Below are 227896 nucleotides of genomic sequence, written 5' to 3' on the forward strand. Positions count from 1 at the left end.
GACGGCTGGCGCGACATCACCGCCGCCGAGTTCCAGCGGCAGGTGATCGCCCTGGCCAAGGGCTTCGTCGCCGGTGGCATCGAGCCCGGCGACAAGGTGGGCTTCATCGCCCGCACCACCTATGACTGGACGCTGGTCGACTTCGCGCTGTTCTATGCCGGCGCGGTCATGGTTCCCATCTACGAGACCAGCTCGGCATCCCAGATCGCCTGGAACCTGACCGACTCGGGCGCCATCGCCTGCATCGCGGAACTCCCCGACCACACGGCGCGCATCGAGGAGGCCCGGGGCGAACTCCCGCTCGTGCGCAACGTCTGGAGCATGCACGCCGGCGACCTCGACAGGCTGGTGTCCGAGGGCGCCGACGTCGCCGACGAGGAGATCGAGCGGCGCCGTTCGATCGCGAACGGCGCCGACATCGCGACTCTGATCTACACGTCCGGCTCGACCGGGCGGCCCAAGGGGTGCGTGCTCACGCACAGCAACTTCGTCGAACTCGTCCGCAACGCGGCGAAGTCGAACCACGAGGTCTTCGAGACGCCCGGGGCTTCCACGCTGCTGTTCATCACGACGGCGCACGTCTTCGCGCGCTTCATCTCCATCCTGGACATCCACGCGGGCGTGAAGACCGGACACCAGCCCGACACGAAGCAGCTCCTGCCGGCACTCGGCTCGTTCAAGCCGACGTTCCTCCTGGCCGTGCCGCGCGTGTTCGAGAAGGTCTACAACTCGGCCGAGCAGAAGGCCGAAGCGGGCGGCAAGGGCAAGATCTTCCGCGCCGCCGCCGCCACCGCGATCGAGCACTCCACCCTCACGCAGGAGGGCAGGAAGGTCCCGTTCGGCACGAAGGTGAAGTTCGCGCTGTTCGACCGGCTCGTCTACTCGAAGCTGCGCACCGCGATGGGCGGTCAGGTCGCGTACGCCGTGTCGGGCTCGGCCCCGCTCGGACCGCGTCTCGGGCACTTCTTCCACAGCCTCGGCGTGACGATCCTCGAGGGCTACGGCCTCACCGAGACCACGGCGCCCGCGACCGTCAACCAGGCGCGCATGTCGAAGATCGGAACGGTCGGCCCCGTGATCCCGGGTGTGGGCGTCCGACTCGCCGATGACGGCGAGATCGAGGTGCGGGGCATCAACGTCTTCAAGGAGTACTGGCGCAACCCCGAGGCCACGGCCGCGGCGTTCGACGGCGAGTGGTTCAAGACCGGCGACATCGGCGCATTCGATGACGAGGGCTTCCTCACGATCACCGGACGAAAGAAGGAGATCCTCGTCACGGCGGGCGGCAAGAACGTCGCACCGGCCGCCCTCGAGGACCCGATCCGCGCCAACCCGATCGTCGGACAGGTCGTCGTGGTCGGCGACCAGAAGCCGTTCATCGCGGCGCTGGTCACCCTCGACCCGGAGATGCTGCCGACGTGGCTCGCCAACAACGGCCTGTCCGCGAACATGTCGCTCGCCGACGCCGCCGCGAATGACGCCGTGCGTGCCGAGGTGCAGAAGGCCATCGACCGGGCCAACGCCGGCGTGTCGCGCGCGGAGTCGGTGCGCAAGTTCACGATCCTCGACTCCGAGTGGACCGAGGCCAGCGGTCACCTGACGCCGAAGATGAGCATCAAGCGCAACGTCATCCTCGCCGACTTCGCCGCCGAGATCGACGCCATCTACACGGTGCCGGCCGACACGACGAACGTCTCGCTGGCGTAACCGAGACCACGAAGAAGCCCCGGGCGATGCCCGGGGCTTCTTCTTCGTCTGGAGGTCGGACCTCGAGACGCGCGATTCGCGGGCTGGTCGATGTCGACCCGTCGCGCGTCAACGCGGCGTCGCCATATTGCTCCGCCGTCGTCAGAACCAGTCGGACTCGCGGATCTCGCGCATCGCGACCCGGCGCTCCTCCGGCGTGAGCCGCTGGAGGTACAGCATGCCGTCGAGGTGATCGGTCTCGTGCTGCAGGGCCTGGGCCATGAGCCCCTCCCCCTCGAGCACGACCTCCGCACCGTCGAGGTCGGTGCCGACGACCTTCGCGTACGGATAGCGCACGGCGTCGTGCCAGAGACCGGGAACGGAGAGGCATCCCTCGCCGATCGCCTCCGGCTCGCCCGACACCTCGACGAGCACGGGATTGAGCACGTACCCGATGACGCCGTCGACGTTGTACGAGAAGGCTCGGAGCCCGACGCCGATCTGCGGCGCGGCGACGCCGGCGCGTCCGGGAACCTCGACGGTGTCGAGCAGGTCGCGCACGAGGGCGCGCACGCCGTCATCGACGACGCCGATCGGAGCGCTCACGGACTTCAGCACCGGGTCGCCGAAGACCCGGATCGGACGGACCGCCACGGTCTACGCGGCGGCCGGAAGGGCGCGCAGGCCCTCGACGACGGCGGCTGCGAGCTCACGCGCCGCGAGCCGGGTCGCCGGCTGCAGGTCACGGAACAGGATCGCGCTGCCCGCCGCGATGTGCGGGTCGTACGGTACGCGCACCACCGCGCGCACACGCGAGCGGAAGTGGGACTCGAGCTCCTCGGGACGAACGAGCGGGGTTCCCGGCCGCGCGTTGTTGAGCACCACGACCGCGCCGCGCACCTTGTCGGCGTGACCGTTGGTCTCCAGCCACGTGAGCGTCTCGGATGCGAGGCGGGCCTCGTCGACGCTGAGCCCCGTCACGATCACGATCTGGTCCGCACGATCGAGGGTCGCCCCCATCACGGAGTGGACGATGCCGGTGCCGGTGTCGGTGAGGACCACGGAGTAATAGTGCGCGGCCAGCGCGGCGACGTTCTGATAGTCGTCGTCGTTGAAGGCCTCCGAGACCCGAGGGTCGGAGTCCGACGCCACCACGTCCAGCCGCGTCTCGTCACGGGCGACGATCGCCGACAGGTCGTTGTAGCCGACGACATCGCCGCTCACGCGGACCAGGTCGCGCACGGTCTTGCCGCTGGAGCGCGCGATGCGCTCGGCCAGCGTGCCGCGATCGGGGTTGGCGTCGACGGCGATGATGCGATCGTCGCGCGCGTCGGCGAGAGCCATGCCGAGCAGCGTGGTGACGGTCGTCTTGCCGACGCCGCCTTTCCGCGAGAGCACGGGCACGAAGCGGGCCACGCCGTTCAGGGGCGCCGCGATGCGACGATCGAGGTCCTTGCGGGCGCGGGCGCGCTTGCTGTCGCCGAGGTTGATGCGGTGGCCGGAGATCGAGTAGACGAACTGCTGCCACGCGCCCTCGGGCTCGGACTTGACGACCTGGTGCGGATCGAGCAGACGGTCGGCGGTGAGGAGGTCGGCCGTCTCGCGGTCCGCCTCGAACTCGCCGATGCGCTTCGACGTGAGGGCGACCTCGACGCGCTGCTGCGCGCGCTCGACGGCGCGCGCCGGCACGCTGCCGGTGTGCTGGGCCTCGCGGCGGCTCGCCGGCGTCGAGGCCGGTCGGCGCGCGGGCGTGGACTCAGGGGACTTCTTCTCGGTCACAGCAGGCTCCTCGACCTCTCCGTCCGTCTCTGCGACTGTAGCGATCTCCGCCGCCGTCGGCACCTGCTCGGCGTCCTCGACGGTCGGCGACGCGACCTCCGGCTCGGTCTCGACCTCCGGCTCGGTCTCGACCTCAGGCTCGGTCTCGACAACCTGGCCGGTCTCGACAACCGGCTCCGCTTCGACGACCGGCTTGACGACCGGCTCGGCGGCAGGTTCGGGGGTCGGCTCGGAAACGTGCTCCGGCGTGGCCGCGGGCTCCGGCTCGGCGTGCTCCGGCTCGGGCACGACGACCACGAACGGCTCGCGCGCGATGGGCGCGGCATCCACCATCGACGCGACCGCGAACGGGCCCGCCTCATCCGCCGCAGGACCAGCGGCGCCGTCTTCGGTCGGAACATCGTCCTCGACGACATCGGCGTCGGTCACGTCCTCGTCGGCGTCGCCGTACGGCGCGAAGACGTCGTGCGACTCCGGCCCGCCTTCGGCCTCGATGATCTCGGCCTCGGCGGTCTCGAGCGCCGGCTCGTAGGCGACCTCATCGCCGATCACGTCGTCGTCGGCGAGTTCGTCGTCATCGCCGAGAGGCAGCGACACGCTGACCTGCTCCGTCGCGCCGCCGAGGATCCCCAACGACGTCGTCTCGAGGCTTCCGGTGTCGCTGAGCACGCCGTTGAGCGGTTCGTCGTCGTTCGGCGTGTGGTCGGGGTGATCGGACGTCACGAGGGCGTACTCCTGAGGGCTGAAGCGGGGTGCGGCCTGCAGGCCGCGCCCTCCAGGCTAATGTGCGGGGCGGACGACGACCAAAAGGTCGCCGGCGTCGACCTGCTGGGTCGCGCCGATCGCGATCCGCTCGACCACGCCGTCGACGGGGGCCGTGATGGCCGCCTCCATCTTCATCGCCTCGATCGACGCGACGGGCTGCCCGGCGCTCACGGTGTCGCCGATCGCGCTCTTGATCGTCACCACGCCCGAGAAGGGCGCCGCCACCTGACCGGGCTTGGTCGTGTCGGCCTTCTCCGCCTGACGGCTCTCCACCTCGATGCTCCGGTCGCGCACGAACACCGGACGCAGCTGCCCGTTGAGCGTGGTCATGACCGTGCGCATGCCCTTGTCGTCGGCCTCGCCGATCGCTTCGAGCCCCACGAACAGCTGCACGCCGCGCTCGATCTCGACCACGTGCTCGGACCCGGGAGCGAGACCGTAGAGGTAGTCGGACGTGTCGAGCACGCTGAGGTCGCCGAAGACGTCGCGCGCCTGCTGGAACGCGCGGGTCGGCGCGGGGAACAGCAGCGTGTTGAGCATCTCGCGGCGTTCGGCCGATTCGCCCTCGAGCGCCGCCGCCTCCGCAGCCGTGAGCGGCGTGACCCCGACTTTCACGTCGCGGCCCTGCAGCACCTTGCTGCGGAAGGGCTCCGGCCAGCCGCCGGGGAGGTCGCCGAGCTCGCCCGCCATGAAGCCCACCACCGAATCGGGCACGTCGTACTTCTCCGGGTTGGCGGCGAAGTCGTCGGGATCGGCCTTGACGGCCGCCAGGTGCAGGGCGAGGTCGCCGACGACCTTCGACGACGGCGTCACCTTCGGGACGCGGCCGAGGATGCGGTCGGCCGCCGCGTACATGTCCTCGATGAGCTCGAAGTCCTCCGACAGCCCCAGCGCGATCGCCTGCTGGCGCAGGTTCGAGAGCTGCCCGCCCGGGATCTCGTGGTGGTAGACACGGCCGGTGGGTCCGGGCAGCCCCGACTCGAACGGCCGGTAGAGGTGGCGCACGGCCTCCCAGTACGGCTCGAGGTCGCTCACGGCCCCGAGGTCGATTCCGGTGTCGCGGTCGGTGTGCGACAGCGCCGCGACGAGAGCCGACAGCGACGGCTGGCTCGTGGTGCCCGACATCGGGGCGGCGGCGGCGTCGACCGCGTCGGCACCCGCCGCCGACGCGGCCAGCAGGGTCGCGAGCTGCCCGCCGGCAGTGTCGTGGGTGTGGACGTGCACGGGAAGGTCGAACCGCTCGCGCAGCGCCGACACGAGCTTCGCGGCCGCTGCGGGGCGCAGGAGGCCCGCCATGTCCTTGATGGCGAGGACGTGGGCTCCGGCATCCACGATCTGGTCGGCCAGACGCAGGTAGTAGTCGAGGGTGTAGAGGTCCTCGGCGGGGTTCAGCAGATCGCCCGTGTAGCAGACGGCCACCTCGGCGACGGCGGTGCCGGTCTGCAGCACCGCGTCGATCGCCGGGCGCATCTGCGACACGTCGTTGAGCGCGTCGAAGATGCGGAAGATGTCGATGCCGGCCGTGGCGGCCTCGCGCACGAAGGCGTCGGTGACCTCGGTGGGATACGGCGTGTAGCCGACGGTGTTGCGCCCGCGCAGCAGCATCTGGATCGCCACGTTGGGAAGCGCCGTGCGGAGGCGGTCGAGGCGCTCCCACGGGTCCTCGCCGAGGAAGCGGAGCGCGACGTCGTAGGTCGCGCCGCCCCAAGCCTCCACGGACAGCAGCTGCGGGGCCATGCGGGCGACGTACGGGGCGACCGTGACGAGGTCCTTCGTGCGCACGCGCGTGGCCAGCAGCGACTGGTGCGCGTCACGGAACGTGGTCTCGGTGACCCCGAGCGCGGTCTGCGCGCGCAGGGCGCGGGCGAAGCCTTCCGGGCCCAGCTCCTGCAGCCGCTGGCGGGAGCCGGCCGGCGCCTCGGCCGCGAGGTCGAGGGTCGGGAGCTTGACCCGGGGGTCGAGGCTCACGGGGTTCTCGCCGTTCGGCTTGTTCACCGTGGTGTCGACCAGCCAGTTGAGGATCTTCGTGCCGCGGTCCTTGGACTCGCGGCCCTTGAGCAGGTCGGGGCGCTCATCGATGAACGACGTGCTGACGTCGCCCGCCACGAATGCGTCGTCGTCGAGCACGGCCTGCAGGAAGGGGATGTTGGTGGAGACGCCGCGGATGCGGAACTCCGCCAGCGCACGCCGGGCGCGCACGACGGCGGCCCCGAAATCGCGCCCGCGGCAGGTGAGCTTCGCCAGCATCGAGTCGAAGTGCGGACTGATCTGCGAACCCGCCGCCGTCGTGCCGCCGTCGAGCCGGATGCCCGCACCGCCAGGGGACCGGTAGGTCGTGATCTTTCCGGTGTCGGGCCGGAACCCCTGGGTGGGGTCCTCGGTCGTGATGCGGCACTGCAGGGCCGCACCACGCAGGTGGATGCGATCCTGCGTGAGACCGAGTTCGTCGAGGGTCTGTCCGGCGGCGATGCGCATCTGCGACTGCACGAGGTCGACGTCGGTGACCTCTTCGGTGACGGTGTGCTCGACCTGGATGCGCGGGTTCATCTCGATGAAGACGACCTCGCCGGTGCGCGGTCCCGCCGTCTCGAGCAGGAACTCCACCGTGCCCGCGTTCTCATAGCCGATCGATTCGGCGAAGGCCACCGCGTAGCCGTGGAGGGCGGTGCGCACGCTGTCGTCGAGGTTCGGCGCCGGCGCGATCTCGATCACCTTCTGGTGGCGGCGCTGCACCGAGCAGTCGCGCTCGAACAGGTGCACCGTGGTGCCCGCCTTGTCGGCGAGCACCTGGACCTCGACATGCCGGGGGCGCTGCACGGCCTGCTCGAGGAAGACGCGGGCGTCGCCGAAGGCGCTGCCCGCCTCGCGCATCGCCTCGGCCAGCGCCGGGGCCAGCTCGGGCTTGCTCTCCACCCGCCGCATGCCGCGTCCGCCGCCGCCGGCGACGGCCTTGACGAAGATCGGGAAGCCGATGTCGTCGGCCTGCGCGACGAGGGCGTCGACGTCGTCGGAGGCCTCGGTCGAGCGCAGCACGGGCACCCCGGCGGCGACCGCGTGCTGCTTGGCGGTGACCTTGTTGCCCGCCATCTCCAAGACGGCGGCCGGCGGTCCGATGAAGGCGATGCCGTTGGCCGCGGCCTTCTCAGCCAGCTCCGGGTTCTCGGAGAGGAATCCGTAGCCCGGGTAGATCGCGTCGGCGCCGGCTTCGAGGGCGACCCGCACGATCTCATCCACGTCGAGGTAGGCGCGGACGGGATGCCCGATCTCCCCGATCTGGTACGCCTCGTCGGCCTTCAGCCTGTGGAGCGAATTGCGATCCTCGTAGGGGAACACCGCGACGGTGCGGGCTCCGAGCTCGTACGCGGCGCGGAACGCACGAATGGCGATCTCTCCGCGGTTGGCCACCAGGATCTTGTTGAACATGCGCACCTCGTCGAGCATCGCTGGATCGGGCTGAGTGTGCTCTCAGCCTAGGGGACGGTAACGTGGTGCCTTGTGCACGTGCTTTCCGTCAGCTCCCTCAAGGGTGGAGTCGGCAAGACGACCGTGACTCTCGGACTCGCTTCCGCGGCTTTCGCGCGCGGCGTCCGCACGCTCGTCGTCGACCTCGACCCGCAATCCGACGTGTCCACGGGCATGGACATCCAGGTCGCCGGGCGCCTCAACGTCGCAGACGTGCTCGCCAACCCCAAGGAGAAGGTCGTCAAGCAGGCGATCACCTCCAGCGGCTGGGCGAAGGTCCACCCGGGCACGATCGACGTCATGATCGGCAGCCCGTCGGCGATCAACTTCGACGGTCCGCACCCGAGCGTGCGCGACGTGTGGAAGCTGGAAGAGGCCCTGGCCACGATCGAGGCCGACTACGACCTCGTTCTCATCGACTGCGCCCCGTCGCTGAACGCCCTCACGCGCACAGCGTGGGCCGCTTCCGACCGCGTCATCGTCGTCACCGAGCCCGGCCTGTTCTCGGTCGCCGCCGCCGACCGGGCCCTCCGCGCGATCGAGGAGATCCGCCGCGGCCTCTCCCCCCGTCTGCAGCCGCTGGGCCTCGTGGTCAACCGCGTGCGTCCGCAGTCGATCGAGCACCAGTTCCGCATCAAGGAGCTTCGCGACATGTTCGGCCCGCTGGTGCTGTCGCCCCAGCTGCCCGAGCGCACCTCGCTGCAGCAGGCCCAGGGCGCGGCCAAGCCCCTGCACATCTGGCCCGGCGACTCGGCGCAGGAGCTCGCGGCCGACTTCGACGCGCTGCTGGATCGCGTGATGCGCACCGGGCGCATCCCGATCCCCGGCGAAGTCACGGCCTGACCGGGACCCATCAACGACAGACGCCCGACGCGATCGCGTCGGGCGTTCTTCGTTTCCGGATCCCAGCCTGGATCCTCAGCCTGGTCCCTCAGCCCGGATCGCCCCATCCTCCGGCGGTGCCGGCGGGAGGTCAGGCGGTGCGGGCGGCCCGGCGCGAGGCGAGCTCGTCCATCGCGTCGGGAGTCTGCGCGTCGAGTTCGACCAGTTCGGATTCGACCTCGCGCAGGACCTTGCCCACCGCGATCCCGAACACGCCCTGACCGCGGCTGACGAGATCGATGACCTCGTCGTTCGACGTGCACAGGTAGACCGAGGCGCCGTCGCTCATGAGCGTGGTGCCCGCGAGGTCTCGGATACCGGCGGCCCGCAGCTGGTCGACCGCGATGCGGATCTGCTGGAGCGAGATGCCGGTGTCGAGCAGCCGCTTGACGAGCTTGAGCACGAGGATGTCGCGGAAGCCGTAGAGCCTCTGCGACCCCGACCCGCTGGCGCCGCGCACGGTGGGCTCGACGAGTTCGGTGCGTGCCCAGTAGTCGAGCTGGCGGTATGTGATCCCCGCCGCCCGGGCGGCCTGTGCGCCGCGGTAGCCGACCTCGTCGTCCATCTGCGGCAGACCGTCGGTGAAGAGGAGTTCGGCGGAGAACGGCTGACCTTCAGCCGCGTCACGAGCGTTCATTCGCTCCCCCCTCCGGATGCGGTTGTCTCCACGCTAGATGAGCCCCGCCCCTCGGGCAACGACATCCGGCCATACGGCGTCGGCGTGTCGCGATCGGAGCCTGGATGCTCACGAGAGCATGCGGTCGAGAGCCGCGCGCACGAACGTGGAGCGCACCTCTTCGAGCCGCTTGGCGAGCTCCGGCGCCATCTCGCCGGCCCGCCCGCGCGATGCCGAGTCCGTGCGTCGCAGCAGCGGTGCGAGGGCCGATTCGATGAGCGCCACGTCCCGCTCCGCGTTCTGCCGCATCGCGCGCACGTGCCGCGGCTCGATCCCGTGGCGGTCGAGGGCGACCAGAGCGCGAAGGAGCGTCACCGAGTGCTCGGTGTAGGTCTCGGCGCCCACGAGCACGCCGGTGCTGATCGCGTCGTTGAGCAGCTGCGGCGCGGCGCCGGCAGCCGCGAGCAGCTCGTCTCGGCGGTAGCGGCGCGGAGCCGGGACGATCGAGGGAGGCATGGCCGTGGGCGGAGCGGGATCGCGGCCCGCGTCGATGTCCTCGAGATACTCGCGGATGACCACGAGCGGCAGGTAGTGGTCGCGCTGCAGGGTCAGCGCGAGGCGCAGGCGCTCGAGGTCGGCCTGGGAGAACTTCCGGTAGCCGGACTCGGTGCGCACGGGCGTGACGATGCCCTGCACTTCGAGGAAGCGCAGCTTGCTGGAAGTGAGGCTGGGGAACTCGGGCGTCAGCCTCGCCAGCACCTGGCCGATGCTCAGCAGACCCGCGGACGCTGAGCGCTCGCGGGCGGATGCCGATGCCATCACGCGTCCGCGGCCTGCGGAAGGTCGGCGGGTGAGACGAAGAAGTTGAGGCGGAACTTGCCGATCCGCACCTCGGCGCCGTTGGTGAGCGTCGCGCGGTCGGCCCGCTCGCCGTTCACGTATGTGCCGTTGAGCGATCGCTGGTCGACGAGCTCGAAGCTCGTCTCGGTGCGGGTGATCTCCGCATGCCGCCGTGAGACGGTGACGTCGTCGAAGAAGATGTCGGCTTCGGGATGCCGGCCGACGGTGGTCACGTCGGTGTCGAGAAGGTAGCGGGCGCCGGCGGTCGGCCCGGAGCGCACCAGCAGCAGCGCGGAGCGGGTCGGCAGTGCCTCGATCGCGTCGAGCTCCGCGGTGTTGAGGTCGCTGCCGAACGGCACGAACGACAGATCGGAGTCGTGTCCGAACGTCTGCGTGGTGTCGTTGGCCTGCTCGGCCTCGGCCGCGTCTCCCCCCGCGCCGGGAACCCGTCGGATCTCGTCCGGTCCGGGTCGGCGATTGTCCTCCACGGTGATCCTCCTATCGGGATGCAAGCCTAACGGATCGGCATTGTTTCGCCGCGTGTCGTTCGGGATTCCCGACCGCGATTCCCCCGCCTAACCTGGCTGGACAACGAACCTACTGACAAGGAGTCCGTCGTGTCGAGTCCGCAGCACACCATCCGCCCCTTCGAGGTGCGTGAGCGTGCGGCGTGCATGTGCGACCACGGCGACACCTGCTCCTCGTTCGCACCCGGGCACGCGCTGCATCTCATCCAGTTGCGCCTGGCCGCCGCCAATCCCCGTGACTGGGCGGACGCCCTCGTCGAGACGGTGGATGCCGGCACCGGCGTCATCGTCGTGCGACGGCTGACCGACGGCGCGGCGATCTCCCTGTGGAGCCGCGGCGGCGCGGTCGCGAACGTCGCCGCCGGCGCGCCGGTGGCGCTGCACGAGCGCTACCACGTGCTCGCGGTGGGTCGCGAGCGCTACAACGTCCTGCGCGGCTGAGCGCAACTGAGCGCGGCCGGGCCCCGCTCGGCCTCTGGTGATGCCTGCGACCTCAGGCCGCCATCATGTGCTTGACCGCCATGCAGGCGTCCATGCACGCCTGGCATGCCTGAGCGCACATCTTGCAGACCTCGCTGTGGGCGGCGTGCTCCATGCACTCGTCCATGCAGGTCTGGCACATGGCGATGCACGCGTCGAGCATGGCCATCATGGCGGCCGGGGTCATGCCCTGCATGCGCATCATGGCGCGCATCATGGTGTTGCACATGTCGGCGCAGTTCATGCACGCCGGCCCGCACGACATCATCTGGGTGGAGCAGACCGTGCATGCCTGCTCGCACGCCGAGCAGGCATCCATACACGCCTGCATCACCGTCATGTCCATGGTCATCGTGTCCATGCCGGGCATCATCATGTCCTTCGACATGGCGTCCATCATCATGGCGTCCATCTCGTGCCTCCGCTTCCGTGACCGCGACGTCAGCGGGCAGGTGCACCCGCCTGCCGCCCAGGCTAGACGCGCGGGGCCGGTCGCGGAAGACCCGGTTAAGGTGGATCGGGTGATCGCATCGTCCTCGCTCCGGAGCTTCGGGCTCCGGCCCCTCACCGCCGTGGCCGCCGCGCTCGTGGCGCTGGCCCTCGCCACCGCGGGCGTTCTCACCACGGCATCCCCCGCCCGTGCGCACGATGAGCTGATCGGCTCGAGCCCGGCGGCCGACGCGACGGTCGACGGACTTCCAGGCGCCCTCGTGCTCACCTTCAGCGACGAGATCGCCGACGACGACGGCGCCTCCGAAGTGCAGGTCACGGCCCCCGACGGCACGGCGCTGACGGCGGGCCGGCCGACCGCGTCGGACAACACGCTCACGCAGCCGCTGAGCGGCGACGCCGACGGCACGGTGACCGTGCTGTGGAAGGTCGTCTCCTCGGACGGCCACCCCATCTCGGGCGAGTTCGCGTTCACCGTGGCGCCGGCGACCACACCGACCGCCGAGCCCACCGCCACCGCCGAGCCGACGCCCACGGAGACCGCGGAGCCCGTACCGGGCGAGACCGCCGAGCCGACCGCGACGCCGGCCCCGGAGGACACCGCCGCCACCGCCCCGGCCTGGCCGTGGATCCTCCTGGGCGTCCTGGGGGTCGCAGTCGTGGGCGCGGTCGTCTACCTCCTCGTCACCCGCGGGCGCCCGGGCAACTCCGGCGGGGCCGGGACCGGTTCGCAGCCCGACTCCGACACTCCCGCCGACCGATAGGCTGGGCACCATGCCTCATTACGACGTCGTCATCCTCGGCGCGGGCCCCGGCGGGTATGTCGCAGCGGTCCGCAGCGCGCAGCTCGGTCTCTCGGTCGCCATCATCGAAGAGAAGTACTGGGGCGGTGTCTGCCTCAACGTCGGCTGCATCCCCTCCAAGGCTCTGCTCAAGAACGCCGATCTCGCCCACACCTTCACCCACAAAGCCGACCTGTTCGGCATCAAGGGCGATGTGGTCTTCGACTTCGGCGCCGCGTGGGACCGCAGCCGCAAGGTGGCGGACACGCACGTCAAGGGCATCCACTACCTGATGAAGAAGAACAAGGTCACCGAGTACGAGGGCCGCGGCACCTTCGTCGACGCGAACACGATCGACGTCGCCAAGGCCGACGGCTCGAGCGAGCGGGTGACCTTCGCCAACGCGATCATCGCCACCGGTTCGAAGGTGCGACTCCTCCCGGGCGTGCAGCTCGGCGGCAACATCGTGACCTACGAGGAGCAGATCCTCGCGCGCGACCTGCCGCAGTCGATCGTCATCGTCGGCGCCGGCGCCATCGGCATGGAGTTCGCCTTCGTGATGACCAACTACGGCGTGAAGGTCACGATCATCGAGTTCCTCGACCGCGCCCTCCCCAACGAGGATGAGGACGTCTCGAAGGAGATCGCCCGCCAGTACAAGAAGTACGGGGTCGACATCCTCACGGCCACCAAGGTGGAGACCGTCACCGACCACGGCGACAAGGTCACCGTCACCTACAGCGACAACAAGTCCGGCGCGCAGGGCTCCATCGACGCCGACAAGGTCATGATGTCGATCGGCTTCGCCGCGAACGTCGAGGGCTTCGGTCTGGACAAGACCGGCGTGAAGCTCACCGACCGCGGCGCGATCGACATCGACGACCACATGCGCACGTCGGTCCCCCACATCTACGCCATCGGCGATGTGACCGCCAAGCTGCAGCTGGCCCACGTGGCCGAGGCGCAGGGCGTCGTGGCCGCCGAGACGATCGGCGGCGCCGAGACCCAGACGCTCGGCGACTACCGCATGATGCCGCGCGCCACGTTCTGCTCGCCGCAGGTCGCCTCGTTCGGCCTCACCGAGCAGCAGGCCCGCGACGCCGGCTACGACGTCAAGGTGGCGAAATTCCCGTTCTCGGCCAACGGCAAGGCGAACGGCCTCGGCGAGCCCGTCGGCTTCGTCAAGCTCATCGCCGACGGCGAGCACCTCGAGCTGCTCGGCGGCCACCTGATCGGCCCGGACGTCTCGGAGCTCCTGCCCGAGCTCACCCTCGCGCAGAAGTGGGACCTCACCGCGCTCGAGGCCGCACGCAACGTGCACACGCACCCGACCCTGTCGGAGGCCGTGCAGGAGGCGTTCCACGGGCTCGTCGGCCACATGATCAACCTCTGATCTTCCCCCACGACAAGAACCCCCGGTCGCTTCGGCGACCGGGGGTTCTTCTCGTCTCAGGTGCGAAGACGCAGATCGTCTCCGGTGCCGCGCTCAGACGCCGAGCGCGCGGGCGAGTTTGGATGCCGAGGTCGCGGCGCCCGCTCCGGCCGCATGTGCGGCGACCGTGACGGCCTCGAAGAACGCTTCGCGGTCGCGGGCGTCGACGGGGCCCGCGGCGCCCAGCTCGATCTCCCATTCGCGCCATTCGCGCTCGATCCCGGAGCGCTCGTCCCTGGTGTAGACGTGGTCGTCGGCGAACTCGGCGACGACCTCGCCGTCGGACGACAGCAGGTGGTAGGCCATGCGCTCGTTGCGGATGCGCGCCAGCGGTACGAGCGCGGCATCCGCATCCGGCAGCACGCCGGCCAGGGCCGCCCGCACCGCGGCGGGCACGTCGTCGGCGCCGCCCTCTCCGAGCGGCCACTGCAGCTCGACGCGGGCGCCGTCGATCTTCGGCCCCTTGATGTGCCAGCCCTCGTCGGGGCCGCCGGTGCGCCGGCGCACGGCGTAGCCGGCCCGGCCGAGCGTCGCGTCGACCGTGTCGAGATAGAGCGCGTCGAGGTTTCGGGGGTCGGCGGCGCTCACCGCTTCGACGCCCGGCACCTCGAACCACTCCGGGATGCCGGTGACATGCGGCCCCACGTCGAACTTCAGCTCGATCTCGAGCGAGCGCACGGGCTCGCTCATACGGTGTCGCCGCTCGGGTCGATGTCGTCCTGCGACTCGACGAACCAGAACTCCGCCTCGGTGGGCCCGTCGGAGCCTCCGGTGTGCTGGGCGCCGCCCTGGCGCGCGTAGACGACCTGCGTCTCGCTGTAGGGGACGATCAGGCGATCGAGAGAGGCGTCGTCGAGCGGGAGGAGCTGCCCGTCGAGCGGGCCCCCGTGCAGTCGTGCAATGGCCATGTGCTGAGCATAGACCCGCCCGAACACGCCCGACCGGCGGCGCGGCCGCGCCGGTTCAGGCCGACGATGCGCGCCGTCTCACGCCAGCGGCGGGGTGTGCCAGATGCGGTCGATGTAGTCGCGCATCGACCGGTCCGACGAGAAGAATCCGGTGCGCGCGACGTTGAGGATGGCCGATCGCGTCCACGCGTCGGAGTCCCGGTACGCGACGTCGACGGCATCCTGCGCCTGGATGTACGAGGCGTAGTCGGCCAGCACCATGAAGCGGTCGTCGTAGAGCAGGTTCGACACGACCGGCTCGAACACGGAGCGGTCGCCGCCCGAGAACGCGCCGGAGGCGATGAGGTCGAGGGCGCGCTTGAGGTTCTCGTCGGCCTGATAGAACGCGGTCGGGTGGTAGCCCTTCGCCCACAGCTCCTCGACCTCCGGCTCGGACATGCCGAACAGGAAGAAGTTCTCGTCCCCGACGAGCTGGCGGATCTCGACGTTGGCGCCGTCGTCGGTGCCGATCGTGAGCGCGCCGTTGAGCGCGAACTTCATGTTGCCGGTGCCCGAGGCCTCCTTGCCGGCGAGCGAGACCTGCTCCGACAGGTCGGCTGCGGGGATCACGGTCTCGGCGAGGGTCACGTTGTAGTTCGGCGGGAACAGCACCGCGAGCTTGCCGCGCGCCCGCGGGTCGTCGTTGATGGTCTTCCCGACGGCGTTGATGAGGTGGATGATGCGCTTGGCCATCGTGTAACCCGGGGCCGCCTTCGCCCCGAAGAGGAAGGTGCGGGCGGGCGCGTCATCGGCCGGGTCGCCCCACAGCAGCCGGTCATAGAGCGTGACGATGTGGAGCACCTTGAGCATCTGGCGCTTGTACTCGTGCAGGCGCTTGACCATCACGTCGAGCATGTGGTCCTCGTCGAGCGCGAGGCCGTCGCGGGCGCGCAGCACCCCGTCGAGGCGACGCTTGTTGGCCGCTTTGGCCTGAGCGAACGCGGCGCGGAAACCGGCGTCGTCGGCGAGGGGCTCGAGGCGCCGAAGCTCGTCGAGGTCGGTGATCCACCCGTCGCCGATCGCGTCGGTGATCACCCGCGAGAGCGCGGGGTTGGCCTGCCGCACGAACCGGCGCGGTGTCACGCCGTTGGTGACGTTGGTGAACTTGCCGGGGAAGAACTCGTTGAACTGCGGCAGCACTTTGTCGCGCAGCAGCTGCGAGTGCAGCTCCGCCACGCCGTTCACCTTGGCGCCCGCGATCGTGGCGAGGTAGGCCATGCGCACGGCGCGCTCCGGGAACTCCGCGATGATCGACATGTCGCGCAGGCGGATGAGGTCGTGTCCGTACCGCTCGCGCACCTCGTCGAGGAACTCCTCGTTGATGCGGTAGATGATCTCGAGGTGCCGCGGCAGCAGGCGGCCGAGCAGCTCGACAGACCAGACCTCGAGCGCCTCCGGCAGAAGCGTGTGGCAGGTGTACGCGAAGCACTTCTGCGTGATCTCCCACGCGGCATCCCAGTCCAGCTTGCGCTCGTCGACGAGCACGCGCATGAGCTCCGGCACGGCGATGACCGGGTGGGTGTCGTTGAGCTGGAAGATCACCCGCTCGGGGAGGCGGGTGAGGTCGAACGCGGGGCCCAGCAGGTCGAGCAGGTCGTGAATGGATGCCGCGACGAAGAAGTACTGCTGCTGCAGGCGCAGCTCCTTGCCCTGCGGCGTGGAGTCCTCGGGGTAGAGCACTTTGGAGATGTTCTCGGCGTACGTCTGGGCGCGCACCGCCTCTTCGTAGTCGCCGGAGTTGAAGATGCGCAGGTCGAACGCGGTGGTCGCCTTGGCGCTCCACAGCCGCAACGTGTTGACGACGCCGTTCTCGTACCCCGGCACCATGAGGTTGTACGGCACGGCCTGCACGTTCCAGCCGGGCACCCAGCGCGAGCGCTCGACGCCGTCGTCGTCGTACTTCTCGGTGTGCCCGCCGAACGAGATCGTCTGGGCGGCCTCAGGGTGGGGGAACTCCCACGGCGAGCCCAGCTCCAGCCAGGAGTCGGGCTGCTCCACCTGCTGTCCGTCGACGAAGGTCTGGCGGAAGATGCCGTACTCGTAGCGGATGCCATACCCGACGTTGGGCACGCGCATGGTGGCGAGCGAGTCGATGAAGCAGGCGGCGAGGCGCCCGAGGCCGCCGTTGCCGAGGCCCGGCTCGACCTCGGCGGCTCGCAGGTCGGCGATGTCGATGCCGCACTGCGCGAGCGCCTCGGTCGCGATGTCGGCGAGTCCGGTCGCGAGGAGGTTGTTGTCGAGCTGTCGGCCCAGCAGGTACTCCGCCGACAGATAGGCGACCACCTTCGCGTCGTCGGCGATCGCCCGGCGCACGTCTTCGAGCCAGCGCGCCATGAGGTAGTCGCGCACGGTGTAGGCGAGTGCGAAGTACCGGTCGGTGACGCTGGAGGCCGACAGCGCGACCCCGCGGTCGAAGTTGAGGTTCAGCAGGAACTCCCGCACGAACCCGTCGATGTCGCTCGCGGGGCCGATCACCGGCGCGAGCGCGAGCGGATGGGTGGCGCCAGCCGGGGCGGGAACAGCGGCGTCGGGACCGGGCGTGGAAGCGGATGCGTCTGACACGGTATGAGGCTACCGAGCGGAGCCCCGTCGCGCCGCCCCCTCCACCGACCGGAACGCACGCGTTACATGCGCGTCACGCGGCGTTCGCGGCGCCGGCGCGCGCATAGGCTGGAGCGGTGAAGCCGTTCGTCCTCCTCGCGACGCGCGCCGAAGATGTTCCGGCCGACGAGGAGTACGAGCTCTTCCTCCGCTACACGGGGCTCGCCGAGCGCGAGCTCCTGCGGGTGCGGCTCGAGGCCGAGGACATGCCCCGCTTCGACCTCGATGCGCTCAGCGGCATCTTCGTCGGCGGCGGTCCCTTCAACGCCTCGGATCCGCTCGAGAAGAAGTCCGTCGTGCAGCGCCGGGTCGAGGCGGAGTTCGCGGCGCTCCTCGACGAGGTGGTGCCGCGCGACTTCCCGTTCCTCGGCGCGTGCTACGGCATCGGCACCCTCGGCGCGCACCAGGGGGCGGCGATCGACCGCACCTATCCCGAGCCCATCGGCGTGGTGCCGGTGACCCTGAGCGAGGAGGGACTGGCCGATCCGCTGCTGGCGGGGCTGCCGAGCACCTTCGAGGCGTTCGTCGGCCACAAGGAGGCCATCTCGCACCTCCCCGCCTCCGCGACCCTGCTGGGCTCGTCGCCCGCGTGCCCGGTGCAGATGTTCCGCGTCGGCCGCAATGTGTATGCGACGCAGTTCCATCCGGAACTCGACGTCGAGGGCATCACCACCCGAATCCACGCGTACGCCGGATACGGCTACTTCGCCGCCGACGACCTCGAGCTGACGCTGGCCGCCGTCCACCGCGCGGCGGTGGCCCACCCGAGCCGCATCCTGCGCCGCTTCGTCGAGCGGTACGCGCGCGACTGACGCCCTCGCCCCCGCGGCTTCGCCCCGGTCGCCCGCGTTGTCGCTGCGTCACCCCGAGACGACGCGGGAGATGGATGCCTCGCCCGCGGGCTCCGCGGCGGCCAGGCCGGCGCCGAGGCCGATGTCGACGAGCACGACCTCGCCCGCGAACTCCGGCCCCCGCCCGGTGACGAGTCCCGCCTTCACCCCGCCGAAGGTCACCGTGAGGGTCGCCGGGAGGATCGCGCCGGCCATCGCGCCCGCGTCGGGGTCGAGGCCGCTCGGCAGGTCCACCGCGATCACGCGGGTGCGCCCCGCGGCCACCGCGGGCAGCAGCGCCGAGACGGCGGCCGCGGCGGTGCCGCGGAGCGCCCGCGCGCCCGACCCGCCGAGTCCGAGCACGCCGTCGAGCACGACGTCGGGTGCGGCATCCATCGATCCGTCCGCACCGTGCCCGGCCGCGATCTCGCTCACGTCGATGAGCCGCGCGCCCGCCGCCACCGCGGCGCCCAGCGCCGCCTCGTGCACACGGGTGCCGACGGGCAGCACATCGATGACGAGGTCTTCCGCATCGGCGAGATCCGCGGCGGCCAACAGCGCGTCACCGCCGTTGTCGCCGCTGCCGGCCAGCACCAGCACGCGCCGATCGCCGGTGGTGCGTTCCTCGCGCACGATCCGGGCGAGGGCCGCAGCCGCGCGGCGCATGAGCGGCTCCCCCGCCTCCAGGAGCGGCTGCTCGGCGGCGCGCACCTGCGCGGCGGTGTAGGTCGGCACAGTGACGCTCATGCCGATGCACGCTCCTTCGCCTCGGCCTCGCGTGCGGTGCGCAGCTCGTCGCTCGCCGCCTGCACCGCGGCTTCGGCGCGACGCACCCGGCGCTGCGCGAACGTCGACGCGCCGTACTTCTCGCGCACACGGTCTTCGCTTTCGAGCACGCCGACGACGATGTAGGCCGAGGCGATGAGGATCACCTGCGCCGACAGGTTGAACCACAGCAGCAGCGCGATCAGCGAGGCGAAGGTCGCCAGCAGCGGGTTGGAGGTGGCTCCGCCCACGAACAGGCCCGACAGCTCCTGCAGCACGATGAGCCCCGCCCCGCCCAGGAGCGCGCCCGGCCACAGCGCTCGCGCCGGCGCCTTGACCCCCGACAGGGAGAGGAACAGCACCGCGATCACGGCGACATCCAGGAGGAAGACGACGCCGATGCCGGCCCACCGGGTGAGGGTGCGTGCCGCAGGGCCGGACTCGGAGACGCCGAACAGGTTCGCCACCAGGTCGACGCCGACGTTGGCGAGCACGGTCATCACGGCCGAGGCGACCAGCGCGAGGGCGATCCCGATCGCGAGGGCGAGGTTGCGCAGCATCTTCCACACGTAGGGCAGATCGTCGCGCAGCTTGCCCGCGATCAGCCGCATCGCGTTGCGCAGCGCCGTGATCGCGCTGATGGCGGTGAACACCAGCACCACGGCCGAGGCGATGGATGCGAAGGTGAGGCCGGCAGGGGCCGTGATGTCTTCGGGGTCGACCACGCCACCCGGCCCGACGAGCCCCGGCACGGCCGCGTCGACCGCCGCGACGATCGCCTCGATCACCTGGGGGTTGTCGCCGAGCCAGATGGCGGCGATCGTGAAGCCCAGCAGCACACCCGCGAACACGCTGAACAGCGTGCGGTAGGTGACGCTGTCGGCCAGCATCGGCCCGCGGTACTCGATGTACAGCAGGAAGGAGCGCACGAGCTTGAGCGTGAGCACCCACGCGATGGCCTTCTTGATGAACTGTTTGATCCGTGCGATCAGATCACGCATGGCCGCCACCTTACCGACGGCTCCGTCCGCGCACACGGGGCTGGACACGCGGCCTCGCACCCGCCACGTAGGATGGCTCCGGGGATTGGGGAAATACCGTGAGGGGACTCGCACAGACACTCGTGCTGACCGGGGCCGTGCGCGCGGCGGACATGTCCGCCGCGCTCGCCGAGGTCGGCGACGGGCCGGAGCTGCCGCAGCTGCTCGTCAGCCGCAGCATCATCACCGAGGGGCAGGTCGCCGAAGCGGTGGCGCTGCAGACCGGCCACCGCTACTTCGACATGAGCGAGGTGCAGATCGCACCCGACGTGCTGAGCCTCGTGCCCGGCAACCTCTGCCGCAAGTACCAGCTCATTCCGCTGGATCGCACGCGCGGCAAGGTGATCGTCGGGATGCTGGATCCCACCGACATCATCGCGATCGACGACATCACCAGCCTCACCGACCTGCAGGTCGAGGCGATCGTCGTCGCCGGCGACGCGCTGCGCCAGGCGTTCGAGCGGTACCTGCGCTCCGACGAGGAGCTCAGCGACCTCTCCGAGCAGATGGGCGAGTCCGCGGCATCCACGACTCCCGGCGTCGTGTTCACCGAGTCGCTCGATGAGCAGGATGCCGACGCCCCCGTCGTGCGCTTCGTGAACCTGCTCATCACGCAGGCGATCAACGACCGCGCGAGCGACATCCACATCGAGCCCGGCGAGAACTCGCTGGCGGTGCGGTTCCGCATCGACGGCGTGCTGCACGAGATGCAGCACGCGCCCCGCGCGATCCAGGACGGCGTCATCTCGCGCCTGAAGATCATGTCGTCGATCGACATCGCCGAGAAGCGCAAGCCGCAGGACGGCCGTCTGTCGGTCACGCACGAGGGCCGCACGATCGACCTGCGCGTGGCGACGCTGCCGACCGTGTGGGGCGAGAAGATCGTCATGCGCATCCTCGACACCTCGGGCACCGCCCTCGCGATGAGCGACCTGCGGTTCTCGGCGATCAACGAGCAGCGCTTCCGCGCCGCCATCACCCGCCCGCACGGCATGGTGCTCGCCACCGGCCCCACGGGCTCGGGAAAGTCGACGACGCTCTACACGGCGCTGCGCACGGTGGCCAACCCCCGCATCAACGTCATCACGGTCGAAGACCCGGTGGAGTACCGCATCGCGGGCATCAACCAGGTGCAGGTGAACAACCGCGCCGGGCTCACGTTCGCCTCGGCGCTGCGCTCGATCCTGCGCAGCGACCCCGACGTGGTGCTGGTGGGCGAGATCCGCGACAAGGAGACGGCGGTCATCTCCATCGAGGCCGCCCTCACCGGACACCTCGTACTCTCGACGCTGCACACCAACGACGCCCCCTCGGCGCTCACCCGGCTCACCGAGATCGGCACCGAGCCGTTCCTCGTGGCCACCGCACTCTCGGCCGTCGTCGCCCAGCGCCTCGCCCGGCGCCTGTGCACCCGCTGCCGCGAGCCGTACACCGAGAGCGGCGACGTGCTCGATTCCCTCGGCTTCCCGCACGATCCGAGCGACCTGCCGGAGATCTTCCGCGCGAAGGGATGCCAGGCCTGCTCGGGCACCGGCTACCGCGGCCGCGTCGGCCTCCACGAGGTGATGACGATGTCCGACGAGCTCGAGCAGCTGGTCGTGACCCGCGCCACCGGCACCGAGATGCGCCAGGTCGCCATCGCGCAGGGCATGGTCTCTCTCCGCGACGACGGCTGGGGCAAGGTGGCCGAGGGCCTCACGACCATCGAAGAGGTGCTGCGCGTCTCGCTCTGAGCGCTGCAGATGAGTGGATGCCGCGGCTGCGGCGGGATGCCGCGGCTGCGGCGATCGCGCCGGGCCCGGCGCGGCGGCGCGGCGAGGCGATCGCGACTGGCCCGGAGCCGCGGTGAGCGCCACGTGCTGCGTCCCACGACCGCGCCACCTTCCGGCATCCGCGCCATCCCCGCGCACGCCAACCCCACGACCGCGCCACCTTCCGGCATCCGCGCCATCCCCGCGCACGCCAACCCCACGACCGCGCCACCTTCCGGCATCCGCGCCATCGATCGGTGCAGCGGATGCCGCAAACTGCCGCGCACGGGTGAGCCGCCTCGCTCCCCCCGCACAGCACACCGCCCCCGGGGGCGGTGCCTCACCCGGGGGCGGCTCGCCGACGTCGGATCCGATGGGAGGGGATGACGTCGAGCCTGTGGCTGCGCTCGCGCGCTATTGCTGACTGAGTTCGCCGTACAGCGTGAAGATCGGCAGGTACAGCGAGACGACCATGCCTCCGATGATGACGCCGAGGCCGACGATGAGCACCGGCTCGATGGTCGACGACAGCTGCGAGGTGGCCGTCTCGACCTCGTCCTCGTAGAAGTCGGCGATGCTCGCGAGCATCTCCACGAGCGTGCCCGACTCCTCGCCGACCGACACCATCTGCGGAACCATCAGCGGGAAGACGTCGGCCTTCTCCAGCGGCGCCGCGAACGACTTGCCCTGGCGGATCGACTCCTGCACGCTGAGAACGGCTTGCTCGACCTTGTGGTTGTTCGAGGCCTGGCCGACGATGCCGAGAGCCTGGATGATCGGCACTCCCGCGTTGAGCATCATCGAGAGGTTCCGGGCGAACCGCGACACGGCGAGCTTGGTGTTCAGCGGGCCGAAGATCGGCATCTTCAGCTTGATCGGGTCGATCACCTTGCGCACCCGCTCGGTGTGCCGGTTGCGCATCCACCAGATCCAGCCGATGAACACGACCACGGCCAGCAGCGGCAGGAACCACCCCATGTTGTTCGACAGCACGACGAGGATCTGGGTGGGAAGCGGCAGCTGGCCGCCCAGGCTCGCGAACATGCCCTCGAAGATCGGCACGATGAAGGTGACCATCGCCAGCACGCCCAGGATCGCGACGATCAGCACGATCGTCGGGTAGGTCGTGGCGGCGCGGATCTTGTTCTGCAGCTCGGCCTCTTTGCGGTAGTTCTCCGCGAGCGAGGCGAGCGCCGGCCCCAGGAATCCGCCGGTCTCGCCGACGCGCACGATGCTCAGCATGAGGGGCGGGAAGATGTCGGGATGCCGCGCCATGGCCGCCGACAGCGACGAGCCCGCCTCGATATCGGCGTGCACGGCCACGAGCGCCGGCTGCAGCTTCTTGTCCTCGGTCTGTTCGATGAGGATCGCGAGGGTGCGCATGAGCGGGAGGCCGGCGTTGATGAGACCGGACATCTGCTTGGCGAAGATCGCGAGGTTCTTGGCCGACACGTGCTTGGTCAGCCCGGGGATCTTGATCTCCATCTGCAGGCCGGTCTTCGACACGGCCGACACATCGAGCGGAGTGAGTCCCTGTGCCTTCAGCTTGGTGGTGACGGCCGCTTCGCTGGCGGCCTCGATCGTGCCCTTCACGACCGCTCCCCCGCGCGGGTCGACCGCGCGGTAGGTGAACTCCTGCACGACGGCCATGTCAGGCCCCCATCTCGTGGTGCCAGCTGCCGGCGTGGTCGGCCCAGGCCGCGGCATCCAGATCCCGGGCCTGCACGTACACGTCGTCGAGGCTCGACGGGTCGACCGCGTAGCTGGCGGCGACGTTGCGGGCGATGACACCCTCGGCGACCAGGCGCTTGAGGTCCTGGTCGAGCGTGTGCATGCCGACGCCGGCGCCGGCCTGCATCGCCGAGGTGATCTGGGCGACCTGCCCCTCGCGGATGAGGTTCGCCACGGCCGGGGTGTTGATGAGCACCTCGGTGGCGATCGTGCGGCCCTCGGTCTGCGACAGCGGCATGAGCGTCTGGCTGATGATGCCCTGCAGGGTGTCGCCCAGCTGCGTGCGGATCTGGTGCTGCTGGTCGTGCGGGAACACGTCGATGATGCGGTTGATGCTCTTCGCGGCGCCCTGGGTGTGCAGGGTCGACAGCACGAGGTGACCGGTCTCCGCCGCCGACAGCGCGGTGCGGATCGACTCCGGGTCGCGCAGCTCGCCGATGAGGATCACGTCGGGGTCCTGGCGCAGCACGCGGCGCAGCGCCTCGCTGAACGAGGCCGTGTCGGCGCCCACCTCGCGCTGGTGGATGAGCGCGCGCTTGCTGGTGTGGTGGAACTCGATCGGGTCCTCGATCGTGATGATGTGCACGGGCGCGGTGTGGTTGATGATGTCGACCATCGCCGTGAGCGTGGTCGACTTTCCCGAGCCGGTGGGTCCGGTCAGCAGCACGAGGCCGCGCGGCTTGAGCGCCAGGTCACGCGCGATCTGCGGCGCGCCGAGCTCGTCGAGCGAGTACACCCGGTCGGGGATGAAGCGCAGCGCCACCGCGATCGAGCCGAGCTGGCGGAACACGTTCACGCGGAAGCGGCCGATGCCCTCGGTCACGTGGGCGAGGTCGACCTCGTGGTGCTCCTCGAACTCGGCGCGGTGCCCCGGCGACATGAGTTCGAGCGCGGCGGCTTCGATCCAGGTCGCGGGGATGGGGTCGGGATAGCCCGGGATCGGCACGAGGTCGCCGTCCACGCGCATGAGCGGGAGGGCGTCGCCGGTGAGGTGCACGTCGGAGGCGCGCCGGCGCGCGGCGGTGGAGAGCAGGGCGTCGAGGGTGGTGGTCATCGCTCAGTCCTCCGGGAGCACGAAAGTCAGGGCCGACACCGTCACCGTGACGCCGGTGCCGGTGGGGCTCACGGTCGACTGGATCGGGCCGAGCAGGCGCGGTCCCGCGCGCAGCCGGTCGAGGAAGCTCGTGGCCTGGCCGAGGTCGTCTGCCGTGATCGTGAAGGTGAAGTCGACCTGGCGGCGCGGGTCGGTGGATGCCGCGGCGGCGGGCTCCACGGCGGCGTCCGCCGTGCCATCGGCGGCGGCGTCTGCGGTCGCGTCGGTCGTCACGTCGGCGGCCGGTGCCGGAGCGGCCTCGGGCTGCTCGTCGGGGCCGAGGGCGGCGGTGCGCTCGACGAACGCGACGGCGTCGCCGGCGGTGATCGTCTGCACCTCGACGCCGGCGCCGATGGCCGAGCGGGCGATGAGCTCGAACACGTCGTCGAGCTTGTTGGTGGCCGGGATCTCGGTGCGCAGGGCCGCGACGGAGGCGTTGATCTCGTCCATGCGCTCCTCTTCGGCGCGAAGACCGTCGACCTGGGCCTGGTAGATCCCGTTCGTGGCGTCGACCTGCGCCGCCTGCGCCTGGGTGGCCAGCGACTGGAAGAACATCGGGAGCGCGACAAGGGCGACGGCCAGGGCGAGGATGCCGATGCAGGCGACGATGCCGATCAGGTTGATGAGCTGCTTGGGCATCACTCGGCCTCTTCCGCGATCGGGGCGAACTCGCCCGAGTAGATGGTCTGGTCGAAGCTCACCGACAGCTCGTAGGTGTACTGCCCCGCGGTCTGCTGGCTGGTCGCGACGAGGCGTCCGTCGGCGTCGGCGACCGGAGCGAGCGCGCGGATTCCGCGGATCGTCTGGGCGATGTCGATCGCCGTGGGGCTGGTGAGCGTGAGCGTTCCGGTCAGGCCGATCTCGGTCGTGGGGTCGGCGGTCTGCGGCACGCCGCCGGTCACCAGGTCGAAGCCGGTGATCTCGACCTCGGCGGGCAGGGCGGCGCCCAGCTGCGCGACCACGGGCGCCCAGGCGAGGTCGTTGCCGAGTGCGTCGATGCGGAACTGGGTGAGCTCCGACTCGGTGCCGAGCGCACCGCTCACCTCGGAGAGGCTCGCGAGCTCGGTCAGCAGCGTCGCGGTGCGGGCGTTGGCCGCGGCGAGGCGCTGGTCGGCGATCCAGTTCAGCGCGAAGGCGCCCGCGATGAGCGCGACGGCGACGAGCACGGTGGCGAACACGCCCCACACCCAGCCACTGGTGACGGCGGCGCGTTCGCGCCGTTCGATCTCGGAGCGCGGGATCAGGTTGACGCGCGGCACGCCGGGGCGTGTCAGGACGGCGGTGGCGGAACTCATCGGGCAGCCTCCCCGAGCAGGACTCCCGCCGTCGCGACGGCGTTGAGTGCGAGGTCTTCGGTGAGGGTGTGCTTGCCCAGGTTCGCGATCTGGTCGAGGTGCAGCGGACGCACCGGCATGTCGAACGCGCGGGCGAGCCCTTCGGCCACACCCGGGGCGGCGTAGCCGGCACCGCTGAGGTACACCGAGCTGATGGGCGTTGCCCCGTCGCGGCCGGCCGCGAACACGACGGTGCTGCGCAGGCGCGCGACGAGGTCGTTGACGGCGGGCGTGGTCGCCCCCGCGTTGCGCATGGCCGCGCGGCTGCTGGTGGGGCGCGGCGTGATGCCGCCGATGCCGGCGGGCTGCAGCATCGCCTCGAGCTCCGCCTCGGCCTCGGCGGCGCCGTCGTGGCGGCGCGAAGCCGCGGTGGCGATGTCGACGGGGATGATGCGCACGAACTGCGGGATGCCGTCGGTGACGACCACGACGTGCGAGGTGTGATCGCCCAGGTGCATGATCGCGACGGTCTCCCCCGCGTCGGCGACGCGCTGCGCGGCGCGAGCGAGGCCGAACGGCACGAGATCGACCGTGTCGACCTCGAGCTTCGCCTTGTGCAGGGTCGCGATCATCTGCTCGATGTTCTCGGCCACGGCCGCCACGAGCAGACCCGACACCTGGTCGCCCTGCTGCGACAGCGGGTAGAAGTCGAGCACGGCCTGGCTGGCCGGCACGGGCAGGAGGTCCTGCACCTGGAACGGCAGCGCCTGACGCAGCAGGTCGGGTGCCATGGCCTGGGTCGTGAACTCGCGCACGAGGATGCGCCGCGAGCCGACCCCGATCGTGACCTTGCGACCCTTGATGCCCGCCGTGGCCCACAGCTGCCGCAGCGCCAGGGCGACCGCGTCGGGGTCGAGCACCTCCGAGTCGCGCGCCGCATCGGGCGGCAGGGGCACTTCGCCCGCCGCCACCAGCGAGGGCACGCGCCCCGTCGTCAGTTCGACGGCGCGCACACTCTCCTGTGTGATTTCGAGTCCCACCAGCGTTTTCGCCATGGTCTCCCCTTACTTTCCCTGTCGCGGGCGCGCGCGGCTTTCGCCGCTCCCATCACGCGCCGACGAACATCCCTACGTACCAGCGAGCAATCGGCTCGCCGATGAAGATTCCGGTCCACGCTCCGGCGAGCATCCACGGTCCGAACGGAATCGCGGTCTTGCGGCCCGCGCGGCGCAGCGCGATGAGCGCGAGGCCGAACACACCGCCCCACACGAATGCCGCGAAGGCGCCGACGGCCAGGGCGCCCCAGCCGAGATAGCCGAGGTACAGCCCGATGACGCCCGCGAGCTTGACGTCTCCCCCGCCCATGCCGCCCGGCCGCGCCAGGCGCAGCACCAAGTAGAACCCGTAGAGCGCGGCCATGCCGATCCCGGCGCGCAGCAGCGCGCTCCACTCGCCGCTCAACGCCGAGGCGAGGGCGAGCAGGATGCCGCTCACGGCGTAGCTCGGCAGCACGATGGCGTTCGGCAGTCGGTGGGTGTCGAGGTCGATGAGCGTCAGCACGATCGAGATGGCGGCGAAGTACAGGTACGCCGCGAGCACGAGGCCCTCGCTCCAGGCGGCCGCTCCCGTGGGGAGCGCCACCGTGGCGGTGCCGCCGGCGGTCAGCAGGAACCACGCGACGAACGCGAATGCGAGCCCGGTCACCGCCTCGACGATCGGGTAGCGGGGCGAGATGGATGCCCGGCACGACGCGCAGCGACCGCGCAGCGCGAGCCAGGAGGCGACGGGCACGTTCTGCCACGGCCGCACCGGTGCGTCGCACTGCGGGCACCGGCTCTCACGGACGAGGGTGATGCCAGCGGGCACGCGGTACGCCACGACGTTGAGGAACGACCCGATCAGCAGACCGAGCACGCCGCTCACGACGACGAACAAACCCACCACGATCGCCACGGTCACCGCTCGGTCTGGAAGACGAGTTCGGAAAGGCGCTGCACGACAGTGCGGTTCTCGGCGACGCCGCCGGCACCGCGGATGCGGCAGCTGAGCTCTTCGAAGGCGGGCGTCCACGACATGTGCGCACAGGTGAACGTGCCGTTGACCACGCGGTTGCCGTCGTTGGCGGTGTAGAACTGGCCCGAGAAGTTGGCGGACACCGTGCCGTTCAGACCGCACGGCGTGTAGACCATCGTGCGCGGAGCGATCGTGACGGCGCCGGTCTTGAAGGTGTCGTGCGTGCCCGACTGGCAGTGGGGTTCCGGCTCGCCGGTCGTCGCATTGACGGCCGTCGAGGAGTCGGCATGCACGAACAGCAGTTCCGGCGTACCTGCGCCGATCGTGATGTTCGCTGTGATGTCGACGATCATCTGCATCGCCGCCGGCACCATGAAGATCGCGTCGCGCTTGAGCGTGGTGGCGGCGTCGATGTCGATGTTGAGCTTCTTGGGGTTGTTGCCGGTGCCGCACGCTGACATGTCGATGTAGAGCGGGATTCCTGCGGTGTTCAGCTTCGAGCGGATGGTCGCCATGTCGCACGTGGCGAGGTTCTCGACGGTGCCCCAGTTCTGGTTCGAGAGGTCCAGCCAGGTGGTGACGTCTCGGACCCACTCGAGCGTCGGATCGTAGACGGGATCGGGCCCGTTGGAGGTGGTCGCGCCGGTGACAGTCCATTTGGAGTCCACGGTGGCGGTGCTCTTGGCGACCACATCGCCGCCAACGAGGCTCTGCGTCGAACCCGTGCCGTCGAGTGTGATCTTGGCGCCGGAGTGGATCGAGCCCGCAATCTGGTTGTCGTTAGCGGGCAACGACACATCGCCGCCGGCGATGATGTCGCCGCCGATACGCACGCCCTGGCTGTTGGAGGTCACGGTGCCGCGGGCGAAGATGCTGCCGGTGATCTTGCAGCCGGTGGAGAGCTTCACGCTCCCCCGCACGACCCACAGGTCGCCCCGGATGTCGGAGGCGTTGCTGCAGTCGAAGACCGCGTTGTTCTCGCGGATCACCAGGTCGCCCTCGTAGGTGGAGCCGGTCGCCTTGAACGTGCCGTCGAAGTACGCGAGGGTGCCGCCGGGCTGCTCGCTATAGGTGACCTGCCACGGGTACACGGAGTCGATCGTCGAGGTGGAGCCGTCGGGGCCGGTGCCGACCGAGTGAATGAGCACGAACGTCGTCGTGTCCGTAGGGCAAGCGTTGGCGGTGAGGCCAGGGCTCGACGGGCTGGTCGGTTCGGCACCGGTGGTGGTGTACACCGTGGCGGTGAAGTCGGGGGCCGTGCCGGTCAGGGGTGCTGCGATCGCACACGCGTTGGCGACCTGGCCGACGGCGAAGTCGCGGCCCGACTCTGCGGCGACGAAGGCGTCGAGGTTGTCGCTATTCTGCGCGTTGGCGCGGATGGTGAACATCACCGACGCGGCAATGATGCTCGCCACGATGAACCCCACGATCATCACGACGACGACCGAGACGAGCACGGCGCCGCTGTCGTCGCGCGCGCCCTCGCGCACGTCGCGCTGCAGGCGGCGGAGGCGGTCGATCACCAGCATGGCGAACTCACTCCTGTCGTGGGGGTGCGGGTGGAGGCCTCTCCGGCGAAGCGCACCGGCGCGGACTCGGTGGTGATGTCGAAGGTGTAGGTGACGGTGTCGCCCGCGGCGGCGAAGAAGGCCGTGGTGCCGCGTGCGGCGATGCCGGTCTGCCACGCGGGCCACGCCGACGCGTCGCCGGTGAGGGCGCCCGACGAGGTGGTGAACCGCGCCGAGTCGGCGGTGAGCCGGAAGCCCTGGCACCGCAGCGACCCGTCGAGCGTGGTGCGCACGCGAAGTTCAGTGCCGCCGGAGGACACCTCGAACTCGATCGCGTTGCGCATCGCGCGTTCAATCGTGGAGCCGATGAGCTGCCCGCGGGTGGTGGCCTGCGAGACGCTCGTCACCTCCTCCTGGGTCTTCCAGGAGTTGACGAAGATCATCACGATCGCCCCGACGACGATCCCGCTCACCACGATCGCGACGATGAGCTCGATCAGGCCGAGCCCGGCGTCGTCGCGATCGCGATGGGCGGAATGCGTCATGGGATGTAGATCAGTGCTTTCGTCGTGGCGAGCACGTCGCCGCTCGAATCGGCGACCTGCAGGTCGAGGGACACGGTGGTCGCAGACGCGCAGGTGCCGACGGTGCCGGTGCTGGTGAGCGTCGACCCCTTGCCGTCGGTGACTGCCCGGCTGGATGCCACCGAGGCGAGCCCCGCGCAGCTGTGCAGGTCACGCGCCTCTTCGACGAGGGCGTTGAGGTGCCGCGTCGCGGTGGCCGTCGACGACTGCTGCGACGAGAGCATGATTCCCTGCCACAGCGCCGGCAGGAGCGCCACCGCGATGATCGCGAGGATCAACATCGAGACGATCACCTCGATGAGGCCGAAGCCCTCCTGCCGGTTCACGTTGGTGTGCTTACGGGGTGGGGACGGGGCAACCAGGGCCGGAGTTGGCGGCCTTGAGGTCCTTCGCCGTGCCAGTCACGCAGAACGTGTCCAGCTGAGATCCAGTGATCGAGGTCGCGACGAGCTTCAGCTCGGCGGGCTTGTTGGGTTCGTTCGTGAAGTTGGTGAAGTTGATCTTGGTGAGATCAACGGTCGGGTCCTTCGCGATTTCAGCAGCTACCTGCGACGCGGCGTTGGCCGTAATCGTCTCGAGCGCCTGCTGGCTTGCCGTCTTCTGAAGTCCCAGGAACACTGGCACCGCAATGGCAACCAGAATGCCGAGGATCACGATCACGACGATGAGCTCGATGAGCGAGAAGCCGTCTTCGCGGCCCTCTTCCTCGCGGCGGGCCTTTTCGGCCGCGATGTAGTTCTTGATGAATGCACGCATGTGCGCTCTCCCCATTTGAGTGTTGACATGAGTCAGCTCTGACGCACAACGATGCCGCCCACAGGCATATCCGGTAATGCGATCCCAGCGTCAGAGCTGGGTCGAGATGCGCACGCTTTCGGGTCGCGCGAATCCCCTCCCGAAGAAGATCATGAGAGAAATCTCATGTCGTTGTCAACGTGGCCGCTCAGGCTCCTATCAGGGAAACCTCAGGATTCTCCATGGAATCGACGAGCACCCCAGATGAGACCCGGTTTCAGCCGTCGAGCACGTGCAGCCGCACGACGACAGCCCCTCCGTCGACGAGGTGCTCGGCATCCCGCACCGCCTTCTTCAGCGGCAGCACGTACGAGCCCGATTCCTTGTCGGGGAAGATCGAGGTCGCCCATTCCGACCCGCCCACGCGCGCCCGCACCCGCACCGATCCGAATCCGCGGTGGGGCCGCGGGATCTCGCGGATCTCGGCGCTGAGCTCCGGCGGCACGGAGGTGAAGTACCAGGAGGCGTCATCGCGGGCATCCCAGCGGAACACCTCGCCGTCGAACTCGATGATCATGCGCCGCCCACCCAGGCCGCGTGGCGGTCGATGAGCCGCTGCAGGCAGCCGCTCCAGCCTTCGACGTGGCTCGCGCGCTCGTCGGCGGTGAGGAACCCCGCGTGCGCGACCCGCAGCCGCGTGGAATCGTCGGCGGCAGGCTCGAGGCCGATCTCGACGTCAGTGGCGTGCTCCTCGCCCTCCCAGCGCCACTGCAGCCGCAGCATCCGGGGCGCCTCGAGCGCCACGATCACGCCGGCGACGGCGAGGGATGCCGGCCCCGACCGCACCTCGTACGCGCCCTCGACGCGCAGGTCGATCCGGGCCTCGGTCTGCATGCGCTCCGGCCAGAACCAGGCGGCGAGGGCGATCGGGTCGGTGAGGTCGTTCCAGACAACCTCGATGGGCGCGTCGACCAGGGCTTCCTCGATGAGCTCGAGCATGGTGTCACCCTACGGCCGCGGCTAGTCTGCCGCCATGGCCGAGCCCCTCACCGCGGAGCGCGATCGACTGCGGATCGTGCCCGCCAACGAGGCTTCGTGGGACGACCTGCAGGCGATCCTCACCGGCCCCGCGCACGCGTGCCAGTGCGAGCGGCAGCGCCTCGGCGACCACGACTGGTGGCACATGCCCGTGAGCGAGCGCGCGGCGATACTGCGGTCGGAGGCGCACTGCGGCGATCCGCGCGCGGAGGCGACGATCGGGCTCGTCGCGTACCTCGACGACGAGCCGGTCGCGTGGTGCGCGGTCGACCGCCGCGGCGTCTACGGCCGCCTGCGCGGGTCGCCCGTGCCCTGGAAGGGCCGCGACGAGGACAAGGACGACCCGTCGGTGTGGGCGATCGCGTGCGTGATCGTGCGCAAGGGGTTCCGCGGGCGGGGCTTCACGTACTCACTGGTCGCAGCGGCCGTCGAGCACGCGCGGGCGCGGGGTGCGGCATCCATCGAGGGCTACCCCATGCTCACCGAGGGGCGGCAGGTCATCTGGGACGAGCTGAACGTCGGCCCGCTCGGCCCGTTCCTCGCCGCCGGGTTCACCGAGGTGTCGCACCCGACGAAGCGTCGCGTGGTCATGCGCCTCCCGCTGGCCGAGTAGGCCGCCCCACCGCCCTTCGTCTCGGTCGCTGCGCTCCCTCGCTCAGGGACCGATCCGGCGGGCGAACCTCTCACGGTGGTCGAGTAGGCAGCGAAGCAGCCGTATCGAGACCCGACACCGAAAACCGACATATGTACGAAACTGGCCGGTGAAACGGTCCACTGCCTTCAACTCTTGAACTCGCTCGCCATAATGGTTACCGTCTTGTAAGTAAGCGGCAGCCGCCGCGCGACTCCCTCAACGATGAAGGACCACCGCATGACAGCACGACACCCCCGCGCCAGGCAGCTGGCCGCGGTCACCGCCGGCATGACGCTCCTGCTCGGAGCGCTCATCGCCACTCCCGCCGCAGCGGCCCCGCCGCGCGCGGTCGACCCGTTCGCGCCCGATCTCGGGCCGAACGTGACGATCTACTCCCCCGACACCCCGATCGCGCAGATCCAGTCCGAGCTCGATGCGCTGGCCGACCAGCAGCGCGACGCCGAGATGAGCACGAACCGCCAGTCGGTGTACTTCCTCCCGGGCACCTACGGCAGCGCCGAGACGCCGCTGCAGTTCGAGGTGGGCTACTACACGGAGGTCGCCGGGCTCGGCGCATCGCCCGACGACGTCACCATCGTCGGCGCGCCCGAGGTGTACAACCGCTGCCTCACGCCCGACAACTGCATCGCGCTCGTGAACTTCTGGCGGACCCTCGCCAATCTCAAGGTCGAGGTGAACAAGGCAGGACAGGACGGATGCCGCCAGTCGGCCATGTTCTGGGCGGTCTCGCAGGCCGTCTCGCTGCGCCGCCTCGACATCGAGCTCGGCGCCACGCCGCAGTTCTCGCTCATGGACTACTGCACCGCAGGGCCGCAGTTCGCCAGCGGCGGCTTCATCGCCGACTCGCGTCTGCCGCTCACGATCAACGGCTCGCAGCAGCAGTGGCTCACCCGCAACAGCGAGGTCGCCGAGTGGAGCAACGCGGTGTGGAACCAGGTCTTCTCGGGCGTCGTCGGCGCCCCCGACGACTCCACCTTCCCGACCCCGCCCTACACGACGATCGAGAACACCCCGATCAGCCGTGAGAAGCCGTACCTCTACGTCGACGACGAGGGCCGGTACAACGTGCGGGTTCCCGCCGTGCAGCACGACTCGCGCGGCGTGAGCTGGGCTGACGGGCAGACGCCGGGGCGCAGCATCCCGATCACGGACTTCTTCATCGCGGAGCCCGGTGATTCCGTGAAGGACATCAACAACGCGCTCGCCCGCGGTCAGCACCTGATCCTCACCCCCGGCGTCTACGACATCGCGCAGACCATCGAGGTCAAGCGTGCCGACACGGTCGTGCTCGGTCTCGGGCACGCGACGCTCACCGCGGTGGGCGGTGCGGTGCCGATGGAGGTGAAGGATGCCGCCGGCATCGTCATCGCCGGTGTCACGATCGACGCCGGAACGGAGCTGTCCCCGGTGCTGCTGCGGGTCGGCAAGCAGGCCGGCGGCCAGCCGCAGGGCGCCGAGAACCCGATCACGCTGAGCGACGTGTACTTCCGCGTCGGCGGCCCGCACATCGGCAAGACGACGACCGCGCTCGAGATCAACGCCGACAACGTGCTGATCGACCACACGTGGGTGTGGCGCGGCGACCACGGCGTGGAGGGCTTCACCGAAGGCGTGAACGGCGACACCGACCGGTGGAACACCAACACCGGACTCAACGGCGTGATCGTCAACGGCGACAACGTGACCGCGACCGGCCTGTTCGTCGAGCACTTCCAGCAGCACAACACGCTGTGGAACGGCGAGAACGGCCGCGTGATCCTCTACCAGAACGAGCTGCCGTACGACCCGCCCACCCAGGCGGACTGGACCCAGCCCGACGGAACCCTCGGCTACCCGGGCTACGTCGTCGCCGACGACGTGACCACGCACCGCCTCGACGGGGCCGGCGTGTACGTGTTCAACCAGAACAATCCTTCGATCGTCACGGCAAACGGCTTCTCGGTTCCCGAGACGCCCGGGGTGCAGCTGCACCACATCATGACGGTCAACCTGTCGGCCGGCACGATCGAGCACGTCATCAACGGCGTGGGCGGTCAGGCCGACAACACCAACACGGGAACCCCGCAGTTCATCGCGGAGTATCCGCTGCCGTAGACCCCAGCGGCAGGTCCGGCGAAGGGCGTCCCACCAGCGGTGGGGCGCCCTTCGCGCGCTTCGCGGGCTCGCTCAGAGACCCCAGGACATGAGCGAGCGCAGCAAGACGAAGGGCCGCACGCCCGCCGTCACCACTGCGGGTGGATCGCCGCCCGCAGCCGCTCGTCGTACACCCGTCGCACCGCCGCGTCGAAGCCCGACAGGTCGACGCCCTCGTCGAGCAGCGCCGCCGCGTCGGCGTTCTTCTGCGCCTGCGACACATTTCGCGCGCCCGGGATCACCGAGGTGACGCCCTCGAGGCCCGCGATCCACGCGAGCGTCGCCGCCGGCAGTGGCACGCCCTCGGGCAGCGCCTCGGTCAGCTCTGCGACCGCGGCGAGCCCCACTTCGAAGTCCACGCCCGAGAACGTCTCGCCGCGATCGAACGCCTCGCCGTGGCGGTTGTAGGTGCGGTGGTCGTTCGCGGCGAACGTCGTCTGGGCGGTGTACTTTCCCGACAGCATCCCCGATGCGAGCGGCACGCGGGCGAAGATGGCGACGCCGGCCGCCGCGGCGGCGGGCAGCACCTCATCGAGCGGCTTCAGCCGGAACGGGTTCACGATGATCTGCACGTTCGTCACGTGCGGACGAGCGATGGCGGCGAGCGCCTGCGCGCACGTCTCCACCGACACGCCGTACGCGGCGATCGTGCCGTCGGCGACGAGCGCGTCGAGCGCGTCGTAGGTCTCATCGGCGGTGATCACGGCGGTGGGAGGGCAGTGCAGCTGCACGAGGTCGAGGGTGTCGACCCCGAGGTTGCGCCGCGACCGGTCGGTCCACGCGCGGAAGTTCTCGGGCGTGTAGTTCTCGGGCTCCTGCGCGAGCCGGCGCCCCATCTTGGTGGCGACCGTCACGCCGTGCCCGGACCGCGCGGCAAGGAACCGCCCGATGATCGTCTCGCTGCGTCCGTCGCCATAGACGTCGGCGGTGTCGAAGAGCGTGACGCCGTGATCTATGGATGCCGCGAGCACGGCCTCCGCGTCGGCTTCGCTCACCGCTCCCCAGTCGGCGCCGAGCTGCCAGGTTCCGAGTCCGATCGCTGACACGTTGTGGCCGGTGCGGCCGAGAGGTCGTTGCTGCATCCCCCCAGCATCCCACCCTCACTCGGCGATGACGACGGGGGTGCCCAGCGGCAGGGCGGCGAGCGCGGTGATGGCGGCGGGGTCCACGCGGATGCAGCCGTTGGAGATCGCCCCGGAGCGCTGGTCGTGGTAGTGGAACGCCGTCACCGCGACATCCGCGCCGCCGAAGCCGTCGAGCGTCGGCGACTGCACCGACAGGTAGACGATGGGATGCCCGCGCGTGTACCAGTACTCCTCCACGACGCGGGTCGTCATGATGTAGGTCCGGCCGAGCGGGGTCGGGGTGGCTCCGGTGCCCCAGCCGAAGTCGGTGGCGATGCGCTCGGCGACGCCGTCGCGCACGATGTCGACGGTTCGGTCGGAGATGTCCACCCGCACCTCGACAGCCGAGGGCGCGATCGTGACGTCGGCCACCCGCAGCCATCCGGTCACCTGCGCGGGATTCCCCTGCGAGGGCACCGCCTGGCGCCCGGTGAGCAGCACCTTCACCCAGTACGGCTGCTTCTCGACGATCGGCACGGTCGTGCCGTCGAATGCGTACTCGCGGGGCAGGTACGCCACCGGCTCACCGGTCGGGTCGGCCCACACGGGCGCCCCTTCGCCCGCGGCGGTGGCCGTCTCCCCGGTGGGCGCCGCATACGGGGCGTCGTCGACGGCGAGCGCGGGGATCACCGCGAACACGTTCACCTGCGGCAGCATCGCGCTCTGGTAGCTCGCCGTGTTCTCGGCGAACCCGGCCGGCGTGGGCGTGGGCGTCGGCGACGGGGTCGGGGTCGGTGTGGCCGTCGCGGTGGGCGTGATCGAGGGAGTGGATGCCGCCACCGGCGCATCCGCGCGCGGTGTCGCGACCGCGATCGCGACGACCACGCCGACCACCAGCGCGGTCAGGGCTCCGAGCCCCAGGCGCAGAGGCCACCGGCGCGCGCGGGCGCGCTCGCCCGCGGCATCCCCTGGTTCACCCATGCGTCCATCGTCGGCCGTGGCGCGCGCCGCCGCAACCGCGCGGCGCGTGGCGGGTCACCCGGAGACGTGCCGGGCGGCGAGCCAGCGCACCATCTCAGGGTCGCGGTGGTCGAAGAACTGCGACCTCGCCTCGTCGAGGCCGGCGATCTTTCCGATGGACCGTCTGCACCCAGTCCATCGCAAGAGCCGCGCCCGAAACAGTGAGGGGCTATCCGTGTACGGGCAGTACCTCCCTTTCGAGGGGTCCGCCACCTACGGTGAGCACATGGGCCATCGCATCCGTCCCGCCCCTCGCGCGCTCGCGCGTTCTTCGCGGGCGTCCTGCTGATGAACGCCGTGCCGCATGGTCTTGCCGCCGTGCAGGGGCGGCCGTTCCCAAGTCCGTTCGCCTCGCCGCCGGGTGTGGGCATGTCGCCGCCGCTGGTCAACGCGCTGTGGAGCAGCGTGAACGCCGGCGCCGGGGTGTGGATGCTCCGCCCTGCCCGCGGCGAGCGCGCGGCATCCACCTCCTGGCCGACGGTCGCAGTCGGCGCCTTGGCGATGATGTTCGTGCTCGCCGGCTGGTTCGGGCGCGCCGCCGAGCGATCCCGGCCCTGAGCGCACCCTAGGATCGGGCGAGTGACCTCCGGCTCGCCTCGCACCTTCCGCCCGTCGGCCCCGCGCGGGACCACACCCGCGCGCCCCCGTGATCTGTCCCGCCCCCTGCCGGCGGCGCTGAGCTGGAGCGTGCTCGGCGGTTTCGTCGCGGGCTTCGCGATCGCGTTCGAGATGTTCGACCTTCCGATGTGGATGCCGCTCCTCTACGCGGGCGTGAGCCTCGTCGCGTTCGCGGCGTACGGCATCGACAAGTCCGCCGCGCGCCGGGAACACCGGCGAGTCTCCGAGAGCACCCTGCTCACCCTGGGACTCCTGTGCGGTTGGCCCGGCGCCGTCGTCGCGCAGCAGCTGTTCCGCCACAAGACGCGCAAGCGCTCGTTCCGTCGCGCGTTCTGGCGCACCGTCGTGTGGAACGTGATGCTGCTGGTGGTGGTGGTCGTGGCCGCGCAGCGCGGGGTGTTCACGCTGCCCGAACTCCCGTTGTTCGCGTAGCGCGCCGTCGCGCGGCCCCGCGCCACGCGCCCCTGCGCTCCGGCGCTCCTGCGTCCCGCCGCTCCTGCGCTCCTGCGGAGATCTGCACTCGTGCGGAGCGTGCGGGCCGTTCGCCTCCGCACGAATGCGGATCTCCGAAGCTGTGCGGCGCCCGGCGCGGCATCCCGAACCCGCCCGAACCCGCCCGAACACGCCCGAACCGCCGTCGCGGCGATCAGGGACGTCGCGGCTCCTGTCGCTGGGTCACCGCGGCCGCGGTGACCCAGCCGCCGGTCGCCACCGCCACCATCACCGCGTAGACGAGGAGGTCGCGCGGGTCGAAGACGGTGCCGAGCACCAGCATCGCGGGCGGGAACACCGCGCCGAGCGCGAGCGGGATGCCGGTGAGCTGGAACAGCTCCACCCCCGCGCACCACGCGAGGGCGATCGCGCCCGCGAGCACGGGCGCCAGCCGTGGCGCGATCGCCGCCACGAGCGCGAGCGCGGCGAGCGCATACAGTGCGTCGCCGGCGATGTCGGTGGCCGCGGTGTCGGGCAGCAGCGTGTGCACCGCGAGCCCGGTGGCGATGCAGCCGCCCAGCAGGATCGCCGCGACGATACATCGCTGCGCGGACGGGATGCCGGCGGGCTCAGGCTCCTGCATCCCCTCACGGTAGCGGGGTCGAGGTGATTGTCGAACCTTGCTGCGCATATCGTTAGTCGATATATTCCTAGCGGGAAACGATAGGAGAAGGTGCATGCGCGGTCTGCTGGTTCTCGTGACGAAGATCCTCATCGTGGTGCTGTTCGCCGCGCTGCTGGCCTGCCAGGTGTGGGTCGTGCCGGCCGTCGCGGGAGGATTCGCCCGGACCGCACCCGAGTTCGCGGCGCTCGAGGTGCCCGGCATCCTCCTGATCGGGGCGCTGCTGCTGTGCGTCCAGGTCGTGCTGGCGTGCGTCTGGCGACTGCTCACCCTGACGGCACGCGAGCGCATCTTCGACGACGCGGCCTTCCGGTGGGTCGATGCGATCATCGTCACCGTCGTGGCCGCCGATGCGCTCATCGTCGTCGGGCTGGCTGTGCTGAACGGGGCGCGCGCCGGGAGCCCGATCATCGGGGTGACCGGGATCATCGCCGTCATCGTGGCGACGGGGATCGCGCTGGTGGTCGTCGTGCTGCGCGGACTGCTGCGGCAGGCGACCCGCCTCACTCAGGAGATGGCGGAGGTGGTGTGATGGCGATCGCGATCGACCTCGATGTTGCGCTGGCCAAGAAGAAGATGAGCGTGGCCGAACTCGCCGCGGCGATCGACATCACCCCCGTCAACGTCTCGGTGCTGAAGAACGGCCGGGCCCGCGCGGTGCGGTTCTCCACGCTCGACGCCATCTGCCGCGTACTGGAGTGTCAGCCGGGCGACATCCTCCGCTGGGTGCCCGACGCCGTCGAGGTTCCCACGGACGCCCGCGGGTGAGACCGGCGACTCGCGCGGCGCTGCGGACCGGCACCGTCGTGGCCGGCGTTCTCGTCATCGTCGCCACGATCCTCCTGTGCGGGGGCGCGTTCCTGGTGGTCGTGCTGGGAGTGGGCACCGGGTACGGTCCGCCGAGCACGGCAGCAGGGTGGATCGACGCCGTCACGCGGTCCGCCCACACCCTGCTGCACACCTCGGCGACCCTCGCCGTCGCGCTGATCATCGCGTGCGCGATCACCGTGCTCGCGGCGTTCCTGCGCAGCACGCCCTGGATCGTCGTCGGCGGCGTGTGCGGCATCCTGCTCGGCCTGACACAGCTGGGAGTGGCAGCGGCGAACTCCGAGATGGACGCCCTCGCCTCCCGCGCCCGCGAGGCGGTCGGAAGCGCAACGACCGCCGAGCCGCTGCCGCGTGCGGAGCCCGAGCCGAAGGCGCTGACGGTGCCAGAGGCCCGCGCCGAGCTGGCGCGGATGGTGGATGCCACGCTCGAGGCCGCTCAGGGGCCGGTCGTCTCCGACACCGGCGCGCCGATCGACCCGGACGACGTCGAGATCCGCTCCACCGCGTGCGGGGAGACGGGTGCGCGCCTGGGAGCGACGCTGACGCTGCGCACCAGCGACAACAGCGCATCCCTCGCGCGCATCCTCGCCGTGTGGGACCGCGCTGGCTACCTGCCCGATCGCGCCATGCAGGAGGACATCCGCTACAGCACCACCCTCCCGCTGGAACGGATGTCGATCCGCGACACGACGACGATCGACGGACTCCTGCGCATCGGCATCGCCAGCGCCTGCGCGGTCGCGCCGGGGTGACCTGGAACCTCGCGGCGACGACTGGGAGGATGGCGACATGGAGGTCCGTCCGTACCGCTCCGCCGACGAGGACGCCGTGCTTGCGCTGTGGGCGCAGATGCCGGAGTTCGTGCCGGCGCCGATCCACCGCGGCACCCTCCGCCTCGGCGGCGCGTACGACATCCACGTCGTGGCGATGGACGGAGAGCGGATCGCCGCCTACGGCGCCGGCTTCCGACCGCCCTGGGCGACGCAGGACGGCATCGTGTTCGTCCGCGTGTCCGTCGACAGCGACCACCGCGGCGACGGCCGGGGCTCGCGCATGTGGGAGATCGTCCGTGCCGGGCTGGGGCCGGCGAAGACCCTGATGTGCGCGGTGTCGGATCTGGACGAACGTTCCCTGCACATCGCCCAGCACTGGGGCTTCGAGGCGATCCAGCATCCGATCGAGAGCGCCATCACCTGGACGGAGCGGCCCTCCGCGGCCGTGCTCCCCGACGGGTACCGGTTCGAGATGCTCGACGATGTGCGGAACGTCGACCGGCCGGACCTCGACCGGCTGCTCTCCCGCGCCGACACCTCGCCCGAGTCCGCCGTGATCGGGGTTTCTCAGGTGGCGGGCTTCGCGGCGAGCTCCTACCCCGTGCTCGCGCTCGTCGTGCACGACGCGGCCGGCCCCGCCGGCGCGATCTTCGTCACGGGTGAGGGGACGGACGCCGATGTGCTGCTCACCGCCGTGCATCCCGACCATCGCCGCCGCGGGCTGGCGCGAGCGCTCAAGCAGGAGATGCACCGCGAGGCGTTCGAGCGGGGCTTCCGGCGACTGGCGACGTCGAACGAGGCATCCAACACCGGAATTCGCGCGCTCAACCGGGAGATGGGCTACGTGCGGGTGCGCGGCGCGCACCGGCTGCGACTCGACCTCTGACGGCGGCGAGCGCGGCGAGCGCACCTCAGCGCGAGGCGGGCGCGCGCACTTCTTCTCGGGCGGGCGCGACATCGACGAAGGTGTCGTGGAAGTCTCCGCCCCCGCCCGCGTCGCTGAGCCCGTCGGGGGTCAGCGCGTTGGCCGACACGCCCTCGGCACCGCGCGCCCAGCCCGACGGGAGCGCGACGACGCCCCGCCGCACGTCGCCCACGTGCGCCTTCGCCGGCACGCGCGCGCGGTCGTTGACCACCTCGACGCGGTCGCCGTGCGCGATGCCTCGCGCGCTCGCGTCGTCGGGGTGGATCGCGACGGTCAGCTCGCCTTCGGCCTTCGTGTGCCACGCCACGTGCGCATAGCTGGAGTTCAGGAAGTGCAGCGATCCCTTCGCCGTGATCAGGTGCAGCGGCCATCGCGCCTTCGCGGGGGCGCCGGGTCGCATCGACGGCGGCACGAAGGCGCACCTGCCGTCGTCGGTGGGAAACCCGCCGTCGGAGAACGGCGTCGCCCCGCGCTCGGAGTGCAGCTGCGCCCAGCCGTCTCGTTCGAGCCGCTCGCGGGTGATGCCCATGCTCCGGAACTGGTCGCTGTCGAGGGCGATGTCGAGCATCTCGTCGTCGGTGAGGTAGAGGTCGTCATCGTCGAGACCGACCGCCGCCGACAGCCGCCGGAAGAACTCGGTCGTCGGCACGGCTTCGCCGAGCGGCGCGATGGCCGGCGTGTTGAGGGCGATGTGGTCATGACCCCATGACCACATCAGATCCAGATTCTCCACCTGCGTCGTGGCGGGCAGAACATAGTCGGCGTAGCGCGCGGTGTCGGTGAGGAACTGCTCGTGCACCACCGTCAGCACGTCGTCGCGGCTCAGACCCGCGATCGTGAGGCTCTGATTCGGCATGGTGACCACCGGGTTCGCGCCGTGCACGATCACCGCGGTGATCGGCGGATCGAGGTCGGGGTCGTTGAGAGCCGCCCCGATCTGGATCATATTGACCGACCGGGTTCCCGGCGGCGTCAGGTCCTCGCGCTCGAGTCGCTCGGTGTTCATCGCGCCCCAGTGCAGGCCGGCTGTGAGGAACAGCAGTCCCCCACCGCGGTGGCGCCAGGCGCCGGTCACCACCGGCAGATACGCGATCGTGCGGAAGGTCTCGGCCCCGAACGCGCGATGCTCCATACCGACGAGCAGACGGATGCACGACGCGGGCGTGGACGCGTAGGCATGAGCGAGCCGCTCGATCTCCTCGGGGGGAACGCCGCAGATGTCGGCCACGCGCTCGGGTGTGAACTCGTCGAGCCGCGCGGCGAACTCGGTGAAGCCGGTCGCATGGCGCTCGAGATAGTCGGCATCCTGCAGTCCGTCGCGCACGATCACGTGCATCAGGCCCATCGCCAGGGCGGTGTCGGAGCCGGGAAGCGGCTGGATGTGCCAATCGGCCGACCGCGCGGTGCGCGTCGTCGCCGGATCGATCACGACGACGGTCGCCCCCGCCGCCTGGGCCTCGCGGATGAAAGGCCACAGGTGCACATTGGTGACGATCGTGTTGGTGCCCCACAGGATGATGAACCGCGAGTGGCGGATCTCGTCGGGCAGGAGCCCGACGTTGGTGCCGATCGCCTGTGCGACTCCGGCCGATCCGGTCGAGGCGCACACCGCGCGCACGAGCCGTGAGGCGCCGATCCGTCCGAAGAAGCGCGAGCCCGGCGTCTCCCCCTGCAGGAGGCCCTGGGTGCCCATGTAGCTGAAAGGGAGCACAGTCGTGCCGCCGTGACGGTCGATGCGCTCAGTGAGACCGGCCGCGATCTCGGCGAGCGCCGTCTCCCAGGAGACCTGCTCGAACGTGCCGGATCCCTTCGGGCCGGTGCGCCGCAGCGGATGGAGCACCCGCGCATCGGAGTACACGCGGTCGAGGTAGTGGTTGACCTTCGCACACAGGCTGCCGCGGGTGTGCGGATGATCGGCGTCGCCCTTCAGGCGCGTCGCACGACCGTCCTGCACGGTTACCTGCCACGCGCAGGTGTCCGGGCAGTCGTGCGGGCATGCGCCGCGGACGATGAGGGGAATCGACTGGACCATCTGGACACCTCCGGGTGTGTCTTCGACGTCACGCAAGGGCGGTCATGCGGGTGGCAGCGCTCTCCTCGACCGTATCGGGCCTGTCAAGCCCCCCGGCCCCGGAACGGCGCGCGGAGCGGTATACAGGTGCCAGGGCGGTGCGCATGTATCCCGTCCGGCGCTCGCGCGCTCTTCATCTCCGACACAGCGACACAGCGAACGACAGGAGCTGATCATGGATGCGTCGCCAGAACCGCCGTCCGGCCTGCGGCGTGGACTCGCCGTTCCCGCGCTCGTGGCCCTGGTCGCGCTGACCGGGTGCGCGGCGTCGACCTCGTCACCGGCGGAGAGCGCGAGCGCGTCCCCCGCACCGCCCCTGCTGGATGCCGGAGAGCGGGCGCTCGACCCCGGCACGTACCGCATGGAGCCGTCGCAGCTTCAGAACGCGGCCTTTCCGACCGTGATCGTCACCGTGCCGGAGGGCTGGACCTCCGTTGACGGGTGGGCCATTCACTCGGAGAACGTGGGCGTATCGCTCTGGAACGTCGACAAGGTGTTCGGTCACCCGTGCCAGTGGCAGGGCACGGCGTTCGCGCCGGGAGACACGGCCGACGACCTCGTCGCCGCGCTCGTCGAGGTTCCCCTGCGCAACCCCACGACTCCGGAGCCGGTCGAAATCGACGGTCGCCCGGGCACCTACTTCGAGTGGAGCGTCCCGAGCGATATCGCCCACGACGGCGACGGCTTCCCCGACTGCGACTCCGAGAACGGTCAGCCCCACGACTTCGTCAGCTGGACCGGAGTCGGCACGCCGTCGCTGCGGTATCACCAGGGCCCCGGCCAGGTCGACTACGTGTGGGTGCTCGACATGGACGGCGAGCGCATGGTCATCGACGCCTACTCGATGCCGGATGCCACCGACGAGGCGATCGCCGAGATCCACGACATCGTCTCAACGATGCGCTTCGTCGACGGTTGACCGGGGCGGGTTCGGTCGAAGGGTCGCCGGCGCTTGCTCATAACGACTGCGCGCGGGATTATGAGTAAGTTACATTTCTCATAATAATGTGGAAGGCGATGATGACCACCGTGCCCCCGGCCGAGCCCTGGCCCGCGCTCGCCTGGGAGAAGCAGACGTGGGTGCCGAGCACCGTGTGGGGCGTCGACGCCGAACGCGCCCCCGGCGGGCTCCCCTACCGTTCGGCGCTGCCCGCCCCCATCGCGCAGTTGCACCCGGCGCCGACGTCGGAGACCGGTGCGGCCGCCGACGCCGCCGCACGGGAGCTGAGCCGCCTCGACGCAGAACTGGGCGGGCGCGTCGCAGCCTTCGCGCCCGTGCTGCTGCGCTCGGAAGCCGCGTCGTCATCGCAGATCGAGAACATCACCGCATCGGCGCGGGCGATCTTCAGCGCCGAACTCGGCGCGAAGACGAGCCGCAACGCCGAAATGATCACCGCGAACACCCGGGCGATGAGCGCGGCGATCGAGCTCGCCGATGACGTGACCCCCGGCACGATCGCCCGCATGCACGAGGTCCTGATGACGGGCCAGTCGCGGCACACGCCCGGCCTCTGGCGCGATGAGGCTGTCTGGATCGGCGCGCGAAGCGACACCCCGATCGGCGCGGAGTTCGTCGCACCGCACCATTCGCGCATCGAGGCGCTCCTCGCAGACGTCACGGCGTTCTCGCGGCGCGTCGACATCGCGCCGCTCGTCCAGGTGGCCGTCGCCCACGCCCAGTTCGAGACGATCCACCCGTTCACCGACGGCAACGGCCGCACCGGGCGGGCGCTGGCGCAGTCGCTGCTGCGCTATCGCGGCGTGACCCGGAATGTCGCTGTGCCCGTATCGGCGGGTCTTCTCGCCGACGTCGAGGGATACCACCGCGCGCTCAGCGCCTACCGCGACGGGGATGTCTCCCCCATCGTCACTGCTTTCGCGGATGCCACCCTGCGCGCAGTCGGGAACACGCGCACGCTCGTGGCTGAACTCGATGAGATCCGCTCGAGCTGGAACGAACGCCTTCGCGTACGCCGCTCCAGCAACGCGTGGAAGCTGCTGGATGTGCTCCTGCGGCGCCCGGTGCTCACCGCGGCGGCGGCGGCGGCCGAGCTCGGCGTACAGCAGCCGAACGTCTACCCTCCGCTGGCGGCGCTCGTCGACGCCGGCATCCTGATCTCGAAGGCCGAGCATCGCCTCGGACCCTTCTGGCGCAGCGAAGACGTCCTCACCGCGATCGACGACTTCGCCGAGCGCGCCGGCCGTCGAGAGGCCCGCTGACACGCGGCGATCCGTGCTCTCCCCCTGGGTTGCCCCGATCTTCGGCAGGATGGTCGCCATGGGCCTCCCCTGGGACTTCCATCCGCTGAGCGGCGAGCGCATTCATCTCGATCTGCTGCGCGATGACGACCTCGAGCCGCTGTATGCCCTGCAGTCCGATCCCGAGGTGTGTCGATATCTCCTCTACGAGCCGCGGTCCCGCGAGCAGGTGGCCGACGTGCTGCGACGGGATGCCGCGGCCACCCGCCTGGAGAGTCCCGGAGACTATCTGCAGCCCGCCATCCGTGACGCCGACGGGCGATTCTGCGGAACGATGTACTTCGAGCTGCACAGCGCCGAACCGGACCGCACGGCCGAGATCGGCTGGATCCTGCTGCCGCAGGCCCAGGGTCGGGGGTACGCGTGGGAGGCCGCCGCCCTGCTGCTCGATCTCGCGTTCGGCGAGCTGGCGCTGCACCGGGTGTATGCGGAGCTCGATCCGCGCAACGACGCGTCCGTCGCTCTGTGCCTGTCGCTCGGGATGCGGCTCGAGGGCCGGTTCGCCGAGCACATGTGGCTCAAGGGCGAGTGGACCGACACCGGCCACTACGCGATCCTCGAACGGGAGTGGCGCGCAGCGCGCGGCTGACGGGACGCGATGCAGGGCCGGGTGCTCAGCGGTCGATGCGGACGACCTCGTACTCGGTGTCAGGTGTCGGCACGACATCGAACCGGGCATTGGGCAGCAGGAGACTGGACCCGAATCGGGCGACGGTCGTCGGAACACGGAAGGCCGGATCGGTGAGCGTCTCCACCAGCACGCCTGTCGTTCCGCTCGCGTTCAAGCGGACGACTGCCACCTGGTTCAGCTGATTCTGCACGACGTAGAGCGTGCGGCCGACGACGAGCAGGCCGTCCCCGGCGGGCAGTGATGCGCCGCCCAGGTCGACGGCGGTCGCCTCGCCGGTGTCAGGATCCACGCGGAAGAGTGTCGCCGTCGCGGACTGGATCACCAGCAGCGCCCTGTGGTCGGGCGTCTCGACGATCCCGTTGGCGTTGAAGCTCGGCTGCTGAACCCACTCGCCCGTCAGGGGCACGGTCACGGGCGCGTCGGGAAGCTCACCAGACGGACCGATCGGGAGGAAGGAGAGCTCGGGAGCGAAGCTGTTGGTGAACCATGCGCCGTGCCGGGTGAGGATGACGTCATTGATGAACGGCGTATCGCTCGCGAGCTCGAACTCGGCGATCAGGCCTCCCGTCGTCGCGTCGATCACGCGCGCGGTCCCGGTGGGGCCGCCTGCCACGAACAGGCGTCCGAACTGATCGATCTTCAGCCCGACGGAAGGGGTGCCGGGGCCCTCGCTGATGATCTCGCCCTCGCCCGTGCGCACGTCGACGGCGTAGATGTCGCCGTCGGCGAGCGAGCCGAGGTACGCGGTGCCGCCCGGACCGATCGCGATGCCCTCGGGCTGGAAGCCGTCGGGCAGCGGGATGATGTCTTCGACCGCACCACCTCCTCGTGACGGTTGCGCCCCGTAGGCGGCGCCCGCGGTGACCACGAGCAACCCCGTCAGGGTGAGAGCGGCGAATGTACGTGCAACGCTGCGACCGGACATGGGCACATGGTACGTCCGATCGGGCCGTGATATCAGACCCCCGCGTGGCCTCGCCCAGGCGTCCTCGCTCGGATGATCCGCGCGGGGATCGACGCGGCGCCGTCAGGGCGCACTGGCCGGGTGGGCGTCGGCGTCGTACGGTGAAGTCGTCGACGCCGGAGAACGGAGCCACCCGTGAGCGAACGCACCCTCGAGCTGCCGGAGGTCGATCTCGTCTATGACGTGCACGGACCGCTGCCGACCGCGGACGGCCGGCCTCCGCTGGTGATGATCGGCCAGCCGATGGATGCCAGCGGGTTCCAGGCCCAGGTGCCGCTGTTCGCCGATCGCACGGTCGTGACCTACGATCCCCGCGGCCTGGGCAGGAGCACGCGCAAGGACGGAGAGGTCACGAACGAGCCCGAGATCCAGGCTCAGGACGTCCACGCTCTCATCGCGTCCCTCGGGGCCGGCCCCGTGGACATGCTGGCGAGCAGCGGTGGCGCGGTGACAGCCCTCGCGCTGGTCACCGCACACCCCGGCGATGTGGCGACTCTCGTCGCCCACGAGCCGCCGATCGACTGCGTCCTGCCGGATGCGGCAGCTGTTCAGCAGGCGAGGGAGGCCTACACCGCGCTGTATGAGGACAAGGGCTGGGGCGCGGGAATGGCCGGCTTCATCGCGCTGACCTCCTGGGAAGGCGAGATCACAGACGAGTACCTCTCGCAGCCCGCACCCGACCCGGTCGCCTTCGGGCTGCCCGCAGACGACGACGGCCGGCGAGACGATCCGCTCCTGTCCGACCGGTCCTGGGCGGTCACCCACTACCGACCCGACCTCGATGCGCTCCGGGTGGCGCCGACCCGGATCGTCATCGCGGTCGGAGAGGAGTCGGTGAACGTGTACACCGGCCGGACCGCGATCGCCCTCGCCGAACAGCTCGGTCAGCAGGCGACCGTCTTCCCCAGCCACCACGGCGGATTCATGGGCGGCGAGTTCGGCTACGCCGGCCAGCCCGAGGCCTTCGCGGCCAGACTCCGCGAAGTCCTGGATGCCTCTCCCTCGCCGCGCACGTGAACGGATCGACTCAGGCCGCAGGACCGCCACGACGTCTGCTCCGGCCCTGCCATCGTCCGGTTGTGTGAGACGGAGTATCGTCTGGGCCGGAGGGAAGTTGTCATGCCGACATCCGAGATCGTCGATGCCTGGTTCGAGGAGTACGAGAATCCCCAGAAGGACCTGGTCGATGCTGTGAGGCGAGTCGTCCTCGATACCGACGATCGCGTGTCAGAGACGATCAAGTGGCAGGCGCCGACGTTCGTGTACCAGGGGAACATCGCGTCCTTCTTCCCGAGATCTCGGGCGCACGTGAGCCTGATGTTCCATACCGGGGCGTCACTCCCCGACCCCGAAGGCATCCTCGAAGGTGACGGCGCAACATCCCGCGTGGCGAAGTTCACAGATGCCGCAGACCTCGCGAAGAAGACCCACCCGCTTCAGGAACTCGTGCGGGCATGGATCCGCGCGAAGGACGGCGCCTCGCGGTAAGGACCGCGTAGGCCTGCCCGGGATCCCACCGGTCGAGCGCGCGACCTGTGCCGGCGGTCGTCCTCCTGGCACGATTGACCCATGCATGCGATGGTCGGACGCGATCGGGCCGTTCCCAATCTCCCGTCTCGCGACTTCGACGTGACCGAGGCGTTCTACGGCGGCTTCGGGTTCGATCGCGAGTTCCGTGACGACGGATGGATGATCCTCGTCCGCGGCGAGCTGCGCCTGGAGTTCTTCCCGCACCCGGACCTCGACCCCGCGACCAGCAGCTTCATGTGCTCGATCCGGGTCGCCGACGTGCACGAGCTGTACGGGGCCATCCGGCATGCCGGAGTCCACGAGCGAGCGGCGGGGATGCCGCGGCTGCAGCCGGTTCGCATGCAGGAGTGGGGTCTCAGAGCCGGGTATCTGATCGACCCGGACGGCACCCAGCTCGCGCTGATCGAGCAGCCGGCAACGATGTGAGCGAGCACGCGCGCCCGACATGGTCGTCGCACCGCGCGAGAACTCACCAGAAGTCCACAACGCGCCGCAACCGGCGCCGAGTGATGCCCCCTCCTCCGGAGGGCGGGCAAATGCCCGATAGACGGCCGTCGCTGTGCTGGGTACCGTGTCCTCACCGAGCCCGAGACAGTGTTGCTTGCGGCCATTCTGGAGGAGCCCCTGATGATAGCCCTGCGCCGACTCCCCTTCCCCCTGGCCGCCGCCCTCGTCGTGGCGCTCGCCCTGTTGCTCGCGCTCCCGCTGATGGGGGCGAAGGGGGGCAATTCTGCAACCGCGAAGGCATGTCTGAAGGGCGGGTGGGAGAGCCTGTCCGCCGGCGCAACTCCATGGATAGGGTTCACGTCGGAGGATGAGTGTGTCGCCGCGGGGGCGAAGGGCGCCGCACTCGTCCCCACCAGCGAGTCGGCGGCACAGTGCCTCGACGGCGGCTGGGCGGAGCTCGCCACCATCCTGAACGTCCCGTTCACCGACGAGGGCGCGTGCATCGCCTACGGTGTCGGGGGCGGCAGCATCGTGTCGCACGTCGCTGTCACGTTCAATGCCGTCTTCACCGGAGACGATCGCTCAGCGTGCACGCTCTACGCCTCGGTCGACAGCCGCGACGTTTTCCTGACGGTCCGATTCAGGTGGGCGGTCGATACCGCGCCCGACTCCGTGGACTATTCCGGAATCGGTGCGTTCGTGCCCGGCGTGCCCACCGCGGTGGGCACCTTCCCCGCGACCGGCACGAGCGAGATCCGGATCTACAAGGTGGAGGTTTCGGGCGGCGCGCAGTTCGATCCCAGCGGATTCGTGATGTGCACGGACCCGTAGGTGCCGGTATAGCCGAGTGACACGGGATCCGGTGCCCCGGCGACGTCTCCTAGAGTGGTCGGATGCGCCACCGCCTCACCTTTGCCGCAGCGGTTCTGGCCGCCCTCGCCCTGACCGGATGCGCCACCGGTCAGACGCCCGCGAGCGCGCCCGCGCCGGCAGTGGCAACCACGCCCGAGCCGGCAGCGGCAACCACGCCCGAGCCGACCTCGCCCGCCTCCGACGTCGTCGCATCAGGAAGCAACGACGAGCAGGCACGTGCTCAGGCCCAGTCATGGCTTGACGACATCTCCCTCCCGCCGGGCACGTCGCCCGCCAGGTCCAACGTCGCCTCGTTCTCCTCCTATACCGGCTGGCCGTGCGGGCCGGTCTCCGAGCTCGAGGCGTTCTGGCTCGTCCCCGACGCCACCCTCAGCGACACCGCCGACTGGCTCGACGCGCACCCCGCCGGTGGACTCCGCTCAGTGTGGGGAGTCCATAGGCCCGACAGTATGGACAGCGACGGGATGACCCTGGGGTACATCCCGGAAGAGGGCGCTCAGGAGGGAATCGTGTACACCCTCCTGACCGTCCCCCGCGGCATCGCTGTACGGGCCGAGATCGCAGCCCAGACCTTTGATGCCTCCTGCCCCGAGCTACCCGATGGCGGCCAGTACGGGGCGCCCGGGATGGGGTGAGGCGACGGCAGCTCAGGCGTTGGCGAGGGCCGCTGCCCAGACGCCTTCGTGCTCTGTCACATACTCGGCCGCCGCTCGCCAGTGATCACCGTGGCCCTCGACATACATGGTCGCCCACGGTTGACGACCGGCCGCATGAGCAGTGCGCAGGAGGTCGTGCATCGCTTCGGTCCGCTGCGCCATGGCCTTGGGCAGCGCTTCGCGAAGTCCTCGATCAGCCCCGTACCCGTCGACGAGCGCTGCGAGGCGTTTCGCCGCGAGGATCGGTGATTCGTCGACGTCGTTGAGTGCGAAGGCCTGAGCGGCATAGGCGAGGTCCCACAGCCGAGTGCTCGGACCCGCGCCATCCCAGTCGATGAACACCCACCGCTCACCGACGATCAGGTTCCACGGAGCGAGGTCGTTGTGGCAGATCAGATCGGCATCCCGCGCAGGGATGAGGACGTCCCACGGGTCCGCGGGCACCCCCATCTGCTCCGCTGCGTCGTGGATCGCACGAATCAGACGACCGACCCTGCCGAGATCGGCGACGCCGAGCGGCAGCAGCTCCTCGGCGAGCCGGCCGGGCACGAACTCGATGATCTGCCGGCCGACGTCATCCCGACCCAGGACCCGCGGCACATCAACCCCACTCTCCACCAGCAGATCGACGAAGTCGGAGACCTGCCTGGCAGTCGACGTCCACGGCTTGCGCACCGTGTCGCCGACGCGGACGACCGCCGCTGTGGCATTGCCGCCCTCGAGCGGAAGCTCGCGATCACTCACCGAACCACGGTATCGATCAGACGGGACCGCACACACCGGCCCAGAGTCCCGGTCGGCACTTCGCGGCCACGATGGCCGCACGGTCGATTCCGTTCCTGAGGCGGTCCCCGCCTGGGGATCCTCCGCGCACTCGGCTCGGGGCACCCCTGAACGCCCGGTCGCCCGGTGCGCTCAGAGCTCGGCCGCGAAGGCGGCGGCGAGCATGCGCAGATCATCGATGCGGCGGTCGCGCGCAGCATCCCGATCGAAGCCCTCGTACGCGAGGGGCGGAAGCCGCCGCACGTTCGTCGAGCATTCGAAGCCCTCGCAGATGAGCGTGCCGACCGCATCGCCCTTCCGTCCCGCGGGCCCCGTGCGCTTCGCGACGTAGAGCACCACGTCGTTGGGCAGTGTCACATCGCGACACCACGAGCACTGGGCTCGCGCGTTCGGCTTCGCGTCGGCACGCCGCAGGAGGATGCCGGTGACCGCGCCGTTGAGGTCAGGGATCATCAGGTACGCGCGACGGGCGAGCTTGGGATCCTGCCAGCCGAGGTAGTCGAGGCGCTCCCAGTCGAGGGTCTCCAGGTCGGGCGGCAGGGTGAGCATCGACACCTCCTTGCGGGAGGCGTTGCAGAAGGATCCACGGATGACCTGTTCAGTCAGGGGAAGCATGACGCGGTGCCGATCGTCGGTGCGCGAGAGCGCGATGTCGGGAGCGGGATCATCGATCCGGCATCCCGCAATCCTACGTACTCACAGCCGCTGACGGCCTCGGCTGCGCCTCGGGCACCCCGCGATGCGGAACGGGAGACACGGGTCACGCCCGTTCGACCGGCACCTGCAGTTCGGTGACCCAGTCGGGCCCCGGCTCGTGGCCGTTCGCGACGAGGTAGACCTCGCGGCACGGGCCGGACATGCGGTAGCCGTCGGCGACGACCTGCTCCATGAGGGCGCCCCACGATTCGCCGATGCCCGTCATGTCTCCACGATGGATGAGCGTCGCCATGGTCGGCACCGCGGGGAGCGTCACCACCTCGTACCCGTCGCCGGGCACCGGGGGCTCGTCGGCGGTGTACGAGATGTGCACCGCCAGATCATCGGTGTCCTCGATGGGCTCGTACCAGAACACGCCCGGTTCGTTCAGCGGCCGCCCCGCGGATTCGAGGGCGGCGTCGAGTCCGGGAACGGCGGCGCCGATCGCGGCGGGCACGCCCGTCGAGCCTCCTCGGGCGACCGTCGAGACGACGTACAGGGTGACGGCCGCCACCGGGCGGTAGTCGACATCGATCATGATCTCTCCTCAGGTTCTGCGTTCGTGGCGGCGGGGCTTGAGTCGGCCGGGAGCGTCGGAGGCCGGCATCCACTCGGCTTGGAAGGTGCCCCGGTAGCCGAAGAGGAAGCCGAACCGGTGGTTTCGGACCTCGAGGTCGATGTGGAAGCGCTGGTCGCCATCGTCGAAGTGCTCGTGGAGGCGGGCACGCCCGCTGAACAGCATCGGGAAGCGGAAGCCGATGGGTCCTTCATAGAAGCGCTGCGCGTCCGAAGTGAGGACGAGTCCCCCGCGGTCGTCGACGCGCAGATCGAGGTCGACGGCGAGGTGCTGGTGGGTGCCGAGATAGTCGACGACCCGGTTGCCGTCGAGGATCATGGTGGCGTCGAACCGACGGCGCCGTGCGCCCAAGGTGTACTCGCGGACGAATGTCACTGTCTCTCGCCCGAGCGGGTCGCGGTATGGGAAGTTCTCGATGACGAAGGGCACGTCGGTGCCCGTGTCGGGGATGAGGATGTTCCGCAGCCGACCGATCTGCAGGAACGGCACGGTCCACCACGGCCCACGCCGGATGCTCGTCATCACCCCGCGAGCGACGCACGCCTCCCCGGAGTCCAGACCGACGCCGAACCTCCGTCGCATCATCGGATGCAGACGTTCGAAGTCCGGCCCGAGCGCCGCCTCGAAGATGGATGTCACCGGGTCGGCTCCGGCTCGGTCAGCGCCGCGAGCGCGGGTGGCGCGTCGGCGAGATGGTCGGCGCGCCGCGGTCTGCCCTGCGGCGCTCGGCGGCAACGGACAGCGCGCGGACGATCCGGCTTCCACCACCACAGCACGCTGAGAAGCGGCCAACGCTCGGGCGGGATGCCGGTCTCCATCCAGATACGGAGCCGGTCGAAGCTCCACGCGGTCGCCCACCCGAGGATCGGGCGGACGAGGACATCGAGCACCGGCCATCCGGGCGTGTAGTCGTAACCCGTCACGAAGACCGTGTCCTCTTCCCCGTCCGTGCGGTATCGCCAGTAGCCGCGGCCCGCAGCGATGGGAGACAGACGGTCGTCGGTGTGGAAGCGGAGCGCCGAGGTGCGGGTTCCGTCGCCGTTCTTCTCGCCGAGGCTGACGCCGCTCCCCCGCACCGTGTGGAACGGGACGCGCCGCTCGTAGGTGAACGTCGACACGCCCGCCCGAGACATCCCGTCGGGCGAGATCTTCGAGAATCGCACATCCCAGCGCACATGCTGAGACGGGTCCTGCGTGGCATCCCACACGGCGTCCAGGTCGGCACGGATCCGCGCCTCCACGTAGATGCCCCGAGCCCGCACACAACGAACCTACGGCACCGGTGCTGTGAGGGAAGGGATCCGAAACCAGACATCCAGCGATCGCGCAGGATGCCGCCGACGGTGACGGTGCCGCTACGCGCCCAGACCGACGCGGTCGACGCGGCGGTGATATCGCATGCCGGCCAGGCCGCCCAGGACAGCCGCGATCAGAGTGATCAGGGCGGCACCGATGGCGGTCAGGATGCCGGTGAGCGTTGCCGTCTCAGCGGTCACGGGGATGCGCGGAAAGCTGTCGAGGCTGGACAGGATGTCCCACTGGCTGCCGGCGATCGTGGTGATCACGGCGACGATCACCGCGATCACGATCGCCCAGAGCCACACCGCGAGTCCCTGCTTGAACCCGCTGAATCGGGCCATGCGACCGGCGACGTAGCCGCCGGCGAAGTAGCCGACGAAGAGCACGATCGCGACGGCGATCGCTCCGATCACAGTGGCGACGCCGAGGTTGTCGCCCGCTGCCTGCGCAGCGTCGTCGATCGCCTCGGGTGCATTCACCCCGAGCATCGTCCCGATGGCCGCCACGAGGGCGGTGAGGAGCACCACGGCTCCCATCGCGGCGAGCCAGCCGAAGAACGCAGCGCCGAACTGGAAGCCCGCGAACCGCTCGTGCTCACGCTCGAGCACCGCGTGGCGCAGTGAGCCGTCGCGCGCCTCGACCCGGCCTTCGTGGTCGGGGTCACGGACCGTGCGGGGTCGTGTGTCTTCGGTCGCAGCGGGTCGTCCCGGGGTGTCGGAGGTCATGGTGCGACGCTATGGGAACGCATCCGAGACCAGCGAGACGGTTGCCTCCGGACTGATCGAGGCGTATATTCCGCGCGCGTCTGAGGTGCGCTGTCGACGTGCTCACCGAACGGGAACTCGACGAGCGCCTGGCGAGCGTCACCGACGACGTCGCGCTGATTCGACGGCACCTGGTCGACCACCGCGAACTGGAACGGACACGATCAGGCTCAGAGCACGCCCACCCCGCCGACGCTGTACCCGAGGACTAGCCCCGCACGCCGCGTTCCCTGAGATTGGCGGCGACGCCTGACCCCGTTCGCGCAAAGAAAAAGCCCCGACCGCTACCACACAGCCGGGGCGAGACGAATGAGAAGTCCGCCTATCTCGACCAGCGTACCGCTTTTCCCTGGGAGACGGCCCGGCGGCGATCAGTGAGGGACTGGACGCCGGCCGGCGCGGGCTTCGCTGCAGGGAGCTTTGGCCATCAGGCGTTGCGCACGGACAGTCTCATCGATCGCATTGGAATGTCTGCCGGAGCGCGATTGCTTCAACAGGTGTGAACAACGACGTCACCGCGGCCCTGCACCGAAGTCAGCTCATCGACATGACGACCACCGGTCGCCGCAGCGGGCTGCCCCGCCGCATCGAGATCTTCCTGCACGATGAGAACGGCGTGCTGTTCATCACCGGGATGCCGCGTCGAGACCGCACAAGGGACTGGATACTCAACATCACCGCAGACCCCAACGTGATCGTGCATGTGAAGCAGGGCATCGAGGCCGACGTTCCTGCCACGGCGCGGGTCATCACCGATCCCCACGAAGCACGGCCGCTCATCGAGGCCGCTGCACGCCGATGGCGCAGAGACGATGTCGACGAGATGATTGCGCACAGTCCGCTCATCGTGCTGACCGCGGCTACTGCGCCCGACGCCTGACGGCTCCCCGACGTGATGGTCGGGCCGACTCGTCGTCTGGTCCTCCGTCTGATCCCGCCCGCTGAGCCGCATCGGGCATTTCTTGCGGTTCCGCTTGACCTTCTCATTGTGACAGGGTCGATCGTGGTCTCCATCATGTACACCATCGGAGAGTTCGCAGCGTACGGGCGCGTGAGCGCGCGAATGCTGCGGCATTACGACGCCATCGGGCTGCTCAAGCCCGCTCGGGTCGACCCGTCCACGGGATACCGGCGCTACGATTCCTCGCAGCTGTCGGACCTCCTTCGGATCGTCGACCTTCGCGGATTCGGGTGTTCGCTGGATGCCGCCGCCGAGGCGCTTTCGTCGGACGATCCGGATGCCGCTACTCGCGCGATCCTGGCCCGCCGACGCGATGAGCTCACGGATTCGATCGCCGCAGATGCCGCGCGTGTCGCCCGGATTGATGCGCGTCTCTCCCGTCTGGAAGGAACACTCACCGTGAGCGGAATCACCTATACCTCCCTGCCCGCCGTCACCGTCTACGCGACGAGCGAGATCGCCCCCGGCAGCGGGCCCGAGAATGTCTCGCCGGTTGTCGATCGCATCCTGCTTCCTCTTCTTCGCGCGCTGCAGGAATCGGGCGTCGACTTCACGGAGCCGGGCATCTTCTGGTACGAACCGGTCGACGGCGGTGACGACATGCGCGTGTGGGTTTCCTGGATCGCCGGTGGCGATCCAGTCGAGAATCCGGCATGGGAGGTCGTCACACTCCCCGAGGTCCCGCACGCTGCCGTCTTCGACTACCGCGGCGACATGCCTGGTATCGGCGACGCCTGGCACGAGTTCATGACGGGCCTTGCTCAAGCTGGGGTCACGATGGCCGGCGCAGGACGCGAGGTGTACCTGGAGTCGGAACCGCTGCCGCAATCGCAGTGGCTCACCCAGCTCCAACAGCCGATCATCGGCATCCCCACGACGACGTAGCCGAAACGGCACAAGCTCCCCGCGCACGACGAGGGCGAGGAGGGGCGCTTCAACCGTCGTGCGCAAGAAGGCCTGACGCGCTGGGTGCAATCGGGGTGGGATGACGACGGCCCGGCAGTGATCGCGCTGCCGGGCCGTCGTCATCGGTGGGTCAGAGGGTAAGGAGTTGAAGTGTGACCGAAGACGCCACCACCCTCGTCGCGGTCGCCGGCATCCTTCTTGGTGCGACACTCGCCGACGTCTTTCACAGCCCATCGATCGCTCGTCAACACGAGCGGCTGGTCACGCGGCGTCCGACGGGGTCCAGCCGCGACGGATCGCCCCGGGCGGCGTGACGACGGAGAGGGCGAGCGCCCGCGTGAATCGGCGATCCCGCCGGCGTCGGCGCGTGACAGGCCTACTCATCATCTTCCGAGGGCGGAAGGATTTCGGGAACACCGAGGAATGCGCCCTCGGCGAGGGCCGCCGCGATTTGGTCCTCGGAGAGGCCGAGGTTGCGGAGCATGATGGTCCGGTTTTCGACGGTCATTGCGGGGTCGGCACCGGGGGCCTCTGTCGTCGAGGTGACGACTGCCTCCTCCGGCAGACCCGGCTCGACGGTGAAGAAGTGGTGTTCATCAGAGGTCTCCTGCTCGGGTGAGACACCTGCTGTTGGGCTGCTGGCCACTGCCAACATTGCTGCGCCGACAGCGAATGCACCGGCAACAAGCGCAGTACCGATGACGTGCGAGGCGTTGACGGCTTTGCCCTGTGAGTCCACCAGTCCCCCTCATCGATGAATGAGCGCCAGGCTAGTGATCTCTCGGAGCTGCGGTCAATCACATGAAGGGAGCGCCCATTTCCGACGGGCGAAGACGCCGGCGTCCTCACCGTCCTGCGCCAGATGTCCGGATAGCCCAGTCACGCTCGCGCGAAGGCCGCCTACTATCCGCATGCGGTCGCCGCCTCGATGTCGCTCACAGGGGCGGTTGCCTCAGCGGGCGCAACCTCATCCGAGGTGGCGGGACAGGCGCAGCGTGAGGGCGGCGAGCGTGCGCACCGGGTTCGCCGCGGTGCTGATCGGAATCACCGACATGTCGCAGACGTGCAGTCCCGGTGTGCCCGCGACCTGCAGATCCTCGTCGACGACCGCCTCCGTCTCGAACGGTGCGTCCAGCTGCGAACGGAACGGCATCCGCAGACTCCCCACGGCATGGTGGACGGTGCCCCAGCCGAATCCGAGCCCGTTCTGCCCGAATCGTCCCTGCGGCACGGATGGTGCGCCGTTGAGGCGGAACGGTGCGAGCGCCTTCACGACTGCGTCGTTCATGACCGAGAAGATGGCGTCGTAGTCCTTGTGCCACCCCGCGATCGCGGGGAATCGGCTGTCCCGCAGATGATCCATATGGCTCTGGTTGCGGAAGACGATCTCGGGCACATAGCCGAACGATGGTGCGGCGAGGATCGCGTTGCCGTCGTCGAGGGGGTTCGCGAAGCTGAGCTTGACGTCCACGCGGGAGGCCGTTCCCGGCGCGGGTGGGATGCTGGCCGCACCAGGATCGTTCTCGCGTAGGTGCCACCACTCGTGGTTGATGTTCATCTCGATGTTGAACGGGTAGGAGATCTCTCCGTGCTCGCGGTGGCCGCGGGAGTAGAACACGATCTTGGCGTGCGCGGTCGGCGGGATCGCGACCCCGTCGATCTCGGTCGCTGTGGCGCTGATCTCGTTCGATGTCGGGTGATCGGTCAGCCCGCGTCCGATCAGATCCTTGGCGTGCTGTGGAAGCGACTCGTGGATGCTCGAGCGGCGCAGCAGCTTCGGGCTCTCGATCGAACCTCCCGCCAGCACCACGACGGGCGCCGAGAGGAAGCGGGCATCGCCGGTGAGGACGTTGCGCGCCACGAGCACGTAACCGGCGCCTGACTGTTGGACGTCCTCGACGTAGGTGTTGAGCAGGAGATGCAGGCCGGGCCGGTCGTCCGGAGTCGTGCCGGGGGTGAGGCCCAGCTGGCCGGTGAGCAGCTCGGCTGTGTTGAAGACGCCCGTCCCCTCGGTGAAGAAGCTCGACTGCGGAGTTCCGTCCGCGTTCAAGTACGGCTGATGCAGGGCACGCGGAGCCTCCTCGATGAGGAAGTCCGCGGCCAGAGGCCCTTCGCGCAGCTTCGCCACCACCTGCTGCGCAACCGTGCCCAGCGTGACAGAGGCGTTCATTCTGGCTCCCGCCTCGGCAAGGAGGCCACCGGCGAGATCGGCACGTACCGCCGGCGGGAAGAAGTCCAGCTCCCACGGCTGGATGGTCGGGATCAGCCCCGATCAGAAGATCGAGCGGCCACCGAACGCGAGCTGCGGCTGCTCACCGATGAAATGCGATGCCGCGGGCGAGCCCTGCTGCCAGAACGTCGCGGCGCCGAAGTGCCGCGCGACGCTGGCATTGGGGAACCGGGACAGGTTGTAGACGTGGGTCGGAAAGATGAACGATCCTGCCTCGACGACAAGGATCCGTTTGGTCGCACCCAGCCGGTCGGCGAGATCGTCCGCGAGGATGCCTCCACCGATGCCCGACCCGACGACGATGATGTCGAACTCGGCGCGGCGGTCGAGGTACTGCCGTATCAGCCGCTCGCGGGCGGCGCTGTCCTCGGAGACCATGTTCGCGTATGTCTGGGCGGTGAACACCATGGGCCTGCCTCACATTCGGATGCCGGAAAGAGGAGGTGGAGCGTGAGGTTCGTGGGGACACCAAGAGCGCCGTCGAGGCGCACATCAACAGAGAGAACCGAAAGCCTCGAGTGATACACCCAGATCGATATGACCTCCGGGGAGTCAGGTGCGCTCGCTGAGCGCGAAGATGTTGCCTTCGCTGTCCGAGAACCAGGCGGACTTCTCTCCGCTGAGTTCTGCGACCCCGTCGACGGTCTTGAGTCCTGGGACGTCATAGTCCATGAACGCCACATCTTTGTCGCGTAGTGCCGCCATGTCGCGCGCCAGGTCGTCGGTCTCGATCACGAAAACGGTGTTCTTCGCCGTTCCCGCATACGCTGACGAGTAGACCATGAGCGGCGTTCCTGCCAGTTCGTAGAAGACTGCCTCATCTTGATCCGGGAACGCATCGTTCGCCGTCAACCCGAGCACTCCTTCGTAGAACGATCGGGCCCGGGCCAGATCGGATGCGGCTACCACCGCGGCACCTCGTGCATTCTCGAACATGATCTCCTCCTCGCTTCTCGTTTGGCCTGCCCGTCTTTGCCAGACGGTACTCCCGTGGCAAAGCGCTCGGTAGAGACCTCGAGTCTGCTGCCCGGGGGCCGGCCCGCTGGACAACGGGGCATGACGGCAGACTCATGCGACCAGCCGCTCGCGACCGCAAGCTCTTGCCACGGGAATCCGCCGTCGAGCATGAGTCGCCGCCACCTTGACGCCATGGGCACCCCGCGTATTGCATGAGAGCCGTGGACGGCTTCCGGATGGCGCGACCCGCGGACTCGCGGGCGATCGCGCGGCTCATTCGTGACTCGAAGCACACAGCCATGCCCTGGCTGGCCAGGCCGCATACCTTGGCCGAGGACGAGGTCTGGGTGGCGGAGGTTCTGTTGCCAGGATCCGATGTCATCGTCGCGATCGACCCGCTGAACGAGGACAACGTGCTCGCGGTGATGGCCCTTACCCCGGGCTGGATCGAGCAGCTCTATGTTGCGACCGCTCAGCAACGGCGAGGTCTCGGCTCGCGCCTGCTTCGTCACGCGCAGAGCACCACCGTCGCGTCTCTTCACTTGTGGACGTTCCAGCGCAACCTCGCCGCACGCGCGTTCTACGAACGACATGGGTTCGCAGAGATGCGCCGAACGACGGGTGAGAACGAGGAGCGCGAGCCCGACGTGCTCTATGAGTGGAACCCCGGACGGAGAGGCGTGCTTCTCGCAGACAACGATCACGTAAGCGGCTGAGCGCATGAGCCCGATTCAGGAGAGCACTCGCTCCCACATCCAGTTGGTCGCCCGGGATCGTCGGGCGCGGGCGAACCGGCCCTCGCTGTCGGCGTCTTCGAGGCGGAAGCCGACTTTGAGCGTCACTTGCCGACAGGCTTCCGGCACGCACTGTGCCGCTGTTGCCCATAACGCGAGCTGATGCGATTATGAGTAACGAGGTTTCTCATAAGGAATCGGAGGGCGATTATCATGACGACGTCCTCGCGTGCGGCCGACTGGCCCCCGCTCGACTGGGAACCGCAGACGTGGGTGCCGAGCACCATCTGGGGAGCGGATGCTGAACGGACCGGTCGGGGGACGACGTACCGGTCGGCCGTCCCCGCCGAGATCGCGCAGCTGACGCCGGTTCCCTCGGTCGAAGTGGCTGCTGCGGCAGATGTCGCCGCCCGGGAGCTGAGCCGGCTCGACGCCGAGCTGGGAGGGCGAGTCGCTGCATTCGCGCCTGCGTTGCTGCGGTCGGAGGCCGCGTCGTCTTCGCAGATAGAGAACATCACCGCGTCCGCTCGCGCGATCTTCAGTGCGGAACTCGGAGCGAAGGCAAGCCGCAACGCGGACATGATCACCGCCAACACCCGCGCCTTGACCGCAGCCATCCAACTCGCAGACGACGTCACCCCGGACTCCATCGCACGGATGCATGAAGTGCTGATGGCCGGGCAGCCGCGCCACACGCCTGGACGCTGGCGTGATGAAGCGGTCTGGATCGGTACGCGTAGCGACAGCCCGGTCGGGGCCGAGTTCGTTGCGCCGCACCATTCGCGAATCGAATCGCTCATCGAGGACGTGACCGCCTTCGCTCGACGAACCGACATCGCTCCGCTGATCCAGGTCGCGGTCGCGCACGCGCAATTCGAGACGATCCACCCATTCACCGACGGCAACGGCCGCACCGGCCGCGCACTTGCGCAGTCGCTCTTGCGGCACCGGAGGGTGACGCTGAACGTCGCCGTACCCGTATCGGCTGGCCTGCTCGCCGATGTCGGGGGGTACCATCGCGCGCTCACCGCGTATCGCGACGGGGACGTCTCGCCCATCGTGTCGGCATTCGCGGACGCCGCAATGCGCGCGGTCGGAAACACGCGTGAGCTCGTCGGCGAGCTGGATGAGATCCGCGCCGACTGGGACCGGCGACTCACGGTCCGCCGATCGAGCAACGCCTGGAAGCTGTTGGACGTGCTCCTGCGGCGCCCAGTGCTCACGTCTGCAGCGGCTGCGGCCGAACTCGGGGTTCAGCAGCCGAACATCTACCCGCCACTCACTGCGCTCGTTGGGGCAGGCATCCTGAAGTCGAAAGCCGAGCACCGACTCGGCCCGTTCTGGCGAAGCGACGAAGTCCTCGCCGCGATCGACCGGTTCGCACAACGAGCAGGACGCCGCGAGGCGCCCTGATACGCATCCCATCGCGCAGCCGGGATGGCTCAACTCTCCCGTACCGCCGCGAAGGACCTTCGTCGGTGTCACTCCCCCGGCGTCGACCGCCAGCAGATCGGGGCGGACGTCGGCGATGCCCCGCGCCGCGGCGGCCCACGGTCGACCCCGATCACCCCCCTGGCCTTGCCTAGCGGGAAGTCGACTGGGAGCCTAGGCATGTGCGCGTGCTGTGTGCGACAACGGCCAACGACGGCCACTTCGGGCCGCTCCTGCCGTTCACGCGCGCCTTAGCAGAGGCGGGACACGAGGTCCGGGTGGCTGCCCCCGCGTCGTACGCAGGCGTCGTGGCTCAGGCGGGTTTCGCACACGAGCCGTTCGCCGATGGGCCGCGCGAGCTGATCGGCCCCGTCATGGCCAGGTTGCCGACCTTGGGGTTGCAGGAGGCCGACGACCTTGTGATTCGCGAGGTTTTCGGTCGGATCGACGCACAAGCTGCGCTGCCGTCCCTCGTCGAGACGATCGAACGTTGGCGTCCCGATCTGGTACTTCGCGAAAGCGCTGAGATCGCCTCACTCGCGGCGGCCGAACGGGCCGAAGTGCCCCATGTGCACGTCTGCATCGGCATGCACGAGATCCTGCCTCGCCTCGCGCAGGCCATCAACGATCCGCTGGAGGAGCTCGGGCGGCTGGCGGGCCTGGTCGAGGGGCGGATGACCTCCGCGCTCGCCTCGGAGACCGTCTTCAGCCTGGTCCCCGAGGTACTCGACCACGCTTGTGGGCCGGTGCCGTCGGGAAGCGGTGGATTCCTGCGATTCCACGAGCCTCGGTCGGCCCCCACCGCTCAACGCCTTCCCGATTGGGGCGACCCGCAGCTCCCGTTGATCTATGTCACTTTCGGTTCGGTCACCGGATCGCTGCCGCCATTCGCCGGCGCATTTCGGGACGCCCTCGATGCCCTGGCCCAGGTCGAGGCCCGTGTGCTGTTGACGGTCGGGCGGAAGGTCGACCCAGCTGGGCTCGGACTCCTGCCGGCCAACGCGCACGTGGAGCAGTGGTGGCCCCAGGATGCCGTGCTCGCGCAAGCCGCGGCGATGCTCGGGCACGGAGGATTCGGAACGACCATGGGCGCCCTGGCCGCAGGCGTCCCCCAGGTGGTCGTGCCCCTGTTCACCTTTGATCAAATCGTCAACGCCGACCATGTGGCGGCGGTGGGTGCTGGACTCGCTGTTGAGCGGGGGCCGTCGTCGGTCGAGTTCGCGGCGGCAGAGGTACCCCGGCTGCTCGCCGATCCGACCTACGCCGCCGCGGCGCGTCGCGTCGCGGCGGCAATGGCTGACCTGCCATCGACCGCCGAGGCCGTCCATACGATGGCTGCCCTGGTCGACTGACTGAGCTTGCGTGGGGACGCCGTGGGCTCAGCCTCTCGCGGCCGCCACCTGTGCACCGCGTGGGCGATCCACTACGACGGGCAGACGATCCGGCCCCCGCCTGGTCGACGTCGCCGTGCTCGACCACCTCGACCCCGACCGGACCCTGCGCCGCAAGCGGGAGCTGTCGCCGATGTGGAAAGCGTCGGCGCCGTGGGCCGACACCGGACGGCCCGTGAACCCCGCCCGATTCGCCCACCTACCCCTCCGAGCGATGCGCGTCACGCTCCAGCGCGGTGCCTGGTGACCAGGGATTTCCTTAGCCTGGTTAGGTAAAATCGGAGGATCGGACTCGACTTCGACGAGGCGTACAGCCGCCTGGTCGGAAACCCGCCGCGGGATGTCGCCGAGCGGGCCTGGAGCGACTTCCTCGACTACTACACCCCGCCGTCAGATCAAGTCCTGGGGGACACGTAGGGGCACACGACAAAGCCCCGGTGATTCGATTTCTCGTCTCACCGGGGCTTTTTACTGTCAGGATGACAGGATTTGAACCTGCGACCCCTTGGAGGATTCGGGCCATTTCCGAATCTCACCGGATGTCTTGAGAACCCTCGTGTTCCCTTGTGTTTACAGGGAACCGGACGGTTCGAATGTTCCGATCGTATCGGGTCAGCTGTGGTTGTTCCTGGGTGATTGAGGTGGGAAAATGGTGACCTCCGCGCCTCTTGATTAGGCGTCGCGGCCGCTACACGCTCACCGCGATCGTCGCTTCCCGACCCGTCTGCTATGAAGCCACCAAGTGGATACGCAGCGGTAGTCGATACGGATCACGGCTCCCTGGGATCCCTCACCGAATATTGGCCGCGCGATCGTCGACAATTGACTCGCTGAGGGGTGCGGGGTGATCATCCGTTGCGGTCGGTCGACGTGTGAGTGCCGGACGCTGCCTCAGCGGCTGATCACTTTCGGTGCCGCCACCGCCTTCAGACCCGCCACGCCGAACTCCTGGCCGTAGCCGGACTGCTTGGTGCCGCCGAACGGCACCATCGGGTTCAGGGCCCCGTGCTGGTTGATCCACACGGTGCCCGCTTGCAGCCGCTTGGCGACATCGACGGCTGCCTCCGCGTCATCGGACCATACCGAGGCGCCGAGACCTTGCTCTGAGGCGTTTGCCCTTCGGATCGCGTCCTCGATTTCCACGTACCTGATCACGGGGATCACGGGACCGAACTGCTCTTCTTCGACCAGCTGGGCGTCGTCGTCGATGTCGGCGACGACGGTCGCCCGGTAGAAGAGAGGGCCGAGGTCGGCGGCGGGCGAACCACCCGAGACGATGCGGGCGCCGCGCTGTCGGGCGTCGTCGACCAGTCGGCTCACGATGTCGAACTGGTTCTTGTTCTGGAGAGGGCCGAGCACGTTCCCCGCGTCGATCCCGCGGCCCATCGGCATCGTGTCCGCGAGCTGCGAGAGCGCTGACACGACATCCTCGTAGACCGACTCATGGACGTAGAGGCGCTTGAGAGCGGCACAGGTCTGACCGGTGTTGATGAAGCATCCCCAGAAGAGGTTCTCGGCGATGGCGGCGACGTTCGTGCCCGGAAGAACGATGCCGGCATCGTTTCCTCCGAGCTCGAGGGTGAGGCGGGCGAGGTTTCTCGCGGAGGACTCCACGATCCGGCGCCCCGCGTCTGTGGAGCCCGTGAACATGATCTTGTCAATGCTCGGGTGCGCCGCGAGCGCCGCACCTACTTTCCGATCGCCGCTGACGACGGTCAGGACTCCGTCGGGCAGGTGCCTGTTGAAGACTTCGACGAGTGCGAGCACGGAGAGTGGTGTGAAGCTGCTGGGTTTCACGATCACGGTGTTGCCCATGCGCAGCGCTGGGGCGATCTGCCAGACGGTGATCATCATCGGCCAGTTCCACGGGCCGATGGCGCCGACGACTCCGAGGGCGTCGTAGTGGACCTCCGCGCGCGCGTCGCCTGCTTCGAAAACGATCTCGGGTTCGAGGGGGGTGTCGGCGGCGTTTCGTGTCCAGACGGCGCACGCGCCCACCTCGAATCGCGCGTTCGGGCCGTCGAGGGGCTTGCCCTGTTCGCGTGAGAGCAGGTGAGCGAGTTCCTCGGCGTTGCTTTCGAGATCGTCCGCGATGCGGTTCAGGATGCTGCTCCGCTGGTGGTGCCCGAGGGCATTCCATGCGGGTTGCGCGGCTCGTGCCGTGGTGATCATGCGCTCGAGGTCGTCGACGGTGTGGACGGGCGCGTAGCCGATGTTCTCTCGAGTGGCTGCGTCGGGGATCGCGCGGCCCTCGGCGGCATCGACGGTGATCGAATTCAGGATCGTTGTTGTCAGTGACATGCGAATTCTCCTTTGTGTGGGCTGATGGTGTACGAGTGGTGGGCTACCGCTCTGCGAGCAGCTGGCCGGGACGGCGTTCGGTGGTGATTCCGACCAGGAATGCGACAGGCACGACGGCGAGAAGGACGACGGCCGTGACCAGCTCGCCGCCGATCAGCGATGTGAAGTTGGCGATGACGAGTCCGAGCACCGCGAGCAGCAGAATCGCGGCGACCGACGGAGCGATGCGGGTCTGCCACCAGCTATCGATGTGGTGGCGCACCGAGTAGACGACGACTGCGATCGAGCACAGCACGTACAGCGTCACCAGGGCTGCGACGGCGAGTCCGCTGAACCAGGAGAAGAGCGTCAGGATCGGGTCGAGGCCGAGGATCGCGAACGGTGCGATGAGCACGAGGGCCAGGACGGACTGCGCCCAACCGGCGATGTGGGGCGCTCGGTGACGGTTCGTGTGCGCGAGTCGCTTCGGGAGGGACTGCTGGCTTCCGAGTGCGTGCAGGTACCGGTTGATTCCGTTGTGGAATGCGAGGATGCCGGCGAAAAGAGATGTGACGAGCAGGATGCTGGCGACGACGCCTGACCAGCCGCCGAGGATGCCATCGAGTGCTTGGAAGACGAAGGTGGTCGAGTCGCCGGACATGACGGCGGCTTCCGCTGCACCCACGACGTTGTCGGCGCCGTAGTAGGAGATGAACATCCACGACACGAAGGAGAAGAAGACGGCGATCACACCGACCGAGAGGTAGGTGGCGCGCGCGACCGTCCGCTTGGGGTCCTTGGCCTCGCCGGAGTAGATCGCGGTCGATTCGAACCCGAACATCGACGCGACGGCAAACATCAGCGCGACACCCGGAGCGCCCGACATGATGGCCGCAGGTGAGAAGCTCGCGGCGAAGTCGATGCTCCCGGAAGGTCCACCCCCGGTGATCAGCGTGCCGATGGCGAATGCCAGCAGAATGGCCACTTCCAGCCCCACGAGTACGGCGAGGACGCGTGCGCCCAACTCGATGTTGAGCGACCCGAGTGCCTGCACGGCCGCGATGGTGAGCACGACGGGGATCCACCAAGGGATCGTGACGCCGATGGAGGCGAGCAGCGCGCTGACACTGGCTCCGTAGAGGCCGTACATGGCGGCTTGCACCGTGGCGTAGGCGACGAGTGCGAGCCATGCCGAGCCCGTGCCGGTGCGGCGTCCGAGCCCAGCGGTGACGTACGCGTAGAACGCGCCCTTCGCGTTCACGCGCCGACTCATGGCGATGAACCCGATGGCGAAGATGACGATGATCACGCCGATGACGAGGTAAGCGCCGGGAGCGCCGGCGCCGTTGCCCAGCAGGATTGTCAGCGGGAGCGCACCGGCGATACCGGTCAAGGGCGCCTGGGCGGAGAGCACGAAGAAGAGGATGCCGATGACACCGACAGCGCCCTCGCGCAGTGCGGTTGATTGTTCGGGCTTGTTCCGCGCCGTGGGGGCGACGGGGAGCGGGCTTGCCTGGTTGAGTGACATGAGGATCGTCCTTGATCGGTCAGTGCGCGGTTTGGGCCGCGGCGAGGTGGGAGGTGGTGAGGATGCTGCGGGCGACCTTGAGGCCGCTTTCGATCGCGCCGTCGATGAATCCGCCCCAACCATCTGCGAGGTCGGAGCCGGCAAGTCGAACGTGACCGTGGGGACGCTGAAGCTCGGCGAGGGACGATGTAAGGAAACCCGTGCGGTGCATCGGCCACGTCTCTCGCGCATACACGTCGGCTACCCAGTCATGACCGTTGCTCTCCACCACGGTCAATCCGGGGAGGAGTCGTGTCAGGGCGTCCTGGACTGCACCGGTATCGGCGGGGTCGATCGCCGTCGCGTCACGCCCGAACCCGATAACGAAGGTCTTTCCCCCGTGCACGTACTCGGACTGCAAGAAGTTGAGCGGCCAGTCGGCGGCACCCAACGCGACGAACGGAGGGTGCTCCCCGTCGATCGTGAACCAGATCTTCGTGCCGAGCCCGAGTTGCCCCCGTTCGACGGCGTCGGAGACCGCCGGGGGGAAGGCAGGCTCGACGGCGACGCGATCGACCGTCTGCAGCGGTACCGCGAGCACGACCTCGGCTGCGTCGTAGCTGGCGCCGGCCGAGGTACGGACAGTCACATTCGAGTCCGTGGTGACAACGCTTCGCACGTCCGCGCCGAGCACGATGTCTGCCACGGAGTCAGCCCAAATGGCGTCGGCGAGTGCTCGTGTGCCTCCGGCGATCTTGTAGGTGGCGCAGGCTTCGAAGTTGATCTTCCAGTCCCCGTTGGTCAGCGCGACCCACCGCAACGCTTGCGTGAACGCCGCGTCATCGAGTCGACCGTTGAAGTTGAGCGTCCAGAACGATTCGAGCAGTGAGCGCTGGTCTTCTCTGATGGGCAGCATCTCGATCTCATCCAGCAGCGACACGCTGTCGAAAGCGCTCAGCAGCGGTGATTCGAGGGGGGCGAAAGGCCGTGGGAATACCTCTCGTGCTCGAGCCGTCAAGAGCTCGTTCGGCTGATCAAGAAGCTCGAAAAGCTCGTCGGGGCTGCCGTGCACGATCTCGGAGCCGTTCCACCAGCTGGCGTTCTGGGGCTCAGGGCTCGGGGCGAGGCCGATGCCGTAGCGCGCCAGCTCGGCCCAGACATGGGGCTGTGTCCAGTGCACCCACGTGCCGCCGAGCTCGAGGTCCATGCCCATCCGCTCGTCCAGCCAGGTTCGCCCTCCGATCCGATCGCGCGCCTCCAGAACGAGGACACGGCGACCCGCGTGTGAGAGTTCGCGCGCCGCCGTAAGGCCGGCGAATCCGGCGCCGATCACAATGACGTCGTAGTGGACGGTGTTCATCTGCGTCTGCCTTCTGGTCAGGAGTAGACGAAGAACTCGACCGTCGGTGCGAGCACCGTCCAGGTGGCAGGGACGCCTTTGTTGAGGGATGCCGCTCCGCCCGGCCGCAGTTCGATCGGGACCTGCCCCTCGAGCTCGATACGCACGTGCCCCTCGACGATGAAGACGGTCTCATCGGCGTGACCGACGACGAGCATCGGGTCCGGAGCTTCCTCCGGGGTGATGAACCAGAAGCCCGACGACAGCTCGTCACGGTGACCGTCGCCGAGCCGCCGCACCCATTGAACGGTCCCCACCTCAAACGGCTCTGCCAGTTCTCGATCGATCGATGCCGACACGGTGAATCCGGTGGTTGTCATATGCGTCCTCCTCGACACGTCGCGCCACGATGCGCTCGGTAGATTTAAGCAAATGCTTAGTTCCTCCGCAAGTGCGAGTTCTCGGCCCGTAGCATGGGCAGAGGAAGGGAGGTCCGTGAGATGAGTCGAAAGGTGCCATACGGCGGCGGCCGGGATCTACTGGTCGCCTCGACCGTGGAGATCGTTGCCGAGCGCGGCCTGCGCGGGCTGACCTTTCGCGCAGTGGCCGAGCGTGCGGGCGTGAACAACAGCCTCGTCGCCCATCATTTCGGGACGCGGGAGGCCCTTCTGGCGGCCGCGCTCGAGTGGGCCGTGGAGCGGTCGATCGAGAGCACCGGGCTGCTGTCGATGTCGTCCGAGGAAAAGTTCGTCGACAATCTCGTGGACTCCATCACGACGCAGCCGGAACTGCAAACGTTCCAGTACGAGATGATCCTCGAAGCCCGCCGAAATGAACTGTTTCGCGAGCCGGTGACGCTTCTGTACGACCGCTATCAAGCCGTCCTCGCCGACAGCCTGAAGCGGTTCGGCATCGAAGGAGATGTGTCAGCACTGTCCAGACAGGTCTTCGCGGCGCTGGACGGACTCGTTCTTCAGTACATCGCCGGCGTACACCCTGCCGAGCTCCGCGACGCCGTACACGACATCTGGCTGATGCTGCAGCTGCGCCGAGATGTGGGAATCCCCACAACGTCGCGCGCCAGTGGCGGGGTTGAATGACGAATCGCGGCTGGCGCCGCCTCCTTGATTGCGCTGTGAATCGGTCGGCGCGCTCGTGATCGAAATCAGGGACGGGCCAACCGGCGATCGTGGCAGGGCTTGCGTGCCGATGCTCGGCGGTGAGCCCCTCGGCAAGCGGTTTGATCAGCTCAGCCACAAGGGCGCTCAGCCGGTCGGCAGTCTCCGCGATGCGACGAGCTGCGGTCCGTGGAAGATTGTGGCGGATCGTGACCGGCATTACCTGGCGGACAGTGCCTTCTGTGGTGAGCCAGGCAAGCGGCAACGACATCGAGAGTTCCGACTGCGAATGCGCGATGGTCGTGTTCCGGTAGCCGCGAATCATTTCGTGCGTTTCAACCAGATCGTCAGGGACTGGAACATGCGCGAGGAGGCCCGACCGGACGTTTGAATGCGCGAACGCGCGCATGTAGGCGACCACGGCGTAGCTTGTCAGCGGCTGCCAGAGCGGCGATTCGTGTCCTGCTTCCAATGCCTGCTCGATCGCGTCACTCGCCTCGGACAGGTCGTCCGAGTAGGAACTCAACTCGGCGAGCAGCCGCGAGTCGGGGGTGTCGGGAAGCATCGCGACGGTCGGACTCAGCGGCATGAGTCCATCATGCGACCTATCCGCCAAGGAGCGTTGAGTATGCGTTGATGGCGAGAGTCGCGGCCAACACAATTCCGCCAAGTAGACCGGCCGTTCCCCACAGCATCCGCACGCGCCGCGCGGCGCCCACTTCGCGGCGAAGAGCGGCGAACGCCGTCAGGTCCGGTTCCGAGGAGGCGCCGGATGGCGTCGCCGATGTCTCCGGGCGCGTCAGCATCTCAGCGAGGCGGTCGCGCCCATCAGCCGTGAGTTTGACCGCGCGGCGGGTGAGCCAGCGGACCAGTTCGGTGTCTCGGAGCACCGTCACGTCCACGGGTCGCTCACGGATGGTGACACTGCGGGCTCCGACGAGAACGATCGCCGGGTAGACGTCAATCGGCTCCCCCACGACCGCCATCAGCTTCCTGGCGGTCCGCTGCGCCTCGTAGCGGGAGTTGCGCAGGTGATCGGTCTTCTGGCCGTTGACCAGAAGACGCGTGCTTCCGACCCAGATCCGCGCGTCATCGTGGAACTTCGTGTTGATCGTGAACACCCCGGCAGGACCGACAACGATGTGGTCGATGTCACTCCCCCGCTCGCCGATCGGGACGGAATGCAGCACCGTCCAGTCGGGCCCGAGCTTCGCCAGGCGCGCCGCGACCTGTAGCTCACCGAGTGCGCCGAGATACCAGGGCCGCGAGTCGACCGATAGCGGAGACCGACCGAACACGCGCGACACGCGGGATCGGGCAGGGAAACCGGCCTGAGCGCTCAGGCACGCCGAGATCACCGCCGCGGCGGGGACAGAGCCGACCCCGTCCGCAGGTGCAGTCGTGGTCATCGGCGGCGACGCCGTCGGGTCGGTGTCAGTTGTAACCAGAGAGCGCCGACGATAATCCCCACGAACAGGATCACCGTCCACGGGTTCGCCGTGATCCCGGCCCACAGCATTCCAAGCCCTGCGGCAACACCGTCCCCAACGACTTCCCCATAGTCGACCATTCGCTCAGCCTAGAGGTGCCCGGCGACGCCATTCTCGAAGCGCTCGGCTCTCCCCAGCATTCCCGAACGCGGATCGATCAAAGCCTGATGTCGGGTCGCCGTTGGGCGTAATCGGTCGTGAGCCAGCGAAAGACCGTCACCGATGATGTCGGGGAGGCTGCGTTGGCGCGGAGATAGCCCCGGCTTGCGAACTCGAGAGCGTGACGGCGCGGCTCCGTGTACACGTCGAGGGGCAGCATCCCGCCCCGGAAGCGCGCGCGAGATACCTCGGCGACCCTCGCTCGCAACTCGACCTCATGATCGGCGAAGTACTCCTCGGCGATCGTGAGGATCTCGCGCACGACTCGTCGGTTCTCCGATCGCTCCTGCCACGCGTGCACCAGATCCGGAGGGGTCGGCTGGTCCTGATCTCTGATTCGGGCGATGTCCTCACCGGTCCGTTTCTTCGCGAAGAAGGCGTCCGCCGCGGCATCGTTGTGACGTCGCTCCGGCGCGTGAACCCGGTGAAGCCGTCGCTCGGGCAACCCGGCACGAGCACGGCGACGCTGCATGCGCCTTGCTTCGTTCTCCCGCTCGCGATATGTCGCGCGTTGGTCAGGATTGGGCGACCATGCCGGTTCGCGGCCGGCAGCCCGAGCACGGTCGACCGCGCGGCGTCGCGCATCGTTCGCCCTCTCCGGGTCAGCAGCCTCACGCGCCCGCCGGCGCTCAGCGATCGCGTCGCGATTGCGATAGTAATAGTCGCGCTGAGCCTGCTTGTACGTCTCCGAGTGCTTCTGCTTGTACCGCTCGCGCGCCTGCTGGCGTTGCTCCGGGTGTTCCCTGGCCCACGCCTTCGCGCGATCGATCCCCTTCTGACGCCGCGCCTTCTCCACCCGCTCGCGTTGAGCTCGATCACGTTCGCGTTCGCGGTTCTTGCGGCGGATGTCCTCACGGTTCCGCTCGCGGTACTCGGCGTAGTACGTCGGGTGGGCCTCGTTCCATGCCTTCCGTTGTCCGGCCAGGCGCGCAGCACGCTCGTCATCGCTCGGCTGCGCGTCACTCATGGTGGTCCACTTCGAGAAGGCCGTCGATCTCAACGAGCGTTGTGAACAACTCCTCGCGCGTCGCGGTGGGGTCGGTGATCGCTCGCGCGAAGAGCGCGCCCAGCCGTTCCCGATCAAAGTCGGACACATCACCCAAGCGCGCGAGACACCACTCGATGTCTTCGGCGAGGCTGTAGCTCGGATCATCCACCTCGATGCCGGGGTAATACAGGAACGCGAGCACAGCCACGTGCTCCAGGACGGCGTCAGCGCGTTCACGATCGCTCATGGCAGGAAGGTGCGCACCCCGCGCCCAACAGCTCGCGCGGCGATGTCTGTTGGTCGGTCTACCCTCATGCGTGTTCGGCCGGAGGAGGGTGCCCAATGGCCGAACCGAACCGATGGTACCCGCTGCTCGCAGCGCAGGAAGGTCCCACTGGCACGTGGAGCATGGTCGACGGGTTCGACAGCGTGTACGGCGTCATCGAGCTCCGTCGAGTGAACGCCGCCGAAGTTCGCTACCGAGCCAGCTTCCGGGGCGAGGTCATCGGCTGGTCATCGACCCTCCGCCTCGCGTGCGAGCGGGTCCACAGCGAGTTTCTGCGGAACCACGGGCCGAACGGCGGGCCAACCGCGAGTTGGGGCGCGACGGAGCAAGCGCAGTGACCAAAGGCCGCCTTCTCACGTCGGCTGATCCTTGGCGAAGGCGCGGTCGAGCATTTCGGCAGTGGAGGGGTTCACCATCTCGTTTCGCCGAATGTAGTGCTGGATGGTGATCTTGGGATCCGTGTGGCCCAACAGCTCTGCAGCAAGCTCCACGCCCGCCTGTTCGTTGATCGCTGTCGCGACCGTGCGGCGGAATGCGTGCGGGGTGACTCCCGTAATGCCGGCGATCTCCATGACCCTTCGAAGTTGGCGCCTCACATTGTTCGTGGTCAACGGGGTGCTCTCCCGGCTGCAGAAGAGCAGCGCGTCCAGCGACGGATCGCTGAGGCTAGCTAAACGCCGGCGGACGGCCTCGGCCGTGAACATCGGGATCGCGATGGTGCGTCGCGATTTCGCGGTCTTCGGGTGGTCCTGCCGCTGAGTCGGTTCACCTTTGTTGCTGACGATCGTGCCCGTGATGCGAATCGACGGTACGGCGCTCGTGATGTCAACGTCGCGACGTCGAATTGCGAGCACCTCGCCGATTCGGGCAGAGGTGCCGAGCATGACCTCTAAGATGCCCCCGAGTTGTCCATCCGGCTTCGGCCCTGAGATCGCGCGACCGCTCTCCCACATGGCGATCGCGGTGCGGATCGCCATCACTTCGACCGGGGTCAGCGCGTCGGGCGTACTCGTTTGCCGATTCAGTCGAGCGACATGGTCCATCGGATTGCGCGACAGGACCTCGTGGCGCACAGCGAGGCCGAACGCCAGGCGAAGTACGACGCGAGCATGCTTTGCTCGGCTGTAGCTCCGCTTGTTCAGCTGCTTGAGGAGTTGATCGCAGCGCGCGACACCGATCTCGCGCAGCGTCAGATTGCCGATCGTCGGCATGACGAGGGTTCGCATATTGCGCTCGTACAGCTGACGTGTCGTCGTGGAGAGACGGCCCTCCTGATCCAGGTCTTCAAGCCAGTAGTCCACGAGATGTGAGAACAGGCTGTCGGGCGTGAGCATCGCTGTCGTGGGCTGGAACGAGCTTCGCGTTGAGAGCTTCACTTTCAGTGCGCGCTCTGCCAGCGCGCGAGTCCCTGCGGTGACCTGCACGAGCCTGGTCCGGCCATCCCAATCGCGATATCGAGCTCGGGCAATCACGCGACCGGCTTCGGCGGAGAGGAACCCGATCTCGCCAAACGTGCCGATCGCGAGGCGAGCGCGGCTCATCGTGTCACCGCGAGGCGGCGGACAGCGGCCCGTCCGTCTCCCTGTGCGCGGCGACCCAAGCCCGCACATCCGCGGCCGCGAATGTCAGATGCTTCCCGTAGCGATGCGCGAGAGGCGCCTGCCCCTTCGTCCGCCACTCGTAGATGGTCGACACAGGGACGCGAAGATAGGCGGCGAGCTCGTTGATATTGAGGAGTCTTTCCAGCCCCCAGAGCTCGAGCGTCAGGTTGTCTACTGCGTCCATGCCTACTAGGTGCGCGGTTCGTCGCCCCACCGTTCGGAGGCAACCGGAGCGAAGTCGAGTCAGTCGAGACTTCGCGCCGCGACAGGGCGCCAGAGCGGTCAATTCGATGGCATTGCGATGACGTGGTCAAGTTTCACCAACTAAGAAGTCCCGGGAACCCTTAGGTTCCCGGGACTCTTCCGTCGGGATGACAGGATTTGAACCTGCGACCCCTTGACCCCCAGTCAAGTGCGCTACCAAGCTGCGCCACATCCCGATGTCTTCGCTCGCGCTCGGACAACTCCCCTATCCTACCTGGTCGCGAACCCCACCGCGAACCGGGGCCGCACGCTCGCGCGTGTCGCACCCCCCGGGTACGTTCATCGCATGGCTCAGATCACGATCGAACCGGCGACTCCCGCGCGCTTCGACGACGCCCAGCACGCTTTCTCCGGTGGCGGCGACGGGCGCAGCTGCCAGTGCCAGTGGTGGACGATCACCAACGCGGAGTGGCAGAAGACGAGTGCCGACGAGCGCCTCGAGCTGCTCCGCGACGAGATCGATGCCGGCCCTCCGCCGGCGCTCATCGCCTACGTCGACGGCGAGGCGGCGGGTTGGGTGCGCGTCGGGCCGCGCACACGCCAGGTGCGGCTGGGTCGCACCAAGAACTTCACGGCCACGTCGAAGGAGCCGTGGGAGGACGAGACGGTGTGGGCTGTGTCGTGCTTCGTCGTGCGCAAGGAGCATCGCGGCACCGGTCTCAACGCACGTCTCCTCGAGGCAGCCGTCGACTTCGCGCGCGCGGGCGGAGCACGGGTGGTCGAGGCGTATCCGTTCGATCCGGCATCCGGGCGCAAGCGCTCGCCGAACGAGCTCTTCCATGGCGTGCTGTCGACGTTCGAAGACGCGGGTTTCCGCGAGGTCGGGCGTCCGCGCACCGATCTGGCGGTGGTGTCGCTCACGCTCTGACGCTGTGCGCGATGCCGTCGTGCGACGTGCGACGATAAGTCGTCCGCTCTCGACGAGGAGAACCATGTCGCGGCTGCGCCTCGCATCCTTCTACGCCCTCATCCCCTACGTCGTCGTGTCCCTTGTGCACGTCACGGCGCGCTTCGCGCACGACGATGCGGTCTCGACCCCGACCAAGGCGCTCCTCATGCCGGCGCTCGCGTTCGCGGTGTGGTGGATGCTCCGCGGCACCCGCCTCGGTCTCACCGGCGGAATCCTGTTCGCCGCCCTCGGGTTCTCGTGGCTCGGCGACGAAGCGGGACTGTTCTTCCCCTTCGCCCCGACCCTGCCGCTCATGCTCCTGTTCTTCGGCCTCGCACACCTCGGGTACATCTGGATCTTCTGGCGGCGCCTCGCCGTGCGCCCGGTCCCCGCGTGGGCGCTCGTGTACGCCCTCTGGTACGGCGTCCTGCTGGCAGTTCTCTGGCCCCATGCCGGCGCCCTGCTCCCGGCGATCGCGGTGTACGGTCTCGTGCTCGGCGGAACCGCCGTCGCGGCATCCCGCTGCCGTCCGCTCATCGTGTGGGGCGGCGCATTCTTCCTGACCTCCGACACGATCCTGGCGTTCGAGATCTTCCTGCCCAGCGTCATCCCCGCGTGGGCGAGCGGCGCGGTCATGCTCACCTACTGCCTCGGCCAGGGCCTGCTCGCCACGGGCGCCGTCCTCTCGCTGCGCGCGGGTCGCGTGGATGCCGCACCCCCCGCACCACGGGAGGCCACGGTATGAGCGGCACTGTGCGTGTCGACGCGTGGCTCTGGGCGGTGCGGGTCTACAAGACCCGCTCGGCGGCGACGACGGCGTGCCGCGCCGGTCACGTGCGCGTCAACGGCGAGCGCGCGAAGGCCGCGCAGCCTGTGCGCATCGGCGACGAACTGCGCGTGCGCATCAGCGGCTTCGATCGAATCCTCGTCGTCAAGCAGCTCCTCACAAAGCGCGTCGGCGCACCGGTCGCCGCCGAGGCCGTCGACGAACGCACGCCGCCGCGCGAGCCCGTCGCGCTCCTCGCCCAGCGCGACCGTGGCGCCGGCCGCCCCACCAAGCGCGAACGGCGAGAGATCGACCGCCTCCGCGGCCGCGACTGAGGCCTGTCCCACCTTCGCTCAGCCCGACGCCGCGCGCGAGCCTTACGTCAGCAGATCGAGCAGCCACCGTGCGCCCCGCGCCGACGCGCCGAGGTCGGCGACCCGGGCGACCAGCTCGCGGTCGCTCGTGACCACCGTCACCTGGCGTCCGCGCGCGATCAGGTCGGATGCTGCGGCGACGACGGCGTCGTCGCCGGACCCCGGTGCCGCGACGACCGTGACGGCTGAGGTGCCGGCATCCACACCACGGGCTTCCCCCTCGACGACCGCCGTCCACTCCGGAAACCATGTGTGAGCGGGAAGTTCCATAGCGCTCGAGGGAACACCGCGCACCGCGAGCGCGCCGAGACGCGCAACCAGTCGCGACGCCGCGCCGGCGCGATCCCGCCACCAGCCGTCAGGCACCGCACCCATGACGTTCGCCACATCGACGACAACCGCCGGTCGAACCGACAGCAGCGCCCGCAGCGTCGGCCATGCCTCCCCGAACCCCGGGTGAAGCGGATACTCCACGACCGACGACGCCGGCACCCACGACAGCTCGACGCTCTCGGGGTCGGAGATCGCCGGCTCGAACGGCGTGACGACATCGGCGACGAGGGTGGTGTAACTCCAGTACCCGAGCTCGAACACGCTCGTGAAGTGCGGCCGCACTGCTCCCACCGGCACACCGGCCTCCTCCGTGGCCTCACGCAGCGCACCGTCGCACGCGGACTCGCCCTCATGGCGCGCGCCGCCCGGAAGACCCCAGGTGCCGCCGAAGTGGCTCCACGACACGCGGTGCTGCAGCAGTACGCCGCGGTCGGCATCCACGGCCAGCAGGCCCGCCGCGCCGAAGCGGCCCCAGTACCGCTCCCCCGACGGCGCGACCACCCAGGCATCGCCGGGGTCGCGCGGCCCGTGCGGGCGACGCGGACCGCCCGGCTCCAACGGCTCGATCGTCACCACGCCAGCCTTTCACACCGGCGCACGACCCCGGCGCCGCCGTCCGGTCCACGACTTCCGAAGCGGCTCGGTTCCACCCGAACCGCCGCACGCCACAATGGCCCGATGGACTACGAACTCGACGACGATCCCGCGCGCATCCAGCGCGAGGTGGTCTGGCAGTGGCTGTCGACCGAGGCCTACTGGGGCCGCTGGCGCACCCGCGCCGACATCGACACGCAGCTGCGCACGGCCTGGCGCGTGGTCGGCGCGTACCGCCCCGACACCGGTGCGCAGGTCGGCTTCGCCCGCGCGGTGTCGGATGGGGTCGCCTTCGCCTACCTCGCCGACGTCTTCGTGATCGACGAGCACCGTGGTCACGGCCTCGGCACCGGCATCGTGCGCCGCATGATCGACGAGGGCCCCGGCGCGCGCATGCGCTGGACCCTCTTCACCGGCGACGCCCACGGGATGTACCGACGGTTCGGCTTCGCCGAGCCCGATGCGACGGCGATGGTCCGCCCCGCTCTGTGGGGAACGTGAAAGGGGTGGATGCCGCGCCACGCGGCATCCACCCCTTCTCACACGGTCAGCGCTGTCGCCGTTCCCGCACGCGCATGTTGATGACGATCGGCGTGCCTTCGAAGCCGTACAGCTCGCGCAGGCGGCGCTGCACGAAGCGGCGGTAGCCCGGGTCGAGGAAACCGGTCGTGAAGAGCACGAAGGTCGGCGGACGCGTGCCCGCCTGCGTGCCGAACAGGATGCGAGGCTGCTTGCCGCCGCGCAGCGGGTGCGGGTGCTCGGCGACGAGCTCGCTGAGGAACGCGTTGAACTTGCCGGTGGGGATGCGCTGGTCCCACGATGCGAGAGCCGTCTCGAGCGCGGGCACGAGCTTCTCGAGATGACGGCCGGTGCGCGCGGAGATGTTGACGCGCGGCGCCCAGGCGACGTGCGCCAGATCCTGCTCGATCTCGCGCTCGAGGTAACGGCGACGGTCCATGTTCTCCATGTCGTCGTCGCCCAGGCGATCCCACTTGTTGAACGCCAGCACGAGCGCACGGCCCGACTCGAGCACGAGATCGATGATGTTCAGGTCCTGCACGCTGATCGACTGGGAGACGTCGATCACGACCACCGCGACCTCGGCCTTCTCGAGGGCGGCCGACGTGCGCAGCGAGGCGTAGAAGTCGGCACCCTGCTGCAGGTGCACACGGCGGCGGATGCCCGCGGTGTCGACGAAGCGCCACATCTTGCCCCCGAGCTCGACGATCTCGTCGACCGGGTCGCGGGTGGTGCCGGCGAGGTCGTTCACGACGACGCGCTCTTCACCGGCGGCCTTGTTCAGCAGCGACGACTTGCCCACGTTCGGGCGGCCGAGGATCGCGACGCGGCGCGGGCCGCCGATCTCGCGGCCCGCGACGGCCGACACCTCGGGAAGCGCCTTCATGACCTCGTCGAGGAGGTCGGCGACACCGCGGCCGTGGATGGCCGACACGGGGTGCGGCTCGCCGAGACCGAGGTTCCACAGCGCGGCGGCCTCGGGCTCCTGGCGGGTGTCGTCGATCTTGTTGGCGACGAGGAAGACCGGCTTGCCGCTCTTGCGCAGCAGGCGGACGACGTGCTCGTCGGTCGAGGTGGCGCCGACCATCGCATCGACGACGAACATCACGACGTCGCAGAGATCGATCGCGACCTCGGCCTGCGCGGCCACGGAGCGGTCGATGCCCTTGGCATCGGGCGCCCAGCCGCCGGTGTCGACCAGCGAGAAGCGGCGGTCCATCCACTCGGCCTTGTAGGTGACGCGGTCGCGCGTCACCCCCGGGGTGTCCTCGACGACGGCTTCGCGTCGGCCGAGGATGCGGTTCACCAGCGCGGACTTGCCGACGTTCGGGCGGCCGACGATCGCGACCACCGGCAGGGCCGGGTGGTACTCGATGCCGTCCTCGCCGAACTCGACGTCGCCCAGCAGTGCGGCGTCTTCGTCGTCGAGCTCGTAATCCGACAGGCTCGCGCGCAGGGCCGCCGCACGCTGCTCGACGAGCTCATCGTCGAGGTGAGCGAGGGTGTCGGCCAGGTTGTCCTCGCCGGCCTCGTACTCTTCGGTGCTCTCAGTTGCCATCACGCGCTCCCGTCGCCGTCGCGAGGGCCGACTCGATGACCTCGAGCACGGCATCCACGGTTCCATCGAAGTCGAGTTCGGTCGAGTCGACCACCGACACGCCCGGTGCTGCGGTGAGGAAGTCGACGACGCCGGAGTCCGACGCGTCGCGCCGGTGCAGCGCGGCGGCGACCGTCGAGGCGTCATGACCGGTCAGCTCGAGGCTGCGCCGGGCCGCGCGCACCTCGGGCGCCGCGGTCAGCAGGATGCGCACGGGCGCGTCGGGGGCGACGACGGTGGTGATGTCGCGACCCTCGACGATGACGCCGGGACGACCGGATGCCGCCACCAGCGCGCGGAACAGCGCCGACGCCGACTGGCGCAGCGCCGGCACACGGGCGACGCCGCTCACGGCATCCGACACCCGCGTCTCGCGGATCGCGGCGGTCACATCGGTGTCGCCCACGCGCACCCAGTAGGCGTCGGGGTCGAGCGAGATCGAGAAGTCGAACGAGCCGGCGATGTCGAGCACTGATGCCGCATCGGAGGTGTCGACGCCGTGCTCGAGCGCGTGCCACGCGAGCGCGCGGTAGGCGGCACCGGTGTCGAGGTAGCCGAAGCCGAGGCGGCGCGCCGCCTGCTTGGACACGCTCGACTTGCCGCTGCCGGCGGGGCCGTCGATCGCGACGACGATCGTCTCGCCGTTCGCGACCGGCGACGCGGTCGGGTGGTCAGTCATTGGTGGTGCTCGCAATCTTCCATCCGCGGGCGTGAAGCCCGTCGACGGCCCGGCGGACAGCGCTGGGTACCACGCTGATCTCGGCCAGGCCGAACTGCGCGCCCGGAGAGTGCTCCAGGCGCAGGTCTTCCACATTCACGTCGAGGTCGCCGAGCTCGCCGAACAGGCGGCCCAGCTGCCCCGGGGTGTCGTCGACCATGACGACGATCGTCTCGAAGCGGCGGTTCTGGCCGTGCTTGCCCGGAAGGCGCTCGACGCCCTCGTTGCCGCGGCGGATCGTGTCGGCGACCGACCGGCGCGACCCCGGCGCCTCCGGCGCGCGCAGGGCGTCGGCCACCACGGCCAGGTCTCCGGCCAGCTGATCGAGCACGTCGACCACGGGGGCCGCGTTCGCGCCGAGGATCTGCACCCACAGCTCGGGCGCGGATGCCGCGATGCGGGTCGTGTCGCGCACGCCCTGACCGGCCAGGCCCAGCGAGCCCTCCGGCGCGTCGACGAAGCGGCCGGCGAGCAGGCTCGCGACCAGCTGCGGCACGTGCGAGGTGAGCGCGACCGCGCGGTCGTGGTCTTCGGGGTCATCTCCACGGGCATCGCACCGAGATCGAGGGCGAGGCCCTCCACCAGCGCGAGGTCGGACGGCGCCGTCTCCTCGTCGCGGCAGACCACCCACGGGCGGCCGATGAAGATGTCGGCGCGGGCGGCGATCGCCCCGCCGCGCTCCCGACCGGCCAGCGGGTGCGAGCCGATGTAGCGGGAGATGTCCACACCCCGGGCGCGCAGAGTCTGCAGCGGCTCGAGCTTGACGCTCGCGACGTCGGTGACGACCGCGTCGGGGAATCGGGCGAGCTCACGCTCGATCACCGCCGCGGTCACGTCGGGCGGCACCGCCACCACGATGAGCGCGGGCGCGTCGTCGTCACGGGCCGCGCGGCCGGCGCCGTAATCGACGGCCAGGCGCAGCTGGGCGGGTGACGTGTCGTCGAGGGCGACGTCGATGCCGAGGTTCGACAGGGCGTGGCCGATGCTCGAGCCGAGCAGGCCCGCACCGACGACGCGCACCGTGCCGGACACGCGCGCAGCCACGCGGGCGCGCGCGGGCGCGGCGATCGAGTCGGTCACTGTGTCTCCTGGTCCCCCGAGGGCGAGTCAGAATCCGCCCCCTGGCGCGCGAGAGTCATCAGCGCACCGCGTTCCACTGTAGTCAATTCGCGGGTGCGTCCGACTGGGAGAGTTCCCAGGTGCAGCGGGCCGAACTGCCGCCGCACGAGGTCGATGACCGGATGCCCGACCTCGGCCATCATGCGCCGGACGATGCGGTTGCGTCCGGAGTGCAGCGTCAGCTCGACGAGTGACGAGCCCTGCACGGAGGCACCCTGCGCCGAGGCATCCAGCAGCCGCGCCTTGTCGGCCGCGATCGGGCCGTCCTCCAGGTCGAGCCCGCGTGTGAGACGGGCGATCGTCTGCGGGGTGACGCGCCCCTCCACCTTCGCGATGTAGACCTTGGTCACCCCGAACGACGGGTGGGCGAGCACGTGGGCGAGCTCGCCGTCGTTGGTGAGCACGAGCAGTCCGCTCGTCTCGGCATCCAGGCGCCCGACGTTGTACAGGCGCTCCTCGTAGTCCTTCGTGAAGCGGCGCAGATCGGGTCGGCCCCGTTCGTCCTTCATCGTGCTCACGATGCCGGTCGGCTTGTTGAGCATGACGTAGCGCTTGGACTGGTCGAGCTGCACCGCGGTGCCGTCGACATCGACGAGGTCGTTGTCGGGATCGATGCGGGAGCCGAGCTCCGTCACGATCACGCCGTTGACCCGCACCCGTCCCTCGACGATCATCTGCTCGGCCACCCGGCGCGAGGCGACGCCCGCATGCGCGAGCACCTTCTGCAGCCGCTGACCCTCGTTCTGCGCGTCGCTCATCGGCGCACCTCCTCGTCGAATCCGGAAGCCCCGTCGTCGAGCAGCGGGGAGATGTGTGGCAGCTCGTCGAGCGAGTTGATGCCCAGCTGCACCAGCAGAGCGTCGGTCGTGCCGTAGTTGATCGCGCCCGTCTCACTGTCGGCGAACAGCTCGGTGATCAGGCCGCGCGCCAGGAGCGTGCGCACCACGGAGTCGACATTGACCGCACGGATGGATGCCACCTGGCTGCGTGTCACCGGCTGTTTGTAGGCGATCACCGCGAGGGTCTCGAGCGCCGCCTGCGAGAGGCGCGACGGCGCCTGGGCGTTCACGAACTCGCTGATGAGGGCGTCGTGCTCCTCGCGCACGTACAGGCGCCACCCGCCGCCCACTTCGCGCAGCTCGAACCCGCGGCGCGGACCGCCGGTGAGCCCGTCGTAGTCGGCGACCAGCCCCTCGATCGCCTGGCGCACGGCGGGCACCGGCGCGGCGACCGCCGTGGCGAGCGCCACGAGGCTCTGCGGCTCGTCGACGATCAACAGGATCGCCTCGAGACGCCGGGCGACGTCGGTCACCACCGGCGGCTGCGGGGTGTCGGAGGTCTCCGGCGCCTCCCCCGGTGCGGCGAGTCGGTCGTCAGCGGTCATAGTCGGCTCCCAACGTGGCGAGGTTCTCATCCGACCACCGTTCGGCGGTCCAGCGCAGCGTGAGCTCACCGAGCGGCTCGATCTGCTCGAACGACAGCGCGGCATGGCGGTAGAGCTCGAGCACCGCGAGGAAGCGCGCGACCACGACCCCCGTCTGCGCGACGCCCGCCACGATCTCGCGGAAGTTCATCGCCCCGCGATCGCGCAGCAGGGTGACGACCACGGCGGCCTGCTCGCGGATGCTCACCAACGGCGCGTGCAGGTGGTCGAGACCGACGTGCGGGATCTCCTTGGGCGTCATCGCCACGACGGCGAGCGCCGCGAAGTCGTCGGCGCTGAGGGTCCACACGAGCTCCGGCACCGCGCGGCGGTACTTCTCGTCGAGCCGCACCGCGCGCACATGGCGGCGCTCCTCGCGCTGGAGGCAGCGGGCGAACCACGCCGAGACCTCCTTGAACGCCCGGTACTGCAGCAGGCGCGCGAAGAGCAGATCGCGAGCCTCGAGCAGGGCGACGGACTCGGCATCCACCAGCTCCCCCTGCGGGAGCAGGCCCGCCACCTTCATGTCGAGGAGAGTCGCGGCGACGACGAGGAACTCGGATGCCTCATCGAGCTCCTCCGCCGACTCGGCCATGCGCAGATAGGCGATGAACTCGTCGGTCACCTTCGACAGCGACACCTCGGTGATGTCGAGTTCGTGCGAGGTGATGAGGGTCAGGAGCAGATCGAACGGGCCGTCGAAGTTCGACAGCGAGACCCGGAAGCGCCCTTCGGGCTCAGTCGGGGATCCCCCGTCCGGCGACGCGATGTCGGCCTCAGGCGACGGCACCACGGGCGACCAGCTCCCGCGCGAGCCGCAGGTAGGCCTGGGCGGCCGCGTGCTCGGGGGCGAACTCGGTGATCGGCATGCCCGACACCGACGCGTCGGGGAACTTCACCGTGCGCCCGATGACGGTCTCGAGCACGTCGTCGCCGAACGCCTCGACCACGCGCTCGAGCACCTCGCGGGAGTGCAGCGTGCGCGGGTCGTACATCGTCGCAAGAACACCGTCGAGCCGGATCGTGGGGTTCAGGCGGTCGCGCACCTTGTCGATGGTCTCGATGAGCATCGCCACTCCGCGCAGCGCGAAGAACTCGCACTCCAGCGGGATGATCACGCCGTGGCTCGCGGTGAGCGCGTTCACGGTGAGCAGGCCCAGCGACGGCTGGCAGTCGATGAGGATGACGTCGTAGTCGCCCTTGACCTTCAGCAGGGCGCGGGAGAGCGTCTGCTCCCGGGCCACCTCGTTGACGAGATGCACCTCGGCGGCCGACAGGTCGATGTTCGCGGGGATCACGTCGAGGTTCTCGACGGACGCCTTGACGATCACATCGCGCGGGTCGCGCTTGCCGTCGAGGAGGATGTCGTAGATCGTCGGGATGTCATGCGTCTGGATGCCGAGCCCGGCCGAGAGCGCACCCTGAGGGTCGAAATCCACGGCGAGCACCTTGCGGCCGTAGCCGGCCAGCGCCGCGGCGAGATTGATGGTGCTGGTCGTCTTGCCGACGCCGCCCTTCTGGTTGCACATCGCGATGATGCGCGCAGGTCCCGTGCCCTCGAGCTTGGGAGGGGTGGCGAAGCCCTGGTACGGACGACCGGTGGGGCCGATCAGGGTGTCCTCGTCTGAGGCCTTCGTCGCGCCCCGCTTGCTGCCCGCCACCGACTCTCCTGCCTTCGCCATGTCGTCCACGATTCTAGTCATGGCGGGGGCCTCTCCCCGGGAGCCGCCCCGGGTCGGCGGCCTCAGAACAGCGACCCGAGCACGTCCAGGCGCACCTGGGCGGCGATCGCGATGATCGCGTAGTTCACGACCGTGATGAGCGGCGCCCACGTGAGGATGGTCGCGCCGAGGGCGCGCGGCCGCCCCCACACGCCGTCGCGCAGCATCCACCCGAGGGAGAACCAGAACAGCGGGATCGTCGCCAGCCACACGACCATGCACCAGGGGCACAGGGAGCCGAACTCGAACACGCTGCGGTACGCGAACATGTGCACGAGCAGGAATCCGCCGAGCAGGAACAGTCCGAAGACGCGCCAGTACCAGAGACGCAGCCCCGCCGGGGCCGCCAGCGCGCTGATGCCGGCGTAGATCGGACCGAGGAACATCGTGATGCCGATGATCGCGTTCGTGAACCCGAGCAGGTTGCCCGCCGGGGAGAGCAGGTTCGGTCCGCAGGTGACGACGACGCTGAACGTGCAGGTGATGAGGGGCGCCTCGTCGGTGAGTTGGCCGATGTACTCGAGATAGAGCAGGAACGAGACGATCCAGGCCAGTGCCGCCGCGACGATCCAGAAGATCGCGAGGCCGGTCGGGGGCCGCAGCGTCGGCACCGCCGCATTCTGCTCCGTGGTCATACCACAGAGCGTACTCCTACCGTGCCCGCGGATGCGAGGTCGCGTAGACATCGCGCAGGGCATCGACGCTCACGTGCGTGTAGATCTGGGTGGTGGCCACCGAGGCGTGACCGAGCAGCTCCTGCACCACCCGCACGTCGGCGCCGCCCTGCAGCAGGTGCGTCGCGAACGAGTGCCGCAGGGTGTGCGGCGAGACATGGGCCTTCAGCTGCGCGCGCTCGGCGGCGCCCTGGATCACGAGCCACGCACTCTGCCGCGACAGCGGCGCGCCCCGTGCGCCCAGGAACAGCTTCGGGCCGGCCTTACCGCGGCGGGCCAGCTCCGGCCGCGCGCGCGTGAGGTACGCGTCGACCGCCGCCCGCGCGTACGACCCGACCGGCACGATGCGCTCCTTCGATCCCTTGCCGCGCAGCCGCAGCACCTCGCCGTGGGAGACGTCGTCGACGTCGAGCTGCACCGCCTCGGACACGCGGGCGCCCGTCGCGTACAGCAGCTCCAGCAGGGCCCGGTCGCGCAGGCCGATCAGGTCGCCCTCGTGCCCGGCCGCCTCGAGGAGTCGCTCGACCTGGTCGATCGTGAGCGCCTTCGGCAGGCGCTGCGGCTGTGTGGGGGGCCGCAGCCGCGACGACGGGTCGTCGGGCTCGATGCCCTCGCGCACGAGGAACCGGTGCAGCCCGCGCACCGACGACTGGAGCCGCGCGAGAGTGGATGCCGCCACCGGCGGCTCCGCCCGCGCGCGCTCCGCGGCGTAGGCGGCGACCACCGCCGGCGTCACCTCCGACGTCTGGCCGATGCCCTGCGCGCCGAGCCACTCGAGGTACGACGCGAGGTCCCGCCGATAGGCCGCGACCGTGTGGTCGGACAGGCCGCGCTCGATCGACACGTGCCGCAGGTAGGCGTCGAGCGCGTCGTCGAGCTGCACGTCAGCTGCCCGCGAGTCGCTCCGGCTCGACCGCGGCGCCGCCGGCGAGGCGCTGCGCCGCCGCGAGCACGCCCACCGCGAGGATGCCGTTGCGCAGGCGCCCCTCGAGCACCCCCGCCACGGCGTCGGCCAGCGGCACCCACTCGAGGCGGATGTCGGCCTCCTCCTGCTCACGCGCGTGCGTGTCGGGGGCCGCCGACAGGTCGCGGGCCAGGAACAGGTGCACGATCTCGTCGTTGCCGCCCGGGGTCGTGAAGATGCTCACGAGCGGCTCGATCGAGGCCGCGACGAGGTCCGCCTCCTCGGCGAGTTCGCGCGCCGCCGTCTCGATCGGCGGCTCCCCCGCCACATCGAGCAGTCCCGCCGGCACCTCCCAGTCGCGATGGCGGATCGGGTGCCGATACTGCTGGATGAGCAGCACGCGGTCCTGCTCGTCGATCGCGATCACGGCCGCGGCGCCGGGGTGATCGACGTACTGGCGGACGATCTGCTCATCGCCGTAGCGGATCGTGTCGCTGCGCACATCCCACACGCGCCCCTCGTAGACGAGCTCGCTGTCGACCACCTCGGCCTCGACGGGCTCGTCCCGCAGTCCGGACGCCGCGCGCGGCATCCGCTCAGTCATTCTCGACGTCGAACAGCTCGCTCGAACGGTGACGCTCGACCGCGGCGCCGACGAGACCGCGGAACAGCGGGTTCGCCGAGGTCGGCCGCGAGCGCAGCTCGGGGTGGGCCTGGGTCGCGATGTAGTACGGGTGCACGTCGCGCGGCAGCTCGATGTACTCGACGAGGTCGAGGTCGGGGTTCAGACCCGAGAACCAGAGCCCGGCGTCGGCGATCTGGTCGCGGTAGCGGTTGTTCACCTCGTACCGGTGGCGGTGGCGCTCCGACGCGGTCGTGGCGCCGTAGACCTCGGCCGCGATCGACCCTTCGGCCAGTGCCGCCGGGTAGAGGCCCAGGCGCATCGTGCCGCCCATGTCGCCCGCCTCGAGGATGTCGATCTGCTCCTCCATCGTGGCGATCACCGGGTGGGTGGTGTCGGGGTCGAACTCGCTCGACGAGGCGCCCTCGATGCCGGCGACGTGGCGGGCGTACTCGATCACCATGCACTGGAGGCCGAGACAGATGCCGAGGGTCGGGATTCCCTGCTCGCGCGCGAACTTCAGCGCGCCGATCTTGCCCTCGATGCCGCGGATGCCGAACCCGCCCGGCACGACGATGCCGTCGATGCCGCCGAGCGCCTTGGCCGCGCCCTCGGGCGTCTCGCACTGATCGGACGCGATCCAGGTGACATTGACCTTCGTCTCCTGCGCGAACCCGCCGGCCTTGAGCGCCTCGGTGACCGAGAGGTAGGCGTCGGGAAGATCGATGTACTTGCCGACCAGGCCGATCGTGACCTCGTGCTTGGGGTTGTGCACGGCCTGGAGCACCTTGCTCCAGCGCGTCCAGTCGACCTCGTTCGCCTTGTCGAGTCCGAGCGCGCGCACGATGTACTCGTCGAGGCCCTGGCCGTTGAGCATGGTGGGGATGTCGTAGATGCTCGGCACGTCGACGGCGTTGACCACGGCATCCTCGTCGACGTCGCACATGAGCGCGATCTTGCGCTTGTTCGCGTCGGTGACCGGCCGGTCGCTGCGCAGCACGAGCGCGTCGGGCTGGATGCCGATGGAGCGCAGCGCCGCCACCGAGTGCTGCGTGGGCTTGGTCTTCTGCTCGCCCGATGCGCCCATGAACGGCACCAGCGAGACGTGCACGAAGAACACGTTGCCGCGACCCAGCTCGTGCCGGATCTGACGTGCCGACTCGATGAACGGCTGCGACTCGATGTCGCCGACCGTTCCGCCGATCTCGGTGATGATCACGTCGGGCTTGGGCGACTCGTCGGCCTGCAGACGCATGCGCCGCTTGATCTCGTCGGTGATGTGCGGGATCACCTGCACGGTGTCGCCGAGGTATTCGCCACGGCGCTCCTTGGCGATGACCTGCGAGTAGATCTGACCGGTCGTCACGTTCGCGGCCTGGCTCAGCTCGATGTCGAGGAAGCGCTCGTAGTGGCCGATATCGAGATCGGTCTCGGCACCGTCGTCGGTGACGAACACCTCGCCGTGCTGGAACGGGTTCATCGTGCCCGGGTCGACGTTCAGGTACGGGTCGAGCTTCTGCATGACCACGCGAAGCCCTCGCGCCGTGAGGAGGTTGCCCAGGCTCGCCGCCGTGAGTCCCTTCCCCAACGAGGAAACGACACCTCCGGTCACGAAGATGTGCCGGGTGGTGTCGTTCGAATGGGCCGCTGCTGAAGTCTGCATCACGGGCTTTTATCCTATCAGTCGACGTGTGCGGGAATGCTGAGCAACTCACGTGCGTGTGTCAGGGCGGCATCCGAATCGGGCATACCCGACAGCAGCCTCGCCATCTCGGCCTCGCGATCGGCGCCCTCGAGGCGTCGGACATCGGATGCCGTCACGGAGCCGTCACTGGCCTTCACGACGCTCAGGTGATTGGTGGCGAACGCGGCCACCTGCGCGAGATGGGTGACCGCGATCACCTGCGCCGACTCGGCGAGGCGCGCCAGGCGCCGCCCCACCTCGATCGCCGCGGCGCCGCCGATGCCGGCATCCACCTCGTCGAACACGAACGTCGGAACGGCATCGACGCCCGCGATCACGACCTCGATCGCGAGCATGACCCGGCTGAGCTCGCCGCCCGACGCGCCCTTCGACACCGGTCTCGGCGACGAGCCGGGGTGCGGCGCGAGCAGGATCGTGACCTCGTCGCGCCCCGCCGGGGTGGGCGTGGCGGGGGTCACGGCGACCTCGATGCGCGCGTCGGGGAGCGCAAGGGCCCGCAGCTCCTCGGTCACGAGCGCACCGAGCCGCTGCGCGGCGTCGGTGCGGGCCGCGGTGAGGGCGGCCGCCGCATCATCGAGGGCGGCGGTGGCCGCCTCGCGTTCGCGCGTGAGCCGCTCGATGCGGTCGCCGTCGTCTTCGAGCTCCATGAGGCGAGCCGACCCGCTCGCGAGCAGGTCGAGCGCGGTATCCAGCGACCCGTGGGCGCGCACCAGCGACGCCAGCACAGCACGGCGCTCCTCGACGGCGGCGAGCTCGTGCGGCCCCGCCTCGTCGAGGTCGGCGAGGTAGCCGGCGACCCCGGCCGCGAGGTCCGCGATACGGTAGCCCACCTCGGCAGCCTGTGCGGCGAACTCGGCGAGGGCAGGGTCGCGGTCGGCCGCGCGGTCGAGCGCGCGCCGGGCATCGGCGATGAGCGTGGAGGCGTCGGGCGCCTCGGGCACATCGGCGTCGCCGGAGAGCGCCCCGTGCGCGGTCGCCGCCGCCAGCCGCAGCTCTTCGACGTGGGAGAGGCGCTCAGCCCGCAGCGCGAGCTCGCCGTCTTCGCCGGCGACCGGCGCCGCCTGCTCGACCTCGGCGATGGCCACCCGCAGGTCGGCCGCCTCGCGGGCGCGGGCGTCGAGGTCGGTCTGCAGCTCGCCGAGTTCGCGGTCGAGCGCCCGCCATGCCTCGAAGGCCGTCCGGTACCGCGCGAGCGCCACGGCCACGGCGTCGCCGCCGAAGCGGTCGAGCGCGTCGCGCTGCGCCGCCGCCGACTTCAGCCGGAGCTGATCGGATTGCCCGTGCACCACCACCAGCTCGTCGGCGAGGTCGGCGAGCACCCCGGCGGGTGCCTGGCGGCCGCCGACCGACGCGCGGCTGCGGCCCTCGCCGGAGATCGTGCGACCGACGAGGAGCTCGGCGCGCCCCGCCCCGAGGGGCTCGAGGTCGCCGCCGGCTTCGCGCACGCGGTCGGCGACCGGACCGGTGTCGGGAACGATCCAGACCCCGTCGACGCTGGCCTGCGGCGCCCCGGCGCGCACGGCGCCGACATCGGCCCGCTGGCCCAGCAGCAGACCGAGGCCGGTCACGACCATGGTCTTGCCGGCACCGGTCTCGCCGGTGATGGCGGTGAAGCCGGGACCGATCGGCAGCGTCGCCTCGGCGATCACGCCGAGGTCGCGCAGGCGCATCTCCTCGATCACGCGACACCCCCGTTGGTGGAGCTGGGGCCGCGCCACCCTTCGACGGGAAGCCGGAACTTGCGGACCAGGCGATCGGTGAATGCGGCCGGATGCAGGCGCGCGAGGCGCACCGGACGCGTGGAGCGGCGCACCGAGACCCGGGCGCCGGCCGGCAGGTCGTGCGAGCGACGGCCGTCGCACCACAGGATGCCGGTGCCGTTGGTGCGCTCGAGCAGCTCGATCGCGACCGCGTGGTCGGGGCCGACGACGAGCGGCTTGGCGAACAGCGCGTGGGCCGACAGCGGCACGACCGCGATCGCCTCGACCGTCGGCCAGATCACCGGGCCGCCGGCGGAGAAGTTGTAGGCGGTCGACCCTGTCGGGGTCGAGACCACCACGCCGTCGCATCCGAACGTCGAAAGGGGGCGGCCGTCGACCTCGATGACCACCTCGAGCATGCGCTCCCGGCTCGCTTTCTCGACGGTCGCCTCGTTGAGGGCCCACGTCTCGTAGACGGCCTGGTCGTCGGCATCCTTCACCCGCACGTGCAACGCCATGCGATCTTCGACCGAGTAGTCGCGCGCGATGACGCGGTGCACCGCGTCGTCCATGTCGTCACGCTCGATCTCGGCGAGGAACCCGACGTGGCCCATGTTGATGCCGAGCACCGGAGCGGTGCCCTCGCGCACAAGTTCCGCCGCGCGCAGGATCGTGCCGTCGCCGCCGAGCACGATGGCCAGCTCGATCTCGTCGACGGGCACGTCGTCGACCAGCACCGCGACATCGGCGAGGGCGGGTTCGACGGCCGCCAGGTCGGCACGATCGTCGGCGGCGAGCACCGGTCGGGCGCCGGCCTCGCGCAGCGCGGAGATCACCCGCGAGGCCGCGTGCACCGTGTCGGCGCGTCCCGCGTGGGCCACCACGAGGATGCTGCGATCGGCGTTGGTCATGGACTCCCCGTCAGTCGGTTCACAGTGCTCAACCATTCTGTCGGATTGGCGCCGCGCCCCGGCGCGAGATGCGCGATGTACTCGGCGTTGCCGTGCGTGCCCAGGATCGGGGAGGAGACGATGCCGCACGTGCCGAGGCCCGCATCCCACGCCGCCCACAGCACGCCCGCGACCGCATCCGCGCGCAGCGCCGCGTCGGTGACCAGCCCGCCTTTGACCGCCGTGCGGCCGACTTCGAACTGCGGCTTGATGAGAAGTACGAGATCGGCCCCGGCCGCGGCGACGGCGCGCGCCGCCGGCAGCACATGCGACAGGGAGATGAAGGACAGGTCGCCCGTGATCAGGCCGGGCGCGGCATCCACCCCGCTCGCCTGCGCGAGTGAGGCCGGGGTCATGTACCGCACGTTGAACCCCTCGATCGAGACCACGCCCGGATCGCGTGAGATCGACGGGGCGAGCTGACCGTGGCCGACGTCGACGGCGATGACGGGTTCGGCGCCGCGCTCGCGCAGCACCTGCGTGAATCCGCCCGTCGACGCCCCCATGTCGAGGGCGACCCGCCCCTCGACGACGATGCCGAACGCATCGAGTCCCGCGACGAGCTTGTGGGCGGCGCGGCTGACGTAATGGTCGCCGCCGTCGACCTCGATCACCGCGTCATCGGCCACGCGCACGGAGGGCTTCACGACCGGCCGCCCGTCGACCGACACCACGCCGTCGGCGATCAGCTGCGCCGCATGGGTGCGCGAGCGCGCGAGGCCTCGAGTCGCGAGCGCCGCATCGAGCCGTTCCGTCATGCCGACCGGGCACCGGGCGCGGACTCGAGCCTGCGGGCGAACTCATCATGGAGCGACGCATACGCGGCCGCGCGGTCGGCGAGCGGCTGCTCCTCGATCACCTCGAGCGCCGAGAGCAGGTCGTCGGTCTCGTCCGCGCGGGAGTCGGTGTCGTCCATCCCCTCAGGATAGGACGACGTGGATGCCGGCGAGCGGCGAATCACGGGCGGTGGAAGGGATCCGCGTAGAGCGCCTCGGGCACACGGAAGCCGAAGATCGCGCGGCCGGTCTGCCAGATCGCGGCGGCGCCGGCGCGGAGCAGATCGATCTGCCGCTCCCCCGCCGCCAGGATCGTCACGTCGGGACCGTCGATCCGCACCGACGCGCCTCCCACGCTGACCACGCCATCGCGCACGATCGTCTGCGGGTAGGGCTCGTGCAGTTCTCGCAGGTCGGAGAGCACGTACGTCGGCTGCGAGCCCGCGGGCGCCGCCAGCAGGTGCTTCGGACGGTCGATGCCGGTGAGCACCAAGGCCGACGGGATGCCCGCGCGATTGGCGCCGAGGATGTCGGTGTCGAGACGGTCGCCGAGGAAGAGCGGCGCCGACGCGCCGAACCGCGCGACGGCCTCCTCGAAGATCGGCGTCTCGGGCTTGCCGGCGACCGTCGCCAAGCGTCCGATCGCCGTGTGCACCGCCGACACGAGCGTGCCGTTGCCTGGAGCGACGCCGCGCGACTGCGGAATTGTCCAGTCGGTGTTGGTCGCGATCCAGGGGATCCCGCCCTCCTCCTCGGGGACCTTCAGTGCGAAGGCGGCCTCGGCCAGGTGCGTCCACCCGACCTCCGGGGCGAAGCCCTGCACGACGGCGGCGGGTGCGTCATCGGCCGAGCGGGTCACGATGTAGCCGGACTTCTCCGCCTCGACGACCAGTCCCTCCCCGCCCACGACGAGGATCGTCGACCCCGGCGCGACACGGGTCGCGAGCAGGCGCATCGCCGCCTGCGGGCTGGTGACGACCTCCTCCGCGGCGGTCTGCAGACCGAGTTCGCTCAGGTGCGCCGCCACCGACGCGTCGGTGCGCGACGCGTTGTTGGTGATGTAGCCGAGGCGTCGGCTCTCACCGGCGCCGGTGAGACTCTCCACCGCGTGCGGCAGGGGCCCGGCGCCGGCGTAGACGACCCCATCGAGGTCGGCGAGCACGACGTCGACGCCGTCGAGCGGCGTCGGCGTCGACGACTGCCGGCGCGAGAACAGGCCCATCAGTCGGTCGTCTCCGACGTGTCCGCGTCGTCGCCGGCGACATCGGCGATCGGGATGCCGCCGGTGGAGGTCTCCGTGATCACCTCGTCGTCGAGCTCGATCTCCTCGATCTCCTCCACGACGACCGTCTCGAGGTCGTCGAGTCCGCTCGCGTCGTCGAGCGCCTCGGCGGCGATCACGGCGCGGCGGGCCCACTCGTCGGCCTCGTCGACGCGTCCCAGCTCTTCGAGCACGGCGGCACGCGCGCCGAACAGCGCGGGGCTCCATTCGAAGGCGCGATCCGGATCGAGCTCGGGGATGTCGAGCTCGAGAAGCGCACGGTCCGGCTGATCGAGATCGAGGCGCGCGCCCGACATGGCGATGGCCAGCTCCACACGCACGGCGGTGGGGAGGGCCGCACGGTCGACGTCGCGCCCGACCTCGAGGGCGCGATCGGGGCGGCCGACGCCGCGCTCGCTGTCGACCATCAGCGCGATCTGGTCATCACGGCCGGAGATTCGGCGGTACGTCCGCAGTTCCCGCAGAGCGAGGGCGAAGTCGCCGGTCGCGTACGCGGTGATCGCCAGGGTTTCGCGCACGACCGCGATGCGGCCTGCTCGGCGCGACGCGGAGATCGCGTGCTGGTGGGCGAGCGCCGGGTCTTCGTCGATCAGCTGCGCGGCCATCGCGAGGTGTCGCGCGACGGCGTCGGCGTTCTCCTTGCTGAGGGTCTTCAGCTCGTTGCGCGCACTCGGGTGCAGGTCGCGCGCGGTGACCTCTTCGGGGATCACCGGGTCGTCGTGGCGCGCGCGCACCGGACGGATCTCGCCTTCGCGCATCGCGCGGTCGGGCCGGTCGGCCCCGCCGCGCGTCGGGCGCGGCGACCGCGACGAGAATCCGTCGCGCTTCTCATAGGGTTTGCGGTCACCATCGCGCTTCGCGTAGGAACGCTGTTCACCGTCACGCTTCTGGTACGGCTTCTTGTCGCCGTCGCGCTTCTCGTACGGGCGCTGCTCACCATCGCGCTTCTGATACGGGCGCCGCTCACCATCGCGCTTCGCGTACGGCTTCCGGTCACCATCGCGCTTCGCGTAGGAACGCTGTTCACCGTCACGCTTCTGGTACGGCTTCTTGTCGCCGTCGAGCTTCTCGTACGGGCGCTGCTCACCATCGCGCTTCTGGTAGGGCTTCCGGTCACCATCGCGCTTGGCGTAGGGACGCTGGTCGCCGTCACGCTTCACGTACGAGCGCTGCTCACCATCACGCTTCTGATACGGCTTCTTGTCGCCATCACGCTTCTGATAGGGCTTCTTGTCCCCGTCGCGCTTCACGTAGGGGCGCTTCTCTGCGTCGCGAGGAGGACGTCGATCCGTACGCCGACCGTCGCCCTGTCGCTCCGTGCGCGGCTCGTCGTCTGCCATGTCTCGATCCTCCCCGTTCGCGATCAGTCTGACAATCGCTGTTAACGCGAAATGGCCACCCTGCGTTGGGTGGCCATTTCGGTAATGGAAGTCCGGCGGTGTCCTACTCTCCCACAGGGTCCCCCCTGCAGTACCATCGGCGCTGAGAGGCTTAGCTTCCGGGTTCGGGATGGGACCGGGCGTTTCCCTCTCGCTATGGCCGCCGAAACACTATTGATGTTTCCGGTGTGCAATAACAAAAGATGTTGTTGTTGCGGTGTCCCGACCGTACATCGGGAACCACTCAGTGGACGCGAGCACCATAAACGGTGTGTTATCAAGTCATCGGCTTATTAGTACCAGTCAGCTGCACGCATTGCTGCGCTTCCACATCTGGCCTATCAACCCAGTAGTCTGGCTGGGAGCCTCTCACCCCGTAGGGTATGGAAGTCTCATCTTGAGGCCGGCTTCCCGCTTAGATGCTTTCAGCGGTTATCCATCCCGAACGTAGCTAACCAGCGGTGCACTTGGCAGTACAACTGGCACACCAGAGGTTCGTCCAACCCGGTCCTCTCGTACTAGGGTCAGATCCTCTCAAACTTCCTACGCGCGCAGCGGATAGGGACCGAACTGTCTCACGACGTTCTAAACCCAGCTCGCGTACCGCTTTAATGGGCGAACAGCCCAACCCTTGGGACCTACTCCAGCCCCAGGATGCGACGAGCCGACATCGAGGTGCCAAACCATGCCGTCGATATGGACTCTTGGGCAAGATCAGCCTGTTATCCCCGAGGTACCTTTTATCCGTTGAGCGACAGCGCTTCCACAAGCCACTGCCGGATCACTAGTCCCGACTTTCGTCCCTGCTCGACCTGTCAGTCTCACAGTCAAGCTCCCTTGTGCACTTACACTCGCCACCTGATTGCCAACCAGGTTGAGGGAACCTTTGGGCGCCTCCGTTACTTTTTGGGAGGCAACCGCCCCAGTTAAACTACCCACCAGGCACTGTCCCTGAACCGGATCACGGTTCGAAGTTAGATATCCAGAGTGACCAGAGTGGTATTTCAACAATGACTCCACGAACACTGGCGTGTCCGCTTCACAGTCTCCCACCTATCCTACACAAGCCACACCGAACACCAATACCAAGCTGTAGTAAAGGTCACGGGGTCTTTCCGTCCTGCTGCGCGTAACGAGCATCTTTACTCGTAATGCAATTTCGCCGAGTTCGCGGTTGAGACAGTTGGGAAGTCGTTACGCCATTCGTGCAGGTCGGAACTTACCCGACAAGGAATTTCGCTACCTTAGGATGGTTATAGTTACCACCGCCGTTTACTGGGGCTTAAATTCTGAGCTTCGCCTTGCGGCTGACCCGTCCTCTTAACCTTCCAGCACCGGGCAGGCGTCAGTCCGTATACATCGTCTTGCGACTTGGCACGGACCTGTGTTTTTAGTAAACAGTCGCTACCCACTAGTCTCTGCGGCCCCCACACGCTTTCGGAGCAAGTCCTAATACGCGGAGGGCCCCCCTTCTCCCGAAGTTACGGGGGCATTTTGCCGAGTTCCTTAACCACGATTCTCTCGATCTCCTTGGTATTCTCTACCTGACCACCTGAGTCGGTTTGGGGTACGGGCGGCTAGAACCTCGCGTCGATGCTTTTCTTGGCAGCATAGGATCACCCACTTTTCATCCGCATCGTGTCTCAGCCTGTATGAGTCGCGGATTTGCCTACGACTCGGCCTACGCACTTGCCCCGGGACAACCATCGCCCGGGATGGGCTACCTTCCTGCGTCACACCTGTTAATACGCTAACCGCACCAGCATGGGGTCGAGCGTTCACCACCACCGCCTCACCCCGAAGGGATCCGCTGCATGACGGCTAGGACTCTTAGCACCACTGGATTGATTGGGGCGGTTCTTCGCCGGTACGGGAATATCAACCCGTTGTCCATCGACTACGCCTGTCGGCCTCGCCTTAGGTCCCGACTTACCCAGGGAAGATTAGCTTGACCCTGGAACCCTTGGTCTTTCGGAGGACGTGTTTCTCACACGTCTTTCGCTACTCATGCCTGCATTCTCACTCGTGTCGCGTCCACGGCTGGGTCACCCCGCCGCTTCACTCGCGACACGACGCTCTCCTACCCATCAACACGGCTGGACCACGAAGGCCTACCAATAATGTCAATGCCACAACTTCGGTGGCGTGCTTGAGCCCCGTTACATTGTCGGCGCGGAATCACTTGACCAGTGAGCTATTACGCACTCTTTCAAGGGTGGCTGCTTCTAAGCCAACCTCCTGGTTGTCTGAGCAACTCCACATCCTTTCCCACTTAGCACGCGCTTAGGGACCTTAGTTGGTGGTCTGGGTTGTTTCCCTCTCGACTATGAAGCTTATCCCCCACAGTCTCACTGCTGCGCTCTCACTTACCGGCATTCGGAGTTTGGCTGACGTCAGTAACCTGGTCGGGCCCATCGGCCATCCAGTAGCTCTACCTCCGGCAAGAAACACGCAACGCTGCACCTAAATGCATTTCGGAGAGAACCAGCTATCACGAAGTTTGATTGGCCTTTCACCCCTATCCACAGCTCATCCCCTCAGTTTTCAACCTAAGTGGGTTCGGCCCTCCACGACGTCTTACCGTCGCTTCAGCCTGGCCATGGATAGATCACTTCGCTTCGGGTCTAGGACACGCGACTGAATCGCCCTATTCAGACTCGCTTTCGCTACGGCTACCCCACACGGGTTAACCTCGCCACGTATCGCTAACTCGCAGGCTCATTCTTCAAAAGGCACGCTGTCACACCTACCAGGGGTGCTCCAACGGTTTGTAAGCAAACGGTTTCAGGTACTATTTCACTCCCCTCCCGGGGTACTTTTCACCTTTCCCTCACGGTACTTGTCCGCTATCGGTCATCTGGGAGTATTTAGGCTTATCAGGTGGTCCTGACAGATTCACACGGGATTTCTCGGGCCCCGTGCTACTTGGGATACTCTCCACGCTGCGTCACGCATTTCGGTTACGGGGCTGGCACCCACTCTGGCCGGCCTTTCAAGACCGTTCACCTATACACACGCATCACGTCCACTGCTCGGCAGAACAGTACGGAAAGTCCCACAACCCCCAACATGCAACTCCTGCCGGATATCACACACACTGGGTTTAGCCTGATCCGGTTTCGCTCGCCACTACTAACGGAATCGCGGTTGCTTTCTCTTCCTGTGGGTACTGAGATGTTTCACTTCCCCACGTTCCCTCTACCCGCCCTATATATTCAGGCGGGAGTCACCAGGCACGCACGCGCCCTGGCGGGGTTTCCCCATTCGGACACCCTCGGATCAAAACTTGCTTATCAGTTCCCCGAGGCTTATCGCAGATTGCTACGTCCTTCTTCGGCTCCAGATGCCAAGGCATCCACCGTTTGCTCTTAAAGACTTGAAATCACATGAGTTGAATCAAAAACCCGACCCGACCCCAAAAGGGCCGGAATCAGAAATTGACTAATGATCTTTAAGATCATCTTTCACGAACCAAGCCCGAAGACCTGGTTCGAAGATGCTCGCGTCCACTGTGTAGTTCTCAAAGTACGGGCGGTACCCACCCCCACAACCAGCAAAAAAAACCGGCAGCAAGAATGGGCCCAGAGGAAAGGAACACACCATCCGAAGACAATGCGCATCCGGTCCCTCAGGACCCAACAGCGTGCACGCCCCACCCAACAGAGCCCAGAACCTTCCAACCACCGAAATGGCGTACTAACTCCAAACCCCCAGGAAGAGGCCTCGTCAAATGTTCCACCCATGAGCTACCGGCAGACACATTCGGTCTGATCCGGCGCCTGGACACCCACCACCCCAAAAGGCGATGACTGCCAGATGCTCCTTAGAAAGGAGGTGATCCAGCCGCACCTTCCGGTACGGCTACCTTGTTACGACTTAGTCCTAATTACCGATCCCACCTTCGACAGCTCCCTCCACAAGGGTTGGGCCACCGGCTTCAGGTGTTACCGACTTTCATGACTTGACGGGCGGTGTGTACAAGACCCGGGAACGTATTCACCGCAGCGTTGCTGATCTGCGATTACTAGCGACTCCGACTTCATGAGGTCGAGTTGCAGACCTCAATCCGAACTGGGACCGGCTTTTTGGGATTCGCTCCACCTCACGGTATTGCAGCCCTTTGTACCGGCCATTGTAGCATGCGTGAAGCCCAAGACATAAGGGGCATGATGATTTGACGTCATCCCCACCTTCCTCCGAGTTGACCCCGGCAGTATCCCATGAGTTCCCACCATTACGTGCTGGCAACATAGAACGAGGGTTGCGCTCGTTGCGGGACTTAACCCAACATCTCACGACACGAGCTGACGACAACCATGCACCACCTGTTCACCAGTGTCCAAAGAGTTCCGTATCTCTACGGCGTTCTGGTGTATGTCAAGCCTTGGTAAGGTTCTTCGCGTTGCATCGAATTAATCCGCATGCTCCGCCGCTTGTGCGGGTCCCCGTCAATTCCTTTGAGTTTTAGCCTTGCGGCCGTACTCCCCAGGCGGGGAACTTAATGCGTTAGCTGCGTCACGGAATCCGTGGAATGGACCCCACAACTAGTTCCCAACGTTTACGGGGTGGACTACCAGGGTATCTAAGCCTGTTCGCTCCCCACCCTTTCGCTCCTCAGCGTCAGTTACGGCCCAGAGATCTGCCTTCGCCATCGGTGTTCCTCCTGATATCTGCGCATTCCACCGCTACACCAGGAATTCCAATCTCCCCTACCGCACTCTAGTCTGCCCGTACCCACTGCAGACCCGAGGTTGAGCCTCGGGATTTCACAGCAGACGCGACAAACCGCCTACGAGCTCTTTACGCCCAATAATTCCGGATAACGCTTGCGCCCTACGTATTACCGCGGCTGCTGGCACGTAGTTAGCCGGCGCTTTTTCTGCAGGTACCGTCACGAATTGCTTCTTCCCTGCTAAAAGAGGTTTACAACCCGAAGGCCGTCATCCCTCACGCGGCGTTGCTGCATCAGGCTTCCGCCCATTGTGCAATATTCCCCACTGCTGCCTCCCGTAGGAGTCTGGGCCGTGTCTCAGTCCCAGTGTGGCCGGTCACCCTCTCAGGCCGGCTACCCGTCGACGCCTTGGTGAGCCATTACCTCACCAACAAGCTGATAGGCCGCGAGCCCATCCCCAACCAAAAAATCTTTCCCACCACAGACCATGCGATCGTGGTGCATATCCGGTATTAGACGCCGTTTCCAGCGCTTATCCCAGAGTCAGGGGCAGGTTGCTCACGTGTTACTCACCCGTTCGCCACTGATCCACCCAGCAAGCTGAGCTTCACCGTTCGACTTGCATGTGTTAAGCACGCCGCCAGCGTTCATCCTGAGCCAGGATCAAACTCTCCATAAAGAAAAAATGCATACACAACCGGGAAAACGATCATGCAGCGAGTTCGAACTGACCAAAAACGAATATCAAACTGACATCCATACGCCAACCCAAAAAGGATTGGACTTTGATCCAAAGGAATTCACTCACCAGCCAAAAAGACTGGACGAGGAAAAAAATTGGCATTTGACAAGTGCACGCTGTTGAGTTCTCAAGGATCGGACACACCTGCAGACCAACCACCAACCGGCAGCCGCTCCCCGCAGGGCAACTTCACAATCTTATCCGCCTCAGGCCGTCTGTCAAATCGACGCACCCGGACCAGCTGGTCCGAGGAGACGCGATGACCGCGGTCCCTGGGGAGGACAACCCATTCATGGTAGACCACACAGACGCGAGTCCGCCAGGTCTTCTATGAGTGGGAGGTGTTCGGCACTTGAGGGGGCGGGGCTCTGCCTCACCGCTCTCCCTTTGGGGCGAACAAGAAAGACATTACGCGTGATCGGGCGCACCGTCGAATCGAGGTGGCATCCCGGGCGTGTCGCGAGGTGTTCCCGGGGCGCGGGGACCCGCGCGGGTACTGGTCCGCCGGGCCGTCGCGCCGTAGTGTCCACGCATGGGCGAGACGAGAAGTCGATGACGCGCAGCGCCCGCGCGATGCTCGAGACGGTGTGGGCCGCCCTGGGTCGCGACCGCGCCGAGCTCGCGCTGGTGCATGGGCCGCGCCACCCGGTGCCTCTGTCCGCCGTCACCGACGTCGGTGCGCTCGCGTGGGCGAGTGTGGCGGCGGCGAGTCTCACTGCCGCCCGGCTCGCCGGTGCGGCCGCCGTCGACCTCGATCCCACCCGGGTGGCCATCGTCTACGGGTCGGAGCGCCACTTCCGTCTCGACGGCAGCCGGCCCGACGCCTTCGCGGCACTCTCGGGATTCTTCCGCACCTCCGACGGGTGGGTGCGCACGCACGCGAACTACCCCTGGCACGCCCGCGCGCTGCGCGACGCGCTGGGCCTCGCCGACGACGCGAGCGCCGAGTCCGCCGCGCGTGCGTTCTCCGCGGCGGACGCCGTGAAGCTGTCACGCACCGTGTCGGATGCGGGCGGCATCTGCACCCCGGTGCTCGCCGAAGTCCCCGCGCACGACGCCGGCCTTCGCGCCGCGCCGATCCTGCGCGTCGCCCGACTCGGAGGAGGGCCACCGGCGCCCCTCGCCCCGGCATCGCCGGCGCGCCCGCTCGAGGGGGTGCGCGTGCTCGACCTCACCCGCGTGATCGCCGGTCCGATCGCCACCCGCACGCTGGCCCTGCTCGGTGCCGATGTCCTGCGCATCGATCCGCCGGATCATCCCGAGATCGGATGGCAGCACCTGGACACCGGACACGCGAAGCGCTCCTGCGTGCTCGACGCGCGCTCCCCCGCGTTCGACGCGCTGCTGCGCACCGCCGACGTCGTGGTGCTGGGCTACCGGCCGGCGGGGATGGACCGCATCGGTCTCGCGCCGGAGACGCTCGCGCGCCGTCGCCCCGGCATCATCGTGGCCCGTCTGTCGGCGTGGGGCGCGGATGCCGCGGACCGCCGCGGGTTCGACAGCATCGTGCAGGCCGCCAGCGGCATCTCGTGGCTCGAGTCGCGCGACGGGGCGATCCCGGGCGCGCTCCCCGCCCAGGCGCTCGACCACAGCGCGGGCTACCTGCTCGCCGCCGCGGTCGTCTCCCTGATCGCCCGGCGCGCGCACGAAGGCGGTTCGTGGATCGCCGACACGTCGCTGCGCCGCGTGGCCGCCGAGCTGCTCCACCTGCCGCGCACCTCCGCGCCCGATCCCGGTGACGCTCCCGACCCGACCTCGCACCTGCAGCACTTCGTCGTCGATGGCCTCGCCCTCACCACCACGGCGCCCGCCCTGGCGTACGCGGGCGGGCCGACGACCTTCGCTCCCCCACGGCCCTGGGGGCAGGACGCCGCGGGCTGGGCCGACCGCAGCGCCTGAGCGGGGGCGATCAGCGCTCAGCCGGCACTGTTCCGCGCGCGCGGGCGACCTGCACGCCGATGCACAGGGCGAGGGTGCCGAGACCCCACGCCGCGCACGCGGGCGGGAGCACACGATAGGCCAGATGGGCGACGGTGAACACGGCATCCAGCGGACCGAGCACGGCCAGTCCCCACAGCCACGCCGCGAGCAGGACGAGCGGAAGCGAGAGCCACCACGACCATCGTGCCCACGACGGCAGAAGGCACGGGAGGGATGCCGCGGGCCGGCGCCCACGCAGCCAGAGGATCGCCCACACCGCGATGATCGCGAGCCCCACGACGCTGGAGCCGTGCTGCAGCCACTTGTAGCCGAGCAGCGGGCCCCACTGCTCGTCGAGCAGCGGCAGGGCCTCGACCCCGGCGCGCCCTTCGTGGGTGAACAGGTCCCAGGCGATGTGGCTGACGACGCCGATGAGGAGGGATGCCACCAGCAGCGCCGCACCTGTCGCCGACCCGCGGCGCCTCCCGTCGGCGGATCCGTCGATCGACAGGGTCTCGCGTGCGGAGGCGGCGGCACCGGCATCCCATTGCTCGGGCAGCCGCCCCGCCAGCCACCGCGGCGCCAGCTCCCGCGCGGCCGGGCGCAGCACGCACCGCCAGACGAGCAGCAGCACGAGCGCGACCAGCACCGTCGCGGGCAGCCAGCCGAGGTCGTGCGTGCGCCCGTACGAGAGCGGGAGCCCGCGCACAAACAGGGGCAGATCCGGCGTCATCGCGCCCACGGCGATGGCCGCCGGCACGAGCGGCGTGCGCACGAACGGCAGCGCGACGACCGCGTGACTCGGCGTGAACGGCACGCTCTGCCCGCGCGCTCAGCGACCGGTGACGAAGACGCCGGCGAGGGTCTTCTTGCCGCGGCGCAGCACCGACACACCCCCGGGGAGCGACCCCGAGACGACGGTCGCCTCGTCGCCGACCTTCACGCCGTCGAGCGAGACGCCGCCCTGGGCGATCGCCCGGCGGCCCTCCGACAGGCTCGACACGAGGCCCGTGTCGACGAGCGCCGGAAGGATGCCGGTGCCGGCGGGAACCGTCGCGTGCGGAAGCTCCTCGAGCGCGTGACGCAGGGTCTCCGCGTCGAGCGCGGACAGATCGCCCTGTCCGAACAGCGCCTCCGAAGCGGCGATGACCGCCTCCGTCGCCGCCGCGCCGTGCACGAACGCGGTCACCTCCAGAGCCAGGCGCTTCTGCGCCTCGCGGCGGAAGGGCTCCGCTGCCACGCGCCGCTCGTACTCCTCGATCTCGTCGCGCGTGAGGAACGTGAAGACCTTCAGGCGCGATATCACGTCGCTGTCGTCGGTGTTGAGCCAGAACTGGTACATGCGGTACGGGCTGCACATCGCGGCATCCAGCCAGATCGCATTGCCCTCGCTCTTGCCGAACTTGGTGCCGTCGCTGTTGGTGATCAGCGGCGTGCCGATCGCGTGCACCGAGACGCCCTCGACGCGATGGATGAGATCCGTGCCGCTGGTGAGGTTGCCCCACTGGTCGGACCCGCCCGTCTGCAGCACACAGTCGTACTGGCGGTACAGCTCGAGGTAGTCCATGCCCTGCAGGATCTGGTAGCTGAACTCGGTGTAGCTGATGCCCGCCTCCGAGTTGAGGCGCGCGGCGACGGCGTCCTTCTTCAGCATCGTTCCGACGCGGTAGTGCTTGCCGATCTCGCGGAGGAAGTCGATGGCGCTCATCGGCGCCGTCCAGTCGAGGTTGTTGACGATGCGCGCCGCGTTCTCGCCCTCGAAGCTCAGGAACCGCTCGACCTGCGAGCGGAGGTACCCCACCCACTCGGCGACCGTCTCGCGCGTGTTGAGGGTGCGCTCGGCCGACGGGCGGGGGTCGCCCACGAGGCCCGTCGACCCGCCGACGAGTCCGAGGGGCTTGTGCCCGGCCAGCTGCATGCGGCGCATCGTCAGCAGCTGCACGAGGTTGCCCAGGTGCAGGCTCGGCGCGGTCGGATCGAAGCCGCAGTAGTACGTGATCGGGCCGCCGGAGAGAAGGGCGCGCAGCGCCTCCTGATCGGTGGACACATGCACGAGGCCGCGCCAGACCAGCTCGTCCCAGACGTTCTCGAACGACGGGTCGTTGGCGGGGGCGGTCGTGCTCACGACGGCGGTAGACACGCGTGCCAGGCTATCAGCGGGTGGATGCCACGGGTCGCGATCCCCCTTTCGGGTATACAGCTTCTGAGCTAAACTCTTGGTACATCAGTCCACAGACTCAAGGCACTCCTCATGTTCGTCATCACCACGGATCAGCGCGGCAGCCGTCGCGGCACCGACCTCGTGCCCCAGGGCATCGCCGCGATCAGGCGCGCCGGTGCGCCCGCGATCGCCCTCGCCCCCGAGCGCACCGCCGGCGACGAGGTGCAGGTCGCGCTGACAGACGCCGCGGCGGTGCTCGCGACCGTGCTGGACCTGACCCGCGCGGGCACCTGGAGCGTCGGGGTGGGCGTCGGCGAGATCGAGACGCCCCTCCCCGACAACGTGCGGGCCGGCCGCGGATCGGCGTTCGTGCGCGCCCGGTCCGCCGTCGAGCAGGCCAAGCGCGCTCCGGGCCGGATCGCGCTCGTGGGCGCCGACGGCGACGAGGCACCCGACGCCGAGGCGCTCGTGCGCACCCTCGTCGACATCCGCGACCGGCGCACCGCCGAGGGGTGGGAGGTGTACGACCTCCTCGCGACCGGCCGATCGCAGCGCGACGCCGCCGAGGAGCTCGCGATCAGCGAGTCGGCCGTCAGCCTGCGCGCGAAGGCCGCCGCGCTGCGGGTCGAGGAGGCCGCCGTGCCCGCGCTCGTCCGGCTGCTCGAACGCGCCGATGTCGCGTCAGGAGCGCGTCGCACCCCTCTGCCAGACTGACCGCATGGTCCTCCCCGACGCCCTGCTGATCGCCGCGCTGTCGATCTTCCTGTTCCTCACGCTGTGCGGCGTGCTCGTGCTCGTCATCGTGAGTCTGCGCAAGCCCGCCACCGTGCCGCTCGCCGTCGCGAGCGGGCTGATCGTGCTGTGCGCGCTCGTGCTGAGCGTCTTCCCCCTGAACGTGCCGACCATCGTGGGGCTCATGCTCGCGCTGCTGGGTGCGGCGGCCGCGATCCTCGGCGGCGACCCGGTGACGCGGCGCGTGCTCGACATCGCCACGCACGGCCGGGTGGCCGACGGCGAGAACGGGGGCATCCTGCTGCGGGCGCCGGCGCCCCCGGGCGCGACCACCGCCGCCCCGGTGCGCGAGGTGCTGCGCGGCGGCGTCACGATCGGCTATCTCGAGCGCATCGGCGTGACCCTCGCGGTGATCGCGGGCTTCCCCGAGGCGATCGCCGTCGTCGTCGCAGTGAAGAGCGTCGGCCGCTTCTCGGAACTGGCCGCCGCCGAAGCACGGGAGCGCTTCATCATCGGCACCCTCGCGAGCCTCCTGTGGGCGTCGGTCGCCTCCGGAGTCGTGCGGCTCGCCATCGTCTGACAGCCGAAGCCCTTCACGCGCCCGACCGCGCCGACCGGGCGGTCGCGCCGGGTCGTCAGAGCCCGAGAGCGTGGGCCGCGCCCTGCGCGCGCGCGATGAGCTCGGCGCGCTGCTCGGCGACGCGCACCGGGGCGGTTCCCCCGGTTCCGGTGCGCGAGGCGACCGAGCCCTCGATCGTGAGCACCGTGCGCACCGACGGGGTCAGGTGCGTCGACACGCTCGCGAGCAGGTCGTCGGAGGCGTCTTCGAGGCCGATCTCGGACTCCTCGCAGGCGCGCACGAGCGCGCCGGAGATCTCGTGCGCGTCGCGGAACGGAATGCCTTGTTTGACGAGCCATTCGGCGACGTCGGTCGCGAGCGAGAAGCCCTCCGGCGCGAGCGCCGCCATGCGGGCCGTGTCGAACCGCAGCGTCGCGACCATCCCGGCGAAGGCGGGCAGCACGACTTCGAGTGTGCGCACCGAGTCGAAGACCGGCTCCTTGTCCTCCTGCAGGTCGCGGTTGTACGCGAGCGGCAGGCCCTTCAGCGTCGCGAGGAGCCCGGAGAGGTTGCCGATGAGCCGGCCCGACTTTCCTCGCGCGAGCTCGGCGATGTCGGGGTTCTTCTTCTGCGGCATGATGCTCGACCCGGTCGAGTAGCCGTCGTCGAGGGTGACGAAGCCGAACTCCCGCGTGTTCCACAGGATGATCTCCTCGGCGAACCGCGACAGGTCCACCCCGATCATCGCGGCGATGAAGGCGAACTCCGCGACCACGTCGCGCGCCGACGTGCCGTCGAGCGAATTCTCCGCGGGCCGGGCGAGGCCGAGTTCGCGGGCGACGAGCTGCGGGTCGAGGCCGAGAGTGGAGCCCGCCAGAGCGCCGCCGCCGTAGGGCGAGACCGCGGCACGGGCGGACCAGTCGCGCAGGCGCTCGAGGTCGCGCACGAGGGGCCAGGCGTGCGCCTGGAGATGGTGGGCCAGCAGCACCGGCTGCGCATGCTGCAGGTGGGTGCGACCGGGCATGATCGCGTCGGGGTGCGCCTCGGCCTGGGCCACGAGCGCGTCGATGAGTCGCAGCACCTCGCGGGCGATGATGCGGGCGTGGTCGATCAGGTACATGCGCACGAGCGTCGCGATCTGGTCGTTGCGACTGCGACCGGCCCGCAGCTTGCCGCCGAGCTCGGGACCGACCTGCGCGATGAGCGCCTGCTCCAGTGCGCCGTGCACGTCTTCGTCGGTGGGGGCGGCGACGAGCGTGCCGCTGCGCACCGCATCGGCGAGCGCGTCGAGTCCGGCGTGCATGGCCGCCGCCTCGTCACCGGTGAGGTAGCCCGCGTCGGCGAGCGCCCGCGCGTGGGCGTGGGAGCCCGCGATGTCGTAGAGGGCCAGCGTCCAGTCGAAATGGGTCGAGCGGCTCAGCTCCACCAGCTCGGGCGACGGCCCCGTCGCGAAGCGGGCGCCCCACAGCGCGCCCTCGTTGGTGCCTTCCGCCTTCGCATCACTCACCGCACCAGCCTACCCAGCAGTGCCGCCCGTCACGGTGCGATGTCGATGCGGTCCTCGCGCACCAGGCCCTTCGCCGTGCGATCGACGAGCCACTCCACCGGCCCGCGGCCGACCAGGAGCGCCCACGCGGTGCATCCCACGATCGTCCACAGCACGAACGGCCCGAGGGGATCGAGGTCGCGGAATCCGCCGAGATCGGTCGCATCCCCGAGCACGATCGACGCCGCGATCCCCCACCCGATGATCTGCGCGGTGTAGGCGGTCAGCGGCATCGCCCCGACGGCACGCAGGGGCAGCACCGCCCAGCGCACCGGCGTGCGGCACACGAGGAGGCAAGCCGCGATCACCGCGATCGCGAATCCGCCGGATCCCAGCACCTCCAGGATCCCCGTCGAGTGGGGTTCGGCCGTCCACACCTGGTCCCACAGATCGGGAGTGGATGCCGCGCTCGTCGCACGCCCCGCGGCGGCGTCGCCTGCCCCGGGCGGGTGGGCAGCGGCATCCAGCCCGAACCCGAGAGCGCAGACGCCCGCGCCGGCGAGCAGCGCGCCGGTCTGCACGCGCAGGCGGCGCACATCGAGACGGGACAGCCCCAGGCCAGCGATGAGGAAGGCGATCCACGTGGTGAACGGGTAGTGGTAGCCCAGCAGCAGCGAGACGTCGCTGCCGGTCGGACGCGACCAGAACGGCTGGGCGTCGATGAGCGCCTGCACCCACGGCATCACCAGGGCGATGACCGCCGCCGAGGGCAGCAGCACGCGCGCGGGGAGCGCGAGCAGCGGGAGGGCGAGGAGGAACAGGATCGCGTACGCGGGAAGGATGACGAACACCGGTACCCCGGTGAAGGTGAGCGCGACGCCGAGGACCCACAGGAACAGGGCGCGCACGGCCAGGCGTCCGCGCGCGATGCCGAGTGCCGCCCCGGCGAGGGGCCGCGCACCGCCGGTGGCGAGTCCGATCGACACGCCCGCGAGCGTGGCGAAGAGGATCGACGAATTGCCGTCGACCACCGCGATCCAGGTCGCCGGCGCGCTCCACGTGAACGGGGCGTCGATCCGCAGCAGGTGCGCCGCGAACATGCCGAACACGGCGAGCGACCGCGCGAGGTCCACGCCGGCGACCCGGCCGGGCCCGGTCAGGCGTCGCCACGCGCGCGCCAGGTGGGAGCGCGCGGCGGGAGGCTCGGTCAGTCCTGCCGCAGCAGCCACACCAGGAGGGCCTTCTGGGCGTGGAGGCGGTTCTCCGCCTCGTCCCACACGACACTCTGCGGTCCGTCGATCACCTCGGCGTCCACCTCGTAGCCGCGGTCGGCCGGGAGGCAGTGGATGAAGATCGCGTCGTCCTGGGCGAGGCCCATGAGCTCCTGCGTGACCTTGTAGCCGCCGAGGTCGCGCAGTCGCGCGAGCTTCTCCTCCTCCTTGCCCATCGAGACCCACGTGTCGGTGACGATGACGTCGGCACCGGCGGCGGCCTCGTTGGGGTCGGTGTACAGGGTGACCGATCCGCCGGTCTCGGCGGCCCGGAGATCGGCATCCGCGATCACGTCGTCGCGGGGCGCGTACGCCTCCGGCGACGCGACGCGCACGTGCATGCCCGCGGTGACGCCCGCCAGCATGTACGAGTGCGCCATGTTCGACATCCCGTCGCCGAAGAAGGCGAGCGTGAGCCCATGGAGCTCGCCCTTGTGCTCCTTGATGGTGAGCAGGTCGGCCAGCAGCTGGCACGGGTGGAAGTCGTCGCTGAGCGCGTTGACCACCGGCACGCGCGTACCCTCGGCCATCTGCTCCAGGCCCGCCTGCGCGTAGGTGCGCCACACGATGGCGGCGACCTGGCGCTCCAGCACGCGCGCGGTGTCGGCGGGCGTCTCCTTGCCGCCGAGCTGGCTGTTGGCCGTGGAGATGATCAGCGGCGAGCCGCCGAGGTCGGCGATGCCCACCGCGAACGACACGCGCGTGCGCGTCGACGACTTGTCGAAGATCACGGCGACCGTCTGGGGGCCCTCGAGGGGCTTCAGCTTCCAGCGGTCCTTCTTCAGCGCGACCGCCAGATCGAGGATCTCGTTCTGCTCGGCCTGGGTGAGATCGTCGTCGCGCAGCAGGTGACGGGTCATTTCGAAACCTCCGGGTGGGCGGCGCCGTCGAGCACGAGCGCGTCCTCGACGGTGCGCAGGGCGGCGGTGAACAACTGGATGAACTCGTCGATCTCGACGTCGCCGATGGTCAGCGCCGGCACGAGGCGGATCGTCTCGTCGTTGGGTGCGTTGACGATGAGCCCGTGGGTCTGCGCCGCCGCGACGACGGCCTTGGCGACCGGGTGGCGCAGGGCCACGCCCATGAGGAGGCCGCGGCCGCGGCATCCACCGATCACCGGCGAATCGATCGCGAGGATCGCGTCGCGCAGCTGGATGCCGCGCTCGGCCGCGTTGGCGACCAGTCCCGCGTCCTCGATCTCGCCGAGCACGGCTCCGGCCACCGCGGTGCCCAGCGCATTGCCGCCGAAGGTCGAGCCGTGGGTGCCGGGGTAGAACAGGTCGCTCGCGTCGCCGTAGGTGATGAGGGCGCCGATCGGGAAGCCGCCGCCGATGCCCTTGGCGACCGTGATCGCGTCGGGCGTGATGCCGGCGTGCTGGAAGGCGAACCACTCCCCCGTGCGCCCGGCGCCGGTCTGGATCTCGTCGACGATCAGCAGGGCGCCGTGCTGCCCCGTGAGTGCGCGCGCGGCCTGCAGGAAGCCGTCAGGGAGGTCGATGACGCCCGCCTCGCCCTTGACGGGCTCGACGAACAGCGCCGCGACACGGTCGTCGAGTGCCGCCTCGAGCGCCTCGACGGTCGAGTCGATGAACTCGACCCCGGGGGTCATCGGCAGGAAGGGCTCCTGCATCCAGGGCTTGCCGGTGAGGGCCAGGGTGCCCATCGTGCGGCCGTGGAACGCGTCGCGCAGCGCGAGGATGCGGGGGCGGTCCGCACCGCCGTGCAGGCGGGCGAGCTTGAACGCCGCCTCGTTGGCCTCGGCGCCCGAGTTGCCGAAATAGATGCGGCCGCGGTCTCCGGTTCCCGCGAGGCGCTTGAGGCGGCTCGCGAGCTCCAGCTGCGGCGGCGTGGCGAAGTAGTTCGACACGTGCGCGAGGGTCGCCGCCTGCCGGGAGATCGCCTCGACGAAGGCGGGGTGCGCGTGCCCGAGGGAGTTCACCGCGATGCCCGCGAGGAAGTCCAGGTAGCGGGTGCCCTCGGCATCCCACAGATACGATCCCTCGCCGCGCACGAACATCGCCATGCGATCGCCGAAGCTGCGGACGAGGTCTCGACCCGCGTCATCCTGCCATGTCATCCGAGCACCACCTCTGTTCCGATTCCCTTGCTGGTGAAGATCTCGACGAGCACCGAGTGCGGCACGCGTCCGTCGATGATGGCCGCCGTCTCGACGCCGCCCTCGACGGCCTCCAGACACGCGGTCATCTTGGGGATCATGCCCGACTCGAGCTTCGGCATCATCGCGCGCAGGTCGGTCGAGGTCAGGTGCGAGACGAGCGAATCGCGGTTCGGCCAGTCGGCGTACAGTCCCGGCACATCGGTGAGCACGACGAGCTTGGCCGCCCCGAGCGCGACGGCGAGGGCGGATGCCGCGGCGTCGGCGTTCACGTTGAGCGAGTGCCCGGGGTGGTCGAGGTCGGGCGCGATGCTGGAGACGACGGGGATGCGACCCGCGGCGATCTGGTCGAGCACCGGCTGCGGGTCGACCTCGACGACATCGCCCACTCGGCCGAGGTCGTGCTCGATCCCCTCGATGACGACGCCGCGGCGTCGTCCGCCGAACAGGCCGGCGTCCTCACCGCTGAGGCCGGTCGCGACCGGGCCGTGCGCGTTGATCTTGGAGACCAGCTGCGGGTTGATCTGACCGGTGAGCACCATGCGCACCACCGAGATCGCCTCGGTGCTGGTGACGCGGTACCCGCCCTTGAACTCGCTCGGGATCGCGAGGCGGTCGAGCATCGAGGAGATCTGCGGGCCGCCGCCGTGCACCACGACGGGCTTGACGCCGACGTAGCGGAGGTAGGCGATGTCGGCGGCGAAGGCGTCCTGCAGCTCCTCGCTCACCATCGCGTTGCCGCCGTACTTGATCACGACGATCTGCTCGCGGAAGCGCTTGAGCCACGGCAGCGACTCGATGAGCGTGACCGCCCGGGTGCTGGCCTCGGTGGGATCGGTGTCCTGGATATCGGTCATGAGGAGTACGCGCTGTTCTCGTGGACGTAGTCGTGCGTGAGGTCGTTCGTGCGGATCAGCGCCGCGGCGTCGCCCGACTTGAGGTCGATGCGCACGCTGGTCGCCCGGGGCGTCAGGTCGACCTCTTCGCGCGGCCGGTCGGGGCCGCCGGCCGTGCACACCCGCACGCCGTTCATGAAGACATCGACGTCGTACGGATCGAAGACCGCCTGCGTGGTGCCGATGGCGGCGAGCACGCGCCCCCAGTTCGGGTCGTTGCCGAAGATCGCCGCCTTGAAGAGGTTGTTGCGGGCGACGGAGCGGCCGACCTCGACCGCGTCGGCCTCACTGGCCGCGCCGACCACGTCGATGGAGATGTCGTGGCTCGCGCCCTCGGCATCCCCCTGCAGCTGCGCCGCGAGGTCGTCGGAGACCTCCGTCAGCAGACGGCGGAACTCCTCCGGATCGGGGGCGATGCCGGAAGCGCCGCTGGCCATCAGCGTCACCTGGTCGTTGGTCGACATGCAGCCGTCCGAGTCGAGTCGATCGAAGGTGACGCCGGTCGCGGCGCGCAGGTGGGCGTCGGCCTCGGCGGCGGTGAGCACGGCGTCGGTGGTGATCACGACGAGCATCGTGGCAAGGCCCGGCGCCAGCATCCCGGCCCCCTTGGCCATGCCGCCGATCGCCCAGCCCGCGCCGGTGCGCGCGGCGCGCTTGGGCTTCGAATCGGTGGTCATGATCGCCAGCGATGCGGCCTCGCCACCGTCGGCGGAGAGCTCGGCGATGCCCTGGGCCGTGCCGGCGAGCACCTTCGCACGGAACACCTCGTCGCCGGTGCCGATGAGCCCGGTCGAGCACACGAGCACGTCGCCCGCGCTCACCTCGAGCAGCTCGGCGGCCTTCTCGGCCGTCTGGTGGGTGGTCTGGAAGCCGAACGAGCCGGTGAAGCAGTTGGCGCCGCCGGAGTTCAGCACGATCGCCTCGACCACGCCGTCGGCGACGACCTGCTCCGACCACATGATCGGGTTGGCCTTCGCGCGGTTGCTCGTGAAGACGGCGGCGCCCACCTTGAGCGGGCCGCGGTTGACGACGACCGCGACGTCGGGCTTGCCGGTCGACTTGAGGCCGACGGCGACGCCGGCCGCCTCGAAGCCCTGGGGCGTGGTGACGCTCACGGCGCGACTCCGTTCACTGACAGGCCGGTGCCCTCGGCGAGGCCCAGCGCGATGTTCATGGACTGCACGGCGGCTCCGGCCGTGCCCTTGACGAGGTTGTCGACGGCGGTGACGACGACGACACGGTTCGCGGCGCGATCGATCGCGAGGCCCATCAACGCGGTGTTGGCGCCCACGACATCGGCCGTGCGGGGGAAGGATCCCGCCGGGAGCAGCTGCACGAACGTCTCGTCGCCGTACGCGGACTCCCACGCGGCGCGGATCTGATCGTCACAGGCGCCCGCGGCGATCGGCGCCGTCGAGGTCGCGAGGATGCCGCGGGCCATGGGGACGATCACCGGCGTGAACGAGATCCCGACCGGGCCGGTCGCCCCCGCGCCGACCAGCGCCTGGCGGATCTCGGGGATGTGACGGTGCGTGCCGCCCACCGCGTAGGGGTTGGCGGTGCCGAGGATCTCGCTGGCGAGGAGATTGGTCTTGAGGCTCTTGCCGGCGCCCGAGGGCCCCACGGCGAGCACCGAGACGATGTCCGCGGCGTCGATGACCCCCGCCGCGACGCCCGGCGCGAGGCTGAGGCTGACCGTCGAGGCGTTGCAGCCGGGCGCGGCGATGCGCGTGGCGCCGACGAGGCGGTCGCGCTGCTTCGCTCCGGCGACGGGCAGCTCGGGCACCCCGTACGCCCACGGGTCGTGGAAGTCGCCGCCGTAGAAGGCGTCCCACGCCTCGCGGCTCTCGAGCCGGTGGTCGGCACCCGCGTCGATCACGAGCGGCGTGTCGCCGAGCGCGTCGGTGTACTGGCCGGACTGCCCGTGCGGCAGCGCGAGGAAGACGACGTCGTGTCCGGCGAGGACCTCGGGCGTCGTGTTCTGCAGGGTCAGGTGCGCGAGCGAGCGCAGGTGCGGCTGGTGCTGGATCAGCGGCTGGCCCGCGTTGGAGTGCGCGGTGACCGTGCGGATCTCGACGTCGGGATGTGCGGCGAGGATCCGCAGGATCTCGCCGCCCGCATAGCCGGATGCGCCGGAGACGGCGACCGAAAACGTCATGGATTCAACCTTAGAGTCTGGAACGGGGGGCCGGAGACGGCGACGCCCGCACCCAGGCTCCGTCGCAGAGCCTCGCGGGGTCGCCTAGATTCGGCGGCCGTCCAGACGGAGGCGGCGTCGGCGCGCGGGAGCGACGCTCGGAGCGAGCGCGGCGGGTCCCTGAAGTGCCGAAGGCATGCGCCGACGATAGCGGCCGCGCCGCGGCATCCGCAAATCAGGAGATCAGCGCGTCGATGATCCCCCGCTCGTCGACGCGCGTGAGGCCGGCGCGGCGCTCGCGCGCGAGTCCGCGGGTGCGCTCGTCGTCGAGCGTGCGCGCGAGCGTCTCCCGCAGGGGACGCAGAAGTCCGCCCTCCCGCCGGTACACGTCGATCGAGCGGGTGGCGAACCCCGGCATGTCGGCGGGGAGCCACAGCGGCAGCGAGCGCGGCCCCATCCAGTACGAGACCTCGTGGGCGAGGAGCTGGTCATCGGATGCCGCGACGACTGCCCCGGTGTGGCCGGCCACCTCGCGCGCGAGGTGAAGCACGTCCCGCAGGGCCGTCGACGGGCCGGTGGCGTTGACGACGCCCACCCACTGCCGCGCGCCGAGCCGGCCGACGAAGGCCGCGAGGTCGTCGACGTCGATCACCTGCGTGCGGCGCTCGTCGCCCGGGATGAGCACGGGCCCGTCGCCGGCGAGCGCGAAGCGCGAGACCCAGTAGCCGAAGCGGTCGGTAGGGTCGCCGTCGCCCACGATGAGACCGGGTCGCACGATCGCGGCACGACCGGGCAGGGCTTCGCGCACCGTGTGCTCGGCCGCGGCCTTCGCCCGCGAGTAGTCGTACTCGTCGCCCGGTTGGGCGGGCTCGGCCGTCGGGGCGGACTCGTCGGCGCCCACGACGTCGTTCGCCGCATAGACCGACAGCGAGGAGACGTACGTCCAGTGCCGGGCGCGCCCGGCGAGGGCGTCGACGGCCGCCGCGGCGTGCTCGGGCACCGAGGAGACGTCGACGACCTCGTCCCACTCGCGCTCCGCCAGAGCGTCGTAGGCATCGGGCGCGTCGCGGTCGGCGACGTGGAGCGCCGTGCCCTCCGGCGCCGGGCGGGACCCGCGCGCCACACACGTGACGGCGGCTCCGGCATCCCGCCACAGGGCCGCGATGCGACCGCTCAGCCATCCGGTTCCGCCCAGCACGAGCACTTCGGTCATGGGCCCACCCAAGCAGAGACTGCGGCGGGAACACGGGCGTTCCGCTCACGGCGGAACGCCGGCGTGAGCGTGCAGAACTCCGGAGATCCGCGCTCCTGCCCGGGCCGGCGGATTCGGCCGGCGCCGATGCGGCGCGAAGTTCCGGAGTTCTGCACGCGGGTTCGGCGGCCCCGCCGGCGCTGTCTACTCGCGCAGTGTCGCGCCGAACCGCTCGGCCGCCACGGCGACGCCGGCGAGCTTGGCCTCGGTCGCCTCGGCCGCCGTCAGCGTGCGATCGGCGGCGCGGAAGCGCAGCGCGAACGTGAGGCTCTTCGCACCCTCGGCGACACCCGCACCGCGGTAGTCGTCCACGAGACGAACCGACTCCAGCAGGTCGCCCGCGCCCTCGACCAGCGCGGCGCGCACGTCGCCCGCGGTGACGGATGACCCCACCACCAGCGAGACGTCCTGCGTCGCGGCCGGATAGCCCGAGAGCGAGGCGGCCACGACGCGACCGCCCGCACGCTCCAGCACGCGGTCCAGGTTCAGCTCGGCGACCAGCACGCGGCCGGGCAGATCGGCGTCTGCGGATACGGCAGGCAGCACCTCGCCGACGTACCCGACCTCTTCGCCGTCGACGCTCAGCACACCCGTGCGCCCGGGATGCAGCGCGGCACGCTCCCCCTGGGCGACGTCGATCGTCACACCGGCGGCCGCCGCGATCGTGCGCACGGCATCGAGCGCGTCGACGAGATCGAACGGCTCGGCGGCCACACCCGGCTGCTTGGCGAGGCGGCTGCCGGTCAGCAGCACGGCAACGTGGCGCGGCTGCGGCGGGATGGCCGCATCGAGGTCGGCGAGGGTCGCCGCGTCGGGGCGCACCGCCAGCGGCGGCACGGTCGCCGTGCCGTAGGGCACGCCCGGCGCGGGCAGGAACACCGAGCCGGTCTCGAACAGGGCGAGATCGGTGAAGCCGCGCGACAGGTTGCGGTGGGCGACGCTCAGCAGGCCCGGCACGAGGGTGCGCCGCAGGAAGGGCGCCTGCCCGTCGAGCGGGTTGGCGAGCTTGATGCTCGGCAGGTGCCCGCCCGACGCCGACGCGTGCAGGTCGTTCTGCTCCTCGGTCGTGAAGGGGAACGAGGGCGTCTCGACGAACCCGGCGGCGGCGAGGGCGTTGGCCACGCGCCGACGGCCGTGCTGTGCGGCGGTGAAGCCCCGGCCCGAGGGTGGGACCGGCAGCACCGAGGGGATCTTGTCGAGGCCGTCGATGCGGGCGACCTCTTCGGCGAGCGTCCACTTGTCGGTCAGGTCGGGGCGCCAGGTGGGCGGGGTCACCGACCAGCCGGACTCCTGCGCGCGCACCTCGCAGCCGATCATCTCGAGCGCACCGGTGATGGTGTCGTCGGTGTAGCCGACGCCGATGAGCCCGGGGACGAAGCCCGCGGGCAGCGCGATCGCCGACTGCTCGACGGTCGCGAACAGCGCTCCGCCGACCTCGAGATCATGCGTGCCCCCGGCGAACTCGACCATGAGGTCGGCGACGCGGCGGGCGGCCACGAAGGGGATCGCCGGGTCGACGCCGCGCTCGAAGCGACGGGATGCCTCGCTCGGCAGCTTGTGCCGGCGGGCGGTGCGCGCGATCGAGACGGTGTCGAAGGTCGCCGCCTCGATGAGCACGTTGCGCGTGGCGCCGCTCATCTCGGTGGTGCCGCCGCCCATGACGCCGGCGAGGCCGATCGGACCGGACTCGTCGGTGATGAGGAGGTCGTCGGCGTGGAGCGTGCGCACCTTGCCGTCGAGGGTCTCGAGCTTCTCGCCCGCCGTCGCGCGGCGCACGGTGATGCCGCCGGCGAGCTTGTCGAGGTCGTACCCGTGTATCGGCTGGCCGAGCTCGACCATCACGTAGTTGGTGATGTCGATCAGGATGCCCAGCGACCGGATGCCGGCGAGGGTGAGCCGCGCGACCATCCACGCGGGCGTCGGCTTGGTCGGATCGACGTCGCGCACGATCCGCGCGACGAACTCGGAGGCGCCCACCCGGCCGCGGATCGGCGAGACGTCGTCGACGGCGACCGCGAAGCCCCCGGCCGGCTGCTGGAGCTCGCCCCACGGGCGGTCGGCGGGGTCGCGGAACGCCGCCCCGGTGGCGTGCCCGTACTCGCGGGCGATGCCGCGGATCGAGAGCGCATAGCCGCGGTCGGGGGTGACGTTCACATCGACGGCGACGTCGTCGAGACCCAGCAGAGCGATCGCGTCGGTGCCGACGGGCGCGTCGATGCCGAGCTCGACCAGGCGCAGGATGCCGCTGTGCTCGTCGCCGAGGCCGAGCTCCTTGGCCGAAGCGATCATGCCGTCCGACACGTGTCCGTAGGTCTTGCGGGCGGCGATCGGGAACGGCCCCGGCAGCACGGCGCCGGGAAGGGTCACCACGACCTTGTCGCCGGGGAAGAAGTTGCGCGCGCCGCAGACCACGCCGTGCACGGCATCCCCGCCATCGGCCGCCGTCTGGCCGTCGGGCGCGACCCGCACCTGGCACCAGCGGATCGTCTTGCCGTTGGACTGGGGCTCCTCGACGAACTCGAGCACCTCGCCGACGACGATCGGGCCCTGCAGCTCGAAGCGGAAGACGTCTTCCTCCTCGAAGCCGACCGACACCAGCGCCGCCAGCACATCATCGGGCGTCGCGTCCGCGGGGACGTCGACGTACTCACGCAGCCACGAGAGAGGGACGCGCATCAGACCACCATTCCGAACTGCTCGCTGAAGCGCACATCGCCTTCGGCCATGTCGCGCATGTCCTGCACATCGGAGCGGAACATGAGGGTCCGCTCGATGCCCATGCCGAAGGCGAAGCCCGAGTACTCCTCGGGATCGATGCCCGCGGCGCGCAGGACGTTGGGGTTGACCATGCCGCAGCCGCCCCACTCGATCCAGCGCGCGCCGCCCTTGAAGGTCGGGTGCCACAGGTCGAGTTCGGCCGACGGCTCGGTGAACGGGAAGAAGTTGGTGCGGAACCGCGTCTTCGCCTCGGCGCCGAACAGGGCCTTCGCGACGTGATCGAGCGTGCCCTTGAGGTGGGCCATCGTGATGCCCTTGTCGATCACGAGACCCTCGAACTGGGAGAACACCGGCAGGTGCGTGGCGTCGTACTCGTCGGTGCGGTAGGCGCGGCCCGGGCACACGATGTAGATCGGCAGGTCGCGCTCGAGCATCGAGCGCACCTGGACGGGACTCGTGTGGGTGCGCATGACCAGGTGGCGCGCGACCGGGTCGACGTAGAACGTGTCCTGCATCTGGCGCGCGGGGTGGTCCTCGTCGAGGTTGAGTGCGTCGAAGTTGTACCACTCGTGCTCGAGCTCGGGGCCTTCTGCGACCTCCCACCCCATGCCGGTGAAGATGTCGCCGATCTGATCCTGGAGGAGGGTGAGGGGATGCCGCGCCCCCACGCGTGCGCGGTGGGCCAGCGCCGTGATGTCGACGCGCTCGGCCTCGAGCTTGGCAGCCGTCTCGGCAGCTGCGAGCTCCTCCTCGCGGGACGCCAGGGCCTGGTTCACCCGCCCGCGGGCCTGGCCGACGAGCTTGCCGAACTCCGCCTTCTTCTCGGGCGGCACCTCGCGCATCCGCGCGTTGAGCCTCGCCAGCGGCGAGCCCTCCGCGGTGTGCGCGGCGCGCGCGGCCTTGAGCTCGGCGGTGTCGGCGGCCGCGGCGATCGCCGCGAGGGCGCCGTCGACGGCCTGCTCGACCGCTTCGGCCGTGATGCCGGTGGTCGGGGGTTCGGGGATCTCGTGCGCGTCAGACACGAGAGTCGAGTCTACCGGCGGGTGCCGGGTCGATCCGTCACTGCGCTCCGGCCTGCCGCGCTTCCGCGTTGGCCTGCGCGAGCCGGATCGCCGAGGTGGGGTCGGCCTGCCCGGGCGTCGCCGTGCCGTTTCCGCCCGCCTTCACCTTGCGCCCGCCGCTGGCCGTGCGCCGCGAGAGCCAGCGCGCGAACCACGACAGTGACAGGTTGATCGCGAGATAGATGACGAGGGTCACCACGAACAGCGAGAACAGGTAGCGGTTGCCGTAGAAGCTCGCCAGGTTGTTCATGGTCGTGCGGATGAGCTCGTTGTAGCCGACGATGTAGCCGAGCGAGGTGTCCTTGAGCAGCACCACCAGCTGCGCCACGATGATCGGCAGCATCTGGCGGAACGCCTGCGGGAACTCCACGAGGATCTTCGACTGGAATTCGCGCATGCCCACGCTCAGCGCCGCCTCGCGCTGCCCGCGGGGCAGCGCGGCGAGGCCGGCGCGCAGCGCCTCGCCGATGAGCGTGCCGTTGTAGAGCGCGAGCGCGATGACCACCGCCCAGAGCGCCTGGGTGGAGGCGACAAGCAGGATGAACAGCATCATCAGCAGCACGGGCATGCCGCGCAGGAACTCGATGAGCCAGGCCGTGGGGATGCGCACCCACGCGATCGTCGAGGAGCGCATGAGGGAGAACGCGATGCCGAGCGCCATCGCTCCGATGGCGGCGAGCGCGGCCGCCTGGAGCGTGCCGATCACGCCGCGGCCGATGAAGGTCCACACCTCGGGGTCGAGGAAGATGTTCCACCGCGACGGGTCGAACATGCCCGGCACCGTGATGCCGCCGGACTGACGGGGGGTGGCCAGGATGATGCCCACCCAGACGAGCAGCGCCGCGATGACGACGATGCCCGCGATCGAGGCGATGAGCGACAGGCGCCGGGCACGGGGGCCGGGCGCGTCGAAGAGGACGCTGGGAGCGGTCATCGGCGCACCACCAGTCGCTTCTCGAGCTGACCGGCCAGCAAGCCCAGCGGGACCGTGATGACCAGGTACAGCGCGGCGGCGGTGAGCAGGATCGCTATGACCATGTTGCCGTTCGAGTTGGCGAGCGCGCGCGTGACCGCGAACAGCTCGAGCACGAAGAAGCCGCCCGCGACCGAGGTGTTCTTGGTGAGGGCGATGAAGACGTTGATGAGAGGGGGGATGGTCATGCGGAACGCCTGCGGCAGCACCACGAGCGAGACCGTCTGGCCGAATCCGAGCCCGATGCTGCGCGCCGCTTCGGCCTGACCGACCGGCACGCCGTTGATGCCCGAGCGCAGTGCCTCCGCCACGAACGGCGACGTGTAGTACGCGAGCGCGCCCATCGCCAGCGGCACGAACGGCAGCCGCAGGCCGAGGAACGGGATGACGAACACGAAGAAGAAGAAGACGAGCGTGAGCGGGGTGTTGCGGGCGATCTCGGTCCAGAACGCGGCGAACGTGCGCAGCGAGCCGATGGGCGAGATGCGCATCGCAGCGATGACGGTGCCGAGGATCAGCGAGGCCACACCCGAGACCGCGAGCAGCAGCAACGTCATCTGGAAGCCTTCCCAGAACGTCGGCCACAGCGACAGGTACTGTTCCACTCCCCCTCCTTCCTCATGTCATGGGAGCGGATGCCCCGGCACGCCGCACAGGGCGGGCCGGGGCATCCGATCGATCAGTAGCGGTCCGGTGCAGGCGGGTCGATGAACGGCAGGACGGTCCCTGCGGTCGCGTTCCACGCCTCCTCGTACGAGCCGTCCTCGTACGACTCCTCGAGCGCGTCGTTGATCCACATGCGGAAGTCGGTGTCGTCGAGCGCGAGGCCGATGCCGTACGGCTCCTCGGTGAACGGCTCGCCGACGACCTTGAACTCGCCCTCGTTCTGGGCTGCCAGGCCCGCGAGGATCACGTTGTCGGTCGAGACGGCCACGACCGAGCCGTTGCGCAGCGGCTCGAGGCAGTTCGAGTAGGTGTCGGTCAGCACCGGCTCCGCGCCCAGCTCTGCGAGGTTCTCGGCGGGGGTCGACCCGGTCACGGAGCAGACGGGCTGCCCGACGAGGTCTTCCTCGCTCTGGATGTCCTCGTTGTCGGCGAGCACCAGGATCGACTGGCCGGCCATGTAATACGGCCCTGCGAACGAGACGACCTCCTTGCGGGTGTCGTTGATCGTGTAGGTCGCGATCACGATGTCGACCTGCCCGTTCTCGATGAACGGCTCGCGGTTGGCCGAGACGGTCTCGACCCACTCGATGTTCTCCTCGGCGATGCCGAGCTTGCCGGCGAGGATCTTGCCGATCTCGACGTCGAAGCCCTCGGGCACGCTCGACGGGCCCATGAGTCCGAACAGCGGCTGGTCGAACTTCGTGCCGATCGTGATGGCGCCGGCCTCGTTGAGCTCGGCCATCGTCGTGCCCTCTTCGAACGTGACCTCCTCCGGCGCGGTCGTGTCGTCGCCGCCGTCACCGGTGGTGGTGTCACCGCCCGCGCACGCCGTGAGCGCGAGCGCGCCGGCAGCCGCCAGGGCGATCAAAGGGAGTCTCAGTCGCTTCATGTCTTCGTCCTTTGCTGTGCGTGCGGGTCGCTCGTGGCGACCCGCCTCTCGGTGCCCGGCCGTTGGGGGCGGCCGGGGGTCGTTCAGTGCTCCAGGATCTTCGAGAGGAAGTCCTTGGCCCTGTCGCTCTGCGGGTTGGTGAAGAACTGCTCGGGCGTGGCCTCCTCGACGATGGCGCCGTCGGCCATGAAGAGCACCCGGTCGGCCGCCTTGCGCGCGAAGCCCATCTCGTGGGTGACGACGATCATCGTCATGCCCTCGGCCGCGAGGCCGATCATGACGTCGAGCACCTCGTTGATCATCTCGGGATCGAGGGCGCTCGTGGGCTCGTCCATCAGGATGAGCTTCGGGTTCATCGCCAAGGAGCGCGCGATCGCGACACGCTGCTGCTGACCGCCCGAGAGCTGGTTGGGCATCTTCTGCGCCTGGTTGGCCACACCGACGCGGTCGAGCAGCTGCATCGCCTTCTCGTCGGCATCCTTCTTCTTCATGCCGCGCACCCGGATCGGGCCGAGCGTCACGTTCTCGAGCACCGTCTTGTGTGCGAAGAGATTGAAGGACTGGAACACCATGCCCACGTCCGCACGCAGCCGGGCGAGCCCTCGGCCCTCCTCGGGCAACGGCTCGCCGTCGATCGTGATCGTGCCGGAGTCGATCGTCTCGAGGCGGTTGATGGCGCGGCACAGCGTCGACTTGCCCGAGCCCGACGGGCCGATCACGACCACCACCTCGCCGCGGGTCACGACGGTGTTGATATCGCGGAGCACGTGGAGTTCGCCGAAGTGCTTGTCGACGTGCTCCACGACGACCAACGGCTCGCCGCGGCGCACGTTGATGTTCGAGGTGCGAGGCGCGGCAGCGGGGGCATCAGGAGTCGCCATGTCCACACACTATTGCCGCGCTCGGCGCGACCCCAGGGGGATTGCCCCGACCTTTACCGATCTGTAACAGACTCGGAATCGATCAGGTCGCCGCAGCGGCGCGCTGCGCGAAGGCCGTCTCGTACAGGCAGACGCTCGCCGCAGTGGCCAGATTGAGCGATTCCGCCTGACCGTAGATCGGGAGCTTCAGCGAGGCATCTACAAGTCCGAGCGCGTGTTCGTCGAGACCGCGCGCCTCATTGCCGAACAGCCACGCGGTCGGCGCGGCGAGCTGGGCGCGCTCGGCCAGGAAGTCTCCGCCGCCGACGTCGGCGGCGACCACGCGCACCCCGGCCGCGTGCGCGCGCTCGACCACGGTCGGCAGCTCCGCACCCACGGCGATCGGGAGGTGGAACAGAGAGCCGGTGGTCGAGCGCACCACCTTGGGGTTGTACGGATCGACCGTGCGGCCGGTCAGGATGACCGCGTCGGCCCCGGAGGCGTCGGCGGCGCGGATGATGGTGCCGAGGTTGCCCGGATCGCGGACCTCTTCGCAGATGGCGATCAGCCGAGGGGATGCCGCGAACACGTCGCGCAGCGACGTGGGGGTCTGCCGTGCGACGGCGACGATCCCCTGCGGTGTGACGGTGTCGGCCATCGCGTCGATGACGGCCTCCGTCGCGTACACGATCTCCAGGCCCGCGTCCTTCGCCGCGGCGCGCACATCGGCGTGGCGCTCCATCGCGGACGGCGTCGCGAACAGCTCGATCACCGTGTCGGGTCGCCAGGCGAGGGCCTCGCGTGCCGCCTGCGGTCCCTCGAGCAGGAACAGCCCCGTCTCCTGGCGCGCACCGCGCTTGGTCAGCTTCGCGACGGCGCGCACACGAGGGGAACGCGGGTTCTCGAGCACACGCTCAGTCTAGGGTGGCCGCGCGCCGGAACGCGCGAAGGGCGCCCTCCGCGAGGAGGGCGCCCTTCGGGGTGTCGTGGTGCCGAGACTCAGGCGCTCTTGGGAGCGTTGACGTTCTCGGGCAGCGCGCCCTTGGCGGTCGCGACGAGCGAGGCGAAGACGGCCGGCTCGTTCACGGCCAGCTCCGCCAGCATGCGGCGGTCGACCTGCACACCCGCGAGGCCGAGGCCCTGGATGAAGCGGTTGTACGTGATGCCGTTCTGACGGGCGGCGGCGTTGATGCGCTGGATCCACAGGCGGCGGAAGTCGCCCTTGCGCTTGCGACGGTCGCGGTACGCGTAGACGAGCGAGTGGGTGACCTGCTCCTTCGCCTTGCGGTACAGGCGCGAGCGCTGCCCGCGGTAACCGGATGCGCGCTCGAGGATGACGCGACGCTTCTTGTGGGCGTTGACAGCCCGCTTGACTCTAGCCATTTCGTTTCGTTCCTATTCGGTGCGTCGGCGCGATCAGCGGCCGAGGAGCTTCTTGGCGACCTTGGCGTCACCCGGTGCGAGCACCTGGTCCTGCGACAGGCGGCGGGTGCGCTTCGTGGGCTTGCCCTCGAAGTTGTGGCGCAGGTTGGCCTGCTGCTTCATGATCTTCCCGCTGCCGGTGACCTTGAAGCGCTTCTTGGCGCCCGAATGCGTCTTCTGCTTCGGCATCTTCTCGTTCCTTATCGATTTCGCCCTACGGGCTGGGGTGTTTCCCGCACGGCGGGAGTCGGTGTCCCGCCGGGGCGGGAGTCTGTGGGGCCTACTCGGCGGGCGCCGGGTCGGCCGATTCTGCGGAGCCGCTGCGGGCGGACCGTGCCGCCTCCTTGTTCGCCGCGCGCTGGGCGTTCTGCTCCGTCTTCACCTCGGACTTGTTCTTGTGCGGTGCGACCACCATCACCATGTTGCGACCGTCGATCGTCGGGTTGGACTCGACGGTGCCGAACTCGGCGACGTCCTCAGCGAACTTGCGCAGCAGGCGCACACCCTGCTCGGGGCGCGACTGCTCGCGGCCGCGGAACAGGATCATCGCCTTCACCTTGTCGCCGGACTTCAGGAAGCCCTCGGCGCGCTTGAGCTTGGTGATGTAGTCGTGCGCTTCGATCTTCAGCCGGAAGCGGACCTCCTTGAGGACCGTGTTCGCCTGGTTGCGGCGGGCTTCCTTGGCCTTCTGAGCGGCCTCGTACTTGAACTTCCCGTAATCCATGATCTTGACGACGGGAGGCTTCGAGTTGGGGGCCACCTCGACCAGGTCGAGATCGGCCTCCTGAGCCAGACGCTGCGCAACTTCGATGCGGACGACGCCGACCTGTTCACCGTTGGGACCGACGAGTCGGACCTCGGGAACGCGGATGCGCTCATTGGTGCGGGGATCGCTGATGCGGAACTCCTCTTGTGCGGATGCTGCGAAGACGGCGACCGCGACGCGGGTGCATCGCGGGCGGAAGAGGAGTTCATTCCACCCGACCCGACGCCAGGCGCCGGCTCTGCACCCTGACCGACTCCGTCGCAGAGCGAATCGGAGCGGAGTGCGTGGACCCGGTAGCCTGGAGCGGCAAGCGCGGGTGGGATGTGATCCTCTTTCGTTCCGGAGCAGAACGCTCCGGAGCCCGCCAAAGTCTAGCAGAAAGTACGACGTGACCACGATTCCCGGCTCCGACGACGACCGCCACGCCCGTTGGGAGGAGCAGGAGAAGGCCGCCTCGGCCGCCACGCGCGACATCGCCGACGTGCCCGCCGTGGAGGTCATCACCACCGCCGCGGTGCACCTCATGAGCGCTTCCGCGGTCAAGGTCGGCCTCGCCGACGACCCCGCCCACCAGACCGACCTCGACGAGGCGCGAAAGCTCATCAACGCCCTCGCCGGCCTCATCACCGCCGGTGCCCCCGAGATCAGCGACATGCACGCGCGGTCGCTGCGCGACGGGCTGCGTTCGCTCCAGCTGGCATTCCGCGAGGCATCCACGATCCCCGACCCGATCGGCAAGGGCCCCGGCGAGAAGTGGACCGGGCCGGTCACCTGACCGGCTCTGCGTGACCAGCCGTCCCGACCGGCGGCGTCAGCGCAGCGCTCGCACCCCCCGCTCGACCGCGTCGACCGTGCGGCGCACCGCCTCGGCGTCGGTGCCGCGGTTGCTCACGGCGAAGCGCACGATCGTGCGACCGTGCCACATCGACGACGACGCCCAGACCGTGCCCTCCGCGCGCAGCCACTCCCCGAGCGCAGCCGTCTCGGCGTCGTCGCGCGCCGCCAGGCACACCTGGGTGAAGACGACGTCATTGAGCACATCGATCCCGGGGATCGCACCGAACCCCGCTGCCAGGTCGGTCGCGGCGGCGACGAGGCCATCGACCAGTCCGGCGACGCCGTCGCGGCCGAGCGCGCGCAGCGCCGCCCAGACGGTCACGCCGCGCGCGCGACGCGACAGCTCCGGCACCCGATCCCACGGGTCGGGCACTCCGCTCGCCCCGGGCAGGTAGGCGGCCTGCACGCCCAGCGATGCGGCCATCGCGGCCCGGTCGCGCACGACCGCGACGCCGCAGTCGTACGGCACGTTGAGGGTCTTGTGGGCGTCGGTCGCCCACGAGTCGGCGCCGTCCATTCCGGCGACCAGGTGGGCATGGCGCGGCGAGGCCGCCGCCCACAGCCCGAACGCCCCGTCGACGTGCACCCACGCCCCCGCGGCGCGGGCCAGGCCGATCGCCGCCTCGAAGCCGTCGAACGCGCCCGAGTGCACGTCGCCGGCTTGGAGGGCGACCACGGTCGGCGCGTCGGGGTCGGCCGCAAGGGCCCGCTCGAGCCCCGCGACATCGATGCGCCCTTGCTCGTCGCCGCCGACGCGCTGGGGCGCCCCCATGCCGGCGATCCGCCCGGCCAGCACCACGGAGCTGTGGACCGCGTCGCCGGCGAGGAAGCGCAGCCGCGGAGCGCCCGCGAGGCCTGCGACCGCGACGTCGTGTCCGCGGCGGCGCAGCACGGTATCGCGGCCGGTCACCAGACACGACAGGTTCGCGCTGGTGGCGCCGGTGGTGAAGCCCACGGCACTCCCCTCCGGCAGGCCGAGCAGCTCGAGGAGCCACTCCCCCGCGACCTCCTCGATCGCCGCCGTCCCCGGTGCCGTGCGGCGCGACCCGGTGTTCTGGTCCCATGCCGACACCAGCCAGTCCGCGGCGAGGGCCGCGGGATGCGCTCCGCCGATCACCAGCCCGTAGAACCGCGGCGAGCCCATCGCCATGAGGCCGGGTTCCACGGCGGCGGCCAGCTCGTCGATGACCGCGGCCGCCTCCCGCCCCGACGCCGGCAGCACGGAATCCACGCGTGCCGGCATCCCCTCGATGCCGACATCGGGGCGGATCGCCCGCTCGGCCAGCGTGTCGAGCCAGTCGTCCGCGTGGCGCTGCGCCCGCGCCAGTGCGGCCCGCATCCGCTCGCGTTCGGTCGCCTCGTCCATCGACCCACCCCCGCGGGCATCCTCCGCCCTCTCGCAAGAGCATGCAAGGGGTGGATGCCGCAGCGCGGCGCCGATCAGGCGCGGACCAGCTTGACCTCCAGCGAGTCCACGAGCACCGCGATGCGGTCGTCGGCGGCCCAGCGCGTGGCCAGGCGCGTCAGCACGGCGTCGAGCGCGTCCTTCTCGAGCCCGTCGATGAGGTGGAGGCGCACGATCAGCTCCGGACCCCGCAGGCGCGCCGTCGGGTCGCCGGGGCCGACGGAGAGGTCGAGCACGGCCAGCTCTCCCCCGATGCTCGCCTGAAGACCCGCGTACACCTCGGGAGAGGCGAAGCTGGGCTCCCACCGCTGCCCCTGCGCGATCGCCCAGACCGCGGGGCGGCGCAGCACGAACTCTGTCGGCGACCCCGGGTCGAGCACGATGAGATCGGTGTCGTCGCTCGAGGCGGCCAGCGCCGTGCGCATGCCGTCGGCGGGAATCGGCCGCGCCGCGGCATCCCAGCGGCTCATCGACGCCACGTCGCTGAAGACGGGCAGCACGCGACGCCCGTCGGGCGCGGCCACCGTGACGATCGACAGCTCCTGCGTCTTGTCGACCGCCAGGCCGTGCGGGCCGACGCCCTCATCGCCCTTCTCTGCGACGAGGGGAATCAGCAGGCGCGCGGACCGGTAGGCGTCGACGACGGCGTCCTGGCCGACCTCGCCGGCGCGGAAGGCGCGCAGCGCCGCGGCGAGCGCGGGGTCGGCCGAGCCGTCATCGCCGGCGTGCGGGTTCGCCTGGAAGCTGCGGCCCTCCCACGGAACCCCGGCGGAGTCGCCGTGGTGGTGGGGGCCGGCAGGGGGTTCCGGCGTCTCAGCGTCCGGCGACATCCAGGGCCTCGGCGAGCGTGAAGGCGCCCGCATAGAGGGCCTTGCCCACAATCGCGCCCTCGACGCCCAGCGGGACGAGCTCGCGCAGCGCCGCGATGTCGTCGAGGCTCGAGATCCCGCCCGAGGCGACCACAGGCTTGGGCGTGCGGGCGGTCATCTGCCGCAGCAGTTCGAGGTTCGGGCCCTGCAGCGTGCCGTCCTTGGTCACGTCGGTGACGACGTAGCGGCTGCAGCCGGCGGCCTCGAGCCGGTCGAGCACGGTCCACAGGTCGCCGCCCTCGCGGGTCCAGCCACGTGCGGCGAGCGTCGTGCCCCGCACGTCGAGGCCGACGGCGATGGCCTCGCCGTAGCGGCCGATGACGTCGGCAGCCCACTCGGGGTTCTCCAGCGCCGCCGTGCCGAGATTCACGCGCGCGGCGCCGCTTTCCAGCGCGGCCTCCAGCGAGCGGTCGTCGCGGATCCCGCCCGAGAGCTCGATCTGGACGTTCTTGTACTGACGGATCACCTTGCGCATGATCGCCGCGTTGCTGCCGCGGCCGAAGGCGGCATCCAGGTCGACGAGGTGGATCCACTCGGCGCCCTGGCGGGCCCACTCGCCGGCCGCGTCGACCGGGTCGCCGTAACTGGTCTCCGTTCCGGCTTCGCCCTGCGTGAGGCGGACGGCCTTGCCGTCGGCGACGTCGACGGCGGGCAGGAGGGTCAGCGTGGGCGTAGACGCGAAATCGTTCATGGCTCCTCGGGTGGCGAGATCACGGGAGCCCGCGCTCCCGGAGATGGCACGATCTCAGAGGGTAGCCCTGCCGAGGCCGTCGATCCAATTCGCGAGCAGCCGGATGCCCGCCTCCCCCGATTTCTCGGGGTGGAACTGCGTCGCCGACAGCGGTCCGTTCTCGACGGCGGCGATGAACGGCTCGCCGTAGGTGCACCAGGTCACGGCGGGCTGCGGGAAGGGCGGGATGACGTCGAGCGTCCACTGCTGGGCGCCGTAGGAGTGGACGAAGTAGAACCGCTCGTCCTCGATGCCCCGGAACAGCCGCGAGCCCTCTCCGGGCGCGACGGTGTTCCAGCCCATGTGCGGCAGCACGGGGTTGTCGAGTTCGGTGACGGCGCCGGGCCACTCGCCGAGCCCGACCGTGTCGGCGCCACGTTCGACGCCGTGCTCGAAGAGCACCTGCATGCCCACGCAGATGCCCAGCACGGGACGACCACCGGCCAGACGACGTCCGATCATTTCGTCGCCGCGGCTGGCCCGGAGGGCATCCATCACGGCGCGGAACGCGCCGACGCCGGGCACGACGAGCCCGTCGGCGTCGCGCACGAGGCCGCGGTCCGCCGTCAGCCGTGCGTCGGCTCCGGCGGCGGCGAGGGCCTTGACGGCCGAGTGGACATTGCCCGAGCCGTAGTCCAGCACGGCCACGAGCGGCTTCGAGGTCACAGGGCGCCCTTGGTGCTCGGGATGCCATCGACCAGAGGGTCGAGCGCCTTGGCCTGCCGGAACGCCCGCGCGAACGCCTTGTACTCGGCCTCGGCGATGTGGTGGGGGTCGCGGCCCGACAGCACGCGCACATGCACCGTGAGAGCGGCGTTGTAGGAGATCGCCTCGAAGGTGTGCCGCACCAGCGATCCCGTGAAGTGGCCGCCGATGAGGTGGTGCTCGAAGCCTTCCGGCTCGCCGGTGTGCACGAGGTAGGGGCGGCCGCTGATGTCGACGACGGCCTGCGCGAGCGCCTCGTCGAGCGGGACCAGGGCATCGCCGTAGCGCGAGATGCCCGACTTGTCGCCGAGCGCCTCGCGGATCGCCTGGCCCAGCACGATCGAGATGTCCTCGACCGTGTGGTGCGCGTCGATGTCGGTGTCGCCCGAAGCGCGCACCGTGAGGTCGGTCAGCGAGTGCTTGGCGAACGCCGTCAGCATGTGGTCGAAGAACGGCACGCTGCTGTCGATGCGGCTCCGGCCCGTTCCGTCGAGATCGAGCTCCAGCTCGACCGTCGACTCGCTCGTGGCACGCCGGATCGACGCGGTGCGGTGCGTGGCGGTCATGCGGCCGAGTCTATCGACGCGAGCGCGTCCAGGAACGCGGTGGTCTCCTGCTCGGTCCCTGCCGACACCCGCAGGTGGTGCGGGATGCCGACGTCGCGGATGAGCACGCCCCGGTCATAGAGCTCCTGCCACGTGCGGGCCGGGTTGTCGACGCCGCCGAACAGCACGAAGTTGGTCCACGATTCGTAGGCGACGTACCCGAGCGCCTCGAGCGTGGCCGAGATGCGATCGCGCTGATCGACGATCTCGTCGACCATGCGCAGCATGGTGGGGGCGTGGCGGAGGGCGGCGCCCGCCGCCGCCTGCGTGAGCGAGCTGAGGTGATACGGCAGCCGCACGAGTCGGAGCGCGTCCACGAGCGCGGGGTCGGCCGCGAGATAGCCCACGCGCGCACCCGCGAAGGCGAAGGCCTTGCTCATGGTGCGCGAGACGACGAGCCGCTCGCGCCCGGGAAGAAGCGTGAGCGCGGAGCGCTCGTCGCGCGGAGCGAACTCCTGGTAGGCCTCGTCGACGACCACGATTCCCAGGGTCGCGTCGTAGACGGCTTCGATCACGTCGAGCCCCATCGGGGTGCCGGTCGGGTTGTTGGGCGCGCACAGGAACACCACATCGGGTGCCGCGTCGGCCACCTGGGATGCCGCGGAGGACGCATCGACCGAGAAGTCGGCCCCACGCTCGCCCGCGATCCACGTCGCTCCGGTGCCGCGCGTGAGCAGCGGGTACATCGAGTACGTGGGTGTAAACCCGAACGCCGTGCGTCCTGGACCGGCGAACGCCTGCAGCACGTGCTGGAGCACCTCGTTCGAGCCGTTGGCGGCCCAGATCTGCTCCCGCGTGAGTCCGTGGCCGAGGTAGTCGGCGAAGCCCTCCCGCAGGGCGGTGAACTCGCGGTCGGGGTACCGGTTCACGTCGCGCAGCGCGAGAGCGATCGAGTCGAGGATGTCGTCGGCGACCTCCTGCGGCACCGGATGCGTGTTCTCGTTGACGTTCAGGGCGATGGGCAACGGAGCCTGCGGAGCGCCGTAGGGCTTCTTTCCGCGGAGGTCGTCGCGGAGGGGGAGGTCGTCGAGGCGAACGGTCACCTGTCCCATGGTAGGGCGCGGTGGGGCCCGGACCGCGGCCGGTGGATCAGTGGGAGTACTCCGCGGGGATCGCGAGGCGCTGACCGGCCTGGAGCGAGACGCCGTCGAGGGCGTTCAGCCGCACCAGGTCGTCGACCACGTCGCGCGGGTCGGCGGCGGGGGCGACCTGCTGCGCGATCGCCCACAGCGTGTCGCCGGACTCGACGATCACCGTCTCGAAGGAGCCGACGGGCGCCCCGGCATCGCGGGACGCGAGTGCGGCGCCGCCCCCGAGGACGACCGCGCACAGCACCGCCACGGCGGGCAGGGCGGCGAGGGCGGCGAGCACGCGCCGGCCTCGGACGGTGAGGCGGAGCCGGGTCGCCGACGGGACGGTCGGGGCGGTGAGAACGGGGCTGAGAGCGGTCATGTCTCCTCCAAGGCCGGGAAGAGATTCGCACCCGCCGAACGGCCGGGTGCGCCGGATGCGAATCTCTTTTCCGAATCTATCTTCGATGCTGGAACCTGTCAACGATCGGAACCGAACCGCTTCTGTCGAAGCGACACGCGGGATAACATGCGCCCGCGCGGGCGGTGAACCGGATACGGTTTCGATACGGACACCCCACCACGGGCCTCCGACATTCGAAGACCGCTGCCCGTCGGGCGGCGAGACGGGAGCCGACATGAGCGAGTCGACCGGGCGCGAGAGGCCCCAGACCCGGCGCCGCAAGAGCCTCAGCGACAAGCAGCTCGCGATCCTCGAGGTGATCCAGCGCTCTATCGCACGGCACGGCTACCCGCCGAGCATGCGCGAGATCGGCGACGCCGTCGGCCTGAAGTCGCTCTCGAGCGTGACCCACCAGCTCAACCAGCTCGAGCTCAGCGGCTACCTCCGGCGCGACCCGGGCAAGACACGGGCGATGGAGGTGCTCATCGACCTTCCCGGCACCGCCGCCGAGAACCCGGCCGACACCGCGCCGAGCGTGGGCGACGCCGCGCTCGTGCCGCTCGTGGGCCGGATCGCCGCCGGCGTGCCCATCACCGCCGATCAGCAGATCGAGGAGATCTTCCCGCTCCCGCGGCAGCTGGTCGGCAAGGGCGACCTGTTCATGCTCAAGGTCAGCGGCGAGTCGATGATCGACGCGGCCATCTGCGACGGCGACTGGGTCGTCGTCCGCACGCAGGCCACGGCTGACAACGGCGACATCGTGGCCGCGATGCTCGACGGCGAGGCGACGGTGAAGACCTTCCGCCAGCGCGACGGCCACACCTGGCTCCTCCCCCGCAACTCCGCGTTCGAGCCGATCCTCGGCGACGAGGCGGTCGTGCTCGGCAAGGTCGTGGCCGTGCTGCGCACGGTCTGAGCGGCGCGGGCGCTACCGGCGGGTCGCCGCGACCCGCTATAAGGGGAGTCATGACTGCCGATGCCGGGCCCCCCGTCGACCCCGACGCGCAGGCGCTGCGCGCCCGCCTCGCCGAACTCGAGGCCGAGAACGACCGACTGCGCGCCACCCAGAGCACCGCCGTTCTCCCCGACCTCGCACCCGCGCCGCCCGCGGAGCGGCCCCGCGGGCGCTGGCGCGCGTTCCTGTCAGCGCTGTGCATCGTGATCGCCACGATCCTGGTGCCGGTGTCGATCGTCGCCGCGTGGGCACGGGTGGAGCTCGTCGACGAGACGCGCTTCATCGAGACGTTCGCGCCGCTGGCCGACGATGCCGACGTGCAGATGCTCGTGGCCGATCAGGTGACGGCCGCCATCGACGAATCGCTCGACCTCGAGGGGATCACCGACGACCTCTTCGACGGCCTGCAGAACCTCGACCTGCCCCCGCGGGCGCTGGCGGCGCTCGACCTGCTGCGCGCACCGGCCGCTCAGGGCCTGCAGGGGCTCGTGGACACCACCGTCATCCGCCTCGTGCAGTCCGACGCGTTCTCCGACGTCTGGGAGACGGCACTTCGCGCCAGCCATCGATCGCTCGCGGCGGTGGCAGCCGGCGGCACCGCCGAAGGGGCCGTCGTCATCGGCGCCGACGGCGAGCTCGGCATCCAGCTCGCTCCCGTCATCGAAGAGGTCAAACAGCGTCTCGTCGACAGCGGCGTCGGCTTCGCCTCGTCGATCCCCGTCATCGACCGCACCATCGTGGTGGCCCAGAGCGACGCGCTCATCGTCGTGGGGACGGTCTACAACATCGCGGTCGCCGTCGGGTGGTGGCTCCCGGTGGTGGCCCTCGCCCTGTTCCTCGTCGGCATCCTGATCGCCCGGCGCCGGTCGACCGCGGTGCTCGGAACCGGGGTCGGGATCGCCCTGGGCAGTGCCGTGCTGGCCGTGGGCCTGGCCATCGCCGGCAGTGTGCTGCAGCTGAGCGCGCCCGCCCTCGGCGTCTCGGCGTCCGCCCTGGCGTCGGTGTACGACCAGATCACGAACGCCATGCGCGACACGGCGGTCGTCCTGATGCTCATCGGCGCGATCATCGCGGTGATCGCGTGGATGTCGGGCCGCTGGCGCGGGGCCCGCGCATCGCGCGCGGCGGTCGCCTCGGTGAACGCGGGCCTGCGCGGCGCGGCGCAGCGACGCGGCGTCGACACCAGCTCCGTCGGCGCCTGGCTCTACGCCCAGCGACTGCTCGTGCGCATCGCGCTCGGTGTGCTGGGGGTCGTGTGGCTGCTGCTGCTGCGTCCCCTCTCGCTCGGCGACGTGTTCCTCGTGCTGGTCGTGTGGCTCCTCGCGTGGTGGGTCACCGAACTGCTGCAGCGACGCCCCGACGAGCGGTCGGACGCCGCGGATCCGGGCGAACCCGAGGCCGCGGCATCCGACCGGGAGACGGCGGCGACCTAGACCGGCGCGCCCACCTTCTCGCGACCGGCCCGCGCGGCGGTCACGAGGTTGCGCAGCGAGGCCACGGTCTCGTCGTAGCCACGCGTCTTGAGCCCGCAGTCGGGATTGACCCAGACGCGGCGCAGCGGCAGATCGGCCACCGCGCGGTCGAGCAGGGCCCCGACCTCGTCGACGGACGGCACCCGCGGCGAGTGGATGTCGTAGACGCCGGGGCCGACCCCCGCGGCGAATCCCGAGCGCGCGATGTCGCCGATCACCTCGCCGCGGCTGCGGGCCGCCTCGATGGAGGTGACATCCGCGTCGAGGGCGGCGATGGCGTCGATCACCACGTCGAACTCCGAATAGCACAGGTGGGTGTGCACCTGCGTCTGCGGCGACACACCCGAAGTCGCCAGCCGGAAGGAGTCGACCGACCACGCCAGGTAAGCCGGCTGGTCCGCCCGCTTCAGCGGGAGGAGCTCCCGCAGCGCCGGCTCATCGACCTGGATCACGCCGATGCCGGCGGCCTCGAGATCGGCGAGCTCGTCGCGCAGCGCGAGGGCCACCTGGTTCGCGGTCTCGGCCAGCGCCTGGTCGTCGCGCACGAACGACCACGCGAGGATCGTGACCGGACCGGTGAGCATGCCCTTCATGGGCTTGTCTGTCAGTGACTGCGCGTAGGTCGACCAGCCGACGGTGATCGGCGCGGGCCGCGACACGTCGCCCCACAGGATGGACGGACGCGTCGCGCGCGAGCCGTAGGACTGGACCCACCCGTTGCGGGTGACCGCGAAGCCGTCGAGGTTCTCCGCGAAGTACTGCACCATGTCGTTGCGCTCCGCCTCGCCGTGCACGAGCACGTCGAGACCGAGGTCCTCCTGCAGCGCCACGACGCGGGCGATCTCGTCGCGGAGGAAGCTGTCGTACTGGTCGGCGGCGAGCTCGCCGCGGGAGAAGCGCGCGCGGGCGCGCCGGATGTCCCCGGTCTGGGGGAACGAGCCGATCGTCGTGGTCGGCAGCACCGGGAGCCCCAGCGCCGCATCCTGCGCCTGCGCGCGGGTCTCGTAGTCGGTGCGCGCGAAGTCGGCCGCAGCGAGCGACGCGGTGCGCGGACGCACCGCTCCGTCATGCACCCCCGGAGCGCTCGCGCGGTCCGCGAGCGCGGCGGCCGCCGCCGCGAGCTCGAGAGCGATGGCGTCGCGCCCGTCGCGCAGTCCGCGGGCGAGCGTGACGACCTGCTCCGTCTTCTGGTCGGCGAACGCGAGCCAGGTCACCAGTCGCGGATCGAGGTCGGTCTCACCGCTGACGTCGTGCGGAACGTGCTGCAGCGACGTCGAGGTGCCGACGGCGATGGATGCCGCACCCCGCGCCGACAGGCGCTCGAGCTTCTGCCAGGCGAGGTCGAGGTCGCCGCGCCAGATGTTGCGCCCGTCGATCACGCCGCCGACGAGGGTCTTCCCCTCGAGGCCGGCCACCTGCTCGGGCACATCGCCGCGCGTGAGGTCGAGGGCGATCGCCTCGATGGGCGCCGCGGCCAGCGCGCGCCAGCCCTCGGGCGACAGCTGCGCGTAGCCGGCGGAGACGAGGATCGCGGGCCGGTCCGCGTGGCCGCCCAGCTCCGCGTAGGCCCGGTCCGCGGCAGCGGCGAGCGCGCCGGGCCCGGCGGGCAGGCTCTCGCTCACCAGCGCCGGCTCGTCCAGCTGCACCCATTCGGCGCCCGCCGCCCGCAGCGCGCGGAGCAGGTCGCGATAGGCCGCCACCACGTCGCCCAGACGCGTCAGCGGGTCGAAGCCGGCCGGCGCGGCATCCGTCGCCTTCGCCAGCGCCAGGAGGGTGACCGGCCCGACCAGCACGGGGCGCACCGAGACGCCGTCGGCCTTCGCCTCGGCGACCTGTCGCGCGAAGCGGTCGTTGGAGAGGGCGAACACCGTCTCGGGCCCGATCTCCGGCACGAGGTAGTGGTAGTTGGTGTCGAACCACTTGGTCATCTCGAGCGGGGCGGCGTCGCCCTCGCCGCGCGCCGCCGCGAACATCGCCGCCGACCCGATGGTGCCGTCGGGCTCCCGGCGGTGCGCGAAGCGCTCGGGCAGCGCGCCCACGCTCAGGGCGGCATCCAGCACCTGGTCGTAGAAGGAGAACGACTCGGGGATCGACGAATCCGTCCCGCCCAGACCGAGGGCGATCAGGCGCTCGCGGGTGGCGCGGCGCAGTCGCGACGCGGCCTCTTCGAGGCCGGTCGCGTCGAGGGTTCCCGACCAGTGCGCCTCGACGGCGCGCTTGAGCTCGCGGTTCGGGCCGATGCGCGGATAGCCGAGGATCGTGCCGGACGGGAAGGACGGGCGGGGAGCGGTCATCGTTCTGCCTCCTGAGCAGCGGTGGGACGAGGGTCGGAGAGAAGGCCCGCCGCACCGAGCGTGGCGAGCACCGTGTCGTGGTTGTTGAAGGCGTAGAGGTGCACCCCGGGCGCGCCCCCGGCGAGCACGTCGCGGGCGAGGCCGGCGGCATGGGCGATGCCCACCGCGCGCTGTCCCTCGGCGGTCGTCTCCACCTCGAGGGCCACCGCCAGCTCACCCGGCAGCTGCTCGCCCGAGAGCTCGAGCACCCGCCGCAGCCGCGAGGGCGAGGTGATCGGCATGATGCCGGGCAGGATCGGGATGCCGACCCCGGCCGCCCGCGCACGCTGGACGAAGGAGAGGTAGTCATCGGCGTGGAAGAACAGCTGCGTGATCGCCATGGTCGCACCGGCGGCCTGCTTGGCCAGGAGCGCGTCGATGTGCTCCGTCGGGTAGCGGGAGCGCGGGTGGCCGTTGGGGAAGGCGGCCACCGCGATGTCGGCGCGCGGACGCCGCCCCACGCGCACCGCGTCGGGGACACCGGGGATGGCCGTCTCGGAGTACGGTGCGCGCTCGGCCTGAACGCGGTCGATCAGCTGCACGAGCTGGGCGGCGGACTCGAGATCGCCGAGGAAGACCTCGTCCTCCGACACGCCGGCGGGCGGATCGCCGCGCAGGGCGAGGAAGCTCGTGATCCCGGCATCCAGGAACTCCCGGATCAGCGCCGTCGCGGCCGCGTACGTGCTGCCCACGCAGGTGAGGTGCGCGAGCGGGGTGACGTGCGTCTCGTGGAGGATGTGCCGCAGCAGCTCCAGCGAGCGCCCGCCCGTCGATCCGCCCGCCCCGTAGGTGACGGAGATGAAACGCGGCCCGACCGCGGCCAGCCGCGCGATGGTCTCGTGCAGGGCGACCATTCCGGACTCCGAGCGCGGCGGATACACCTCGAACGAGATGGGCACAGGGGGTGCACTGAGATCGATCGTCATGTCGTGCTTTCGACGGAGAGGGACGGGAGGCCGGACGGCCGCGGACCGCGCGCAACCGGCGGGCCGGTCGGCGCAAGTGCATCGCGGGCGGGTGCCGGGCTCGGCTGTCGCTCCTGCCCGATCGATGACCGGGCGACGATGGCTCCACGGTAGCGGGGTGCGGGGGCCGCCCGCACCGCGTATGACGATGTGTTGCGTCGTCGGCGGGCGGCGTAGCGTGGAGCCATGTCATCGGCGTCGCCCTATGGTTCCTGGCCCTCTCCGCTGTCCGCAGCCGACGTCGCCGCATCGTCGCCTCGCATCGAGGGCGCCCGCTTCGTGGGTGACGAGGTGTGGTGGGGCGAGACCGTGCCGCACGAGGGCGGACGGACGACCGTGCGGCGGCGCGAGGGCGACGCTCCTGCCGCCGAGGTGCTGCCGATGCCGTGGAGCGCACGTTCTCGCGTGCACGAATACGGCGGCGGCGCCTGGACCGCGACCGACGACGGCACGCTGCTGTTCGTGGAGAAGTCCGACCAGCGCATCTACGCGATGCGCCCCGGCGACGCACCCCGCGCCCTCACCCCGCCCGCCGACGACACGCGCTACGGCGGGCTCACCTGGCAGCAGGGCACGCTCATCGCGGTGCAGGAGGTGCACGGCGACGGCCCCGTTCCCCGTCGCGCGCTCGTGTCGGTGGGGCTCGGCGAGACATCGCGGGTGACCGAGCTGGTCGCCGACAGCGTCTTCCTCGCGCAGCCCGCCCTCTCCCCCGGAGCCACGCATCTCGCCTGGGTGGCCTGGGATCACCCCCACATGCCGTGGGACCGCACCGAGGTGCGGGTGGGCCGGCTCGAAGAAGGCACCGTCATCGAATGGACCACCGTCGTCGGCGGCGGCGCGGCCGAGACGGCGCCGCTGCAGCCCGCCTGGCTCGGCCCCGACGACCTCCTGGTCGTCGACGACCCGACCGGACGCTGGAACCTCTGGCGCGTGCACCTGTCGGCCGATCTCGCCCGCCGCCCGGTCGCCCCCGCCGACGCCGACACCGGCGGCGCGCTGTGGGGGCTCGGACTGCGGTGGCACACGCCGATCTCCGGCGGCCGCATCGTCGCGGTGCGCACCGACGGCGCCGATGAGATCGCGATCGTGGATGCCGCCACCGGCGCGGTCGCACCCGTGTCGACACCTCTCACCTCGGATGTGAACATCGAGGACGCCTCCGGCTCCCGGGTGCTGGTGACAGGATCGGGCGCCGAGGTGTCCGCCGGGCTCTGGGTGCTCGACGCCGATCGGCCCGACGTGCTCGTCGAGGTCGCGGGCGGCCGTGCCCCGTGGGGACGCGAGTGGATGCCACGCCCGCAGTCCGAACGCTACGACGGCCCCCATGGTGTCGTCCACGCGTTCCGGTACCCGCCGACCAATCCCGACGTGGTCGGCCCCGACGACGAGCGCCCGCCCTACATCCTCTTCGTGCACGGCGGGCCCACCGGCAAGGTGGGACCGGCCGCCAGCGCGAGGATCGCCTACTTCACCAGCCGCGGAATCGGCGTGCTCGATGTGAACTACGGCGGCTCGACCGGGTACGGGCGCGCCTACCGCGAGCGGCTGCGGGGTCAGTGGGGGGTTGTCGACGTGGACGACGTGATCGCTGTGGCCCGCGGTGCGGCCGCCGCCGGCCACGCCGATCCCGCACGTCTGGCCATTGCGGGCGGCTCGGCCGGCGGCTGGACGGTGCTGTGCGCGGTCACCCGGTCCGACGTCTTCGCGGCCGGCATCAGCCGGTACGGCGTGGCCGACCTCCGCCGCCTCGCCGCCGACACGCACGACTTCGAAGCGCGGTATCTCGACAGCATGGTGGGGCCGCTCCCCGAGGCCGAGCATCGGTACATCGAACGCTCACCGCTGTCGCGACTGGAGAGTCTGCAGACGCCGATGCTCCTCGAACAGGGCCTCGACGACCTCGTCGTGCCGCCCTCGCAGTCCGAGGCGGTGCGCGACGCCCTCGCCGCGAACGGCGTCGCGCACCGATACCTCGCGTTCGAGGGCGAGGGCCACGGCTTCCGCCGCGCCGACACCGTCGTGCAGACCCTGGAGGCGGAGATCGCGTTCCTGGGGAGCATCCTCGGGTTCACCCCGGCCGGTTCGGTCGACCTCGCCTCGGTGTAGGGCGGGCGCCTCGCCGGGCGCTCAGAGCGCGTAGCGCGACAGACGCGCAGCGAGGTGCGCCGAGACGTGCGCGTGGATCTCCGTGCCGCTCTCCTCGTGCGACTGCGACACGATGATGCCCTGCTCGTGCACCGCCGAGACGAGGTCGCCGCGGTCGTAGGGCACGAGCACGCGCAGTTCGACGGCGGGAAGAGGGAGCGTCTCCTCGACCAGCTCGCGCAGCTGCGCGATCCCCTCGCCCGTGCGCGACGACACGAACAGCGCACCGGGCACCAGACCGCGCAGCAGCAGTCGCGTGTCGTCGTCGACCAGGTCCGCCTTGTTGAAGACGACGATCTCGGGGATCTCGCGGGCTCCGACATCGCCGATGACATCGCGCACCGTCGCCAGCTGGGCCGCGGGGTCGGGGTGCGAGCCGTCGACGACGTGCACGATGACGTCGGCCTGGCCGACCTCCTCGAGCGTCGAGCGGAACGCCTCCACCAGCTGGTGCGGGAGGTTGCGCACGAAGCCGACGGTGTCGGTGAGGGTGAAGACCCGGCCGTCCGCCGTCTGGGTGCGCCGCACCGTGGCATCCAGCGTCGCGAACAGCGCGTTCTCGACGAGCACCCCGGCGCTGGTGAGCCGGTTGAGCAGGCTCGACTTGCCGGCGTTCGTGTAGCCGGCGATCGCGACGGACGGGATCGTGTTGCGCTTGCGCTCGGCGCGCTTGGCGTCGCGGGCGGGAGCGAAATCTCGGATCTGACGGCGCAGCATCGCCATGCGGGTGCGGATGCGACGACGGTCGAGCTCGATCTTCGTCTCACCGGGACCGCGCGAGCCCATGCCCGCGCCGCCGGCGCCGACCTGGCCACCGGCCTGACGGCTCATCGAGTCACCCCAGCCGCGCAGGCGCGGCAGAAGGTATTCGAGCTGCGCGAGCTCGACCTGGGCCTTGCCCTCGCGGCTCTTCGCGTGCTGGCTGAAGATATCGAGGATGACGGTGGTGCGGTCGATGACCTTGACCTTCACCACGTCTTCGAGCGCACGGCGCTGGCTGGGCGCGAGCTCGGTGTCGGCGATCACGGTGTCGGCGCCGACGGCGGCGACGATGTCGCGCAGCTCCTCGGCCTTTCCGCGGCCGACGTACGTCGCCGGATCCGGATGCGGCCGACGCTGGAGCACACCGTCGAGCACGACCGCCCCGGCGGTCTCCGAGAGCGCGGCGAGCTCGCGCAGCGAGTTCTCGGCGTTCTCGGTCTCACCCTGCGGGTGCACGCCCACCAGCACCACGTTCTCGAGTCGCAGCTGCCGGTACTCGACCTCGGTGACGTCCTCGAGCTCGGTGGAAAGACCCGGCACGCGCCGCAGCGCGGCACGCTCTTCGCGGTCCCACTGCTCGCCGTCGGCATCGCCGCCGGCGGCCGTCGTCGTGTCCTGCAGCGCCTGTGCGGCGCCACCCTCGGAGAAGACGCTGACCCGCACCCCGGAACGCCCGTCGGCTCGCGCGAGCACCCGATCCACCGGGTCGATCGGCGTCTCGTCGGTGCTGTGGGGTGTCGTGGTGTCGGTCATGCGTTCCTTTCGGGCATCGGTGAATTCTAGCCTCCCGCGATGCGGGGCTCCTCCGCTACGCTCAACGCCATGGGGAGCGACCACTACTTCAGCGCGTCCCCCGCCAGCGCCGAGAATCTGCGACGCGTCCGCGTCGCGTTGGCCGGGCGAGACCTCGAGGTGACGACCGCGCGGGGCGTGTTCAGCCCCGACCACGTCGACCACGGCACCGGGGTGCTCCTGGCCAACGCGCCGGCCCCGCCGCCGGGAGGTCACCTTCTCGATCTCGGCTGCGGCTGGGGACCGATCGCATTGACGCTGGCGATGGAATCGCCGCACGCGACGATCTGGGCTGTCGATGTGAATGAGCGGGCACTCGATCTGGTTCGCCGCAACGCGGAGGATCTGGGCCTGTCGAACATCAACGCGTCGTTACCCGAGGATGTTCCCGACGGGATCTCGTTCCGCACGATCCGCTCCAATCCGCCGATCCGGGTCGGCAAGAGCGAGCTGCACAGTCTGCTCGAGCGCTGGATCCCCCGACTCGACGAGAGGTCCGACGCCTGGCTGGTCGTGCAGCGCAATCTCGGCTCGGACTCCCTCCAGCGCTGGATGGCGGGAACGTTCGAGAACGGGTACAGCGTGCATCGCGCCGCGACCGGTCGCGGGTTCCGCGTGCTGCGCGTGCGCCGGCACGGATCGCCGCCGAGCGGCCCGATCGACCTGCCGTAGCGTCCGCTCCACCCGGACTCCCCACGCGACCGCGCGCATGTCCGTGCCCGTGCGGGGATCCGGGGTTCAGGCGAGGGTGACCTCGCCCGAGTAGACGAGGGTCGCGGGGCCCGAGAGCAGCACGTGCCGCTCTGCGCCGACCTCCGGCATCCGCACCCCGAGGGTGCCGCCGGGAACGTCGACGCTCCAGCGGTCGGGCGCGGCCGATCCCGCCCAGTGACGCACCGCGAGGGCGGCCGCAGCGACGCCGGTGCCGCAGCTGAGGGTCTCCCCCACGCCGCGCTCGAACACCCGCATGCGGATGCGGCCCACACCCTCGTGCACCAGCGGGTCGGCCGGCACGACGAATTCGATGTTCGCTCCCGCCGGCGGCTCCGGGTGCAGCTGAGGCTGGGCGGCCAGATCGAGCCCCTCGAGCTCGCGGTCGTCGGGCAGGGCCACCACGACGTGGGGGTTGCCGACGTCGATGCCGACACCGGGGCGGGGCGCTCCCCCACCGCGCGTGCGCACGAGCACATCATCGGCCTCCACCCGCCAGGTGCCGAGGTCGACTTCGAAGCCGAGATCGCTGCGGGTCACCGTCTTGACACCGGCGCGCGTGCCGATGCGCAGCGGCGCGGCATCCACCTCCGCCCAGCCGACGTCGACCAGGTAGCGGACGAACACCCGCACGCCGTTGCCGCACATCTCGGCCTGAGAGCCGTCGGCGTTGCGGTAGTCCATGAACCATTCGACCCCGGACGCCGCGGCGTCGGCCCCGTCGTCGATGCTGCCCGCGCGCACCACCCGCAGGATGCCGTCGCCGCCGATGCCGAAGCGCCGGTCGCAGAGCACCGCGACCTGATCGTCGGAGAGGTCGAGCGCTCCGTCGGGGTCAGGGACGATCACGAAGTCGTTTCCCGTGCCGTGGCCCTTGGTGAACGCGATCGTCTGCGGCATCCCTTCAGTCTATGGGCGTCCGCCCGCAGCGCTCCGCGTGGCGGGTTCACGCCATGGCATGCATTCGTCACGCAGATGGACGGCGCGGGACCCCGACGGCGTCGATCATGAGACCGACCGAATGGAGATCCCATGTTCCCCCGCCCGCGCGCGATCCGCAGCGGGACGGCCCTGGCCGTCACCGCGCTTCTGTGCTCCGCCATCGCCCCGGCCGCCATGGCCGCGGAGGTGCCGGCGAGCACCCCCACCGGCATCGACCCCACTGCCCAGCCGGTGAGCTTCACGCTCGTCACGGGCGATGTCGTGCACGCCTACGTCACCGTCGACGGAGCCCTGACGGCTCCCCGCCTCGAGAGCACGGACGGGGAGGAGCTGTGGTCGACGTGGATCGACGGCGACAGCACCTACGTCGTCCCCGCCGACGTCCAGGCGCTCGTCGAGGACGGCACCCTCGACCCGCGACTGTTCGACATCGCCGGACTGTGGGCGGACGGCTTCGACGACGCCTCGATGGACAGCCTCCCGGTCATCGTGGAGTACGCCGACGGCACCGCCGCACGTGCCGCCGTCAAGGGCGCGCTCGTGACCGCCGAGCTCGACGCCATCGACGCCGACGCCCTGTCGATCAGCAAGTCGCGCGCCGCCGCCGCGTGGGCCGCCCTCCAGCCCGCAGCCGGAGCGCGTTCGGGCGCGGGCGTGGAGCACATCTGGCTCGACGCCAAGGTCGAGGGCGCCTCCCTGCTCGACGGCCTCGAGCCGACCGTTCCGCTGACCGGTGCCACGGTCGCCCACGAGCTCGGCTTCGACGGCTCGGGCGTCACGGTCGCCGTGCTCGACACCGGCTTCGACCAGCAGCACGCCGACCTCACCGGCCGTGTCGCGCAGAGCCGCTCGTTCGTCACCTACAGCGGCCAGACCATCCAGGACCGCAACGGCCACGGGACCCACGTGGGCTCGACCGTCGCCGGCACCGGGGTCGCCTCGGACGGCGTGTACGCCGGCGTCGCGCCCGGCGCCGACCTGCTCGTGGGCAAGGTGCTCGCCGACGACGGCAGCGGACTGACCTCGTGGATCCTGCAGGGCATGCAGTGGGCCGTCGACTCCGGCGCGGACATCGTGTCGATGTCGCTCGGCAACTCCAGCTCCACCTCGTGCGTCGGGCCCGACGTGAACCTCGTCGAAGCGCTGTCGGATAGCGCGCTGTTCGTCATCGCCGCCGGCAACGAAGGCCTCCGCGGCCAGGTGTCCACCCCGGGCTGCGCACCGTCGGCCCTGACCGTCGGGGCCGTCGACCGCGACAACGCGACCGCGTCGTTCTCCAGCCGCGGCCCGGCCGTCGGCGGAACCGCGGCCAAGCCCGACATCGCCTCGCAGGGCGTCGACGTCGTCGCCGCCCGGGCGGGTGGCAGCGACGAGCTCGCCTACGCCGCGTACTCCGGCACCTCGATGGCCACGCCGCACGTCGCGGGCGGCGCCGCGATCGTGCTGCAGGCGAACCCCGACCTGACCCCGGCCGAGCTCAAGCGCGTGCTCACATCGTCGGCGGCGCACACCGAGGCATCCGTGCTCGAGCAGGGCGCGGGGCCGATGGACGTCGCGCGGGCCGTCGCGCAGCCGGTGCAGGGCGTGCCGAACAGGCAGCTTGCCTCGTTCGCGTACCCGCAGCGGAACCTCGCCGCCACGACCCGCAGCATCGCGCTCACCAACACGTCGGACGCCGACGTGACGCTCGATCTCGCACTCCACGCGTTCGGCGACGACGGCAGCAGCGTGCCGCCTACGATGTTCACGCTCGGGATCAAGCAGAAGCGCCTGGTGGTTCCCGCCGGCGGCTCCGTCGACGTTCCCGTCGTGATCGACCCCAGCGTCGCGCTCGACCCGAATGACTACGGCACCGTCACCGGCCGCCTGGTCGGAACCGGCGCCGGCGATGTCGTGGTCACCGTGCCGTTCTCGGTGCATATGCAGGTCCCGACCTCCCCGGTCACCGTCATCACCAAGAACCGCCTGGGTGATGGCCCCGACTCGGTCTCGTCGTTCCAGATGATCGACACCCGCCGCGGCACCGGTTCGCGCTACACCACCGGCAACGGCAGCCTCACCCTGGCGCTGCCGCACGGCGTCTACGACGTCGCCGGCATGCTCATGACGCGCGACGCGGCGGGCAACCAGGGTCAGGTGGATTCGGTCAGCCTCGTCTTCAAGCGCAGCGTGAAGATCGCCGGACCCACGACGATCGTCCTCGACGCCCGCGAGGCGAGCGAGCTGGCGTTCAAGGCCGACAAGGCGGCCGAGCCCCGCGGCTTCTCGCTCGGCTACACGTACGGCCTCACCACCGACGGACGCGTCAAGACCGGTGTGCTCACGACCATCCCGTCGTACGTGAAGCACCTGTACACGACCCCGGGCAGCGTGGACGGCGCGTTCACCTTCTCGGCCACCGCCCGCCTCGTGGCCCCCGGAGTCGCGCTGACCTCCTCGGGCGGACACACGGTCGACGACCTGGCGGTCGCGAACGCACCCGAGTTCGACGGCGTCGGCTCGGCACCGCTGCTGCACATCGGCGCGGGCACGGCGGCGAACCTCCAGGCCGCCGACGTCGCGGGCAAGCTGCTGCTCATCGATGCGAACCCGGCTGTGCAGGGCGGCAACCCGGTGCTGTGGAACCAGCAGCTGCGCAACCGCGGTGCCGTGGGCGTGCTCGCCTACTCCACCAGCACCGAGGGTCGCATCTACCTCAGCGGCACGGGGGTGTCGATGCCGATGGCCTCGATCACCGCCGCCGACGCGCGCGCACTGCAGGCGGAGCTCGCCGCCGGTCCGGTGACGATGAGCTGGAAGGGATCGGCCGCGAGCAAGAGCCCGTTCGTCTACAACCTCGCGAGCGTCATGGACGCGAAGATCCCGACGGGCATTCAGCGCGTGAAGGACAGGGACCTCGCCACCGTGCCCACGCAGTACTACTCGCAGGGGCTCGACTCCCGTACGTGGTACTCGGACCTGGCGCTCGAACTGCCCGGCGCGCCGTCGGTCTACGCGAGCGGCACCATGCTGCCCGTGCAGGCTCCGCTGGAGCGTGTGGAGTACTACACCGCGTCCCCCGACGTGCCGTGGACGACGATCACGCGTATGACGACGAACCTCGCCAGCGCCGCCTCGTTCGAAGGTCCGCGCGCCTATACGCCCGGCTCGACGGCGCCCACGTCGTGGTTCCGGACCCCGCTCGGCTCCGGCGGCAACACCTACGGCACCGCGCTGGTCGATCGCGACCTGAACGACCTCCGCATGTCGATGTCGGTGTGGAATGACGCCGCCGGCCACGACTCGGTCGGACTGGCGTTCTCGGACACGGCGACGCGACGCGTGTGGGTCGACGGCGTGCTGGCGCCGATCACCCCCACCGGCACGTACACGGTGCCGTCGGAGGCCGCGCAGGTGCGCATCGAGAAGACGTTCACGCGTCGCCTCTCGACGACCGAGACGCTCGGACTCGCGTTCCTCACCAACTGGACGTTCGAGACCGACCGCGCCGATCAGGGCGCTCAGGGGCTGCTCCTGCCGGTGGTGGAGATCCCGATGGAGCTCACCAACCGCGTCCCGGAGGGCACCGCTGCCGAGATCGTGCTGAGCGCGATGTCGGATGCCACCGATGAGCGCGCCGATCTGTCGTCGGTCACCCTCCAGTACGCCACGGGCACGGCCACGACCGTCGCGGGCGTCACCGGCTGGACCGACCTGCCGGTGAGCGCGAACGCCGACGGCACGTGGAGCGCCACGGTGCCCGCCACCCTGCCCGCGGGAGCCTACGTGCACCTGCGCACGGTCATGACGGCTCAAGACGGCTCGACGGTGGAGCAGACCATGGTGCGCTCGTACCAGGTCCGCGCGCGCTGAGCCCGACCCGCGGAGAGAGGCGCCCCCGACTTCGGTCGGGGGCGCCTCTTCGTCGTGCGGGGGTCGGCATCCGACCGATCCGGCAGCGTCAGCGGGATGCCGCGACCCGAGGTGTCAGGAGGCGGTCGGGATCAGCGTGCCGGCGTCAGCTTGGGGCGCCACCCAGGCGATGTCGGGGTACCGCTTGAACCACGAGACCTGACGCCGCGCGTAGCGACGGGTGAGCGCCTGGGTCTGTGCGATCGCCTCGGCTTCGGTGAGCGCCCTGTCCAGCTGCGCGAGACCTTGGGCGTAGCCGATCGCTCGGCGTGCGGTGATGCCCTCCTCGAGACCCCGCTCGCGCAGCGCCGCGACCTCGTCGATGAGCCCCGCCGCCCACATCCCCTCCACCCGCGCATCGAGGCGGGAGACCAGCTCTGCACGGTCCACGTGCACCCCGACGATCCGCGTCGGGTTGTGCCAGAGCACCGGGGCATCGGGCAGGGACGCGCCGTGGGTGCGCTCGCCCTGCGCGAGCACCTCGAGCGCGCGCACGATGCGCCTGCCGTTCTTCGGATCCACCCGCGTCGCGGTTGCGGGGTCGGCTTCTCGCAGCCGGGCGTACAGCACCCCGGGACCGTGCTCCTCGAGTTCGGCCTCGAGCTCGGCACGGAGCCGGTCGTCATGCGGCGGGAAGCGGAAGTCGAAGACGACGCTCGAGACGTACAGGCCCGATCCGCCGACGAGGATGGCGTCGGCGCCCCGGTCGTGGATCGCGGTGATCGTCTCGCGCGCCGTCTGCTGGTACCACGCGACCGCCGCCTCGTCGACGATGTCGAGGGCGTCGAACAGATGATGCGGGATGCCGCGCCGCTCGCTCTCGGGCAGCTTCGCGGTGCCGATGTCCATGCCCCGGTACAGCTGCATGGCGTCGGCGTTGACGATCTCGGCCGGGACGCCGCGCGCGATCAGCTGCTCAGCGAGATCGAGCGACAGGGCGGTCTTGCCGGTACCTGTCGCCCCGACGATCACCCACAGTCGGTGGTCGTGCGTCATCGCGCGGACTCAGGAGTCGCTGCGGAGCGTGGGGATGCCCAGACCCACCATGCGTCGGCCGTCGGCGCCCACCGCCGCCGGCGCGGGCGCCGGGACGCCGCAGGACTCCGCCTGGCTGCGGTCCCACGCGTCTCCGGAGCGGGTGCGCCGGATGCGCAGGGGCGCCCCGTCGGTGGAATCGGCGAGGAGATGGAACGGAGCGGCGTGCGTGACCACCACCGAGACGATGTCGCCCGGCCGCGGCACGGCCGACCCCGCCGGCACCTCGAAGTGCACGAGCCGGTTGTCTTCGGCACGACCGGTGAGGCGGTGCGTCTCCGCGTCCTTCTTGCCCTCGCCGGTGGAGACCAGCACCTGAAGCTCGCGACCGAGCTGCGCCTGGTTCTCCTCCAGGCAGATGCGCTCCTGGAGTGCCACGAGGCGCTCGTACCGCTCCTGCACGACGTGCTTGGGCACCTGGTCGGGCATGGTGGCCGCCGGCGTGCCCTCGCGGATCGAGTACTGGAAGGTGAACGCGCTCGCGAAGCGGGCCTGCTCCACGACGCGCATCGTCTCTTCGAAGTCCTCGTCGGTCTCGCCGGGGAACCCGACGATGATGTCCGTGGAGATCGCGGCGTGCGGGATGCGATCGCGCACGCGGTCGAGGATGCCCAGGAACTTGTCGCTCCGGTATGAGCGGCGCATCGCCTTGAGGATGCGATCGCTGCCGGACTGCAGTGGCATGTGCAGCTGCGGCATGACGGCAGGGGTCTCCGCCATCGCGTCGATCACGTCGTCGGTGAAGGCGGCGGGGTGCGGGCTCGTGAAGCGGATGCGCTCGAGGCCGGGGATCTCCCCCGCCGCGCGCAGCAGCTTGCCGAAGGCCTGGCGGTCGCCGAACTCCACACCGTAGGAGTTGACGTTCTGCCCGAGGAGGGTGACCTCCATCGCTCCGTCGTCGACGAGCAGCCGGATCTCGTTGAGGATGTCGCCCGGGCGACGGTCCTTCTCCTTGCCGCGCAGGTGCGGCACGATGCAGAAGGTGCACGTGTTGTTGCAGCCGACCGAGATCGACACCCAGCCGCTGTAGATGCTGTCGCGCTTGGTGGGCAAGGTCGAGGGGAAGATCTCGAGGGACTCGAGGATCTCGAGCTCGGCCTCCCCGTTGTGGCGGGCGCGTTCGAGCAGGCTCGGGAGCGACCCCATGTTGTGAGTGCCGAACACGACGTCGACCCACGGCGCCTTCTGCTGGACCGCGTCCTTGTCCATCTGCGCCAGGCAGCCGCCGACGGCGATCTGCATGCCCTTGTGCTTGTCCTTGCGGGATTTGAGATGTCCGAGCGTGCCGTACAGCTTGCCCGCGGCGTTGTCGCGAACAGCGCACGTGTTGATGACGACGACGTCGGCCTCCTCGCCGGCCTCCGCCCGCACGTAGCCGGCGCTCTCCAGAGAGCCGGACAGTCGCTCGGAGTCGTGCACGTTCATCTGGCAGCCGAACGTGCGCACCTCGTAGGTGCGCGCACGGCCGTCGGCGTCGATCGCGGCCTCAGAGGGCGCGATGAACGTCGGGGAAGCGGATGGGGTCGACGACATGATGGGCCCATTCTACGAGCCGCAGGGTGGATGCCGGCTGAACCGCCGCTTCAGCGAAAGCGCACCCCGCCCCCGCTGCGCTGCTCCTTCAGCGCCGCGCGGGCGGCATCCATCGCCACCGGCCCCGGGTACCCGCGACGTGCGAGCTGGCCGACGAGCCTGCGCAGCGCGGTGTCGTCGTCGACGCGGTCGAGCTGACGCACCTTCGTGCGCGCGAACTCGAGGGCGCGCTCGGCGTCGTCGTCGGGAAGGGAGGCGATCGCCTCGTCGGCGACCTCGCGCGGGATCCCGCGCTGGGCGAGCGTCTGTGCGATCGCCTTGCGCCCCTGTCCCTTGCGATCGAGGCCGACGTGCACGAGCTGCTCGGCCAGTGCGGTGTCGTCGAGATATCGCAGATCCACGAACCGGGCGATCACGTGATCGACCGACGCCGCGTCGAGGTCGCGCTCCGACACGACGGCACGCGCCTCCTTGACGGAGAGCTGACGCGTGCGGAGTCTCCGCAGGAGCGTCGTCTCGGCGATCTCCGCCTCGACGTCGGCGCACGCATCTGCATCAGGGCCGTCGAACGGCTCGTCGTCGTGCTCGTGGCCCGGTCGACGCACCCCGCGCGACGCGGAACCGAAGAGCGGGATCACGGGGGCGAGGTCGTCGCCCCCGTCATCCTCGACGAAGTGCACCATAGCGGGATCAGGCGGGACGTCGGGCCGCGAGCTCGTCGGCTCCGGCCTCGACCGCTGCGCCCTTGGGCACACCGATGCCGAGCTTCGTCTTGATCTTCGACTCGATCTCCGCGGCGACGTCGTCGTTCTTGATCAGGAAGTTGCGCGCGTTCTCCTTGCCCTGACCGAGCTGCTCGCCGTCGTAGGTGTACCAGGCACCGGACTTCTTGACGATGCCGTGCTCGACGCCGAAGTCGATCAGGCTGCCCTCTCGGGAGATGCCGACGCCGTAGAGGATGTCGAACTCCGCCTGCTTGAACGGCGGCGCCATCTTGTTCTTGACGACCTTCACGCGGGTGCGGTTGCCGACCGCCTCGCTGCCGTCCTTCAGCGTCTCGATGCGACGGATGTCGAGGCGGACCGACGCGTAGAACTTGAGCGCCTTACCGCCGGCCGTCGTCTCGGGCGAGCCGAAGAACACGCCGATCTTCTCGCGCAGCTGGTTGATGAAGATCGCCGTCGTCTTGGTCTGGTTGAGGCCACCGGTGAGCTTGCGGAGGGCCTGCGACATGAGTCGCGCCTGCAGACCCACGTGCGAGTCGCCCATCTCGCCCTCGATCTCGGCCTTGGGCACCAGGGCGGCGACGGAGTCGATCACGACGAGGTCGATGGCACCCGAGCGGATGAGCATGTCGGCGATCTCGAGCGCCTGCTCACCGGTGTCGGGCTGTGAAACCAGCAGCGCGTCGATGTCGACGCCGAGCTTCTGGGCGTAATCGGGGTCGAGCGCGTGCTCCGCGTCGATGAAGGCGGCGATGCCGCCGGCGCGCTGCACGTTGGCGATGGCGTGGAGGGTCAGCGTGGTCTTACCCGACGATTCCGGTCCGTAGATCTCGATGATGCGGCCGCGCGGCAGGCCGCCAACGCCGAGGGCGACATCGAGGGCGATGGAGCCGGTGGGGATGATCTCGACCGGAGCGCGCTCATCGCTGCCCAGGCGCATCACCGAACCCTTTCCGAATTGACGGTCGATCTGGGCGAGGGCCGATTCGAGGGCCTTCTCGCGGTCAGCGGGTGAGGGCATGCCGTGCTCCTTCTGCACTCTGTCCGGTCGCCGCGGCGGCGTCACCGGAGTCTCCGTCGCCTGTAGGCTGTCGCGCTCCCCTCCGGTTGGAGAGGATGCTGCGACAAGGCGTGGGGTGTCGTTCGACGCTGCTCACGCTACGAGGGGGGTCCGACATCGCTGCCGTCATCACCCCGCCCGTGGACAGATTCCTCACGAACACCCGCTGTGCAGGAGCCTACGCGTACTTCGAACACACCTTCGACGACACGCCGCGCTCGTTCAGTGCGCGCGGGGCTCGAGACGGCCGACACCGTGGCGACGCGACACCGGCACATCGGTCTCGGCGCAGAGGGCGAGCCAGATCTCGCGCGGGGGCACGCCGGCTGCCAGCGCATCGGCGGCCGTGCGATCGCCGACCGCGCCGAGCACGAGATCGGTCATCAACGACGAGCCGCGCGCGCCGAACTCATCGGCGACGGCACGCTCGAACTCGCTGCGACGCATGCAGGTGACGCGTCAGCGCAGGGACAGCTCGGCGTCGACGGACGCGACGAGCTCGTCGGGAACCACGTCGGGGAAGGTCTGCAGGCCCTCCAGGACGGAGATTCGGTCGCCGACCTCGCGCATGATGGTCGAGATGGGCACGTCGAGGGCTTCGGCCACGGAGGCGAGGATCTCGCTCGACGCCTCCTTCTGGCCACGTTCTACTTCGCTCAGGTAGCCCAACGCGACACTGGCGCGGCTGGCGACTTGACGGAGGGTACGACCCTTCTGCTGGCGGAAGTCTCGAAGCACTTCGCCGATCTCTTGACGAACCAGGATCATGGTGGGGCCCCCTCCTCACTGCCGACTCCGCCGCTGTCCGGGTGGACAACAGTACAACACCCGCTGGAGCCAATCTAATCCTCGGCGCTGGACAATGGGTGGGAATCGCGGAATGTAACCGCGTTGAAACACCATCTGTTCCCGGCGACGATCACCCGGCGTTGGCGATGTCCTCCGCGCACAGCTCGAGCACCCGGCGCACCGTCTCCGCACGGATCTGCTCGCGGGTGCCGGTCAGCTCCAACGACGACACGCTCGTCGACACCGGCGTCACGACGGCGATGTGCACGGTGCCGACCGGCTTCCCGTCCTGCGGGTCCGGCCCCGCGACGCCCGTCGTCGCGAGCCCGACGTCGGCGCCGAGCTGCGACCGCGCCCCCTCTGCCATCTGCCAGGCCACCGCCGGATCGACAGGACCCGCGGAAGCCAGCAGGTCGGCGTCGACCTTGAGCTGCGAGTGCTTGACATCGGTGGCATAGGCGACGATGCCGCCGCGCACCACGGCCGAGGCCCCGGGGACCTCGACGAGGGTCGCGACCACGCGACCCCCCGTGAGGGACTCCGCCGTCGCGATCGTCCAGCCGCGGCGGCCGAGCGCGGCCAGCAGGTCGGCCGGGCTCATGACCGCGCACGCCCCCGCGCGCCGCGCACCTCGGCCACGACGTAGTCGATTCCGCTCGCGATCGTGAGCACGAGCGCGATCGCCATCGTCACGCCGTTGACCCACCAGATCCACTCGCCGACGATCGTCCACAGCGGCAGCAGGGCCAGGGAGAGCGCGACACCCTGCGCGACCGTCTTCAGCTTGCCCATCCAGGCCGCCGCGAGCACATGGTCGCTCACGACCATGAACCGGTACACCGTGATGCCGATCTCGCGCACGAGGATGACGATGGTCACCCACCACGGCAGTTCGAGCAGGATCGACAGTCCGACGAAGGCGAATCCGGTCAGGACCTTGTCGGCGATCGGATCGAGGAGCTTGCCGAGATCGGTGACGATCTCGTACCTGCGGGCGAGGTAGCCGTCGACGCCATCGGTGGCGATCGCCACGATGAACAGCACCGCGGCCCACCACCGCAGAGGGCCGTCGGCGCCGCCGTCGGCCAGCAGCATCCACAGGAACACCGGGGCGCACAGGATGCGCACGATCGTGATCGCATTGGGGAGCTGCCGAGGGATCGCCATGGCCCGAGCCTAGCGGCCGGCGCCCCGCTCAGTCGCGGCCGGTCAGGCCCCAGGCGTCTTCGCTCTCGTCGGCGTCGACCGTCGGGGAGTCGTCGTACTGCCGTTCGACGGGATCGCCCTCGTAGGGGTCGGCGGGGTGCGCCGACGGCTGGGGCGCCGCCTCGGGCACATCCTCGCCGCGCAGTCGGGCGAGCACCGTCGGGAGCTGCTCGTTGGTCACCAGCACGTCGCGCGCTTTCGACCCCTCCGAGGGCCCGACGATCTCCCGCGACTCCAGCAGATCCATGAGGCGACCCGCCTTCGCGAATCCCACGCGGAGCTTCCGCTGGAGCATCGAGGTCGAGCCGAACTGGCTCGACACGATCAGCTCGGCCGCCGCGAGCAGGAGCTCGAGATCGTCGCCGATGTCCGCGTCGATCTCCTTCTTCTCGGCGGCCGCCTGCACGTCGGCCCGGTACTCGGGCAGAGCCTGCTGCTTGGTATGCGAGACGACCCGTTCGATCTCGGGCTCGCTGACCCACGCGCCCTGCACGCGCAGAGCCTTCGAGGCGCCCATGGGCAGGAACAGGCCGTCGCCCTGACCGATGAGCCGGTCGGCACCGGGCTGGTCCAGGATGACCCGCGAATCGGTGACGCTCGTCACCGCGAAGGCGAGACGCGAGGGCACGTTGGCCTTGATGAGTCCGGTGACGACGTCGACCGACGGCCGCTGGGTGGCGAGGACCAGGTGGATGCCGCTGGCACGGGCCAGCTGCGTGATGCGCACGATCGAGTCCTCGACGTCGCGCGGGGCGACCATCATGAGGTCGGCGAGCTCGTCGACGACCACCAGCAGGTACGGGTAGGGCTTGAGCACGCGCTCGCTGCCCTCCGGCAGCTTCACCTCGCCCGCCACGACGGCCCTGTTGAAGTCGTCGATGTGGCGGAAGCCGAACGAGGCGAGGTCGTCGTACCGCATGTCCATCTCCTTCACGACCCACTGCAGCGCCTCGGCCGCCTTCTTGGGGTTCGTGATGATGGGCGTGATCAGGTGCGGGACACCCGCGTAGGAGGTCAGTTCGACGCGCTTGGGGTCGATGAGCACCATGCGCACTTCGGAGGGCTTGGCCCGCATGAGCAGGCTCGTGATCATCGAGTTGACGAAGCTCGACTTTCCCGAGCCCGTGGAGCCGGCCACCAGGAGGTGGGGCATCTTGGCGAGGTTGGCCACCACGTAGCCGCCGCCGACGTCCTTGCCGACGCCGATCGTCATCGGATGGGTGGCGCCCACCGCCGAGGCGGAGCGCAGCACGTCGCCGAGGGTGACGATCTCGCGGTCGGTGTTCGGGATCTCCACGCCGATCGCGCTCTTGCCCGGGATCGGCGCCAGGATGCGCACCTCGTTCGAGGCGACGGCGTAGGCGATGTTGTTCGTGAGCGCCGTGATGCGCTCCACCTTCACGCCCGGTCCGAGCGCGATCTCGTACTGCGTCACGGTCGGACCTCGCGAGAAGCCCGTCACCCGCGCGTCGACCGAGAACTGGTCGAGCACGCTCGTGATCGCCCGCACCGTGTCGTCGTTGGCCTGGGATCGCGCGACGTGCGGCGTCCCCTCTGCGAGCGACGAGACGGACGGCAGGCGATAGGGCGCGCTCGGGGCGCTGTGCGGTCCGTCGCTGCCGAGGCCGGAAAGCCCCGGGAGCAGGTCGCCCTCGTCATCCTGCGCGGAGTCGTCCCGCAGCGACGTGCCGCCCTTCGCGGCTGCCTTCGCACCCGACAGCACGGCCGGATCGATGACCTCGGTGAGCGCATCGGACGAGACCGCGGGGGCTGTCGGCGCCGCCGGGGAGACGGGGGCGATCGCCTGCTCGAAGCCGCCCTGGGACGAGCCGGGCGGCAGGAGCTCGGTGAGGTCCTGCGACCCGATGCCGCCGTCGGCATCCTGCTCGCGCCCGGTCTTGTTGCGCCGCCACCACGGGAGAGAGGGCTCCTCATCGTCATCGTCGTCATCGGCCTGCCGACGACGACGCGACGTGCGCTCCTCGGGGTCGTCGTCGGGCTCCGCGCCGAACATCCAGACGTACAGCTGGCCGAGCCGGCGCCCGATGCGGTTCGGCGGGGTCTTGGTGATGATCAGCACACTGAGCGCGGTGACCAGCGACAGAGCGATGTATGCACCGACATCGGTGAGAAGGAGGGCCAGCGGCTCGGCGACCATCCAGCCGAACAGACCCCCGGCCTCGCTCAGCGCCGGCAGTCCCTCCACGGGCTGCGGCCGACCGCCGGCCACGTGGCAGAAGCCGGCGATGGCGAGCACGAGCAGGCCGAACCCGATACCGATGCGCCCGTTGTCGTGCACCGAGCTGGGATGGCGGAACATCCAGCCCGCCAGCAGCAGCACGAGGACGGGCAGGATGAAAGCCTCGCGGCCGAGGAGACCGCCGACGGAGTAGGCGCTGATCAGAGCCGCGGCCTCGGTGCCGATGAAGAACCACTCGACGACCGCTCCCGCGATGACCAGGAGCACGAGCAGGAACGGGAAGCCGTCGCGACGCTGATCCTTCTCGAGAGTCTCCGGCCCGAACGCGCGGAACAGCCCGCCCGTGGCATGGGCGAGCCCCAGCCACATGCGCACGATCACGGGCGGCCGGTCGGTCTCGCCGACGTACTTCTTGGGAGCGGGCGCGGGCTTCGGGGCGCGTGAGGCGGGCGTGCTCGTCGCCTTGGTCGACGGCGCGCGTCCGCTCTTGGCCGGGGTGGTGCTCCTGGGCATTACCCCACGGTAAGCCGGGTCTCCGACTTTTGCCGGGAACCACGCGGCACGAAGGATCAGCGCAGCCGCTTGACCATGGTGTCGCGGCCCATCCCGGGCTGGGTGACTGCGAAACCCTCGCTGCGATACAGCGTCGTCGCGTAGTTGCCCCGCTCCACGCTCAGGCTGATGCGCCCGTAGCCCTCCGCGCGCGCGTGTTCGCACAGCCGCTGGAGGAGCGCGCGCCCGACCCCGTGCGCCCGCCAGATCGGCCGGACGCCGATGATGAGCTCGGGCACTCCTGTTCCGATGTAGCCGAAGCCGGGATCGCTGCGCGGCAGCACGCGGTACCAGGCGGCGCCGATCGGCTCGCCGTGCAGATCCTCCGCGACGAAGCCGGCGTCGCCCGGTCGCATCCATCCGGTGACGTACCTGCTGTGGTCGGAGCCGGTGACGACCTGGTGCTTGGGTCGCGCCCCGCCGGCGCGCCAGTTGACCGCCTCGACGACCATGTCGCCGAGGAAGGTGCCGTCCGACTGGCGCGCGGGACGGAGGGTGAAGGCCACCGGCATGGCGGTGATTCTATCGGCGCGGCAGGGTCGGCCCGTTACGGCCGCATGACGAGATCCCGCGCCGGCGTCGCCGCGCGGCTCTGCCGGGGCGCATCCCGGCTACGCCTCGATCACGAGCGGCACGATCATCGGCCGGCGGCGCAGCGACTGGTTGACCCAGCGTCCGATCGTGCGGCGCACGACCTGCGAGAGCGCGTGCTGGTCGCGCACACCGGACTTCGCCGCCTCGGTCAGCGCCGCGGCGATCTTCGGCTTGACGCTCTCGAACACCGCGTCGTCCTCGGCGAACCCGCGCGCGTGGATCTCGGGTCCCGTGATGATGCGGCCGGTGGCGGCATCCACCACCACGATCACCGAGATGAAGCCCTCTTCGCCGAGGATCCGGCGGTCCTTGAGGTCGGCGTCGGTGATCTCGCCGACGGTCGAGCCGTCGACGTAGACGAAGCCGAGGTCGAGCTGACCCACGACCCGGGCGAGGCCGTCCTTGAGGTCGACCACGGTGCCGTTCTCGGCGATGAGCGTGCGCTCGGCCGGGATGCCGGTGTCCTGCGCGAGCTTGGCGTTGGCCATCAGGTGGCGGAACTCGCCGTGGACCGGCAGCACGTTCTTCGGCCGCAGGATGTTGTAGCAGTAGAGGAGCTCGCCGGCGGCCGCGTGACCGGAAACGTGCACCTTGGCGTTGCCCTTGTGCACGACGTTCGCGCCGAGCTTGGTGAGCCCGTCGATCACACGGTAGACCGCGTTCTCGTTGCCGGGGATGAGGCTGGAGGCGAGGATCACGGTGTCGCCCTCGCCGGGCTCGATCTCGTGGTCGAGGTTGGCCATGCGACTGAGCACGGCCATCGGCTCGCCCTGCGAACCGGTCGACATGTAGACGATCTCGTCTTCGGGGAGGTCGCGCGCCTTCTTGTAGTCGATGAGCACGCCCTCGGGGACGGTCAGGTAGCCGAGGTCCTCGGCGATGCCCATGTTGCGCACCATGCTTCGTCCCAGCAGAGCCACCCGGCGCCCGTGGGCGTGCGCGGCGTCCAGCACCTGCTGCACCCGGTGCACGTGGCTGGAGAAGCTGGCGACGATGACGCGGCGCGGAGCGCGGCCGATCACCTGGTCGAGCACGGGCCCGATGGAACGCTCGAGCGGGGTGAATCCCGGCACGTCGGCGTTCGTGGAGTCGACGAGGAACAGATCCACGCCCTCCTCGCCCAGCCGCGCGAAGGCGCGGAGGTCGGTCAGTCGGCCGTCCAGCGGCAGCTGGTCCATCTTGAAGTCGCCGGTGGCCAGCACCGTGCCCGCGGGCGTGCGCACCGCCACGGCGAGCGCATCGGGGATGGAGTGGTTGACGGCCACGAACTCGAGATCGAAGGGGCCGAGCTTCTCCCGCTGCCCTTCGGCGACGGTGAGACTGTACGGCTTGATGCGGTGCTCTTTGAGCTTGGCCTCGGTGAGCGCGAGCGTGAGCCCGGACCCGACGATCGGGATGTCGGCCTTGAGCTTGAGGAGGTACGGCACCGCGCCGATGTGGTCCTCGTGCCCGTGCGTGAGCACCACGCCCACGATGTCGTTCAGCCGACCCTTGATCGGCTCGAAGTCCGGGAGGATCAGGTCGACGCCGGGCTGGTGCTCCTCGGGGAACAGGACGCCGCAGTCGATGACGAGGAGCTTGCCCTCGTACTCGAACACGGTCATGTTGCGACCGACCTCGCCGAGACCGCCGAGAGGCGTCACGCGCAGCGTGCCCGATTCGAGGGCGGGCGGGTCGTAGACGGTGGTGGGCATCGCATGCCTTTCCTGGATGCCGCGCGACGCGGCATCCCTTTACATCGAGTCTCGCGCCGGGCCTCGAGCCTGCCGCTGACTAACGGGTCGTCCCGTGCACCTTCGGCAGGGCTCCGCCGGCGGCCGCGTTGCGGTCGGGGCGGAAGTCGCTGAAGTCGGCGCCGGAGACGTCGGCGACGAGGGCGAGTTCGTCCTCGATCATGGCGGCCTCCCATTCCTCGGGACCCACAAGCGGCAGTCGCACGCGCGGGCTGCCGATGCGGCCGAGGCCGTGGAGGATGTACTTCGCCGAGACGGTGCCCGGCACATGGGTCATGACGGCCCGCACCAGCGGCTCGAGCCGCTGGTGCTCGGCCGTCGCGGTCTTCAGGTCGCCCGCGTTCACCGCGTCGACGATCGTGCGGTACGGGGCCGGCGCGATGTTCGCGGTGACGCCGATGAGTCCGGTCGCACCGATGGCCAGGTGCGGCAGCACGTTGGCGTCGTCGCCGGAGAAGTAGAGCAGGTCGGTCTGGTTCAGCACGCGGCTGACCTCGCTGAAGTCGCCCTTCGCATCCTTGATCGCGAGGATGTTGGGGTGCTTGGCCAAGCGCAGGATCGTCTCGTACTTGATCGGCACCCCGGTGCGGCCGGGGATGTCGTACAGGATGACCGGGAGGTCGGTGGCGTCGGCGACGAGACGGAAGTGCGTCAGGATGCCGGCCTGCGTCGGCTTGTTGTAGTACGGCGTGACGATCATGATGCCGTCGGCGCCGGCCTTCTCGCTGGCCTTGTAGAGCTCGATGGCGTGCGCGGTCTCGTTCGAGCCGCCTCCGGTGATGATCTTGGCGCGGCCCGCGGCGACGTCCTTGCCGACCTCGACCAGCCGCAGCTTCTCGGCGTCGGTGAGGGTGCTGGTCTCGCCGGTCGTGCCCGTGACCACGACGCCGTCGGCGCCTGCCGTCACGACATCGTCGATGTGCTTCTCGACACCGGGCCAATCGACCTCGCCGTCGGCGGTCATCGGCGTGACCAGCGCGACGAGCACCTGACCGAAGGGGTTGCCGGTGTGCGTCATGCTCCCCAGGCTATCGGTTCCGCGACGGGCCGCGAGGCCGGGTGCCGTCAGCGGCCGCGGGAGGCGAGCCGGGCGACCAGCCCCGACGGCGCCAGTCGCGACAGCGCCGTGAGCACCTTGTAGCGCGTCGACGGGATCGACACGGCGCGGCCGCGCGCGGCATCCCGCAGCGACTCCGACACGACCTGGGAGGCCTCCAGCCACATCCAGTCGGCGACGCCCTCCTGTCCGGGCGGCAGACCCGCGCGCTCGTGGAAGCGGGTGTGCGTGAACCCGGGCAGCACCGCGGTGACGCTCACCCCCCGCCCGGCGTAGGCGCCGTTGGCCCAGCGGCTGAAGCTGAGCACCCAGGCCTTCGCGGCGCCGTATGTCGAGCGCGGCATGTAGGCCGACACCGAGGCGACGTTGATGATGCGTCCCCGCCCGCGCGCCAGCATCGAGCGCAGCGCGGCGTGCGAGAGCCGCATGGGCACCTCCACGTGCAGGCGCAGGTGGCGCACCTCCTCGGAGATCGGGTTCTTCTCGAAGGCGAACGGCAGGGCGAATCCGGCGTCGTTGACGAGGATGCCGATCGGCCGATCGGCATCGCGCAGGCGCGCCTCGACTTTGGCGAGCTCGCGCGGCTTGAGCAGATCGGCCGCGAGCACCTCGACCTGCACGCGGTGGAGCGAACGCAGCGTGGTCGCCAGCGTCTCGAGCGCGGCGTGGTCGCGGGCCACGAGCACGAGGTCGGCCCCTCGGGCGGCGAGCTGGCGCGCATACTCGGCGCCGATGCCCGAGCTCGCACCGGTCACGAGGGCGGATCTCACCATGCGGACTCCTCCGGTTCGTCACGCGCCGCGCGGCGCAGGGTCAGGAAGCGATACGGGATGCCGGTGCGCGAGGTGCGCCACCCGACGGGCGGATCGGCGGTGACCGGCATCCACCCCGGCGTCGGCGGGGCGAACGTGTCGCCCTCGACGTCGACATCGAGTTCGGTGACCTCGAGCAGGTCGGCGCGAGCGATGCCCTCGCGGAACAGCTTCCCGCCGCCGATGAGCCAGATGCGGTCGACGCCGGCGTCTCCGGCGTCGGCGAGCGCCTCATCGAGCGATCCCGCGCGCTGCGCGCCCGGCGCCGACCACTGCGCCGACCGGGTCACGACGAAGTTGCGGCGTCCGGGAAGCGGGCGGAACCGCTCCGGCAGCGAGTCCCACGTGCGGCGCCCCATCACGACGGGGGCGTCGGCGGTCACCTCGCGGAAGTGCGCGAGGTCCTCGGGGACGTGCCACGGCATGCCGCCGGCCGCGCCGATGACGCCACCGCGCGCCTGGGCCCAGACGAGGCCGATCGCCGCCGTCATACCGCGACCGCCCCGCGGATCGCGGGGTGGTGCACGTAGTCCTCGATCACGAAGTCGTCGTAGGAGTAGTCGAAGATCGACCGCGGGGTGCGCGCGAAGCGCAGCGTCGGGTAGCGATACGGGGCGCGGGTGAGCTGCTCGCGCACCTGTTCGAGGTGGTTGTCGTAGATGTGGCAGTCGCCGCCAGTCCACACGAAATCGCCCGGCTCCAAGCCGGTCTGCTGCGCGACCATCAGCGTGAGCAGCGCGTAGGAGGCGATGTTGAAGGGCACGCCGAGGAAGAGGTCGGCGCTGCGCTGGTAGAGCTGGCACGAGAGCCGCCCATCGGCCACATAGAACTGGAACATCGCGTGACACGGAGCGAGCGCCATATCCGGGATGTCGGCGGGGTTCCACGCCGAGACGATCAGCCGCCGGGAGTCGGGGTTCGCACGGATCTGGTCGATGACCTGCGCGATCTGGTCGATGTGCGCACCGTCGGGGGTGGGCCAGGAGCGCCACTGCACCCCGTAGACGGGACCGAGCTCGCCGTCGGCGTCGGCCCATTCATCCCAGATCGTGACCCCGTTCTCCTGCAGCCAGCGCACGTTCGACTCGCCGCGCAGGAACCACAGCAGCTCATACGCGATGGATTTGAAGTGGACCCTCTTGGTCGTGATGAGAGGGAAACCCTGGGAGAGGTCGAAGCGGATCTGCCGGCCGAACGCGCTGGTCGTGCCGGTGCCGGTGCGGTCGTCCTTGTGCGCGCCGTGCGCGAGCACATCGCGCAGCAGGTCTTCGTACGGCGTGGGAATCGGCCCGGAGTCGGTCGGCGTCGTCACGTCGGCCACGATACCCCGGCCCGCCCCCATCGGGCCGCCGACCTTCCGGCCGTAACAATCGCACACACGGCCCGCGCCCAGGTGCCGACGGTTACGATCGTCTGTTGTGGATCTGATCAGCGCTCTCGTCGGACTCGGCGCCCTTCTTGCGGCGACCGTGGCCATCGGCATCGTTGTGAAGTGGCGCCAGGGGCGCCCGCAACGCCACATCCCGCACGAGGTCGTCGAACCGCACCGTCTGGGGGCGGACAGCCTCGGCCGCACCGCCACGCTGCTGCAGTTCAGCACCGAACTGTGCGCGAAGTGCCCGGGCGTGCACCGCATGCTCTCGAGCGTCGCCGACGCCCACGACGGCGTGCGCCACCTCGACATCGACGTGACCCACCGGCCCGACATCGCCAAGCACTTCCACGTGCTGCAGACCCCCACCACTCTCCTGCTCGACAGGAACGGCGCCGTGCAGACCCGCTTCGGCGGCGCACCCAACCGCGACGTGCTCGAACTCGAGGTCACCCGTCTCGTCTCGGAGCCCGCACATGCCTGACGCCCCGCTCGCCCGCCCCGCCGGCGGCATCGACCCGCGCGGACCGCGCTTCACCGCCGCCGTCACCTCGGTGCTCCTCCTGATCGACGTGTTCCTGGGGCTGGTGGGTCTGTCGGCCGACGGGGTCGCCGCGGCCTCACTCGCCCAGCGCGTGCTCGATCCCGCTTTCCTCCTGCTGGCGGTCATCGTCGCTCTGTTCGTGTGGGGTGTCGTCTCGCCGCGCACCGCGCCCTGGGGCGCGCTGTTCCGCGCAGCCCTCGCGCCACGGCTGTCGCCGCCGAGCGAGCTCGAAGACCCGCGTCCGCCGCGCTTCGCGCAGGGCGTGGGGCTGGTCGTGACCTCCGTCGGCCTCGTGCTGCACCTGGTCGGTGTGCCGTGGGCTCTCGTCGTGGCCGCGGCGATGGCGTTCGTGGCCTCGTTCCTGAACGCCGCCTTCGGCGTGTGCCTCGGCTGCATGCTGTACCTGCTGCTGCAGCGGCTGGGTGTCGTGGGCCGCGAGCGGCCCGCCGCAGCCTGACCCCTCCCCGCGCGCCGTCGCGCACGTCGGCTGTCGTCGTTAGGCTGACCGCAGAGCGCTTGCGAACGGTCGCGGCGCCGCGATCAGGGAGGTTCCGATGACCGTCACGAGCGAAGCGACCACGGAGTGGAAGGGCGGCCTCGCCGACGGATCCGGGGAGGTCCGCCTCGTCTCTTCGGGCGCGGCGACGCTGCCGGTCAACTGGAAGGCCCGCAGCGAAGGATCCACCTCGGTCACCACGCCCGAAGAGCTCATCGCCGCCGCCCACGCGTCCTGCTTCAGCATGGCCCTCTCGCACGCCCTCGGTGAGAACGGGACTCCCCCGGAGTCGATCGAGACGACGGCATCGGTGACCTTCAAGCCGGGCACCGGCATCACCGGAAGCCACCTCAACGTGAACGCCTCCGTGCCCGGTCTCGACCCGGAGGACTTCGAGCGCATCGCCCAGGGCGCCAAGACCGGATGTCCCGTCTCCCAGGCCCTCGCCGGTGTGGAGATCACGCTCGAGGCCACGCTTGCCTGACCCCTCGGCGCAGGCGACCGACGGCGCCCGCCGCGTCGTCGTCGCCGGCGCATCCGGGCTGATCGGCGGCGCGCTGACGGAGAGCCTGCGCGCCGACGGCGTGCGCGTCACCGTGCTGGTGCGGCGCCCCGCGCAGCATCCCGACGAGGTCGAGTGGCTCGCCGACGACACGCCGCTGGATCCCGGCGTGCTCGCCGGGGCGGACGCGGTGGTGGGCCTGAACGGGGCCAGCATCGGCCGCTTCCCGTGGACCTCCTCGTACCGCAACACCCTGCTGTGGTCACGGGTGCTTCCGACGCAGGCGCTCGCGCGTGCGGTGCGGGAGCTGGGCGACGACGCGCCCGCGCTCGTGTCGGCATCGGCCGTCGGGTACTACGGCACGGCACCCGGCGTGGTGCTCGACGAGGCGGCGCCGCGGGGCGAGACGCTGCTCGCCGACATCTGCGGCGAATGGGAGTCCGCTGCCCTGGCGGCCGGAGAGCGCGCCCGGATCGCGGTGCTGCGAACCGCACCGGTGGTGCATCCTCGCGGGGTTCTCAAGCCGCTGATGCAGCTCACGCGCTTCGGCGTGAGCGGGCCGCTCTCCCGCGGCACGCAGGCCTGGCCCTGGATCTCCCTCGAAGACGAGGTGCGGGCGATCCGGCATGTGATCGACAGCGACCTCGAAGGGCCGGTCAATCTCACCGGGCCCGAGCGGGCGACCGCCAACGACCTCGGGTTCGCGCTGGCACGGCGCATGAACCGGCCCTACCTGCTGCGGGTGCCCGCCTGGGCGCTGCGGCTCGGACTCGGCGCCGACGCGGCCGACTCGCTGCTGCTCAGCGACGCCTACGTGATCCCGACGGCTCTGGAGAACTCGGGGTTCCTCTTCCGGCACCCGACCGTCGAAGACGCGGTGGCTGCGGCCGTTCCCGCGCCCTAGGCCCGACCGCGCGCCTTGCGCTCGGCGCCCTCGAGCCTGATGGCCGTGCGAGCGGCCTCGCGCGCACGGCGGCGGTCTCCGGCGGCGTCGTAGGCGAGGGCGAGCCGGAACCAGGCGGCCCAGTCCTCGGGTGCGGCCTCGACGGCGGCGCGGAACTGCGGGAACACCTCGTCGGCGTCTTCGCGCACGACGCGGCCGCTCGGCCGCACGCCGACCGCGTTCTCCGGCATGCGTCCCTCGGTCTCCAGCCGGCGGCCCAGCTGCTGCGCGCGCACGCCGAACCACAGCTCCCGGCCCAGCGCCCACACGGCGATCAGAGGCAGCACGACAAGCGCGACACCCATGGTCACCCCGACCGGGTCGCCCGAGCCGATCAGCAGCACGGCACGCTGCCCCACGAGCACGATGTACAGCGCGAGCAGCGCCGCCATCACGAGGGCGCCGATACGGGCGGTCATGCTCCGGTGGCGCGGGCGACCTGACCGGGCACGCCCCCTTCGTCGACCACGCGGCCGCCCCCGGGCGCTCCGGGGGTGCGGATGCCGATGTCGAGGAAGCTGTCCAGGCCGATGACCACGCCGCGCGCTTCGCGCGCGTGCGCGAGGGCCAGCCGGATGCCGGGGGCATAGGCGGCTGCGGGCTCGATGGTGTCGTGCACGATCGACAGGGACTCGCCGGCGCCCGAGAGCACCGTCTCCTGCTTGGCGACGACGCCGGGCCGGCGCAGGGAGTGGATCGGCACGCTGGCCACCTGCTGGCCACGGGCGCGCTGGTCGACGTGCGGCGATTCGACCGGGCCGACGCCGGCTCGTGCGGCCGCGATCAGCTCCGCCGTACGCACGGCCGTTCCGCTGGGCGAGTCCACCTTGGTCTCGCGGTGGGTCTCGACGATCTCGATGGACGGGAAGAAGGGGGCCGCCGCCGCGGCCAGCGCGGAGCCGAGGACCGAGCCCAGGGAGAAGTTGGGGATGAACACGGCACCCGTGCCCGCGGCATCCACCAGCGGCCGCACGAGGGCGATCCGCTCGGCCGACCAGCCGGAGGTGCCCACGAGCACGTTGATGCCCCGCTCGATGGCGGCGCGGACGATGTCGATCGAGACCGCAGGCACCGAGGCATCCACCACCAGGTCGGCGCCGTCGAGCTCCGACAGCTCGGAGCGGGAGGTGAGCACGGCGGCGACCTCGAACCCCGGCTCGTCGTCGATGACCTCACGGATGATCCCGCCGAGCTTCCCGGTGCCGCCCACCAGGGCCACGCGCGTCGTCATGCGTTCCATCCTAGGAGGCGGCGCGACCGGGCCCGGCTTCGTGTCTCGCGGTGGCTGCGCGGTCGACGCCGGAGCGCCCGGGCCCGCGCCGTACAGTGGTGGCGTGGTGACCCTGACCCCCTTCCCCGTCGACACTCCCGTTGCCCACGAACTGCTGGCCGAGTACTTCCAGTCGCGCGAGATCGGCTTCGCCCACCAGCACGTCGTCTACACGACCCGGTTCCCGGAGCCGTCGGTGTTCTCCCCGCCTGCGGGCGTGTTCGTCGTGGTCGCCGACGACGAGGGGTCGCCGGTCGGTTGCGGCGGGATCCGCGCGATCGCCGATGGCCCCCTCGGCCCGCGGTACGAGGTCAAGCACCTCTACCTGCGCGAGTCGACACGCGGCCGCGGGTGGGGCCGCCTGCTGCTCGACGATCTGGAGCGTCGGGCGCGCGACTTCGGCGCGCGCGAGCTCGTGCTCGACACGCACCACTCGCTGGAGGCCGCGGCGGGCCTCTACGCGAGTGCCGGCTTCGTGACGATCGAGCCGTACAACGACAACCCCAACGCGACGCGCTGGTACGGCAAGACGCTGCCCGCCGAGCCGGGCGACGCCGTCACGGCCTGAGCCGTCGGACGGGTCTCACACCTCGACGCGGCCGCGATTGCGGCGCCGCACCTCCTTGGGAGCCCGACCCCCGACGAAAGAGCGCTTCGTGTCGACGAGGAATCCCTGTCGCAGGGCCTGACGGCCCACCAGCATGCGGAAGCCCATCTCGTCGCGGTTGGTCAGCGTCACCTCGGCGGTCACCGGACGGCCGTGCAGCACGATGCGCATGAGCACGACGAACCGCTGCTGCGTGTGGCCGGTGGACGAGCGGATGCGACGCCGGTCGTGCACCGGCAGCTCCACCGTGCGGGCGTCGGCGCCCGTCCGCTGCCACGGGTGGATGCCGAACCGAACCCACTCCGCTCCGTCGCGCTCGAACTGCTCGATCTCGAATGCGTGCAGCGCCGACGAGCGGGCGCCGGTGTCGATCTTGGCTTTGAGCCACTCGACATCCGCATCCGGCAGGCTCACCCACTCGCGCCACCCGATGATGGTGTTTGAATGGAGAGGTTCTGTCACCCGGCTATCTTCTCAGGGATCCCCCATGAAACTCGCGATCCTCTCGCGCGCCCCGAGAGCGTACTCGACCCAGCGACTCCGCGCTGCAGCGCTGCAGCGCGGACACGACGTGCGCGTGCTCAACACCCTCCGCTTCGGCATCGATCTGTCCGGCGCCGAGCCCGACCTGCAGTATCGCGGGCGGCAGCTGTCGGACTACGACGCTGTGCTGCCGCGCATCGGCAACTCGATCACCTACTACGGCACGGCCGTGGTGCGGCAGTTCGAGCAGATGGATGTCTACACGCCCAACACCGCGAACGGCATCACGAACGCCCGTGACAAGCTGCGGGCGACCCAGATCCTCTCCCGTCACAACATCGGGATGCCGGCCACCGCGTTCGTTCGCAACCGTGCGGACGTGCGCCAGGCGATCGAGCGCGTCGGCGGAGCGCCGGTGGTGATCAAGCTCCTGGAGGGCACCCAGGGCATCGGCGTGATCCTCGCGCCGGGCGTCAAGGTCGCCGAGGCGATCATCGAGACCCTGCACTCCACGAAGCAGAACGTGCTGATCCAGCGGTTCATCGAGGAGAGCCGCGGTCGCGACGTGCGCGCCCTCGTCGTCGGCGACCGCGTGGTGGCCGCCATGCGGCGCAGCGCCACCGGCGACGAGTTCCGCTCGAACGTCCACCGCGGGGGCACCGTGGAGGCCGTCGAGCTCACCCCGGAGTACGAGCAGGCGGCCGTGCGCTCGGCGCAGATCATGGGCCTGAAGATCGCCGGCGTCGACATGCTCGAGGGCAACGACGGGCCGCTGGTGATGGAGGTCAACTCCTCCCCCGGCCTGCAGGGGATCGAGACCGCCACGAACCTCGACGTCGCCGGGGCGATCATCGACTTCATCGCCAATCAGGTGGCCTTCCCCGAGATCGATGTGCGCCAGCGGCTCACCGTCTCCACCGGCTACGGCGTGGCCGAGCTCGTCGTGCACGGCGCCGCCGACCTGGTGGGGACCAGGCTCGGCGAGTCCGGGCTGTGGGAGCGGGACATCACGGTGCTCACGCTGCACCGGGGGACGAACGTGATCCCGAACCCCCGCAAGGGCGTCGTACTCGAGGCGGAGGACCGCCTGCTGTGCTTCGGCAAGCTCGAGGAGATGCGGTCGATGATCCCGGAGCGCCGCCGTCGGCGGGCGAAGGTGCGGCGGCTTCCCAAGGAGCCGATCCCGGCCGATCCGGAGACGCAGACTCAGACGGGGTAGGGCTCGGGGAGCCCGGTGCGCAGCTCCACCGGGAGGTGGGCCAGGTCGTTGTGGGAGACCAGCGACCAGGGCCTGCCCTGCTTCTGGGCGATGACGGTCAGCCCGCAATGGGCCTGATTGAGCGTCATCCATCGCCATTCCGGTGCCTGCAGCACCTCGCGGACGAACCACGCGATCACGAAGTTGTGGGTGATCAGCAGCTCGTGGACGTCTCCGGTGCGCCGCACCAGGAACTCGCTGACCGCGTCCGCCATCTGCGCACGCCCCGCCTCGATCTCGGCCTCCGTCACCGACCCGAAGAAGGGCTCGAACGCCGCCGGGGTCTCTTCGGTCATGCCGGTGGGGACGCAGTCGAACAGCAGCGAGGAGGGCTCGGGAGACAGCGACGGCATGCGCTCGGACACGGCGCGGGCCGTCTGGCTCGCACGCTCGAGCGGCGAGTGCCACACGGCGTCGAAGGGCACACCCGACAGGCGATCCGCCAGCAGCGACGCCTGGCGGCGGCCCCGCGGCGAGAGCGGCCCGTCGACGAGGCCGTGCTCGGCATCCTGATGCTCCCCATGCCGCACAAGATAGATGTAGTGCGTCACGTCAGCTCACTTCGTCGAGGGGGATTCGGCGCCCGGAGGCGCTCTTCCACCCTACGACAACGGGTCGTGGCGACCGGGCGCGCGACGCGGGCTGTGGATTACTCCGAGGCGCGCGCGATGTCCGACAGCTGAGCACGGCTCAGGTGCACCCCGATGCCCTGCACGAGCTCTTCGACATGCTCGGGCGCGTACGCGTTCACGATCGGCGCCGTGACGAGCTTCTGGGCAAGCAGCCACGCGAGGGCGACCGCCGCATCGGGAACGCCCAGCTGAGCGCCCACGGCGTCGAGCGCGCGCAGAGTGCGCGTGCCCCTGCGGTTCAGGCTCGCCGCCAGCTGCGCCCCTCGCACCGACAGCCCTCCGCGGGCGCGCGTGCGGTGACGGCCGGAGAGGAATCCGTGCTCGAGTGCGTGGGACGGCGTGACGGCCATCGCCTGGGCCCCCGCCACCAGACGCAGGTCGTCGTCGAACTCGTGTCGGCGCAGCACGTTGAACGGCACGTCGAGCACCGTGATCCGTGGGAACCCCGCGGACGCGAAGATGCGCGCCTCGACCAGCTGCGCGGCCGCGTAGCCGATCGCCCCGATCTGGCGCGCCTTGCCCGAATCGACCAGCCATTCCGCGGTCGCGAGGGTGTCTTCGAGAGCCGTGGTCTCATCGGCGGTGGCGTCGAGGTACAGCACGTCGATGCGATCGGTGCCGAGCCGGGTGAGCGACGCCTCGACCGCCCGCACGAGGTTCACCGGGCCGAGCCCGGGATTGTCGGGATGCCCGCCCACGCGCACACCGACGACGACGTCGTCGCGCAGCCCGCGCGAGTGCAGCCACTGGCCGATGATGTGCTCGCTGCGCCCGCCGGCGAAGCTGTCGGCGGTGTGGAGGGCGTTGCCGCCGAGCTCCACGTACCGGTCGAGGATGTCGTGACTGCTCTCGAGGTCGACGTTCCACCCGAATTCGGCGCCGCCGAGGATCAGCGGGAAGACGGTGGGGCCGCCCTCGCCGAGTGGGACGCGGACGCTCTCGCCGAGCGGCGGACCCTGCACCGGGATGGGCGCCGACGGATGCGGCGCACCGGCCTCGGGCGCAGCGGCGAGCGGACTCGGCACCGTGTGCGTCGACTCAACGCCGAATGCAGCCATGTCTCACCCCCCGCGTGATTCTGTGAATCATCGCGTCCGCGAATTTCCCGCACCCCCCGGTACGTACTTCGAGGGTAGGGCAGGCATCCGACAACGACGGCCATTGCGGCATCCGCGTGAGAAATATTTCATAACGCTTGGGTCACGACACGGCGAAAATGCGAGATCATGTCCCCCTTTCGGTGGACACGACGGCGAATCTGCCCGCAGACGACGGATGCCCGCCCCCTCCGTGCGGAGAGGACGGGCATCCGATCTGAACGGATCAGGCCTCGACGGGCGCCTCGGCCGCGGGCTCCGCCGCCGCCGCCTCCTCGAGCACGGGCTCGAGGGAGAGCTTGCCGCGGTCGTCGATCTTGGTGATGCGCACGAGCAGCTTCTGGCCGACCGAGAGCACATCCTCGACGTTCTCCACCCGCTTGCCGCCGGCGAGCTTGCGGACCTCGCTGACGTGCAGCAGGCCGTCCTTGCCGGGCAGGAGCGAGATGAACGCGCCGAAGGTCGCGATCTTGACGACCGTGCCCAGGAACTGCTCGCCGACCTCCGGGTTGGTGGGGTTGGCGATCGCGTTCACCTGGGCGCGCGCGGCCTCGGCCGACGGACCGTCGACGGCGCCGATGTAGACGGTGCCGTCCTCCTCGATGGAGATGTCGGCGCCGGTCTCGTCCTGGATGGCGTTGATCGTCTTGCCCTTGGGGCCGATGAGCTCGCCGATCTTGTCGACCGGGATCTGCACGCTGATGACGCGGGGCGCGGTGGGCGCCATCTCGTCGGGAGCGTCGATCGCGGCGTTGAGCACGCCGAGGATCGTGAGGCGGGCGTCGTGGGCCTGCTGCAGCGCGGCGGTCAGCACCGACGACGGGATGCCGTCGAGCTTGGTGTCGAGCTGGATCGCCGTGACGAACTCGCTCGTGCCGGCGACCTTGAAGTCCATGTCGCCCAGCGCGTCTTCGGCGCCGAGGATGTCGGTCAGGGCGGCGTAGCGCGTCTGACCGTCGACCTCATCGGAGACGAGACCCATCGCGATGCCGGCAACGGGGGCGCGCAGCGGCACACCCGCGTTCAGCAGCGAGAGCGTCGAGGCGCACACCGAGCCCATCGACGTCGAGCCGTTCGAGCCCAGCGCCTCGGAGACCTGACGGATCGCGTACGGGAACTCCTGGCGGTCCGGCAGCACCGGCACGAGGGCGCGCTCGGCCAGGAAGCCGTGCCCGATCTCGCGACGCTTCGGCGACCCCACTCGACCGGTCTCACCGGTCGAGTAGGGCGGGAAGTTGTAGTGGTGCATGTAGCGCTTGCTCGTCGTGGGCGACAGCGAGTCGATCTGCTGCTCCATCTTGAGCATGTTGAGCGTGGTGACACCCAGGATCTGGGTCTCGCCGCGCTGGAAGATCGCGGAGCCGTGGACGCGCGGGATGACCTGCACCTCGGCGTCGAGCGGACGGATGTCGGCCAGACCGCGGCCGTCCATGCGGACACCCTCCGCGAGGATGCGGCCGCGCACGATCTTCTTGGTGACCGACTTGTACGCGGCGGCGAACTCGACGGTGGCCACGGCCGGCAGCTCGCCGGACTCGACGGCCGCGAGCAGCTCGGCCTTGACGGCGTCCTTCAGCTCGTCATCGGCGTTCTGACGCTCCTGCTTGTCGGCGATCTGGTAGATCGGGACGAGCTTGTCGTAGGCGCGGCCGGCCACGAAGTCGTAGGTCTCCTGGCTGTACGGCAGGAAGACCGGGAACTCCTTGATCTCCTTCGCCGCGGTCTTCGCGACGACGCTCTGCGCCTCGACGAGCTGCTTGATGAACGGCTTCGAGGCCTCGAGACCCTGCGCGACGATCTCTTCGCTGGGCTTGGTCGCGCCGCCCTTGATGAGGTTCCACGAGTGCTCGGTCGCCTCGGCCTCGACCATCATGATCGCCACGTCGCCGTCGTCGAGCACGCGGCCCGCGACGATGAGGTCGAACACGGCCTCCTCGAGCTGCTTCACGGTCGGGAACGCGACCCACTGGTCGGCGTTCTCGCCGTGGCCGGGGATGAGCGCGAGGCGCACGCCGGCGATCGGGCCCGAGAACGGCAGACCCGAGATCTGGGTCGACAGCGATGCGGCGTTGATCGCGAGCGCGTCGTAGAACTCGCCGGGTGCGATCGAGAGCACCGTGACGACGATCTGCACCTCGTTGCGCAGTCCGTCGACGAACGACGGGCGCAGCGGGCGGTCGATGAGACGGCAGACGAGGATCGCGTCGGTCGAGGGGCGACCCTCGCGACGGAAGAACGAACCGGGGATCTTGCCGGCGGCGTACGAGCGCTCCTCGACGTCGACGGTCAGCGGGAAGAAGTCGAAGCCTTCGCGCGGGTGCTTGCCGGCGCTGGTGGCCGAGAGGAGCATCGTCTCCTCGTCGAGGTACGCCGCGACGGCGCCCTGCGCCTGCTGCGCGAGACGTCCGGTCTCGAACCGGACGGTACGGGTGCCGAAGCGGCCGTTGTCGAGGACGGCTTCGGCGGCGGTGATTTCAGGACCTTCCAAGAGGTCTCTCCTTCTTTTTTTCAACTCGCGCGCCCGTATGGCGCGCGAGTGCGTGCGAAGGAGCAGGAACAGGCAGATCTCAGCGCCGCGGCGGGGCCGCGGGTTGCCGCCATCGCTGGCCACCAGTAGAAATCCACCCGGCGCGAGGCGACGAGGAGACCACCACAGGGGACCAGCTTCCTGCCGGCCTGCTCCGTGAGCTCATATGGAGTTGAGCGGATGCCACACGGGCAACCTTTCCGATCCTACCAGCGGTTCCTCGCGCGCACCCGCCCTGGTGCCGGGACGGGCGCCTGCGTAGGGTGGGCCCATGAGCACCGACGACACGACGGAGGGCGCGGCGTCCGACGAGATGAAGCGCAAGTTCAAAGAGGCCCTCGACAAGAAGAACGCCCAGCACCGCGACGGTGAGGCCCACCTCGACGGAGATTCGGCCGTCCATTCGGCCCACGGTGCGATGACCCGCCGGGAGTTCCGCCGCAAGAGCGGCTGACACCTGCGCACACGTTCCGGGCATCCGGCGACAGGAGGAGCGATGAGCGACTTCCGCGAACGCATCCCCGACGACGAGCGCGCCGTGCCGGTCGACGACGACGTGGAGCTCGAGCTGCCCCCGCCGACGCTCGACCCGCTCGAGTCGGTCGAGGACGACATCGACGAGCAGGACGACGAGGAGCGCGAGGCGGCCATCGAGGCCGGTGAGATCGACCCCGGCGCGTAGCCCGATAATGGGCGCATGAGCCTGCGCGTCGCGATGCCCCTCCGCCTGTCCGACGGCTCCGCCGATGCCCGCATCGACGCGGCCAACCGCATCTTCGACGACGTCGCGGCCCTGGCCCGCGCCGCCGGGCTCGACGTGGACCTCGTCGACGTCGTCGACCTGACCGGGGTCGACGGCGTGATCCTCCCCGGCGGCGGCGACGTCGATCCCCTCCGCTACGGCGGGGCCGTCATCGACGCGCTGTACGACGTGAATCCCGAGCAGGACGAGCTGGACTTCGCGATCGCGCGCGCCGCGCTCGATGCGGGACTCCCGGTGCTCGGTGTCTGCCGCGGCCTGCAGGTGCTCAACGTGCTCTACGGCGGCACGCTGGTGGAGGATCTCCCCCCGACGTCGATCGTGCACACCGACGACGATCGCGGGTGCGCCCCCGGCGACGAGATCGCGTGGTCGTGGCATCCGGTCGAGATCGCTGCCGGGTCGCTGCTCGCGGCGCACACGGGGGCCGGCGCGATCTCGGTGGCCTCCGGCCACCATCAGGGCATCGGCGCGCTGGCTCCGGGGCTGACCGCCGTCGCCACCGCTCCGGACGGCCTCGTGGAGGCCGTGGAGGATGCCGCGCGCGGCGTGATCGCCGTGCAGTGGCATCCCGAGGCCGCCGCGACGCCCGCGCACCTCGCGCTCGCACCCTTCGCCGCCTTCGCGCAGCTCGTGCGCCAGCGGTCGACCGCCGCCGCCCTCTGAACCCATCGCGACGCGCCCGCGTCGCTGCTACGGCGCCGGCTCCAAGACGTCGCCTCGCCCGCCGACCACGACGTAGCCGGCGTACTTGGCCGCACGGCCGTCGCCCGCCGTGCGCCCGCGCAGCCGCCGCCACACCCACGGCAGCGCGTCGCGCCGCAGCCAGGTCCCTTCCGGGACAGGTTCGTCGTCGGCATGGAACGAGGCATCCAGGCCGCCCAGCGTCTCGGCATCGGGGACGCCGAGCGCCTCGGCCGCCCGGTAGGCGACCAGGCGGTGGCCACGCGAACGCAGGTGGACCCGATCGGCGGCCCACAGCGCGGGGTCGCTGACCTCCGGGTGGGCCTCGAGGTCGAGAAGGCGCGCGCCGGTCGCCGCCGCGACACGGCGCAGCTCGGCGTTGTAGGCGCTGAAGCGGCGGGCGAAGACGAGGGCGAGCCGCCGGCGGGGCAGGAACGGCGTCACCAGCAGCACGTCGCACCCGGCGGCGCGCAGCCGCGCGATCGCCGGCACCAGCCGCCCGGCGAGCGCCACCGGGTCGACCCGGCCGCCGACGAGGTCGTTCGCGCCGACGAGCACCGAGACGAGGTCGGGGCGAAGCGCCAGGGCGGCCGGCACCTGCACGTCGACGACATCGGCGATGCGGCGGCTGCGGACCGCGAGGTTCGCGTAGCGGAAGCGGTCGCGCTGCGCGTGCGCCAGCAGGTGCGCCAGCCGATCGGCCCACCCCCGGAACTGTCCGGGCGCCATGCGGGAGTCGTCGCACAGCCCTTCGGTGAGCGAGTCTCCGAGCGCGACGTAGCGTCGCACGGCGCGCGCGGGGCGGGCAGGGGCGGTCTCGGGTCGGGACGCGCCGCGCACGAGCAGGTTGTCGTCGATGGTGCGCAGCTGCACGGCGTGCTCGTAGTGCCCGACGAGCGCGCAGACCATGGCCTCCCAGGTGCGTCCGCCGATCCCCTCGCGCGCCGCCGCCGCGAACGCGCGCCGCTTCGCGCCGTCGCCGGTCAGGTCGGCCACGCGCGCCCGCATGTCGGCGAGGTCGCCCGGTCGGTAGAGCCAGCCGTCGATGCTCGACCGCACGAGGTCGACCGGTCCGCCCACGCCCGTCGCCACGACCGGCACCCCGCTGGCGAGGGCCTCCTGGATGGTCTGGCCGAAGGTCTCGCTCTCGCCGGGATGCACGAACACGTCGAAGCCGGCCATCGCCTCGGCGAGCGCCGCACCGTCGAGGCGACCGGTGAACACGGCGCCGGGCAGCGCACGCTCGAGACCGGCGCGGGAGGGTCCGTCTCCGACGATCACCAGGCGCGTATCCGGGATGTCGGCGAGCGCCCGCAGATCGTCGACCTGTTTCTCGGGGGCGAGCCGCCCGACGTAGCCGATGATCGACTCCCCCGGCGCGATGCCCGCCCGCCACGCTGCGCTGCGCCGGTGCGGGGCGAAGCGCTCGGCATCCACTCCTCTCCCCCACAGCCGGAGGCGGTCGACCCCGAGCTGCTCGAGCTGGCGGATCGATGCCGACGAGGGGGCGAGGGTCACGGTGGCCCGGCGGTGCAGGCGCGAGATGTGCGAGGACACCAGGGCTGTGGCATGCGGCATCCCGTACCGGTGGGCGTAGGCGACGACGTCGGTCTGGTAGATCGCCACCGTCGGCACGCGCAGCGCATCGGCGGCGGCGAGCCCCTGCCAGCCGAGCACGAACGGCGACGCGAGATGGATCACGTCGGGGTCGAACTCCCGGAGGATGCCGGTCAGCCGCGAGGCACGGGCGAACACGACCCGCACCTCGGGGTAGCCCGGGAGCGGGACCGAGCGCAGCAGCTCGGTGCGCGCCCCGCGGAGGTCTGGCGGCAGATCCGGCTCGTCGCCGGCGGCGCGGGGGGCGATCACCAGGGTCTCGTGCCCCGCGCGCTCCAGGTGGCGCAGCACATGCAGCACGGAGCCGGTCACCCCGTTCATGTGCGGGAGGAAGGATTCGGCGAGGACCGCGACTCTCACGATTCCAGGGTGACGGGCTCTGCGCGGCCGGGCGGCCGCAATGGGGTGCGGTCGACGAGAGTTCACCGGATGCACCGCGGCCGGTCACCGCTGGTCCGTCGTTCGGATGCCGTTCACCGCCGACCGGTCGGAACCGCGGGACCGCGGGCACGGCATCCCCCGCAGAGCGAGGCGGGTGTCGGCGCGCCACGCCAGGATGGAGAGGTGCTCCCCCACCTCGCCGCCCCCGGGTACGATCCCGGCTTCCTCACCGCACGCGTGCCGCTGCCGACGCCGACCGACGCGCGCGCCACGCGCACGCTCACCTACCCGCGCTTCACGGTGCTGCTGGATCCCGCGCGACGCCTGGCCGTCATGACCGGCGTGAACATCGACGGCGCGCTCCTGCGCGACGTGCCGCGCTCCGGGGACTGGGATCTCGACCCCCGCGTGGCGGCCGACGAGCAGGCCGGTCCGGCCCTCTACGCGCGCAACGACCTCGACCGCGGGCATCTCGTACGACGGCGCGATCCCGGGTGGGGCGGCGCCGCCGAAGCGCGGGCGGCGACCGAGGCGACCTTCGTCTACCCGAACGCCGCACCGCAGGTGAACGTCTTCAACCAGTCGAAGGATCTCTGGCTCGGGCTCGAGGACCACGTGCTCGAGTACGCCGACGCCACCGACCAGCGTGTGTCGGTGTTCACCGCGCCGGTGCTCGCCGACGACGATCCCGAGTACCGCGGCATCCGCGTGCCCCGTCGGTTCGTGAAGATCGCCGCCTGGGCCGGGGAGGCGGCGGCGGGCCCGGCGCTGCGCGCCGCCGGCTTCGTGCTCGATCAGTCATCGCTGCTCGACCGGGTGCTCGGGATGCCGCGCGCGGCCGATCTCGGCGCGTATCGCACCTTCCAGGCGCCGATCGACGAGATCGCCGCGCTCGCCGGCCTCGATGTCGAACCGCTCGCCGCGGCCGACGTGCTCGCACCCACGGCGGTGCGTGGAGGAGACGCGTGGCGTCCCCTCCACGCACCGGAGGAGATCGTGCTCGGCTGAGGGCCTACTCGCCCGCGAGCCCGCCCAGGAGGTGACCGAACGACCGGCCCTCGCCGAGGTAGTTCGCGGGGTCGAACGGGTCGGCGCTGGCCGCCGGCTGACGGCGCTCGATCGCCTCGGCGAGCTCGCGGGCACCGCGCTCGATGCGCTCTCCCAGGGGCGCGACGCTGTCGGCGGAGGCCCCCAGTCGCTCGACGCGGCGAAGACCCCGGTCGACACCGGTTCGGCGTGCAGGTACGTGAACAGCGGACGGATCGCGTAGTCGATCGCCAGCGAGTGACGGGCGGTGCCCGCGTTCGCTCCGATGAGCACCGGCTTGCCGGTGAGCGCGTCCGGGTCGAGCACGTCGATGAACGACTTGAACAGACCCGAGTAGCTCGTCGAGAAGATCGGCGTGACGGCGATCACGGCGTCGGCCGAGACGACGGCGTTGACCATCGACTCCAGCGCGGGCGGCGCGAAGCCGGTGAGCAGGTTGTTCGTGATGTCGTGCGCGTAGTCGCGCAGCTCGAACGTGTCGATCTCCACCTCGATGTCGCGCTCGGCGAGCTTCGCGGCCGTCGCGCCGGCGAGTCGGTCGGCGAGCATCCGCGTCGAGGAGGGGTTGGAGAGTCCGGCCGAGACGACCGCGATGCGACGGGCGGAGGCGGTGGTCATCTCAGGCCCCCTTCCGGCCGAGTCCGAACGCCGAGCCCGCAGGCGCGGGGGTGTCGGCGTACGGGCTGTCCCCGACGAGGTTGTCGCCGCGATTGGCGCCCGGCACTGCCTGGCGCGGAGCCTCATCGCCGTACTTCGCCTTCACCAGGCCGGCGTGCGTCGGCGCGTCCGGAACCTGCGCGGGGCGGTTCTTCTGGAGCTCCCGGCGGAGCACCGGCACGACCTCGCCGCCGAGGATGTCGAGCTGCTCGAGCACGGTCTTCAGCGGCAGGCCGGCGTGGTCGATCAGGAAGAGCTGACGCTGGTAGTCGCCGTACGTCTCGCGCATCGACGCATACCGGTCGATCACCTGCTGCGGCGAGCCGACCGTGAGCGGGGTCATCTCGCTGAAGTCCTCGAGCGAGGGACCGTGTCCGTAGACGGGGGCGTTGTCGAAGTACGGGCGGAACGTGCTGACGGCGTCCTGCGAGTTCTTCGCCATGAACACCTGTCCGCCGAGGCCCACGATCGCCTGCTCGGGGGTGCCGTGGCCGTAGTGGGCGTACCGCTGCCGGTACAGCGTGATCAGGCGCTGGTAGTGCTCCTTGGGCCAGAAGATGTTGTTCGCGAAGAAGCCGTCGCCGTAGTACGCGGCCTGCTCGGCGATCTCGGGCGTGCGGATCGAACCGTGCCACACGAACGGGGCGACGCCGTCGAGCGGACGCGGCGTGGAGGTGAAGCCCTGCAGCGGGCTGCGGAACTGCCCTTCCCAATCCACCACGTCTTCGCGCCACAGCCGGTGGAGCAGGTTGTAGTTCTCGATCGCGAGCGGCAGGCCCTGGCGGATGTCCTTGCCGAACCAGGGGTAGACCGGACCGGTGTTGCCGCGGCCGAGCATGAGGTCGGCGCGCCCGCCGGAGACATGCTGCAGCATCGCGTAGTCCTCGGCGATCTTCACCGGGTCGTTCGTCGTGATGAGCGTGGTCGCGGTGGAGAGCACGAGCCGCTCGGTCTGCGCGGCGATGTAGGCGAGCGTCGTGGTCGGAGACGACGACCAGAACGGCGGGTTGTGGTGCTCGCCCAGGGCGAAGACGTCGAGGCCCACCTCCTCGGCGTGCTTGGCGACGGTGAGGGTGTTGCGGATCTTCTCCGCCTCACTCGGCGTGGTGCCGGTCGTCGGGTCTTCGGTGATATCGCTCACCGTGAAGATGCCGAACTGCATTCCCGGCCAGGTGGTCTCGTTCACGAACGTCTCCGCTTCTCGCACGCTCCGCGGTGTCTCCGCTCGGCGTATCTATTCAAGTGAATGTACCTGTGAAACGCGTGCACCGCCAATGTATTCCCGCCTCGCCGTCAAGCCCACCGTGCGCACGATCGGGAGCAGGATAGGGTCGAGGCTCGCATGACCGATCAGACCCGCGACGCCGCCGCAGCGGCATCCACTCCTCCACCCACGACGCGCGCGACCGGGACGCACCGGACCGTACGGCCGAAGCGGCGCACGCCCTACTGGGACAACGCCCGCTTCGCCTGCATCGTGCTGGTCGTGCTCGGTCATGCCGTGCAGCGCCTCACCTACGACTCCGACATCGCGCTCGGGCTCTACCTGCTCGTGTACGCCTTCCACATGCCCGCCTTCGCCATCATCTCCGGGTACTTCTCCAAGTCAGAGTCCCCCGGCCCTCGGCAGATGGCGCGGGTGATCACCGACATCCTCGTGCCGTACGTGATCTTCGAGGGCCTCTGGGCGCTGACCAAGTGGCTCGTCGAGGGCCAGGCCGACCCGAATCTCACCCAGCCGTCGTGGACGCTGTGGTTCCTGCTGGCGCTCGGGATCTTCCGACTGGTGCTGCCCTACCTGGCGCTGCTGCGCTGGCCGCTGCTGTGGACCCTCGTCATCTCGATCGGCGCCGGCTACCTGCCCAACATCGATTCGACCTTCTCCTTGTCGCGCACCCTGGGCCTGCTCCCCTTCTTCACGCTCGGCTGGTGGCTGCGCGAGCACGACATCGTCGACCGGCTAGACCTGCTCCGACGGCGCCCGTGGTGGGTGACGGGCACGGCGATCGGCGTGTTCGCGGCGGCCGGCTGGTCAGCGTGGTTCTTCATCGACAGCTGGCGCGCCATGAACCTGCGCGAGTGGCTGTTCTACGACGAGAACTACTCCGCCATCGGCGGGACCCAATGGTGGGCCGGCGGGGTGCGGCTCGCCCTCATCGCGGTCGCGCTCCTGCTCAGCATCGCCTTCTTCGCCCTCGTACCCCGCGGCGCGCACTGGTGGACGACCTACGGCCAGTACACGATGTACGTCTATCTGCTGCACTCCTTCGTGCTCTACCCGTTCCGCGAGTCGGGCGTGCTGCGCGGCCTCGATCCGACCTGGCTGTGGCTGCCGATCGTCATCGTCGCCTCGGTGCTCATCGCCCTGGGCCTGGCCACCAAGCCCGTGCGCACCGTCTTCCGGCCCCTCATCGAGCCACGCCCGGCCTGGCTCTTCGCCGACCCGACGCTGGCCGCGCGCGAGGGGCGCCGCGACGACCCGACGGGGTCGCGGCGAGCCGGCATCCGCCGCCCCTGAGGATTCCGCGCACAGGGTCTTGTGCGCACCCCGCGGTAACCGTCTGCAACACGCGGGCGGCAGGACCGGGCATCCCCCTAGCCTCGGGTCATGACCGAGCTCACGCTGCCGATCCTCGACCTGTCGCTGCTGGACCGCGGTCCCGACGCGGCCGCGGAGTTCCGCGCCCAGCTGCGCGCGGCGACGCACGATGTCGGCTTCTTCTACCTCACCGGCACCGGCATCTCCCCGGAACTGGAGGCGCGGATGCATCGCGCCGCGCGCGCGTTCTTCGCGCTGCCCGAAGACGAGAAGCTGGCGATCGAGAACGTCAAGAGCCCGCACTTCCGCGGCTACACCCGCATCGGCGGCGAGCGCACCCAGGGGCGCATCGATTGGCGGGAGCAGATCGACATCGGCTCGGAGCGCGAGGCGGTCGCCGCCGCGGACGCACCCGATTTCGCGCGACTCATCGGCCCGAACCTGTGGCCGGCCGCGCAGCCCGGGCTGCGCGAGGTCGTCGAGGAGTGGCAGGACCACCTGATCGGCGTGGCCCGCCGGCTGCTGCGCGCCTGGGCGCTGGCGCTCGGCGCCGAGGAGGAGTACTTCGACCGGCACTTCGGCGAGCCCTCGACGCTGCTGAAGATCGTGCGCTACCCGGGCACCGACGACCCGACCCCGGCTCAGGGCGTGGGTGCGCACAAGGATTCGGGTGTGCTCACGCTGCTCTGGGTCGAGCCGGACAAGGGCGGGCTCCAGGTGCAGCGGGAGGGCGAATGGGTCGACGCTCCCCCGGTGCCGGGGGCATTCGTGGTCAACATCGGCGAGATGCTCGAGTACGCCACGCAGGGATATCTGATCGCGACCGACCATCGCGTGGTCTCTCCTCGGTTCCCCGAGGACCGCATCTCGGTGCCGTTCTTCTTCAATCCGGCTCTGGATGCTCGGCTGCCGCTCATCGACCTGCCGGCCGCGCTCGCCGCCGATGCCCGCGGAGTCACGCGCGACCCCGCGAATCCGATCCACGCACTCTACGGCGAGAACGCGCTCAAGTCACGGCTGCGCGCCCACCCCGATGTCGCGGCGATCTGGCACGCAGACCTCGTGGCTGACCGCGCGGCGGCATCCGCCTGATCGAGCCTCTCCGCGCCGGAGAACGACGAAGGCCTCCCCACACCGTGGGGAGGCCTTCTCAAGAATGTTTCGCGCGATTGAACGCTGGTGCGCTGCTTATCGACGAAGACCGAGACGCTCGATGAGCGAGCGGTAACGGTTGATGTCGATGTCCTGCAGGTAACCCAGCAGGCGACGGCGCTGACCGACGAGCAGGAACAGACCACGACGCGAGTGGTGGTCGTGCTTGTGCTCCTTGAGGTGCTCGGTGAGGTCCTTGATGCGCTGCGTCAGCATCGCGACCTGCACCTCGGGGGATCCGGTGTCACCGGGGTGCGTCGCGTACTCTTCGATGATCGCCTTCTTGACGTCTGCTTCCAGTGCCATAGGTGATCCCCTTCCTCTTTGCTGCGCGGCGCCCGACGCCTGATGCGCGGGCTCTCTTTCTCCGCGGCCGATCTAACGGCAACCTGAAGAGTCTACCAGCGCGTGGGCCCGGGGTCGAATCCCCTGCGGACCGTAGCGGAAGCGGCATCCATCGGCGGATAACGGACGTGGCACTGCCCGACCGGCTCCGAGGTCGCCGGCCCGGACTACAGTCGCCGACATGGCCACCCTCTCCGCTCCCGTCGTCGCGCCGCGCGCCGTGTCGAACGCGTCGATCGCGCTGCAGTTCTCGCTCGCCGGCATCGTGTGGGGGTCGAGCTTCCTCTTCATGAAGGTCGCGCTCACCGGCATCGGCCCCGCACAGGTGGCGTGGTCGAGACTGGCGCTCGGGGCGCTCGCGCTCGGTCTGTTCGGGCTGGTGCGCCGCGAGTCGCTCCCCCGCTCGCTGCGGGTGTGGGGGCACATGACGGTGCTCGCGATCACATTCTGCGTCGTGCCGTTCCTGCTGTTCTCGTGGGCGCAGCAGCACGTCACCTCGGGGCTCGCGAGCATCTACAACGCCACCACGCCCATCATGACGGCGGTGATGGCCGGGGTCGTGCTGCGCGTCGAGCGCCTGCGGGCGGGACAGATCGCCGGCATCGCTCTGGGCATCCTCGGGGTGATGGTCATCATCGCGCCCTGGCAGGGGCTCGATCTCTCGCAGAGCATCGTCGCCCAGCTCGCGATCCTCGGCGCGACAGCCTGCTACGGCTTCAGCCTCGCCTACATGCGCCGCTTCACATCCGACACCGGGATGAGCGCGCTGACGTTCTCGTTCCTGAACATCGGCATCGCCGCCGTCATCATGACCCTGCTGGCACCGGCGATCGCGCTGCAGCCGGTGCGCCTGGACCCCTGGATCATCGGGAGCGTGCTGCTGCTCGGCTGCCTCGGCACGGGGGTCGCCTACGTGTGGAACCAGAACACCGTGCGTGCGTGGGGCCCGACCCGGGCATCGACGGTCACCTACATCACGCCGCTGGTCGGCATCGTGCTCGGGGTGTTCGTGCTCGGCGAGCGGCTCAGCTGGAACGAGCCGGTGGGTGCGCTGGTGGTGTTCATCGGCATCCTGCTGGCGCAGAACCGCCTGCGGCTGCGGCGCCGCGCGCCCCTCGACGCCGCGGGCTGAGACGACGAGAGTGGATGCCGCGCCGGGCGCGGCATCCACTCTCGTGTTCTGCGTCAGGCCTGGAACGAACCCTGCAGGTCGAGCGTGATGGTCACGTCCTTGCCCACGAGCACGCCGCCGGTCTCGAGCGCGGCGTTCCAGGTGAGGCCGAACTCCTCGCGGTTGACGACCGTCTTCGCGGTGGCGCCGGCCTTGTAGTTGCCCCACGGGTCAGTGCCGAAGCCGCCGAACTCGACCTCGAAGGTGACGGGCCGGGTGGTGCCGCGGATGGTGAGGTCGCCGTCGACGAGGAAGTCGCCGCCCTCGTAGCGCGCACCGGTGGACGCGAAGGTCATCGTGGGGTGGGCCTCGGTGTCGAAGAAGTCGGCCGACCGCAGGTGGTTGTCACGACCCTCGTCGTTGGTGTCGACCGAGGTCACGTCGACGCTCGCCTCGACCTTCGCCTCGAGCGGGTTCTCCGGCGCGGTGATCGTCGCGCTCTTCACACCGAAGGTGCCGCGCACCTTCGAGATCATCATGTGGCGCACGCTGAAGGTGACCTCGCTGTGCGAAGGGTCGAGAACCCAGGTGCCCGCCTTGTAGCCCGGGACGTCGATCGTGGTGGTGTCGGTAATGGTTCCTCCGTGTTGGATGCTGGGGGCGCCGCGATGGCGTTGACAGGGGCCAACGACGCACGCCCGGCAGTCTATTCCCATGAATGGAAAATTCTTCGCGGACGTCCGGTGACCGGCGGCCGGGAACGACAGAGGGGTGGATGCCGCACGCGCGGCATCCACCCCCCAGAAGCGGTGTCGGCTCAGCCGACGGCGATGAGGTCGATGACGAAGATGAGGGTCTTTCCGCCGAGGAAGTGACCGCCGGCGGGGCCGTAGGCGAGGTGCGGCGGGATCACGAGCTCGCGCCGGCCGCCGACCTTCATACCCGGGATGCCGTCCTGCCAGCCCTGGATGAGGCCGCGAAGGGGGAACTGGATGCTCTCGCCGCGGTTCCACGACGAGTCGAACTCCTCGCCGGACTCGTACTCGACGCCGGCATAGTGGACGGTCACGGTGTCGCCGGCCTTGGCCTCGGCGCCGTCGCCCACGATGATGTCGCGGATGACGAGGTCTGCGGGGGCCGGGCCCTCGGGGGCGTCGATCTCGGGCTTTGTGCGGTCGCTGGTCATGGGTTCCATCCAAGCACGACGGGCGTGCGCGCGCAGGTCTGTTCGCTGTGCGCGGGATTCCGCGGAAGCCGCCGCAGGAGCCTCGGCCAGGGGTTGACACCCCCTCGGGGCGTCGGCATGCTGAGTACAAGACAAGAGACCAACTCAGCGCCCGGGAGACACGCAGGCATCGCCGCGGCACCGGGCGCTGAGTCCTTTCCCGGGCCGTCGATCTGCGGAACCCGGCCCGGAACCCGTCCGGCAGCCGCCCGGCCGCGGCTACGGCGCGAAGAGCGCCGCACGCGCGGCGGCCGTGCGGGTCAGCAGCACCCGTTCGTCGTCCGCGGCCTGCGGATCGCGGCCCGTGAGGGCGCGCTGGCGGGCCGCGGCGAGCGCGGTCGCGTCGGCGATGAACTCCGTCATGAGCGGGCGGCGGTCACCGCGCAGCGTGCCCGCCCACGCCATCGCGGCGCGCCGGCCGGCGGGCGTGGCGAGCATCTCGGCCTCCTGGGGCGTGAACCAGCCGGCATCCGCGTACTCGCCGAGCCGGCTGCGCGTGAGCCGCGCCTCCTCGCGCCGCAGCGCGATCACGCCGATGATGAACAGCACGAACAGCGGCACCTGCAGCGTGACATACAGGGCGAAGAAGTCGCCCAGCACCGCCGAGCCGTTCCACAGCGCGTGGAGCACGATGGCGCCGGTGACACCCAGCATCCACGGCACGATCGCGCCGCCGGCGCTCGCCCCGCGACGCGCGGCGAGGCCGACGGCGAAGCCGGTGACGCTCGTGAACATCACGTGGGCGAAGGGCGAGAGGATGCCGCGCACGAAGAACGTGGTGGTGAGGTCGGCGGCGCCCCCTTCGATGAGGGCGATCGCGAAGTACTGGATGTTCTCGGTGAAAGCGAATCCGGCGCCGATGAGGGCGCCGTAGACCACGCCGTCGACGGGACCGTCGAAGGTGCGCCGCGCGGTGGCGAGGATGAGCAGCACGCCCAGGCCCTTGCCGACCTCCTCGACGATCGGCGCCTGCACGATCGCGGTGACCGCCTCGGCCGCGGGAGTAGTGTCGGCACCGAAGACCAGCGACAGGAGCAGGTCGACGCCGAGAGCGATCGCCACAGCCGCGATGCCGCCCCACGCGAGGGCGAAGATCACCAGGCTCCAGGGCTCGGGCTCCCAGCGGTCGACGATGCGCACCGCCCAGACGACGCCGACCAGCGGCACGATCGCGACGATCATTCCGACGATGGATGCCGCGGGCCCCAGCGCATCGAGGAAGTAGCCGACGAGTCCGACGAGCACCAGCACGAGCACGCCCAGCAGCCAGATCGGCGCCGTGCGACCTGCCCGCGGACGCACCGGCACGGTGCCGGCGGTGGCGGGGGCAGCCGGGATCGGGGCGGGCCGGGCGACCTGCGGCTGCGCGAACGGCGACGCGAACTCGGCGGGCGGCGGGGTCAGCGACGGACGGGACGGGCCAGAGTCGGGTTGGCTCATGCGCACAGCCTATGGGTGCAGGAGTTGCAGGGGCCCACACCTCCGGCATCCCGCCTGCCGAGGTAGTTTTGAAGGATGCGTGTCGCCCATATCGTCCTGCCCGAAACCACCGAGCCGACGCTGGCCGTCGTGCTCGGGCAGGAGGCCGTGATCGTTCCGGAGCTGTTCGACGCGGCGCCGCGCACCGTCGAGGAGCTCATCGCCGGTGGCGCCGAACTGCGCGCGCGGGTCGAGACGGCCGCGGCGGGGGCCGCGGTGCGGCATCCCCTCGACTCCGTCTCGTACGCCTCCGCGCTCCTCACTCCCCCGGTGATCCTGGCGGTGGGGCTCAACTACGCCGCGCACTCCAGCGAGCTCGGACTCAAGACCGACGCCGCCCCGACCGTCTTCGTGCTGTGGCCGAACTCGCTCGCGGGCCACGAGGCCACGACCACGTGGCCGCGGGCGCTCAGCGAGTCGGTGGACTACGAGGCGGAGCTCGGCGTGATCATCGGCCGGCCCGCCAAGGACGTCACCCCCGAAGAGGCCCTCGACTACGTGTGGGGGTACACGGTCGTCAACGACATCACCGCGCGCGACATCCAGTTCTCGGAGGCGCAGTGGTCGCGGTGCAAGTCGTTCGACGGGTTCACCCCGACCGGCCCGTTCGTGGTGACCGCCGATGAGATCCCCGATCCGCAGGATCTGCACATCTGGACCGTGCTCGACGGGCACACCCTGCAGGACGCGTCGACCGGCCAGATGGTGCGCACGGTGGCGAGCCTCATCTCCCACCTGTCGAAGTCGGTCACGCTGCTTCCGGGCACGCTCATCTCCACCGGGAGCCCCGGCGGTGCCGGCTACTCGCGCGAGCCGCAGGTGTTCCTGCGCGACCGGTCGACGGTGACGGTCGGCATCGACGGCATCGGCGAGCTCACGACGCACTGCCGCATCCTGGACTGATCACCTCGAAGACGACGACGGCGCGCCCCCTCCGGGGGCGCGCCGTCGCTCTTGTTCGCGGAGCGGGACTCAGCCGCAGTCGATCTGGCCGCCGCCTTCGAGGATGTGGATGCCGGGGCCGAGCTCAGCGCAGGCGACGCCGAATCCGGCGATGACGACCGAGAAGACGATGACGCCGATGATGATGCCGACCACCATGAGCACGGAGCTGATGATGATCGCCGCGAGCGCCAGGCCGTTCTTCTGGCCGGCCTTGCGGCTCTGCACGAGCGCGACGATGCCGAGGATCAGGCCGAGCAGCTGGAAGAAGAACGACAGCACGAACGCGACGATGCCGAGCGTCTTTCCGGGCACCGTGGCGGACGCCGGGGCACCCGCAGGAGCCGGCGGCGCCGCCTCGTAGGCCGGCGGCGGTGCCGGGGTGTACGGCGGCGGCGTCGGCGCCGCGCCGGCGGCGGGCGGGGTCTGCGGGTCCTGCGGGTTCTGAGCGTCGGTCATGGCGCCTTCCTGGTTCGGGTTCGGATCGAACCTAGCGGCACCGGACGCCCCGTGTCACCTCGCGGTGCCGGGGTGCCGAGGGCCGCCGCTCAGGCGCCGTGGGGCTGCTCGACCACGTTCTCCGCCGGCTGCACGATCGGGATGGCCGCGGTGATCGCCTCCAGCCCCGACAGCCGCGCCGGCGAGAGCTGCTTGGTCACCTCTTCGCGTGACATCAGCCCCGCCTCCACGACGAGGTCGCCGACGTTGCGGCCGGTCAGGAGCGCGGTCTTGGCGAGGGCCGCCGACGCCGCGTAGCCGATGAACGGCGTGAGGGCGGTGACGACGCCGACCGATGAGCCGACCATGGCGCCCAGACGCTCCCGGTTGGCGGTGATGCCGTCGATGCAGTTCACCCGGAGGGCGTGCATCGCCCGTCGCATCCACGTGATCGACTGGAAGATGGAGTGCGCGATCACGGGCTCGAAGGCGTTGAGCTGCAGCTGCCCGCCCTCGACGGCCATCGTGACGGTGAGGTCGGCACCGGCGACGGCGAAGGCGACCTGGTTCACCATCTCGGGGATGACGGGGTTGACCTTGCCGGGCATGATGCTCGATCCCGCCTGGCGCGCAGGCAGGTTGATCTCGCCGAAACCGGCCTGCGGGCCGGACGAGAGCAGGCGCAGGTCGTTGCAGATCTTCGAGAGCTTGATGGCGTTGCGCTTGAGGGAGGCGGAGAACGACATGAACGAGCCCGTGTCGCTGGTGGCCTCGACCATGTCGCCCGCCAGAGCCAGGTCGAGCCCGGTGATCTCCCGCAGGTGGCGGAGCACCGCGGTCGCGTAGTCGGGGTGGGTCGTGATGCCGGTGCCGATGGCGGTCGCGCCCATGTTGATCTCGTACAGCAGATAGGCGTTCTCGCCGAGGCGCTGGTGGTCGTACCCGAGGGTGGTGGCGAACCCGTGGAACTCCTGGCCGAGGGTCATCGGCACGGCATCCTGCAGCTGCGTGCGGCCCACCTTGAGCACGTCGTGGAACTCCACGGCCTTGGCCAGGAACGACTGGCGCAGCAGGTCCAGCTCCTCCAGGAGGGTCAGCAGGTCCAGCCCCAGGCCCACCTTGATCGCCGTCGGGTAGACGTCGTTGGTCGACTGGCTGCGGTTGGTGTGGTCGATCGGCGACAGGTAGGCGTAGTCGCCCTTCTCACGGCCCGCCATCTCGAGCGCGATGTTGGTGATGACCTCGTTCGCGTTCATGTTGGTCGACGTGCCGGCACCGCCCTGGATCACACCGACCACGAACTGGTCGTGGAACTCGCCGTCGATCACACGCTGGGCGGCGCGGTCGATGAGGTCGGCCCGCACCGGGTCGAGCGCGCCGATCTCGCGGTTCGCGCGCGCCGAGGCCTGCTTGACCATCGCGAGTGCGGTGACCAGGTCCTTGTAGACGGAGATCGGCCGGCGGGAGATGGGGAAGTTCTCGAGCGCCCGGGCGGTGTGGATGCCCCAGTAGGCGTCGTTCGGGATCTCGAGCGATCCCAGCGAATCGGTCTCGGTGCGGGTTCGCGTCATTGCGTCCAGGGCCATGGTGGAGAGTCCTCGTGGGTAGATCACGGCGGTGTGGTGGATGCTTCGAGCCTACCCGCGGGCACGGAGAGGGGGCCTGTACGCCGTGTACGGTTCCCTCGCCCCGCTGTACAGATGGGCGGGTTGCTCACCGCTTCCGCGAGAACTCCTCCAGCCGCTCCCGCGGAGACATCGCCGCCATGCGCGCGACCCACTCGGCCGAGAAGAAGTCGCCGGTGGCGGCATCCACCACGGGCACCACCGCGTGCGTGATGGTGTCGTCGTACACGTGCACGAGATGGAAGGACTGACCGGCATCCATGCCGTTGACGGCTACCGCGGGGCGCGCGAGGTTCATCGTGTAGCAGGTGGCCGCCGCCACGCTCACCGGGATGCCGGCGAAGGTGCCGCTGGTCGAATAGTGGAGGTGGCCGGCGAGGATGCCGCGCACGTCGGTGCCCGCGATCGTGTCGGCGAGGCGGCGCTGGTCGCGCAGCTCCAGGATGTCGAACAGCGGAATGTGGCTGGGCAGCGGCGGGTGGTGGAGGGCCAGGAGCGTCCCCAGCGGCGCGGGCTCGGCGAGGATGCCGCGCAGCCACGCGAGCTGGTCGTCATCGAGGTCGCCGTGATGCCAGCCGGGCACCGTGGTGTCGAGGGCGATCAGGCGCAGGCCGCCGAGGTCGTGCACCGCGGTGACCGGCTGCTGCGTGGGCTCGGCGCCGAGCAGCGCCTCGCGCATCGCGGGGCGCTCGTCGTGGTTTCCGGCGACCCAGACCACGGGGGCGCCGAGGCGGGAGGCCACCGGATCGACGGCGGCGCGGAGGGCGCGATAGGCCTCCGGCTCGCCGAGGTCGGTGAGGTCGCCCGTGAAGATGATCGCGTCGGGGCGGAGGTCCATTCCCTCGACGGCCTCGAGGGTGCGCGCCAGGTTCGCGGCGGTGTCGAAGCGCCCGCCGAGGGGCGGGTTTCCGGCGAGCAGATGCGTGTCGCTCAGGTGGAGGATCGTCCGTCGTGCGGGCGGGTACTGTCCGAACGGCACGTGCGCGGCATCCATGGCCCGAGTCTACGGTCGGGGGTGCGGTCGCTCCCCGGTCGGTGCGGGCGCGTCGTGCTCGCGCCGGGCGGCTCCGCCCGGCTCAGCCGGGAGGACGAGCATCAGTGGGCGAAGACGAGCATCAGTGGTTGAAGACGATCAGCAGCAGGCCGCCGAGCACGGCCGCCGCACAGACCGCGAAGCAGGCGTAGGCGCCGATCAGCGCGACGCGCTTCTGCCCGTCGGTGAGCGGGTTCTTCTTGGCCGCCTTCGCCGCCGCCTTCGCCGCCCGGCGCGCCTCCTTCTCGGAGATCACCGTGATCGCGTCGGTGAACTCCGCCGGCGTGACCACGGGAGCGCGGCCGGAGAGCACCATCAGCCGCAGCCCGAGGGCGTAGAAGAGCACGATCGTGCCGGCGCTCAGCAGCGCGGCGGCGAACACCTGCACGAAGGCGAACCAGTCGATCGCGATCATCGGTCCGCCTCCCCGTCGGTCGTGGCGTCGTCGGCGCGGTCCTGCCGCTTGGCGGCCTTCTTCTCGGCGGCCAGCACCCGTGCCCGACGAGTCGGCGGCGGTGAGGCCGGCACGTCGACGGCAGCACCGGAATCGGCGACCTCGCTCATCGCGTTGCCCGCGTTGACCGAGTCGCGGCGCGAGCGCAGGAACAGGCCGAGCACGATCACCACCGCCAGAGCGGCATCGATCATGATGCCCCAGAAGCCGAGCCACACCACGATCAGCGCGGCCAGTGCGCCGACGGAGCCGGCGGCGGGGAGCGTGAGCACCCAGCCGACCATGATGCGTCCGACCGTGCGCCAGCGCACCTGCGAGCCCCGTCGGCCCAGGCCCGAGCCGATGACCGAGCCCGACGCGACCTGGGTCGTCGAAAGAGCGAAGCCGAGGGCGCTGGAGGCGAGGATGGTGGCAGCGGTGGACGACTCCGCCGAGAAGCCCTGCGCGGGCTTGACGTCGGTGAGGCCCTTGCCGAGCGTGCGGATGATGCGCCAGCCGCCCATGTAGGTGCCGAGGGCGATCGTGATCGCACACGCGAAGATCACCCACGTCTGCGGCTCCGAAGAGGTCTGCCACCCGACCGTGATGAGCGCGAGGGTGATGACGCCCATCGTCTTCTGCGCGTCGTTGGTGCCGTGGGCCAGCGCGACGAGCGAGGAGGTGAAGATCTGGCCGTACCGGAAGCCGTCGCGTCCGTCGGGCTTGCCGTCGTGGCGGCGCGTCACGGCGTAGGCGATCTTCGTCGCCAGGAACGCGATGATCCCCGCCGTCAGCGGCGCGATCAACGCCGGCAGCACGACCTTGCTCATCACGACGCCGAAGTCGATGCCGGCCGCGCCGACGCCGACCAGGGTCGCGCCGATCAGGCCGCCGAACAGCGCGTGCGACGAGGAGGAGGGCAGGCCCAGCAGCCACGTGAGCATGTTCCACGTGATCGCGCCGATGAGCCCCGCGAAGATGATCGCGGGGAAGATGGCCGCGGAGATCTCGTCTTCGCGGATCATTCCGCCCGAGATGGTCTTCGCGACCTCCGTCGACAAGAACGCGCCCACGAGGTTCAGCACGGCCGCCAGCAGCACCGCCGTCCGCGGCTTGAGGGCCCCCGTCGCGATGGGCGTCGCCATCGCGTTCGCGGTGTCATGGAAGCCGTTCGTGAAGTCGAAGAACAGCGCCAGTGCGATGACCAGCACGATGATCAGGGCTGCGGTTTCCACCGTTCGCTTTCGTGTCGAGATGGAGATGTGATGCCGACGGAATCGGCGTGACGAACGAACAGTTCACCCAGGGTTCAGGAACCGGCAACCGGCCAGAAAGAATCCTCGCATCCTCACCGGAGGCGGTCAACTCGGTGGGTGCTGTGGATGGATGCCGCACCATGCGGCCGGCTGTCAGCGGCGCCCACTACCGTGGGAACGGTGAGCGACCACGCATCGTCCCTGCCCGCCGCCCCCCTCGCCCCCACGGCCGACGCACGCCCGATCGTGCGCAGCCACCACGGCGACGATGTCGAGGACCGCTACGAGTGGTTCCGTGCCAAGGAGGACGCGGCCGTCGTCGCCCACCTCGAGGCCGAGAACGCGTACACGGCCTCCCGCACGGCGCATCTCGACCACCTCCGCACGCGCATCTTCGACGAGATCAAGGGACGCACCCTCGAGACCGACCTCTCGGTGCCGACCCGCCGCGGGCAGTGGTGGTACTACGGCCGAACGGTCGAGGGCAAGCAGTACGGCATCCAGTGCCGCGCACCCCTGGCATCCACCGACGATTGGACGCCCCCGGAGCTGTCCCCCGACGTGGCGGTCGAGGGCGAGCAGGTGCTGCTCGATGGCAACGTCGAGGCCGAGGGACACGAATTCTTCTCCCTGGGCAGCTTCGAGGTGTCCAACGACGGCACGCGCATGCTCTACGGCGTCGACGTCGCCGGCGACGAGCGCTACACGGTGCGCGTGCGCGACCTCGTCACCGGGGAGCAGCTTGCCGATGAGATCCCGGACACCTTCGCGGGCGCATCGTTCTCCCCCGACGGCCGGTTCATCGTGTACACGACCGTCGACGACGCGTGGCGCCCCGACACCGTGTGGCTGCACGAGCTGGGCACCCCGGTGGCCGACGACGTCACGCTGTTCCACGAGCCCGACGAGAAGTACTGGGTCGGCGCGGGGTTCACCCGCAGCGACCGGTACCTGGTCATCGGCCTGGGTTCGTCCATCACCTCCGAGGAGTGGCTGGTCGATGCCGACGACCTGCGGTCCGAGCCGCGGGTCGTCTGGCCCCGCACCGAGGGCGTCGAATACGACTCCGAGCACGCGGTGGTCGACGGCGAGGACGTGCTCTACATCGTGCACAACCAGGGCGCCCTGGACTTCGAGATGGTGCGGGTCACGGCATCCGACCCCCAGGGTGCGCGCGAGACGGTGATCGCGCACGAGCCCGGTCAGCGACTGCTCGGGCTTTCGACCTTCCGCGATTGGGGCGTCGTCGCCTACCGACGAGCGGGACTCGCGCGCATCGGGCTACTCGACTACGCCACCGGCGCCGTCGAGGAGATCGCCTTCGACGAGCCTCTCTACGCGGTCGGCGGCGGCGGCAACCCGGAATGGGCACCGCCGGTGCTGCGCCTCGGGTACGGTTCGTTCGTCACACCCGGCACCGTCTACGACTACGACATCGTCAGCCGACAGCTGCACCTTCGCAAGCAGCAGCCGGTGCTCGGCGGGTACGACCCGGCGGACTACGCCCAGGCGCGGGTGTGGGCGACCGCGCAGGACGGCACGCAGATCCCGATCTCCCTCGTGTGGAAGCGCGCGTTCGGAGACGCCGGCGCAGCGCCCCGGCCGCTGCACCTGTACGGGTACGGGTCGTACGAGCACTCGATCGAGCCCGGGTTCTCGGTGCCGCGCCTGTCGGAGCTCGATCGCGGCGTGATCTTCGCCGTCGCCCACGTGCGCGGCGGCGGCGAGATGGGCCGTCAGTGGTACGAGGACGGCAAGCTGCTGAACAAGCGCAACACGTTCACCGACTTCGTCGACTGCGCGCTGCACCTCATCGACCACGGGTACACGACCGCGTCTCAGATGGTCGCCGAGGGCGGATCGGCCGGCGGGCTGCTGATGGGCGCCGTCGCCAACCTCGCCCCCGAGCTGTTCGCCGGCGTGCTCGCCGACGTGCCGTTCGTCGACGCCCTCACGACGATCCTCGACCCGTCGCTGCCGCTGACCGTGATCGAGTGGGACGAGTGGGGCGACCCCCTGCACAACGCCGACGTGTACGCCTACATGAAGTCGTACTCGCCGTACGAGAACGTCCGGCACGACGTGGAGTACCCGCGCATCCTCGCGGTCACCTCTCTCAACGACACGCGCGTGCTCTACGTCGAGCCGGCGAAGTGGGTCGCGCGTCTGCGCGAGGTGGGCGCCGACGCGATGCTCAAGTGCGAGATGGTCGCCGGCCACGGCGGCGTCTCGGGCCGCTACAACGCGTGGCGCGAGCGCGCGTTCGAGCTCGCCTGGCTGCTCGACGTGCTCGGCGTCGCCGACGCCTGACGCGGCGCGGGGCGGCGCGCGGGGCGGCGCGCGGGGCGGCGCGCGGGCGCGGGGCGCGGGGGCGGCGCGCGGGCGGGGGCGGCGCGCGCGGGCGCGCGGCCCAGCCATTTGCCGAGAACCGGTGATCCGACGTAGACAGGCCGGGAACGGCATCCACTCGCCTGTTCTCGGCAGATCACCTGATCTCGGCAAGAGTGCGAGCGGGTGCAGCTTCCCCACACCGCCGACCACGGCTCCGCCCGGCGCCCAGCCATTTGCCGAAAACCGGTGATCCGACGTAGACAGGCCGGGAACGGCATCCACTCGCCTGTTCTCGGCAGATCACCTGATCTCGGCAAGAGTGCGAGCGGGTGCAGCTTCCCCACACCGCCGACCACGGCTCCGCCCGGCGCCCAGCCATTTGCCGAAAACCGGTGATCCGACGTAGAAAGGCCGGGAACGGCATCCACTCGCCTGTTCTCGGCAGATCACCTGATCTCGGCAAGAGTGCGAGCGGGTGGGGCGCAGGGCTTCCTCCCCAGTCCACGGGGTCGTCGAAGCCATCCACATTCGTCGGTTCCAGGCGGGCGAGCGCTTCGGCGCGGGACATGCTCGTGGTCATGCCCGCTCACACTTCGCTCCCACGCGCCACCGAGATGCTCGTCAAGCAGGACCTCCGACGACGTCGCCTCCTGGCATGGATCGAGGAGCGGCACGGGATCGCGCACACGTCCGCCGTGCGAGCGGCGGGGTTCTCCCGGTACGACATCGCCGCGCTGGTCGAAGGCGGGCAGCTGCGGCGGGTGCGGAGATCCTGGCTCGTGACAGCGGCGTGCGATCCGCGGCGAGAGAGCGCGGCGTCGGTGGGTGGGCGGGTGACGTGCGTGAGCGCGGCCGCGCTGCACGATCTCTGGGTTCCCGACCACGAGGACACGCACGTCGCCGTGCCGGGCACGTCATCGCGCCTCGAGGCCGATGGCCTGCAGCTTCATTGGGCGATCGGTCCGGCGCCGGTCGGCCGCAACGACACCATCGATCCGGTCATCAACGTGCTCTTCCACGTCGCCTGCTGCCTCCCCCAGCACGACGCGCTCGCGGTGTGGGAGTCGGCCGTGCGCACGCAGCTCGCCGACCTCGGTGTGCTCAAGCGCGTGGCATGGCGCCGGGCGGCGCCGGCAGAGCTCGCCGAGCTCGCGTCCTCGCTGTCCGACTCGGGGATCGAGACCCGCTTCGTCGCCGGCATGCGGCGCGCCGGTGTCCTCGTGCGGCAGCAGGTGTGGATCGACGGCCATCCCGTCGATGCGCTGATCGGCCGATCGCTGGTCGTGCAGCTCGACGGGTTCGCCCATCACAGGTCTGCGGCGGATCGACGCCGCGACCTCGAGGCGGACGCGCGCCTCATCGCGCGCGGATACGTCGTTCTGCGGTTCGACTACCAGCAGGTCATGTTCCGGTGGGACTACGTGCTCGAGACGATCCTCACGGCGATCGCGCAGAACGCGCACCGTCAGCCCGTCGCCGAGATCAGGCGATCCGCCGAGAACAGGCCGTGTGCGGCATCCACCGTCCTGTCTGCGCCAGATCACCTGTTCTCAGGCAGTGGGTGCCGGGTGCCGGTGGCGGCCATCCCGCGCCGACGCGCTCGCCGAGATCAGGTGATCCGCCGAGAACAGGCCGATGGATGCCGCGAACAACCTGTTCTCGGCAGAACACCTGTTCTGGGCAAGTGGTGGCTGCGGGCAGGCCGAGCCCGCTGCCGGCCAGCCCGGCGCAGACCCCAGGCAGCCCGAAGCAGCCCCCGGGCAGGCCGAAGGGCGTCAGCCGAAGAGGGCGGAGGCCTCGTCGTAGCGGTAGCGGGGCACGGTGTTGAGCTCGCCGAGCGCCTCGGCGAAGGGGACGCGCACGATGTCGGTGCCCTTGAGGGAGACCATCTGGCCCCATGCGCCGTCGACGACGGCGTCGGCCGCGTGCAGGCCCAGGCGCGTGGCGAGCACGCGGTCGAAGGCCGACGGCGATCCGCCGCGCTGGATGTGGCCGAGAACGGTGGCGCGGGTCTCGATGCCGGTGATGCGCTCGATCTCGGGGGCCAGCACCTCGCTGATGCCGCCGAGGCGGGGGCGGTTGAAGGCGTCGAGGCCCTTGTCGCTGTAGGCCTCGTCCATGCCGGTGAGCGTGAAGCCCTCCGAGACGACGACCAGCGGCGCGCGACCGCGGTCGTGGGCCTTGGTCACCAGGTCGGTGATCTCGTCGATCGACTGCGGCACCTCGGGGATGCAGATGGCGTGGGCGCCGGCGGCCATGCCTGCGTGCAGGGCGATCCAGCCGACGTGACGGCCCATGACCTCGGCGACCATGCAGCGCTGGTGCGAATCGCCGGTGGTGCGCAGGCGGTCCATCGCATCGGTGGCGATGTTGACGGCGGTGTCGAAGCCGAACGAGTAGTCGGTGGCCCGCAGGTCGTTGTCGATCGTCTTCGGAACGCCCAGCACGTTGATGCCGTCGTTGGCCAGGCGGTTCGCCGCGGCGAGCGTCCCCTCGCCGCCGATCGCGATGATGCCGTCGATGCGGTGTCCGTACATCGTCTTGGCGATGTTCTCCGCACCGCCGCGGGGGCCCTCGTACGGGTTCGTCCGGCTGGTGCCGAGGATCGTCCCGCCGACCTTCGACAGACCCTTGACCTCGTGCCGCGTGAGCGGGAAGAAGTCGCCGTCGACGACTCCGCGCCAGCCGTCGCGAATGCCGACGAACTCGAGATCGTACGTCGTCGTGCCCTTCAGCACGACACCGCGGATGACGGCGTTCAGTCCGGGGCAGTCGCCGCCGCTGGTCAGGATGCCGATCTTCATAGCTGAGTCCTCGCTGTCGGGTGGAGATATCGGCGACAGTGCCATCCCCGACACTAGCGCCGGATGCCGCCCCCCTGCCACACGGCGGGGGACGGCATCCGATCTCAGACAGCGGGCCGCGTCAGTCGGCGCCGAGCGCCTGACGCAGCAGGTGCATGAGCGCCGACAGCTGCACGGAGTCGCTGGACTGCGGGTCGACAGCGTCGCCGTCGAGCGCGCGCTGGGCGAGCCCCTGCTTGGAGTCGATGAGCTCCGCGATCTTCGTGTCGATCGTGTGCGCGGCGATGATCCGCCACGCCGTGACGGGCTCGTCCTGGCCGATCCGGTGAACGCGGTCGATCGCCTGGGTCTGCTCGGCGGCGGTCCACGACAGCTCCGCGAGAACGACGTTCGACGCGGCCTGCATGTTCACGCCGACACCGGCGGCGGTCAGCGAACAGACCGCGATACCGACCTCGGGGTCGTTGTTGAAGGCGTCGATCGCCTCCTGGCGCGCGGGGGTGCTCTGATCGCCGCGGATCGAGACGCTCCGCAGGCCCGCGTTCGCGAAGTGCGCCTCCGCGGCATCCATGACGTCGACGTGCTTCGCGAAGAAGACCACCTTGTCGACCGAGCGCTGCAGCTGCAGGGCGTAGTCGGCCGCGAGGAGGGCCTTGGCCTGACCGATGCGACGCACCATCGTGAAGACGTTCTCCGAGCCCGTGCCGGCGGCCTTGGACTCCTCGAGCTCGTTGTGGGCGACCAGACGCACGATGTCGTCGTCGATCTCCCCCGGGGCCAGACCGCGGTCGCCGCGGGCCTCGATGATGCGACGGTACTTCGCCGCGAGCCGCTCGCCGAGTTCACGCTCGGCCTGGCGGATCGAGCGCCCGAACTCGTCGTCGAGCTCCACCGGGAGATCGGCGATGAGCTTGTCGGGGAGGTCCTTGGCCACGTCCTTCTTCTTGCGGCGGACGATGCCCATCGAGATGACCGCGCCGCGGGCCTCCGGGTAGAACGCCTTGTCGGCCGGCGTGAGACCGGTCGCGTCGAGCTTCTCCATGAGTTCGGGGCCGGGCTTCTCGCCGTTGGTCCAGCCGAGGAATCGCCAGATCGCGTCGAAGTCCTCGACGTCGTTGATCAGCGGCGTTCCCGTGAGGGCGAGCATGAGCGGGTCGCGCACCTGCTCGCGGATGCGACCGGCCAGCGCCAGCACGTTCTGCGAGCGCTGCGAGGTGAGGTTCTTGATGAAGTGCGCCTCGTCGACGACCATGCCTTGAAGCCCGATCGAGCTGAGCCAGGACAGGTGCCGGTCGAGGATCTCGTAGTTGACGATGAACACGTCGGCGAACGCGTCGATGTTCTCGCCGTCGCCGTGGATCACGGTGGCCCGCCGCTGCGGCGTCCACCGCTCGACCTCGCGCGCCCAGTTCATCTTCACGACGTTCGGCACGACGGCCAGGAGCGGATAGGCACCGGCGACCGAGGCCGCGAGCACCGACTGCGCGGTCTTGCCGAGTCCGGGCTCGTCGGCCAGCAGGAAGCTGCGGTGGCCCTCGCGCACCGCTTCGAGGAACCGCGACTGGTGCGGCATGACATCGAGGCCACGCGGCGACAGGCGATCGAACTCGGGCGTCGGGGGCAGCTCCATGGTGGCGGCTCCGCCGCCCGCCCCCATCTCGAACGACTTGTAGAGGGGCCCCATGAGCTCCCACCCGTCGAGACGGCGGCGGGGTGTCTGCTTGGCGACGCGCATCGTCAGGTCGGGCGCGAGGAACGGGTTCGCGAGCTGCCGCGACTCGATGGCGACCGGCACGACCTGGCGCTCGGCGAGCGCGGCCGGCACGACGGGCGCGGCGGCGGGCGCGGCATCCGTGATGATCAGCTCGTCGGGGGCCAGCTCGGCGCCCGACTCGAGCAGCCAGTCGCGGCGCATGCGGCGGGCGACCGGGGAGGTGGCCTGGTCGACCTCGAGCAGCTGGATGAGCGAGGTGTCGCGGGCCGCGGTCTTGGCGAGGATGGTCGCCACGCCGTCGAGGCGCTTGAGCAGCTCCGCACGGGCCGACTCCGCGATCTCGCCGTCGGCTTTCACGCGGGCGCGCTCCTCGCGCACCAGGAAGGCGATCACCTGGAACTTGACGCGGTTGGTCGGGCCGAGCTTGCCGCGCTGGGCCTTGGCCTCGACCTCGCGCACCTTGCGGGCGAGGATCGGGATGATGGGCGCCTCGTCGTCGCGTCGTGCGGACGATGTGCGGCGTCGGCGCTGTGTTCTGCCGTTCTGGGCGGCGGGTGCCGTGGTCGGCATGCTCCTCCTGAGCGTATGTGCCGGAATGCTCCGGCGTCGCCGGAGGCGGGCATTGCGTGCTGCGGGTTCCCGCGGGCGGCTCGGTAGCCGTCGCGAACGCGGGGTCGGAGTGCTCCCCCTGAGCCGCTGGCACTCGCTTCAGCGAGCCGCGACCGCCGTGGCGGGTACTCCGCGGGCAATTCTAGCGCGATCAGCGCGTTTCAGCCCCACAGACTCGCGATGATGTCGTCGGTGTAGCCCTCGGGGTGCGCGTTGAGCCACGCGGTGGCGATCCAGCCGCCGTCGCGGAGGAAGTGGTCCTCGCCGAGGAGGTACGGCTGGTCGTCGAGGGTGACACCGCGCTGTTCGATCCGGCACAGTGCGCCGCCGGCGACCGGTTCGCAGCCGAACCCGGCCTCTGCCAGCGCCCCCGTCACCGCGTCGACCTGGGCGGAGTCGAGTGCCGAGACGGTCGTCGAGACCCCCACCTCGCCGGGGCGCCCCCACGTGCAGCGCAGGGTCGGGATGCCGCTGCCGAGCAGCTCCAGTGCGGTCGCGTTCTGCGTCGAGAGCATCGTCACGCCCGGATCGTTCAGAGGCCCGACCTGGGCTTCCACCGTCGATCTCATCGACGCGGAGATGAGGCGATCGCACGAGTCGGGCACCGCGAACCCGGTCGGCACCGGAGGCGACGAGGTCGCGGCCGGGGCCGTCGCGGTCGGCGCGGCCGGTGCCGGCGACGTGGCCGCCGGGGTGGACGGGCGCGGCGAGGCGGAACTCGCCGCGGGGCGCGAGGTCGGGCCGGCCGAGGGCGTCTCGGGCGCGCACCCGGCCATGGCGACGAGCAGCCCGGTCGTCAGCACGGCGACGGCGATCCTGCCCCGGGCGCGCGTGTACGGCATCCCGCCCCCTTCCCGCGGGCGCCCGCCCCCGACGCGATCGACGCTACGGGCCGCCGCGCGCGCCGCGAGCGCCGACGCGCCGATCGCCCGTTGCGCGCCGCTCCACCCGATCGACTTCGCGCCGATCGCCCGCCGCGCGACGCCCCGCCCGACCGACCCCCGCCCGCGCGCCGCCCCGCCCGATCGACGCCCGCCGTCAGGGACGCGCCTGCACGAGCGCGGTGCGCTGCCACGCCGACAGCAGCCGAGGGTCGTCGGTGACGATGCCGTCGACCCCGAGCGCGGTCACGGCATCCCACTGCGTGTCCTCGTTGAGGGTGTAGACGACCACGCGCATGCCTGCATCGTGCAGCCGGTCGACGACCTCGGGGCGCGCCATCACGGCCTTGCGGGCCGCGATCACGCCGCGCACGCCCGCCTGTTCGGCCGCGCGCACGACGTCGTCGGGGAGGTGCTTGAGGATCAGCAGACGCGGGACGACCTCCGAGACCGCGCCGACCAGTGCGAGGGAGCGCGCGTCGAAGCTCGCGACCGACACGCGGCGCTCGAGGCCGCGGGATTCGACGGCGGCGATGACGGATGCCACTGCTGCGGCATCCCACTCCCCCTTCAGCTCCACGATCGCGCGCCCGCGGGCGGCGTCGAGCACGTCGAGGAACTCCTCGGCCGTCGGCACTCGCACGCCGGCGAACTCCTCGGCGAACCACGACCCGGCGTCGAGGGCGCGCACCTCGGCGAGCGTGAGCGCAGCGATCGGCCCGGTCCCGTCGGTGGTGCGGTCGACCGTCGCGTCATGCATGAGCACGGGATGGCCGTCGGCGGTGAGGGCGAAGTCCACCTCGACGTGGTCGAATCCGGCCGCCAGCGCGGCGGCGATCGCGGGCAGGGTGTTCTCGGGCGCCGCCATGCCGGCGCCGCGGTGGCTGGCGATGAACGCGGCATCACCGGGTGTGCGCGCCTCGCCGAGCGCCTCGGTGGTGCTCACTCTGGCGGGCGACGCCCCCAGGAACGCGATCACGAGGCTCAGCACCGCCAGCACGCACACCACGAGGAGCGCGTGGAGGCGATCGCGGGCGCGGTCGGGCAGGGCTTCGTCGGGCATTCGGGCATGTCCTCCGGGTCTTCGCCACGTCGTCATCGACGCGGTGCGAACACTCTAGCCCGACCGTTACCGTTCTGTGATCTTTTTTTCCCCGGCAGGTCTATCGTGTCGATCATGGCGACACGGATCGGCGCGCAGCGCCCGGTGCTCATCGTGGCGATCCTCGCGAGCGTCGTCGCCTTCCTCGACGGCACCGTGGTGCACGTCGCGCTCCCCGCGATCGACCGCGAACTCGGCGGCGGCCTGTCCACCCAGCAGTGGGTGGTCGACGCGTATCTCATCACCCTCGGCGCGCTGATCCTCGTCGCCGGGTCGCTCAGCGACCTGTTCGGGCGCGTGCGCGTGATGCGGATCGGCCTGATCGGGTTCGGCATCACCTCGGTGGCGATCGCCGCCGCGCCCACGGCCGAGTTCCTGATCGCGGCGCGCGCGCTGCAGGGCGTCGCGGGCGCTCTGCTCGTGCCTTCGTCGCTCGCGCTCATCACCTCGAACTTCCGCGACGCCGCTCAGGCGCGCGCGATCGGCATCTGGACGGGCGCCACCACAGCGGCGATGCTGGTCGGCCCCGTGCTCGGCGGGATCTTCGTCGACCTTCTGTCGTGGCGGCTCGCGTTCCTCATCAACGTCGCGCCGATCGCGGTGACCCTCGTGCTGCTCGCACGCCTCGGCCTGACCGAGCACCGCCGGCCCGACGCGCACGTCGACTGGGTCGGGGCGGTGCTGTGCACGGTCGGGCTCGGCGCGGGCGTGTTCGCCCTCATCGAGCAGCCGGCGCTCGGGTGGGGCTCCCCCCTGATCTGGGGCTCGCTCGTGCTCGGCGTGGGGGCGTTCGCCGGCTTCCTCGTGCGCCAGCGGTTCGCGCCGCAGCCGATGATGCCGCTGTCGCTGTTCCGCATCCGCAACTTCTGGGCGGGGAACCTCGCGACCGCCTTCGTGTACGGCGCTCTCTCGCTCAACGGCTTCGCCCTCGCGGTCTATCTGCAGCAGGGTGCGGGGCTCCCCGCCACCCTCGCGGGGCTCGCGGCGCTCCCCTCCACGGTGATCCTCGCGCTGTTCAGCGCCCGGGTCGGCGGGCTGGCGGGGCGCGTGGGTCCGCGGCTGTTCATGACGATCGGCCCCGCCATCATGGCCGTCGGCGCAATCCTGCTGCTCACGGTCGGCGACGATTTCTCGTACTGGACCCAGGTGCTGCCGAGCATCCTCGTCTTCGGCACCGGACTGTGCCTCACCGTCGCGCCCCTCACCTCGGCGATCCTGGGCGCAATCGAGCCGGAGCGGTCGGGCATCGCGTCGGCGGTGAACAACGCGGTCGCGCGGGTGGCGGGCCTCATCACCATCGCGATGGTGTCGGCCATCGCCGGGGGCGCCCTCGATCTCGACGGCTTCCATCGCACCGCGATCGCGACGGCCGTGCTCATGGTCGCAGGAGCGCTGGTGTCGTTCGCCGGCATCCGCAACGCGACGCGGACAGCCGTGCGACGCTGATCAGGACGAGTGGATGCCGCGCACGGCGTCCCACAGCGCCTCGGCCGTCTCGCGCTTGGTCCCGTGCGCCTCCCCGACGGTGCGCCCCTCCCGATCGAGCAGCAGCAGCGCGTTCTCGTCTGTTTCGAACCCCTTCTCCCAGCCGACCTCGTTGACGGCGAGCAGGTCGGCGCCCTTGCGGATCGCCTTGCGCCGGCCGCGCTCGGCGGCGGTCTCGGCGGCGGTGGGGGTCTCGGCGGCGAAGCCGACGACCGTCTGCCCGTCCCGGCGCGCGCGCACCAACCCCGCGAGGATGTCGTCGGTCTCGACCAGTTCGAGGGTCAGCCCCGGTTCGGCAGAGCGGTCCTTGCTGAGCTTGTGCGCCGAGACCTCGGCCACGCGGTAGTCGGCCACCGCGGCGGCCATCACCACCACGTCGGCGGCCGATGCCGCACGGGTCACGGCGGAGGCGAGGTCGGCGGCGGTGCCCGCCCGCACGATCGTCACCCGCCGATGGGTGGCCGGCTCGCCGAGCACGCCGTCATCGACGTGCGCGGCGACGAGCGTCACCTCGGCGCCCCGGTCGGCGGCGGCGAGCGCCACCGCGACGCCCTGGCGGCCGCTGGAGCGGTTGCCGAGGTAGCGCACCGGGTCGATCGGCTCCCTGGTGCCGCCAGCGCTCACCACCACCCGCAGACCCGCGAGGTCGCCCGGTGAGCTCGCGGCGTCGGTGACGGCGGGCGCAGCATCCACCGCCTGCAACGCGGCGGCGACGATGGCCTCGGGCTCGGACATCCGGCCCGGCCCGGAGTCTCCGCCGGTGAGCTCGCCGTCGGCCGGGCCGACCATGACCACGCCGCGGTCGCGCAGCGTCGCGATGTTGGCCTGCGTGGCCGGGTGCCGCCACATCTCGGTGTGCATCGCGGGGGCCGCCACGACCGGTGCCGTGGTGGCGAGTAGGGTCGTTCCCAGGAGGTCGTCGGCGAGTCCCGCGGCCATCTTCGCCAGGGTGTTCGCCGTCGCGGGCGCCACGATCACGAGGTCGGCCTGCTGACCGAGCGCGACGTGACGCACGCGGGCGACGTCGTCGTGGACGGAGGTGGTGACGGGATGCCGGCTGATGGCCTCCCACGTCGGCAGTCCGACGAAGCGCACGGCGTCGTCCGTCGGCACGACGTGCACCTCATGGCCCTCCTTCACGAGGAGGCGCACCAGGTGCACGGTCTTGTAGGCGGCGATGCCTCCGGTGACTCCGACGACGATGAACACCCTCCGATCTTGGCACGGCCGGGATCGCCCGAAGCCAGGAGCGTCCGCGATGTGCACCGTCGTCATCCGCGTGCCCGAGACCGCCGACGAGCCCACGCGCCTGCTCGCGATCCGAGACGAGGATCCCGGTCGGCCGTGGAACCCCCTCGGCCGGTGGTGGCCGGAGGCGCACGAGGGCGTCGTGGGGGTGCGGGATGTGCGCGCGGGCGGCGCGTGGCTGGCCGCCGACCCCGGAACGTCGCGGCTGGCGGTGCTGCTGAACCGTGCGGACGTATCCACGCGCCCCGAAACGGAGCTCGTCTCCCGGGGCGGCATCGTGCTCGACGCGGTCGCCGGCCGACCGCCCGCGCATGACCCGCGCACGCATGGCTTCAACCTCGTCGAGGTCGACGCCGCCCGATCGCGCGTGCGCACGTGGGACGGCGCAGCGCTGCGCACCGTGGACCTCGCACCGGGCACGCACATGATCGCGCACGACGACGTCGACGACCTCCGGACGTCCCGGATCGCCCGCTGGCTCGACGAGTTCCGTGCGACTCGCCCCGCCCCGGGCGAGGAATGGTGGATGCCGTGGCTCGCCGTGCTCGAGGCATCCGCGTCGCTCGAGAGCACCGACGACGAGGCGATCATCCGCGACAACCGTCCGCACGGGTACCCGACTCTGTCGCTGCTGGCGTGCGTGGCCTCGATCGGGCGCGACGGGATCGATGTGCGGTACGGCGAGCTCACCCGACCCGGCCAGTGGGGCGGGCTGGAGCTGGGCTGAGGGCCGCGCCGCACACCGCGGCGGCGCCCGATTAGACCATGCTCTTGGGGTGCCACACCGTCTTGGTCTCGGTGAAGGCGGTGATGCGGGCGAGGCTCGGGGCCGCGGCATCCACCCCGCTCTCGGGCGGGAGCACTCGGGTGAGGGTCTGCGCGGCCGCGATCTCGAGGTCGACCCAGTCGAGGTCTCCGGCGCCGACGAGGTCGAGCGCGTGCACGTCGGGATGGGATGCCAGCCACGGCGCGATCTCCGCGGGCGACCCGGTCAGCACGTTGACCACTCCCCCGGGCACGTCGCTCGTGGCGAGCACCTCGGCGAGCGAGATCGCCGACAGCGGGAAGCGCTGGGACGCGACCACCACCACCGTGTTTCCCGTCACCAGCGCCGGCGCCACGGCCGACACGAGACCGAGCAGGGCGGTGTCCTGCGGGGCGATGACCCCGACCACGCCCGTGGGCTCGGGCACCGAGATGTTGAAGTACGGCCCTGCCACCGGGTTGCCGTTGCCGGCGACCTGCCCGAACTTGTCGCACCACCCGGCGTACCAGACCCAGCGGTCGACGGCCTCGTCGACCTCGGCGCCGGCGACCGCGGCGCTGACGCCGGTCTGCGCGGTGATCTCGTCGACGAACTGGGCCCTGCGACCCTCGAGCAGCTCAGCGACCCGGTAAAGCACCTGCCCCCGGTTGTACGCGGTGGCCCCGGACCACGGCTTCACCGCCCCGACGGCGGCCGAGACCGCGTCGCGCGCGTCTTTGCGCGAGGCGAGCGCCGCGTTCGCGAGGAACCCGCCCTTCGCCGCCTCCACTGCGTACGTGCGACCCGACTCGCTGCGCGGGAACGCCCCGCCGATGAAGAGCTTGTAGGTCTTGGGCACCGTCAGGCGCTTGCTCATCTCATCCCGCCCTTCAGGTATGCGGCCAGGCCGTGCCTGCCGCCCTCGCGTCCGTAGCCCGACTCCTTGTAGCCGCCGAAGGGGCTCGACGGGTCGAAGCGGTTGAAGGTGTTCGCCCAGACGACGCCGGCGCGCAGGCGGTCCGCCACCGCGAGGATGCGCGAGCCCTTCTCGCTCCAGATACCGGCGGACAGGCCGTACGGCGTGTTGTTGGCCTTCGCGATCGCCTCGTCGGGCGTGCGGAAGGTGAGCACCGAGAGCACCGGGCCGAAGATCTCGTCTCGCGCGATGCGGTGGCTGGACTGCACATTCGTGAAGATCGTCGGCGCGAACCAGAAGCCCTTGTCGGGGATCACGCAGTCCGCCGTCCAGCGCTCAGCGCCCTCCTCGTCGCCGATGCGGCTGAGCTCGCGCACCCGCGCCAGCTGCTCGGCCGAGTTGATCGCGCCGATGTCGGTGTTCTTGTCGAGCGGGTCGCCGAGGCGCAGCGTCGAGAGGCGCGCCTTCAGCCGCTCTACCACCTCGTCGTGGATCGACTCCTGCACGACCAGCCGGCTGCCCGCGCAGCAGACCTGCCCCTGGTTGAAGAAGATGCCCGTGACGATCCCGTCGACGGCCTGCTCGATGGGCGCGTCGTCGAAGATGATGTTCGCCGCCTTGCCGCCGAGCTCCAGGGTCACCTTCTTGGACGTGCCGGCGACCGCCTTCGCGATCTCGCGTCCGACCGCGGTCGAGCCGGTGAACGCCACCTTGTCGACATCGGGATGCCGTACCACGGCCGCACCGGTGGCTCCGGCTCCGGTCACGATGTTGACCACGCCGGGCGGGAGGTCTGCCTGCTGGAGGATCTCGGCGAACAGCAGAGCCGACAGGGGCGTCGTCTCGGCGGGCTTGAGCACCACGGTGTTGCCGGCGGCGAGCGCGGGGGCGATCTTCCACGCGAGCATGAGGAGGGGGAAGTTCCACGGGATCACCTGCCCGGCGACTCCCAGCGGCTGCGGGTCGGGCCCGAGCCCGGCGTAGTCGAGCTTGTCGGCCCAGCCGGCGTAGTAGAAGAACCACGCCGCGACGAGCGGGATGTCGACGTCGCGGCTCTCCTTGATCGGCTTGCCGTTGTCGAGGCTTTCGGCCACGGCGAGCTCGCGCGCGCGCTCCTGGACGAGCCGGGCGATCCGGAACAGGTACTTGCCGCGATCACGCCCGCTCATCTTCGACCAGGTCTTGTCGAAGGCACGCCGCGCGGCCTGCACGGCGGCATCCACATCCTCTTCCGACGCCGCCGCGACCGTGGCGATGCGCTGCTCGTCGGCCGGGGAGATGGTGTCGAATGCGGTGCCCGATCCCGCGCGGAACTCGCCGTCGATGAACAGCCCGTACTCGTCGCGCAGGTTCAGGATCGCGCGCGACTCGGGGGCGGGCGCGTACTCGAGGAAACTCATATTCTCTCCCGGTGATGCAGCAGCCGGCAGCGGCCGGCGTGCCGAGATCAGTCGATCGTCACGTAGTCGGTCCCGGTGTAATGGCCGGTCGCGAGCTTCTGCCGCTGGCGCAGCACGTCGTTGAGCAGGCTGGAGGCGCCGTACCGGAACAGATGCGGCTGCAGCCACTCCTCGCCGGCGATCTCGGCGACGGTCACCAGGTACTTGATCGCGTCCTTGGCGGTGCGGATGCCGCCTGCCGGCTTCACGCCGATCCGCTCGCCGGTGGCGCGGTGCCAGTCGCGCACGACCTCGAGCATCAGCAGCGTCACCGGCAGCGTCGCGGCGGGCTGGACCTTGCCGGTGGAGGTCTTGATGAAATCGCCGCCCGCGAGGATCGCCAGCCACGACGCCCGCTTGATGTTGTCGTAGGTGGTGAGCTCGCCCGTCTCGAGGATCACCTTCAGCGACGCCGAGGACCCGTCGGCGCGGCGACAGGCCTGCTTCACCTGCGCGATCTGGTCGAAGACCTGCCCGTACCGGCCCGCGAGGAACGCCCCGCGATCGATCACCATGTCGATCTCGTCGGCGCCGGCGGCGACGGCCTCCGCGGTGTCGGCCAGCTTGATGGCCAGCGACGCGCGGCCGCTCGGGAACGCGGTCGCCACCGCCGCCACCGACACGCCGCCCTCGTCGGGGTCGCCGTGGGCGGAGCCCAGGGCCTCGACCGCGTGCGGCACCATGTCGCCGTACACGCAGACCGCCGCCACGCGGGGACAGGTCGGATCGGACGCGTCGGGATTGAGCGCCTTGGCCACCAGCGAGCGCACTTTGCCCGGGGTGTCGGCGCCCTCGAGCGTGGTCAGGTCGATGAGCTCGATGATCTTGTCGAGCGCCCACGCCTTGGAGGTCGTCTTGATCGACCGGGTGCCGAGGTCGCCCGCCCGCTGGGCCAGGCCCACGGCATCCACTCCGGCCAGGCCGTGCAGGTAGCGACGCAGGGTCACATCGTCGGGCTCCCCGCCGAGGAGCTCGACGGCACGCTCGGGCAGGGTCTGCAGATCTGTGCGGCTCATCGTTCTCCCCCCGTCGGGTGCCGGGTGGATCACGTCGGTGTGAGCCGCGGCGCGGGCACGCGGTGCGGGCCCGCTTCGATCGTAGGCGCGGGAGGCGGGAAGGTCTACGGATCGGCGCGCCGGTCAGGCCAGCGCCGCGCGCACCTTGTCGATGTCGTCGGTCATCTGCGCGATGAGCGGCTCGATGCCCTCGAAGGCCACCATCCCGCGCACGCGACCCGCGAAGCGGATCTCGACGGTGTGGTCGTAGAGATCGAGGTCGGCCTCGTCGAGCACATACGCCTCGACCTGGCGCTGCACCACATCGTCGAACGTGGGATTGGTGCCCACGCTGATCGCGGCCGGGTAATGGATGCTGCGCCCGGCCTCACCGCCGGAGGACGGCATCCCGTGGTCGACGAGCCAGCCGGCGTACACGCCGTCGGCGGGGATGAAGCCCTCGAGGTCGGCGCCGAGGTTCGCCGTGGGGAAGCCGAGTTCACGGCCGCGCTTCGCGCCGTGCACGACCTGACCCCGCACCGCGTGCGGACGGCCGAGCAGGCGCGCGGCGCCCACCACGTCGCCGTCGTCGAGGAGCTCGCGCACCCACGTCGAGGAGACGCGCCTGCCCTCGTCGATCGCCCGCACGTCGTCGACGACGTCGACCTCGAAGCCGAACCGGGGGCCGAGCTCGCGCAGCAGCGCGGGCGTGCCGGCCCCGCCCCGGCCGAACCGGAAGTCGCTGCCCACCATGACGATCTTCACCCCGAGCGCGCCCACGAGCACGTGCTCGACGAACGCCTGCGCGTCGAGGTCGGCGAGCCGCCGGTCGAAGGTGAGCATGAGCGTGGCATCCACACCGGAGTCGGCCAGCAGGCCGAGCTTCTGGTGCTCTCCGACCAGGCTGTCGGGGCAGATGTCCGGGCGCAGCAGCGCGAGCGGATTGCGGTCGAAGGTGACCGCGACGATCTTCGCGCCGAGGGCGGCGGCATCCACCCGCGCCCGATCGATGACCGCGCGGTGGCCCGTGTGCACTCCGTCGAACTTGCCGATCGCGGCCACCGAGGGCCCGAAGTCCGCGGGCACTTCCGCCGGATCGCGGAAGACGATCACGAGACCACCGCGGCGGCGCTCGGCGCGGACGCGACCGGCTGCGGGCGGTGCGACACCAGCCACCACAGGCCGAAGAAGGGCAGCACCAGCGGCACGAACAGGTAGCCCATGCCGAACCACGACCACACGCTCGGGTGGGCGAACAGGGCCGGTGCGAGCAGGCTCAGCGCGCCCACGACGAGAACGCCGACCAGCTCGAAGACGATGGCGACCCACGCGACGCGGTACCACCCGCGCGACCCGGCGAAGACGAGGGCGAGGGTGGCGAGGATGTACACGAGCGCCGACAGCGCCGACAGGGTGTAGGCCAGCGGCGCCTCGTCGAACCTCTCGACGATCTGGACGAAGGAGCGCCCGGTGGCGGCGAGCGCCATGATCGCGTAGACGATCACGAGGACGCGGCCGATGCCGGACATGCGGGGGCGGGTGGACGACGACATGACCCTACGATCTTAGGCCGGATGCCGTGCCCGCCCTCCCGCCCGGGCGTCAGGCCAGCTGCACGGTCCAGATCACGTACATGCGCCACACCATGATGGCCACCGACAGCGCGGCGATCCCCATGATGACGGTGCTCCACCGACTGCGCTCGAGCAGTGCCCACAGCACCGCGGCGGGCGGCACGAGGGCCGCTGAGACCAGGTAGACCCAGAACTCGAGGAGGCTCCCGGTGGGCGGGTTGCCGGCGAGCGGAGCGATGATCGCGATCACGATCTGCGCGATGAGAAGCAGCTCGACCAGGGCCAGGGAGCCGACGGTCACATCGCCCGGGCGGCGCCCGGCGAGCCCGGCGACGACGGCGATCAGCCCCGCCACGACGGCGACGGCCACCTGGACGATCGTGAACCACAGGATCATGCGGATGCCTCCTCGGGCATGTTCATCGCGCTCTTCACATCGGCTCCCCGCTTCTCGACGACCCCGACGAGCACGCCCTCGGGATCGATGGCGGCGGCGGGGACGGAGGGGAGGCGCACGGCGGCGCCCTCGAGCCGCTTGCCGTGGCGGAGGTCGCGCGCCTCGTCGGCGGTGACGGCGAACCGCCCGAGCACGGCGACCGCCGCGGCGGCGGGGGTCAGGGGCGTCGCATCGCCGATCGCGTCGGCGTCGGCCGCGGCGTCGAGCCCGAACGGGCCGATCCGGGTGCGGCGCAGGGCGGTGAGGTGGCCGCCGACGCCGAGGGCGGCGCCGAGGTCGCGCGCGAGCGAACGGATGTAGGTGCCGCTGGAGCAGTCCACCACGACGTCGAGATCGATCACCGCGCCCGCGCGGCGCTCCGCGACGACGTCGAAGCGCGACACGGTCACCTCGCGCGCCTTCAGCTCGACCTCCTCGCCCGCGCGTGCCAGATCGTACGCGCGACGGCCGTCGACCTTGATCGCCGAATACGTGCTGGGCACCTGCGAGATCGCACCGGTGAGCCCTGCGATGCGGGCGTCGATCTGCGCGCGGGTGATGCCCGCGGCATCCACCGCCTCGACGATCTCGCCGTCGGCGTCATCGGTGTCGGTCGCCACGCCCAGGCGGATCGTCGCCTCGTACGTCTTGTCGAGCCCCACGATGAAGGTGAGCAGGCGCGTCGCACCCTCGACGCCGAGCACGAGCAGCCCCGTCGCCATCGGGTCGAGCGTGCCGGCGTGGCCGATCTTGCGGGTGCCGAGGGCGCGACGCGCGCGGGCGACCACGTCGTGCGACGTCATCCCGCCGGGCTTGTCGACCAGCACGACCCCCGGCGGCGGCTTCGGGCGGTCGGATCGGGCGTGCGCGGGCATGACTTCCAGCCTACGTGGGGCCGCGGGCATCCCCGTGCCGCGGGTGCCCGTGCTGCGGGCGGGCGTCAGGTCGCCACCGGCGCTTCTTCGGAGATCTGCGATCGTTCGGACGGTTTCGGCTCGACGGGTCCGAACGAGCGCAGGTCTCCGAATGGCGGGGCGCACGGTTCACGCCGCGCGGTGCAGGCCCTGCGCGACCGCCCGCATGATGAGGTCCTGGACTTCGGGCCATCGATCGACCACCTGACGGTATCCGACGCGGATGACGTGGTATCCGAGCAGCATGAGCGCCGCGTCGTGCGCGATGTCCGCCTCACGCTGGGCCCCGACGTGGTGCCCGCCGTCCACCTGGAGTACGAGGCGTTCCCCGATGAGGAAGTCGACGCGGTGTCCGTGGATCCAGGCCTGCGGCACGATCGACAGCCGCAGCCATCGAAGACGCGGCGGCACGAACGACTCCAGGCCCGACATGGACCACGGCTGTGCTTCGTCGAGCAGCGCCTGCGCGGCCGTCGGCAGAGGAAGGCGGCCCAGGATCGCCTTGTCGGCCCGGGCCGAGTTCAGGGCGGACTCCCACACCACCAGCGCCTCGTCGTGCGGGCGGCATTGCGCCACGAGAGCGAGCACATTCTCGATCGGGTCGACGAGCGCATCGGGATGCCTCGGGATCACTGGACGGCTCCAGTGCGCGTGAGCGGTCGCAACCCGCACGTGGGCGTGCGGCGCCGCCGCAACATGGATCTCGGGCTCATCGAGCACCCATAGCCCGAGTCGGCGCGCCTGGGTCACGCAGGTGAGCACAACGCCGGCGCGCGCGGCGGCGACGAGCTGTGGGTCGGCTCCCGAGCGGGCGATCCACCCGCGGCACGGGCGGTAGGCGAGGCCGGACTCGACGAGCCGGGCCTGCGCATGTCGGGAGACCCCGTCGGAGAGCAGGGTCGACGTGCGCACCACGCCTCCCCGACGCGACAGCACTGCGAGAGGGTCGACACGAGACATGCCCCGATCCTCGTGCGCCCGCATGGCTCGCAGACGCGGGGAGCGCCCGTGTGGATGGGGGTGACGCCGCGCACCTCTGTGGAGGACAAGCTGGATGCCGCAACGGTGCGCGCGGCATCCATCTCGCCCCGGCCCGGCTGCATCTGTTCGGAGATCTGCCGTCGTTCGGACGGTTTCGGCTCGACGGGTCCGAACGAGCGCAGGTCTCCGAATGGCGGGGCGGCTGCGCCGGCGGCGCGGGCCTTACGCTGGGGGGATGCCCGAGCTCGCCGCCCCGCTGAACGCGTGGTTCCGGGAGAACGCGCGCGACCTCCCGTGGCGGCGGCCCGGGTTCGGGGCGTGGGGCGTGCTGGTGAGCGAGTTCATGCTGCAGCAGACGCCGGTGAACCGCGTCATCCCGCACCTCACCGCCTGGCTCGAGCGCTGGCCGACGCCCGCAGCGCTGGCGGCGGCGGCCCCCGCCGACGCGGTGCGGGAGTGGGCGAACCTCGGCTACCCCCGACGCGCACTGTGGCTGCACCGGGCGGCGACCGAGATCCGCGACCGTCACGACGGCATCGTGCCGCGGGACGTCGATGCGCTTCTGGCGCTCACCGGCATCGGGGACTACACCGCACGGGCGGTGGCGGTGTTCGCGTAGGGCGACCGGCATCCGGTCGTGGACACCAACACGAGGCGCGTGATCGCGCGGGCCGTGGACGGGCGCGCGCAGCCGGGACCGCCCGCGCGCGGCGACCTGGCCGCCATGGCGGCGCTGCTGCCCGAGGCCGAAGCCGAAGCCGCGGTGTTCAATGCGGCCGCGATGGAACTGGGCGCCACCGTCTGCACCGCCCGATCACCCCGTTGCGAGGCCTGCCCGCTCGCGAGCGCCTGCGCGTGGCGCGCGGCCGGTCATCCCGATACCGGCGACACCCGGCGCCGCCAGGCGCGGTACGAGGGCAGCGACCGGCAGGCCCGCGGGGCGGTGCTGCGGGTGCTGCGGGATGCCGCGGCGCACGCGGTCGCGCTCGACGAGGTCGTCGCGGACTGGCCCGACGCGCGTCAGCGCGATCGGGCGATCGACTCCCTCATCGCCGACGGACTGGTCGAAGCCGTGGACGGGATGCTCCGGCTCCCCCGCTGACAACCGATCAGCGGTCGTCGACCTCGACCTCTTCGTCCTCGAACTCACGAGGCTTCACGTAGGGGTCGGCGTCGCCCGCGTAGGCGGCCTTGGCGGCGATCCCCGCGACGGCCGCATCGCGCTCCTGCGCTTCGCGCAGCAGGTCGGCGATGTGACCGGCGCTCTCGGGGAGGGCGTCGGGGATGAACTCGAGCGACGGTGTGAGCCGCACGCCGAGCTTGCGCCCGACTTCGCTGCGCAGCATCCCGGTGGCCGCCTTCAGCGCCTCGGCGCTGGAGGCGCGCTCCTCGTCGGTGCCGTACACGGTGTAGAACACCGACGCGTGCTGCAGGTCGCCCGTCACGCGCACATCGGTGATCGTCACGAAGCCGAGGCGCGGGTCGCGCAGCCCCTTCTCCAGACGCTCCGCGATGAGCACGCGGATGCGGTCCGCCATGCGCGCCTGTCGTTCCTGAGACATGTTCACTCCTTACGGGGTGGTGAGGGGCGCCCGTGGACGCCCCCCACCAGCACCAGGGTCAGCCGCGCGGCTTCTCCACCATCTCGGTGGTCTCGATCTCGTCGCCGATCTGGATGTCGTTGTACTTGCCGAGGCCGATACCGCACTCGAAGTCCGTGCGGACCTCGGTGACGTCGTCCTTGAAGCGGCGCAGCGACTCGATGGCCAGGCCGTCGGCGATGACCACGCCGTCGCGGATGACGCGCGCCTTGGCGTTGCGCGTGATCGTGCCCGAGCGGACGATGACACCGGCGATGTTGCCGAACTTCGAGGAGCGGAACACCTCGCGGATCTCGGCGACACCCGACTGGACCTCTTCGAACTCCGGCTTGAGCAGGCCCTTGAGCGACTGCTCGACGTCGTCGATCGCGTTGTAGATGACCGAGTAGAACCGCACGTCCACGCCCTCGCGTGCGGCACGCTCGCGCGCCTTCGTGTCGGGGCGGACGTTGAAGCCGATGACGATCGCGTTGTCGATCGTCGCCAGGTTGATGTCCGACTCGGTGATCGCGCCGACACCGCGGTGGATGATCCGCAGCTGCACCGACTCGTCGACCTCGATCTTGAGCAGCGACTCCTCGAGCGCCTCGACGGCACCGGAGACGTCACCCTTGATGATGAGGTTGAGCGACTCGACCTTGCCCTCTTCGAGAGCGCGGGTGAAGTCCTCGAGCGAGATGCGCTTGCGGGCCTTGGCCAGCTGGGCGTTGCGCTCGGCGGCCTCGCGCTTCTCCGCGATCTGGCGGGCCGTGCGGTCCTCCTCTGTCACGATGAAGGTGTCACCGGCGCGGGGCACGGAGTTCAGACCCTGCACCTGCACCGGACGCGACGGGTAGGCCTCGTCGACCGCGTCTCCGTTCTCGTCGATCATGGCGCGCACGCGGCCGTAGGCCGTACCCGCCACGATCGCGTCGCCGACGCGGAGCGTTCCGGACTGGATGAGCACCGTGGCGACCGAACCGCGACCCTTGTCGAGCTTGGCCTCGATCGCGACACCGCGCGCCGCCTTGTTGGGGTTCGCGGTGAGGTCGAGACCGGCGTCGGCGGTGAGCAGGACGGCGTCGAGGAGCTCCTGGATGCCGGTGCCCTGACGAGCCGAGACGTCGACGAACATGACGTCGCCGCCGTACTCCTCGGCGACCAGGCCGTACTCGGTGAGCTGCTGGCGCACCTTGGCGGGGTTGGCCTCGGGCTTGTCGACCTTGTTCACCGCGACCACGATCGGCACGTTCGCCGCCTGGGCGTGGTTCAGGGCCTCCACCGTCTGCGGCATGATGCCGTCGTCGGCGGCGACCACGAGGATCGCGATGTCGGTGACCTGCGCACCGCGGGCACGCATGGCGGTGAACGCCTCGTGACCGGGGGTGTCGATGAACGTGATGGCACGCTCGATGCTGTCGTGCTCGGTCCACACCTGGTAGGCACCGATGTGCTGCGTGATGCCGCCGGCCTCGCCCGCGACCACGTTGGTCTGACGGATGGCGTCGAGCAGTCGCGTCTTACCGTGGTCGACGTGACCCATGACGGTCACGACGGGAGGACGGATCTCGAGGTCTTCCTCGTTCTCCGCCTCCAGCTCGGCCTCGAGGTCGAGACCGAAGCCCTCGAGGAGCTCCTTGTCCTCGTCCTCGGGCGAGACCATCTGGATCTTGTAGCCGAGCTCGGCGCCGAGGACCTCGAAGGTGGCCTCGTCGAGCGACTCGGTCGCGGTGGCCATCTCGCCCAGGTTGAACAGGATGGTCACGAGCGTGCCGGGCTGCACGGTGTAGCCGCGCAGCGCCTCGAGCTTGTCGGCGAAGTCCGCGATCGACGCGCCGCGGCGCAGTCGGATGATCTCGCCGTTGCCCTTCTGGACGTTGACGCCGCCGACGACCGGCGCCGACCGCATCTCGAATTCCTGCCGCTTCGCGCGACGCGACTTACGCTGCTTGGACTTGCCGCCGCCCTTGCCGAAGGCACCCGCGGTGCCACCGCCGGGGCCACGGCCGCGACCGCCGCCGCCACCCGGACGACCGGCGAAGCCGCCGCCCGCACCGGGCGCGCCACCGGGGCGCTGGAACCCGCCGCCGCCAGCACCGCCGGGACGACCGGGGCCGCCGGGACGCTGCTGGAACGGCGCGCCGGGACGACCGCCGCCACCGGGACGACCGCCGCCACCCGGACGCGGGGCGCCGGGGCGGGGTGCGCCGGGGCGCGGCGCCTGCGGGCGCGGGATGTTGCCGGGGGTCGGGCGCTGGCCCATTCCCTGAGCGGACGCGAACGGGTTGTTGCCCGGACGCGGTCCCGAAGGACGCTGGCCCATGCCCTGCGAAGAGGCGAAGGGGTTGTTGCCGGGGCGCGGGGCGCCACCCGGACGCGGAGGCTGCGGGGTCGGGCCCGCGGGGCCGGGCTTGGGGCCGGCGGCGGACTTCGCGGCCGGAGCGGCCTCTGCCGGGGCAGGGGCAGCCGGCGCCTCGGGGGCGGGTGCCTCAGGCGCAGCCGAGGCAGCCGGCGCCGGCGCGGGGGCCGGGGCGGCGGGCTTGGCCGGGCCGGGCTTCACGCCGGGCTTGGCGGCCTGCGCCGGGGTCGCGGCAGGTGCCGCGGGGCGCGCCGGGCCGGGGCGGCCGGCGGGACGCGCCGGTGCCGGCTTGCCGGCGGACGCGTCGGCCGGCTTGCTCGCGCTTTCCGCCGCGAGGGCGGCGCGGAGCTTGCGAGCCACGGGGGGCTCGATCGTCGACGAGGGGCTCTTGACGAACTCGCCGAGTTCCTTCAGCTTGGCCAGAGCGACCTTGCTGTCGACACCGAGTTCGGAAGCGATCTCGTGCACGCGTGGTTTGGCAGCCACAAATTCTCCTGTCTGGGTCCACCCCAGGCAGGGCAGACCATTAGTCGCGGACGGGTCTCATCTCGAGCCGTTCACTTTGTTTCCATAGCCGTTCAGCCTTTTCGCTGGATGTGCTGTTCGATGGTCTGCGTGTCAAGCGGGCCTGACACACGCAATGCCCGCACGAAAGCGCGGCGCCGCACCGCGGCATCCACGCATTCATGCGTCTCGTGCACCCACGCACCTCGTCCGGGCATCGAAGCACGCTCGTCGAGGACGAGGACCGAATCGATGGAGACCACCCTCAAGAGGGCGGACCGGGAAGCACGCGCGCGGCATCCGACGCACGTTCGTACCGGGTCCATGTTACACCTCCGCTCCGGGCGGCCGGGCCACCTTCGCTCAGGACTCGAGGATGCTGTCGGGCTGGATGTCGATCTTGGCCCCGGTCAGCTTGGCGGCCAGACGCGCGTTCTGGCCCTCCTTGCCGATCGCCAGCGACAGCTGGTAATCGGGCACGAGCGCGCGCACCGCCTTGCTGCCGACGTCCAGCACGAAGCTGGAGGTGACCTTGGCGGGCGAGAGGGCGTTGGCGACGAACTTCGCCAATTCCGGGTCGTAGTCGACGATGTCGATCTTCTCGCCGCTGAGCTCCTCGGTCACCGCGCGCACGCGCCGGCCGAGCTCGCCGATGCAGGCGCCCTTGGCGTTGATGGTGGGATCGTTGGCCTTCACGGCGATCTTCGTGCGGTGGCCGGCCTCGCGGGCGAGCGAGACGATCTCGACCAGACCGCCGGCGATCTCGGGCACCTCGAGCGCGAACAGCTTGCGGACGAGGCCCGGGTGCGTGCGGGACACGGTGATCGAGGGGCCCTTGGCGCCCTTGGCGACGGAGGTCACATAGACGCGCAGCCGAGAGCCGTGCGTGTACTCCTCGCCCGGCACCTGCTCCTCGGGCGGGAGGATCGCCTCGACCGAGCCGAGGTCGACGTGCACCATGCGGGGATTCGGCCCCTGCTGCACGACGCCGGCGACGATGTCGCCCTCCTTGCCGCGGAACTCGCCGAGCACGGCGTCGTCGGCGATGTCGCGCAGACGCTGGCTGATGACCTGCTTGGCGGCGTACGCCGCGATGCGGCCGAAGTCGTCGGGGGTGGACTCCTCCTCGCCGATGACGGCGCCCTCCTCATCGAGGAGGGGCACGAAGATCGCGACGTGGCCGGTCTTCGGGTCGATCGCGGCGCGGGCGCCCTCGGGAAGCTCACCGGTGGGGGAACTGTGCTTGGCGTAGGCGATGAGGATCGCCTGCTCGATGATGCGCACGAGCTCGCCGAGAGGGATCTCCTTCTCGCGCTCGATCGTCTTGAGAAGTCCGAGATCGATGTCCACGCTTTTCCTCCGTATTCAGCTCTCACCGGCCCGCTGTGGCGGACCGGAACCCTACAACGTTACCGGATGCCGACGCCGCCGATCCTGGGAGGAGCCCGTCATCGCGGCATCCCCTCATTCGTCGCAGTTGTCGACGGGGGGCGGGTCGCCGTCGAACCGCTGCTGCGTCCAGTTCACGAGGACCGGCACGAAAGACGACGACGGCAGCAGGATGCCGAGGTGGTCGTATCCGCGGTACTCGAGCCACCGCACCTGCGCGCCGGCCTCGCACGTCTCGGCGATGAAGCGGCGCTGCAGGTCGGGCGGGATCACCTCGTCGTCGCTCCCCCACGCCACCAGCAGCGGCTGGTTCCAGGGGCCGGTGGCCGCGTTCTCGCCGAGGCGCCGGCCGAGCGAGCCGGTCGTGAGGTCGCCCACGAACAGCGGCCGGTCCTCGGAGACCCCGATGGCGGCGAGCACCGAGACGATGACGCCCGGCTCGCTGGGGCAGCGCTGGGCCATCTCGCGAACGATCGCCCGGGCGCCGGGGACCACGTAGTCGTCGAGGCTGACGTCGGGATAGGTGTCGGCGTACGGCACGAGCACCCACGAGATGAGCACCGAGAGCGTGGGCGTGGCATCGATGGTGGTGAGCTCCTCCGCGAGGGCGAGCGGGTCGGCCGCCGGCGACAGGGCCGCGGTGCCCAGTATGCGCAGATCCGGGGCATAGTCCTCGGCGACGGCCGCCGTCCACAGCGCGGCATGCCCGCCCTGCGAGTGCCCCCACACCGCCACGTCGCGCGTGAGCCAGACGCCCACCACCTCATCGGCCGCGCGCACCGCGTCGAGCGCCGATCTCGCCTCGCCCACCCCGATGAGGTACGGGAAGACCCCCGGGGCGCCTTGGCCGATGTAGTCGGGGGCCACCACGATCCAGTCGTTCTCGATCGCCTCGTCCAGGCCCGGGATCGCCCACCTGGTGGCCGACGCCTCCCGAAGGCTCGGCGCGCAGCCGCGCGCGACCCCGGTCGTGCCGTGGTTCCACAGCACGACGTCGCGCGGGTTGAACGAGACGCGGTCGGGGATGATCACCAGGGCGCTGGCGACCGCGTCTGCCCCGCGCGCATCCTGGGTCGTGTAGAGGATCCGATGCACGCTGGCCCCGCGCGGCTGGCGCCCGCCGTAGTCGTCTTCGCGGATGAGCACACCGCGCCCGTCGGGCAGCTCTGCCGGCGGATCGTAGAAGCCGTCTACCACCGGGGCGCCGTCGGCGAGCCAGTCATTGACCCACCAGGCGGCGCCAGCCGTGACCAGCAGCAGGACGGCGAGCGCAAAGCGGCCGGCGTCCGCCCATCGGCGGGCGGCGCGCGAGGGTTCGCGCTGCGCCGCCCCGCGCCCGGCGGCGACCATCTGGCGGGTGCCGCGGATCGCGAGCGCGGCACCGAACAGGAGCGTGCGGATGCCGAAGACGAACGCGACCACGAGCACGGTCACGTCGGGCCAGGTCAGCGCGAGCACGCCGAAGACGATCTGCGCGCCGCCCCAGGCGACGGCGAGCACCCGCTCGCTGACGCGACCTCCCGTCAGCGCGTCGCCGAACGAGGCGAGGCCGCCGAGCATCAGCAGCACCGCGAGCGCGCTGGGCAGGATGTCGAGGCTGCGGCCGAACCAGACGAGCACGGCCGCACCACCCAGCATCCAGGCCGCCGCGATCGCGCGATGCCACCACTCCTGCCCGCGGGGCAGGGCGAGCTCGGCCAGTCCCGAGGCGATGGCGCTCAGCCCGATGTAGATGCCCAGCACGAACAGCGAGGTGAGCGGACGTGTCGCGATGAGGAACCCGATCAGGGCGAGACCGACCCCGACGAGCACGAGCACGCGCGCGGGCGCCTGGCGGAGCATGCTCGGCAGCACACTCCACCCGATGCGGCGGGGTCCCGGCACGGTGTCGGCCATCGCCTCATGCTAGATCGACGAAACGGGGTCTGGCCGGGTGGAACGCGGGCCGACATACTGGGGCGATGGACGCAGTGATCGCGTGGATGGCGACCTGGGGCGACAACCTGTGGACCTGGCTGGTCCTGCCGGTGGTCGTCCTCCTCGGCCTCTACTTCACCATTCGTTCGGGTGTGGTGCAGTTCCGCCTCATCCCCGAGATGTTCCGCACCCTCACCGACAAGACACCGCGCACCGAGACCGGCGAACCGCAGTCGGTCTCCGCGTTCCAGGCCTTCACGATCTCGGCCGCCTCCCGCGTGGGCGTCGGCAACATCGCGGGCGTGGGCACGGCGATCGCGCTCGGCGGCCCCGGGGCGGTGTTCTGGATGTGGCTCATGGCCTTCATCGGCGGCGCCTCCGCGTTCATCGAGTCCTCGCTCGCGCAGCTCTACAAGACGCGCGACGCCGACGGCTTCCGCGGTGGCCCGGCCTACTACATGCAGCGTGGACTCGGCGCCCGCTGGATGGGCATCCTGTTCGCCGTCATCCTCATCATCTGCTTCCCCCTGGCGTTCTCGTCGCTGCAGGCCAACACGATCCAGGCCACGGTCGCGGGGAGCCTCGACGAAGGGGCGCAGGCGTGGCTGCCGTGGGTGACGGGCGTGGGCCTGTCCGTGCTCATGGCAATGGTGATCTTCGGCGGTGTGCGCCGGATCGCCTCGGTCACCCAGACGCTGGTGCCGGCGATGGCCCTGCTGTACCTGCTGCTGGGGCTGGTCATCGTCGTGATCCACGCCGATCGGCTCCCCGCCGCCTTCGCCTCGATCTTCACCGAGGCGTTCGGGTTCAACGAGGTCGTGGGCGCGACCCTCGGCTACATCATCCTCACGGGCGCACGACGCGGCATGTTCTCCAACGAGGCGGGGCTCGGCTCGGCCCCGAACGCCGGGGCCTCCGCGGCCGTGACCCATCCCGTCAAGCAGGGTCTCGTGCAGACCCTGGGCGTCTACTTCGACACGTTCCTCGTGTGCTCGATCACCGCCTTCATCATCCTGGTGTCGGTGCCGGATCTGTCCACGGCCACACAGGGCATCGGACTCACCCAGGGTGCGATCACCTCGGCGCTCGGTGATTGGTCGAACATCCTGCTCAGCATCGTCATCTTCCTGCTGGCATTCAGTTCGATCCTCGGCAACTACTACTACGGCGAGTCGAACATCGAGTTCATCACCACCCATCGGGGCGTGCTGTTCGGCTATCGCCTCTTCGCCATCGCCGCCGTGTTCGTCGGCGCCCTCCTCTCGGCGAGCGTCGTGTGGACCTTCGCCGACGGTGTGATGGGATTCATGGCGCTCACGAACCTCGTCGCGATCGGGCTGCTCTCGGGCGTCGCGTTCCGGCTGCTCAAGGACTACACGGAGCAGCGGCGCGCGGGTCGGGATCCCGTCTTCACGAAGGACCGGATGCCCGATGTCGGCGGCATCGAGGTCTGGGAGGACGAGCGGTCGGTCACCGGTCCCATCGACATCCTGACCAGGAAGCACCAGGCCGAGAAGCATCGCGACCACCTGCACCGGTCGGAGGGATGATGACCGATCCCACCACCAACATCGCGATCAGCGATGTGGTCCCGAAATCCGGGGCGGGGATGCGTGTCGCCGACCCGGGCCTCATCGGGCTGCTCGGGTTCGTCATCGCCACCGTCACGGCCCAGCTGGCGCACCTGGGCTTTCAGACCGAAGGCCCCGTGTTCTGGATCGGCGCCGTCTTCGGCGGCATCGTGCAGGTGACGGCGGGCATGCTGTCGTACTTCGCCGGCGACAACTTCCACTTCATCGTCTACAACGCCTTCGGCTGGTACTGGATCGTCGTGCCGGGATTCCTGCTGGGCGAGGAGGTCGGGATCTTCATCGTCGCCGACTCCGCTCACGCGGTCTTCACCCTCGCGTTCTCGCTCATCGCGCTCATGTTCGCCTTCGCCGCCGCGATCCACAACAGCGTGCTCCCGGTGACACTGCTGTTCGTGTTCGGCGGCCTCGGCCTGCAGTCGATCGGCGGGTTCACGGGCTCCCCGGGCCTCGAATCCACCGGCTCGTGGCTGCTGATCGCCGCCTCGGCGCTGGCCGCCTACATGCTGGTGGAGAAGTTCTACTGGCGCACCACCGGCCGGCGCACGGTGCCGCTCGGTCCGCCGTGGTTCTCGGGAAGCCCCGACCCGGAGTCGTGATCGTCCGAGCGCGGCGCAGACGTCGGAGGCGGCATCCCCCCGCCGTGGGTGGGATGCCGCCTCGGCCGCCTTCGGATCAGGCGCGGTAGACCTGCACGACCGAGGGCCTCGGTGCGTCGGGCACCGCGCCGGGAGCGGTGGAGCCGTAGTCGGGGAACAGCGAATGCTGATCGCCGACCGCGCCGTCCTCGCCCGGGTGCTGCACGGCGACGAAGACCAGGTCCTCCTGGTCGTGGATCACCGGACCGCACGTCTCGGCCTCGCGCGGCACGGCGAGGAACTGCTGCACGCGGCCGCGCTCGTCGCCCTCGAGGGGCACGAGGAAGAGACCGTCGTTGTAGCCGATCGTGCTCGGGGCGCCGTCGGTCGAGATCCAGAGGTTGCCCTTCGAGTCGAACGCGACGTTGTCGGGACAGGAGATCGGCGAGACGAGCTCCCTCGGGAACCCGGCGAAGTAGGTGTTCACGTTCGTCGACGGGTCGCCGCACAGAAGCAGGATGCTCCAGCCGAAACGGGTGCCTGACTGGCCGGCGGTCTCGGTCAGCTCGATCACGTGGCCGTAGCGGTTGCCGGTGACCGGGTTGGCCTCATCGACGGGCGCCGCCGCGCCGCCGCGCTGCGAGTTGTTCGTGAGTGCGACGTACACCTTTCCGGTCTTCGGGTTCGGCTCGACGTCTTCGGGGCGGTCCATCTTGGTCGCGCCGACGGCGTCGGCGGCCAGGCGCGTGAAGACGAGCACCTCTTCGATCGACATCCCGGCGACCATGCTGCGGCCGCCCTGCGTGAGCGGGATCCACTGACCGGTGCCGTCGAAGGCGCCGTCGGAGGGAAGCGCACCCGTTCCGGTGATCTCCGCGGCCGGGGAGTCGCCGGAGAACTTCGCGACATACAGGTCGCCCTCTTCGAGCAGGCGCATGTTGTGCTTGCGTGCGGCGTTGCCCGGCTTGGCGTTGAAGCGGTTCCTCGAGACGAACTTGTAGAGGTAGTCGTTTCGCTCGTCGTCGCCCATGTAGGCCACGACGTGGCCGTCCTCGCCGACGATGACGTTCGCACCCTCGTGCTTCATGCGGCCCATCGCGGTGTGCTTGCGCGGTGTCGACTTCGGGTCCTGGGGATCGATCTCGACGATCCAGCCGAACCGGTTCGGCTCGTTGACGTAGTCGGCGCTGTGCGCGTCGAAGCGCGGGTCGTACTTCTCCCACCCCGTCGAGGTGGAGGTCGACGCGCTCGCCTGGTAGCGCCGCTGACCGGCGGTGTCGGCAGCCCAGGCGAAGTAGCCGTTGAAGTTCTCCTCGCCCGAGAGCACCGTGCCCCACGGCGTGGTGCCGCCGGCGCAGTTGCCGAGGGTGCCCTTGACGGTCGTGCCCTTCGGATCGGCCGCGGTCTTCAGGAGGTCGGACCCGGCGGCGGGACCGGTCAGGGCGAACGACGTCTCGACGGTGATGCGGCGGCTGCGTCGACCGCCGACGACGTACGACCAGCGGTCGCCGGCGCGACGCCGCTCGATCTCGACGACGGCGAAGCCCTGCGCCATCTTGTAGATCTCGCCGCGGCGCCGCAGCTCGCCGGGATCGGTCGTCGGAGTGAACATGATGTTCGGGTTGACGTACTCGTGGTTGCTCACCAGCACGCCCGAGCGGCGGTTGGTGTCGGCGATGATGTCGAGGTAGTCGCAGTTGTAGCCGAACTGCTGCGCCTGCGCCTCCGGTGTCTGGTTCGCGAAGTCGAAGGCGGGCGCCTTCGTGAACAGCGGGTCGCCCCAGCGGATGATCGGCTCCCACGCATAGCCGGTCGGCACCGTGAACGCGTCGACGGTGCGGGCGACGGGCGCGATCGGATCGAACGCGAGGCCCGCCGAGGCCGAGGCGCGGCCGAACGAGGCGCCCGCGCCACCGGCACCGGCGGCGACGGGCGACGACGTGGGCGCGCCCGAGTCGAGGCCGAGGCCCACGGCGACGGCCGCGGCCGCCCCCATGCCGAGCAGGGCGCGCCGCGAGAGCGCGGCCGATGCGATGTCACGGAAGTGGGCGTTGCCGGACTGGTTGCACTCGGGCCCGACGCACGCGTTGGCGCATTTGAACTGGCAGGTGACGGCCGAGCGCTTGCCGCGCACGTGGTCGGCCATCGGCAGCGGCCGACGGTGGTTCTCGATGATGCTCACGGGGTCTCCTCTGGGGGCGATGTGCTGCCGCCAGCCTGATCGCGGTGCCGTACGGGCAGGCGACCGAGACGTGAACAGAGAGCGACCGAGAGGTGAGAGTCCGTTCACGCGGGGGCCGGACCGCCCCCGCGCGGATCAGCGTGCGGCGAGCTTCGCGACCGCCTCGGCGACGGGGACGACCTCGCGGTCCCCGGTGCGGCGATCCCACAGCTCGACCTCGCCGTCGGCGGCGCCACGGCCGACGATGACGATCTGCGGCACTCCGACCAGCTCGGCGTCGCCGAACTTCACTCCCGGCGAGACCTTGGGACGGTCGTCGAAGAGCACGTCGAGCCCGGCCTGTTCGAGCGAAGCCGACACCTGCTCGGCGAGCTCGAAGGCGACGACATCCCGACCCGTGGCCACGACGTGCACATCGAACGGCGCCACCGACGCCGGCCAGATGAGGCCCTTCGCGTCGTTGTTGAGCTCCGCGATGTTCGCGAGGATGCGGGTCACGCCGATGCCGTACGAGCCCATCGTGACGGTGACGAGCTTGCCGTTCTCGTCGAGAACCTTCAGGCCCAGCGCCTCGGCGTACTTGCGGCCGAGCTGGAAGACATGGCCGATCTCCATGCCGCGCGCCAGGTGCACGGGCCCCGAGCCATCGGGCGCGGGGTCGCCCTCGACGACGTTCGCGACCTCGACGAAGCCGTCGCCGACGAAGTCGCGGCCCGCCACCAGCGTGTGCACGTGCTTCTGGTCGATGTTCGCGCCCGTCACCCACGCCGTGCCGTCGACGACACGCGGGTCGAGCAGGAACCGGATGCCGGTGGCCGACTCCTCGCCGAGCACGGCGCCCTGCTCGGACCAGGGGCCGATGTAGCCCTTGACCAGGAGCGGGTGCTTGGCGAAGTCCGCTTCGGTGGCGGCCTCGACCTCGGCGGGCGCGAAGGCGACCTCGGCGCGTTTGGCATCGACGTCGCGGTCGCCGGGGATGCCGACGATCACGAGCTCACGGGTGCCGTCGAGGTGCGTCAGCGCCAGCACGACGTTCTTGAGCGTGTGCGCGGCCGTCCACTCGGCGGCCTCGGCGGTCGCCGGGCCGGCGATCCCGGGTGCGGGAGCCTCGAGGTGCGCGTTCGAGTGGTCCACGAGCGTCTGGATCGTGGGGGTGTTCGGCGAGTCGAAGATGACCGGCGCGCCGATGCCGTCGAACGGGATGGGCGCGGGCGCCACGGTCTCGAACGCCTCGACGTTGGCGGCGTAGCCGCCCGCCGAGCGCACGAAGGTGTCCTCGCCGACCGCGGTGGGGTGGAGGAACTCCTCCGACCGCGATCCGCCCATCGCGCCGGCGTCGGCCTGCACGATCACGTACTCGAGGCCCAGGCGCTGGAAGATGCGCTCATAGGCGTCGCGCTGCGCCATGTAGGAGGCGTCGAGCCCGGCATCCGAGGAATCGAACGAGTACGCGTCCTTCATCGTGAACTCACGTCCGCGCAGGAGGCCGGCGCGAGGCCGGGCCTCGTCGCGGTACTTGTCCTGGATCTGGTAGATCGTCAGGGGCAGGTCCTTGTACGAGCCGTACAGGTCCTTCACGAGCAGCGTGAAGGCCTCCTCGTGCGTGGGCGCGAGCAGGTAGTCGGCCTCCTTGCGGTCCTTCAGGCGGAAGATGCCGTCGCCGTACTCCTCCCACCGGCCGGTGGCCTCGTAGGGCTCACGCGGCATGAGGGCCGGGAAGTGCACCTCCTGGGCGCCTGCGGCGGCCATCTCCTCGCGGATGATCGTCTCGAGGCGGTTCTTCACCCGCAGGCCCAGCGGCAGCCACGCGAAGATTCCCGGCGCCTGACGGCGGATGTACCCGGCGCGCACGAGCAGGCGGTGGCTCGTGACCTCGGCGTCGGCGGGGTCTTCGCGGAGCGTGCGGAGGAAGAAGTTCGAAAGACGTGTGACCACGAGCGACAAGTCTACGGATGCCGCGGCGCGGCGCTCGACGGATGCGTGGTCCCGGCTTGACGGATCCCCGATCGCAGTGTGCAATATATTGCATGCCGATTCCGACCGAGACGCTGGCCCCGCGCCCCCTGCTGCGCGACGAGGTGTTCGTGCGCCTGCGCGACGCGATCGTCGACGGCACGCTCGCGCCCGGCGAGCAGCTGCGCGACGGCGACGTCGCGACCTGGCTCGGCGTCAGCCGCACCCCCGTGCGCGAGGCGCTGCTCGAACTCGGCCGTGCCGGCCTGGTGAACGCCCTCCCCGGCCGATCGACGGTCGTCGCGCCACTCGAGGAGGCGGGCGTCCGCGAAGCGCAGACGGTCGTCGCCGCCATGCACCGCCTGGCCGTGCAGCACGCGGTGCCCAAGATGACCGCCGTCGACCTCGACCGCATGCGCGCGGCGAACGCGCGCTTCACGGCGGCGCAGGAGGCGGGAGACGTGGATGCCGCGCTCGCCGCCGACGAGGCGTTCCACGCCGTCGCACTGGACGTGTGCGGCAACTCCGCAGCACGCGCCGTCATCGGCCGGCACGAGCCCGTCCTCCACCGCGCGGAGCGTCTGCGCTTCGCGTCGGTCGAGGGGCGCGACTCCGCGCGCCGCCACGCCCGGCTCATCGAACTGTGCGCCGCCGGCGATGCCGCGGGGGCGGCATCCCTGGCCGAACAGACCTGGCAGAGCCTCACCGTCGACGGCTCCCCCGCGCCGACCGCCGACACCGCGACCGAGGAGACTCCGTGAAGCTCGACCAGTTCCCCCGCCACCCGCTGACCTTCGGGCCCAGCCCCCTCCAGCACCTGAAGCGCCTGACCCAGCACCTCGGCGGTGCGCAGGTCTGGGCCAAGCGCGAAGACGTCTCCAGCGGCCTCGCGTACGGCGGCAACAAGGTGCGCAAGCTCGAGTACATCGTGCCCGATGTCCTCGCCTCCGGCGCCGACACCCTCGTCTCGATCGGCGGCTACCAGTCCAATCACACCCGCCAGGTCGCCGCCGTGGCCGCCCACCTCGGGCTGAAGGCGCGCCTCGTGCAGGAGAAGTGGGTGCCGTGGGACGACCCGGTGAACGACAAGGTCGGCAACATCCTGCTCTCCCGCATGATGGGCGCCGACTCGCGACTCGACGAGGCGGGCTTCGACATCGGCATCCGTGACTCGTGGAAAGACGCGCTGCGTGAGGTGGAGGAGGCCGGCGGCACGCCGTATCCGATCCCGGCGGGCGCGTCGGAGCATCCCCTCGGGGGCCTCGGCTTCGCCAACTGGGCGTTCGAGGTCGCCGAGCAGGAGAAGCAGCTGGGCGTCTTCTTCGACACGATCGTCGTGTGCACGGTGACCGGCTCCACCCACGCCGGCATGATCGCCGGGTTCGCCGCGCTCGAAGAGCTCACCGGCGTGAAGCGCCGCGTGCTCGGCATCGACGCCTCGGCGACCCTCGAGAAGACCCGCGACCAGGTCGGCCGCATCGCGCGCAACACGGCAGCGCTCATCGAGCTCGGACGGGATCTCCGCGACGACGAGATCCGGGTGCTCGAGGGCTGGGCGGGCGACCTGTACGGCATCCCGGTCGACTCCACCATGGAGGCGATGGCGCTCGGCGCGCAGCTGGAGGCGATGATCACCGACCCGGTCTACGAGGGCAAGTCGCTCGCCGGCCTCATCGACCTCGTGAAGAGCGGCGACATCCCATCGGGCTCGACGGTGCTCTACGCGCACCTCGGCGGACAGCCCGCGATCAACGCGTACCACTCGCTCTGGTCGTGACGCGGCCGGCTGCCGCGGGCCCTCAGAGCCCCGGCAGCCCCGGCAGGCCGTCGAGTGAGACCGCGTTGTTCTGCGCCTGATAGCGCGCGACGCCGGCGGGGCCCTTCTTCTCGGCCCACGGACCGATGATGTCGCGGTCGGCGACGAAGTCCATCTGCGGCACCCCCCACCCGCAGGAATCGGCGATGCGCTCGACGTCGACGACGATCACGGCACGGGCGCCGATGTGACCCGGGTGATCGGCCGACACGCTCGTGAAGAGGGGGTCTCCGCGAAGCACGATACGGCCGCGACCGTGGAGCCGCACGATGCGCGGCCGCGCATCGAAGGAGCAGAACATCAGCACGATGCGGCCGTTCTCGCGCACGTGCGCGCTCGTCTCGGCGCCGCTGCCGGTGAGATCCAGCCATGCGACCGTGCGCCCGTCGAGGATGCTGAAGCTGTCGAGTCCGCGCGGGGAGAGGTTCACGCGGCCGTCTGCGGCCAGGGGCGCCGTCGCGACGAAGAACATGTGCTGACGACCGATCCAGCGCGCCAGCGCGCCGTCGATCTCCTCGAAGACCTTGCCCATGCCCCGAGTGTGCCACGGTGCCTAGGCTGGAGTGATGACCACCGTGCTCCTCACCGGCTTCGAGCCCTTCGGCGGAGATGCCGCGAACCCGTCGGGAGAGGCGGTGCACCGCGTCGCCGCGGGCTGGTCGGGCCCGGAGACGCTCGTGACCGCCGTGCTGCCGGTCGCCTTCTCGGCAGCGGCCGAACGGCTGCGCGCGCTCATCGCCGAGCACTCCCCCGACGCCGTCGTCGCCACGGGGCTCGCCGGCGGGCGCGCGGCGATCGGGGTGGAGCGCGTCGCCGTGAACCTCCTCGACGCCCGCATCCCCGACAACGACGGGCAGCAGCCGATCGATGTGCCCAGCGTCCCGGGCGCTCCCGCCGCGGCGTTCGCGACCCTGCCGGTGAAGGCGATCGTGCGCGATCTGCGCGCCGCCGGCATCCCGGCGGAACTCTCGTACAGCGCGGGAACGTACGTGTGCAACCACGTGTTCTTCTCGGCGCTCCACGCCGTCGACCCGGGCGTGCGCACCGGGTTCGTCCACGTGCCGTGGTCGGCTGAGCACGCCCCCGATTCCGACGCGGCGACGCTCCCGCTCGCGCAGATCGCGCGCGCGATCGACCTGGTCCTGCGCACGACCCTCGACGTCGACGTGGATGCCGCGCTCAGCGGCGGCACGCTCCACTGACCCACGCCTCCGAGCGCGGCATCCCCGGGCGCGCGCCCCACTGCCGCGCGCGACCCCGGCGGCCCTACACTGACCGCATGAGCACCGCGGGTGTGTCGACCATCGATGCGGCCGCCCCTGTTCCGGGGCGGCGCGCCGAGTCCGAGGCGGTCTACGCCGCTCTCACCGCCGGGGCGATCGGAGCCGTCTTCGGACTCCTCCTCTCGCTCCTCACCCCCGACCTCCGGCTGTTCGGCGACGCGAACCCGTTCGGGCTGTGGGCGGCATCCGGTGCCGCCGTCGTGGCCGCCGCGGCATCCACCATCGAGTACTGGCGGGCGCGCGGCCGCCCCGGGCAGGAGTGGCGACTGGCGCTGGCGCCGTGGAAGTTCACCGTCAACACGATCTCCGTCGTGATCGTGCACACCGCGCTGGCGTTCGTCGCCACGTTCGCGCTGTACCGGGTGCTGGCACTGGGCTTCATCGGCCTTCCGGTCATCACCTTCTGGGCGATCGTGCTCATGGCGGTGACACTGGGCCTCACGACCTGGATCGTGTGGCTGTCGGTGTCGGCGCTCACCACGCAGCGCATGACGTCGCTGCTGCTGGCGTTCATCGCGATCGGCACGCTGACCGCCATGGTCACCACCCCCGACCCCGCCTGGTGGGAGGTGCATTTCAGCCACCTCGGCACCTTCGAGGACGACCTGTCGAGCTGGGTGTTCAACGGCACGCTCATCGCCGCAGGCCTGTTCGTGACGACCTTCGCCGTCTACATCGCCAACGACATGCGCGCCCTCACCGAGGCCGGTGTCCTGAAGAACCCGCGTGGCATGCGCGTCGTGCCGAGCCTGTTCGTCGTGATGGGCATCATGCTCGCAGGGGTCGGGATCTTCCCCTTCGACGTGAACCTGACGCTGCACAACGTGTCGGCCTCGGGCATGGCGGTCATGTACCTCGTGCTGCTGGCGACCGGCCCGAACTTCCTCAAGGGGATGCCGCGCACCTACTTCGTCTCGGCGTGGGCGTTCCTGGCGGCGCTGCTCAGCTCTGTCGTGCTGTTCATCGTGCAGTACTTCCTGCTCACGGCGTTCGAGATCATCGTCTTCGCCCTCGTGTTCGGCTGGGTCGCGGTGTTCATCCGGTTCCTCGGCGTCGCCGGTCGCACCGACTGACGGGGCGTCCCGAGCGCGTCCAGCGCCGCCGGCGCATCAGTCGTCGAGGGCGGCGAGCGCGTCGGCGATCATCCGATGGCCCTGCGCCTCGAACGGGGCATCGCCGACCTGATGCGCCGCGCGCGGCATCCATTCATCGATCAGCGCCCGCTGGGCAGGAGACAGCCGGTCGGAGGGCAGCTCAGGCGGTGACGACCTGCGCGGTGCCGACGGGGGCATCGGGGCCCATCTCGGCGGCGATGCGGTTCGCCTCCTCGATGAGCGTCTGCACGATCTCGGCCTCGGGCACCGTCTTGATGACCTGCCCCTTCACGAAGATCTGGCCCTTGCCGTTGCCGCTGGCCACACCCAGGTCCGCCTCGCGTGCTTCACCCGGGCCGTTGACGACGCAGCCCATGACGGCGACGCGCAGCGGGACGGTCATATCCTTGAGCCCCTCGGTCACGTTGTCGGCGAGCGAGTAGACGTCGACCTGCGCGCGCCCGCACGACGGGCACGAGACGATCTCGAGCTTGCGTTCGCGCAGGTTCAGCGACTGCAGGATCTGGTGCCCGACCTTGACCTCCTCGGCGGGAGGGGCGGAGAGGGAGACGCGGATCGTGTCGCCGATGCCCTCGGCGAGCAGGATGCCGAACGCCGTCGCGCTCTTGATGGTGCCCTGGAAGGCGGGCCCGGCCTCGGTGACGCCCAGGTGCAGGGGCCAGTCGCCCCGCTCGGCGAGCATGCGGTAGGCCTTCACCATCACGATCGGGTCGTTGTGCTTGACCGAGATCTTGAAGTCGTGGAAGTCGTGCTCCTCGAACAGCGACGCCTCCCACACGGCGCTCTCCACGAGCGCCTCGGGCGTGGCCTTGCCGTACTTCTCGAGGAGGCGCC

219 protein-coding genes, 1 tRNA gene, 3 rRNA genes and 4 pseudogenes (2 of these 227 only partly in view) are annotated in these 227896 nt (G+C 70.1%); 71 read left to right on the top strand and 156 right to left on the bottom strand.

All coding sequences use genetic code 11. From position 1 onward, the window contains the following. Window positions 1-1707: the 3' portion of an AMP-dependent synthetase/ligase gene (locus HQM25_RS10095; protein WP_172990116.1), read on the top strand. The gene continues 120 nt to the left of window position 1, outside the view; only the last 1707 of its 1827 coding nucleotides appear in the window; its start codon lies beyond the left edge, outside the window; it ends in the stop codon at window positions 1705-1707. 141 nt (window positions 1708-1848) lie between these two features. Here the strand turns inward: HQM25_RS10095 and HQM25_RS10100 are convergent, their stop codons facing one another. Genes HQM25_RS10100 through HQM25_RS10110 form a run of 3 tightly spaced genes read right to left on the bottom strand, consistent with a single transcriptional unit; the run spans window position 1849 to window position 7653 of the window. After that, complete coding sequence (locus HQM25_RS10100; RefSeq protein ID WP_172990117.1) at window positions 1849-2340, bottom strand: peptide deformylase; 492 nt, start codon at window positions 2338-2340, stop codon at window positions 1849-1851. Window positions 2341-2343: 3 nt separating this feature from the next. Next, complete coding sequence (locus HQM25_RS10105) at window positions 2344-4188, bottom strand: MinD/ParA family ATP-binding protein (RefSeq protein ID WP_172990118.1); 1845 nt, start codon at window positions 4186-4188, stop codon at window positions 2344-2346. 57 nt (window positions 4189-4245) lie between these two features. Beyond that, window positions 4246-7653, bottom strand: coding sequence for a pyruvate carboxylase (locus HQM25_RS10110; RefSeq protein ID WP_172991610.1), 3408 nt, complete (start codon window positions 7651-7653; stop codon window positions 4246-4248). Window positions 7654-7725: 72 nt separating this feature from the next. On the opposite strand from HQM25_RS10110, the gene HQM25_RS10115 reads away from it, so the two are divergent. Next, window positions 7726-8535 (top strand): ParA family protein, encoded by an 810-nt coding sequence (locus HQM25_RS10115; protein WP_172990119.1) that lies wholly within the window; start codon window positions 7726-7728, stop codon window positions 8533-8535. A 130-nt stretch (window positions 8536-8665) separates the two neighbouring features. Here HQM25_RS10115 and HQM25_RS10120 read toward each other — a convergent pair whose 3' ends face one another. From HQM25_RS10120 to HQM25_RS10130, 3 genes are all read right to left on the bottom strand, one after another. After that, window positions 8666-9211 (bottom strand): MerR family transcriptional regulator, encoded by a 546-nt coding sequence (locus tag HQM25_RS10120; RefSeq protein ID WP_172990120.1) that lies wholly within the window; start codon window positions 9209-9211, stop codon window positions 8666-8668. 108 nt (window positions 9212-9319) lie between these two features. After that, window positions 9320-10009 carry a transcriptional regulator FtsR gene (gene ftsR / locus HQM25_RS10125; protein ID WP_172990121.1) on the bottom strand — a complete coding sequence of 230 codons (690 nt, stop codon included), beginning with the start codon at window positions 10007-10009 and terminating at the stop codon, window positions 9320-9322. Beyond that, window positions 10009-10518: an FHA domain-containing protein gene (locus tag HQM25_RS10130; RefSeq protein WP_172990122.1), complete on the bottom strand. Its 510-nt coding sequence runs from the start codon at window positions 10516-10518 to the stop codon at window positions 10009-10011. Before HQM25_RS10130 ends, ftsR begins: the two co-directional genes overlap by 1 nt. Before the next feature lie 129 nt (window positions 10519-10647). Between HQM25_RS10130 and HQM25_RS10135 the strand changes: the two genes are divergently transcribed. Further along, the gene (locus tag HQM25_RS10135; protein ID WP_172990123.1) at window positions 10648-10998 is read left to right on the top strand and encodes a hypothetical protein; all 351 of its coding nucleotides are present in this window, start codon (window positions 10648-10650) and stop codon (window positions 10996-10998) included. A 52-nt stretch (window positions 10999-11050) separates the two neighbouring features. Here the strand turns inward: HQM25_RS10135 and HQM25_RS10140 are convergent, their stop codons facing one another. Continuing rightward, entirely contained in the window at window positions 11051-11449 is a 399-nt protein-coding gene (locus tag HQM25_RS10140) for a hypothetical protein (RefSeq protein ID WP_172990124.1), read from the bottom strand. Window positions 11450-11558: 109 nt separating this feature from the next. On the opposite strand from HQM25_RS10140, the gene HQM25_RS10145 reads away from it, so the two are divergent. Further along, window positions 11559-12251, top strand: coding sequence for a copper resistance CopC family protein (locus tag HQM25_RS10145; protein WP_254359259.1), 693 nt, complete (start codon window positions 11559-11561; stop codon window positions 12249-12251). A 10-nt stretch (window positions 12252-12261) separates the two neighbouring features. Then, window positions 12262-13662, top strand: coding sequence for a dihydrolipoyl dehydrogenase (gene lpdA, locus HQM25_RS10150; protein WP_172990125.1), 1401 nt, complete (start codon window positions 12262-12264; stop codon window positions 13660-13662). A 93-nt stretch (window positions 13663-13755) separates the two neighbouring features. Here the strand turns inward: lpdA and HQM25_RS10155 are convergent, their stop codons facing one another. The 3 genes from HQM25_RS10155 to HQM25_RS10165 form a co-directional block, all read right to left on the bottom strand. Further along, complete coding sequence (locus tag HQM25_RS10155; protein ID WP_172990126.1) at window positions 13756-14391, bottom strand: CYTH domain-containing protein; 636 nt, start codon at window positions 14389-14391, stop codon at window positions 13756-13758. Beyond that, window positions 14388-14609, bottom strand: coding sequence for a response regulator (locus HQM25_RS10160; protein ID WP_172990127.1), 222 nt, complete (start codon window positions 14607-14609; stop codon window positions 14388-14390). Before HQM25_RS10160 ends, HQM25_RS10155 begins: the two co-directional genes overlap by 4 nt. A 78-nt stretch (window positions 14610-14687) precedes the next feature. Continuing rightward, a complete protein-coding gene (locus tag HQM25_RS10165; protein ID WP_254359671.1) occupies window positions 14688-17123 on the bottom strand; it encodes a glycogen/starch/alpha-glucan phosphorylase in 2436 nt (811 codons plus the stop codon). A 203-nt stretch (window positions 17124-17326) separates the two neighbouring features. Between HQM25_RS10165 and HQM25_RS10170 the strand changes: the two genes are divergently transcribed. Then, the gene (locus tag HQM25_RS10170; RefSeq protein ID WP_172990129.1) at window positions 17327-18061 is read left to right on the top strand and encodes a glutamine amidotransferase; all 735 of its coding nucleotides are present in this window, start codon (window positions 17327-17329) and stop codon (window positions 18059-18061) included. 48 nt (window positions 18062-18109) lie between these two features. Here HQM25_RS10170 and HQM25_RS10175 read toward each other — a convergent pair whose 3' ends face one another. After that, window positions 18110-18826 carry an NAD(P)H-hydrate epimerase gene (locus HQM25_RS10175; protein ID WP_172990130.1) on the bottom strand — a complete coding sequence of 239 codons (717 nt, stop codon included), beginning with the start codon at window positions 18824-18826 and terminating at the stop codon, window positions 18110-18112. Then, a complete protein-coding gene (locus HQM25_RS10180) occupies window positions 18823-19845 on the bottom strand; it encodes a YihY/virulence factor BrkB family protein (RefSeq protein ID WP_172990131.1) in 1023 nt (340 codons plus the stop codon). Before HQM25_RS10180 ends, HQM25_RS10175 begins: the two co-directional genes overlap by 4 nt. 98 nt (window positions 19846-19943) lie before the next feature. Between HQM25_RS10180 and HQM25_RS10185 the strand changes: the two genes are divergently transcribed. Further along, entirely contained in the window at window positions 19944-21617 is a 1674-nt protein-coding gene (locus HQM25_RS10185; protein ID WP_172990132.1) for a GspE/PulE family protein, read from the top strand. Window positions 21618-22049: 432 nt separating this feature from the next. Here HQM25_RS10185 and HQM25_RS10190 read toward each other — a convergent pair whose 3' ends face one another. From HQM25_RS10190 to HQM25_RS10240, 12 genes are all read right to left on the bottom strand, one after another. Further along, on the bottom strand, window positions 22050-23285 hold the full coding sequence (locus HQM25_RS10190; protein WP_172990133.1) for a type II secretion system F family protein: 1236 nt from the start codon (window positions 23283-23285) through the stop codon (window positions 22050-22052). Between the two features lies 1 nt (window position 23286). After that, window positions 23287-24420, bottom strand: coding sequence for a type IV pilus twitching motility protein PilT (locus HQM25_RS10195; RefSeq protein WP_172990134.1), 1134 nt, complete (start codon window positions 24418-24420; stop codon window positions 23287-23289). Window positions 24421-24423: 3 nt separating this feature from the next. Continuing rightward, window positions 24424-25098 (bottom strand): hypothetical protein, encoded by a 675-nt coding sequence (locus tag HQM25_RS10200; RefSeq protein WP_172990135.1) that lies wholly within the window; start codon window positions 25096-25098, stop codon window positions 24424-24426. Further along, window positions 25098-25754, bottom strand: coding sequence for a hypothetical protein (locus tag HQM25_RS10205; protein ID WP_172990136.1), 657 nt, complete (start codon window positions 25752-25754; stop codon window positions 25098-25100). The genes HQM25_RS10200 and HQM25_RS10205 overlap by 1 nt, the downstream gene beginning before the upstream one ends. Continuing rightward, on the bottom strand, window positions 25751-26788 hold the full coding sequence (gene pilM / locus HQM25_RS10210) for a type IV pilus biogenesis protein PilM (protein WP_172990137.1): 1038 nt from the start codon (window positions 26786-26788) through the stop codon (window positions 25751-25753). Before pilM ends, HQM25_RS10205 begins: the two co-directional genes overlap by 4 nt. A 52-nt stretch (window positions 26789-26840) precedes the next feature. Then, on the bottom strand, window positions 26841-27692 hold the full coding sequence (locus HQM25_RS17825; RefSeq protein ID WP_254359261.1) for a prepilin peptidase: 852 nt from the start codon (window positions 27690-27692) through the stop codon (window positions 26841-26843). After that, the gene (locus HQM25_RS17830; protein ID WP_254359263.1) at window positions 27689-29275 is read right to left on the bottom strand and encodes a hypothetical protein; all 1587 of its coding nucleotides are present in this window, start codon (window positions 29273-29275) and stop codon (window positions 27689-27691) included. Before HQM25_RS17830 ends, HQM25_RS17825 begins: the two co-directional genes overlap by 4 nt. Then, window positions 29266-29799 (bottom strand): PilW family protein, encoded by a 534-nt coding sequence (locus HQM25_RS10220; RefSeq protein ID WP_172990139.1) that lies wholly within the window; start codon window positions 29797-29799, stop codon window positions 29266-29268. Before HQM25_RS10220 ends, HQM25_RS17830 begins: the two co-directional genes overlap by 10 nt. Beyond that, complete coding sequence (locus HQM25_RS10225; RefSeq protein WP_172990140.1) at window positions 29796-30164, bottom strand: type IV pilus modification PilV family protein; 369 nt, start codon at window positions 30162-30164, stop codon at window positions 29796-29798. Before HQM25_RS10225 ends, HQM25_RS10220 begins: the two co-directional genes overlap by 4 nt. Before the next feature lie 10 nt (window positions 30165-30174). Then, entirely contained in the window at window positions 30175-30594 is a 420-nt protein-coding gene (locus tag HQM25_RS17965; protein ID WP_172990141.1) for a type II secretion system protein, read from the bottom strand. Between the two features lie 256 nt (window positions 30595-30850). Continuing rightward, window positions 30851-31150: a DUF1905 domain-containing protein gene (locus tag HQM25_RS10235; protein ID WP_172990142.1), complete on the bottom strand. Its 300-nt coding sequence runs from the start codon at window positions 31148-31150 to the stop codon at window positions 30851-30853. After that, window positions 31147-31572 carry an SRPBCC family protein gene (locus HQM25_RS10240; RefSeq protein ID WP_172990143.1) on the bottom strand — a complete coding sequence of 142 codons (426 nt, stop codon included), beginning with the start codon at window positions 31570-31572 and terminating at the stop codon, window positions 31147-31149. Before HQM25_RS10240 ends, HQM25_RS10235 begins: the two co-directional genes overlap by 4 nt. Window positions 31573-31606: 34 nt before the next feature. On the opposite strand from HQM25_RS10240, the gene HQM25_RS10245 reads away from it, so the two are divergent. Further along, window positions 31607-32224, top strand: coding sequence for a GNAT family N-acetyltransferase (locus HQM25_RS10245; RefSeq protein ID WP_172990144.1), 618 nt, complete (start codon window positions 31607-31609; stop codon window positions 32222-32224). 258 nt (window positions 32225-32482) lie between these two features. Next, complete coding sequence (locus HQM25_RS10250; RefSeq protein WP_172990145.1) at window positions 32483-34360, top strand: adenylyl cyclase; 1878 nt, start codon at window positions 32483-32485, stop codon at window positions 34358-34360. Between the two features lie 128 nt (window positions 34361-34488). Here the strand turns inward: HQM25_RS10250 and HQM25_RS10255 are convergent, their stop codons facing one another. Further along, window positions 34489-35481 carry an aldo/keto reductase gene (locus tag HQM25_RS10255; RefSeq protein WP_172990146.1) on the bottom strand — a complete coding sequence of 331 codons (993 nt, stop codon included), beginning with the start codon at window positions 35479-35481 and terminating at the stop codon, window positions 34489-34491. An 18-nt stretch (window positions 35482-35499) separates the two neighbouring features. After that, the gene (locus HQM25_RS10260) at window positions 35500-36444 is read right to left on the bottom strand and encodes a L,D-transpeptidase (RefSeq protein WP_172990147.1); all 945 of its coding nucleotides are present in this window, start codon (window positions 36442-36444) and stop codon (window positions 35500-35502) included. Between the two features lie 327 nt (window positions 36445-36771). Between HQM25_RS10260 and HQM25_RS10265 the strand changes: the two genes are divergently transcribed. Then, window positions 36772-37041: a hypothetical protein gene (locus HQM25_RS10265; RefSeq protein ID WP_172990148.1), complete on the top strand. Its 270-nt coding sequence runs from the start codon at window positions 36772-36774 to the stop codon at window positions 37039-37041. 21 nt (window positions 37042-37062) lie between these two features. After that, on the top strand, window positions 37063-37533 hold the full coding sequence (locus HQM25_RS10270) for a DUF1294 domain-containing protein (RefSeq protein WP_254359264.1): 471 nt from the start codon (window positions 37063-37065) through the stop codon (window positions 37531-37533). 214 nt (window positions 37534-37747) lie between these two features. Here HQM25_RS10270 and HQM25_RS10275 read toward each other — a convergent pair whose 3' ends face one another. Continuing rightward, the gene (locus HQM25_RS10275) at window positions 37748-38176 is read right to left on the bottom strand and encodes a DUF2809 domain-containing protein (RefSeq protein ID WP_172990149.1); all 429 of its coding nucleotides are present in this window, start codon (window positions 38174-38176) and stop codon (window positions 37748-37750) included. Window positions 38177-38270: 94 nt separating this feature from the next. On the opposite strand from HQM25_RS10275, the gene HQM25_RS10280 reads away from it, so the two are divergent. Genes HQM25_RS10280 through HQM25_RS10295 form a run of 4 tightly spaced genes read left to right on the top strand, consistent with a single transcriptional unit; the run spans window position 38271 to window position 40702 of the window. Beyond that, window positions 38271-38747, top strand: coding sequence for a DUF2975 domain-containing protein (locus tag HQM25_RS10280; RefSeq protein WP_172990150.1), 477 nt, complete (start codon window positions 38271-38273; stop codon window positions 38745-38747). Beyond that, window positions 38747-38983, top strand: coding sequence for a helix-turn-helix domain-containing protein (locus HQM25_RS10285; RefSeq protein WP_172990151.1), 237 nt, complete (start codon window positions 38747-38749; stop codon window positions 38981-38983). Before HQM25_RS10280 ends, HQM25_RS10285 begins: the two co-directional genes overlap by 1 nt. Next, the gene (locus HQM25_RS10290) at window positions 38980-39795 is read left to right on the top strand and encodes a hypothetical protein (RefSeq protein ID WP_172990152.1); all 816 of its coding nucleotides are present in this window, start codon (window positions 38980-38982) and stop codon (window positions 39793-39795) included. The genes HQM25_RS10285 and HQM25_RS10290 overlap by 4 nt, the downstream gene beginning before the upstream one ends. A gap of 37 nt (window positions 39796-39832) precedes the next feature. Then, window positions 39833-40702: a GNAT family N-acetyltransferase gene (locus tag HQM25_RS10295; RefSeq protein ID WP_172990153.1), complete on the top strand. Its 870-nt coding sequence runs from the start codon at window positions 39833-39835 to the stop codon at window positions 40700-40702. Between the two features lie 25 nt (window positions 40703-40727). On the opposite strand, the gene HQM25_RS10300 is transcribed toward HQM25_RS10295, so the two are convergent. Beyond that, the gene (locus HQM25_RS10300; RefSeq protein ID WP_172990154.1) at window positions 40728-42773 is read right to left on the bottom strand and encodes a molybdopterin-containing oxidoreductase family protein; all 2046 of its coding nucleotides are present in this window, start codon (window positions 42771-42773) and stop codon (window positions 40728-40730) included. 214 nt (window positions 42774-42987) lie between these two features. Between HQM25_RS10300 and HQM25_RS10305 the strand changes: the two genes are divergently transcribed. The 3 genes from HQM25_RS10305 to HQM25_RS10315 all read left to right on the top strand — a co-directional run bounded on the left by HQM25_RS10305 (window position 42988) and on the right by HQM25_RS10315 (window position 45660). Continuing rightward, the gene (locus HQM25_RS10305; RefSeq protein WP_172990155.1) at window positions 42988-43731 is read left to right on the top strand and encodes a hypothetical protein; all 744 of its coding nucleotides are present in this window, start codon (window positions 42988-42990) and stop codon (window positions 43729-43731) included. A 101-nt stretch (window positions 43732-43832) separates the two neighbouring features. Further along, window positions 43833-45032 carry a Fic family protein gene (locus HQM25_RS10310; RefSeq protein ID WP_172990156.1) on the top strand — a complete coding sequence of 400 codons (1200 nt, stop codon included), beginning with the start codon at window positions 43833-43835 and terminating at the stop codon, window positions 45030-45032. A gap of 58 nt (window positions 45033-45090) precedes the next feature. Next, window positions 45091-45660, top strand: a complete 570-nt coding sequence (locus HQM25_RS10315; RefSeq protein ID WP_172990157.1) for a GNAT family N-acetyltransferase — start codon at window positions 45091-45093, stop codon at window positions 45658-45660. A 25-nt stretch (window positions 45661-45685) separates the two neighbouring features. Here HQM25_RS10315 and HQM25_RS10320 read toward each other — a convergent pair whose 3' ends face one another. Continuing rightward, a complete protein-coding gene (locus tag HQM25_RS10320; RefSeq protein ID WP_172990158.1) occupies window positions 45686-46627 on the bottom strand; it encodes an SMP-30/gluconolactonase/LRE family protein in 942 nt (313 codons plus the stop codon). A gap of 174 nt (window positions 46628-46801) precedes the next feature. Between HQM25_RS10320 and HQM25_RS10325 the strand changes: the two genes are divergently transcribed. The 5 genes from HQM25_RS10325 (at window position 46802) to HQM25_RS10345 (ending at window position 50151) form a co-directional block, all read left to right on the top strand. After that, the gene (locus tag HQM25_RS10325) at window positions 46802-47683 is read left to right on the top strand and encodes an alpha/beta fold hydrolase (RefSeq protein ID WP_172990159.1); all 882 of its coding nucleotides are present in this window, start codon (window positions 46802-46804) and stop codon (window positions 47681-47683) included. Between the two features lie 102 nt (window positions 47684-47785). Continuing rightward, the gene (locus tag HQM25_RS10330; protein WP_172990160.1) at window positions 47786-48154 is read left to right on the top strand and encodes a DUF1801 domain-containing protein; all 369 of its coding nucleotides are present in this window, start codon (window positions 47786-47788) and stop codon (window positions 48152-48154) included. A gap of 90 nt (window positions 48155-48244) precedes the next feature. Continuing rightward, a complete protein-coding gene (locus HQM25_RS10335; protein WP_172991613.1) occupies window positions 48245-48622 on the top strand; it encodes a bleomycin resistance protein in 378 nt (125 codons plus the stop codon). A 168-nt stretch (window positions 48623-48790) separates the two neighbouring features. After that, window positions 48791-49474: a hypothetical protein gene (locus HQM25_RS10340; RefSeq protein ID WP_172990161.1), complete on the top strand. Its 684-nt coding sequence runs from the start codon at window positions 48791-48793 to the stop codon at window positions 49472-49474. Window positions 49475-49536: 62 nt separating this feature from the next. Next, window positions 49537-50151, top strand: coding sequence for a hypothetical protein (locus HQM25_RS10345; RefSeq protein WP_172990162.1), 615 nt, complete (start codon window positions 49537-49539; stop codon window positions 50149-50151). A 12-nt stretch (window positions 50152-50163) separates the two neighbouring features. Here the strand turns inward: HQM25_RS10345 and HQM25_RS10350 are convergent, their stop codons facing one another. The 6 genes from HQM25_RS10350 to HQM25_RS10375 all read right to left on the bottom strand — a co-directional run bounded on the left by HQM25_RS10350 (window position 50164) and on the right by HQM25_RS10375 (window position 54252). Next, window positions 50164-50847 (bottom strand): phosphotransferase, encoded by a 684-nt coding sequence (locus HQM25_RS10350; RefSeq protein WP_254359268.1) that lies wholly within the window; start codon window positions 50845-50847, stop codon window positions 50164-50166. Window positions 50848-51087: 240 nt separating this feature from the next. Further along, complete coding sequence (locus tag HQM25_RS10355; RefSeq protein ID WP_172990164.1) at window positions 51088-51570, bottom strand: FBP domain-containing protein; 483 nt, start codon at window positions 51568-51570, stop codon at window positions 51088-51090. 145 nt (window positions 51571-51715) lie between these two features. After that, the gene (locus tag HQM25_RS10360) at window positions 51716-52189 is read right to left on the bottom strand and encodes a GyrI-like domain-containing protein (RefSeq protein WP_172990165.1); all 474 of its coding nucleotides are present in this window, start codon (window positions 52187-52189) and stop codon (window positions 51716-51718) included. A 9-nt stretch (window positions 52190-52198) separates the two neighbouring features. Next, window positions 52199-52867: a DUF4166 domain-containing protein gene (locus HQM25_RS10365; protein WP_254359269.1), complete on the bottom strand. Its 669-nt coding sequence runs from the start codon at window positions 52865-52867 to the stop codon at window positions 52199-52201. Further along, window positions 52864-53490: an SRPBCC family protein gene (locus tag HQM25_RS10370; RefSeq protein ID WP_217275138.1), complete on the bottom strand. Its 627-nt coding sequence runs from the start codon at window positions 53488-53490 to the stop codon at window positions 52864-52866. Before HQM25_RS10370 ends, HQM25_RS10365 begins: the two co-directional genes overlap by 4 nt. 93 nt (window positions 53491-53583) lie before the next feature. Continuing rightward, a complete protein-coding gene (locus HQM25_RS10375) occupies window positions 53584-54252 on the bottom strand; it encodes a hypothetical protein (RefSeq protein WP_172990166.1) in 669 nt (222 codons plus the stop codon). Window positions 54253-54350: 98 nt separating this feature from the next. Here HQM25_RS10375 and HQM25_RS10380 point away from each other — a divergent pair, with 98 nt between their 5' ends. The 4 genes from HQM25_RS10380 (at window position 54351) to HQM25_RS10395 (ending at window position 56472) form a co-directional block, all read left to right on the top strand. Continuing rightward, complete coding sequence (locus HQM25_RS10380; protein WP_254359271.1) at window positions 54351-54503, top strand: DUF2087 domain-containing protein; 153 nt, start codon at window positions 54351-54353, stop codon at window positions 54501-54503. Window positions 54504-54790: 287 nt separating this feature from the next. Continuing rightward, window positions 54791-55171 carry a nitroreductase family deazaflavin-dependent oxidoreductase gene (locus tag HQM25_RS10385; RefSeq protein ID WP_172990167.1) on the top strand — a complete coding sequence of 127 codons (381 nt, stop codon included), beginning with the start codon at window positions 54791-54793 and terminating at the stop codon, window positions 55169-55171. Window positions 55172-55294: 123 nt separating this feature from the next. Then, window positions 55295-56137 (top strand): MerR family transcriptional regulator, encoded by an 843-nt coding sequence (locus HQM25_RS10390; protein WP_254359273.1) that lies wholly within the window; start codon window positions 55295-55297, stop codon window positions 56135-56137. Window positions 56138-56310: 173 nt separating this feature from the next. After that, window positions 56311-56472: a hypothetical protein gene (locus tag HQM25_RS10395; RefSeq protein WP_172990168.1), complete on the top strand. Its 162-nt coding sequence runs from the start codon at window positions 56311-56313 to the stop codon at window positions 56470-56472. Window positions 56473-56534: 62 nt separating this feature from the next. On the opposite strand, the gene HQM25_RS10400 is transcribed toward HQM25_RS10395, so the two are convergent. The 4 genes from HQM25_RS10400 to HQM25_RS10410 all read right to left on the bottom strand — a co-directional run bounded on the left by HQM25_RS10400 (window position 56535) and on the right by HQM25_RS10410 (window position 59324). Further along, window positions 56535-56897 carry a hypothetical protein gene (locus HQM25_RS10400; protein ID WP_172990169.1) on the bottom strand — a complete coding sequence of 121 codons (363 nt, stop codon included), beginning with the start codon at window positions 56895-56897 and terminating at the stop codon, window positions 56535-56537. Window positions 56898-57125: 228 nt separating this feature from the next. Next, the gene (locus HQM25_RS10405; protein ID WP_217275139.1) at window positions 57126-58328 is read right to left on the bottom strand and encodes a GMC oxidoreductase; all 1203 of its coding nucleotides are present in this window, start codon (window positions 58326-58328) and stop codon (window positions 57126-57128) included. 102 nt (window positions 58329-58430) lie between these two features. After that, window positions 58431-58766, bottom strand: a complete 336-nt coding sequence (locus HQM25_RS17615; protein WP_217275140.1) for a hypothetical protein — start codon at window positions 58764-58766, stop codon at window positions 58431-58433. A gap of 174 nt (window positions 58767-58940) precedes the next feature. Further along, window positions 58941-59324, bottom strand: a complete 384-nt coding sequence (locus tag HQM25_RS10410) for a VOC family protein (protein WP_172990170.1) — start codon at window positions 59322-59324, stop codon at window positions 58941-58943. Between the two features lie 320 nt (window positions 59325-59644). Between HQM25_RS10410 and HQM25_RS10415 the strand changes: the two genes are divergently transcribed. The 3 genes from HQM25_RS10415 to HQM25_RS10425 all read left to right on the top strand — a co-directional run bounded on the left by HQM25_RS10415 (window position 59645) and on the right by HQM25_RS10425 (window position 62862). Further along, window positions 59645-60061: a GNAT family N-acetyltransferase gene (locus HQM25_RS10415; protein WP_172990171.1), complete on the top strand. Its 417-nt coding sequence runs from the start codon at window positions 59645-59647 to the stop codon at window positions 60059-60061. A 231-nt stretch (window positions 60062-60292) separates the two neighbouring features. Then, complete coding sequence (locus tag HQM25_RS10420; protein ID WP_172990172.1) at window positions 60293-61492, top strand: Fic family protein; 1200 nt, start codon at window positions 60293-60295, stop codon at window positions 61490-61492. Window positions 61493-61698: 206 nt separating this feature from the next. Further along, window positions 61699-62862, top strand: a complete 1164-nt coding sequence (locus tag HQM25_RS10425) for a glycosyltransferase (RefSeq protein ID WP_367948300.1) — start codon at window positions 61699-61701, stop codon at window positions 62860-62862. A gap of 930 nt (window positions 62863-63792) precedes the next feature. Here HQM25_RS10425 and HQM25_RS10430 read toward each other — a convergent pair. From HQM25_RS10430 to HQM25_RS10445, 4 genes are read right to left on the bottom strand one after another with little or no spacing between them, the layout of a single operon-like run. After that, window positions 63793-65202, bottom strand: coding sequence for an aldehyde dehydrogenase family protein (locus tag HQM25_RS10430; protein WP_172990174.1), 1410 nt, complete (start codon window positions 65200-65202; stop codon window positions 63793-63795). A 43-nt stretch (window positions 65203-65245) separates the two neighbouring features. Beyond that, window positions 65246-66709, bottom strand: coding sequence for an APC family permease (locus HQM25_RS10435; protein ID WP_172990175.1), 1464 nt, complete (start codon window positions 66707-66709; stop codon window positions 65246-65248). Window positions 66710-66728: 19 nt separating this feature from the next. Further along, the gene (locus HQM25_RS10440; RefSeq protein WP_172990176.1) at window positions 66729-68048 is read right to left on the bottom strand and encodes a flavin monoamine oxidase family protein; all 1320 of its coding nucleotides are present in this window, start codon (window positions 68046-68048) and stop codon (window positions 66729-66731) included. A gap of 17 nt (window positions 68049-68065) precedes the next feature. Further along, the gene (locus HQM25_RS10445; RefSeq protein ID WP_172990177.1) at window positions 68066-68407 is read right to left on the bottom strand and encodes a cupin domain-containing protein; all 342 of its coding nucleotides are present in this window, start codon (window positions 68405-68407) and stop codon (window positions 68066-68068) included. Between the two features lie 120 nt (window positions 68408-68527). Here HQM25_RS10445 and HQM25_RS10450 point away from each other — a divergent pair, with 120 nt between their 5' ends. After that, a complete protein-coding gene (locus tag HQM25_RS10450) occupies window positions 68528-69127 on the top strand; it encodes a TetR/AcrR family transcriptional regulator (RefSeq protein WP_172990178.1) in 600 nt (199 codons plus the stop codon). 55 nt (window positions 69128-69182) lie between these two features. Further along, window positions 69183-69536 (top strand): hypothetical protein, encoded by a 354-nt coding sequence (locus HQM25_RS10455; RefSeq protein WP_172990179.1) that lies wholly within the window; start codon window positions 69183-69185, stop codon window positions 69534-69536. 214 nt (window positions 69537-69750) lie between these two features. On the opposite strand, the gene HQM25_RS10460 is transcribed toward HQM25_RS10455, so the two are convergent. The 3 genes from HQM25_RS10460 to HQM25_RS10470 form a co-directional block, all read right to left on the bottom strand. Beyond that, a complete protein-coding gene (locus HQM25_RS10460) occupies window positions 69751-70554 on the bottom strand; it encodes a nuclease-related domain-containing protein (RefSeq protein ID WP_172990180.1) in 804 nt (267 codons plus the stop codon). Window positions 70555-70792: 238 nt separating this feature from the next. Next, window positions 70793-71761, bottom strand: a complete 969-nt coding sequence (locus HQM25_RS10465; protein WP_172990181.1) for a hypothetical protein — start codon at window positions 71759-71761, stop codon at window positions 70793-70795. Further along, the gene (locus HQM25_RS10470) at window positions 71754-72029 is read right to left on the bottom strand and encodes a hypothetical protein (protein WP_172990182.1); all 276 of its coding nucleotides are present in this window, start codon (window positions 72027-72029) and stop codon (window positions 71754-71756) included. Before HQM25_RS10470 ends, HQM25_RS10465 begins: the two co-directional genes overlap by 8 nt. Before the next feature lie 95 nt (window positions 72030-72124). Between HQM25_RS10470 and HQM25_RS10475 the strand changes: the two genes are divergently transcribed. Further along, window positions 72125-72406 carry a hypothetical protein gene (locus HQM25_RS10475; protein WP_172990183.1) on the top strand — a complete coding sequence of 94 codons (282 nt, stop codon included), beginning with the start codon at window positions 72125-72127 and terminating at the stop codon, window positions 72404-72406. Between the two features lie 15 nt (window positions 72407-72421). Here the strand turns inward: HQM25_RS10475 and HQM25_RS10480 are convergent, their stop codons facing one another. The 3 genes from HQM25_RS10480 to HQM25_RS10490 form a co-directional block, all read right to left on the bottom strand. Then, on the bottom strand, window positions 72422-73609 hold the full coding sequence (locus tag HQM25_RS10480) for a tyrosine-type recombinase/integrase (RefSeq protein WP_172990184.1): 1188 nt from the start codon (window positions 73607-73609) through the stop codon (window positions 72422-72424). A 4-nt stretch (window positions 73610-73613) separates the two neighbouring features. Beyond that, the gene (locus tag HQM25_RS10485; protein ID WP_172990185.1) at window positions 73614-73853 is read right to left on the bottom strand and encodes a helix-turn-helix transcriptional regulator; all 240 of its coding nucleotides are present in this window, start codon (window positions 73851-73853) and stop codon (window positions 73614-73616) included. A 182-nt stretch (window positions 73854-74035) separates the two neighbouring features. After that, a tRNA-Pro gene (locus HQM25_RS10490) sits at window positions 74036-74109 on the bottom strand. Between the two features lie 110 nt (window positions 74110-74219). On the opposite strand from HQM25_RS10490, the gene HQM25_RS10495 reads away from it, so the two are divergent. The 3 genes from HQM25_RS10495 to HQM25_RS10505 all read left to right on the top strand — a co-directional run bounded on the left by HQM25_RS10495 (window position 74220) and on the right by HQM25_RS10505 (window position 75923). Then, window positions 74220-74801, top strand: a complete 582-nt coding sequence (locus HQM25_RS10495; protein ID WP_172990186.1) for a GNAT family N-acetyltransferase — start codon at window positions 74220-74222, stop codon at window positions 74799-74801. A gap of 64 nt (window positions 74802-74865) precedes the next feature. After that, window positions 74866-75567: a lysoplasmalogenase gene (locus HQM25_RS10500; protein ID WP_172990187.1), complete on the top strand. Its 702-nt coding sequence runs from the start codon at window positions 74866-74868 to the stop codon at window positions 75565-75567. Next, window positions 75564-75923 carry an RNA-binding S4 domain-containing protein gene (locus HQM25_RS10505; protein ID WP_172990188.1) on the top strand — a complete coding sequence of 120 codons (360 nt, stop codon included), beginning with the start codon at window positions 75564-75566 and terminating at the stop codon, window positions 75921-75923. Before HQM25_RS10500 ends, HQM25_RS10505 begins: the two co-directional genes overlap by 4 nt. Window positions 75924-75965: 42 nt before the next feature. Here HQM25_RS10505 and HQM25_RS10510 read toward each other — a convergent pair whose 3' ends face one another. Continuing rightward, the gene (locus HQM25_RS10510) at window positions 75966-76868 is read right to left on the bottom strand and encodes an NUDIX hydrolase (protein WP_172990189.1); all 903 of its coding nucleotides are present in this window, start codon (window positions 76866-76868) and stop codon (window positions 75966-75968) included. Between the two features lie 105 nt (window positions 76869-76973). Between HQM25_RS10510 and HQM25_RS10515 the strand changes: the two genes are divergently transcribed. Then, window positions 76974-77390, top strand: coding sequence for a GNAT family N-acetyltransferase (locus tag HQM25_RS10515; protein ID WP_172990190.1), 417 nt, complete (start codon window positions 76974-76976; stop codon window positions 77388-77390). 46 nt (window positions 77391-77436) lie between these two features. On the opposite strand, the gene der is transcribed toward HQM25_RS10515, so the two are convergent. The 20 genes and pseudogenes from der to HQM25_RS10615 all read right to left on the bottom strand — a co-directional run bounded on the left by der (window position 77437) and on the right by HQM25_RS10615 (window position 99329). Then, on the bottom strand, window positions 77437-78966 hold the full coding sequence (gene der, locus HQM25_RS10520; RefSeq protein ID WP_172990191.1) for a ribosome biogenesis GTPase Der: 1530 nt from the start codon (window positions 78964-78966) through the stop codon (window positions 77437-77439). Next, on the bottom strand, window positions 78956-79684 hold the full coding sequence (gene cmk / locus HQM25_RS10525; protein WP_172990192.1) for a (d)CMP kinase: 729 nt from the start codon (window positions 79682-79684) through the stop codon (window positions 78956-78958). The genes der and cmk overlap by 11 nt, the downstream gene beginning before the upstream one ends. After that, window positions 79677-80803, bottom strand: a pseudogene (locus tag HQM25_RS10530) (prephenate dehydrogenase). The gene cmk and the pseudogene HQM25_RS10530 overlap by 8 nt, the downstream one beginning before the upstream one ends. Next, entirely contained in the window at window positions 80800-81600 is an 801-nt protein-coding gene (locus HQM25_RS10535) for a pseudouridine synthase (protein ID WP_172990193.1), read from the bottom strand. Before HQM25_RS10535 ends, HQM25_RS10530 begins: the two are co-directional and overlap by 4 nt. Then, window positions 81597-82226 (bottom strand): SMC-Scp complex subunit ScpB, encoded by a 630-nt coding sequence (gene scpB / locus HQM25_RS10540; protein WP_254359275.1) that lies wholly within the window; start codon window positions 82224-82226, stop codon window positions 81597-81599. The genes HQM25_RS10535 and scpB overlap by 4 nt, the downstream gene beginning before the upstream one ends. After that, on the bottom strand, window positions 82216-83058 hold the full coding sequence (locus HQM25_RS10545; RefSeq protein ID WP_438803597.1) for a segregation and condensation protein A: 843 nt from the start codon (window positions 83056-83058) through the stop codon (window positions 82216-82218). The genes scpB and HQM25_RS10545 overlap by 11 nt, the downstream gene beginning before the upstream one ends. Beyond that, window positions 83042-83968, bottom strand: a complete 927-nt coding sequence (locus tag HQM25_RS10550; protein WP_438803598.1) for a ParA family protein — start codon at window positions 83966-83968, stop codon at window positions 83042-83044. Before HQM25_RS10550 ends, HQM25_RS10545 begins: the two co-directional genes overlap by 17 nt. 41 nt (window positions 83969-84009) lie before the next feature. After that, window positions 84010-84621 carry a vitamin K epoxide reductase family protein gene (locus tag HQM25_RS10555; RefSeq protein ID WP_172990194.1) on the bottom strand — a complete coding sequence of 204 codons (612 nt, stop codon included), beginning with the start codon at window positions 84619-84621 and terminating at the stop codon, window positions 84010-84012. A 16-nt stretch (window positions 84622-84637) separates the two neighbouring features. Beyond that, on the bottom strand, window positions 84638-85543 hold the full coding sequence (gene xerD / locus HQM25_RS10560; protein WP_172990195.1) for a site-specific tyrosine recombinase XerD: 906 nt from the start codon (window positions 85541-85543) through the stop codon (window positions 84638-84640). A gap of 1 nt (window position 85544) precedes the next feature. Then, on the bottom strand, window positions 85545-86168 hold the full coding sequence (locus HQM25_RS10565; RefSeq protein WP_254359276.1) for an NUDIX domain-containing protein: 624 nt from the start codon (window positions 86166-86168) through the stop codon (window positions 85545-85547). Continuing rightward, window positions 86161-87849: a CTP synthase gene (locus HQM25_RS10570; protein ID WP_172990196.1), complete on the bottom strand. Its 1689-nt coding sequence runs from the start codon at window positions 87847-87849 to the stop codon at window positions 86161-86163. The genes HQM25_RS10565 and HQM25_RS10570 overlap by 8 nt, the downstream gene beginning before the upstream one ends. A 17-nt stretch (window positions 87850-87866) precedes the next feature. Beyond that, window positions 87867-89573 (bottom strand): DNA repair protein RecN, encoded by a 1707-nt coding sequence (gene recN / locus HQM25_RS10575; protein WP_172990197.1) that lies wholly within the window; start codon window positions 89571-89573, stop codon window positions 87867-87869. Beyond that, window positions 89570-90502, bottom strand: coding sequence for an NAD kinase (locus tag HQM25_RS10580; protein WP_172990198.1), 933 nt, complete (start codon window positions 90500-90502; stop codon window positions 89570-89572). The genes recN and HQM25_RS10580 overlap by 4 nt, the downstream gene beginning before the upstream one ends. Continuing rightward, window positions 90499-91299 (bottom strand): TlyA family RNA methyltransferase, encoded by an 801-nt coding sequence (locus tag HQM25_RS10585; protein ID WP_172990199.1) that lies wholly within the window; start codon window positions 91297-91299, stop codon window positions 90499-90501. The genes HQM25_RS10580 and HQM25_RS10585 overlap by 4 nt, the downstream gene beginning before the upstream one ends. Next, entirely contained in the window at window positions 91296-91457 is a 162-nt protein-coding gene (locus HQM25_RS10590; protein ID WP_172990200.1) for a hypothetical protein, read from the bottom strand. Before HQM25_RS10590 ends, HQM25_RS10585 begins: the two co-directional genes overlap by 4 nt. A 41-nt stretch (window positions 91458-91498) precedes the next feature. Beyond that, window positions 91499-92539, bottom strand: a complete 1041-nt coding sequence (locus HQM25_RS10595; RefSeq protein WP_172990201.1) for an HAD-IIA family hydrolase — start codon at window positions 92537-92539, stop codon at window positions 91499-91501. Next, on the bottom strand, window positions 92539-93939 hold the full coding sequence (locus HQM25_RS17840; protein WP_172990202.1) for a primosomal protein: 1401 nt from the start codon (window positions 93937-93939) through the stop codon (window positions 92539-92541). The genes HQM25_RS10595 and HQM25_RS17840 overlap by 1 nt, the downstream gene beginning before the upstream one ends. 90 nt (window positions 93940-94029) lie before the next feature. Then, window positions 94030-94146 (bottom strand): 5S ribosomal RNA (gene rrf / locus HQM25_RS10605). A gap of 105 nt (window positions 94147-94251) precedes the next feature. Next, window positions 94252-97360, bottom strand: a 23S ribosomal RNA gene (locus HQM25_RS10610). Window positions 97361-97805: 445 nt separating this feature from the next. Beyond that, window positions 97806-99329: ribosomal RNA gene (locus HQM25_RS10615) — 16S ribosomal RNA — on the bottom strand. Together the 16S, 23S and 5S rRNA genes form the textbook arrangement of a ribosomal RNA operon. A gap of 615 nt (window positions 99330-99944) precedes the next feature. On the opposite strand from HQM25_RS10615, the gene HQM25_RS10620 reads away from it, so the two are divergent. After that, window positions 99945-101291 (top strand): CoA transferase, encoded by a 1347-nt coding sequence (locus tag HQM25_RS10620; protein ID WP_254359278.1) that lies wholly within the window; start codon window positions 99945-99947, stop codon window positions 101289-101291. Between the two features lie 10 nt (window positions 101292-101301). Here the strand turns inward: HQM25_RS10620 and HQM25_RS10625 are convergent, their stop codons facing one another. Continuing rightward, complete coding sequence (locus HQM25_RS10625; protein WP_172990203.1) at window positions 101302-102129, bottom strand: DUF4184 family protein; 828 nt, start codon at window positions 102127-102129, stop codon at window positions 101302-101304. A gap of 15 nt (window positions 102130-102144) precedes the next feature. After that, window positions 102145-103452, bottom strand: coding sequence for a tyrosine--tRNA ligase (tyrS, locus tag HQM25_RS10630; RefSeq protein WP_254359280.1), 1308 nt, complete (start codon window positions 103450-103452; stop codon window positions 102145-102147). A 111-nt stretch (window positions 103453-103563) separates the two neighbouring features. Here tyrS and HQM25_RS10635 point away from each other — a divergent pair, with 111 nt between their 5' ends. After that, window positions 103564-104187: a DNA-binding protein gene (locus tag HQM25_RS10635; protein ID WP_172990204.1), complete on the top strand. Its 624-nt coding sequence runs from the start codon at window positions 103564-103566 to the stop codon at window positions 104185-104187. 4 nt (window positions 104188-104191) lie between these two features. After that, complete coding sequence (locus tag HQM25_RS10640) at window positions 104192-104785, top strand: hypothetical protein (RefSeq protein ID WP_172990205.1); 594 nt, start codon at window positions 104192-104194, stop codon at window positions 104783-104785. Window positions 104786-104840: 55 nt separating this feature from the next. On the opposite strand, the gene argH is transcribed toward HQM25_RS10640, so the two are convergent. The 18 genes from argH to infC form a co-directional block, all read right to left on the bottom strand. Continuing rightward, window positions 104841-106271, bottom strand: a complete 1431-nt coding sequence (gene argH, locus HQM25_RS10645) for an argininosuccinate lyase (protein WP_172990206.1) — start codon at window positions 106269-106271, stop codon at window positions 104841-104843. 29 nt (window positions 106272-106300) lie between these two features. Then, the gene (locus HQM25_RS10650; RefSeq protein ID WP_254359282.1) at window positions 106301-107479 is read right to left on the bottom strand and encodes a DUF418 domain-containing protein; all 1179 of its coding nucleotides are present in this window, start codon (window positions 107477-107479) and stop codon (window positions 106301-106303) included. Further along, on the bottom strand, window positions 107458-108381 hold the full coding sequence (gene argF, locus HQM25_RS10655; protein WP_172990207.1) for an ornithine carbamoyltransferase: 924 nt from the start codon (window positions 108379-108381) through the stop codon (window positions 107458-107460). The genes HQM25_RS10650 and argF overlap by 22 nt, the downstream gene beginning before the upstream one ends. After that, window positions 108378-109598 carry an acetylornithine transaminase gene (locus HQM25_RS10660; RefSeq protein WP_172990208.1) on the bottom strand — a complete coding sequence of 407 codons (1221 nt, stop codon included), beginning with the start codon at window positions 109596-109598 and terminating at the stop codon, window positions 108378-108380. Before HQM25_RS10660 ends, argF begins: the two co-directional genes overlap by 4 nt. Then, window positions 109595-110494, bottom strand: a complete 900-nt coding sequence (gene argB / locus HQM25_RS10665) for an acetylglutamate kinase (protein ID WP_172990209.1) — start codon at window positions 110492-110494, stop codon at window positions 109595-109597. The genes HQM25_RS10660 and argB overlap by 4 nt, the downstream gene beginning before the upstream one ends. Then, window positions 110491-111648: a bifunctional glutamate N-acetyltransferase/amino-acid acetyltransferase ArgJ gene (gene argJ, locus HQM25_RS10670; RefSeq protein WP_172990210.1), complete on the bottom strand. Its 1158-nt coding sequence runs from the start codon at window positions 111646-111648 to the stop codon at window positions 110491-110493. The genes argB and argJ overlap by 4 nt, the downstream gene beginning before the upstream one ends. Continuing rightward, complete coding sequence (gene argC, locus HQM25_RS10675) at window positions 111645-112691, bottom strand: N-acetyl-gamma-glutamyl-phosphate reductase (protein ID WP_172990211.1); 1047 nt, start codon at window positions 112689-112691, stop codon at window positions 111645-111647. The genes argJ and argC overlap by 4 nt, the downstream gene beginning before the upstream one ends. Window positions 112692-112905: 214 nt before the next feature. Next, window positions 112906-113883 (bottom strand): NAD-dependent epimerase/dehydratase family protein, encoded by a 978-nt coding sequence (locus tag HQM25_RS10680; RefSeq protein ID WP_172990212.1) that lies wholly within the window; start codon window positions 113881-113883, stop codon window positions 112906-112908. 183 nt (window positions 113884-114066) lie between these two features. Next, a complete protein-coding gene (gene pheT / locus HQM25_RS10685) occupies window positions 114067-116598 on the bottom strand; it encodes a phenylalanine--tRNA ligase subunit beta (protein WP_172990213.1) in 2532 nt (843 codons plus the stop codon). After that, window positions 116598-117662, bottom strand: a complete 1065-nt coding sequence (pheS, locus tag HQM25_RS10690; protein WP_254359284.1) for a phenylalanine--tRNA ligase subunit alpha — start codon at window positions 117660-117662, stop codon at window positions 116598-116600. Before pheS ends, pheT begins: the two co-directional genes overlap by 1 nt. Window positions 117663-117699: 37 nt before the next feature. Continuing rightward, a complete protein-coding gene (locus HQM25_RS10695) occupies window positions 117700-118635 on the bottom strand; it encodes an amino acid ABC transporter permease (protein WP_172990214.1) in 936 nt (311 codons plus the stop codon). Beyond that, window positions 118632-119279: an amino acid ABC transporter permease gene (locus HQM25_RS10700; protein WP_172990215.1), complete on the bottom strand. Its 648-nt coding sequence runs from the start codon at window positions 119277-119279 to the stop codon at window positions 118632-118634. Before HQM25_RS10700 ends, HQM25_RS10695 begins: the two co-directional genes overlap by 4 nt. 74 nt (window positions 119280-119353) lie before the next feature. Next, window positions 119354-120229 carry a glutamate ABC transporter substrate-binding protein gene (locus HQM25_RS10705; protein ID WP_172990216.1) on the bottom strand — a complete coding sequence of 292 codons (876 nt, stop codon included), beginning with the start codon at window positions 120227-120229 and terminating at the stop codon, window positions 119354-119356. 83 nt (window positions 120230-120312) lie between these two features. Then, the gene (locus HQM25_RS10710; RefSeq protein ID WP_438803599.1) at window positions 120313-121110 is read right to left on the bottom strand and encodes an amino acid ABC transporter ATP-binding protein; all 798 of its coding nucleotides are present in this window, start codon (window positions 121108-121110) and stop codon (window positions 120313-120315) included. An 82-nt stretch (window positions 121111-121192) separates the two neighbouring features. After that, window positions 121193-121999: a TrmH family RNA methyltransferase gene (locus tag HQM25_RS10715; RefSeq protein WP_172990217.1), complete on the bottom strand. Its 807-nt coding sequence runs from the start codon at window positions 121997-121999 to the stop codon at window positions 121193-121195. Window positions 122000-122088: 89 nt separating this feature from the next. Then, the gene (rplT, locus tag HQM25_RS10720) at window positions 122089-122472 is read right to left on the bottom strand and encodes a 50S ribosomal protein L20 (protein ID WP_172990218.1); all 384 of its coding nucleotides are present in this window, start codon (window positions 122470-122472) and stop codon (window positions 122089-122091) included. A gap of 33 nt (window positions 122473-122505) precedes the next feature. After that, window positions 122506-122700, bottom strand: a complete 195-nt coding sequence (rpmI, locus tag HQM25_RS10725) for a 50S ribosomal protein L35 (RefSeq protein ID WP_172990219.1) — start codon at window positions 122698-122700, stop codon at window positions 122506-122508. 91 nt (window positions 122701-122791) lie between these two features. Further along, window positions 122792-123409, bottom strand: a complete 618-nt coding sequence (gene infC / locus HQM25_RS10730) for a translation initiation factor IF-3 (RefSeq protein WP_172991626.1) — start codon at window positions 123407-123409, stop codon at window positions 122792-122794. Between the two features lie 265 nt (window positions 123410-123674). On the opposite strand from infC, the gene HQM25_RS10735 reads away from it, so the two are divergent. Continuing rightward, window positions 123675-124052, top strand: a complete 378-nt coding sequence (locus HQM25_RS10735; protein WP_438803633.1) for a DUF1844 domain-containing protein — start codon at window positions 123675-123677, stop codon at window positions 124050-124052. A gap of 36 nt (window positions 124053-124088) precedes the next feature. Here HQM25_RS10735 and HQM25_RS10740 read toward each other — a convergent pair whose 3' ends face one another. The 7 genes from HQM25_RS10740 to HQM25_RS10770 form a co-directional block, all read right to left on the bottom strand. After that, window positions 124089-125480: a pyridoxal phosphate-dependent decarboxylase family protein gene (locus tag HQM25_RS10740; protein ID WP_172990221.1), complete on the bottom strand. Its 1392-nt coding sequence runs from the start codon at window positions 125478-125480 to the stop codon at window positions 124089-124091. A 74-nt stretch (window positions 125481-125554) separates the two neighbouring features. Beyond that, entirely contained in the window at window positions 125555-126349 is a 795-nt protein-coding gene (locus HQM25_RS10745) for an SseB family protein (protein ID WP_172990222.1), read from the bottom strand. Further along, on the bottom strand, window positions 126333-127079 hold the full coding sequence (gene priA / locus HQM25_RS10750; RefSeq protein ID WP_172990223.1) for a bifunctional 1-(5-phosphoribosyl)-5-((5-phosphoribosylamino)methylideneamino)imidazole-4-carboxamide isomerase/phosphoribosylanthranilate isomerase PriA: 747 nt from the start codon (window positions 127077-127079) through the stop codon (window positions 126333-126335). Before priA ends, HQM25_RS10745 begins: the two co-directional genes overlap by 17 nt. 54 nt (window positions 127080-127133) lie before the next feature. Continuing rightward, entirely contained in the window at window positions 127134-127784 is a 651-nt protein-coding gene (gene hisH / locus HQM25_RS10755) for an imidazole glycerol phosphate synthase subunit HisH (RefSeq protein WP_172990224.1), read from the bottom strand. Next, window positions 127781-128389, bottom strand: a complete 609-nt coding sequence (hisB, locus tag HQM25_RS10760; RefSeq protein ID WP_172990225.1) for an imidazoleglycerol-phosphate dehydratase HisB — start codon at window positions 128387-128389, stop codon at window positions 127781-127783. Before hisB ends, hisH begins: the two co-directional genes overlap by 4 nt. Beyond that, complete coding sequence (locus HQM25_RS10765) at window positions 128386-129480, bottom strand: histidinol-phosphate transaminase (RefSeq protein WP_172990226.1); 1095 nt, start codon at window positions 129478-129480, stop codon at window positions 128386-128388. Before HQM25_RS10765 ends, hisB begins: the two co-directional genes overlap by 4 nt. A gap of 37 nt (window positions 129481-129517) precedes the next feature. Beyond that, window positions 129518-129880 carry a LysM peptidoglycan-binding domain-containing protein gene (locus tag HQM25_RS10770; RefSeq protein WP_172990227.1) on the bottom strand — a complete coding sequence of 121 codons (363 nt, stop codon included), beginning with the start codon at window positions 129878-129880 and terminating at the stop codon, window positions 129518-129520. Window positions 129881-130136: 256 nt separating this feature from the next. Between HQM25_RS10770 and lexA the strand changes: the two genes are divergently transcribed. Continuing rightward, window positions 130137-130817 carry a transcriptional repressor LexA gene (gene lexA / locus HQM25_RS10775; RefSeq protein WP_172990228.1) on the top strand — a complete coding sequence of 227 codons (681 nt, stop codon included), beginning with the start codon at window positions 130137-130139 and terminating at the stop codon, window positions 130815-130817. A gap of 50 nt (window positions 130818-130867) precedes the next feature. Further along, window positions 130868-132289, top strand: a complete 1422-nt coding sequence (locus HQM25_RS10780) for a hypothetical protein (protein ID WP_172990229.1) — start codon at window positions 130868-130870, stop codon at window positions 132287-132289. Here the strand turns inward: HQM25_RS10780 and metE are convergent. Both metE and HQM25_RS10790 read right to left on the bottom strand, forming a co-directional pair. Then, on the bottom strand, window positions 132286-134622 hold the full coding sequence (gene metE / locus HQM25_RS10785) for a 5-methyltetrahydropteroyltriglutamate--homocysteine S-methyltransferase (protein WP_172990230.1): 2337 nt from the start codon (window positions 134620-134622) through the stop codon (window positions 132286-132288). The genes HQM25_RS10780 and metE overlap by 4 nt on opposite strands. Continuing rightward, window positions 134619-135587, bottom strand: coding sequence for a methylenetetrahydrofolate reductase (locus HQM25_RS10790; RefSeq protein WP_172990231.1), 969 nt, complete (start codon window positions 135585-135587; stop codon window positions 134619-134621). The genes metE and HQM25_RS10790 overlap by 4 nt, the downstream gene beginning before the upstream one ends. Before the next feature lie 225 nt (window positions 135588-135812). On the opposite strand from HQM25_RS10790, the gene HQM25_RS10795 reads away from it, so the two are divergent. Further along, complete coding sequence (locus HQM25_RS10795) at window positions 135813-137735, top strand: S9 family peptidase (protein ID WP_172990232.1); 1923 nt, start codon at window positions 135813-135815, stop codon at window positions 137733-137735. A 21-nt stretch (window positions 137736-137756) separates the two neighbouring features. On the opposite strand, the gene hflX is transcribed toward HQM25_RS10795, so the two are convergent. Continuing rightward, window positions 137757-139289 carry a GTPase HflX gene (hflX, locus tag HQM25_RS10800; protein ID WP_172990233.1) on the bottom strand — a complete coding sequence of 511 codons (1533 nt, stop codon included), beginning with the start codon at window positions 139287-139289 and terminating at the stop codon, window positions 137757-137759. Between the two features lie 69 nt (window positions 139290-139358). Between hflX and HQM25_RS10805 the strand changes: the two genes are divergently transcribed. Further along, on the top strand, window positions 139359-140000 hold the full coding sequence (locus HQM25_RS10805) for a class I SAM-dependent methyltransferase (protein WP_172991627.1): 642 nt from the start codon (window positions 139359-139361) through the stop codon (window positions 139998-140000). Between the two features lie 66 nt (window positions 140001-140066). On the opposite strand, the gene dapF is transcribed toward HQM25_RS10805, so the two are convergent. Further along, window positions 140067-140939, bottom strand: coding sequence for a diaminopimelate epimerase (dapF, locus tag HQM25_RS10810; protein WP_172990234.1), 873 nt, complete (start codon window positions 140937-140939; stop codon window positions 140067-140069). Window positions 140940-141071: 132 nt separating this feature from the next. Here dapF and HQM25_RS10815 point away from each other — a divergent pair, with 132 nt between their 5' ends. Next, window positions 141072-144833 (top strand): S8 family serine peptidase, encoded by a 3762-nt coding sequence (locus HQM25_RS10815; protein ID WP_172990235.1) that lies wholly within the window; start codon window positions 141072-141074, stop codon window positions 144831-144833. Window positions 144834-144947: 114 nt separating this feature from the next. Here the strand turns inward: HQM25_RS10815 and miaA are convergent, their stop codons facing one another. From miaA to HQM25_RS10890, 15 genes are all read right to left on the bottom strand, one after another. Beyond that, on the bottom strand, window positions 144948-145868 hold the full coding sequence (gene miaA, locus HQM25_RS10820; RefSeq protein ID WP_172990236.1) for a tRNA (adenosine(37)-N6)-dimethylallyltransferase MiaA: 921 nt from the start codon (window positions 145866-145868) through the stop codon (window positions 144948-144950). A 9-nt stretch (window positions 145869-145877) separates the two neighbouring features. Further along, window positions 145878-147440 carry a tRNA (N6-isopentenyl adenosine(37)-C2)-methylthiotransferase MiaB gene (gene miaB / locus HQM25_RS10825; protein ID WP_172990237.1) on the bottom strand — a complete coding sequence of 521 codons (1563 nt, stop codon included), beginning with the start codon at window positions 147438-147440 and terminating at the stop codon, window positions 145878-145880. A 50-nt stretch (window positions 147441-147490) separates the two neighbouring features. Beyond that, on the bottom strand, window positions 147491-148123 hold the full coding sequence (locus HQM25_RS10830) for a regulatory protein RecX (RefSeq protein WP_172990238.1): 633 nt from the start codon (window positions 148121-148123) through the stop codon (window positions 147491-147493). A gap of 7 nt (window positions 148124-148130) precedes the next feature. Beyond that, the gene (gene recA, locus HQM25_RS10835) at window positions 148131-149186 is read right to left on the bottom strand and encodes a recombinase RecA (RefSeq protein ID WP_172990239.1); all 1056 of its coding nucleotides are present in this window, start codon (window positions 149184-149186) and stop codon (window positions 148131-148133) included. 261 nt (window positions 149187-149447) lie between these two features. Beyond that, complete coding sequence (locus HQM25_RS10840) at window positions 149448-149672, bottom strand: DUF3046 domain-containing protein (RefSeq protein ID WP_172990240.1); 225 nt, start codon at window positions 149670-149672, stop codon at window positions 149448-149450. A 12-nt stretch (window positions 149673-149684) separates the two neighbouring features. After that, window positions 149685-149993, bottom strand: a complete 309-nt coding sequence (locus tag HQM25_RS10845; RefSeq protein ID WP_172990241.1) for a helix-turn-helix domain-containing protein — start codon at window positions 149991-149993, stop codon at window positions 149685-149687. Window positions 149994-150144: 151 nt separating this feature from the next. Next, window positions 150145-150615: a CinA family protein gene (locus tag HQM25_RS10850; protein ID WP_172990242.1), complete on the bottom strand. Its 471-nt coding sequence runs from the start codon at window positions 150613-150615 to the stop codon at window positions 150145-150147. Beyond that, window positions 150612-151181, bottom strand: coding sequence for a CDP-diacylglycerol--glycerol-3-phosphate 3-phosphatidyltransferase (gene pgsA / locus HQM25_RS10855; protein ID WP_172990243.1), 570 nt, complete (start codon window positions 151179-151181; stop codon window positions 150612-150614). Before pgsA ends, HQM25_RS10850 begins: the two co-directional genes overlap by 4 nt. A gap of 28 nt (window positions 151182-151209) precedes the next feature. Beyond that, on the bottom strand, window positions 151210-153933 hold the full coding sequence (locus HQM25_RS10860; RefSeq protein ID WP_172990244.1) for an FtsK/SpoIIIE family DNA translocase: 2724 nt from the start codon (window positions 153931-153933) through the stop codon (window positions 151210-151212). Window positions 153934-153989: 56 nt separating this feature from the next. Further along, window positions 153990-154484 carry a GNAT family N-acetyltransferase gene (locus HQM25_RS10865; RefSeq protein WP_172990245.1) on the bottom strand — a complete coding sequence of 165 codons (495 nt, stop codon included), beginning with the start codon at window positions 154482-154484 and terminating at the stop codon, window positions 153990-153992. A gap of 99 nt (window positions 154485-154583) precedes the next feature. Beyond that, a complete protein-coding gene (locus tag HQM25_RS10870) occupies window positions 154584-156260 on the bottom strand; it encodes a ribonuclease J (protein WP_172990246.1) in 1677 nt (558 codons plus the stop codon). Between the two features lie 79 nt (window positions 156261-156339). Beyond that, window positions 156340-157317 carry a 4-hydroxy-tetrahydrodipicolinate synthase gene (dapA, locus tag HQM25_RS10875; RefSeq protein ID WP_172990247.1) on the bottom strand — a complete coding sequence of 326 codons (978 nt, stop codon included), beginning with the start codon at window positions 157315-157317 and terminating at the stop codon, window positions 156340-156342. 47 nt (window positions 157318-157364) lie between these two features. Beyond that, window positions 157365-158129: an SDR family NAD(P)-dependent oxidoreductase gene (locus tag HQM25_RS10880; RefSeq protein ID WP_172990248.1), complete on the bottom strand. Its 765-nt coding sequence runs from the start codon at window positions 158127-158129 to the stop codon at window positions 157365-157367. Next, a complete protein-coding gene (locus tag HQM25_RS10885) occupies window positions 158123-158659 on the bottom strand; it encodes a dihydrofolate reductase (protein ID WP_172990249.1) in 537 nt (178 codons plus the stop codon). Before HQM25_RS10885 ends, HQM25_RS10880 begins: the two co-directional genes overlap by 7 nt. Then, entirely contained in the window at window positions 158656-159510 is an 855-nt protein-coding gene (locus HQM25_RS10890) for a thymidylate synthase (RefSeq protein WP_254359286.1), read from the bottom strand. Before HQM25_RS10890 ends, HQM25_RS10885 begins: the two co-directional genes overlap by 4 nt. Window positions 159511-159586: 76 nt before the next feature. Between HQM25_RS10890 and HQM25_RS10895 the strand changes: the two genes are divergently transcribed. The 4 genes from HQM25_RS10895 to HQM25_RS10910 all read left to right on the top strand — a co-directional run bounded on the left by HQM25_RS10895 (window position 159587) and on the right by HQM25_RS10910 (window position 161986). Further along, window positions 159587-160024, top strand: a complete 438-nt coding sequence (locus HQM25_RS10895) for a TlpA family protein disulfide reductase (RefSeq protein WP_172990251.1) — start codon at window positions 159587-159589, stop codon at window positions 160022-160024. Continuing rightward, window positions 160017-160541, top strand: a complete 525-nt coding sequence (locus tag HQM25_RS10900; protein WP_172990252.1) for a DUF4395 domain-containing protein — start codon at window positions 160017-160019, stop codon at window positions 160539-160541. The genes HQM25_RS10895 and HQM25_RS10900 overlap by 8 nt, the downstream gene beginning before the upstream one ends. A gap of 97 nt (window positions 160542-160638) precedes the next feature. Further along, window positions 160639-161064, top strand: a complete 426-nt coding sequence (locus tag HQM25_RS10905) for an OsmC family peroxiredoxin (protein ID WP_172990253.1) — start codon at window positions 160639-160641, stop codon at window positions 161062-161064. Next, on the top strand, window positions 161057-161986 hold the full coding sequence (locus HQM25_RS10910; protein WP_172990254.1) for a TIGR01777 family oxidoreductase: 930 nt from the start codon (window positions 161057-161059) through the stop codon (window positions 161984-161986). The genes HQM25_RS10905 and HQM25_RS10910 overlap by 8 nt, the downstream gene beginning before the upstream one ends. On the opposite strand, the gene HQM25_RS10915 is transcribed toward HQM25_RS10910, so the two are convergent. Continuing rightward, on the bottom strand, window positions 161983-162444 hold the full coding sequence (locus HQM25_RS10915; protein ID WP_172990255.1) for a hypothetical protein: 462 nt from the start codon (window positions 162442-162444) through the stop codon (window positions 161983-161985). The two genes, HQM25_RS10910 and HQM25_RS10915, sit on opposite strands and share 4 nt — an antisense overlap. Continuing rightward, complete coding sequence (locus tag HQM25_RS10920; protein WP_172990256.1) at window positions 162441-163256, bottom strand: 4-hydroxy-tetrahydrodipicolinate reductase; 816 nt, start codon at window positions 163254-163256, stop codon at window positions 162441-162443. The genes HQM25_RS10915 and HQM25_RS10920 overlap by 4 nt, the downstream gene beginning before the upstream one ends. A 103-nt stretch (window positions 163257-163359) precedes the next feature. On the opposite strand from HQM25_RS10920, the gene HQM25_RS10925 reads away from it, so the two are divergent. After that, complete coding sequence (locus HQM25_RS10925; RefSeq protein ID WP_254359288.1) at window positions 163360-163863, top strand: GNAT family N-acetyltransferase; 504 nt, start codon at window positions 163360-163362, stop codon at window positions 163861-163863. Window positions 163864-163878: 15 nt separating this feature from the next. Here the strand turns inward: HQM25_RS10925 and HQM25_RS10930 are convergent, their stop codons facing one another. Continuing rightward, the gene (locus HQM25_RS10930) at window positions 163879-164364 is read right to left on the bottom strand and encodes an ATP-dependent zinc protease family protein (RefSeq protein ID WP_172990258.1); all 486 of its coding nucleotides are present in this window, start codon (window positions 164362-164364) and stop codon (window positions 163879-163881) included. Window positions 164365-164389: 25 nt separating this feature from the next. On the opposite strand from HQM25_RS10930, the gene rimK reads away from it, so the two are divergent. Beyond that, window positions 164390-165604, top strand: coding sequence for a 30S ribosomal protein S6--L-glutamate ligase (gene rimK, locus HQM25_RS10935; protein WP_172990259.1), 1215 nt, complete (start codon window positions 164390-164392; stop codon window positions 165602-165604). Here rimK and HQM25_RS10940 read toward each other — a convergent pair. From HQM25_RS10940 to HQM25_RS10950, 3 genes are all read right to left on the bottom strand, one after another. Further along, entirely contained in the window at window positions 165592-166194 is a 603-nt protein-coding gene (locus HQM25_RS10940; RefSeq protein ID WP_172990260.1) for a histidine phosphatase family protein, read from the bottom strand. The two genes, rimK and HQM25_RS10940, sit on opposite strands and share 13 nt — an antisense overlap. A gap of 98 nt (window positions 166195-166292) precedes the next feature. Beyond that, entirely contained in the window at window positions 166293-167333 is a 1041-nt protein-coding gene (locus HQM25_RS10945; protein WP_172990261.1) for an aldo/keto reductase, read from the bottom strand. Window positions 167334-167598: 265 nt separating this feature from the next. Next, window positions 167599-169860: a polyribonucleotide nucleotidyltransferase gene (locus tag HQM25_RS10950; RefSeq protein ID WP_172990262.1), complete on the bottom strand. Its 2262-nt coding sequence runs from the start codon at window positions 169858-169860 to the stop codon at window positions 167599-167601. Between the two features lie 310 nt (window positions 169861-170170). Between HQM25_RS10950 and HQM25_RS10955 the strand changes: the two genes are divergently transcribed. Genes HQM25_RS10955 through HQM25_RS10965 form a run of 3 tightly spaced genes read left to right on the top strand, consistent with a single transcriptional unit; the run spans window position 170171 to window position 171325 of the window. Beyond that, window positions 170171-170353, top strand: a complete 183-nt coding sequence (locus tag HQM25_RS10955) for a DUF5302 domain-containing protein (RefSeq protein WP_172990263.1) — start codon at window positions 170171-170173, stop codon at window positions 170351-170353. A gap of 42 nt (window positions 170354-170395) precedes the next feature. Beyond that, on the top strand, window positions 170396-170581 hold the full coding sequence (locus HQM25_RS10960) for a hypothetical protein (RefSeq protein ID WP_172990264.1): 186 nt from the start codon (window positions 170396-170398) through the stop codon (window positions 170579-170581). Window positions 170582-170596: 15 nt separating this feature from the next. Further along, complete coding sequence (locus HQM25_RS10965; RefSeq protein ID WP_172990265.1) at window positions 170597-171325, top strand: gamma-glutamyl-gamma-aminobutyrate hydrolase family protein; 729 nt, start codon at window positions 170597-170599, stop codon at window positions 171323-171325. A gap of 27 nt (window positions 171326-171352) precedes the next feature. Here the strand turns inward: HQM25_RS10965 and HQM25_RS10970 are convergent, their stop codons facing one another. After that, on the bottom strand, window positions 171353-173320 hold the full coding sequence (locus tag HQM25_RS10970; protein ID WP_217275141.1) for a glycosyltransferase: 1968 nt from the start codon (window positions 173318-173320) through the stop codon (window positions 171353-171355). 204 nt (window positions 173321-173524) lie between these two features. Here HQM25_RS10970 and HQM25_RS10975 point away from each other — a divergent pair, with 204 nt between their 5' ends. Beyond that, on the top strand, window positions 173525-174349 hold the full coding sequence (locus tag HQM25_RS10975) for a DNA/RNA non-specific endonuclease (protein ID WP_254359291.1): 825 nt from the start codon (window positions 173525-173527) through the stop codon (window positions 174347-174349). Window positions 174350-174353: 4 nt separating this feature from the next. Here the strand turns inward: HQM25_RS10975 and HQM25_RS10980 are convergent. Beyond that, window positions 174354-175006, bottom strand: a pseudogene (locus tag HQM25_RS10980) (FMN reductase). 1 nt (window position 175007) lies between these two features. Continuing rightward, entirely contained in the window at window positions 175008-176207 is a 1200-nt protein-coding gene (locus HQM25_RS10985; RefSeq protein ID WP_172991629.1) for an LLM class flavin-dependent oxidoreductase, read from the bottom strand. Window positions 176208-176387: 180 nt separating this feature from the next. Here HQM25_RS10985 and HQM25_RS10990 point away from each other — a divergent pair, with 180 nt between their 5' ends. Both HQM25_RS10990 and HQM25_RS10995 read left to right on the top strand, forming a co-directional pair. Then, on the top strand, window positions 176388-177563 hold the full coding sequence (locus HQM25_RS10990) for an acyltransferase family protein (RefSeq protein ID WP_172990267.1): 1176 nt from the start codon (window positions 176388-176390) through the stop codon (window positions 177561-177563). A gap of 90 nt (window positions 177564-177653) precedes the next feature. Beyond that, window positions 177654-178676 (top strand): isopenicillin N synthase family dioxygenase, encoded by a 1023-nt coding sequence (locus HQM25_RS10995; protein ID WP_172990268.1) that lies wholly within the window; start codon window positions 177654-177656, stop codon window positions 178674-178676. A gap of 96 nt (window positions 178677-178772) precedes the next feature. Here HQM25_RS10995 and rpsO read toward each other — a convergent pair whose 3' ends face one another. Continuing rightward, window positions 178773-179042, bottom strand: coding sequence for a 30S ribosomal protein S15 (gene rpsO / locus HQM25_RS11000; protein WP_005048780.1), 270 nt, complete (start codon window positions 179040-179042; stop codon window positions 178773-178775). Window positions 179043-179262: 220 nt separating this feature from the next. On the opposite strand from rpsO, the gene HQM25_RS11005 reads away from it, so the two are divergent. After that, window positions 179263-180213 carry a DMT family transporter gene (locus HQM25_RS11005; RefSeq protein ID WP_172990269.1) on the top strand — a complete coding sequence of 317 codons (951 nt, stop codon included), beginning with the start codon at window positions 179263-179265 and terminating at the stop codon, window positions 180211-180213. A gap of 53 nt (window positions 180214-180266) precedes the next feature. On the opposite strand, the gene HQM25_RS11010 is transcribed toward HQM25_RS11005, so the two are convergent. The 3 genes from HQM25_RS11010 to HQM25_RS11020 form a co-directional block, all read right to left on the bottom strand. Beyond that, on the bottom strand, window positions 180267-180827 hold the full coding sequence (locus tag HQM25_RS11010; protein WP_172991630.1) for a YceI family protein: 561 nt from the start codon (window positions 180825-180827) through the stop codon (window positions 180267-180269). Window positions 180828-181009: 182 nt separating this feature from the next. Beyond that, a complete protein-coding gene (locus tag HQM25_RS11015; protein ID WP_172990270.1) occupies window positions 181010-181378 on the bottom strand; it encodes an FKBP-type peptidyl-prolyl cis-trans isomerase in 369 nt (122 codons plus the stop codon). A gap of 258 nt (window positions 181379-181636) precedes the next feature. After that, on the bottom strand, window positions 181637-182857 hold the full coding sequence (locus HQM25_RS11020) for a PrsW family intramembrane metalloprotease (RefSeq protein WP_172990271.1): 1221 nt from the start codon (window positions 182855-182857) through the stop codon (window positions 181637-181639). Window positions 182858-182932: 75 nt separating this feature from the next. On the opposite strand from HQM25_RS11020, the gene HQM25_RS11025 reads away from it, so the two are divergent. Then, window positions 182933-183799, top strand: coding sequence for a fumarylacetoacetate hydrolase family protein (locus tag HQM25_RS11025; RefSeq protein ID WP_172990272.1), 867 nt, complete (start codon window positions 182933-182935; stop codon window positions 183797-183799). 69 nt (window positions 183800-183868) lie between these two features. On the opposite strand, the gene HQM25_RS11030 is transcribed toward HQM25_RS11025, so the two are convergent. From HQM25_RS11030 to HQM25_RS11050, 5 genes are all read right to left on the bottom strand, one after another. Beyond that, a complete protein-coding gene (locus tag HQM25_RS11030; protein ID WP_172990273.1) occupies window positions 183869-184297 on the bottom strand; it encodes a DUF4190 domain-containing protein in 429 nt (142 codons plus the stop codon). Between the two features lie 89 nt (window positions 184298-184386). Next, entirely contained in the window at window positions 184387-185862 is a 1476-nt protein-coding gene (locus tag HQM25_RS11035) for an aspartate ammonia-lyase (protein ID WP_172990274.1), read from the bottom strand. Window positions 185863-185989: 127 nt separating this feature from the next. After that, window positions 185990-186895, bottom strand: coding sequence for a phosphodiesterase (locus HQM25_RS11040; RefSeq protein ID WP_172990275.1), 906 nt, complete (start codon window positions 186893-186895; stop codon window positions 185990-185992). A 121-nt stretch (window positions 186896-187016) separates the two neighbouring features. Further along, window positions 187017-187349, bottom strand: a complete 333-nt coding sequence (locus HQM25_RS11045; RefSeq protein WP_172990276.1) for a peptidase — start codon at window positions 187347-187349, stop codon at window positions 187017-187019. Continuing rightward, a complete protein-coding gene (locus HQM25_RS11050; RefSeq protein WP_172990277.1) occupies window positions 187346-188602 on the bottom strand; it encodes an inorganic phosphate transporter in 1257 nt (418 codons plus the stop codon). The genes HQM25_RS11045 and HQM25_RS11050 overlap by 4 nt, the downstream gene beginning before the upstream one ends. A 147-nt stretch (window positions 188603-188749) precedes the next feature. On the opposite strand from HQM25_RS11050, the gene HQM25_RS11055 reads away from it, so the two are divergent. Then, entirely contained in the window at window positions 188750-190933 is a 2184-nt protein-coding gene (locus tag HQM25_RS11055; RefSeq protein ID WP_172990278.1) for a S9 family peptidase, read from the top strand. Between the two features lie 1220 nt (window positions 190934-192153). Beyond that, window positions 192154-192342 (top strand): annotated as a pseudogene (locus HQM25_RS17845) (DUF559 domain-containing protein); the annotation flags it as partial. A gap of 387 nt (window positions 192343-192729) precedes the next feature. Here HQM25_RS17845 and HQM25_RS11065 read toward each other — a convergent pair. The 4 genes from HQM25_RS11065 to HQM25_RS11080 all read right to left on the bottom strand — a co-directional run bounded on the left by HQM25_RS11065 (window position 192730) and on the right by HQM25_RS11080 (window position 198025). Next, complete coding sequence (locus tag HQM25_RS11065; RefSeq protein ID WP_172990279.1) at window positions 192730-193758, bottom strand: ATP-dependent 6-phosphofructokinase; 1029 nt, start codon at window positions 193756-193758, stop codon at window positions 192730-192732. Window positions 193759-193879: 121 nt separating this feature from the next. Further along, the gene (locus tag HQM25_RS11070) at window positions 193880-196042 is read right to left on the bottom strand and encodes a DEAD/DEAH box helicase (RefSeq protein WP_172990280.1); all 2163 of its coding nucleotides are present in this window, start codon (window positions 196040-196042) and stop codon (window positions 193880-193882) included. A gap of 200 nt (window positions 196043-196242) precedes the next feature. Further along, complete coding sequence (locus tag HQM25_RS11075; RefSeq protein WP_172990281.1) at window positions 196243-196923, bottom strand: hypothetical protein; 681 nt, start codon at window positions 196921-196923, stop codon at window positions 196243-196245. A 196-nt stretch (window positions 196924-197119) separates the two neighbouring features. Continuing rightward, window positions 197120-198025: a glycerophosphodiester phosphodiesterase gene (locus tag HQM25_RS11080; protein ID WP_172990282.1), complete on the bottom strand. Its 906-nt coding sequence runs from the start codon at window positions 198023-198025 to the stop codon at window positions 197120-197122. A 114-nt stretch (window positions 198026-198139) separates the two neighbouring features. Between HQM25_RS11080 and HQM25_RS11085 the strand changes: the two genes are divergently transcribed. Further along, window positions 198140-199510 (top strand): MFS transporter, encoded by a 1371-nt coding sequence (locus HQM25_RS11085; protein WP_172990283.1) that lies wholly within the window; start codon window positions 198140-198142, stop codon window positions 199508-199510. Here the strand turns inward: HQM25_RS11085 and coaBC are convergent, their stop codons facing one another. Continuing rightward, window positions 199511-200758, bottom strand: coding sequence for a bifunctional phosphopantothenoylcysteine decarboxylase/phosphopantothenate--cysteine ligase CoaBC (gene coaBC, locus HQM25_RS11090; RefSeq protein WP_172990284.1), 1248 nt, complete (start codon window positions 200756-200758; stop codon window positions 199511-199513). Between the two features lie 49 nt (window positions 200759-200807). On the opposite strand from coaBC, the gene HQM25_RS11095 reads away from it, so the two are divergent. Continuing rightward, a complete protein-coding gene (locus tag HQM25_RS11095; protein WP_172990285.1) occupies window positions 200808-201524 on the top strand; it encodes an NRDE family protein in 717 nt (238 codons plus the stop codon). A gap of 31 nt (window positions 201525-201555) precedes the next feature. On the opposite strand, the gene HQM25_RS11100 is transcribed toward HQM25_RS11095, so the two are convergent. The 8 genes from HQM25_RS11100 to HQM25_RS11135 form a co-directional block, all read right to left on the bottom strand. Next, on the bottom strand, window positions 201556-202419 hold the full coding sequence (locus HQM25_RS11100; protein ID WP_172990286.1) for an aldehyde dehydrogenase family protein: 864 nt from the start codon (window positions 202417-202419) through the stop codon (window positions 201556-201558). Then, window positions 202416-203858: an aldehyde dehydrogenase family protein gene (locus HQM25_RS11105; RefSeq protein ID WP_172990287.1), complete on the bottom strand. Its 1443-nt coding sequence runs from the start codon at window positions 203856-203858 to the stop codon at window positions 202416-202418. The genes HQM25_RS11100 and HQM25_RS11105 overlap by 4 nt, the downstream gene beginning before the upstream one ends. Window positions 203859-203905: 47 nt before the next feature. After that, on the bottom strand, window positions 203906-204913 hold the full coding sequence (deoC, locus tag HQM25_RS11110) for a deoxyribose-phosphate aldolase (RefSeq protein ID WP_172990288.1): 1008 nt from the start codon (window positions 204911-204913) through the stop codon (window positions 203906-203908). Window positions 204914-205036: 123 nt separating this feature from the next. Continuing rightward, a complete protein-coding gene (locus HQM25_RS11115; RefSeq protein WP_172990289.1) occupies window positions 205037-206005 on the bottom strand; it encodes a bifunctional riboflavin kinase/FAD synthetase in 969 nt (322 codons plus the stop codon). Continuing rightward, the gene (locus HQM25_RS11120; protein WP_254359293.1) at window positions 206002-206445 is read right to left on the bottom strand and encodes a hypothetical protein; all 444 of its coding nucleotides are present in this window, start codon (window positions 206443-206445) and stop codon (window positions 206002-206004) included. The genes HQM25_RS11115 and HQM25_RS11120 overlap by 4 nt, the downstream gene beginning before the upstream one ends. Window positions 206446-206494: 49 nt before the next feature. Next, window positions 206495-206863 (bottom strand): hypothetical protein, encoded by a 369-nt coding sequence (locus HQM25_RS11125; RefSeq protein WP_172990290.1) that lies wholly within the window; start codon window positions 206861-206863, stop codon window positions 206495-206497. Beyond that, window positions 206860-207777 carry a tRNA pseudouridine(55) synthase TruB gene (gene truB, locus HQM25_RS11130; RefSeq protein ID WP_172990291.1) on the bottom strand — a complete coding sequence of 306 codons (918 nt, stop codon included), beginning with the start codon at window positions 207775-207777 and terminating at the stop codon, window positions 206860-206862. Before truB ends, HQM25_RS11125 begins: the two co-directional genes overlap by 4 nt. 168 nt (window positions 207778-207945) lie before the next feature. Continuing rightward, a complete protein-coding gene (locus HQM25_RS11135; protein WP_172990292.1) occupies window positions 207946-208776 on the bottom strand; it encodes a type IV toxin-antitoxin system AbiEi family antitoxin domain-containing protein in 831 nt (276 codons plus the stop codon). Window positions 208777-209032: 256 nt separating this feature from the next. Between HQM25_RS11135 and HQM25_RS11140 the strand changes: the two are divergent. Then, a pseudogene (locus HQM25_RS11140) lies at window positions 209033-209899 on the top strand (A/G-specific adenine glycosylase). A gap of 7 nt (window positions 209900-209906) precedes the next feature. Here the strand turns inward: HQM25_RS11140 and rbfA are convergent. The 5 genes from rbfA to HQM25_RS11165 all read right to left on the bottom strand — a co-directional run bounded on the left by rbfA (window position 209907) and on the right by HQM25_RS11165 (window position 216525). Then, window positions 209907-210359 (bottom strand): 30S ribosome-binding factor RbfA, encoded by a 453-nt coding sequence (gene rbfA / locus HQM25_RS11145; RefSeq protein ID WP_172990293.1) that lies wholly within the window; start codon window positions 210357-210359, stop codon window positions 209907-209909. A 58-nt stretch (window positions 210360-210417) separates the two neighbouring features. Next, on the bottom strand, window positions 210418-213222 hold the full coding sequence (gene infB / locus HQM25_RS11150) for a translation initiation factor IF-2 (protein ID WP_217275142.1): 2805 nt from the start codon (window positions 213220-213222) through the stop codon (window positions 210418-210420). A 92-nt stretch (window positions 213223-213314) separates the two neighbouring features. Then, entirely contained in the window at window positions 213315-213566 is a 252-nt protein-coding gene (locus HQM25_RS11155) for a YlxR family protein (RefSeq protein ID WP_172990294.1), read from the bottom strand. Between the two features lie 37 nt (window positions 213567-213603). Further along, window positions 213604-214590: a transcription termination factor NusA gene (gene nusA, locus HQM25_RS11160; protein ID WP_172990295.1), complete on the bottom strand. Its 987-nt coding sequence runs from the start codon at window positions 214588-214590 to the stop codon at window positions 213604-213606. Between the two features lie 114 nt (window positions 214591-214704). Further along, window positions 214705-216525: a lipase family protein gene (locus tag HQM25_RS11165; RefSeq protein ID WP_172990296.1), complete on the bottom strand. Its 1821-nt coding sequence runs from the start codon at window positions 216523-216525 to the stop codon at window positions 214705-214707. A 65-nt stretch (window positions 216526-216590) separates the two neighbouring features. On the opposite strand from HQM25_RS11165, the gene HQM25_RS11170 reads away from it, so the two are divergent. Then, the gene (locus tag HQM25_RS11170; RefSeq protein WP_172990297.1) at window positions 216591-218096 is read left to right on the top strand and encodes an alanine/glycine:cation symporter family protein; all 1506 of its coding nucleotides are present in this window, start codon (window positions 216591-216593) and stop codon (window positions 218094-218096) included. Further along, entirely contained in the window at window positions 218096-218734 is a 639-nt protein-coding gene (locus HQM25_RS11175; protein ID WP_172990298.1) for an acetate uptake transporter family protein, read from the top strand. The genes HQM25_RS11170 and HQM25_RS11175 overlap by 1 nt, the downstream gene beginning before the upstream one ends. A 76-nt stretch (window positions 218735-218810) precedes the next feature. On the opposite strand, the gene HQM25_RS11180 is transcribed toward HQM25_RS11175, so the two are convergent. Next, complete coding sequence (locus tag HQM25_RS11180) at window positions 218811-220859, bottom strand: PhoX family protein (protein WP_172991633.1); 2049 nt, start codon at window positions 220857-220859, stop codon at window positions 218811-218813. Between the two features lie 171 nt (window positions 220860-221030). Then, window positions 221031-222830 carry a proline--tRNA ligase gene (locus tag HQM25_RS11185; protein ID WP_172990299.1) on the bottom strand — a complete coding sequence of 600 codons (1800 nt, stop codon included), beginning with the start codon at window positions 222828-222830 and terminating at the stop codon, window positions 221031-221033. A gap of 92 nt (window positions 222831-222922) precedes the next feature. Here HQM25_RS11185 and HQM25_RS11190 point away from each other — a divergent pair, with 92 nt between their 5' ends. Together HQM25_RS11190 and HQM25_RS11195 are read left to right on the top strand one after the other, a co-directional pair. Beyond that, window positions 222923-223609, top strand: a complete 687-nt coding sequence (locus HQM25_RS11190; protein ID WP_172990300.1) for a GntR family transcriptional regulator — start codon at window positions 222923-222925, stop codon at window positions 223607-223609. Further along, on the top strand, window positions 223606-224625 hold the full coding sequence (locus tag HQM25_RS11195; protein WP_172990301.1) for a 1-aminocyclopropane-1-carboxylate deaminase: 1020 nt from the start codon (window positions 223606-223608) through the stop codon (window positions 224623-224625). The genes HQM25_RS11190 and HQM25_RS11195 overlap by 4 nt, the downstream gene beginning before the upstream one ends. A 22-nt stretch (window positions 224626-224647) precedes the next feature. On the opposite strand, the gene HQM25_RS11200 is transcribed toward HQM25_RS11195, so the two are convergent. Further along, window positions 224648-225196 (bottom strand): pyridoxamine 5'-phosphate oxidase family protein, encoded by a 549-nt coding sequence (locus HQM25_RS11200; RefSeq protein WP_172990302.1) that lies wholly within the window; start codon window positions 225194-225196, stop codon window positions 224648-224650. A gap of 34 nt (window positions 225197-225230) precedes the next feature. On the opposite strand from HQM25_RS11200, the gene pcp reads away from it, so the two are divergent. Then, window positions 225231-225866, top strand: coding sequence for a pyroglutamyl-peptidase I (pcp, locus tag HQM25_RS11205; protein WP_172990303.1), 636 nt, complete (start codon window positions 225231-225233; stop codon window positions 225864-225866). Window positions 225867-225943: 77 nt separating this feature from the next. Next, entirely contained in the window at window positions 225944-227020 is a 1077-nt protein-coding gene (locus HQM25_RS11210; protein ID WP_172990304.1) for a DUF998 domain-containing protein, read from the top strand. Between the two features lie 181 nt (window positions 227021-227201). On the opposite strand, the gene ispG is transcribed toward HQM25_RS11210, so the two are convergent. Then, window positions 227202-227896 carry the 3' portion of a flavodoxin-dependent (E)-4-hydroxy-3-methylbut-2-enyl-diphosphate synthase gene (ispG, locus tag HQM25_RS11215; protein WP_172990305.1) on the bottom strand. 457 nt of this gene lie beyond the right edge of the window, so the window shows 695 of its 1152 coding nt (coding positions 458-1152); the start codon falls outside the window, past its right edge; it ends in the stop codon at window positions 227202-227204.

Origin of the sequence: Microbacterium hominis (genome assembly GCF_013282805.1) — a bacterium.
Classification (GTDB): Bacteria; Actinomycetota; Actinomycetes; order Actinomycetales; family Microbacteriaceae; genus Microbacterium; species Microbacterium hominis_B.

Coding starts and splice junctions, on each gene's coding strand:
- HQM25_RS10110 (WP_172991610.1), bottom strand. CDS start 7,653: ATGTTCAACAAGATCCTGGTGGCCAACCGCGGAGAGATCGCCATTCGT.
- HQM25_RS10120 (WP_172990120.1), bottom strand. CDS start 9,211: ATGAACGCTCGTGACGCGGCTGAAGGTCAGCCGTTCTCCGCCGAACTC.
- ftsR (WP_172990121.1), bottom strand. CDS start 10,009: ATGGCATCGGCATCCGCCCGCGAGCGCTCAGCGTCCGCGGGTCTGCTG.
- HQM25_RS10140 (WP_172990124.1), bottom strand. CDS start 11,449: ATGGACGCCATGATGATGGACGCCATGTCGAAGGACATGATGATGCCC.
- lpdA (WP_172990125.1), top strand. CDS start 12,262: ATGCCTCATTACGACGTCGTCATCCTCGGCGCGGGCCCCGGCGGGTAT.
- HQM25_RS10155 (WP_172990126.1), bottom strand. CDS start 14,391: ATGAGCGAGCCCGTGCGCTCGCTCGAGATCGAGCTGAAGTTCGACGTG.
- HQM25_RS10160 (WP_172990127.1), bottom strand. CDS start 14,609: ATGGCCATTGCACGACTGCACGGGGGCCCGCTCGACGGGCAGCTCCTC.
- HQM25_RS10175 (WP_172990130.1), bottom strand. CDS start 18,826: ATGAGCGTCACTGTGCCGACCTACACCGCCGCGCAGGTGCGCGCCGCC.
- HQM25_RS10180 (WP_172990131.1), bottom strand. CDS start 19,845: ATGCGTGATCTGATCGCACGGATCAAACAGTTCATCAAGAAGGCCATC.
- HQM25_RS10190 (WP_172990133.1), bottom strand. CDS start 23,285: ATGGCCGTCGTGCAGGAGTTCACCTACCGCGCGGTCGACCCGCGCGGG.
- HQM25_RS10195 (WP_172990134.1), bottom strand. CDS start 24,420: ATGACCACCACCCTCGACGCCCTGCTCTCCACCGCCGCGCGCCGGCGC.
- HQM25_RS10200 (WP_172990135.1), bottom strand. CDS start 25,098: ATGCCCAAGCAGCTCATCAACCTGATCGGCATCGTCGCCTGCATCGGC.
- HQM25_RS10205 (WP_172990136.1), bottom strand. CDS start 25,754: ATGAGTTCCGCCACCGCCGTCCTGACACGCCCCGGCGTGCCGCGCGTC.
- pilM (WP_172990137.1), bottom strand. CDS start 26,788: ATGGCGAAAACGCTGGTGGGACTCGAAATCACACAGGAGAGTGTGCGC.
- HQM25_RS17830 (WP_254359263.1), bottom strand. CDS start 29,275: ATGCTGGTGATCGACCGCCTCCGCCGCCTGCAGCGCGACGTGCGCGAG.
- HQM25_RS10220 (WP_172990139.1), bottom strand. CDS start 29,799: ATGACGCATTCCGCCCATCGCGATCGCGACGACGCCGGGCTCGGCCTG.
- HQM25_RS17965 (WP_172990141.1), bottom strand. CDS start 30,594: ATGCGTGCATTCATCAAGAACTACATCGCGGCCGAAAAGGCCCGCCGC.
- HQM25_RS10235 (WP_172990142.1), bottom strand. CDS start 31,150: ATGATCATCGAGTTCGACGGCGAGGTGTTCCGCTGGGATGCCCGCGAT.
- HQM25_RS10240 (WP_172990143.1), bottom strand. CDS start 31,572: ATGCTCGAGCTCATCGAGGAAGCCCTGGTCGACGCGCCCATCGAGGTT.
- HQM25_RS10245 (WP_172990144.1), top strand. CDS start 31,607: ATGGCCGAGCCCCTCACCGCGGAGCGCGATCGACTGCGGATCGTGCCC.
- HQM25_RS10250 (WP_172990145.1), top strand. CDS start 32,483: ATGACAGCACGACACCCCCGCGCCAGGCAGCTGGCCGCGGTCACCGCC.
- HQM25_RS10255 (WP_172990146.1), bottom strand. CDS start 35,481: ATGCAGCAACGACCTCTCGGCCGCACCGGCCACAACGTGTCAGCGATC.
- HQM25_RS10260 (WP_172990147.1), bottom strand. CDS start 36,444: ATGGGTGAACCAGGGGATGCCGCGGGCGAGCGCGCCCGCGCGCGCCGG.
- HQM25_RS10265 (WP_172990148.1), top strand. CDS start 36,772: ATGAACGCCGTGCCGCATGGTCTTGCCGCCGTGCAGGGGCGGCCGTTC.
- HQM25_RS10275 (WP_172990149.1), bottom strand. CDS start 38,176: ATGCAGGAGCCTGAGCCCGCCGGCATCCCGTCCGCGCAGCGATGTATC.
- HQM25_RS10280 (WP_172990150.1), top strand. CDS start 38,271: ATGCGCGGTCTGCTGGTTCTCGTGACGAAGATCCTCATCGTGGTGCTG.
- HQM25_RS10285 (WP_172990151.1), top strand. CDS start 38,747: ATGGCGATCGCGATCGACCTCGATGTTGCGCTGGCCAAGAAGAAGATG.
- HQM25_RS10295 (WP_172990153.1), top strand. CDS start 39,833: ATGGAGGTCCGTCCGTACCGCTCCGCCGACGAGGACGCCGTGCTTGCG.
- HQM25_RS10300 (WP_172990154.1), bottom strand. CDS start 42,773: ATGGTCCAGTCGATTCCCCTCATCGTCCGCGGCGCATGCCCGCACGAC.
- HQM25_RS10305 (WP_172990155.1), top strand. CDS start 42,988: ATGGATGCGTCGCCAGAACCGCCGTCCGGCCTGCGGCGTGGACTCGCC.
- HQM25_RS10310 (WP_172990156.1), top strand. CDS start 43,833: ATGACCACCGTGCCCCCGGCCGAGCCCTGGCCCGCGCTCGCCTGGGAG.
- HQM25_RS10315 (WP_172990157.1), top strand. CDS start 45,091: ATGGGCCTCCCCTGGGACTTCCATCCGCTGAGCGGCGAGCGCATTCAT.
- HQM25_RS10320 (WP_172990158.1), bottom strand. CDS start 46,627: ATGTCCGGTCGCAGCGTTGCACGTACATTCGCCGCTCTCACCCTGACG.
- HQM25_RS10330 (WP_172990160.1), top strand. CDS start 47,786: ATGCCGACATCCGAGATCGTCGATGCCTGGTTCGAGGAGTACGAGAAT.
- HQM25_RS10335 (WP_172991613.1), top strand. CDS start 48,245: ATGGTCGGACGCGATCGGGCCGTTCCCAATCTCCCGTCTCGCGACTTC.
- HQM25_RS10345 (WP_172990162.1), top strand. CDS start 49,537: ATGCGCCACCGCCTCACCTTTGCCGCAGCGGTTCTGGCCGCCCTCGCC.
- HQM25_RS10355 (WP_172990164.1), bottom strand. CDS start 51,570: ATGCTTCCCCTGACTGAACAGGTCATCCGTGGATCCTTCTGCAACGCC.
- HQM25_RS10360 (WP_172990165.1), bottom strand. CDS start 52,189: ATGATCGATGTCGACTACCGCCCGGTGGCGGCCGTCACCCTGTACGTC.
- HQM25_RS10375 (WP_172990166.1), bottom strand. CDS start 54,252: ATGACCTCCGACACCCCGGGACGACCCGCTGCGACCGAAGACACACGA.
- HQM25_RS10405 (WP_217275139.1), bottom strand. CDS start 58,328: ATGAACGCCTCTGTCACGCTGGGCACGGTTGCGCAGCAGGTGGTGGCG.
- HQM25_RS17615 (WP_217275140.1), bottom strand. CDS start 58,766: ATGGTCTCCGAGGACAGCGCCGCCCGCGAGCGGCTGATACGGCAGTAC.
- HQM25_RS10410 (WP_172990170.1), bottom strand. CDS start 59,324: ATGTTCGAGAATGCACGAGGTGCCGCGGTGGTAGCCGCATCCGATCTG.
- HQM25_RS10415 (WP_172990171.1), top strand. CDS start 59,645: ATGCCCTGGCTGGCCAGGCCGCATACCTTGGCCGAGGACGAGGTCTGG.
- HQM25_RS10420 (WP_172990172.1), top strand. CDS start 60,293: ATGACGACGTCCTCGCGTGCGGCCGACTGGCCCCCGCTCGACTGGGAA.
- HQM25_RS10430 (WP_172990174.1), bottom strand. CDS start 65,202: ATGTCACTGACAACAACGATCCTGAATTCGATCACCGTCGATGCCGCC.
- HQM25_RS10435 (WP_172990175.1), bottom strand. CDS start 66,709: ATGTCACTCAACCAGGCAAGCCCGCTCCCCGTCGCCCCCACGGCGCGG.
- HQM25_RS10440 (WP_172990176.1), bottom strand. CDS start 68,048: ATGAACACCGTCCACTACGACGTCATTGTGATCGGCGCCGGATTCGCC.
- HQM25_RS10445 (WP_172990177.1), bottom strand. CDS start 68,407: ATGACAACCACCGGATTCACCGTGTCGGCATCGATCGATCGAGAACTG.
- HQM25_RS10450 (WP_172990178.1), top strand. CDS start 68,528: ATGAGTCGAAAGGTGCCATACGGCGGCGGCCGGGATCTACTGGTCGCC.
- HQM25_RS10460 (WP_172990180.1), bottom strand. CDS start 70,554: ATGACCACGACTGCACCTGCGGACGGGGTCGGCTCTGTCCCCGCCGCG.
- HQM25_RS10465 (WP_172990181.1), bottom strand. CDS start 71,761: ATGAGTGACGCGCAGCCGAGCGATGACGAGCGTGCTGCGCGCCTGGCC.
- HQM25_RS10470 (WP_172990182.1), bottom strand. CDS start 72,029: ATGAGCGATCGTGAACGCGCTGACGCCGTCCTGGAGCACGTGGCTGTG.
- HQM25_RS10475 (WP_172990183.1), top strand. CDS start 72,125: ATGGCCGAACCGAACCGATGGTACCCGCTGCTCGCAGCGCAGGAAGGT.
- HQM25_RS10480 (WP_172990184.1), bottom strand. CDS start 73,609: ATGAGCCGCGCTCGCCTCGCGATCGGCACGTTTGGCGAGATCGGGTTC.
- HQM25_RS10485 (WP_172990185.1), bottom strand. CDS start 73,853: ATGGACGCAGTAGACAACCTGACGCTCGAGCTCTGGGGGCTGGAAAGA.
- HQM25_RS10495 (WP_172990186.1), top strand. CDS start 74,220: ATGGCTCAGATCACGATCGAACCGGCGACTCCCGCGCGCTTCGACGAC.
- HQM25_RS10500 (WP_172990187.1), top strand. CDS start 74,866: ATGTCGCGGCTGCGCCTCGCATCCTTCTACGCCCTCATCCCCTACGTC.
- HQM25_RS10505 (WP_172990188.1), top strand. CDS start 75,564: ATGAGCGGCACTGTGCGTGTCGACGCGTGGCTCTGGGCGGTGCGGGTC.
- HQM25_RS10515 (WP_172990190.1), top strand. CDS start 76,974: ATGGACTACGAACTCGACGACGATCCCGCGCGCATCCAGCGCGAGGTG.
- der (WP_172990191.1), bottom strand. CDS start 78,966: ATGGCAACTGAGAGCACCGAAGAGTACGAGGCCGGCGAGGACAACCTG.
- cmk (WP_172990192.1), bottom strand. CDS start 79,684: ATGACTGACCACCCGACCGCGTCGCCGGTCGCGAACGGCGAGACGATC.
- HQM25_RS10535 (WP_172990193.1), bottom strand. CDS start 81,600: ATGAGCGACGCGCAGAACGAGGGTCAGCGGCTGCAGAAGGTGCTCGCG.
- scpB (WP_254359275.1), bottom strand. CDS start 82,226: ATGACCGCTGACGACCGACTCGCCGCACCGGGGGAGGCGCCGGAGACC.
- HQM25_RS10550 (WP_438803598.1), bottom strand. CDS start 83,968: ATGACTAGAATCGTGGACGACATGGCGAAGGCAGGAGAGTCGGTGGCG.
- HQM25_RS10555 (WP_172990194.1), bottom strand. CDS start 84,621: ATGACCACGGAGCAGAATGCGGCGGTGCCGACGCTGCGGCCCCCGACC.
- HQM25_RS10565 (WP_254359276.1), bottom strand. CDS start 86,168: ATGACTGAGCGGATGCCGCGCGCGGCGTCCGGACTGCGGGACGAGCCC.
- HQM25_RS10570 (WP_172990196.1), bottom strand. CDS start 87,849: ATGCAGACTTCAGCAGCGGCCCATTCGAACGACACCACCCGGCACATC.
- HQM25_RS10580 (WP_172990198.1), bottom strand. CDS start 90,502: ATGACCAACGCCGATCGCAGCATCCTCGTGGTGGCCCACGCGGGACGC.
- HQM25_RS10585 (WP_172990199.1), bottom strand. CDS start 91,299: ATGACGGAACGGCTCGATGCGGCGCTCGCGACTCGAGGCCTCGCGCGC.
- HQM25_RS10590 (WP_172990200.1), bottom strand. CDS start 91,457: ATGGACGACACCGACTCCCGCGCGGACGAGACCGACGACCTGCTCTCG.
- HQM25_RS10595 (WP_172990201.1), bottom strand. CDS start 92,539: ATGGGCCTGTTCTCGCGCCGGCAGTCGTCGACGCCGACGCCGCTCGAC.
- HQM25_RS17840 (WP_172990202.1), bottom strand. CDS start 93,939: ATGGCAGACGACGAGCCGCGCACGGAGCGACAGGGCGACGGTCGGCGT.
- HQM25_RS10620 (WP_254359278.1), top strand. CDS start 99,945: ATGACGCGCAGCGCCCGCGCGATGCTCGAGACGGTGTGGGCCGCCCTG.
- HQM25_RS10635 (WP_172990204.1), top strand. CDS start 103,564: ATGTTCGTCATCACCACGGATCAGCGCGGCAGCCGTCGCGGCACCGAC.
- HQM25_RS10640 (WP_172990205.1), top strand. CDS start 104,192: ATGGTCCTCCCCGACGCCCTGCTGATCGCCGCGCTGTCGATCTTCCTG.
- argF (WP_172990207.1), bottom strand. CDS start 108,381: ATGACCCGTCACCTGCTGCGCGACGACGATCTCACCCAGGCCGAGCAG.
- HQM25_RS10660 (WP_172990208.1), bottom strand. CDS start 109,598: ATGACATGGCAGGATGACGCGGGTCGAGACCTCGTCCGCAGCTTCGGC.
- argB (WP_172990209.1), bottom strand. CDS start 110,494: ATGACCGATATCCAGGACACCGATCCCACCGAGGCCAGCACCCGGGCG.
- argC (WP_172990211.1), bottom strand. CDS start 112,691: ATGACGTTTTCGGTCGCCGTCTCCGGCGCATCCGGCTATGCGGGCGGC.
- HQM25_RS10680 (WP_172990212.1), bottom strand. CDS start 113,883: ATGACCGAAGTGCTCGTGCTGGGCGGAACCGGATGGCTGAGCGGTCGC.
- pheT (WP_172990213.1), bottom strand. CDS start 116,598: ATGCGCGTCCCTCTCTCGTGGCTGCGTGAGTACGTCGACGTCCCCGCG.
- HQM25_RS10695 (WP_172990214.1), bottom strand. CDS start 118,635: ATGACCGCTCCCAGCGTCCTCTTCGACGCGCCCGGCCCCCGTGCCCGG.
- HQM25_RS10705 (WP_172990216.1), bottom strand. CDS start 120,229: ATGAAGCGACTGAGACTCCCTTTGATCGCCCTGGCGGCTGCCGGCGCG.
- HQM25_RS10710 (WP_438803599.1), bottom strand. CDS start 121,110: ATGGCGACTCCTGATGCCCCCGCTGCCGCGCCTCGCACCTCGAACATC.
- rplT (WP_172990218.1), bottom strand. CDS start 122,472: ATGGCTAGAGTCAAGCGGGCTGTCAACGCCCACAAGAAGCGTCGCGTC.
- rpmI (WP_172990219.1), bottom strand. CDS start 122,700: ATGCCGAAGCAGAAGACGCATTCGGGCGCCAAGAAGCGCTTCAAGGTC.
- HQM25_RS10740 (WP_172990221.1), bottom strand. CDS start 125,480: ATGGACGAGGCGACCGAACGCGAGCGGATGCGGGCCGCACTGGCGCGG.
- HQM25_RS10745 (WP_172990222.1), bottom strand. CDS start 126,349: ATGTCGCCGGACGCTGAGACGCCGGAACCCCCTGCCGGCCCCCACCAC.
- priA (WP_172990223.1), bottom strand. CDS start 127,079: ATGAACGATTTCGCGTCTACGCCCACGCTGACCCTCCTGCCCGCCGTC.
- hisB (WP_172990225.1), bottom strand. CDS start 128,389: ATGACCGCCACGCACCGCACCGCGTCGATCCGGCGTGCCACGAGCGAG.
- HQM25_RS10765 (WP_172990226.1), bottom strand. CDS start 129,480: ATGGGACAGGTGACCGTTCGCCTCGACGACCTCCCCCTCCGCGACGAC.
- HQM25_RS10770 (WP_172990227.1), bottom strand. CDS start 129,880: ATGACCGCTCTCAGCCCCGTTCTCACCGCCCCGACCGTCCCGTCGGCG.
- lexA (WP_172990228.1), top strand. CDS start 130,137: ATGAGCGAGTCGACCGGGCGCGAGAGGCCCCAGACCCGGCGCCGCAAG.
- HQM25_RS10780 (WP_172990229.1), top strand. CDS start 130,868: ATGACTGCCGATGCCGGGCCCCCCGTCGACCCCGACGCGCAGGCGCTG.
- metE (WP_172990230.1), bottom strand. CDS start 134,622: ATGACCGCTCCCCGCCCGTCCTTCCCGTCCGGCACGATCCTCGGCTAT.
- HQM25_RS10790 (WP_172990231.1), bottom strand. CDS start 135,587: ATGACGATCGATCTCAGTGCACCCCCTGTGCCCATCTCGTTCGAGGTG.
- HQM25_RS10795 (WP_172990232.1), top strand. CDS start 135,813: ATGTCATCGGCGTCGCCCTATGGTTCCTGGCCCTCTCCGCTGTCCGCA.
- hflX (WP_172990233.1), bottom strand. CDS start 139,289: ATGACCGACACCACGACACCCCACAGCACCGACGAGACGCCGATCGAC.
- HQM25_RS10805 (WP_172991627.1), top strand. CDS start 139,359: ATGGGGAGCGACCACTACTTCAGCGCGTCCCCCGCCAGCGCCGAGAAT.
- dapF (WP_172990234.1), bottom strand. CDS start 140,939: ATGCCGCAGACGATCGCGTTCACCAAGGGCCACGGCACGGGAAACGAC.
- HQM25_RS10815 (WP_172990235.1), top strand. CDS start 141,072: ATGTTCCCCCGCCCGCGCGCGATCCGCAGCGGGACGGCCCTGGCCGTC.
- miaA (WP_172990236.1), bottom strand. CDS start 145,868: ATGACGCACGACCACCGACTGTGGGTGATCGTCGGGGCGACAGGTACC.
- miaB (WP_172990237.1), bottom strand. CDS start 147,440: ATGTCGTCGACCCCATCCGCTTCCCCGACGTTCATCGCGCCCTCTGAG.
- HQM25_RS10830 (WP_172990238.1), bottom strand. CDS start 148,123: ATGGTGCACTTCGTCGAGGATGACGGGGGCGACGACCTCGCCCCCGTG.
- recA (WP_172990239.1), bottom strand. CDS start 149,186: ATGCCCTCACCCGCTGACCGCGAGAAGGCCCTCGAATCGGCCCTCGCC.
- HQM25_RS10840 (WP_172990240.1), bottom strand. CDS start 149,672: ATGCGTCGCAGCGAGTTCGAGCGTGCCGTCGCCGATGAGTTCGGCGCG.
- HQM25_RS10845 (WP_172990241.1), bottom strand. CDS start 149,993: ATGATCCTGGTTCGTCAAGAGATCGGCGAAGTGCTTCGAGACTTCCGC.
- HQM25_RS10850 (WP_172990242.1), bottom strand. CDS start 150,615: ATGAGCCCGGCCGACCTGCTGGCCGCGCTCGGCCGCCGCGGCTGGACG.
- pgsA (WP_172990243.1), bottom strand. CDS start 151,181: ATGGCGATCCCTCGGCAGCTCCCCAATGCGATCACGATCGTGCGCATC.
- HQM25_RS10860 (WP_172990244.1), bottom strand. CDS start 153,933: ATGCCCAGGAGCACCACCCCGGCCAAGAGCGGACGCGCGCCGTCGACC.
- HQM25_RS10865 (WP_172990245.1), bottom strand. CDS start 154,484: ATGCCGGTGGCCTTCACCCTCCGTCCCGCGCGCCAGTCGGACGGCACC.
- HQM25_RS10870 (WP_172990246.1), bottom strand. CDS start 156,260: ATGCCCACCACCGTCTACGACCCGCCCGCCCTCGAATCGGGCACGCTG.
- dapA (WP_172990247.1), bottom strand. CDS start 157,317: ATGACGCACACCGGCAACCCCTTCGGTCAGGTGCTCGTCGCGCTGGTC.
- HQM25_RS10880 (WP_172990248.1), bottom strand. CDS start 158,129: ATGGTGAGATCCGCCCTCGTGACCGGTGCGAGCTCGGGCATCGGCGCC.
- HQM25_RS10885 (WP_172990249.1), bottom strand. CDS start 158,659: ATGACGGCGGCGATCGGCCTCGTCTGGGCCCAGGCGCGCGGTGGCGTC.
- HQM25_RS10890 (WP_254359286.1), bottom strand. CDS start 159,510: ATGGGGGCGGGCCGGGGTATCGTGGCCGACGTGACGACGCCGACCGAC.
- HQM25_RS10900 (WP_172990252.1), top strand. CDS start 160,017: ATGCCTGACGCCCCGCTCGCCCGCCCCGCCGGCGGCATCGACCCGCGC.
- HQM25_RS10905 (WP_172990253.1), top strand. CDS start 160,639: ATGACCGTCACGAGCGAAGCGACCACGGAGTGGAAGGGCGGCCTCGCC.
- HQM25_RS10915 (WP_172990255.1), bottom strand. CDS start 162,444: ATGACCGCCCGTATCGGCGCCCTCGTGATGGCGGCGCTGCTCGCGCTG.
- HQM25_RS10920 (WP_172990256.1), bottom strand. CDS start 163,256: ATGACGACGCGCGTGGCCCTGGTGGGCGGCACCGGGAAGCTCGGCGGG.
- rimK (WP_172990259.1), top strand. CDS start 164,390: ATGAAACTCGCGATCCTCTCGCGCGCCCCGAGAGCGTACTCGACCCAG.
- HQM25_RS10945 (WP_172990261.1), bottom strand. CDS start 167,333: ATGGCTGCATTCGGCGTTGAGTCGACGCACACGGTGCCGAGTCCGCTC.
- HQM25_RS10955 (WP_172990263.1), top strand. CDS start 170,171: ATGAGCACCGACGACACGACGGAGGGCGCGGCGTCCGACGAGATGAAG.
- HQM25_RS10960 (WP_172990264.1), top strand. CDS start 170,396: ATGAGCGACTTCCGCGAACGCATCCCCGACGACGAGCGCGCCGTGCCG.
- HQM25_RS10965 (WP_172990265.1), top strand. CDS start 170,597: ATGAGCCTGCGCGTCGCGATGCCCCTCCGCCTGTCCGACGGCTCCGCC.
- HQM25_RS10985 (WP_172991629.1), bottom strand. CDS start 176,207: ATGCAGTTCGGCATCTTCACGGTGAGCGATATCACCGAAGACCCGACG.
- HQM25_RS10990 (WP_172990267.1), top strand. CDS start 176,388: ATGACCGATCAGACCCGCGACGCCGCCGCAGCGGCATCCACTCCTCCA.
- HQM25_RS10995 (WP_172990268.1), top strand. CDS start 177,654: ATGACCGAGCTCACGCTGCCGATCCTCGACCTGTCGCTGCTGGACCGC.
- rpsO (WP_005048780.1), bottom strand. CDS start 179,042: ATGGCACTGGAAGCAGACGTCAAGAAGGCGATCATCGAAGAGTACGCG.
- HQM25_RS11005 (WP_172990269.1), top strand. CDS start 179,263: ATGGCCACCCTCTCCGCTCCCGTCGTCGCGCCGCGCGCCGTGTCGAAC.
- HQM25_RS11015 (WP_172990270.1), bottom strand. CDS start 181,378: ATGACCAGCGACCGCACAAAGCCCGAGATCGACGCCCCCGAGGGCCCG.
- HQM25_RS11020 (WP_172990271.1), bottom strand. CDS start 182,857: ATGAGCCAACCCGACTCTGGCCCGTCCCGTCCGTCGCTGACCCCGCCG.
- HQM25_RS11025 (WP_172990272.1), top strand. CDS start 182,933: ATGCGTGTCGCCCATATCGTCCTGCCCGAAACCACCGAGCCGACGCTG.
- HQM25_RS11030 (WP_172990273.1), bottom strand. CDS start 184,297: ATGACCGACGCTCAGAACCCGCAGGACCCGCAGACCCCGCCCGCCGCC.
- HQM25_RS11035 (WP_172990274.1), bottom strand. CDS start 185,862: ATGGCCCTGGACGCAATGACGCGAACCCGCACCGAGACCGATTCGCTG.
- HQM25_RS11040 (WP_172990275.1), bottom strand. CDS start 186,895: ATGGATGCCGCGCACGTGCCGTTCGGACAGTACCCGCCCGCACGACGG.
- HQM25_RS11045 (WP_172990276.1), bottom strand. CDS start 187,349: ATGATCGCGATCGACTGGTTCGCCTTCGTGCAGGTGTTCGCCGCCGCG.
- HQM25_RS11055 (WP_172990278.1), top strand. CDS start 188,750: ATGGATGCCGCACCATGCGGCCGGCTGTCAGCGGCGCCCACTACCGTG.
- HQM25_RS11065 (WP_172990279.1), bottom strand. CDS start 193,758: ATGAAGATCGGCATCCTGACCAGCGGCGGCGACTGCCCCGGACTGAAC.
- HQM25_RS11070 (WP_172990280.1), bottom strand. CDS start 196,042: ATGCCGACCACGGCACCCGCCGCCCAGAACGGCAGAACACAGCGCCGA.
- HQM25_RS11075 (WP_172990281.1), bottom strand. CDS start 196,923: ATGCCGTACACGCGCGCCCGGGGCAGGATCGCCGTCGCCGTGCTGACG.
- HQM25_RS11080 (WP_172990282.1), bottom strand. CDS start 198,025: ATGCCCGACGAAGCCCTGCCCGACCGCGCCCGCGATCGCCTCCACGCG.
- HQM25_RS11085 (WP_172990283.1), top strand. CDS start 198,140: ATGGCGACACGGATCGGCGCGCAGCGCCCGGTGCTCATCGTGGCGATC.
- HQM25_RS11095 (WP_172990285.1), top strand. CDS start 200,808: ATGTGCACCGTCGTCATCCGCGTGCCCGAGACCGCCGACGAGCCCACG.
- HQM25_RS11100 (WP_172990286.1), bottom strand. CDS start 202,419: ATGAGCAAGCGCCTGACGGTGCCCAAGACCTACAAGCTCTTCATCGGC.
- HQM25_RS11105 (WP_172990287.1), bottom strand. CDS start 203,858: ATGAGTTTCCTCGAGTACGCGCCCGCCCCCGAGTCGCGCGCGATCCTG.
- deoC (WP_172990288.1), bottom strand. CDS start 204,913: ATGAGCCGCACAGATCTGCAGACCCTGCCCGAGCGTGCCGTCGAGCTC.
- HQM25_RS11120 (WP_254359293.1), bottom strand. CDS start 206,445: ATGTCGTCGTCCACCCGCCCCCGCATGTCCGGCATCGGCCGCGTCCTC.
- HQM25_RS11125 (WP_172990290.1), bottom strand. CDS start 206,863: ATGATCCTGTGGTTCACGATCGTCCAGGTGGCCGTCGCCGTCGTGGCG.
- truB (WP_172990291.1), bottom strand. CDS start 207,777: ATGCCCGCGCACGCCCGATCCGACCGCCCGAAGCCGCCGCCGGGGGTC.
- HQM25_RS11135 (WP_172990292.1), bottom strand. CDS start 208,776: ATGTCTCGTGTCGACCCTCTCGCAGTGCTGTCGCGTCGGGGAGGCGTG.
- rbfA (WP_172990293.1), bottom strand. CDS start 210,359: ATGTCTCAGGAACGACAGGCGCGCATGGCGGACCGCATCCGCGTGCTC.
- HQM25_RS11155 (WP_172990294.1), bottom strand. CDS start 213,566: ATGGACCCGGTACGAACGTGCGTCGGATGCCGCGCGCGTGCTTCCCGG.
- HQM25_RS11165 (WP_172990296.1), bottom strand. CDS start 216,525: ATGGCCGACACCGTGCCGGGACCCCGCCGCATCGGGTGGAGTGTGCTG.
- HQM25_RS11170 (WP_172990297.1), top strand. CDS start 216,591: ATGGACGCAGTGATCGCGTGGATGGCGACCTGGGGCGACAACCTGTGG.
- HQM25_RS11175 (WP_172990298.1), top strand. CDS start 218,096: ATGACCGATCCCACCACCAACATCGCGATCAGCGATGTGGTCCCGAAA.
- HQM25_RS11180 (WP_172991633.1), bottom strand. CDS start 220,859: ATGGCCGACCACGTGCGCGGCAAGCGCTCGGCCGTCACCTGCCAGTTC.
- HQM25_RS11190 (WP_172990300.1), top strand. CDS start 222,923: ATGCCGATTCCGACCGAGACGCTGGCCCCGCGCCCCCTGCTGCGCGAC.
- HQM25_RS11200 (WP_172990302.1), bottom strand. CDS start 225,196: ATGGGCAAGGTCTTCGAGGAGATCGACGGCGCGCTGGCGCGCTGGATC.
- pcp (WP_172990303.1), top strand. CDS start 225,231: ATGACCACCGTGCTCCTCACCGGCTTCGAGCCCTTCGGCGGAGATGCC.
- HQM25_RS11210 (WP_172990304.1), top strand. CDS start 225,944: ATGAGCACCGCGGGTGTGTCGACCATCGATGCGGCCGCCCCTGTTCCG.